218 protein-coding genes, 1 tRNA gene and 3 pseudogenes (2 of these 222 cut by a window edge) are annotated in these 225,881 nt (G+C 63.5%); 130 read left to right on the top strand and 92 right to left on the bottom strand.

All coding sequences use genetic code 11. The annotated features are described in order from the left end of the window. A protein-coding gene (locus tag ACYG9V_RS04215; protein WP_023742039.1) for a LacI family DNA-binding transcriptional regulator crosses the window boundary here: on the top strand, positions 1-802 show its 3' portion. 200 nt of this gene lie to the left of the window's left edge; the window shows 802 of its 1,002 coding nt (coding positions 201-1,002); the start codon falls outside the window, past its left edge; it ends in the stop codon at positions 800-802. Between the two features lie 6 nt (positions 803-808). Here ACYG9V_RS04215 and ACYG9V_RS04210 read toward each other — a convergent pair whose 3' ends face one another. Together ACYG9V_RS04210 and rocF are read right to left on the bottom strand one after the other, a co-directional pair. After that, positions 809-1,870: an ornithine cyclodeaminase gene (locus ACYG9V_RS04210; RefSeq protein WP_023706788.1), complete on the bottom strand. Its 1,062-nt coding sequence runs from the start codon at positions 1,868-1,870 to the stop codon at positions 809-811. Continuing rightward, entirely contained in the window at positions 1,867-2,802 is a 936-nt protein-coding gene (rocF, locus tag ACYG9V_RS04205) for an arginase (protein WP_352765794.1), read from the bottom strand. The genes ACYG9V_RS04210 and rocF overlap by 4 nt, the downstream gene beginning before the upstream one ends. Before the next feature lie 146 nt (positions 2,803-2,948). Between rocF and ACYG9V_RS04200 the strand changes: the two genes are divergently transcribed. The 4 genes from ACYG9V_RS04200 (at position 2,949) to ACYG9V_RS04185 (ending at position 7,585) form a co-directional block, all read left to right on the top strand. Next, a complete protein-coding gene (locus tag ACYG9V_RS04200) occupies positions 2,949-3,389 on the top strand; it encodes an Lrp/AsnC family transcriptional regulator (protein WP_023685065.1) in 441 nt (146 codons plus the stop codon). 590 nt (positions 3,390-3,979) lie between these two features. Further along, entirely contained in the window at positions 3,980-5,194 is a 1,215-nt protein-coding gene (locus ACYG9V_RS04195) for a glycosyltransferase family protein (RefSeq protein WP_023754931.1), read from the top strand. Between the two features lies 1 nt (position 5,195). Further along, complete coding sequence (locus tag ACYG9V_RS04190) at positions 5,196-6,440, top strand: glycosyltransferase (protein ID WP_023805874.1); 1,245 nt, start codon at positions 5,196-5,198, stop codon at positions 6,438-6,440. Then, positions 6,437-7,585 (top strand): glycosyltransferase family protein, encoded by a 1,149-nt coding sequence (locus tag ACYG9V_RS04185; protein ID WP_352765793.1) that lies wholly within the window; start codon positions 6,437-6,439, stop codon positions 7,583-7,585. The genes ACYG9V_RS04190 and ACYG9V_RS04185 overlap by 4 nt, the downstream gene beginning before the upstream one ends. On the opposite strand, the gene ACYG9V_RS04180 is transcribed toward ACYG9V_RS04185, so the two are convergent. Further along, positions 7,563-8,234, bottom strand: coding sequence for a class I SAM-dependent methyltransferase (locus ACYG9V_RS04180; protein WP_081726163.1), 672 nt, complete (start codon positions 8,232-8,234; stop codon positions 7,563-7,565). The two genes, ACYG9V_RS04185 and ACYG9V_RS04180, sit on opposite strands and share 23 nt — an antisense overlap. Before the next feature lie 266 nt (positions 8,235-8,500). On the opposite strand from ACYG9V_RS04180, the gene ACYG9V_RS04175 reads away from it, so the two are divergent. The 3 genes from ACYG9V_RS04175 to ACYG9V_RS04165 all read left to right on the top strand — a co-directional run bounded on the left by ACYG9V_RS04175 (position 8,501) and on the right by ACYG9V_RS04165 (position 12,680). Then, positions 8,501-11,215: an ABC transporter transmembrane domain-containing protein gene (locus ACYG9V_RS04175; protein WP_023706793.1), complete on the top strand. Its 2,715-nt coding sequence runs from the start codon at positions 8,501-8,503 to the stop codon at positions 11,213-11,215. A 34-nt stretch (positions 11,216-11,249) separates the two neighbouring features. Beyond that, positions 11,250-11,717 (top strand): cyclic nucleotide-binding domain-containing protein, encoded by a 468-nt coding sequence (locus tag ACYG9V_RS04170; protein ID WP_023672144.1) that lies wholly within the window; start codon positions 11,250-11,252, stop codon positions 11,715-11,717. 111 nt (positions 11,718-11,828) lie between these two features. Next, the gene (locus ACYG9V_RS04165; RefSeq protein WP_023672143.1) at positions 11,829-12,680 is read left to right on the top strand and encodes an MBL fold metallo-hydrolase; all 852 of its coding nucleotides are present in this window, start codon (positions 11,829-11,831) and stop codon (positions 12,678-12,680) included. Between the two features lies 1 nt (position 12,681). Here the strand turns inward: ACYG9V_RS04165 and ACYG9V_RS04160 are convergent, their stop codons facing one another. Both ACYG9V_RS04160 and ACYG9V_RS04155 read right to left on the bottom strand, forming a co-directional pair. Next, complete coding sequence (locus tag ACYG9V_RS04160; protein ID WP_460221914.1) at positions 12,682-13,440, bottom strand: polysaccharide deacetylase family protein; 759 nt, start codon at positions 13,438-13,440, stop codon at positions 12,682-12,684. Further along, a complete protein-coding gene (locus ACYG9V_RS04155) occupies positions 13,437-14,525 on the bottom strand; it encodes a glycosyltransferase family 4 protein (protein ID WP_352765791.1) in 1,089 nt (362 codons plus the stop codon). The genes ACYG9V_RS04160 and ACYG9V_RS04155 overlap by 4 nt, the downstream gene beginning before the upstream one ends. Positions 14,526-14,599: 74 nt before the next feature. Here ACYG9V_RS04155 and ACYG9V_RS04150 point away from each other — a divergent pair, with 74 nt between their 5' ends. The 7 genes from ACYG9V_RS04150 (at position 14,600) to ACYG9V_RS04120 (ending at position 24,171) form a co-directional block, all read left to right on the top strand. Further along, on the top strand, positions 14,600-15,778 hold the full coding sequence (locus tag ACYG9V_RS04150) for a DUF3095 domain-containing protein (protein WP_027050460.1): 1,179 nt from the start codon (positions 14,600-14,602) through the stop codon (positions 15,776-15,778). Positions 15,779-16,081: 303 nt separating this feature from the next. Further along, complete coding sequence (locus ACYG9V_RS04145; protein WP_460221913.1) at positions 16,082-17,422, top strand: adenylate/guanylate cyclase domain-containing protein; 1,341 nt, start codon at positions 16,082-16,084, stop codon at positions 17,420-17,422. Positions 17,423-17,574: 152 nt separating this feature from the next. Further along, positions 17,575-19,470, top strand: coding sequence for an ABC transporter ATP-binding protein (locus tag ACYG9V_RS04140; RefSeq protein ID WP_023672138.1), 1,896 nt, complete (start codon positions 17,575-17,577; stop codon positions 19,468-19,470). Then, positions 19,467-21,365 carry an ABC transporter substrate-binding protein gene (locus ACYG9V_RS04135; RefSeq protein WP_352765790.1) on the top strand — a complete coding sequence of 633 codons (1,899 nt, stop codon included), beginning with the start codon at positions 19,467-19,469 and terminating at the stop codon, positions 21,363-21,365. The genes ACYG9V_RS04140 and ACYG9V_RS04135 overlap by 4 nt, the downstream gene beginning before the upstream one ends. 2 nt (positions 21,366-21,367) lie before the next feature. Next, a complete protein-coding gene (locus ACYG9V_RS04130) occupies positions 21,368-22,366 on the top strand; it encodes an ABC transporter permease (protein WP_023672136.1) in 999 nt (332 codons plus the stop codon). Continuing rightward, entirely contained in the window at positions 22,363-23,544 is a 1,182-nt protein-coding gene (locus ACYG9V_RS04125; protein ID WP_023702557.1) for an ABC transporter permease, read from the top strand. The genes ACYG9V_RS04130 and ACYG9V_RS04125 overlap by 4 nt, the downstream gene beginning before the upstream one ends. Before the next feature lie 147 nt (positions 23,545-23,691). Continuing rightward, positions 23,692-24,171: a class I SAM-dependent methyltransferase gene (locus ACYG9V_RS04120; protein WP_023672134.1), complete on the top strand. Its 480-nt coding sequence runs from the start codon at positions 23,692-23,694 to the stop codon at positions 24,169-24,171. Between the two features lie 15 nt (positions 24,172-24,186). Here ACYG9V_RS04120 and ACYG9V_RS04115 read toward each other — a convergent pair whose 3' ends face one another. Beyond that, positions 24,187-25,602, bottom strand: a complete 1,416-nt coding sequence (locus ACYG9V_RS04115) for an adenylate/guanylate cyclase domain-containing protein (protein WP_023685078.1) — start codon at positions 25,600-25,602, stop codon at positions 24,187-24,189. A 301-nt stretch (positions 25,603-25,903) separates the two neighbouring features. On the opposite strand from ACYG9V_RS04115, the gene ACYG9V_RS04110 reads away from it, so the two are divergent. From ACYG9V_RS04110 to ACYG9V_RS04100, 3 genes are all read left to right on the top strand, one after another. After that, on the top strand, positions 25,904-26,725 hold the full coding sequence (locus ACYG9V_RS04110) for a hypothetical protein (protein ID WP_352765789.1): 822 nt from the start codon (positions 25,904-25,906) through the stop codon (positions 26,723-26,725). Between the two features lie 135 nt (positions 26,726-26,860). Beyond that, positions 26,861-27,379, top strand: a complete 519-nt coding sequence (locus tag ACYG9V_RS04105) for a GNAT family N-acetyltransferase (RefSeq protein ID WP_023698122.1) — start codon at positions 26,861-26,863, stop codon at positions 27,377-27,379. After that, positions 27,379-28,752, top strand: coding sequence for a hypothetical protein (locus ACYG9V_RS04100; protein ID WP_352765788.1), 1,374 nt, complete (start codon positions 27,379-27,381; stop codon positions 28,750-28,752). Before ACYG9V_RS04105 ends, ACYG9V_RS04100 begins: the two co-directional genes overlap by 1 nt. Positions 28,753-28,772: 20 nt before the next feature. On the opposite strand, the gene ACYG9V_RS04095 is transcribed toward ACYG9V_RS04100, so the two are convergent. From ACYG9V_RS04095 to ACYG9V_RS04085, 3 genes are all read right to left on the bottom strand, one after another. Beyond that, positions 28,773-30,536, bottom strand: a complete 1,764-nt coding sequence (locus tag ACYG9V_RS04095) for an adenylate/guanylate cyclase domain-containing protein (RefSeq protein WP_023692887.1) — start codon at positions 30,534-30,536, stop codon at positions 28,773-28,775. Between the two features lie 149 nt (positions 30,537-30,685). Further along, entirely contained in the window at positions 30,686-32,908 is a 2,223-nt protein-coding gene (locus tag ACYG9V_RS04090; protein ID WP_352765787.1) for an SAM-dependent methyltransferase, read from the bottom strand. A gap of 128 nt (positions 32,909-33,036) precedes the next feature. After that, positions 33,037-33,111 (bottom strand) — tRNA-Gly (locus ACYG9V_RS04085). 216 nt (positions 33,112-33,327) lie between these two features. Between ACYG9V_RS04085 and ACYG9V_RS04080 the strand changes: the two genes are divergently transcribed. The 4 genes from ACYG9V_RS04080 (at position 33,328) to ACYG9V_RS04065 (ending at position 35,969) form a co-directional block, all read left to right on the top strand. Further along, complete coding sequence (locus tag ACYG9V_RS04080; RefSeq protein ID WP_023672125.1) at positions 33,328-33,825, top strand: prolyl-tRNA synthetase associated domain-containing protein; 498 nt, start codon at positions 33,328-33,330, stop codon at positions 33,823-33,825. Between the two features lie 80 nt (positions 33,826-33,905). After that, positions 33,906-34,913, top strand: coding sequence for a thioredoxin (gene trxA / locus ACYG9V_RS04075; RefSeq protein ID WP_023672124.1), 1,008 nt, complete (start codon positions 33,906-33,908; stop codon positions 34,911-34,913). A 111-nt stretch (positions 34,914-35,024) separates the two neighbouring features. After that, entirely contained in the window at positions 35,025-35,696 is a 672-nt protein-coding gene (locus tag ACYG9V_RS04070; protein WP_023672123.1) for an LON peptidase substrate-binding domain-containing protein, read from the top strand. Positions 35,697-35,726: 30 nt separating this feature from the next. Further along, positions 35,727-35,969 carry a Trm112 family protein gene (locus ACYG9V_RS04065; RefSeq protein WP_023672122.1) on the top strand — a complete coding sequence of 81 codons (243 nt, stop codon included), beginning with the start codon at positions 35,727-35,729 and terminating at the stop codon, positions 35,967-35,969. A gap of 120 nt (positions 35,970-36,089) precedes the next feature. Here the strand turns inward: ACYG9V_RS04065 and ACYG9V_RS04060 are convergent, their stop codons facing one another. The 3 genes from ACYG9V_RS04060 to ACYG9V_RS04050 are packed head-to-tail and all read right to left on the bottom strand — an operon-like array spanning position 36,090 to position 41,831. Next, positions 36,090-39,362, bottom strand: coding sequence for an error-prone DNA polymerase (locus tag ACYG9V_RS04060; RefSeq protein WP_352764764.1), 3,273 nt, complete (start codon positions 39,360-39,362; stop codon positions 36,090-36,092). Further along, entirely contained in the window at positions 39,359-40,837 is a 1,479-nt protein-coding gene (locus ACYG9V_RS04055) for a DUF6504 family protein (RefSeq protein ID WP_352765786.1), read from the bottom strand. The genes ACYG9V_RS04060 and ACYG9V_RS04055 overlap by 4 nt, the downstream gene beginning before the upstream one ends. Further along, positions 40,779-41,831, bottom strand: a complete 1,053-nt coding sequence (locus tag ACYG9V_RS04050) for an ImuA family protein (RefSeq protein ID WP_352765785.1) — start codon at positions 41,829-41,831, stop codon at positions 40,779-40,781. The genes ACYG9V_RS04055 and ACYG9V_RS04050 overlap by 59 nt, the downstream gene beginning before the upstream one ends. A 228-nt stretch (positions 41,832-42,059) precedes the next feature. On the opposite strand from ACYG9V_RS04050, the gene ACYG9V_RS04045 reads away from it, so the two are divergent. From ACYG9V_RS04045 to ACYG9V_RS04035, 3 genes and pseudogenes are all read left to right on the top strand, one after another. After that, positions 42,060-42,482 (top strand): metallopeptidase family protein, encoded by a 423-nt coding sequence (locus ACYG9V_RS04045; RefSeq protein WP_023673918.1) that lies wholly within the window; start codon positions 42,060-42,062, stop codon positions 42,480-42,482. Between the two features lie 64 nt (positions 42,483-42,546). Further along, positions 42,547-42,865, top strand: a pseudogene (locus tag ACYG9V_RS04040) (type II toxin-antitoxin system RelE/ParE family toxin). A gap of 9 nt (positions 42,866-42,874) precedes the next feature. Beyond that, positions 42,875-43,156 carry a helix-turn-helix domain-containing protein gene (locus tag ACYG9V_RS04035; RefSeq protein ID WP_023673920.1) on the top strand — a complete coding sequence of 94 codons (282 nt, stop codon included), beginning with the start codon at positions 42,875-42,877 and terminating at the stop codon, positions 43,154-43,156. A 30-nt stretch (positions 43,157-43,186) separates the two neighbouring features. Here ACYG9V_RS04035 and ACYG9V_RS04030 read toward each other — a convergent pair whose 3' ends face one another. The 3 genes from ACYG9V_RS04030 to ACYG9V_RS04020 all read right to left on the bottom strand — a co-directional run bounded on the left by ACYG9V_RS04030 (position 43,187) and on the right by ACYG9V_RS04020 (position 45,823). Then, a complete protein-coding gene (locus tag ACYG9V_RS04030) occupies positions 43,187-43,393 on the bottom strand; it encodes a DUF1737 domain-containing protein (RefSeq protein ID WP_352765784.1) in 207 nt (68 codons plus the stop codon). A 39-nt stretch (positions 43,394-43,432) separates the two neighbouring features. Beyond that, positions 43,433-44,314 carry an HpcH/HpaI aldolase/citrate lyase family protein gene (locus ACYG9V_RS04025; protein ID WP_023673922.1) on the bottom strand — a complete coding sequence of 294 codons (882 nt, stop codon included), beginning with the start codon at positions 44,312-44,314 and terminating at the stop codon, positions 43,433-43,435. A 318-nt stretch (positions 44,315-44,632) separates the two neighbouring features. Next, entirely contained in the window at positions 44,633-45,823 is a 1,191-nt protein-coding gene (locus tag ACYG9V_RS04020) for an integrase core domain-containing protein (protein WP_023826017.1), read from the bottom strand. A 436-nt stretch (positions 45,824-46,259) separates the two neighbouring features. Here ACYG9V_RS04020 and ACYG9V_RS04015 point away from each other — a divergent pair, with 436 nt between their 5' ends. The 4 genes from ACYG9V_RS04015 to ACYG9V_RS04000 are packed head-to-tail and all read left to right on the top strand — an operon-like array spanning position 46,260 to position 51,259. After that, a complete protein-coding gene (locus tag ACYG9V_RS04015) occupies positions 46,260-47,786 on the top strand; it encodes a DUF4153 domain-containing protein (protein WP_352765975.1) in 1,527 nt (508 codons plus the stop codon). 4 nt (positions 47,787-47,790) lie between these two features. Then, the gene (locus ACYG9V_RS04010; RefSeq protein ID WP_023826847.1) at positions 47,791-48,486 is read left to right on the top strand and encodes a response regulator transcription factor; all 696 of its coding nucleotides are present in this window, start codon (positions 47,791-47,793) and stop codon (positions 48,484-48,486) included. Beyond that, the gene (locus ACYG9V_RS04005; protein ID WP_352765977.1) at positions 48,474-50,069 is read left to right on the top strand and encodes a HAMP domain-containing sensor histidine kinase; all 1,596 of its coding nucleotides are present in this window, start codon (positions 48,474-48,476) and stop codon (positions 50,067-50,069) included. The genes ACYG9V_RS04010 and ACYG9V_RS04005 overlap by 13 nt, the downstream gene beginning before the upstream one ends. A 23-nt stretch (positions 50,070-50,092) precedes the next feature. Then, positions 50,093-51,259, top strand: a complete 1,167-nt coding sequence (locus ACYG9V_RS04000; RefSeq protein WP_352765978.1) for an NAD(P)/FAD-dependent oxidoreductase — start codon at positions 50,093-50,095, stop codon at positions 51,257-51,259. A 209-nt stretch (positions 51,260-51,468) separates the two neighbouring features. Here ACYG9V_RS04000 and ACYG9V_RS03995 read toward each other — a convergent pair whose 3' ends face one another. Together ACYG9V_RS03995 and ACYG9V_RS03990 are read right to left on the bottom strand one after the other, a co-directional pair. Continuing rightward, positions 51,469-52,200 carry a DUF72 domain-containing protein gene (locus tag ACYG9V_RS03995; protein WP_352765979.1) on the bottom strand — a complete coding sequence of 244 codons (732 nt, stop codon included), beginning with the start codon at positions 52,198-52,200 and terminating at the stop codon, positions 51,469-51,471. A gap of 146 nt (positions 52,201-52,346) precedes the next feature. Then, complete coding sequence (locus ACYG9V_RS03990) at positions 52,347-52,772, bottom strand: GNAT family N-acetyltransferase (protein ID WP_352765980.1); 426 nt, start codon at positions 52,770-52,772, stop codon at positions 52,347-52,349. A 166-nt stretch (positions 52,773-52,938) separates the two neighbouring features. On the opposite strand from ACYG9V_RS03990, the gene leuD reads away from it, so the two are divergent. From leuD to leuB, 5 genes are all read left to right on the top strand, one after another. Next, positions 52,939-53,544, top strand: coding sequence for a 3-isopropylmalate dehydratase small subunit (leuD, locus tag ACYG9V_RS03985; RefSeq protein ID WP_023687648.1), 606 nt, complete (start codon positions 52,939-52,941; stop codon positions 53,542-53,544). A gap of 64 nt (positions 53,545-53,608) precedes the next feature. After that, positions 53,609-54,532, top strand: a complete 924-nt coding sequence (locus ACYG9V_RS03980) for a hypothetical protein (protein ID WP_352765981.1) — start codon at positions 53,609-53,611, stop codon at positions 54,530-54,532. Between the two features lie 297 nt (positions 54,533-54,829). Then, a complete protein-coding gene (locus tag ACYG9V_RS03975; protein WP_023699291.1) occupies positions 54,830-55,213 on the top strand; it encodes a RidA family protein in 384 nt (127 codons plus the stop codon). Between the two features lie 13 nt (positions 55,214-55,226). Next, positions 55,227-55,577 (top strand): VOC family protein, encoded by a 351-nt coding sequence (locus ACYG9V_RS03970; protein ID WP_352765982.1) that lies wholly within the window; start codon positions 55,227-55,229, stop codon positions 55,575-55,577. 148 nt (positions 55,578-55,725) lie between these two features. Continuing rightward, positions 55,726-56,829, top strand: coding sequence for a 3-isopropylmalate dehydrogenase (gene leuB, locus ACYG9V_RS03965; RefSeq protein ID WP_352765984.1), 1,104 nt, complete (start codon positions 55,726-55,728; stop codon positions 56,827-56,829). A 23-nt stretch (positions 56,830-56,852) separates the two neighbouring features. Here the strand turns inward: leuB and ACYG9V_RS03960 are convergent, their stop codons facing one another. The 3 genes from ACYG9V_RS03960 to ACYG9V_RS03950 form a co-directional block, all read right to left on the bottom strand. Continuing rightward, positions 56,853-57,953, bottom strand: coding sequence for a Shedu immune nuclease family protein (locus ACYG9V_RS03960; RefSeq protein ID WP_352765985.1), 1,101 nt, complete (start codon positions 57,951-57,953; stop codon positions 56,853-56,855). 122 nt (positions 57,954-58,075) lie between these two features. Next, on the bottom strand, positions 58,076-58,798 hold the full coding sequence (locus ACYG9V_RS03955; RefSeq protein ID WP_352765986.1) for a DUF805 domain-containing protein: 723 nt from the start codon (positions 58,796-58,798) through the stop codon (positions 58,076-58,078). A gap of 325 nt (positions 58,799-59,123) precedes the next feature. Then, the gene (locus tag ACYG9V_RS03950; protein ID WP_352497740.1) at positions 59,124-60,962 is read right to left on the bottom strand and encodes a DEAD/DEAH box helicase; all 1,839 of its coding nucleotides are present in this window, start codon (positions 60,960-60,962) and stop codon (positions 59,124-59,126) included. 190 nt (positions 60,963-61,152) lie between these two features. Between ACYG9V_RS03950 and ACYG9V_RS03945 the strand changes: the two genes are divergently transcribed. The 4 genes from ACYG9V_RS03945 (at position 61,153) to ACYG9V_RS03930 (ending at position 64,489) form a co-directional block, all read left to right on the top strand. Next, the gene (locus tag ACYG9V_RS03945) at positions 61,153-61,278 is read left to right on the top strand and encodes a hypothetical protein (protein WP_023671697.1); all 126 of its coding nucleotides are present in this window, start codon (positions 61,153-61,155) and stop codon (positions 61,276-61,278) included. Positions 61,279-61,385: 107 nt separating this feature from the next. Continuing rightward, positions 61,386-62,420: an aspartate-semialdehyde dehydrogenase gene (locus tag ACYG9V_RS03940; RefSeq protein WP_023671698.1), complete on the top strand. Its 1,035-nt coding sequence runs from the start codon at positions 61,386-61,388 to the stop codon at positions 62,418-62,420. Between the two features lie 293 nt (positions 62,421-62,713). Next, positions 62,714-63,910, top strand: coding sequence for an IS256 family transposase (locus ACYG9V_RS03935; RefSeq protein ID WP_286456782.1), 1,197 nt, complete (start codon positions 62,714-62,716; stop codon positions 63,908-63,910). A 60-nt stretch (positions 63,911-63,970) separates the two neighbouring features. Continuing rightward, positions 63,971-64,489, top strand: coding sequence for a GNAT family N-acetyltransferase (locus ACYG9V_RS03930; RefSeq protein ID WP_352765929.1), 519 nt, complete (start codon positions 63,971-63,973; stop codon positions 64,487-64,489). On the opposite strand, the gene ACYG9V_RS03925 is transcribed toward ACYG9V_RS03930, so the two are convergent. Then, positions 64,405-64,806 (bottom strand): ACT domain-containing protein, encoded by a 402-nt coding sequence (locus tag ACYG9V_RS03925; protein ID WP_023814781.1) that lies wholly within the window; start codon positions 64,804-64,806, stop codon positions 64,405-64,407. The genes ACYG9V_RS03930 and ACYG9V_RS03925 overlap by 85 nt on opposite strands. 356 nt (positions 64,807-65,162) lie before the next feature. Here ACYG9V_RS03925 and ACYG9V_RS03920 point away from each other — a divergent pair, with 356 nt between their 5' ends. The 3 genes from ACYG9V_RS03920 (at position 65,163) to ACYG9V_RS03910 (ending at position 66,531) form a co-directional block, all read left to right on the top strand. Next, positions 65,163-65,573, top strand: coding sequence for a DoxX family protein (locus tag ACYG9V_RS03920; protein ID WP_023687655.1), 411 nt, complete (start codon positions 65,163-65,165; stop codon positions 65,571-65,573). Between the two features lie 14 nt (positions 65,574-65,587). Beyond that, complete coding sequence (locus ACYG9V_RS03915; RefSeq protein ID WP_023805919.1) at positions 65,588-66,115, top strand: SRPBCC family protein; 528 nt, start codon at positions 65,588-65,590, stop codon at positions 66,113-66,115. 152 nt (positions 66,116-66,267) lie between these two features. After that, on the top strand, positions 66,268-66,531 hold the full coding sequence (locus ACYG9V_RS03910) for a YMGG-like glycine zipper-containing protein (RefSeq protein ID WP_023834710.1): 264 nt from the start codon (positions 66,268-66,270) through the stop codon (positions 66,529-66,531). Between the two features lie 87 nt (positions 66,532-66,618). On the opposite strand, the pseudogene ACYG9V_RS03905 reads toward ACYG9V_RS03910, so the two are convergent. The 7 genes and pseudogenes from ACYG9V_RS03905 to ACYG9V_RS03875 all read right to left on the bottom strand — a co-directional run bounded on the left by ACYG9V_RS03905 (position 66,619) and on the right by ACYG9V_RS03875 (position 73,219). After that, positions 66,619-67,463 (bottom strand): annotated as a pseudogene (locus ACYG9V_RS03905) (acyl-CoA thioester hydrolase/BAAT C-terminal domain-containing protein). 88 nt (positions 67,464-67,551) lie between these two features. Further along, on the bottom strand, positions 67,552-67,953 hold the full coding sequence (gene rpsP, locus ACYG9V_RS03900; protein WP_023671705.1) for a 30S ribosomal protein S16: 402 nt from the start codon (positions 67,951-67,953) through the stop codon (positions 67,552-67,554). Positions 67,954-68,057: 104 nt separating this feature from the next. Beyond that, positions 68,058-68,384: a chorismate mutase gene (locus ACYG9V_RS03895; RefSeq protein WP_023671706.1), complete on the bottom strand. Its 327-nt coding sequence runs from the start codon at positions 68,382-68,384 to the stop codon at positions 68,058-68,060. 7 nt (positions 68,385-68,391) lie between these two features. Then, positions 68,392-69,978, bottom strand: coding sequence for a signal recognition particle protein (ffh, locus tag ACYG9V_RS03890; RefSeq protein ID WP_023671707.1), 1,587 nt, complete (start codon positions 69,976-69,978; stop codon positions 68,392-68,394). 383 nt (positions 69,979-70,361) lie between these two features. Then, entirely contained in the window at positions 70,362-71,312 is a 951-nt protein-coding gene (locus ACYG9V_RS03885) for a CPBP family intramembrane glutamic endopeptidase (protein ID WP_352765927.1), read from the bottom strand. A gap of 147 nt (positions 71,313-71,459) precedes the next feature. After that, positions 71,460-72,059, bottom strand: coding sequence for a DUF1236 domain-containing protein (locus ACYG9V_RS03880; RefSeq protein WP_023683834.1), 600 nt, complete (start codon positions 72,057-72,059; stop codon positions 71,460-71,462). Between the two features lie 62 nt (positions 72,060-72,121). Then, complete coding sequence (locus ACYG9V_RS03875; protein ID WP_023730269.1) at positions 72,122-73,219, bottom strand: zinc-binding metallopeptidase family protein; 1,098 nt, start codon at positions 73,217-73,219, stop codon at positions 72,122-72,124. A gap of 293 nt (positions 73,220-73,512) precedes the next feature. Here ACYG9V_RS03875 and ACYG9V_RS03870 point away from each other — a divergent pair, with 293 nt between their 5' ends. Further along, complete coding sequence (locus tag ACYG9V_RS03870) at positions 73,513-74,310, top strand: lytic murein transglycosylase (RefSeq protein ID WP_023671711.1); 798 nt, start codon at positions 73,513-73,515, stop codon at positions 74,308-74,310. Positions 74,311-74,410: 100 nt separating this feature from the next. Here the strand turns inward: ACYG9V_RS03870 and ACYG9V_RS03865 are convergent, their stop codons facing one another. From ACYG9V_RS03865 to ACYG9V_RS03855, 3 genes are all read right to left on the bottom strand, one after another. Beyond that, positions 74,411-74,719, bottom strand: a complete 309-nt coding sequence (locus ACYG9V_RS03865) for a hypothetical protein (protein ID WP_023755653.1) — start codon at positions 74,717-74,719, stop codon at positions 74,411-74,413. Between the two features lie 185 nt (positions 74,720-74,904). Further along, a complete protein-coding gene (locus ACYG9V_RS03860; protein WP_245270973.1) occupies positions 74,905-75,324 on the bottom strand; it encodes a hypothetical protein in 420 nt (139 codons plus the stop codon). Positions 75,325-75,464: 140 nt separating this feature from the next. Continuing rightward, positions 75,465-76,697 carry an argininosuccinate synthase gene (locus tag ACYG9V_RS03855; RefSeq protein ID WP_023742095.1) on the bottom strand — a complete coding sequence of 411 codons (1,233 nt, stop codon included), beginning with the start codon at positions 76,695-76,697 and terminating at the stop codon, positions 75,465-75,467. Positions 76,698-76,885: 188 nt separating this feature from the next. Here ACYG9V_RS03855 and ACYG9V_RS03850 point away from each other — a divergent pair, with 188 nt between their 5' ends. Continuing rightward, complete coding sequence (locus ACYG9V_RS03850) at positions 76,886-77,527, top strand: LysE family translocator (RefSeq protein ID WP_023671715.1); 642 nt, start codon at positions 76,886-76,888, stop codon at positions 77,525-77,527. On the opposite strand, the gene ACYG9V_RS03845 is transcribed toward ACYG9V_RS03850, so the two are convergent. The 5 genes from ACYG9V_RS03845 to ACYG9V_RS03825 all read right to left on the bottom strand — a co-directional run bounded on the left by ACYG9V_RS03845 (position 77,499) and on the right by ACYG9V_RS03825 (position 80,902). Beyond that, positions 77,499-77,966: a hypothetical protein gene (locus ACYG9V_RS03845; RefSeq protein WP_023694539.1), complete on the bottom strand. Its 468-nt coding sequence runs from the start codon at positions 77,964-77,966 to the stop codon at positions 77,499-77,501. The two genes, ACYG9V_RS03850 and ACYG9V_RS03845, sit on opposite strands and share 29 nt — an antisense overlap. Further along, entirely contained in the window at positions 77,963-79,195 is a 1,233-nt protein-coding gene (rlmN, locus tag ACYG9V_RS03840) for a dual-specificity RNA methyltransferase RlmN (RefSeq protein ID WP_023671717.1), read from the bottom strand. The genes ACYG9V_RS03845 and rlmN overlap by 4 nt, the downstream gene beginning before the upstream one ends. Positions 79,196-79,305: 110 nt before the next feature. Beyond that, a complete protein-coding gene (locus ACYG9V_RS03835; protein ID WP_023671718.1) occupies positions 79,306-79,809 on the bottom strand; it encodes an invasion associated locus B family protein in 504 nt (167 codons plus the stop codon). A gap of 314 nt (positions 79,810-80,123) precedes the next feature. Further along, on the bottom strand, positions 80,124-80,486 hold the full coding sequence (locus ACYG9V_RS03830) for a YkvA family protein (protein ID WP_023687669.1): 363 nt from the start codon (positions 80,484-80,486) through the stop codon (positions 80,124-80,126). 119 nt (positions 80,487-80,605) lie between these two features. Then, positions 80,606-80,902: a 4a-hydroxytetrahydrobiopterin dehydratase gene (locus ACYG9V_RS03825; protein WP_023698863.1), complete on the bottom strand. Its 297-nt coding sequence runs from the start codon at positions 80,900-80,902 to the stop codon at positions 80,606-80,608. A 104-nt stretch (positions 80,903-81,006) separates the two neighbouring features. Here ACYG9V_RS03825 and ACYG9V_RS03820 point away from each other — a divergent pair, with 104 nt between their 5' ends. Continuing rightward, complete coding sequence (locus ACYG9V_RS03820) at positions 81,007-81,534, top strand: low molecular weight protein-tyrosine-phosphatase (RefSeq protein ID WP_023671721.1); 528 nt, start codon at positions 81,007-81,009, stop codon at positions 81,532-81,534. On the opposite strand, the gene thpR is transcribed toward ACYG9V_RS03820, so the two are convergent. After that, complete coding sequence (gene thpR / locus ACYG9V_RS03815; protein WP_023671722.1) at positions 81,438-82,034, bottom strand: RNA 2',3'-cyclic phosphodiesterase; 597 nt, start codon at positions 82,032-82,034, stop codon at positions 81,438-81,440. The two genes, ACYG9V_RS03820 and thpR, sit on opposite strands and share 97 nt — an antisense overlap. A 182-nt stretch (positions 82,035-82,216) precedes the next feature. Further along, positions 82,217-82,879, bottom strand: coding sequence for an arylesterase (locus tag ACYG9V_RS03810; RefSeq protein ID WP_460221912.1), 663 nt, complete (start codon positions 82,877-82,879; stop codon positions 82,217-82,219). An 86-nt stretch (positions 82,880-82,965) separates the two neighbouring features. On the opposite strand from ACYG9V_RS03810, the gene ACYG9V_RS03805 reads away from it, so the two are divergent. From ACYG9V_RS03805 to ACYG9V_RS03790, 4 genes are all read left to right on the top strand, one after another. Continuing rightward, on the top strand, positions 82,966-83,667 hold the full coding sequence (locus tag ACYG9V_RS03805) for an ABC transporter ATP-binding protein (protein ID WP_023747389.1): 702 nt from the start codon (positions 82,966-82,968) through the stop codon (positions 83,665-83,667). Next, entirely contained in the window at positions 83,667-86,216 is a 2,550-nt protein-coding gene (locus ACYG9V_RS03800) for an ABC transporter permease (RefSeq protein ID WP_352765924.1), read from the top strand. Before ACYG9V_RS03805 ends, ACYG9V_RS03800 begins: the two co-directional genes overlap by 1 nt. A 239-nt stretch (positions 86,217-86,455) precedes the next feature. Continuing rightward, positions 86,456-87,196 (top strand): Bax inhibitor-1/YccA family protein, encoded by a 741-nt coding sequence (locus tag ACYG9V_RS03795; RefSeq protein ID WP_023826872.1) that lies wholly within the window; start codon positions 86,456-86,458, stop codon positions 87,194-87,196. Between the two features lie 117 nt (positions 87,197-87,313). Continuing rightward, on the top strand, positions 87,314-87,895 hold the full coding sequence (locus ACYG9V_RS03790) for a GNAT family N-acetyltransferase (RefSeq protein ID WP_023698867.1): 582 nt from the start codon (positions 87,314-87,316) through the stop codon (positions 87,893-87,895). 112 nt (positions 87,896-88,007) lie between these two features. On the opposite strand, the gene ACYG9V_RS03785 is transcribed toward ACYG9V_RS03790, so the two are convergent. The 4 genes from ACYG9V_RS03785 to acnA all read right to left on the bottom strand — a co-directional run bounded on the left by ACYG9V_RS03785 (position 88,008) and on the right by acnA (position 94,222). Beyond that, positions 88,008-88,394 (bottom strand): DUF2794 domain-containing protein, encoded by a 387-nt coding sequence (locus ACYG9V_RS03785; protein WP_023683844.1) that lies wholly within the window; start codon positions 88,392-88,394, stop codon positions 88,008-88,010. A 610-nt stretch (positions 88,395-89,004) separates the two neighbouring features. Next, on the bottom strand, positions 89,005-89,784 hold the full coding sequence (locus ACYG9V_RS03780) for a DUF1223 domain-containing protein (protein WP_023671730.1): 780 nt from the start codon (positions 89,782-89,784) through the stop codon (positions 89,005-89,007). Between the two features lie 348 nt (positions 89,785-90,132). Continuing rightward, positions 90,133-91,329: an IS256 family transposase gene (locus ACYG9V_RS03775; RefSeq protein WP_286456782.1), complete on the bottom strand. Its 1,197-nt coding sequence runs from the start codon at positions 91,327-91,329 to the stop codon at positions 90,133-90,135. A gap of 202 nt (positions 91,330-91,531) precedes the next feature. Then, positions 91,532-94,222 carry an aconitate hydratase AcnA gene (gene acnA, locus ACYG9V_RS03770; protein ID WP_460221911.1) on the bottom strand — a complete coding sequence of 897 codons (2,691 nt, stop codon included), beginning with the start codon at positions 94,220-94,222 and terminating at the stop codon, positions 91,532-91,534. 285 nt (positions 94,223-94,507) lie between these two features. Between acnA and ccmA the strand changes: the two genes are divergently transcribed. From ccmA to ACYG9V_RS03750, 4 genes are all read left to right on the top strand, one after another. After that, positions 94,508-95,110 (top strand): heme ABC exporter ATP-binding protein CcmA, encoded by a 603-nt coding sequence (ccmA, locus tag ACYG9V_RS03765; RefSeq protein WP_352765675.1) that lies wholly within the window; start codon positions 94,508-94,510, stop codon positions 95,108-95,110. A 193-nt stretch (positions 95,111-95,303) separates the two neighbouring features. Then, positions 95,304-95,969, top strand: coding sequence for a heme exporter protein CcmB (ccmB, locus tag ACYG9V_RS03760; RefSeq protein ID WP_023755644.1), 666 nt, complete (start codon positions 95,304-95,306; stop codon positions 95,967-95,969). Between the two features lie 123 nt (positions 95,970-96,092). Continuing rightward, positions 96,093-96,284 (top strand): heme exporter protein CcmD, encoded by a 192-nt coding sequence (gene ccmD / locus ACYG9V_RS03755; protein WP_023755643.1) that lies wholly within the window; start codon positions 96,093-96,095, stop codon positions 96,282-96,284. After that, positions 96,281-96,862 (top strand): DsbE family thiol:disulfide interchange protein, encoded by a 582-nt coding sequence (locus ACYG9V_RS03750; RefSeq protein WP_023726030.1) that lies wholly within the window; start codon positions 96,281-96,283, stop codon positions 96,860-96,862. The genes ccmD and ACYG9V_RS03750 overlap by 4 nt, the downstream gene beginning before the upstream one ends. Positions 96,863-97,046: 184 nt before the next feature. Here the strand turns inward: ACYG9V_RS03750 and ACYG9V_RS03745 are convergent, their stop codons facing one another. Next, positions 97,047-97,214: a hypothetical protein gene (locus tag ACYG9V_RS03745; protein ID WP_023671737.1), complete on the bottom strand. Its 168-nt coding sequence runs from the start codon at positions 97,212-97,214 to the stop codon at positions 97,047-97,049. A 286-nt stretch (positions 97,215-97,500) separates the two neighbouring features. On the opposite strand from ACYG9V_RS03745, the gene ACYG9V_RS03740 reads away from it, so the two are divergent. Beyond that, complete coding sequence (locus tag ACYG9V_RS03740) at positions 97,501-98,421, top strand: SMP-30/gluconolactonase/LRE family protein (protein ID WP_023671738.1); 921 nt, start codon at positions 97,501-97,503, stop codon at positions 98,419-98,421. Between the two features lie 160 nt (positions 98,422-98,581). Continuing rightward, the gene (locus ACYG9V_RS03735) at positions 98,582-98,788 is read left to right on the top strand and encodes a tautomerase family protein (protein WP_023683852.1); all 207 of its coding nucleotides are present in this window, start codon (positions 98,582-98,584) and stop codon (positions 98,786-98,788) included. Positions 98,789-98,871: 83 nt separating this feature from the next. On the opposite strand, the gene ACYG9V_RS03730 is transcribed toward ACYG9V_RS03735, so the two are convergent. The 9 genes from ACYG9V_RS03730 to ACYG9V_RS03690 form a co-directional block, all read right to left on the bottom strand. Further along, on the bottom strand, positions 98,872-99,420 hold the full coding sequence (locus tag ACYG9V_RS03730) for an NADPH-dependent FMN reductase (RefSeq protein ID WP_023687681.1): 549 nt from the start codon (positions 99,418-99,420) through the stop codon (positions 98,872-98,874). A 59-nt stretch (positions 99,421-99,479) separates the two neighbouring features. Beyond that, complete coding sequence (locus ACYG9V_RS03725) at positions 99,480-100,100, bottom strand: pyridoxamine 5'-phosphate oxidase family protein (protein WP_023671741.1); 621 nt, start codon at positions 100,098-100,100, stop codon at positions 99,480-99,482. A 66-nt stretch (positions 100,101-100,166) separates the two neighbouring features. Then, complete coding sequence (locus ACYG9V_RS03720) at positions 100,167-100,838, bottom strand: septation protein A (RefSeq protein WP_023715760.1); 672 nt, start codon at positions 100,836-100,838, stop codon at positions 100,167-100,169. A 61-nt stretch (positions 100,839-100,899) separates the two neighbouring features. Continuing rightward, on the bottom strand, positions 100,900-102,891 hold the full coding sequence (gene ftsY, locus ACYG9V_RS03715; RefSeq protein WP_023831871.1) for a signal recognition particle-docking protein FtsY: 1,992 nt from the start codon (positions 102,889-102,891) through the stop codon (positions 100,900-100,902). A gap of 3 nt (positions 102,892-102,894) precedes the next feature. Beyond that, a complete protein-coding gene (gene mtaB, locus ACYG9V_RS03710; RefSeq protein WP_031195600.1) occupies positions 102,895-104,223 on the bottom strand; it encodes a tRNA (N(6)-L-threonylcarbamoyladenosine(37)-C(2))-methylthiotransferase MtaB in 1,329 nt (442 codons plus the stop codon). Further along, the gene (gene dapF, locus ACYG9V_RS03705) at positions 104,223-105,107 is read right to left on the bottom strand and encodes a diaminopimelate epimerase (RefSeq protein WP_023687687.1); all 885 of its coding nucleotides are present in this window, start codon (positions 105,105-105,107) and stop codon (positions 104,223-104,225) included. Before dapF ends, mtaB begins: the two co-directional genes overlap by 1 nt. 73 nt (positions 105,108-105,180) lie before the next feature. Then, positions 105,181-105,342 carry a DUF1328 family protein gene (locus ACYG9V_RS03700; RefSeq protein WP_023683859.1) on the bottom strand — a complete coding sequence of 54 codons (162 nt, stop codon included), beginning with the start codon at positions 105,340-105,342 and terminating at the stop codon, positions 105,181-105,183. A gap of 98 nt (positions 105,343-105,440) precedes the next feature. Then, the gene (locus tag ACYG9V_RS03695; RefSeq protein WP_245263098.1) at positions 105,441-106,064 is read right to left on the bottom strand and encodes a hypothetical protein; all 624 of its coding nucleotides are present in this window, start codon (positions 106,062-106,064) and stop codon (positions 105,441-105,443) included. A gap of 9 nt (positions 106,065-106,073) precedes the next feature. Next, complete coding sequence (locus ACYG9V_RS03690; RefSeq protein WP_352765680.1) at positions 106,074-106,238, bottom strand: hypothetical protein; 165 nt, start codon at positions 106,236-106,238, stop codon at positions 106,074-106,076. A gap of 196 nt (positions 106,239-106,434) precedes the next feature. Between ACYG9V_RS03690 and ACYG9V_RS03685 the strand changes: the two genes are divergently transcribed. Both ACYG9V_RS03685 and zapE read left to right on the top strand, forming a co-directional pair. Beyond that, positions 106,435-106,974 carry a protease inhibitor Inh/omp19 family protein gene (locus tag ACYG9V_RS03685; protein ID WP_023687689.1) on the top strand — a complete coding sequence of 180 codons (540 nt, stop codon included), beginning with the start codon at positions 106,435-106,437 and terminating at the stop codon, positions 106,972-106,974. A gap of 30 nt (positions 106,975-107,004) precedes the next feature. Continuing rightward, positions 107,005-108,189, top strand: coding sequence for a cell division protein ZapE (zapE, locus tag ACYG9V_RS03680; protein ID WP_352765682.1), 1,185 nt, complete (start codon positions 107,005-107,007; stop codon positions 108,187-108,189). 272 nt (positions 108,190-108,461) lie between these two features. Here the strand turns inward: zapE and ACYG9V_RS03675 are convergent, their stop codons facing one another. Further along, positions 108,462-108,827, bottom strand: a complete 366-nt coding sequence (locus ACYG9V_RS03675) for a GNAT family N-acetyltransferase (RefSeq protein WP_352765684.1) — start codon at positions 108,825-108,827, stop codon at positions 108,462-108,464. 233 nt (positions 108,828-109,060) lie between these two features. Between ACYG9V_RS03675 and mdh the strand changes: the two genes are divergently transcribed. From mdh to lpdA, 11 genes are all read left to right on the top strand, one after another. Next, positions 109,061-110,029, top strand: a complete 969-nt coding sequence (gene mdh / locus ACYG9V_RS03670; protein WP_023670541.1) for a malate dehydrogenase — start codon at positions 109,061-109,063, stop codon at positions 110,027-110,029. A gap of 33 nt (positions 110,030-110,062) precedes the next feature. Continuing rightward, on the top strand, positions 110,063-111,256 hold the full coding sequence (sucC, locus tag ACYG9V_RS03665; protein ID WP_023699240.1) for an ADP-forming succinate--CoA ligase subunit beta: 1,194 nt from the start codon (positions 110,063-110,065) through the stop codon (positions 111,254-111,256). Between the two features lie 6 nt (positions 111,257-111,262). Beyond that, positions 111,263-111,634, top strand: a complete 372-nt coding sequence (locus tag ACYG9V_RS03660) for a cupin domain-containing protein (RefSeq protein WP_352765686.1) — start codon at positions 111,263-111,265, stop codon at positions 111,632-111,634. Between the two features lie 3 nt (positions 111,635-111,637). After that, the gene (locus ACYG9V_RS03655; protein WP_023699238.1) at positions 111,638-112,129 is read left to right on the top strand and encodes a DUF1579 family protein; all 492 of its coding nucleotides are present in this window, start codon (positions 111,638-111,640) and stop codon (positions 112,127-112,129) included. A gap of 12 nt (positions 112,130-112,141) precedes the next feature. Next, positions 112,142-113,047 carry a succinate--CoA ligase subunit alpha gene (gene sucD, locus ACYG9V_RS03650; RefSeq protein WP_023699237.1) on the top strand — a complete coding sequence of 302 codons (906 nt, stop codon included), beginning with the start codon at positions 112,142-112,144 and terminating at the stop codon, positions 113,045-113,047. 128 nt (positions 113,048-113,175) lie between these two features. Then, a complete protein-coding gene (locus ACYG9V_RS03645; RefSeq protein WP_352535824.1) occupies positions 113,176-116,163 on the top strand; it encodes a 2-oxoglutarate dehydrogenase E1 component in 2,988 nt (995 codons plus the stop codon). A gap of 48 nt (positions 116,164-116,211) precedes the next feature. After that, a complete protein-coding gene (gene odhB / locus ACYG9V_RS03640) occupies positions 116,212-117,504 on the top strand; it encodes a 2-oxoglutarate dehydrogenase complex dihydrolipoyllysine-residue succinyltransferase (protein WP_352626039.1) in 1,293 nt (430 codons plus the stop codon). A gap of 16 nt (positions 117,505-117,520) precedes the next feature. Continuing rightward, positions 117,521-118,258 (top strand): DUF4241 domain-containing protein, encoded by a 738-nt coding sequence (locus ACYG9V_RS03635; protein WP_031195599.1) that lies wholly within the window; start codon positions 117,521-117,523, stop codon positions 118,256-118,258. Then, a complete protein-coding gene (locus ACYG9V_RS03630; RefSeq protein WP_023828733.1) occupies positions 118,255-118,761 on the top strand; it encodes a hypothetical protein in 507 nt (168 codons plus the stop codon). Before ACYG9V_RS03635 ends, ACYG9V_RS03630 begins: the two co-directional genes overlap by 4 nt. Then, positions 118,758-119,513: an SDR family oxidoreductase gene (locus tag ACYG9V_RS03625; RefSeq protein WP_352765689.1), complete on the top strand. Its 756-nt coding sequence runs from the start codon at positions 118,758-118,760 to the stop codon at positions 119,511-119,513. The genes ACYG9V_RS03630 and ACYG9V_RS03625 overlap by 4 nt, the downstream gene beginning before the upstream one ends. A gap of 23 nt (positions 119,514-119,536) precedes the next feature. After that, a complete protein-coding gene (gene lpdA, locus ACYG9V_RS03620; RefSeq protein WP_352652325.1) occupies positions 119,537-120,943 on the top strand; it encodes a dihydrolipoyl dehydrogenase in 1,407 nt (468 codons plus the stop codon). A gap of 878 nt (positions 120,944-121,821) precedes the next feature. Here the strand turns inward: lpdA and ACYG9V_RS03615 are convergent. Together ACYG9V_RS03615 and ACYG9V_RS03610 are read right to left on the bottom strand one after the other, a co-directional pair. Continuing rightward, entirely contained in the window at positions 121,822-122,886 is a 1,065-nt protein-coding gene (locus ACYG9V_RS03615) for a TraB/GumN family protein (protein ID WP_352765691.1), read from the bottom strand. A 73-nt stretch (positions 122,887-122,959) separates the two neighbouring features. After that, positions 122,960-123,898: a tyrosine recombinase XerC gene (locus ACYG9V_RS03610; RefSeq protein WP_023706731.1), complete on the bottom strand. Its 939-nt coding sequence runs from the start codon at positions 123,896-123,898 to the stop codon at positions 122,960-122,962. A 96-nt stretch (positions 123,899-123,994) separates the two neighbouring features. Between ACYG9V_RS03610 and rimM the strand changes: the two genes are divergently transcribed. After that, positions 123,995-124,594 (top strand): ribosome maturation factor RimM, encoded by a 600-nt coding sequence (gene rimM, locus ACYG9V_RS03605; protein ID WP_023747379.1) that lies wholly within the window; start codon positions 123,995-123,997, stop codon positions 124,592-124,594. Further along, the gene (gene trmD / locus ACYG9V_RS03600; RefSeq protein WP_023732893.1) at positions 124,591-125,289 is read left to right on the top strand and encodes a tRNA (guanosine(37)-N1)-methyltransferase TrmD; all 699 of its coding nucleotides are present in this window, start codon (positions 124,591-124,593) and stop codon (positions 125,287-125,289) included. Before rimM ends, trmD begins: the two co-directional genes overlap by 4 nt. Here the strand turns inward: trmD and ACYG9V_RS03595 are convergent. After that, positions 125,271-126,023, bottom strand: coding sequence for a sulfite exporter TauE/SafE family protein (locus ACYG9V_RS03595; protein WP_352765693.1), 753 nt, complete (start codon positions 126,021-126,023; stop codon positions 125,271-125,273). The genes trmD and ACYG9V_RS03595 overlap by 19 nt on opposite strands. Positions 126,024-126,348: 325 nt before the next feature. Here ACYG9V_RS03595 and rplS point away from each other — a divergent pair, with 325 nt between their 5' ends. The 8 genes from rplS (at position 126,349) to leuC (ending at position 132,453) form a co-directional block, all read left to right on the top strand. Further along, a complete protein-coding gene (rplS, locus tag ACYG9V_RS03590) occupies positions 126,349-126,909 on the top strand; it encodes a 50S ribosomal protein L19 (RefSeq protein ID WP_352765695.1) in 561 nt (186 codons plus the stop codon). Positions 126,910-127,063: 154 nt separating this feature from the next. Continuing rightward, positions 127,064-127,492: an organic hydroperoxide resistance protein gene (locus ACYG9V_RS03585; protein ID WP_023694503.1), complete on the top strand. Its 429-nt coding sequence runs from the start codon at positions 127,064-127,066 to the stop codon at positions 127,490-127,492. After that, on the top strand, positions 127,489-127,986 hold the full coding sequence (locus tag ACYG9V_RS03580) for a MarR family winged helix-turn-helix transcriptional regulator (RefSeq protein ID WP_023683877.1): 498 nt from the start codon (positions 127,489-127,491) through the stop codon (positions 127,984-127,986). The genes ACYG9V_RS03585 and ACYG9V_RS03580 overlap by 4 nt, the downstream gene beginning before the upstream one ends. A gap of 236 nt (positions 127,987-128,222) precedes the next feature. Further along, positions 128,223-129,023 (top strand): transporter substrate-binding domain-containing protein, encoded by an 801-nt coding sequence (locus tag ACYG9V_RS03575; protein WP_023726051.1) that lies wholly within the window; start codon positions 128,223-128,225, stop codon positions 129,021-129,023. 242 nt (positions 129,024-129,265) lie between these two features. Continuing rightward, on the top strand, positions 129,266-130,072 hold the full coding sequence (locus ACYG9V_RS03570; RefSeq protein WP_023683878.1) for an amino acid ABC transporter permease: 807 nt from the start codon (positions 129,266-129,268) through the stop codon (positions 130,070-130,072). Positions 130,073-130,130: 58 nt separating this feature from the next. Continuing rightward, entirely contained in the window at positions 130,131-130,766 is a 636-nt protein-coding gene (locus ACYG9V_RS03565; RefSeq protein WP_023815323.1) for a class I SAM-dependent DNA methyltransferase, read from the top strand. Further along, positions 130,763-130,972 (top strand): hypothetical protein, encoded by a 210-nt coding sequence (locus tag ACYG9V_RS03560; RefSeq protein WP_196813720.1) that lies wholly within the window; start codon positions 130,763-130,765, stop codon positions 130,970-130,972. Before ACYG9V_RS03565 ends, ACYG9V_RS03560 begins: the two co-directional genes overlap by 4 nt. Positions 130,973-131,043: 71 nt before the next feature. Next, positions 131,044-132,453 (top strand): 3-isopropylmalate dehydratase large subunit, encoded by a 1,410-nt coding sequence (leuC, locus tag ACYG9V_RS03555; protein ID WP_023670518.1) that lies wholly within the window; start codon positions 131,044-131,046, stop codon positions 132,451-132,453. Between the two features lie 108 nt (positions 132,454-132,561). On the opposite strand, the gene ACYG9V_RS03550 is transcribed toward leuC, so the two are convergent. Continuing rightward, positions 132,562-132,873, bottom strand: coding sequence for a hypothetical protein (locus ACYG9V_RS03550; protein WP_023706723.1), 312 nt, complete (start codon positions 132,871-132,873; stop codon positions 132,562-132,564). Positions 132,874-133,036: 163 nt separating this feature from the next. Here ACYG9V_RS03550 and ACYG9V_RS03545 point away from each other — a divergent pair, with 163 nt between their 5' ends. Further along, positions 133,037-134,233: a GGDEF domain-containing protein gene (locus ACYG9V_RS03545; protein ID WP_023698369.1), complete on the top strand. Its 1,197-nt coding sequence runs from the start codon at positions 133,037-133,039 to the stop codon at positions 134,231-134,233. A 37-nt stretch (positions 134,234-134,270) separates the two neighbouring features. Here ACYG9V_RS03545 and ACYG9V_RS03540 read toward each other — a convergent pair whose 3' ends face one another. Continuing rightward, entirely contained in the window at positions 134,271-134,642 is a 372-nt protein-coding gene (locus ACYG9V_RS03540; RefSeq protein ID WP_023687709.1) for a hypothetical protein, read from the bottom strand. Between the two features lie 252 nt (positions 134,643-134,894). Between ACYG9V_RS03540 and ACYG9V_RS03535 the strand changes: the two genes are divergently transcribed. The 7 genes from ACYG9V_RS03535 to ACYG9V_RS03505 all read left to right on the top strand — a co-directional run bounded on the left by ACYG9V_RS03535 (position 134,895) and on the right by ACYG9V_RS03505 (position 140,516). Next, positions 134,895-135,365: a hypothetical protein gene (locus ACYG9V_RS03535; protein ID WP_023709350.1), complete on the top strand. Its 471-nt coding sequence runs from the start codon at positions 134,895-134,897 to the stop codon at positions 135,363-135,365. A 240-nt stretch (positions 135,366-135,605) separates the two neighbouring features. Then, complete coding sequence (gene sdhC / locus ACYG9V_RS03530) at positions 135,606-136,025, top strand: succinate dehydrogenase, cytochrome b556 subunit (protein ID WP_023683884.1); 420 nt, start codon at positions 135,606-135,608, stop codon at positions 136,023-136,025. Next, entirely contained in the window at positions 136,025-136,423 is a 399-nt protein-coding gene (gene sdhD, locus ACYG9V_RS03525) for a succinate dehydrogenase, hydrophobic membrane anchor protein (protein WP_023683885.1), read from the top strand. Before sdhC ends, sdhD begins: the two co-directional genes overlap by 1 nt. A 1-nt stretch (position 136,424) precedes the next feature. After that, positions 136,425-138,254, top strand: coding sequence for a succinate dehydrogenase flavoprotein subunit (gene sdhA, locus ACYG9V_RS03520; RefSeq protein WP_023706721.1), 1,830 nt, complete (start codon positions 136,425-136,427; stop codon positions 138,252-138,254). A gap of 40 nt (positions 138,255-138,294) precedes the next feature. Next, positions 138,295-139,074 (top strand): succinate dehydrogenase iron-sulfur subunit, encoded by a 780-nt coding sequence (locus ACYG9V_RS03515; protein ID WP_023670510.1) that lies wholly within the window; start codon positions 138,295-138,297, stop codon positions 139,072-139,074. A gap of 65 nt (positions 139,075-139,139) precedes the next feature. Then, complete coding sequence (locus tag ACYG9V_RS03510) at positions 139,140-139,877, top strand: nucleotidyltransferase domain-containing protein (protein WP_023706720.1); 738 nt, start codon at positions 139,140-139,142, stop codon at positions 139,875-139,877. A gap of 6 nt (positions 139,878-139,883) precedes the next feature. Continuing rightward, positions 139,884-140,516, top strand: coding sequence for a YceH family protein (locus ACYG9V_RS03505; protein WP_023708761.1), 633 nt, complete (start codon positions 139,884-139,886; stop codon positions 140,514-140,516). 205 nt (positions 140,517-140,721) lie between these two features. Here ACYG9V_RS03505 and ACYG9V_RS03500 read toward each other — a convergent pair whose 3' ends face one another. Beyond that, complete coding sequence (locus ACYG9V_RS03500) at positions 140,722-141,147, bottom strand: OsmC family protein (RefSeq protein ID WP_023670508.1); 426 nt, start codon at positions 141,145-141,147, stop codon at positions 140,722-140,724. 219 nt (positions 141,148-141,366) lie between these two features. Between ACYG9V_RS03500 and ACYG9V_RS03495 the strand changes: the two genes are divergently transcribed. After that, positions 141,367-141,582 (top strand): hypothetical protein, encoded by a 216-nt coding sequence (locus ACYG9V_RS03495; protein ID WP_023698372.1) that lies wholly within the window; start codon positions 141,367-141,369, stop codon positions 141,580-141,582. After that, positions 141,579-141,935: a YciI family protein gene (locus ACYG9V_RS03490; RefSeq protein WP_023698373.1), complete on the top strand. Its 357-nt coding sequence runs from the start codon at positions 141,579-141,581 to the stop codon at positions 141,933-141,935. The genes ACYG9V_RS03495 and ACYG9V_RS03490 overlap by 4 nt, the downstream gene beginning before the upstream one ends. A gap of 12 nt (positions 141,936-141,947) precedes the next feature. On the opposite strand, the gene ACYG9V_RS03485 is transcribed toward ACYG9V_RS03490, so the two are convergent. The 9 genes from ACYG9V_RS03485 to ACYG9V_RS03445 all read right to left on the bottom strand — a co-directional run bounded on the left by ACYG9V_RS03485 (position 141,948) and on the right by ACYG9V_RS03445 (position 153,262). Beyond that, on the bottom strand, positions 141,948-143,552 hold the full coding sequence (locus ACYG9V_RS03485) for a GMC family oxidoreductase (protein WP_023818316.1): 1,605 nt from the start codon (positions 143,550-143,552) through the stop codon (positions 141,948-141,950). Then, complete coding sequence (locus ACYG9V_RS03480; protein ID WP_352765698.1) at positions 143,549-145,087, bottom strand: FGGY-family carbohydrate kinase; 1,539 nt, start codon at positions 145,085-145,087, stop codon at positions 143,549-143,551. Before ACYG9V_RS03480 ends, ACYG9V_RS03485 begins: the two co-directional genes overlap by 4 nt. Beyond that, positions 145,080-145,922 carry a class I fructose-bisphosphate aldolase gene (locus ACYG9V_RS03475; RefSeq protein WP_352765699.1) on the bottom strand — a complete coding sequence of 281 codons (843 nt, stop codon included), beginning with the start codon at positions 145,920-145,922 and terminating at the stop codon, positions 145,080-145,082. The genes ACYG9V_RS03480 and ACYG9V_RS03475 overlap by 8 nt, the downstream gene beginning before the upstream one ends. Beyond that, positions 145,834-147,642, bottom strand: coding sequence for a glycerol-3-phosphate dehydrogenase/oxidase (locus ACYG9V_RS03470; protein WP_352765700.1), 1,809 nt, complete (start codon positions 147,640-147,642; stop codon positions 145,834-145,836). The genes ACYG9V_RS03475 and ACYG9V_RS03470 overlap by 89 nt, the downstream gene beginning before the upstream one ends. 77 nt (positions 147,643-147,719) lie before the next feature. Continuing rightward, the gene (locus tag ACYG9V_RS03465; RefSeq protein WP_352765701.1) at positions 147,720-148,715 is read right to left on the bottom strand and encodes an aldo/keto reductase; all 996 of its coding nucleotides are present in this window, start codon (positions 148,713-148,715) and stop codon (positions 147,720-147,722) included. Beyond that, a complete protein-coding gene (locus tag ACYG9V_RS03460; RefSeq protein ID WP_352765702.1) occupies positions 148,705-149,685 on the bottom strand; it encodes a sugar-binding transcriptional regulator in 981 nt (326 codons plus the stop codon). The genes ACYG9V_RS03465 and ACYG9V_RS03460 overlap by 11 nt, the downstream gene beginning before the upstream one ends. Position 149,686: 1 nt before the next feature. Further along, positions 149,687-150,673 (bottom strand): ABC transporter permease, encoded by a 987-nt coding sequence (locus ACYG9V_RS03455; protein ID WP_031193170.1) that lies wholly within the window; start codon positions 150,671-150,673, stop codon positions 149,687-149,689. 17 nt (positions 150,674-150,690) lie between these two features. Beyond that, entirely contained in the window at positions 150,691-152,220 is a 1,530-nt protein-coding gene (locus ACYG9V_RS03450) for a sugar ABC transporter ATP-binding protein (protein ID WP_352765703.1), read from the bottom strand. A 70-nt stretch (positions 152,221-152,290) separates the two neighbouring features. Next, positions 152,291-153,262 carry a substrate-binding domain-containing protein gene (locus ACYG9V_RS03445; RefSeq protein WP_245274405.1) on the bottom strand — a complete coding sequence of 324 codons (972 nt, stop codon included), beginning with the start codon at positions 153,260-153,262 and terminating at the stop codon, positions 152,291-152,293. 402 nt (positions 153,263-153,664) lie between these two features. Here ACYG9V_RS03445 and ACYG9V_RS03440 point away from each other — a divergent pair, with 402 nt between their 5' ends. Together ACYG9V_RS03440 and plsY are read left to right on the top strand one after the other, a co-directional pair. Next, positions 153,665-154,195 carry a hypothetical protein gene (locus tag ACYG9V_RS03440; RefSeq protein ID WP_023670503.1) on the top strand — a complete coding sequence of 177 codons (531 nt, stop codon included), beginning with the start codon at positions 153,665-153,667 and terminating at the stop codon, positions 154,193-154,195. A gap of 17 nt (positions 154,196-154,212) precedes the next feature. Then, positions 154,213-154,851, top strand: a pseudogene (plsY, locus tag ACYG9V_RS03435) (glycerol-3-phosphate 1-O-acyltransferase PlsY). 22 nt (positions 154,852-154,873) lie between these two features. Here the strand turns inward: plsY and ACYG9V_RS03430 are convergent. Further along, entirely contained in the window at positions 154,874-156,130 is a 1,257-nt protein-coding gene (locus ACYG9V_RS03430; RefSeq protein ID WP_023726060.1) for a ubiquinone biosynthesis hydroxylase, read from the bottom strand. Positions 156,131-156,242: 112 nt separating this feature from the next. Between ACYG9V_RS03430 and tesB the strand changes: the two genes are divergently transcribed. The 6 genes from tesB to xth all read left to right on the top strand — a co-directional run bounded on the left by tesB (position 156,243) and on the right by xth (position 163,977). Next, on the top strand, positions 156,243-157,118 hold the full coding sequence (gene tesB / locus ACYG9V_RS03425) for an acyl-CoA thioesterase II (protein WP_023687727.1): 876 nt from the start codon (positions 156,243-156,245) through the stop codon (positions 157,116-157,118). Positions 157,119-157,336: 218 nt separating this feature from the next. Then, entirely contained in the window at positions 157,337-157,675 is a 339-nt protein-coding gene (locus ACYG9V_RS03420; protein ID WP_023670499.1) for a P-II family nitrogen regulator, read from the top strand. A 31-nt stretch (positions 157,676-157,706) separates the two neighbouring features. Further along, a complete protein-coding gene (locus ACYG9V_RS03415; protein WP_352765705.1) occupies positions 157,707-159,137 on the top strand; it encodes an ammonium transporter in 1,431 nt (476 codons plus the stop codon). A gap of 346 nt (positions 159,138-159,483) precedes the next feature. Next, a complete protein-coding gene (locus ACYG9V_RS03410; protein ID WP_023736792.1) occupies positions 159,484-162,153 on the top strand; it encodes a DNA translocase FtsK in 2,670 nt (889 codons plus the stop codon). 138 nt (positions 162,154-162,291) lie between these two features. After that, a complete protein-coding gene (locus ACYG9V_RS03405; protein WP_023683897.1) occupies positions 162,292-162,972 on the top strand; it encodes an outer-membrane lipoprotein carrier protein LolA in 681 nt (226 codons plus the stop codon). Between the two features lie 198 nt (positions 162,973-163,170). Further along, positions 163,171-163,977 carry an exodeoxyribonuclease III gene (gene xth / locus ACYG9V_RS03400; RefSeq protein WP_023698380.1) on the top strand — a complete coding sequence of 269 codons (807 nt, stop codon included), beginning with the start codon at positions 163,171-163,173 and terminating at the stop codon, positions 163,975-163,977. Between the two features lie 159 nt (positions 163,978-164,136). On the opposite strand, the gene ACYG9V_RS03395 is transcribed toward xth, so the two are convergent. Together ACYG9V_RS03395 and ACYG9V_RS03390 are read right to left on the bottom strand one after the other, a co-directional pair. Beyond that, positions 164,137-164,592: a cyclic nucleotide-binding domain-containing protein gene (locus ACYG9V_RS03395; RefSeq protein ID WP_023670494.1), complete on the bottom strand. Its 456-nt coding sequence runs from the start codon at positions 164,590-164,592 to the stop codon at positions 164,137-164,139. Between the two features lie 177 nt (positions 164,593-164,769). Further along, on the bottom strand, positions 164,770-165,453 hold the full coding sequence (locus ACYG9V_RS03390; protein WP_023670493.1) for a response regulator transcription factor: 684 nt from the start codon (positions 165,451-165,453) through the stop codon (positions 164,770-164,772). Positions 165,454-165,598: 145 nt separating this feature from the next. Between ACYG9V_RS03390 and ACYG9V_RS03385 the strand changes: the two genes are divergently transcribed. Next, positions 165,599-166,135, top strand: a complete 537-nt coding sequence (locus ACYG9V_RS03385) for a L,D-transpeptidase family protein (protein ID WP_198037337.1) — start codon at positions 165,599-165,601, stop codon at positions 166,133-166,135. Positions 166,136-166,304: 169 nt separating this feature from the next. Here ACYG9V_RS03385 and ACYG9V_RS03380 read toward each other — a convergent pair whose 3' ends face one another. Next, complete coding sequence (locus ACYG9V_RS03380) at positions 166,305-166,607, bottom strand: hypothetical protein (protein WP_023698382.1); 303 nt, start codon at positions 166,605-166,607, stop codon at positions 166,305-166,307. A gap of 71 nt (positions 166,608-166,678) precedes the next feature. Between ACYG9V_RS03380 and gcvA the strand changes: the two genes are divergently transcribed. Beyond that, positions 166,679-167,599, top strand: a complete 921-nt coding sequence (gene gcvA / locus ACYG9V_RS03375; protein ID WP_023683901.1) for a transcriptional regulator GcvA — start codon at positions 166,679-166,681, stop codon at positions 167,597-167,599. A 15-nt stretch (positions 167,600-167,614) separates the two neighbouring features. Here the strand turns inward: gcvA and ACYG9V_RS03370 are convergent, their stop codons facing one another. The 6 genes from ACYG9V_RS03370 to tsaD form a co-directional block, all read right to left on the bottom strand. After that, entirely contained in the window at positions 167,615-168,034 is a 420-nt protein-coding gene (locus tag ACYG9V_RS03370; RefSeq protein ID WP_023694478.1) for a DUF1761 domain-containing protein, read from the bottom strand. Positions 168,035-168,139: 105 nt separating this feature from the next. After that, positions 168,140-168,838, bottom strand: coding sequence for a class I SAM-dependent methyltransferase (locus tag ACYG9V_RS03365; protein WP_023670488.1), 699 nt, complete (start codon positions 168,836-168,838; stop codon positions 168,140-168,142). Beyond that, entirely contained in the window at positions 168,793-169,218 is a 426-nt protein-coding gene (locus ACYG9V_RS03360) for an EVE domain-containing protein (RefSeq protein WP_023670487.1), read from the bottom strand. Before ACYG9V_RS03360 ends, ACYG9V_RS03365 begins: the two co-directional genes overlap by 46 nt. 87 nt (positions 169,219-169,305) lie before the next feature. After that, the gene (locus ACYG9V_RS03355; protein WP_023687732.1) at positions 169,306-169,602 is read right to left on the bottom strand and encodes a YciI-like protein; all 297 of its coding nucleotides are present in this window, start codon (positions 169,600-169,602) and stop codon (positions 169,306-169,308) included. 24 nt (positions 169,603-169,626) lie between these two features. Continuing rightward, on the bottom strand, positions 169,627-170,643 hold the full coding sequence (locus ACYG9V_RS03350) for an NAD(P)H-dependent glycerol-3-phosphate dehydrogenase (protein WP_023702383.1): 1,017 nt from the start codon (positions 170,641-170,643) through the stop codon (positions 169,627-169,629). Further along, complete coding sequence (tsaD, locus tag ACYG9V_RS03345) at positions 170,640-171,725, bottom strand: tRNA (adenosine(37)-N6)-threonylcarbamoyltransferase complex transferase subunit TsaD (RefSeq protein WP_196814835.1); 1,086 nt, start codon at positions 171,723-171,725, stop codon at positions 170,640-170,642. Before tsaD ends, ACYG9V_RS03350 begins: the two co-directional genes overlap by 4 nt. 120 nt (positions 171,726-171,845) lie before the next feature. Between tsaD and hemC the strand changes: the two genes are divergently transcribed. The 8 genes from hemC (at position 171,846) to ACYG9V_RS03305 (ending at position 179,130) form a co-directional block, all read left to right on the top strand. After that, positions 171,846-172,769: a hydroxymethylbilane synthase gene (hemC, locus tag ACYG9V_RS03340; RefSeq protein ID WP_352765896.1), complete on the top strand. Its 924-nt coding sequence runs from the start codon at positions 171,846-171,848 to the stop codon at positions 172,767-172,769. A 1-nt stretch (position 172,770) separates the two neighbouring features. Beyond that, complete coding sequence (locus tag ACYG9V_RS03335; protein ID WP_023687736.1) at positions 172,771-173,484, top strand: uroporphyrinogen-III synthase; 714 nt, start codon at positions 172,771-172,773, stop codon at positions 173,482-173,484. Between the two features lie 112 nt (positions 173,485-173,596). Continuing rightward, positions 173,597-175,087, top strand: coding sequence for a COG4223 family protein (locus tag ACYG9V_RS03330; protein WP_352765897.1), 1,491 nt, complete (start codon positions 173,597-173,599; stop codon positions 175,085-175,087). Between the two features lie 10 nt (positions 175,088-175,097). Then, a complete protein-coding gene (locus tag ACYG9V_RS03325) occupies positions 175,098-176,699 on the top strand; it encodes a heme biosynthesis protein HemY (RefSeq protein ID WP_352765898.1) in 1,602 nt (533 codons plus the stop codon). A gap of 76 nt (positions 176,700-176,775) precedes the next feature. Beyond that, entirely contained in the window at positions 176,776-177,255 is a 480-nt protein-coding gene (locus ACYG9V_RS03320; protein WP_023702389.1) for a tellurite resistance TerB family protein, read from the top strand. Between the two features lie 14 nt (positions 177,256-177,269). Then, the gene (locus tag ACYG9V_RS03315; RefSeq protein ID WP_023834670.1) at positions 177,270-177,986 is read left to right on the top strand and encodes a glutamine amidotransferase; all 717 of its coding nucleotides are present in this window, start codon (positions 177,270-177,272) and stop codon (positions 177,984-177,986) included. Between the two features lie 188 nt (positions 177,987-178,174). Further along, positions 178,175-178,438 carry a YMGG-like glycine zipper-containing protein gene (locus tag ACYG9V_RS03310; RefSeq protein ID WP_023670477.1) on the top strand — a complete coding sequence of 88 codons (264 nt, stop codon included), beginning with the start codon at positions 178,175-178,177 and terminating at the stop codon, positions 178,436-178,438. A gap of 56 nt (positions 178,439-178,494) precedes the next feature. Continuing rightward, positions 178,495-179,130 carry a LolA family protein gene (locus ACYG9V_RS03305; RefSeq protein WP_023698393.1) on the top strand — a complete coding sequence of 212 codons (636 nt, stop codon included), beginning with the start codon at positions 178,495-178,497 and terminating at the stop codon, positions 179,128-179,130. Positions 179,131-179,160: 30 nt separating this feature from the next. On the opposite strand, the gene ACYG9V_RS03300 is transcribed toward ACYG9V_RS03305, so the two are convergent. From ACYG9V_RS03300 to ACYG9V_RS03260, 9 genes are all read right to left on the bottom strand, one after another. After that, positions 179,161-182,364 (bottom strand): efflux RND transporter permease subunit, encoded by a 3,204-nt coding sequence (locus tag ACYG9V_RS03300; protein ID WP_023815310.1) that lies wholly within the window; start codon positions 182,362-182,364, stop codon positions 179,161-179,163. Next, positions 182,361-183,467, bottom strand: a complete 1,107-nt coding sequence (locus ACYG9V_RS03295) for an efflux RND transporter periplasmic adaptor subunit (RefSeq protein WP_023687741.1) — start codon at positions 183,465-183,467, stop codon at positions 182,361-182,363. The genes ACYG9V_RS03300 and ACYG9V_RS03295 overlap by 4 nt, the downstream gene beginning before the upstream one ends. A 360-nt stretch (positions 183,468-183,827) precedes the next feature. After that, complete coding sequence (locus tag ACYG9V_RS03290) at positions 183,828-185,069, bottom strand: MFS transporter (RefSeq protein ID WP_023670472.1); 1,242 nt, start codon at positions 185,067-185,069, stop codon at positions 183,828-183,830. 158 nt (positions 185,070-185,227) lie between these two features. Further along, the gene (locus tag ACYG9V_RS03285) at positions 185,228-186,328 is read right to left on the bottom strand and encodes a pyridoxal phosphate-dependent aminotransferase (protein WP_352765900.1); all 1,101 of its coding nucleotides are present in this window, start codon (positions 186,326-186,328) and stop codon (positions 185,228-185,230) included. 133 nt (positions 186,329-186,461) lie between these two features. Next, a complete protein-coding gene (locus tag ACYG9V_RS03280) occupies positions 186,462-186,926 on the bottom strand; it encodes a Ros/MucR family transcriptional regulator (RefSeq protein ID WP_023730212.1) in 465 nt (154 codons plus the stop codon). 214 nt (positions 186,927-187,140) lie between these two features. Further along, a complete protein-coding gene (locus tag ACYG9V_RS03275) occupies positions 187,141-187,845 on the bottom strand; it encodes an ROK family protein (protein ID WP_352765901.1) in 705 nt (234 codons plus the stop codon). A 116-nt stretch (positions 187,846-187,961) separates the two neighbouring features. Further along, positions 187,962-189,335: a glucose-6-phosphate dehydrogenase gene (zwf, locus tag ACYG9V_RS03270; RefSeq protein ID WP_023687745.1), complete on the bottom strand. Its 1,374-nt coding sequence runs from the start codon at positions 189,333-189,335 to the stop codon at positions 187,962-187,964. 23 nt (positions 189,336-189,358) lie between these two features. Continuing rightward, a complete protein-coding gene (gnd, locus tag ACYG9V_RS03265; RefSeq protein WP_031355699.1) occupies positions 189,359-190,372 on the bottom strand; it encodes a phosphogluconate dehydrogenase (NAD(+)-dependent, decarboxylating) in 1,014 nt (337 codons plus the stop codon). A 42-nt stretch (positions 190,373-190,414) separates the two neighbouring features. After that, on the bottom strand, positions 190,415-192,835 hold the full coding sequence (locus ACYG9V_RS03260; RefSeq protein WP_460221910.1) for a glucan 1,4-alpha-glucosidase: 2,421 nt from the start codon (positions 192,833-192,835) through the stop codon (positions 190,415-190,417). A gap of 204 nt (positions 192,836-193,039) precedes the next feature. Here ACYG9V_RS03260 and ACYG9V_RS03255 point away from each other — a divergent pair, with 204 nt between their 5' ends. The 9 genes from ACYG9V_RS03255 to ACYG9V_RS03215 all read left to right on the top strand — a co-directional run bounded on the left by ACYG9V_RS03255 (position 193,040) and on the right by ACYG9V_RS03215 (position 203,700). Further along, positions 193,040-194,053 carry an ABC transporter substrate-binding protein gene (locus ACYG9V_RS03255; protein WP_023670464.1) on the top strand — a complete coding sequence of 338 codons (1,014 nt, stop codon included), beginning with the start codon at positions 193,040-193,042 and terminating at the stop codon, positions 194,051-194,053. A 48-nt stretch (positions 194,054-194,101) separates the two neighbouring features. Further along, entirely contained in the window at positions 194,102-195,619 is a 1,518-nt protein-coding gene (locus ACYG9V_RS03250) for a sugar ABC transporter ATP-binding protein (RefSeq protein WP_352765903.1), read from the top strand. Position 195,620: 1 nt separating this feature from the next. Further along, a complete protein-coding gene (locus tag ACYG9V_RS03245) occupies positions 195,621-196,592 on the top strand; it encodes an ABC transporter permease (protein ID WP_352765904.1) in 972 nt (323 codons plus the stop codon). A 2-nt stretch (positions 196,593-196,594) separates the two neighbouring features. After that, entirely contained in the window at positions 196,595-197,542 is a 948-nt protein-coding gene (locus ACYG9V_RS03240) for an ABC transporter permease (RefSeq protein ID WP_352538938.1), read from the top strand. A 126-nt stretch (positions 197,543-197,668) separates the two neighbouring features. Further along, on the top strand, positions 197,669-198,694 hold the full coding sequence (locus ACYG9V_RS03235; RefSeq protein WP_023670460.1) for a BMP family protein: 1,026 nt from the start codon (positions 197,669-197,671) through the stop codon (positions 198,692-198,694). 174 nt (positions 198,695-198,868) lie between these two features. Next, the gene (locus ACYG9V_RS03230; protein ID WP_352765906.1) at positions 198,869-200,380 is read left to right on the top strand and encodes an ABC transporter ATP-binding protein; all 1,512 of its coding nucleotides are present in this window, start codon (positions 198,869-198,871) and stop codon (positions 200,378-200,380) included. Beyond that, positions 200,380-201,435: an ABC transporter permease gene (locus tag ACYG9V_RS03225; RefSeq protein WP_352765907.1), complete on the top strand. Its 1,056-nt coding sequence runs from the start codon at positions 200,380-200,382 to the stop codon at positions 201,433-201,435. Before ACYG9V_RS03230 ends, ACYG9V_RS03225 begins: the two co-directional genes overlap by 1 nt. Further along, complete coding sequence (locus ACYG9V_RS03220; RefSeq protein WP_352765909.1) at positions 201,432-202,376, top strand: ABC transporter permease; 945 nt, start codon at positions 201,432-201,434, stop codon at positions 202,374-202,376. Before ACYG9V_RS03225 ends, ACYG9V_RS03220 begins: the two co-directional genes overlap by 4 nt. A 133-nt stretch (positions 202,377-202,509) precedes the next feature. Next, on the top strand, positions 202,510-203,700 hold the full coding sequence (locus ACYG9V_RS03215) for an integrase core domain-containing protein (RefSeq protein WP_023826017.1): 1,191 nt from the start codon (positions 202,510-202,512) through the stop codon (positions 203,698-203,700). 80 nt (positions 203,701-203,780) lie between these two features. Here the strand turns inward: ACYG9V_RS03215 and ACYG9V_RS03210 are convergent, their stop codons facing one another. Further along, entirely contained in the window at positions 203,781-204,548 is a 768-nt protein-coding gene (locus tag ACYG9V_RS03210) for an SDR family NAD(P)-dependent oxidoreductase (RefSeq protein ID WP_352765162.1), read from the bottom strand. Between the two features lie 233 nt (positions 204,549-204,781). Between ACYG9V_RS03210 and ACYG9V_RS03205 the strand changes: the two genes are divergently transcribed. Further along, entirely contained in the window at positions 204,782-204,937 is a 156-nt protein-coding gene (locus ACYG9V_RS03205) for a hypothetical protein (protein ID WP_023670454.1), read from the top strand. Between the two features lie 158 nt (positions 204,938-205,095). Then, positions 205,096-206,052, top strand: coding sequence for an LLM class flavin-dependent oxidoreductase (locus ACYG9V_RS03200; RefSeq protein ID WP_352765164.1), 957 nt, complete (start codon positions 205,096-205,098; stop codon positions 206,050-206,052). 245 nt (positions 206,053-206,297) lie between these two features. On the opposite strand, the gene ACYG9V_RS03195 is transcribed toward ACYG9V_RS03200, so the two are convergent. Next, positions 206,298-206,972 (bottom strand): cysteine hydrolase family protein, encoded by a 675-nt coding sequence (locus ACYG9V_RS03195; protein WP_031215002.1) that lies wholly within the window; start codon positions 206,970-206,972, stop codon positions 206,298-206,300. Positions 206,973-207,316: 344 nt separating this feature from the next. On the opposite strand from ACYG9V_RS03195, the gene exbB reads away from it, so the two are divergent. From exbB to ACYG9V_RS03135, 12 genes are all read left to right on the top strand, one after another. Then, positions 207,317-208,294, top strand: a complete 978-nt coding sequence (gene exbB, locus ACYG9V_RS03190; RefSeq protein ID WP_352765166.1) for a tonB-system energizer ExbB — start codon at positions 207,317-207,319, stop codon at positions 208,292-208,294. 6 nt (positions 208,295-208,300) lie between these two features. Beyond that, positions 208,301-208,759 carry a TonB system transport protein ExbD gene (gene exbD / locus ACYG9V_RS03185; protein WP_023710186.1) on the top strand — a complete coding sequence of 153 codons (459 nt, stop codon included), beginning with the start codon at positions 208,301-208,303 and terminating at the stop codon, positions 208,757-208,759. After that, positions 208,756-209,715, top strand: coding sequence for an energy transducer TonB family protein (locus ACYG9V_RS03180; protein ID WP_352765168.1), 960 nt, complete (start codon positions 208,756-208,758; stop codon positions 209,713-209,715). The genes exbD and ACYG9V_RS03180 overlap by 4 nt, the downstream gene beginning before the upstream one ends. Positions 209,716-209,886: 171 nt before the next feature. Beyond that, positions 209,887-210,981 carry a transporter substrate-binding protein gene (locus ACYG9V_RS03175; protein WP_023693237.1) on the top strand — a complete coding sequence of 365 codons (1,095 nt, stop codon included), beginning with the start codon at positions 209,887-209,889 and terminating at the stop codon, positions 210,979-210,981. Next, positions 210,978-211,577, top strand: a complete 600-nt coding sequence (locus ACYG9V_RS03170; protein WP_023693236.1) for an ANTAR domain-containing response regulator — start codon at positions 210,978-210,980, stop codon at positions 211,575-211,577. The genes ACYG9V_RS03175 and ACYG9V_RS03170 overlap by 4 nt, the downstream gene beginning before the upstream one ends. After that, on the top strand, positions 211,555-212,457 hold the full coding sequence (locus ACYG9V_RS03165; RefSeq protein WP_023693235.1) for an ABC transporter permease: 903 nt from the start codon (positions 211,555-211,557) through the stop codon (positions 212,455-212,457). The genes ACYG9V_RS03170 and ACYG9V_RS03165 overlap by 23 nt, the downstream gene beginning before the upstream one ends. Before the next feature lie 13 nt (positions 212,458-212,470). Next, on the top strand, positions 212,471-213,391 hold the full coding sequence (locus ACYG9V_RS03160) for an ABC transporter permease (RefSeq protein WP_023693234.1): 921 nt from the start codon (positions 212,471-212,473) through the stop codon (positions 213,389-213,391). Positions 213,392-213,467: 76 nt separating this feature from the next. Next, positions 213,468-215,063, top strand: coding sequence for an ABC transporter substrate-binding protein (locus ACYG9V_RS03155; protein WP_460221783.1), 1,596 nt, complete (start codon positions 213,468-213,470; stop codon positions 215,061-215,063). After that, positions 215,053-215,997: an acetamidase/formamidase family protein gene (locus ACYG9V_RS03150; RefSeq protein WP_023693232.1), complete on the top strand. Its 945-nt coding sequence runs from the start codon at positions 215,053-215,055 to the stop codon at positions 215,995-215,997. The genes ACYG9V_RS03155 and ACYG9V_RS03150 overlap by 11 nt, the downstream gene beginning before the upstream one ends. 187 nt (positions 215,998-216,184) lie before the next feature. Next, the gene (locus ACYG9V_RS03145; RefSeq protein WP_023715886.1) at positions 216,185-217,966 is read left to right on the top strand and encodes an ABC transporter ATP-binding protein; all 1,782 of its coding nucleotides are present in this window, start codon (positions 216,185-216,187) and stop codon (positions 217,964-217,966) included. A 128-nt stretch (positions 217,967-218,094) separates the two neighbouring features. Beyond that, complete coding sequence (locus ACYG9V_RS03140) at positions 218,095-219,045, top strand: hypothetical protein (protein ID WP_352765172.1); 951 nt, start codon at positions 218,095-218,097, stop codon at positions 219,043-219,045. 49 nt (positions 219,046-219,094) lie between these two features. Further along, complete coding sequence (locus ACYG9V_RS03135) at positions 219,095-220,306, top strand: hypothetical protein (protein WP_352765174.1); 1,212 nt, start codon at positions 219,095-219,097, stop codon at positions 220,304-220,306. Between the two features lie 48 nt (positions 220,307-220,354). Here the strand turns inward: ACYG9V_RS03135 and ACYG9V_RS03130 are convergent, their stop codons facing one another. The 3 genes from ACYG9V_RS03130 to ACYG9V_RS03120 form a co-directional block, all read right to left on the bottom strand. Next, entirely contained in the window at positions 220,355-223,780 is a 3,426-nt protein-coding gene (locus ACYG9V_RS03130) for an acyl-[ACP]--phospholipid O-acyltransferase (protein WP_352597734.1), read from the bottom strand. A gap of 91 nt (positions 223,781-223,871) precedes the next feature. Further along, on the bottom strand, positions 223,872-224,159 hold the full coding sequence (locus tag ACYG9V_RS03125) for a YiaA/YiaB family inner membrane protein (RefSeq protein ID WP_023668598.1): 288 nt from the start codon (positions 224,157-224,159) through the stop codon (positions 223,872-223,874). 111 nt (positions 224,160-224,270) lie between these two features. Beyond that, positions 224,271-224,957, bottom strand: a complete 687-nt coding sequence (locus tag ACYG9V_RS03120; protein ID WP_460221909.1) for a PspA/IM30 family protein — start codon at positions 224,955-224,957, stop codon at positions 224,271-224,273. Positions 224,958-225,064: 107 nt separating this feature from the next. Here ACYG9V_RS03120 and ACYG9V_RS03115 point away from each other — a divergent pair, with 107 nt between their 5' ends. Further along, positions 225,065-225,673, top strand: coding sequence for a TetR/AcrR family transcriptional regulator (locus tag ACYG9V_RS03115; RefSeq protein WP_023737945.1), 609 nt, complete (start codon positions 225,065-225,067; stop codon positions 225,671-225,673). 102 nt (positions 225,674-225,775) lie between these two features. Further along, positions 225,776-225,881 carry the 5' end (the start) of an acyltransferase family protein gene (locus tag ACYG9V_RS03110; protein WP_081726890.1) on the top strand. The gene runs 1,856 nt beyond the window's last position, so only the first 106 of its 1,962 coding nucleotides appear in the window; the start codon lies at positions 225,776-225,778; the stop codon falls past the right edge of the window.

The following is a 225,881-nucleotide window of genomic DNA, read 5'->3' as shown; positions in this document are numbered from 1 at the left end:
GGACAATTCCAACCCGTTCTTCGCCGGCGTGGCGCGCCAGATCGAGGATGCCGGCTTCCTTGCCGGCTATACTGTGATCCTGTGCAACTCCGACGGCAGCGCCGAGAAGGAGGAGCGCTACCTCCAGGTGCTGATGGCCAAGCAGATCGACGGGCTGATCTTCGCCGGCTCGTCGGATCATGCGCGGGTGTTCTCCAGCCTTCTGCCCGGCGTCCCGGCGGTGCTGCTCGACCGCGAGATCCATTCGGTCAATGTCGATTCGGTGCTGGTCGATCACGATCATGGCGGCTATCTCGCCGGCCGCTATCTGGCCGGGCTCGGCCACGAGAAGATCGGCGTCATCGGCGGCCCGCGCGATTCCAGCTCCAGCCCGGCCCGCCTGCGCGGCTTCGCCAGGGCGCTGCAGGAAGCCGGCCTCGACCTGCCGCCGGCCTCGGTGGTGGATTCCGACTACCACTTCGCCGGCGGCCGCACGGCGATGGAGCGGCTGATGGCGCAGGCGCCGGGGATCACGGCGCTGTTTGCCTGCAACGATCTGATGGCCATGGGCGCGCTGACAGTGCTGCGCGGGCGCGGATTGCGGGTCCCCGGCGACATGTCGATGATCGGCTTCGACGACATCCCCTATGCCGTCACCACCTGGCCGCCGCTGACGACGATCGCACAGCCGGTCGAGAAGATCGGCACCCGCGCCGTCAGCCTGCTGCTCGAGCGGGTTGCCGAGCCTGCGGCGCATTCGCGCCGCGAAGTGCTCACCCCGGTGCTCGTCGAACGGGAGAGCTGCGCGCCGTTGAGCGGCTGAAGTCCCTCAGGCGGCGGCCGGCTGCAGCGCTGCCCTGAGCAGCATGCCGAAGAGGTCGCGCGGCTCGTCGGGATCGGCGAGCAGGTCGAGCTCCTCGTAGAGGCCGGTGGCCTGAAGCTGGTCTCTGACATAGCGCAGCGCGGAAAAATCCTCGGTGGCGAAGCCGACGGAATCGAACAAGGTGATCTGTTCCGCCGTCTTGCGGCCTTCCGCCTTGCCGGTCATCACCTGCCACAACTCGGTCACCGGATGGTCGGCGTGGAGCTGCTGGATTTCGCCCTCGATGCGCGTCTGCGGCGAGAACTCGACGAAGATGTCGGAGCGCAAAAGGATGTCGCGGTGCAGTTCCGTCTTGCCGGGGCAGTCGCCGCCGACCGCGTTGATGTGCACGCCGGAACCGACCATGTTGTCGGTCAGAATGGTGGCGGACAGCTTGTCGGCGGTCACCGTGGTGATGATGTCGACGCCTTCCACAGCATCCTGGCCGGTCGCGCAGATGGTGATGTCAAAGCCTTTGCCGGCGAGGTTGCGGGCGCATTTCTCGGAAGCCGAGCGGTCGATGTCGTAGAGCCGCAGCCGGTCGATGCCGAGCAGCGCTTTGAAGGCGACAGCCTGGAATTCGGACTGGGCGCCATTGCCGATGATGGCCATCGAGCGCGCGCCTTTCGGCGCCAGATATTTGGCCGCGACAGCGGAGGTCGCCGCGGTGCGCAGCGCCGTCAGGATCGTCATTTCGGTGAGCAGCATCGGATAGCCGGAGCCGACATCGGCGAGCACGCCGAAGGCGGTGACGGTCTGGCGCCCCTCGCGCATGTTCTTGGGATGGCCGTTGACATATTTGAAGCCGTATAGCCGGCCGTCGCTGGTCGGCATCAGTTCGATGACGCCGTCATGGCTGTGCGAGGCGATGCGCGGCGTCTTGTCGAACAGCTCCCAGCGGCGAAAATCCTCCTCGATATAGGCGGCGAGTTCGGTGAGGAACCGCTCGACGCCGATGGTCAGCACCAGCTTCATCATGCGGTCGACGCTGACGAAGGGGACGATGGCAAGGCGGGAAGGCTGGGTCATGCAATGCTTCCGGAATGGCTGCGGGTCGGGCGGTCCATGATGCGCCGGCCCATCAGGCTGGCGGCGAGGTCGACAATCAGCGTGGCGGTGCGGCCGCGCTCGTCGAGGAACGGGTTGAGCTCGACCAGATCAAGGCTGGAGACCAGGCCGCTGTCGGACAGCATCTCCATCACCAGGTGCGCCTCGCGGAAGGTGGCGCCGCCGGGCACGGTGGTGCCGACGGCCGGCGCGATGGAGGGGTCGAGGAAGTCGACGTCGAGGCTGACATGCAGCAGGCCGTTTTCCTTTTCGACGATGGCCAGGAAGGCGCGCAGCAAAGGTGCGACGCCGTGCTCGTCAATGGTGCGCATGTCGTGCACGGTAACCCCCGCTTCGCTCAGCGCCCGGCGCTCCGCCGGATCGACGCTGCGCAGGCCCATGACGCAGATGTGGGCAGGGTCGACGGCGACAGGCAGGTCCGGGAAATAACCGTTGAAGCCCGGCCGGCCGCTGGCATAGGCGAGCGGCACGCCGTGCAGATTGCCGCTGACGGTGGTATCGAGCGTGTGGAAATCGGGATGTGCGTCGAGCCACAGCACGAAGAGCGGCCGGCCGCATTCGGCGGCGCGGCGGGCTATGCCCGACACCGTGCCGGCCGATATCGCGTGGTCGCCGCCAAGGAAGATCGGCATGGCGTTCCGCGAAGCCGCATAGGCGGTCTCGGCTATCGCCGCCGTCCAGGCGGAAATCTCCGGTAGGGCCTTCAGCGCGAGATTGCCATGGACGATTGCGCGCACGGCGGCCGGTTGCACCGCGCCCCAGTCCTCGACCTCGTGGCCAAGTTCCGACAGCACCGAGACAAGCCCGGCCGTGCGCAGCGCGCTTGGCCCCATCTCGCATCCCATCCTGCCGGCGCCGTCCTGCACCGGCGCGCCAACGATCCTGCAGCGCATGTTTCTTGTTGTCCTTGTAAATTGATTGGGCGGTTGATGCGTGGAATGAACCATCCCGGCCCGGCAGTATGAACAGGCGAAATTGGCATTTCGAGAAGAATGATTTATCAATCCGATAAGTCAGTTTGGTCAAAGTGGATAGAATCATGGACTTGCTCGACGAAAGGCTGGTCACGCTGCTCAGGCATGATGCCCGGCGCAGCATCTCCGATCTCGCGGTCGATCTCGGGGTGTCGCGCGCCACGGTCAGGGCGCGCATGGAGCGGCTGGAAAAAACGGGCGAGATCATCGGCTACACGGTGGTGCTGCGCGCCGACGCGGTCGACCAGCGGATACGCGGCGTGATGATGATCGAGATCGAGGGCCATGCCGCCGACCGCGTGGTCCGGGCGCTCGGCGGCCTCGCCGAGGTTTCGACCATTCACACCACCAATGGCCGCTGGGACCTGGTGGTCGAACTCGGAACGGCGTCGCTCACCGATTTCGACGCGGTGCTTAGGCGGATACGGCTCATCCCGGGGATAACCGGCAGCGAGACAAGTCTGCTGCTGGCGACGCCGCGCACCACAAGGGCAAGGTTGGCGTAGCCGTCGTTCCGGCCGGCGTGTTCACGCAAAGCTTTGTGACGGATCTGGCGAATGGGTCGCCTGCCTGCGAAATCTCATTGAGGGCGGAGCTATCCTCCACGTGACGGAGGAAGCCGGCATGACGCGAGATTGCACCAGCTTGAACGGTGCAAGGACCGGATGCTTGCCACAGGCCAAGGCTGATGGCAGGATAAAAGGCCGCAACGTGCGGCCTCTGGCGGCCGTTGTGTTTCGATGGATTATGAAGCATTTTCCCAAGGTGCAGGTTCTCCTCACAATGTGCGGCAGCCTCGTTTCGCCTTGGTCGCCCTTGATTTTTCGCAATGTGCGCTTTGCCTGCCTCAGGCGGCAGGGCATTTAATTCCACGGGGTCAAGCCTCATGACAGAGATTTGTGCTCGGGCCGTCTATCGTCGGCGAAGACAAGGCATGGCGCCACAATCAGCGCCCCTGGCATTCGTGACCTGGTGAAGAATGCCGTTGCGTACCTCTCGCCCCCATGTTTCAAAACAGGTCGATAGACCCGTGAGAATGGTTTCGAAGCCTGCGGGGTTGCCCACGGTCCGGCGAGAATTCTAAAAGACGTTCACAATGACACAGCACGCAAAAGACGCACGAATTCTCATGTACAGCCACGACACGTTCGGGCTCGGCCATCTGCAGCGCTGCCGAACGATCGCGCATTCGCTGGTCGGGGATTTCCGCGGACTTCAGGTGCTAATCATTTCGGGCGCCACCATCGCCGGCGCCTTCGACTACCGCGCCCGCGTCGACTTCGTGAAGATCCCCAGCGTCATCAAGCTGCGAAACGGCGAATACACCTCGCTGGAAAAGGACATCGATCTGCACGAGACGCTAAGGATGCGGCAGTCGATTATCCGCCACACGGCCGAGAGCTTCCGGCCGGATATCTTCATCGTCGACAAGGAACCGCTGGGGCTGCGCGGAGAGATCGAGGATACGCTGTCCTACCTCAAGACGCGGGGCACCACGCTCGTGCTTGGCCTGCGCGAGGTGATGGACGCGCCGCATTTGCTCGAAGCGGAGTGGGCACGCAGGGATGTGATGCGCAAGATCGGCCTGTTCTACGACAAGGTCTGGGTCTATGGCCCGCCGGATTTCTACGATCCGCTGACCGGCCTGGAGGTGCCGCCGGCGGTCAGGGCAAAGATGAAGTTCGTCGGTTTCCTGCAACGGAGCCTGCAGCAGAACCAGTTGCCCGGCCACCGGCCCGAGGGCGACTATATCCTGGTTACCACCGGTGGCGGCGGTGACGGCGCCGACCTGATCCACAACGTCATCGAGGCCTATCAGCAGGATCCGCTATTGCAGCACCGGGCGCTGATCGTCCTTGGGCCCTACATGCCGGCGCGCAAGCGCAACAAGCTGGTCAGGAAAGGGGCCAAGATCCCCTACGTCAAGATCATCGAATTCGACAACCGCATGGAAGAGCTGATTGCCGGCGCCAAGGCGGTGGTGGCGATGGGCGGCTACAACACCTATTGCGAGATACTGTCTTTCGACAAGCCGGCGCTGATCGTGCCGCGCGTCACGCCGCGCGAGGAACAGCTGATCCGGGCACGGCGCGCAGCCGAACTCGGCCTCATCGAGATGCTTTTGCCTGAGGAAGCCGAGGATGCCCAGCGGTTTGCCGATGCGCTGCAGGTTTTGCCGGGCCGGCCCCGCCCATCGCAGAGCAATGCGCATCTGACGCTGGAAGGGCTGCCTCATATTTCCGAAATCGTCGCGGAACTGCTCGACCGGCGGGCCGGCCATCACCTTTCGGTCATTGAAGGCATGAACTGAGTTGCAACACCGCAAGATCGTCGTGGTTCTGAAGGGCTACCCGCGGCTGTCGGAAACCTTCATCGCGCAGGAGCTGCTCGGTCTGGAGCGTGCGGGGTTCGACCTGATACTTTTCGCGCTCAGGCGGCCGACCGACGCAAAACGTCATCCCGTGCATGACGAGATCAAGGCCCCCGTCCATTATCTGCCGGAATATCTGCACAGAGAGCCGCTGCGCGTGGTTCGATCGCTGTTTGCCTGTCTGCCGCGGCCTGGCTTCTGGCGCGCGCTCAAATCGCTCGCTGCCGATATCCGCCGCGACTTTACGCGCAATCGCGCGCGCCGCTTCGGGCAAGCGCTGGTGCTGGCGGCCGAATGGCCGCAAGATGCCGGATGGCTGCATGCCCATTTCGCGCACACGCCGGCATCGGTGACGCGCTATGCCAGCCAGCTTCGTGGCTTGCCCTGGAGCTGCTCAGCCCATGCCAAGGACATCTGGACGTCGGCGGACTGGGATCTGGCCGGCAAGCTTTCCTCGGCGCGCTGGACGGTCACGTGCACGAAAACCGGCTTCGACCATCTGAAAAAACTCGCCAACGGCAGTTCGTCCGTGCATCTGAGCTATCATGGGCTCGACCTTGACCGCTTCGGCAGTTTCGGCGAGGCGCGAAAACAGCGTGACGGCTCGGCGCCGGCCGAACCGGTCATGATCTTGAGTGTCGGACGCGCCGTTGAAAAGAAAGGCTATGATACGTTGCTGGAGGCTCTTGCCCTCTTGCCTGGCGATCTGGCGTGGTGTTTCGAGCATATCGGTGGCGGCGAGGAACTGAACCGGCTGAAGGCGCTGGCGCAAAGGCTCGGGCTGGAGGGGCGCGTCTCCTGGAAAGGCGCGCTGGCGCAGGAGGAGGTGCTTGAGCACTACCGCAGCGCCGACATCTTCGCTTTGGCCTGCAGGATCACCGCGGACGGCGACCGGGACGGCCTGCCGAATGTTCTGGTGGAGGCGGCCAGCCAGCGGCTTGCCTGCGTGTCGACCGATATTTCCGGCGTGCCGGAGCTTTTATCGTCGGATGAAACCGGGCTGCTGATTCCCTCGGAAAACCCGACTGCCCTGGCACAGGCGCTGGAGCGCCTGATCCGCGATCCCGTCCTGCGCGCCCGCCTCGGCGACGCCGCGGAGCGGCGCGTGCGAAGCAATTTCGACCATGTGGCAGGCATTGGACAGCTCAAGGAACTGTTCGAGCGGGAGTGGCGGGTCGCCGAATGAAGCGGCTGCGCGCTTTCTTCTATGTTCAGCACCTGCTCGGCATCGGCCATCTCGCGCGCGCCAGCCGCATTGCGGCGGCTCTGGTCGATGACGGGTTCGACGTCACCGTCGTGACCGGCGGAGCGCCGATCGCGGGATTTCCGGGATCGGGTGTAAAATCCGTGACCCTGCCGCCTGTCACCTCCGGTGACGAAGGATTTTCCGGACTTGTCGACCTGCAGGGCAAAGCCATCGACGATGATTTCAAGACGCGGCGCTCGGAGATGCTGCTGCAGGCTTTCCGGGATTACAGGCCCGACATCGTCATTATCGAGGCGTTTCCCTTTGGACGCCGGCAGATGCGTTTCGAACTCTTGCCACTGATCGAGGCCATCGAAGCGACATCGCCCAGACCGCTGCTGGCGGCGTCCGTCCGCGACATCCTTCAGGAGCGCGTGAAGCCGAGCCGAAACGAAGAAACGGTCGATATCGTCAACAGGCATTTCGATCTTGTCATGGTCCATGGCGATCCGGCTTTCGCAACCATCGACAAGACATTTCCGCTGGCTGGGGCGATCAGGGCCGAGGTCGCCTACACAGGGCTCGTTGCCGCGCCGCCGGCGCAAGCGGCCTCAGAGCGCTTCGACGTTCTGGTGTCGGTTGGCGGCGGGGCGGCCGGAAAGAGCCTTGTCAGATCCACCGTCGCGGCGGCGCGAAGTGCCGATAACGCCTGGACATGGTGTTTGATCACCGGCCCAAACCTGCCGAAGGACGAGTTTGACGCGATTGCACGCGATGCCTCCCCACGCCTGTCCATCTTCCGGTTCCGCGAGGATTTCGCCAGCCTGCTGACCGGCGCCCGCCTGTCGGTCTCGCAGGCGGGTTACAACACGGTCTGCGATGTCATGCGCGCGGGGTGTCGCTCGCTGCTCGTTCCATTTGCAGCCGGCGGGGAAACCGAGCAGACGCGTCGCGCCCTGATGCTTGAAGAGCTCGGTCTTGCAACGGTGCTGACGGAACAGGACCTGACGCCTGAAGGTCTGGCGCAAGCGATCGAGCAGGCGCTTGCGGGACCGCCGCCAGCCGCGCATCGCCTCGATCTGGAAGGGGCGCGGCGCTCGGCGCAAATCCTGTGCGAGCGCTTCAAACAGCTCCGATCAGCATGAAGCGTGTATAATTTTTTGTCGGCAATTCGCCGGAGAACCTGATCTGCCGCAGCGCCGCCATGGCTTCGAAGGCTGCAAGTGACGCCACGCAGTTGATGTGCGTCGGCTCGCTGAAATAATCGTTCGACTGCAGCAGCACGTTCGTACCCCGCGGAAGCAGGGCAAGCCAGGCGCTGAGATCGGCTATGTGTTCGCAGCTCGTATTGACCACCAGGTCAGGCCCGCCGGCGGCATAGTCGAGTGTGTACATATCTGCCGTCAGCGCTTGAAACCGCTCGCCGGCTTGCCGGTTGAGTGTCCGGGCGACCGCGCCGACTTCGGGATCGATGTCGATGCTGTCGATCGCCCCGATGTCGAAGCGGGCGTCATTGAAAAGCATCGCCGGCAATACGCCGTACCATCCACCCAGAACCCATATGCGCTCGAACCGGCCGCCGCAGCTTTCGAACAGCCTGTCGAGCGCCCACATCTTGCAGGCGACCTGCTTGTGGTTGAAGGCATTGGCGATATCGGCCTGCGGATGCTTGGCGATGACGCGCGCCAGCCCGGCCACGAGAGGGTGGTCGACATAGGCGGCAATTCCCCGCGTGAGGTCCAGGGCTTGCTCATGCCCACCCATGCCGGCATTGCGTGGTTGCGTGACATCCATCATATTCGTCTTCTATGTTGGGATTTCGGGCGACACAACGCAATCTTGCCTCTTGCAAGCCTGTTCGACTTGCGGACGCGACTGTGGCGCAAGCCGTTTCGCCATTGACCGGAGGAGGCCGATTGCATTTGTCCGGACCATCGGCGCCCATCCGTCTGGCGCGCAGCTGCCGCTTCGAACTGGTCGATGGCAGCGAAGACATGGCCGATACACCATTCGCCAGCAGGTGCCTTTACATTCTGCATCCTTCAAACTGACAATCGCATATGGAAACCAGCCTAGCCCGCTATATCTGGACGCACACCAGGAAGCAGCAGCTCTGGATATTGATGATCGTCGTGCTTTCGATGGTCCCGTATTTCATGTCGTTCGACCTGCCGAAGCTGATCGTCAACGGCCCGATCCAGGGCAAGGGGTTCGAGCAACCGGGCGCGACCCTGCCATTCATGAGGTTGCACTATAACCTGCCGTTCATCGGCGAGGTGCAGTTCTTCTCCGGTTTTCAGCTCGACCGCACGTCGACGCTGCTTGCGCTCAGCCTTGTTTTCCTCTTGCTGGTCGTCATCAACGGCTTGTTCAAGCTCTACATCAACACTTACAAGGGCCGGCTCGGCGAACGCATGCTGCGGCGTATTCGTTTCGATCTGGTCGATCGTGTGCTGCGGTTTCCGCCGGTTTACTTCAAGCGGGTGAAATCCGCCGAAGTGGCGACCATGGTGAAGGACGAGGTGGAGCCGCTGGGCGGCTTCATTGGCGATGCCTTCCTGCAGCCGGTGCTGCTCGGCGGCCAGGCGCTGACGGCCATGCTGTTCATCATGGTCCAGAACGTCTGGCTCGGAATGATAGCGGTCGTGATCGTGGCGATCCAGATCGTGCTTATCCCGCGAATGCGGCGGCGGCTGCTCGTGCTCGGGCGCCAGCGGCAGTTGACGGCGCGCGCGCTTTCAGGCCGGGTTGGCGAAATCGTCGACGGCATCGGCGCGGTTCACGTCCACGATACGTCGAACTACGAGCGCGCCGACATAGCAGCCCGGCTCGGGCTCATCTTCAAAATCCGCTTCGATCTTTACCAATGGAAATTCATGGTAAAGTTCCTCAACAATTTTCTCGCGCAGCTCACGCCCTTTCTGTTTTACATGATCGGTGGCTATCTGGTCATCCAGGGGAGGTTGGATGTCGGCCAGCTCGTGGCCGTGATCGGCGCTTACAAGGACTTGCCCGGACCGATGAAGGAACTGATCGACTGGGATCAGGACCGGCAGGATGTCCAGGTCAAATATCAGCAGGTCGTCGAACAGTTCACCGTCGAGAATATCATCGCGCCGGAAATCGGAGCACTGACGGTCGACGATCCCGATCCGATGACCAAGCCGCTGTCGGCGGTCAGCCTGTCGATAGCAGACGATGGCGGCGCAATGCTCCTCAATCGCATCTCGCTCGAGGTCAAGCCGGGTGAGACGGTGGCTCTGGTCAGCACCGCAACAGGGGGAGCGGAGGCGCTTGCGGAAGCCTTTGCGCGGCTGACCTGGCCGGACAGCGGAAGGATCGTTTCGGGCTCCGATGACTTGCTTGATCTCCCCGAAGCCGTGACCGGCCGGCGCATGTCCTACGCTTCGTCGGATGTTTTCCTGTTCCAGGCAAGCCTGCGCGACAATTTGCTCTACGGTTTGAAGCATGCGCCGCTGACATCGGTGACATATGACGGCGCAGCGGCGGACCAGCACCGTTGGAATATCGACGAGGCGCGCCGGTCGGGCAATCCGGATCTCGATATCCGCAGCGACTGGATCAACTATGCCTCCGCCGGCGCCACCGGCCCGCACGACCTCTTCGAAGCCGTGCGCCGGGTGCTCGACGCGGTTCTTCTGTCGCGCGACATTCTGGATCTTGGCTTGCGCTCTTCGGCCGACCTCAAGCGCCACACGAAGCTTGCCGAGCGGATCGTCGAATTGCGTGCGGCGCTGCGAACCCGGTTGGAGGAAGAAGGCCTGAGCGCGCTGGTGGTTCCTTTTGAACCGGGCGCCTACAACAAGGAAGCGACGATCGGCCAGAACCTGCTCTTCGGCGCCGCGGCCGGCCCCGAACTGGCTCACAAGGCACTGGCGTCCAATCCCTATTTTGCTTCCGTGCTGAAGCAAGCCGGCCTCGACCGCACGCTCTACGAAATGGGCATGGAGATCGCCGAACAGGCGATCGAGCTGTTTGCCGACCTGCCGCCCGAACACCAGTTCTTCCAGCAGCTCGCCTTCATGAGCGCCGAGGAGATACCCGCCTACGAAACCTTGCTGCAACGGCTCAAGAATCGCCCCTACGATGCGGTTTCAGAGAACGACCGCGCCATGATGGTCACCTTAAGCTTTGCCTATATCGAGCCCCGGCATCGCTTCGGCCTGTTGACCGACGAGCTGATGAGCAAGATCATCGCTGCACGCAACCAGTTCTATGAAAACCTGCCGGCCGAGCTGGAGAAAGCTGTCGAACGGTTTGACCCTGCCAAATACATCGCCGCGGCCACCGTCATGGACAACGTCCTGTTCGGGCGTGTCGGCAACAACCATCCCGACGCGCCGGACCGCATTCGCTCCATCGTCTATGATATTCTTGACGAACTGGGGCTTTATGCCGAGCTTCTGGATGTGGGCCTGGACTTCAACGTCGGCGCCGCCGGCAGGCGGCTGACCGGCGGACAGCGACAGAAGCTCGATGTTGCCCGCGCCTTGCTCAAGCGTCCCGATTTCCTCATTCTCAATCGGCCGCTGTCGGCGCTCGACCAGCGCGTGCAGGACAAGGTGTTGCGGAATGTGCTCGACGAAGCCAGACGCGACGGCCATTCGCCGGCAATTGTGTGGGTGGTGACGAATCCAGCAATGGCGGCGATGTTCGATCGGGTTGTGGTCTTTGACTCAGGCCAATTGGTGGAAGACGGAACACACGAGACACTCCTGGCGGGAAACGGTATCTTCAAGGAACTTGTGTCATAGTCTGGCAAACGCGAATTCAGGAAGGTTTGCGACAATGCTGCTCAAGGATGAAGTTGGAATGCTGCAACGCGTTCCCTTGTTCTCTGGCATCGAGCCGACAAAGCTCAAGCTGCTCGCGTTCACGTCCGATCGCGTGAACTACAGTGCCGGCCAGATTCTTTTCCGGCAGGGCGACGAGGCAGACGCCGCCTATGTCATCCTTTCGGGCAGCGCGGATATTCTGGTCGATTCCGACAATGGGCCGATCAAAGTTGCCGAATTGCTGCCAAATTCGATCGTTGGCGAGATTGCCATATTGTGCAACAGCTCCCGTACTGCCACCGTCAAAGCGGCAAGTGAGCTGGAGGCCTTGAGAATCCGCAAGGACCATTTCCTGAGGCTTATGAAGGAGTTTCCCGAAATGACCATCGAGATATTGCGGGTTCTTGCCGATAGGCTAAGCAGTACGACCGCGGACCTGATCGACGCACGAACGGCCGAGAGCGATTCACAGTTGCACTGAAGCGGCGAGCCGCTCTGTTTCTTTGTTTTGATGCAGTTTCCGGAACCGTGTCACACCTTTCCTGGAACGACTCTGGCAGCAGTTGGTTGGCTACGATGGGCGAAAGGGTGCATGGACGACGATTTCTTCCTTGTCAGGTTTTGGGGCGTGCGCGGCAGCATTGCGGTGTCGGGGCCAGAATTTGCTCGCTATGGCGGCAACACGATCTGCATCGAGATGCAATGCGGCAAGCATACGCTTCTGTTCGACGCGGGCTCCGGCTTGCGGCCTGCCGGCAGGACGCTTCGGGCGGCGGGCGTCACCGATTTCGACCTGTTTTTCACCCATTGCCACTACGACCACGTCATCGGGCTGCCGGCTTTCAAGCCTATTTATGAACGAGGCATCAAAGTTACGCTTTGGTCCGGGCATCTGGCTGGACGCATGACGACGCGGCAGATGGTCGATGAATTCATTCGGCCGCCATGGTTTCCGGTGACACTCGGTGTCTGCAAGGCGAGCCTCGACTGCCGCGATTTCGCATCCGGAGACGTGCTTCGGCCGCGCGAAGGAGTTGTTGTGCGGACCGGTAGTCTTACCCATCCGGGCGGCTGCATCGGCTACCGGGTCGAATGGGGGGGCCGCGTCGTGGCGGTCATCACAGACACCGAGCACGAGCCGGGCAAACTCGATCCGGCGGTGCTCGGCCTGATCGAGAATGCCGACCTCGTCATTTACGATTGCACCTACACCGAGGAGGAAATGGAGCGCTACCGCGGCAACGGGCACTCGACATGGCAACAGGGCGTCAAGCTCTGCGAGGCGGCCGGCGCGCGCGGGCTTGCGCTGTTTCACCACGATCCGGCACGCACCGACGATGAGCTGGACGAGATGGAGAAACTGGCCAAAGACAGATTTGCCGGCGCTTTTGCGGCGCGGGATGGCCAGACGCTCACATTTCCAGTCTTGCACAAAAAGCGCTGAGCTATTTTCCGGCGCTGCGTTCTGTCAGTGTGCTGATCGGAAGCCATGCGCAGCCTTCTGCCCGCGCGGTGATCGTGAACAGCCGTTCGAGGAAAAGCCAGGCCAATTCATCATGGACGAGATGGTGGGTGAGCAGGCCGACCGGTTCGCCGCCGCCGAATGCACGCTGCAATTGCGCGACGATGGCCTGAACCAACAGACCATGATCGCGGCAGCCGCGCGTGCCATGCCAATCCATGATGTCGACATTGCTGTTGATGACCGCCAGGGAAGCCGGCCTTGGCGGCCCGAACACCGACAATGCCGCAAATCCTATCGATCGGAGGTCGGGTACCAGGCCGGCGTCGATCCGGTTCCAGGGCGGCACCAGCATCGGAACCGCACGTGCGCCGTGCAGGCCGGTTACACGGGACAGCCCGCCGGCCAGCTCATCCAGCACCACCTCGCGTGGCCGATGCGCGCCGAGCTCCTGCTTTTTTTGACCCTCGGGCGCATGATTTCGGTGCGCCCAGCCATGAATGGCGACCGTGGCATGCGGCGCCGCGTCAAGCCGGACGACAAGCGTCCCGTCGGTCTGGGCCGGAACGACGGCCAGAGTGACCGGAACCGCGAAGTCACCGGTGAGGTCGAGCAACCGATCGAGCGCCGGCGTCGGATCCACGGCGTCATCGTCGCGCAGCCAGAACTCTGCCTTGCGGCCCGCCCGTTGCCGGTGCGCCAGCTCGTCCACCAGGGGCTGCCAAATCGGGTCGGATGTCATGACAACGGGATCATCTTGAGAAGTTCCGCCAGACGGGCCTTTGCAGCACCGAGAGAGCGTTCTTCGAGAACGAAACGTCTGGCCTCTGCAGCCATGATGGTTCTTTCGTCATTGTTGGCCAGAAGCCTTGCAATTGCGGAAGCGAACGCCGCCACATCGCCCGGCGGGGTGAGAAACCCGGTCTGGCCATGCCGCACAACCTCCGGCACGCCGGCAATGTCCTGAGCCACCACCGGAAGGCCGGCGGCCTGTGCTTCAAGATAGGCAATGCCATAGGCCTCGCCGTAACCCGGCCAGACGTAGATTCCCCCGCTATAGAGGACAGCCGGCACGGCGACCGGCTCAATCGCGCCAAGCCATTCGATACGGTCGGCGGGCAAGCCGGCGAATTGCGCCTTTACCTCGTCACGGGCAGGTCCGTCCCCCACGACCGATAGCGTCCAGGGGAGATGGCCGATCAAACCGAGCGCCTGCGCCAGCATGCGATAGCTCAAGACCTTGTCGCCCGGGCGCATCATGGCGACGGTCACGAGGCGCGTCGGATAATCCAGTACCGGCATTTCGTGGAATGCCGATGTGTCGATGAAGGGTGAAAGCATACCGAGAGCGGCGTGGGGAACAGCATCCGCCAGCCCCTGGCGATCCCTTTGCGTGAAGCAGATGTTCAGCGCCGCCTGCTCGATGGCTCGCGCCACCAATGCCTGGCTATCGGCCCACGAACCGGCGTTGCGCCGTTCGGAATAGGAGGCTTCGGCCGTCACATAGGGGACAGCAAAGGCCAACGCCAGCTCGGGCCCGATCAGGTCGGGCGCCTTGTAGTAGGGATGATAGGAGAACCAGAGATCGGGCTTGCCGTCACGGTCCCAAAGCCTTGTCAGTCGCGCGGCTTCGTCCCGGGCCTCGATCATGAGCGCATCGAAACTTTTCGGTTCCGGCTGGCGTAGATAGAAGCGCAACTCCGATGCCAGTTCGACGCTATGCCCGCCATGCTGCAGCGCCTGGACCAGCATCCGTGCCATCTGGCGGTCGCCGGAGACAACGGGATGATTGGGCGACTTCAGCGGGGCGTAGAAGGCAATTCGCATCGCGCGATCCTATCATCGCAAAGCCTGCCCAAGTCAATTTCGAGGCATGATCGACTTCACCTTCAAGCGCTGGAATGTGCTATCTGATGCTTATGGAAACAGCTGTCGCGTCCGACCCGTTCGTCGCTTCTTTGCCGGTCTTCGCAAAGTTCGAAAGCGTTGCCGATATCGACAACTATCGGCCTCTCCCCGATGGCTGGGCGCTGGCCACCGCCGACATCGTCGGCTCGACCAAGGCGATCGAGGCCGGGCGCTACAAAACCGTCAATATGGCCGGCGCCAGCGTCATTTCGGCGCTGCTCAATGCACTGGGCCGGCAAGATCTTCCCTTCGTCTTCGGCGGCGACGGCGCGCTCGTGGCGTTTCCCGGCTCGGCGCTGGAGATCGCCCGTAACGCGCTGGCTTCTGTCCAGAGATGGGTGGCGGACGAACTGGACCTGACCTTGCGTGCCGCAATCGTGCCGATAAAGGACATAAGAGCGCAAGGCCTCGACGTTCGCGTGGCGAGGTTCCAGGCCTCCGAAGCAGCCTTCTATGCCATGTTCGCCGGCGGCGGCGGCAGTTGGGCGGAAGCCGAAATGAAAGCCGGGCGCTACCGCGTCGACCCCGCCCCGGCCGGCGCGCGGCCGGATCTGACCGGCCTCTCCTGCCGCTGGAACCCGATCGAAGCCCGGCATGGCGAAATTGTCTCGATCATAGCCGTGCCCGGGGCATCGCGCGACTTGCGTGGTTTCCAGTTTCTGGCTTCCGACATCATCACCCTTGCCGGCAGGCAGGAGCGCGATGGCCACCCGGTGCCGGTGGACGGTCCGGCCTATAGTCTCTTGCCCGCCGGTCTCGATGTCGAGGCACGGGCCACGGCGCCGCCGGGGCGGCGGTGGCTGGCCAAGCTGTGGGTGATCTTCCTGATGACGCTTACGGCCGTCACCGACAAATTGGGCTGGACGATCGGCGGTTTCGATCCGAAGGTCTACAAGCGCGAGGTGGCCAGCAATTCGGATTTCCGCAAGTTCGACGACGGCTTGAAGATGACCATCGACGTCGACGCGGATGTGTTGCAGCGGATCGAGAACCGGCTGAAACAAGCGGAAGAGGCCGGCATCTGCAACTATGGCCTGCACCGCCAGAAGTCGGCCTTGATGACATGCCTCGTCATCTCGCCGCTGCAGCGCGATCATGTTCACTTCATCGATGGCGCCGCCGGCGGCTATGCAATGGCTGCCGCAAGCCTGAAGGCGAAGGCGCCGGTCTGATGACGGCTTGGGGAATCGATTTTCCGCAATGCGCCGCGGCCATGGTTCTTGGGACCCGGCGAGCCCAACGGTGCCTGAGCCGACCAATTATTTGCGCGATGTCAGGATCGGGATTGCACTTCGCCGGCAGCCTCGCCACATAGTGTTGCAGGTGATTTGTGCGGTCGACGTCTGCTTGCTTCCTGCAAGGACAGTCATTCGGGATATTCTTCGCCGGCTTCTGCCCCCGAAGCCGGCTTCATTGACTTCGAGAATTTTGCGGATCAAAGGAGATGGCTCGTCTTCGACGGGTTTCGAGATAGCATGAGCACAGCGCAAGCAGAAATTTCCAACATTCTCATGGATAAGGTTGCCGATTGGCTGACCCAATCGGCGCTGGCGGGCGACGACCTGGAAACATTGGTCAAGGGTTTTTGTGAACGGCTGGCTGCTGCCGGCCTGCCGCTGAAGCGGGTGCATTTGAGCTTTTCGATGCTGCATCCGCTTTATGACGCGCTCGGTTTCACCTGGATTCGCGGCCAAGGCCTGGAAGTGGAAGGCTTCCGGAGTGAGAACGGCGTCCATTCCGACAAATTCCTAACCAGCCCATACTACCATCTGCTCAGCAACAAGCTCGACCATCTGCGGCGCCGGCTCGACCCGTCGGTGCGGTCGGAGTTTCCTGTTTTCGATGAGCTCAGGCTTATGGGCGTCACCGATTACATGGCTTTCGTCCATCCCTTCAACGGCGATACAAGTCAGGGCATGTTGGGGTCCTGGTCCACCGACAGTGCTTCAGGCTTCAGCGACAGCATGATTTCGGCGCTGCTGCGGATCCAGAACCATCTCGCCATAGCAAGCAAGATGGCGGTGCTCACCAAGCTCGCCGACAACATGATGACCACGTATCTCGGCGGTGACGCCGGCAGGCGCGTGCTGGACGGCCAGATCAAGCGCGGCGAGGGCGACACAATCCGGGCCGCGCTGGTGATGGGCGATATGCGCGGGTCGACAAGGCTCGCCGAAACCTCCGGCCGCGAAGTCTATATCGATACGCTGAACCAGTTTTTCGATGCCATCGCAGCACCATTCAATCGCAAAGGCGGGCAGATCATGAGTTTCCTGGGGGATGGATTCATTGCCGTCTACCCCTGCGAAAGGCACCGCGCGCAGTCAGAGATCGCCTGCCAGGCTGCTCTTGCGGCTGCGCACAAGGCCAGCATGCGCATGATGGAGCTCAATCTGCGCAGAAAAGAGCAAGGACTGGGCGACATAAAATTTGGTATCGGCCTGCATGTCGGCAATGTGATGTTCGGCAATGTCGGGCTTACCGACCGACTCACATTCTCGGTCTTCGGCTCGGCTGTAAACGAGGTCCAGCGTCTCCAGACCCTGACCAAGAAATATCCGCACAGCGTTCTCGCCAGCAAGGACTTCGCCGGCTATTGCGGGGCCAACAGTTGGCTGACGCTCGGCGAGGAGGAACTGGCGGGCAGCAAGCAGAAGCTGACGGTGCTTTCACCCGATCTGTCGGGTGCTCTCGCACTCGATGAAGACGCTGCGCTGCAGCCGTTTCACGATCGGATATCGGACGCCGAGCAGGTCATGCTGCTTCATCGCGATGCCGCGCGGCTGTCGGCGGGCGACCGGAGGAAGCTCCAGTAGTCACCACCATCCGATCTGGACGCCCTGGTATGCTGTCCGGCCGCCGGTCGCCGGGGAATTCGTTTCGAATCCAAGTTGCTCTGCGCTGACAATGCGCTAGTCTTGCTTTTTTGGGGCCGGTCGGGAGGCGCCAGATTGGGGCTGGTGTGGGAATGGATGCAGGCGTTGATCTGCTGCGGATCGAGGATGTTGGCATCTCTTTTGCCATTGTCGGGGGACCGTTGCATGCCGTCAGGCGGGCAAATCTTCGCGTCCTGCCCGGCAAGGTCACCGCACTTGTCGGTGAGTCCGGTTCCGGAAAATCGGTTCTCAGCCAGGCCGTGATGGGCATCTTGCCGAACACGGCCCATGTTCGCGGCCGTATCCTGTTTTCCGATCCCAAAAAGCCCGGCACGACGCAGGATATCCTGCAGATGCCGCGCGACGGACCCGAAATCCGGGCGTTGAGAGGCAGCCGCATCGGCAAGATCTTTCAGGAGCCGATGACATCGCTGTCGCCGCTGCACACGATCGGCAACCAGGTCAGCGAATCCCTGCAGATTCATACGCACATGGATCGGACGGAGCGCAAGGCACGGACCGAGGAAATGCTCGGCCTCGTCGGGTTCCCCAATCCCAAGCGCGCCTACGACATGTATCCGTTCGAACTTTCGGGAGGATTGCGGCAACGCGCCATGATCGCCATGGCGCTTATCTGCCGGCCCGCTCTGTTGATCGCCGATGAGCCGACGACGGCGTTGGACGTCACCATCCAGGCGCAAATCCTGCAATTGCTGCGCGGGCTTCAGACCAAGCTCAACATGGCAATGCTGCTGATCACGCACGACCTCGGGGTGGTTGCCAATGTCGCCGACGAGGTGGTGGTCATGTACCATGGCGAGATCATGGAAGCGGGCCCTGTGGAGGCAATATTCCGCCGGCCAGGCCACCCTTACCTGAAGGGCCTCATGGCAGCCGTCCCGCATTTCGACCTGAAGCCTGGCGAAAGGCTGAAGGCGCTCCGCGAGGTGCCGGTGAATGTCGGGACCCTGCTGGGCAAGCAGACGGCGCCGGAAGCGAAGGGGCCGGACGACATTCTGCTGTCGGTCAGGGATCTGAAAAAGGTCTACACCATCCGCAACTCCGGATGGTTCAGCGGGAGCCATCAGACCTCTGTTCGCGCCGTGGACGGCGTCAGCTTCGACATCAGGCGAGGTGAGTGCCTGGGCCTGGTTGGCGAAAGCGGCTGCGGCAAAACCACCGTCAGCAAGATCCTGATGCGGGCCGTCACCCCTACCGGCGGCTCCGTGATCTTCAACGGCCGCGACGGACCGATCGACGTCCTGGAAGCCGAGGGAGACGCCCTGCGCTTGCTGCGGGCGAAACTCCAGATGGTTTTCCAGGATCCGGTCTCGTCGCTTTCGCCTCGCATGACCGTGGAAAACATCTTGAGCGAGCCGCTGGAAATCCATCAACGTGGCAATGCCGCGTCCCGGCTAGCCACGGTCAAGAGCCTGATGCAGGCAATCGGGCTCGATCCGCGCTTCATCCAGCGTTATCCCCACAGCTTCTCCGGCGGGCAGCGTCAGCGTATCGGCATTGCGCGCGCCTTGGCGCTGGGGCCTGAACTGCTGATCTGCGACGAGCCGGTTTCGGCGCTCGATGTCTCCGTGCAGGCGCAGATCCTGAACCTTCTGAAGGACCTGCAGAAGGAACTGGGCCTGACCTACCTGTTCATATCCCACAATCTGGCGGTGGTGGACTACATGGCGGACCGCATCGCCGTGATGTGCGGCGGGCGTATCGTCGAGCTTGCGCCGCGCGAAATTCTGCTCAGGAAACCGATCCACCCCTACACGCGCTCACTGCTCGCCGCAGTCCCTTTCCCCGATCTCGACCGGCCCATGGATTTCAAGACGCTGAAGCTCGGCGGCGCTTCCGACACCAGCGCATGGGGCCCGCAATTCCGCGACGAGGGCGAAGAGGATATGCTGTCGCCGCTCGATCTTGGCGGCGGCCACCTCGTCCTGGCCCGACGTTCGGCCGATGTCAGCGAGTTACGCCATTGATCAGCCGCCGCACTGTCCTTGGTCTCATGGCTTCGGCATTTCTGCCGGGCACGGCGCGCGCCGGCGATCTGGAGCCGGATTTTCTTCAGCCGCAGCTGAAAGCCAGGGCTCTGCCGCCACTCGCGGAGCGCCTGCCCAAGAGCCCGCGCGCGTTGAACCTCGCCGCGATGGGCCGGCAGCCCGGCCAGTATGGCGGCACGCTGCGTACGATCATCGGCAGCCAGAAAGATATCCGGATGATGACGATCTACGGGTATTCCCGGCTGGTCGGCTATGACGAGAAGCTTAACTTTCAGGCCGACATTCTCGAAAGTTTCGACGTGAAGGACGATCGCGTCTTCACGTTCAAGATTCGGGAAGGCCATAAATGGTCAGACGGCAGCCTGCTGACGCCGGAGGATTTTCGTTATTGCTGGGAAGATGTCTGGCTGAACGATGAGCTTTCGCAAGGGGGGCTCGCCCCTGCCCTGCTGGCGGACGGCAAGCCGCCACGTTTCGAGATCGTCGATCCGTTGACGGTCCGCTACAGTTGGGACGCGCCCAATCCCGACTTCCTGCCCAAACTTGCCGCTGCTTCGCCGACACCGCTTGTTTTGCCAGCCGCCTATCTCAAGCAGTTCCACAAGAAATATCAGGATCCATTCCGGCTCGCCGGCCTGATGAAGGAGAACCGGACCGCAAAATGGACGCTGCTGCACATCCGCATGTCGCGGCAGTATCGCCCGGAGAACCCGGATCTGCCGACACTCGACCCCTGGCAGAACCGGACCAAGCCGCCGGCCGAGCAGTTCATCTTCGAGCGCAACCCGTTCTTTCATCGAACAGACGAGAACGGCCGGCAACTGCCCTATGTCGACCGGATCATCATGAATGTCAGCTCGTCGGCGATCATCTCCGCCAAGACCGGTGCGGGCGAGAGCGACCTGCAATGCATGGGAATCGACTTCAGCGATTACTCCTTCCTGAAGGACGCGGAGAAGCGCTACCCGGTGAAGATGCATCTGTGGAAACGCACACAGGGTTCGCGGCTGGCGCTCATGCCAAATCTGAATTGTGCCGACCCGGTGTGGCGCGGCCTTTTGCGTGACGTGCGCGTGCGACGCGCCCTTTCGCTCGCTGTCGACCGTCGCGAGATCAACATGGCCGTCTTCTACGGATTGGCGCAGGAAAGCGCCGACACGGTCTTGCCGGAGAGCCCGCTCTACCGGCCGGAATTCGCGAAAGCCTGGATCGCCCACGATCCCGACCAGGCCAATGCGCTGCTTGACGAGGTCGGGCTTCAGGCCCGTGACGATGACGGCCTGCGGCTACTTCCCGATGGACGCCCGGCGCAGATCATCGTGGAAACAGCCGGCGAAAGCACGCTGGAAACCGATGCGCTCGAACTCATCACCGATCACTGGCGCAAGATCGGCATCGCTTTGTTCATCCGGACTTCGCAGCGCGACATCTTCCGCAGCCGCGCGCTTGGCGGCCAGATCCTGATGTCGATGTCGTCGGGCATCGACAATGGCGTGCCGACCGCCGACATGAATCCATACCAGCTGGCCCCCACCATCGACGACCAGCTGCAATGGCCGCTCTGGGGCGCTTACTATCTGTCGCATGGCAAGATGGGTGAGGCGCCCGATGTTCCTGAAGTGGTCGAGTTGATGGCTTTGCTCAAGCGCTGGAACGGGTCGACCGAATCCAGCGAGCGCGCCGAAATCTGGAATTCGATGCTGTCGATCTACACCGATCAGGTGTTCTCTATCGGTACGGTGAACGAAACACTTCAGCCGATTCTGGTATCCTCGCGGCTGCGCAACCTGCCTGACAAAGCACTCTACGGCTACGACCCGACCTCCTATTTCGGTGTCTATTTGCTGGACACATTCTGGCTTGGAGGCTCCTGAGCGTGCTTCGATATCTTGTCTGGCGCATCGCCGTGATGGTTCCAACGCTGCTGGTCATATCGGCGCTGGTGTTCACCATCATCGAACTTCCACCGGGCGACTATTTCGACAGCTATGTCGCTGAGCTTCGGGCCCAGGGCGAAGCGGTGGATTCCGACCGCATCCAGATGATGCGCAAGGAATATGGTTTCGACCAGCCGCCGGTCATTCGCTACTTCTACTGGGTGGGCGGGATGCTGCACGGCGATTTCGGCTATTCCTTCGAATATGAGCTGCCGGTTCGCGACGTCGTCGGCGACCGAATGTGGCTGACCGTGCTGGTTTCCTTCGTCACGATCATCTTCACCTGGCTCATCGCCTTTCCGATCGGCATGTACTCCGCCACGCATCAATACAGCTGGGGCGACTACGGCCTGACTTTCTTCGGCCTTCTCGGCCTTGCCATTCCGAATTTCATGCTGGCGCTGATCCTGATGTATTTCGCCAACATCTGGTTCGGCACGTCCATCGGCCACCTCATGGACCAGCAATATCTCGGCGAGCCGATGAGCTGGGCCAAGGCGAAGTCGATCCTCGCCCATCTCTGGATCCCGGTCCTGATCATCGGCACCGGCGGCACGGCGAGCATGATCCGGCGGCTGCGCGCCAATCTGCTCGACGAACTGCACAAGCAATATGTCGTTACGGCGCGCGCCAAGGGCCTGCATCCGTTCAAGGCGCTGGTCAAATATCCGCTGCGCATGGCGCTCAATTTCTTCATTTCCGACATCGGCTCGATCCTGCCTGCCATCATTTCCGGCGCCGAAATCACGGCTATCGTTCTGTCATTGGAAACGACCGGGCCGATGCTGATCAAGGCGCTGCAAAGCCAGGATATGTATCTGGCTGGGTCATTCCTGATGTTCCTCGCCTTCCTTACGGTCATCGGCGTGCTGATTTCCGACCTGGCGCTGGCGCTGCTTGATCCACGAATTCGTTTGCAGGGTGGCAGCACCAAATGAAGCAGGACTCGCCGCTGCCCGCTCCGGGTGCTCCACTGCAACACTACATTTCCGGCGCGCCCTTCGACCTGCAGTCGGTCGAGGCGATGACGCCGGAGCAATCGAAGGTCTTTCAGGCATCGCAGTTGCGGCTGATGTGGTGGAAATTCCGCAAACACCGGCTTGCGCTTATATCCGGCATATTCCTGGCAGTGCTGTATTCCGGGATACTTATCTGCGAGTTCCTGGCGCCCTACAATCTGCACTCGCGCAACATGGACTACATCTATGCGCCGCCGCAGCACGTGCACCTGTTCCACAATGGCGAGTTCGTCGGGCCGTTCGTCTATGGCCGCCAGATGACGCTGGATATGGACACGCTCAAGCGGAACTACATCGAGAACCACGACGACGTTCAGCGGCTCCGTTTCTTCTGCCAGGGCGACACTTATCGGTTCTGGGGCCTGATCGAAGGTGACAGGCATTTTGTCTGTCCTGCCGAAAACGGGCAGCTGTTTCTGGCCGGCACCGACAGGCTGGGGCGCGACGTGCTCTCGCGCATGATCTATGGCGCACGCATTTCACTGACTATCGGCCTCGTCGGCATCAGTTTCAGCTTCCTGCTCGGCATCGTCATCGGCGGACTGGCCGGCTATCACGGCGGTATCTTCGACTTGATCGTCCAACGGATAATCGAAGTCCTGCAATCGATTCCCAGCATTCCGCTATGGCTGGCCCTGGCGGCGATCATGCCGATAACGTGGAGTCCGATCCTGATCTATTTCGGCATCACCGTCATCCTCGGGCTGCTCGACTGGACCGGACTGGCGCGCGCCGTGCGTTCAAAGCTTCTGGCCTTGCGCGAGGAGGATTACGTTCTGGCGGCGCAATTGATGGGCGCCGGAAGCAGCCGCATCATCAGGCGGCATCTCATTCCCGGCTTCATGTCGCATCTGATCGCGACGGCGACGCTCTCCATCCCTGGCATGATCCTGGGCGAAACGGCGCTGAGCTTCCTCGGGCTCGGCCTGAGGGCGCCGATAACCAGCTGGGGCATCCTGCTCACCGAGGCGCGCAGCGTCAGCGTGATCGCGTTCTATCCATGGCTGCTTTTGCCGATGCTGCCGGTCATCCTCGTTATCATGGCGTTCAACTTCCTCGGCGACGGCTTGCGGGACGCCGCAGACCCCTACAAGTGATATCGCTGTTCCACCGCGAGGCCTGCCGAACACTCCACCCGGTATGACGCTTGTCGGCGGCCGGTTGCGTTATTGCAGGGTTCGTCGTTCGCCTTTATATGCAGCAAGCCTCGATCGGGGCTGCTGGTTCAGGACACACAATCGCATATGAGTCGCCTCGATAATTTCATCAGCAGGATGACCGCGCAGCGCGACATTCTCAATCGAATCTGCCCCGAGGTGGCGAAGATGGAGGGGCTTGTGCTTGAGCTCGGCCTCGGCAATGGCCGGACATTCCACCATCTGCGCGAGCTTCTGCCCGGGCGCCGGATCGTGGTGTTCGACCGCGAAGTTGGCGCGCACACTAGCTCAATTCCCGAAGCTGAAAACCTCGTGCTCGGCGAAATACGCGAGACGGGCCGCAAGTTCATTGGCATCGAAGCCGCCCTTGTTCATGCCGACATTGGCACCGGCTATGACGATCGCGATGCAGTGACCGCTACCTGGCTTCCCGATCTGATTGCGAGCCTGCTTCGCGTCGGCGGCTTCGCGGTCAGTGGCACGCCGCTCGATCACCCGCTGCTGCAACACCTCCCGGCGCCCACTTCGGAGCCCGCCGACCGTTATTTCCTCTGCAAGCGCGTGTGAGCGGTAGAGAACTCTTCAGGGGATCGTATAAACCGCAATCTCCCGCTCGATGCCGCGCAGCGAGACCTCGTGCGGCACGGGCGTCAGCGCGTTCCTGTGCAACAGATCGGCGGTGAGATTATCGTCGACCACCGCACGCGTGGCGAAGATCGCCTGTGCGTTGGCGAGGTTCTGGACCCGCGAAGCAATGTTGACCGTCTGGCCGAAATAATCCTGCCGCTCGTTCATGGACACGGCTATGCAGGGGCCGGCATGAACACCGATCTTGAGCAGAAGGTCCTCGCGCCCGCTTTTGTCATTGAGCGCCCGCATGGCGTCGCGCATCCGCAGCGCCGCGGCAATCGCACGGTCAGGCGTCGCGAAGGTCGCCATCACCGCATCGCCGATCGTCTTCACAACCGCGCCTGCCTCCGCCGCGACGATCTCGTGCAGAACCTGGAAATGCTCGCGCACGAGATCGAAGGCTGAAAGATCGCCCACCCGCTCGTAAAGCTCGGTCGATCCGCGCAGATCGGTGAACAGGAAGGTCAGGCTGGTGATCTTCAGGCGCTGGTTGATGTCGAGCGTATCCGTGCGATAGAGATCCCGGAACGTCTGGTTGGTGAGCAGGCGCTTGGCGGTCACGAAGGGCCGGCGCTTGCCCAGGAAATCATGCAATACCGGGCAGGCGATGAAGACCGTCGGCAGCACGCGCGTGTCGGTCCTGTTTTCCAGCGAAATGCGCAATGGGCCGGGCTGCATCTCCAGCGTCTGGCTCTGGACATGGTCGCGGTCGAAGGCCAGAGAGAGGTTTCGCCGCTCTTTTGCCGGTTCGCCCTTCGCGTCGATGAACTGGGCCGAATGCGTGACCGGCTCGAAGACGATGATAAATTGGGGCGGAAGCTGGATGTGCAGAACCGCCTTTTCACCGGGCGCAAGCTCGATATCTTCCAGCGAGAACGCTTCCATCTTTTCCGCCAGATCCTCGTCCGGCAGATCGGCCCCGGACGCCCAGTAGATCTGGCGGTAATATTCCACCAACGGCAGTTCGTGTGGATTGTGGGCGGCAATCCTGCGCACACGGGGACTGACGGTGAATGTCACCTCGACCATCTCGTCGAGTGTCGGCGAATAGCCCTGGGAGCACAGCGCGCAGGTGTATTCGTCCTTCTGCATGGTTTTCAGCGTGGCGTTGGTGTCGAGCACGCCGCCACAGCCGGGGCACAGAACATTCCAGGAAATGTCGAAGATGCCCACCCGCGCCGCATGGAGAAAGGCGCTTATGGTGCGTTCCTCGTCGAGGCCATGCTTGCTGGCGAAGGCCAGCGCATTGATGCGGCAAAGTTCGCGGTCCTTGCCCTCGGCGATGGTTTGCCGGATTGCGTCGATTGCCTGCGGATCGACATCGGTCGATTGCCGCAGAAGCGAGAACAGATCCTGAGCTTCGGTCATCGTGCAGGCTCCGGAAATTGCGCCGTTAGGGCATGATGCCGAAAAGTGTGAAGCGGTTTTCGGACGACATCATGCTCTATTTCCTGATTCAGAGGCGGATTCAGATTTCAGGTCGGACAGACCTGAAATCATCCGGCTCTAGGCGTGTTGGCCGGACCGATCTTCGACCCGAACGCTCCATCATACTGCGAAATGGACCGTACGGCCATTCGAATGGACAAGCCTGGTGACAGGTCAATTTCCATTTGTTGAATTCCAAACTATGATAGCCCATGGGGCATTCATCTCTGGGGTTTTCTCCATGCCGACACGCGACAACCCGCCATTTCCGGCGGCCCTTCGCCTTTTCTCGGCGGGGGTCATCATCGTCCTGATCGTCGGGGCCGGCCTGTTTTTCGCGCCTGCGCTGGTCAAGCCGCGCTGGCCCTGGGCCGTCACGCCGTTCAATGCCCGCTTCCTCGGCGGCTTCTACACCGCCGAAATGGCAGTGATGGCGGCGTTGCTGGTCTGGAATCGCTGGTCGCCCGGCAGGCTCGTGCTGGTCATGGCCTTCATCTTCACCGTCATCGTGTCGGCGGCTTCGTTCATCAATCTCGGCTATTTCAACTTCGAGCGCAAAGCCCCCTGGCTCTGGTTTCTGGTCTATCTTGCGTCAGCCGCGGTATCCGGGCTGTTCCTGTGGCGGGCAAGGGCCCGCCCTTCTGCAAAAGGCGTGATCTTGAACCCCGCATGGCGCGCCTACCTACCGGTGGAAATGACGATCCTCGGGGTCTACGGCGTCGGCCTGTTGCTGTTTCCCCTTACATTCGGTGGCTTCTGGCCATGGCCGATCGATGCTTTTCACGCCCAGGTCTACAGCGCCATCTTCCTCGCGGGTGCAGGCGGCACCTATCTCGTCTGGAGAAGTGCGCCGCGTGAGGAACTGCTGGTGCTCGGCCTGGCGCAGTTTCTGGTTGGCCTGCTTGCCGTCCTTGGCCTCGTCATCACCGATGCTGCCGTGCACCGGATCGACTGGACGGCGGCCGGGACATTGTGCTGGCTTGCCCTTTTCGGCTGGATCGGCATCAGCGGTATCCTCAAACTCTGCGCCGCCCCCCGGCATTTTGCCGCGCAATCGGCATAGGTCGCAGAGACGGCTGGATTTTCAGGTGACGTCCGGTGCATCGTGCGGGCATATTGCCTCTGTCCTTTGTTCTGACGCAATTCCGGACGGAAAACCGCTCACACTTTTCCTGGAATTGCTGTAGCCGGAAAAGCCATGACCAGCACGCCACCCCTAGAGAAAATCCAGCCGCAGCTCCGGGCCGTCCGGCCAAGCGATGCCGAGGCGCTGTGCGCTATCTTCAATATGCCGGGGTTCCGCTGGGGCACGCTCAGGATGCCGTTCGAGATGGTGGAGCAGGTGGAGCGGCGCATCGCCAAGTCCGGCCCGGAAACCACCTGGATCGTTGCCGAGCTGGACGGCAAGGTTGTCGGCCATGGCAGCCTGGTCGCGCAGGGTTCGCCGCGCCGCTCGCATATCGGCGAGATCAATATCGGCCTTGACGATGGCTTTGTCGGCAGAGGCATCGGCTCTGCCATCCTTGGCGCGCTGCTTGACGTGGCCGACAATTGGCGCGCCCTGAAGCGGGTCGAATTGAGCGTCTATGCCGACAACGAACCGGCCATCCGTCTCTACACAAGCCACGGCTTCGAGGTCGAAGGCCGGCATGTGAAGGCCGGTTTTACCGACGGGCAATACCACGACCTCCTGAGCATGGCCCGGCTGCGGTTCTGATGACCACCGTCCCTGCCCTTGCCCCTCCGGTGGACATTTTGGCCGTGCTGTCGCTGCTCTGCCCGGAGGTCGTGCGAGACATCGAGCAGAACTGGAATGCACCGGTTTCCGATTATGCCCGCCATCTGTGGCGGCCGGTGGCAAGGCCTGGATCGGCCCCGTCGATTGCTGCCCGCTCGATCCTGCGCGACGTCCTGCAGCAGCGCCTCGGTGCGATCATGCAGCCTGAAGCGACCGGCAAGGCCCTCGACGAATTCGACCACAGACCGGTTATCCAGTCCGGCCTGCACTGCCTGCTTCTGATGGATCGCATCACCTTCGATGCCCTGCTGCTTGCCTGGCTCGGCGCGGTCGAAAACGGGCTGTCGGCTTTTTTCGGCTTCATGGGAACGACCATGACCATGGAGACAACCGGCCGGGAGGGGCCGGGATGGCTGGATGTCGGCGACGACAAGGTCAATTTGTTTGGCATGGGCCGCCACAAACTGTGCCGCAAAAGCGCCTGCGCGGCCGGTCCCGTCGCCCTCAACGGGCGCGCGCTCGAAACGGTGGGCACTGAGACGGATGCCAGAAGCTGGCTCGGCACGCTGCTTGCCAGCCAGGACAAGGTATTTGCAACAGCCGCCGATGCGCTGACAGAACTCAACGAGCATCTGGTCGCCGATTGGGATCGTTCCGGCATGGCCCGGCCGGTTTTCATCGATGATAGGCTGGCCGCGACTGTCGTGGCGCGGCATCTGGAAGATGAAGGCAGTCTTCTTTCCAGGCTGCTCCTCGAGCCCGCAAGGCGCCGGCGTCTCGACCATGCCTTGCAAGAAGCCGCATCGGGCCCATTTGGCAGGTTCCTGCCCAATGCCACGGCCTATTTCTGGGGCATCCGCGAGCAGCGCGTGCGCAAGCTCGTCCTCGAGAACGGGCGGCTGATCGAGCCTGACAGGCCGCATGGTCTTTCCATCCCGTTCGAGCGGCCGCATCTCCAGCAGGCACTGCTGGACGGCATGCTTTTGCCGGACTTGTTCCTGATGTTCCTTGCCCTTGCCATATTGCCGCGCGTGCGGGTTGTGGGCGGCCTGAGACAGATTGGCTATGTCGCGCTTTTTCACTCGATCCTGCTGGCTGCGCTTGATGAAAACGCGCCAGAAGAGCGCGATCTGGCCGCCGAGCTGCAGGTTCGGGAAAATGCCTGGGGCATGCGGGTCATCGATGAACAAATCTCGGTCCGCGAGCAGCTTGCCGGACTGCCGGAAGGGGCGCTGTTCCCGGACCTGCTGCGGCAATACCGGTTGCGGACATTTGCCGAGACGACCGATGACCTGAAACCGGTTCGCGAAAACGCCCGATGGCGCAAGATCGGCCGGGCCTCAGGCCTCTGACCCGGCCGGGCTTTAGCCCGTCATTGCACCACACCGGCCTTGCGGAGCCCCTCGACCATGAGTTCGAAATCGGCAGGGTTCTTGTAAGGCAAGACCTTGCGACGGTGTTCCAGCGAATAGGCGGGATTGACGCGAAGCAGGTCCTGCCATGCCGTATGGGCCTCCTCCAGACGGCCCAGATGGCCGTAGGTGGCGGCCAGAAGCGCGCGCGAGAGGTCGGTGACAGCGTTGCGAGCCAGCCGTTGCAGCAAGAGATCGACCGCCTCTTCGTACCTTCCCAGTTGAAACGATGCCAAAGCCTGGAAGTGCAGAAGCACATCCGGGAAGTATGGATTCAAGGTCTTTCCCCGGGCGAAACTCTCTAGCGCCTCCGCGGGTCTACCCGAATAATACAGCGCCTCGCCGCGGGCGACGTGCGCTTCGGCGAAGTTCGGATTGAGGGCTATCGCGCGCTCCACCTCGCCGATGGCCTCATCGTGCCGTCGTGTGTAAAGCTTGGCCGATGCCAGCGCCCAGTGCGCCCAGGGATCGCTGTCATCCAGCGTTACCGCTCGCGTTGCTGCCTCTTCCGCTTGCGCCATCGAGTCCGACGCACCCCACCTGTTGAGGTAATCGAGCCCGTACGTGAGGGCTAGGAAAGCGTGGGCAGAGGCAAATTTCGGGTCCAGTTCGATGGCCCGCTGCAAGAGCTCGCGGGCCGCGACGTTCGTGTCCTTCGTCAGCCGGTGCCACAGCTCTCGGCCCCGCAGGAAACAGTCATACGCCTCCGGGTTGCGCTGGTGTTCGGGCGCCAGCCGCAGACGGTCATCCTCGGTCAGATTGAGCGCCAGCGCACCGACGATGTGCTGCGTCACGTCATCCTGCACGGCGAATATGTCGGTCAGATCGCGATCGAACCGCTCCGCCCAAAGATGGCCGTCTGAGATTGCATCGATGAGCTGCGCGGTGATGCGTACCTTGTTCCCCGACTTGCGTACGCTTCCTTCAAGGACATAGCGCACGCCGAGCTTCGTGCCGACATCCTGCACATGGACGTTCTGGCCCTTGAAGATGAACGACGAATTGCGAGCGATGACGAAGAGCTGTGACAGTTTGGACAGCGCCGTGATGATGTCTTCGGAGATGCCGTCGGCGAAGTAGTCCTGTTCGGCATCACCGCTCATATTGGCGAACGGCAGCACGGCGATCGACAGTTTCGGCGGCGCTGCCGCAGCCGGAGGGCTCGTCGGGGTTTGCGAGGTCGCGGCCACCTTGGCCCCGGCGCCGACTTGCAGCGAATAAACCCGGATCGGCTCGGCGATGTTCTTGAGCTGTGTGCTGCCGAGATCGCTGACCGAGAGGTCAAGCCTGGCCTTGACCTGGCGATAGGCATCCTCGGACAGGCAGATGGCGCCGGGCGCCGCAACGCCCTCCAGACGCGAGGCGATGTTGACGCCGTCACCCATCAGGTCGCCATCGCTCTCTTCGACCACGTCGCCCAGATGGATGCCTATCCTGAACTCGATGCGGCGCTCCTGCGGTACGCCGGCATTGCGCTCAACCATACCGTTTTGAATCTCAACGGCGCAGCGCACGGCATCGACCACACTGCGAAACTCAACCAGTGCCCCATCTCCGGTACGCTTGATAACCCGCCCGTGGTGCACTGCAATGATCGGATCGATCAGGTCGCTGCGCAGTGCCCGCAACCGCGCCAAGGTACGATCTTCGTCCGCGCTCGCGAGCCGGCTGTATCCGACCACATCTGCAGCCAGGATTGCGGCCAGCTTACGGTTCTCGCTCATGGGTCGCCTCCTCATCTCCATCATAGCAGGAAGACGGCGGGACGAGGGAATTTTCGCAAATCACGGCCACGCAGCCACGCTACCGGCAGCGCTCTGACACCAGCCCACGCGGATGCCCATTTGCGCTGCCGCACCGACCAGTTCGGCGTCTATCCGAGCACGGCCTCGACAGTGGCAATAAAGTCATCGAGCGAGCGGTCGCCGCGAATCTCGATGCGCGGAAGGTCGATGAGATCGCTATGGAGGTCCGCCGGCCCGTGCCTGCGGCCGAAGCCTACTCGATAGCCGCACTCCCTAGCCAGCCGGCCAAGCCGTCGGTCGGTGACGGAGAAGGGGGCCGCGAACGCCCTGGTTGGCCGGCCGGTCCAGCGTTCGATGAACAGACGAGAGCGCAGGAGCTCGGCGGCCAGGTCAGCGCTCGACAGACCATCTATGGCGCGATGCGTCGCCATGTGGCTGCCGAAGAAGGCGCCTTCGGCAGCGAGGCGTCGCACCGTCCCGGCGCCCATAAGCGGCGTCGGCGGACCGATGTCGGTGTCCCACTTTGCACTTTCGCCCACCAGGTCCGTCACCAGGAACACTTCCGCGGTCAGGTCGTTGGCGCGCAAGATCGGCCAGGCACGGTCGGCGAAGTTCTGGAAGCCGTCATCGAAGGTGATGAGCACCGGGCGGCCGACGAAAGGCTGACGGTTGGCGATGGATGCTTCCAGCTGCTCGGAGCCAATGGCGTGAAAGCCATTGGCGCGCAGCCATCCCATCTGGCTGGCGAATGCGGCGGGCGTGAGCCGAAAGCGAGCGAGCGCGGCCGGACCTTCATCGGCAACGCCGTGATACATGAGGACAGGGATATGCCGGCGCTGCTCGTTACGTGCGACGTCGCGGCGCAAGGCTCGCGCCCCACCCCAGACGATATTTCGCGCGACGCCGATTTCGATGGGCGCGCGGATCGGCACATGATCGATCACCGGGTCCGTCGCCACATCGCCCGGCGATAGGCGGCGGAAGCGGTCTATGCGGTAGAGCTCGGTCTGGATCGATTGCTCGAAGACGAGGCCTTCGGTCGCTGCTAGCATCTCGGAGATCGCCTGGGCACCGAATGTATTCCAGTCGAAGCCCGTCTTTTCGACATTGTCACGCAACACGAATGCGTGTGCGCTGATGAAGCTGCCGCCAGGCGCCAACGCCTCGGCGAATTTCCTGGCGATGCGCCGTAGCTCGGCGAGATCATCGAGGTAGTAGAGTACTTCCGAACAGACGATCAGATCCATCTCACCCGGCAGCGTGTCGGCAGCGAAATCGAGTACGCCGAACTCGACATTCGGCTGATCGTTGCATCGGGCGCGGGCTCGCCCGACGGCTATGGCGGAAATGTCGGTTGCGGTCAAATGGCCGACGCGAGGCGCCAGCTGCCGCGTGAAGTGGCCCTCCGCGCAGGCCAACTCGAGCGCCCGCCCGATGGGACCGGGAGGCAGGATTTCGAGCTGGCGCTCGTATTTTTCCTGCTCATAGGACGAACCGTAGTTCCACGGATCCTCGGTCGCGAAATAGCTGTTCCAGAACGCCGTGCGATCCTTGTCGTGCTTGTCCGCGACCCGTGCGCGGCGCGGCGCAACAGGCTCTGACGGTTCAGCGCTCGACCGAACCAGGTCATGCGCCTGTGCGGCCAATTGCGCGAGTTTGCCGAAGTGGCTGTCCGGATCGGGCTCGCTTCCCGCCATGGCAAACGATGCCTCGGCTGCAGGCGTGTTTGACGTGGTCGCGCCGGCGCCCTTTTGCGGTGCAGGCGATCCTCCCGCAAGCCGCTCAGCAGGCACTACATCCAGGATCAATTCAATCCAATGATCGCTTGTCACCGTCCCGAGTGCACCGAACTGCACTACAGCCTCGATCCGGCCATCCAGCATCAGATGGGCATAGATCTGATCGATGCCTTCCGGCAGTTCGGTCGCGGTCGGATTGCGAGCGTCGACGCGAATTCCGAGCGTTCGCGCCAGCCTGCGCGGCGTGGCAAGATCGTCGGGTTCGAGAAGCATTTGCTCAAGCTGGTACTGGACGCGGCGAGCTGCTGCGGGATTGTCCCAGATCTTGCCGAGTTCGATGATCAACGCGGTGGTTGCGCTGCCGAACCTCGCCCATCCGGCAGCCAATTGCGCCGGCACCGACAGGCTTCCTGCCATGAGGCCATCGAAGATTACCTTGGCAATCTCATGCGCCCACTTGCGTCCCGCCGGGAGCGCGCGCAGGGGCTGCGGGTCGATCGAGCGCGAGCCTGAGCCGCATTCGGACGCGGCGTTCCGCAACGCCAGCCAAGCAAGCGCTTCGGATGCGGTGCCGCCGTTCGCCGAACTGGAAACCAAGGGATTATTCGCCACGCCGTACTACCCGCGCCTGGTTTTGAGGGAGAACAAGTGTCCCGCAACGCGCTTACATCGCCGGTCTGGAAAAAGCAAAAGGCGCCCCGAAAGGCGCCTCTTCATCGCTTGATTCCCCTAGAGGAAACTGGAGCGGGTGAAGCGATTCGAACGCTCGACCCCAACCTTGGCAAGGTTGTGCTCTACCCCTGAGCTACACCCGCTCACACGGCCCTTTGGCCGCAAGCCGGGCCTATATGGCTGAAGAGCGCGGCGATTGCAACAGGGAAATGACGGGCTTTTTAGCCGCGCCAAATCGCTTGGCGGAACCTTGTCGGCCACGCGGGTGGTTCATCGACTTCCCGCATGACGGTCTTGTCTCGGCGGCATCATTGGCCGTAAACGGCTTTGCCGCGCGCCGATACAGGGGAAGACCACCAATGCCGAAGACCGAAGCCGAGCTTTTCGCCTTTCTTGCCGATCTCGGCATATCAGTGTCGACCGTGCGCCATCCGCCGCTCTATACGGTGGCCGATTCGCAGTCGCTGCGCGGCGAGATACCGGGCGGGCACACGAAAAATCTGTTTCTCAAGGACAAGAAGGACAATTTCTTCCTGGTCAGCGTCGGCGAGGAGGCGGTCGTCGACCTGAAGCAGATCCACACGATGATCGGCGCCGCCGGCCGGGTGTCGTTCGGCAAGCCGGAGATGCTGATGGAGCTGCTCGGTGTCATTCCGGGCGCGGTCACCGTGTTCGGGCTGATCAACGACACCGAAAGACGGGTCAAAGTGGTGCTCGACCAGGATTTGATAGCACATGCGACAGTCAACGCGCATCCGCTGACCAATGAGGCGACGACGTCGATCGCGTCCGCCGACCTCATCAGATTCGTCGAGGCAACCGGACATGATGCTGCTATCTTGAAAGTCTCGGCTTGATCGCCACATGGATGGCGAAAACTGACCTCTAGTTAAGGACGTCGCGCTGCTCCGCTGGGCGCGATCGGAAGGGCGACGACATGAGCGACAACAACAATCCGTTTGGCGGCCAATTCGGCGGCAATTCTGGCCAGTACACCACGTCCGTGCAATATGGCGGCGCCGAGCCGGCCAAGTCGGCACTTGGCCCGACACCCGGCGCAGCACCTGCCGCTGGCGAGCTGATCAAGGACACCACGACCGCCACTTTCGCCGCCGACGTCATCCAGGAATCGCGCAAACAGCCGGTACTGGTCGATTTCTGGGCGCCGTGGTGCGGGCCCTGCAAGCAGCTCACGCCGCTTCTGGAAAAGGCGGTCAAGGCCGCCGGCGGCAAGGTCAAGCTGGTCAAAATGAACATTGACGATCATCCCTCGATCGCCGGCCAGCTCGGCATCCAATCGATCCCGGCGGTCATCGCCTTCAAGGACGGCCAGCCTGTCGACGGCTTCATGGGCGCCATCCCCGAGAGCCAGATCGCCGAGTTCATCACCAAGGTCGGCGGCAAGGGCAATGGTGCGCCGCCGGTGGCCGAAGCACTGGCCGCGGCGGCGGAAGCGCATGCGGCGGGCGATGCGCAGACCGCAGCCGACATTTACGACGCCATCCTGGCGCAAGCGCCGGAGACGATCGAGGCGATTGCCGGGCTGGGCGAGCTTCTGTTCGAGGCCGGCGACAGCGACGGCGCCGAGGCGCTGCTGGCAACGGCGCCGGAGGCCAAGAAAAATGCGCCGGCACTTGCCGCGCTGCGTGCCAAGATGACGCTGGCTGCGGAAGCGGCAGCACTTGGCAATCCAGCTGAATTCGAGCAGCGACTGGCCGCCAATCCCGGCGACCACCAGGCGCGTTTCGACCTCGCCATGATCCAGAACGCCAAGGGCGAGCGCCATGCGGCGGCCGACAATCTTCTGGCGATTATAAAAGCCGACCGGACGTGGAACGAGGACGGCGCCAGGGCGCAGCTGCTGAAACTGTTCGAGGCCTGGGGCATGACCGACGAGGCGACGCTGGCGGCACGGCGCAAATTGTCGTCGCTGCTGTTTTCCTGAGCCGTTTGCCGGCCAAATTGCCGGGGCGTGGCTGTCGGGCCTTGCGGTCGGCGGCCGCCGCGCCAGATTAGGCCGATAACATCGCGCCCGAAGCGGGTCGGAGGAGTGAAGGTGCAGGTCGGAAACGCATTTTACCGGGTCGGCAAGGATCTGCCGGCAACCATTCCGGTGTTTCCGCTTGCCGGCGCGCTGCTGCTGCCGGGCGGGCGCATGCCGCTCAACATCTTCGAGCCGCGCTACCTGCAGATGGTGGATGAGGCGATCGCCGGCGCGCGGCTGATCGGCATCGTCCAGCCCAGCCTCAATGGCGCGTTGCGCGCCGACGGGGAGCCGGAACTGTGCAATGTCGGCTGCGCCGGGCGCATCATCTCGATGGCCGAGAGCGGCGACGGCCGCTATCTGGTTTCGCTGCAGGGCGTCTGCCGTTTCCGCATCACCAGCGAATTGCCGGTGAAGACGCCTTTCCGGAAATGCAAGCTGGCGCCGTTCCTCACCGATCTTGCCGAAGACCAGGCGGCAAGCGAGGTCGACCGGCCGGCGCTGTTGAAAGCGTTTCGCGCTTATCTGCAGGCCAACGATCTCGAAGCCGATTGGGAAAGCGTCAGCCGCGCCGAGAACACCATGCTGGTCAATGCGCTGTCGATGATGGCGCCCTACGGACCGGCCGAGAAACAGGCGCTGCTGGAGGCGCCCGACCTGAAAGCCCGCGCGGAGACGCTGATCGCGATCACCGAAATGGCGCTGGCGCGCGAGAATGAGGACTTTGGCTCCAGCCTGCAATAAGGGCTGAGCCGATGGCTGAAGGGGGATCCAATGGCTGCGGATGGGCGTGACGGCAAGTCGGTCAATGTCGATCCAAAATTGCTGGAGCTGCTGGCCTGCCCGCTGACCAAGGGGCCGCTGGCCTGGGACCCGGTGCGCGGCGAGTTGATCTCGCGGCTTGCCAAGCTCGCTTATCCCGTGCGCGACGGCATCCCGATCATGCTGCCCTCGGAGGCGCGGACTATTTCGGCGGAAGACGTGCTGTCGCCGCCGCGATTGGGTGGGCCGGGCTGAAGGGCCAGGGGTGGTTCAAACGGACCTCAGCCTAAGAAGCCATTCTGTTGGCGATCCTTCGCGCCCCCCTCTGCCCTTGCCGGCATTAATGTCATGGGCTCCCGACCGCCCTGCACTTGCCTACTGAAAATTCCGCCCCTTGGGCATGACCCTTTCAGCTTTGTCCGAGAGGGTGGCAATGTCGGGCCGGGCAGCCGGCGTCATCTCTTCCAGCAGCACCGTCAGCCACGGCGTCAAATCCTCGATCTTCTCGGCGACGATGTGGATGACGTCGGATTCCGACTGCAGCTTGCCGGTGACCTTGACGAAGCGCGCGCCCATGACGATGGGCCGGAAACGGGTAAAGGTCCGCTCCCAGAAAATGACGTTGGCGACGGCCTTGTCGTCTTCCAGCGTCAGGAAGATCGCATTGCCCTTGCCGGGCCGCTGCCGCACCAGCACCAGGCCGGCGACCGAGACCCGCCTGCCGTCGCGCACCGAGCCGAGATTGGCATTGGGAATGACGCCGGCGCGGTCGAGCCGCTCGCGCAGGAAGGCGACCGGATGCGCCTTCAGCGACAGGCCGAGCGCGCGGTAGTCGTGGATGACGTGCTCGCCGAGCGGCATTGTCGGCAGTTTTGTCTCGGGCTCGAGTTCGCGCAGCCGGATCGCCGGCTGGTCGAACAGCGGCAGCCGTTCGGCGGCGCTCTTGCCATCCAGCGCGCGCACCGCCCACAAGGCTTCACGACGGTCGAGGCCGAGCGAGCGGAAGGCGTCAGCCTGCGCCAGTCTTTCGATTTCGCCGACATCGAGGCCCGAGCGCAGCCACACATCCCTGACGCTTGTATAGCCGGCGCCGCGCCGCGCGGTGAAAGCTTCCATACGCTTCTCGGCCAAGCCCTTGATCTGACGGAAGCCAAGCCGGACGGCGTACCGGGTCTTGATGACACCGCGCATTTCGGCATGGCGCCCCAGGATGCGGCCCGGATCGAATTGGGCTTTCTCCAGGGTGCAGTCCCAGTCGGAAAAATTGACGTCGACGTCGCGGATATCGACGCCATGGTCGCGCGCGTCGCGCACCAGCTGGGCCGGCTGGTAAAACCCCATCGGCTGCGAATTCAGGATCGCGGCGCAGAACACGTCGGGATAAAAGGTCTTGAACCAGCAGGAGGCATAGACGAGCAAAGCGAAGGAGGCGGCGTGGCTTTCGGGAAAGCCGTATTCGCCGAAGCCTTCGATCTGCTTGAAGCAGCGCTCGGCGAAGTCTTTGGTGTATCCCTTGCCGACCATGCCGTCGATCATGCGCTGGCGGTAATTGCCGATGGTGCCGGTGCGCTTGAAGGTGGCCATGGCGCGGCGTAGTTCGTCGGCTTCGCCGGGTTTGAAACCACCGGCGACGATTGCAATATTCATCGCCTGTTCCTGAAACAGCGGCACGCCGAGTGTCTTCTTGAGAATAGCCTCCAGCTCTGGCTTTTGATATTCAGCCGCTTCCTTGCCCTGCCGACGGCGCAGATAGGGGTGCACCATGTCGCCCTGGATCGGGCCGGGCCGCACGATCGCCACCTCGATGACCAGGTCGTAGAATTCGCGCGGGCGTAGACGCGGCAGCATCGACATCTGCGCGCGCGATTCGATCTGGAAGACGCCGAGCGTGTCGGCGCGGCAGATCATGTCGTACACGTCGTTCTCTTCCGGCGGCAGGGTGGCCAGCACATAGGGTCGGCCGTAATCATCCCGGGCCTTCGGATAATGGTCGGTGAGCAAGGTGAAGGCGCGCTTCAGGCAGGTCAGCATGCCAAGCGCCAGAATATCCACCTTCAGGATCTTCACCGCGTCGAGATCGTCCTTATCCCACTCGACCATCTTGCGCGCCTCCATCGCCGTCTTGACGATGGGGACGATCTCGTCGAGCCGGTCGCGGGTAATGACGAAGCCGCCGACATGCTGCGACAGATGCCGGGGAAAGCCCATGATCTCGTTGGCGTGGGCGATCACGTGACGGGTCGAGGTCTCGTTGCGGTCGAGGCCGCCGGCATGCGCCTCCTTCTCGCCGAGCTCCGAGGTCGACCAGCCCCAGATCGAACTGGAGAGCGCAATGCGGACATCGTCCGACAGGCCCATGGCCTTGGCCACCTCGCGCAGCGCCGAGCGGCCGCGATAGCTGATGACGGCGGCAGCCAGCGCGGTGCGCTTGGCGCTGTATTTGGAGTAGATGTACTGGATCACCTCCTCACGCCGCTCATGCTCGAAATCGACGTCGATGTCGGGCGGCTCGTTGCGCTCCTCGGAAATGAAGCGCTCGAACAACGTGTCGATGCGCTCGGGGCCGACCTCGGTGATGCCAATGCAGTAGCAGACGATCGAGTTGGCGGCCGAGCCTCTGCCCTGGCACAGAATGCCCTCATTGCGGGCGAACTGGACGATGTCGTAAACGGTCAGGAAATAGCGCGCATAATTCAGACGCTCGATCAGAGCGAGCTCCTCACTGATGCGCTGCAAGACGGAAGCGGGGACGCCCGCCGGATAGCGCGTGGCGGCCCCCTCCCTGGCCAGACGCTCTAGCTCGGCCTGCGGCCCAAGCCCTGATTGCGTCGGCTCGTCGGGATAATTGTACTGGAGGTCGCTGAGCGAGAAGGTCAGTTCGCCGGCAAAGCGCAGCGTCTCGGCCAGCGCCCGTGGATGGCGGCGGAAGAGACGGGCCATTTCCAGCGGCGGCTTCAGATGGCGCTCGGCGTTGGCCGTCAGCTCCAGCCCGACCTCGGCGACCGGCAAATTGAGGCGGATGGCGGTGAGCACATCTTGCAGCGAGCGGCGCTCGGCGCTGTGATAAAGCACGTCGTTGGTCGCCATCAGCGGCACGCCGGCGATGTCCGCCATGCCCGCCGCCTGCTCGATGCGGAAACGGTCATTGCCGCGATAATCCGGCGCCATGCCTAGCCGCAAATTAGCGCCGAAACGGTCTTTCAGTTGACGGACCAATGCCAGGGGATCGTCGGCATTCGCCGAGAGATCCGGCAGCACCGCCAGCGACAGCAGGTCGCCCCATTCGAGCAGGTCGCTGCGCTGGAGAAGGGTCGCGCCCTTCTCGTTTTCATCGCGCAAATTGGCTTGCGTCAGCATGCGGCAGAGATGGCCCCAGCCCTTGCGGTTCTGCGGATAGGCGAGAATGTCCGGCGTGCCGTCGCCGAACACCAGGCGGCAACCGGGGTGATAGGCGAGCTTCTCGACCTTGGCCTGCTGCCAGGCGCGCACGACGCCGGCCACCGTGTTGCGGTCTGCCAGTCCGATCGAGGAAAAGCCGAGGAATTTGGCCGCCACCACCAGCTCCTCCGGCTTGGAGGCGCCGCGCAGGAAGGAGAAGTTCGACTGGATGCCGAATTCCGCATAGGGGATGACGGTCAGCGCGTTCATGCGAAGACCCCATGCATGAACCAGCGCGGCGGCACCTGCGGGTTGCCATAGAGGCCTTGCCGGTAGAGCCAGTAGCGGCGGCCGTCGGCATCCTCGATCCGGAAATAGTCACGCGTCGATGTGAGCGGATCGCTTGACGTTTCACGCCACCATTCCGGCGCGATGCGTTCCGGCCCCTCGGCGCGCGCGACCCGGTAGAGCGCGCGGCGCCAGCGGAAATTCATCGGCGGACCCTCAGGCATTTCGGTGGCCGGCACCTCGATCGGCTCGGGCGAACGGAACAGCCGGATCGGCCGTTCCGGCGGGAAGATGGTTGCGCGCGGCGCGTCTTTCGAGCCCGGCTTCCTGAGCGGTGTTTTGCGTTGTGGCGCTTCCGAGAACGGGATGGTGGCGATGGCGCGCTCCGGCAGATGGCTCTCGAGGGCGACCGGTTTCAGCACCGCACTGTCGCCGAGCCTGGCGCGGATGCGGTCGGCAAAGAGTGCCATGTCGGCGCCGTCATCCTCGGTCTCGCCGGTCAAATCGGCCTGCTGCATGTCGAAGCCGGCGGCCGCCAGCACCGAAAGCCGCACCAGGTCGAAGCCGTAGCCGGCATCGATGTCCTGTTCGAGCGCGGCCAGCCGCTCATGGAACAGGCGCTGGATAAGCTTGGGTTCGCGCAACGGTCGCGAGGTACCGACAGCGATGCGGCTGACGGCGCCGTCGACGCGAAACAAAAGCAGCGCCAGCATCCTTGCGCCCTCGCCGCGGCGTTCGAGATCGGCCTTCAGCGTCACCGCCAGCAAGAGCACCAGCCGTTCGATCTCGGCGGTCAGCACGACCGGCTCGGCCAGGTGGCGTTCGACCGAAAGCGGGGCCACGGGCAGGCGCGGCGATACCGCCTCGTCGAGGCGGCCGAGCGCCTGGTCGAGCCGCAACAGCAAGGTCGCGCCGAAGCGGCGGGCGAGCGGCGCGCGCGGCGCTGCCATGACCGCGCCGGCGGTCCGCAGGCCGACGCTTTCCAGGCTGGCGCGGATATCGGCCTCGATGCGCAGTGCGGCCAGCGGCAAGGGGGCGAGCAGCGCTTCTTCCTCGCCGGAGACAACGATGCGGTCGCCGCAGAAGCGCGCCGCCGCCCAGGCTGCACCCGGCGTCGCGGCCAACCCGGCGCGGACATCGAAACCCTGCTGGAAAAACCGCGCAAGGATGTCGTCCAGCATGGCGCGCTCGCCGCCGAACAGGTGGGTACAGCCGGTGACGTCGAGATAAAGGCCGTCGACGCCGTCAAGCGCCACCAGCGGCGTATAGCGGTCGCACCAGTCGGCGAGGCCTTCGAGCAGCCGGCGATCAGCGTCCGGATCGGCCTCGACGATGTCGATCGAGGGATGCATGGCGCGCGCATCGGCAATGCCCATGCCAGGCTTCAGATGCAGCGCCTCAGCCCGCTCGTCGAGGGCCGATATGCGCTGGGCGTTGCGGTCGCGATGGCTGATCACGAGCGGTGGGTGAGATGGCGGCAGATGATCCGAAGGCCGGGAACGCCACGACCGTCCTAGGCGCTGGCGCAGGATCCGTTCTGCCGCCAGATGCGGGAACCACAGCGACAGAATTCTCTGCCCGTTTTTCGCGGGGCTTTCTTTCTTCGAATGCGTGTTCATCGGGGTTCCACTCCAGTGTGAATTGTCCAGGCAGAGCGGTGCGGCTCTTGCCGATGCTGACGGTGAAGGCAGGCCGGCCGATCGAGCCGGCGAGCGACCCGGCGATCGTCCGGCGGCTCGCCGCTGGTGCAGCCGACACGATGAGGCGCACCGGGGCGGCGGTCGGCTCGGCTTCGCCGGCCTGGCGCAGCAGGAACACCGGCCGGCCGGCGTTTTGGGCGCGCGCGTGCAGCCGGCGCGTCGCGGTGAGGTCGAGCCGCTGCGGGCTGCCACGGATCTCGAGGATGATTGCGGCGAGCGCCGTCATCTTCGCGGCCTCCTCGGCTACCCACAGCGCATCGGTGAGTTTCGGCGCCTCGGAAAACAGCAATTGCTCCGGTGCGATACCGAACATGCCCTGCAATCCCCTGGCATAGGGAAAGCCGGCCTCGCGAAAAATCTCCGATGTGCCTATCCACAGCACGGGCAAGGGCTGGCCCTTGAGGATCAGGCTGACCAGCGACAGCACAAAGCCGGCGACGGCCCCGGCATTGCGGGTCTCAAGGCCATGGATTTCGCTCAAGGCGGCTTTCGGCAGGCCGCCGCTGAGGGCCGCATCGAGGCGTTCGACGCCGGTGGGCAGGAAAGCATCCGGCGAAGCCACGGCAAGCCCGCGCCGGATGATGGTGACATCGGAATCGGGTTCAGGCGCGGCGTGGAGACAGCCCTCAGCACGCGCACGAGGCCGCTCGCTGGCCGGCGCAGCCAGGCGCTCGGGCAGCGTTCCCTCGATCTTCGCGATCTGGCGGCGCAGGGCAAAAACAGTCTCCCGCGCCACGGCTGATGTCGCCATGACGGTCAATTTCTCTCACAATTGTTCCTGTTATGTTCCTATAGATTCCAGAGGGTGCCGGAAGAGTCAAGCGGAGTCAGAAGGAATTTATTCCTTGATCAAAGGTGGCGAGGCCAACCTTGGACTTTGGTCGCAGCCATTCGGCGCAAAGAAACAGTCATTGGCCAGGTACCCGTCCATTTGCCGAGTCCGGAGGGAAAGCCTATATGCCGGATCAAAGGACAAAGCATGGCCCGCATCTACAAGACCCGCACCTGGCACGATGAACTCTCGCCTTCGATCGAGGAGATCGAGTTTCTGGCGCTGGAGGCGTACGCACATCTGCCCGACGATTTTCGCAAGCTGACCGGCGAGATCGTCATCATGATCGCCGAATTCCCGACCGACGAGATCATGGACGATCTGTCGCTGGAGACACCGTTTGATCTGCTTGGCCTGTTCGAGGGCCGCGGCATCGCCGAGCGCTGGAACCCGCAGACCGGCGAAGGCCCGAACCGCATCACCCTCTACCGCCGCGCCATCCTCGACTATTGGGCCGAAAACGAAGAGACGCTGGGCGACATCGTCACCCACGTGCTGATCCACGAGATCGGCCACCATTTCGGCCTGTCGGACGACGATATGGAAAAGCTTGAAGAGGCGGCGGAGTAAGGCTGTGCGATATTCAGGTGGCGAGCCTGCTTGTGAATTATACAAGTTTTGATATAAAGTCTGTATGCCGACCAAGCGACTGGAGTTTCTTGGAGATTCTCTTGCCAAGCTCCGGGCTTTTCCAGAGGCGGTGCGCAAGGAAACGGGCGTTCAACTGCACAAGGTTCAACTCGGATTTGAGCCAAGCGATTGGAAGCCGATGACGACGATAGGCCTAGGCGTACGGGAAATCCGTGTCCGAGACGATGCTGGCGCGTTCCGGGTGCTTTACGTCGCCAGCATAGGTGACGCCGTCTGTCTTGCACGCCTTCCAGAAGAAGACGCAACAGACGGCGAAACGAGACTTGGCTCTTGCCGCATCGCGGTTCAGGCAAATTCAGTGAGACATGCTCATGGAACGTCAAAGCTTTGAAAATGTCTGGGATGCGCTGGAAGACACCCCGGCTCAGTCCGCCAACATGACTATGCGCTCCAATTTGCTGATCGCGATCGAACAGCGGGTGCGGAGTTGGGACGTTACCCAAGCCGAAGCAGCCAACCGGCTCGGGATTACCCAGCCACGCCTTAGCGATCTTCTGCGGGGCAGGATCGCGAATTTTAGTCTGGACACCTTGATCAATCTGGCCACACAGGCCGGACTTACAGTGCGTCTTGATATTGCCGAGGCAGCCTAGCGCTGTCTTAGACAGGCTGGCAAAGCTCGCCTACCAATCACTCAGCTTCGTATCCGGCCCGTATTCCTGGCCGTCGATATCCTTCACCACCGCCTGGCCGCAGCGCATCGATTTGGTCTTCTTGTCATAGGCGTAGGTCGGTGAGCCGTACAGGTGCCAGCCCTTGTTCAGCGCCGCGGTGACCTTGTGGCAGAAGGTTGAACCGTCGGGGGCGGACAGAAAGCGGTAAAGTCTCATGGGTCAGATCCTGTCGTGAGTTCGTCTTTTCGGGGCGGATCATGCGCCGATGGCGGCGGCCTTCGCCAGCAGTTTTTCGGCTTGCACCAGGTGCAGCCGTTCGACCATCCTGCCATCCAGCGCAATCACGCCCTTGCCGGCATTTTCGGGCAAGGCGAAAGCCTCTTTCACCGCGTGCGCCTCGGCCAAGGCTTCGGGCGCGGGCGCAAAGGCGCGGTTGGCGGTTTCGATCTGGGCGGGGTGGATCAGCGTCTTGCCGTCGAACCCCATGGCGGCGGCTTCCGTGCATTCGCGCGCAAACGCGTCGAGGTCGCGAAAATCGTTGGAGACGCCGTCGAGTATGTCGATGCCGCCGGCTCGCGCCGCCAGCACCATCTGCATCAGCCAAGGCACGAGGTAGCGCCGATCAGGCGTCGCCAGAATGCCGGTTTCCTTGACCAGATCGTTCGTTCCGGCAACGAAACAATTTAGCCGCGAAGCGCGATCGCGGCCGAGTTCGGCAATGGCGCCGATATTGAGCATGGCCTTGGGCGTCTCGATCATCGCCCAGAGCTTGACGCTGTCGGGGGCAAAATTGTCGTCGAGCACGTCGCCGACTTCGAGGATATCGCGCGGCGTGGCGACCTTGGACAACAGGATGCCGTCGGGCTCGAATTTCGCCGCGGTCAGCAGGTCATCGTTGCCCCATTCGCTGGACAGCGCGTTGACGCGCACGATCATCTCGCAGCGGCGTTTCGGTCGGCTGGCGAAAATGCCGGCCAGTTTGTCCCGCGCGGCGATCTTGTCTGAGGGCGCGACGGCGTCTTCGAGGTCGATGATCACGGCATCGCAGGCCAGCGTCGCGATCCTGGCCAGCGCCTTGTCGTTGGAGGCGGGGACGTAAAGCACCGAGCGGCGCGGGCGGTAAGGTTCGCTTGTCATGGCCGATCTATGCCGCGTGGGGGCGGGTGAGGCAAGCGTCCGACCGGTACCTGATGACGAGCCAACTGCGAAAGCTTGCGCTGCCCCGCCCGTCCCGCAGCAGTTGCGGAAGGGGGGCCTTTCCTCTCCCCCGTCGATCGGGGGAGAGGTGTCGAGCGAAGCTCGACGGAGTGGGGGTCGACCCATGCGCTCAGTGCCCTTCCGATGTCCGTTCGCGGCGACTGCCAGGTGGTTCCCCCACTCCGTCTCGGCTTCGCCTGTCCAGCCGATAGATGGGTAACACTTTGAACCGGATACATAGGTGACACTTCTCTCCCCCTATGCGTCGGCCGCAGCGCCAAGCGGATTGGTTGGCGCGGCGCTGCGGCGGACAAGCTTCATGTGCCGTGTGTCGATGATGCCGAGCGGGTGGGCATGGAATGAGAGTGTCCATTGTCCGTCTTCGGTCTCCAACGCAGCGACCGGTTCGCCCGCCAGCGCTTGCGAGACATATATGAAGCCGCCATTCCATCGGATCTCGCCATTGTGGCGCACGCGGCGGACCGAGGCCTCGGCCGGATAGACGGGCTCGGGTGGTGTCCTGGGCATGGCGCGCTGTGAGGACCGGTAGTGCTGGGCGGGCGTATCCATGCCCAGCGCCTCATGGGGACGTTCCTCATTGTAGCTGTGGCGGAAGGTCTCGAAGGCCTGGCCCTGTGCCGTTCGGTCGGCTTCCGGTGCCTCGGCCATCGGCAGCATGGTCAGGTGAAAGCGCTCGTGACGTCCGTTCTGCTGTGGCCTGCCGGGTGCGATCCGCTCCAAGGTGATGCCGAGCTTGATGAAGCGCACGACAAGCGGCGTCAGCCCGGTGACGCCGGCCGATGCGAAGGGCGGGCCATTGTCGCTTCTGAAGCGATCCGGCAGGCCATGCTCTTCAAACAGCCGTTCGAACACCGGCCAGGCTTCGCTATCGGCCGTCGACCCCGTCGCTTCGAGCGCCAGAAGATAGCGGCTCGACGCATCCATCACCGTCAAGGGTTCGCAACGCCAGCCGTCGCGGGTCCGGAACCAGCCCTTGTGATCGCCAGTCCACACCGCGTTCGGTTCTTGCGGCTGTGGCCAGGGTCCATTGCCGCAGGCCCGCAGGCGGGGTCGCTTGCGGGCGCGGACAAGCCCATGCCGCGCAAGGATCGCGCCGACCGTCGAGGCTGAAGGCCACATGAACTCGGGAGCCGTGCGCCTGAGCCGTGCCACGATCTTCTTTGGACCCCAAAGCGGATGCAGCTCCTTGGCCGCCACAATCCGCTCAACCAGATCCTGAGCTGTCGCACGGCCATGATTGAGCGGGGCTCGCGGCAGGTCGTGCAAACCCTCAGGCCCAAACGTCCGATAGCGTCCTAGCCATTTGTAGCCGTTCTTGCGTGAGATCCCGTAGGCCGCACAAAGCGCAACCATCGTCTCATCCCCAGAAAGACACTCCACAACAAACCGTAGCCGCTCGTCCATGATGCCAGTCTCTCGCCAAACCATCGCCGGTCCTCCGGCGGACAAGAAAACTGTCACCCATGCTATCGGTCCATTCTGTTACCTATCTATCCGGTTCGGACAGCCGAGCCACCTCTCCCCCCTCCGGAGGGAGAGGAAAGGAGCCTGGCTGGGACAGCGCCAACGTCCGGAAAGATGGGGGGGAGCGCCCCGGCCGTAAGCACAGGTCCTGCACGAAAACTGCACATCCCTGCGGAAAACCTCCTCCGCTCCGCCCCGCCGTTTCCATGCGAGCCCGCGACAACAGCGGCATGCAACAGCGAAACGCTCACCTTTGGTCCTTGCCCTATCGCCTGCGCAGCGAAAGCTGGTGGTTGGTCGATCCGCCCCGGGCGGCGGCCCGCCCTTACCTGGAAGCGAGCCTGCTCCCTTTTATCCGCCCACCGGCCGAGCGGACCCAGCCCATCAGGAAAATCCGCGCATGACATCGTTTGCAAGCTTTTCCAGCCGCTTCGGCATCGCCGTCCTGCTCGTGGCGCTGGCGGATTTTTTCTTTTACGGCCAGCCCGCCGGGATCACGGTGCTGCTGTTTGCCATCCTGATCGCCGGCGCGGTGGTCGCTGTGCATCCTGCCGCACTGAATTCCACCCGACCCTGGCTCAAGCCGGCCGCTTTGTTCGTCGCGCTGCTGCCGCTGGCCGAGAACGTCAGCCCGCTGTCGGTGGCGATAGCTGTCGTGGCGCTGGTGGTGTTTGCGCTGTCCCTGTCCGGGCGGCTACGGCACGGCATCGCCCGCATTGCCGGCCAGGTGGCGCTGTTCCTGCTGGCGGCGCCGCTGCGCCTTATCCGTGACTTTTTCCAATGGCGCCGCACGGTGCGCCGGCTTGGCGGCCGCCGCATCCGCCTGGCGTCCATCATCGTCTGGGTCATGCCGGTGACGCTGGGCGCGGTGTTCCTGTTCTTGTTCGGCGCCGCCAATCCGGTCATCGAATACTGGCTGTCGCTGATCGACCTGATGAAGCTGCTCGATCTCATCCAGCTGGCGCGGATCGTCTTCTGGCTGTTCGTGCTCGCCGGCGTCTGGGCTTTCCTGCGGCCTCGCCTGCCGCGTTTCCCGCGCCGCCTTCCACCTTTGACGCCGCCTGCAGCCGTGGCCGCACCGGCCGCGACAAAATCCGCCACGACGATCGAGGCCGTCGTCTTCGGCAAGGCCGCGATCTTGCGCGCGCTGATCGTCTTCAATGCCCTGTTTGCGCTGCAGACCGGGCTCGACGCCGCCTATCTTTGGGGCGGGGTCGCCCTTCCCGACGGGTTGAGCTATGCCGCTTATGCGCATCGCGGCGCCTATCCGCTGATCGCCACCGCGCTGCTGGCCGCCGGCTTCGTGCTGGCGGCGCTGCGGCCGGGCAGCGAAACGTCAAGCGATCCGCTGATCCGCCGACAGGTCTATGCCTGGGTGGCGCAGAACATCGTGCTGGTCATTTCGTCGATTCTCAGGCTCGATCTCTATATCGGCGTCTATGCACTGACCTACTGGCGCATCGCGGCTTTCGTCTGGATGGGGTTGGTGGCGTCAGGGCTTGTACTGATCATTGCCCGCATCGCGCTTGGAAAATCCAACGAATGGCTGCTCTCCGCCAATCTTGCGACGTTATCGGCGACGCTTTATGCCTGCTGCTTCATCAACTTCGCCGCAATGATCGCCAATTTCAATGTCGACCATTCCCTTGAAATGACCGGCGACGGCACGCCTATCGATACCGAATATCTGCGCTCGCTCGGCGCTGCCGCCATGCCGGCGCTGGACCGCCTCTACATGCACCAATTCGGAAACCAAACCACCTGTCTGGCCGACCAAATAATGATCGACGACACTATCGCCGAGCAGAAGCAGTGGCGCGCCTGGAGCTTTCGCGGCTGGAGGCTCGTGCAGGTTCTCGACAAGAGAGGTCCGCTCGTGCTTCCTCCACCTACCCAGCCCTCGCAACCTTCAGTGCCGGACCGTTAGATCCATGCCGCATCAGATCCTGGTCGCCGACGACGATCCGCACATTCGCGAGATCATCTGCTTTGCGCTGGAGAGGGCCGGGATGAAGACGCAGGCCGTCGCTGACGGCGCAGCCGCCCTGCAGGCGATCGAAGGCCGCGAGCCCGACCTCGTCGTGCTCGATATCGGCATGCCGGAGATGGACGGGCTGGAAGTCTGCCGGCGGCTGAGGCAGCGCTCCGATGTGCCGATACTGTTCCTGTCGGCGCGAGACGAGGAGATCGATCGCATCCTCGGGCTCGAAATGGGCGGCGACGACTATGTGACGAAACCGTTCAGCCCGCGCGAGCTGGTGGCGCGCGTCAACGTTATCCTGCGCCGCGCCCGCCCGGTGGCGCCCGACCCGGCCGACGACAAAAACTTCGCGCATGGCAAGCTCAGCCTGGTGCCGGCCAGCCACGGAGCCAGTTTCGACGGCAAGGCGCTGGCGCTGACGGCGATCGAGTTCTCGATCCTCAGGGGATTTCTGGCGCGGCCGGCGCATGTGCTGGGCCGCGACCTGGTGGTCGCCAGCGCCTATGCCGCCAACATCCACGTCGCCGACCGTACCGTCGATAGCCACATCCGCAACATCCGCGCCAAGCTGGCGGCGGCGGGCTGTCTCGACGCCATCGAAACCGTGCATGGCGTCGGTTTCCGGCTCGGCCGATGCGGCGCCTGAGCGACGCCAAATGGATCGGCACCAAATGGCGGCCAAGGCTGGCCACGGTGGTTCTCGCCATCCTCATCATGGTGCTGGCGCTGCCGCTGGTCGGCCTGTTCTTCTTCCGGCTTTATGAAAACCAGCTGATCCGCCAGACCGAGGGCGAGTTGATCGCGCAAGGCGCCGTCATCGCCGCCATCTATGCACAGAATATCAGTGACGCCGCCATTGCCCCGGAGAAGCTAGGGGTGCCGATGCAGGCTGACAGCGGCGATGCCAGCCGCGGCGACGACTCGCCTTACCAGCCGATCGAGCCGAGCCTCGATCTCGCTTCCGACTACCTGCTGCCGACCCGACCCGCCGGCATCGCCGCGGCCATCGATCCAGCCTTCGCGGCGATCGGCGCCAGCCTGTCCGGCATTCTCGACACGACGCAAAAAACCACGCTGGCCGGCTTCCGGCTGCTCGATCCGCGCGGCGTTGTCATTGCAGGGCGCGACGAGGTCGGACTATCGCTGGCCAATGTCGAAGAGGTGCGCACCGCCCTTGCCGGCCACTACGCCAGCGTGTTGAGACAAAGAATTCCCGACCAGCCGCCACCGCCCCTCTATTCGGTCAGCCGCGGCACGAAAGTTCGCGTCTTTGTCGCCATGCCGATCGCGGTCGACGGCCATGTCGCCGGCGTGATCTACCTGTCTCGAACGCCGAACAACATCGTCAAGCATCTCTATGGCGAACGCGGCAAGGTGACGCTGGCGGCCATCGCCATGCTCTCTGGCACGCTGCTGATCGCGCTGGTGTTCCTGCGCACCGTGAGCCGGCCGATCTACGCGCTGATGGAGCGCACGAGGCGCATCGCCGCCGGCGACCGCGACGCGATCCGGCCGCTCGACCATCACGGCACGCGCGAAATGGCCGAGCTGTCCGCGGCCTTTCTCGACATGGCGGAAAAGCTGCAGGCGCGCTCCGACTCGATCCAGACCTTTGCCACCCATGTCTCGCACGAGCTCAAATCGCCGCTGACGGCGATCCAGGGCGCGGCCGAACTCTTGCGCGATTCCGGCGAGGCGATGGACGCGGCAGAGCGCAAGCGGTTTTCCGGCAACATCGTCAACGATGCCGGAAGGCTCAATCTGCTGGTACGGCGCCTGCTCGATCTGGCGCGCGCGGAAAACCTGGCGCCGAGCGGCGAAAGCACGTCGCTCGATGCGGCGCTGGCATTGCTGCCGGTGGACGGCAGGCTGGCTGTGACCATCGAGACGGGCGGCGAAACCGGTCTGCGCATCTCGGCCGAGAATGCGGCGATCGTGCTTGCCAACCTGATCGACAATTCCGCCAGGCACGGCGCGACCCAGGTTTTGCTGGCGGCTGCCAGCGCCGACGGCAAAGTGACGATTGCGATCAGCGATGATGGCGCCGGCATTTCGCCGAGCAACAGGGCGCGCATTTTCGAGCCGTTTTTCACCACGCGGCGCGAGTCCGGCGGCACCGGCATGGGCCTCGGCATCGTGCTGGCCCTCCTGAAAGCGCATGATGGCACGATCGCGCTGGTTGACTCCGGGCGCGGCACGCGCTTCGAGATTTCCTTGCCAGCCGCGTGAGGGCTGGTGGATCGGAGGACAAAGTGCGCTACGACACCGTCATCATCGGCGGAGCCATCGTCGGCTCCTCGGTCGCCTACTACCTTCGCGAGGAAGGCTTTTCCGGCTCCATCGCGCTGATCGAACGCGACCCGCAATTCGCCCATGCGGCAACGACGCTGTCCATGGCCTCGATCCGTCAGCAATTCTCGATTCCGGAAAATATCCGGCTGTCGCAGTTCACGCTAAACCTGTTCCGGCGGCTGAAGGAGACCTTTGGCACCGACGCCGATATCGGTTTTCGCGAAGGCGGCTATCTCATCCTGGCCGGCGAGGCCGGGTTGCCGATCCTGAAAGCCAACCACCAAGCACAGGTCGCCGAGGGCGCCGACATTCTGCTCGAGGATGCCGACCAGCTGGCAAAGCGCTTTTCGTGGCTGTCGACGGAAGGCATCAGCGCCGGCGCCTTCGGCCGCAGCGGCGAGGGCTGGTTCGACGCTCATGCGATGCTGACGCTGTTCCGCAAGGCGCTGCGCGACAGACAAATCGATTTCATCGCCGCCGACGTCACCGGCATCGAGAGGCAGGGCAACCGCGTCACCGGCGTGGACCTCGACAACGGCGAAAGACTGCAAGCCGGCATCGTCGTCAATGCCGCCGGGCCGAATGCCGGCAAGGTGGCCGGCATGGCGGGACTCGTGCTGCCCGTCGAGCCGCGCAAGCGCAACGTTTTCGTCTTCGAGGCGCGGGCAAAATACGCCGACATGCCGCTGCTGGTCGACCCATCCGGCATCTATGTCCGGCCTGAAGGCTCGGTCTATCTCACCGGCGGCGCCGAGCTGGAGGAGGGCGATGGCCCCGCCGACCCCCGGGATTTCGACGTCGACTGGCCGCTGTTCGAAGAGGTGATCTGGCCCGTGCTGGCAACCCGCATCCCCGCCTTCGAGGCGATCAAGCCGACCCGCGCCTGGGCAGGCCATTACGACTACAACACGCTCGACCAGAACGCGGTGATCGGACCGCATCCCGAGGTCGAGAATTTCATCTTCGCCAACGGGTTCTCAGGGCATGGGCTGCAGCAGGCGCCGGCCGTCGGCAAGGCGCTGGCGGAGCTTTTGGTGCATGGCGGGTATCGGACCGTGGATTGCTCGGCGTTCGGGTACGCCAGAGTGGCCGAGGGAAGGGCGTTCCGGGAATTGAATGTGATTTGAGGCGGGCGGAATAGGATCGCTCTGTCGAGTTCCCGCCCACCCCCCTCTGCCCTGCCGGGTATCTCCCCCGCAAGGGGGCAGATTGGCAGCTTCGGCGAAGGCGCCATTCTTGCAACGTCGGCGATTGGCGAAAGCGGTCGCGGCATCTGATCTCCCCCCTTGCGGGGGAGATGGCCGGCAGGCCAGAGGGGGGGCTGTCCCGCGAGAGTCTAAGCAACCATCGCACTGACAGCCATCGCGTTGCCCAGTGCATGCCCGGCGGCCGTGTTGTCGAAAATGCCCCAGACCTCGGCACCGGAAGCGGCCGCTGCTTCCACTTGCCGCGCAAACCGGTCGAGCGTTTCGGCATCGTAACCCGAATGGTAGATGCGCGGCGCGCCGTGCCAGCGGAAATAGGCAAGGCCGGGCGAGCCACCCGGCCCTGCTGCCTCCGGAACCGAAGCCGGGTCGGCGGCGACCCGTGCGACCTGGTGACCGGCCAGCAGTGCGTCCGCCTCGGCGCCGAACCAGCTGGGATGGCGCGGCTCGCATGCCAGCCTTGCCCGGACACACTTGCTCAACATGTCGAAGAAACCGCCGGCGACCTCCGGCTCGAAGGGCAGGCTTGGCGGCAGCTGCGCCAGAAGCACGCTCAGCTTTTCGCCGAGACCTTCGACCTGCCCGAGAAAGTCCTCCGTCAGCCCCTCGCAATCGGCGAGGCGATGCTCATGGGTCATGCTCTTCGGTGCCTTGACCGCGAAGCGGAAGTGCTCCGGCACGGCGTGCGCCCAGCGCTCATAGGTCTCGCGGCGGTGCGGCTTGTAGAACGAGGTGTCGATCTCGACGACCGGAAAGCGTTTTCCGTAACGTTCGAGATGCGACCCGGGCTGCGGAAAGTCAGCCTTGTATCGAGACGGAATTCCCCAGCCGGCGGTGCCTATGAGAGATCGGCGATTTCCCATGCTGGGGATGTGGACCGGATGAAGCGCGGGTCAAGGGCGGCGCCGGCAGGCGTTGTTCCGCGGGGTCCTGAACACCGTTCCGCATTGCCCGAGAACCTTGCCCGCCTTGACTGCCCAACCCGATCGGCAATTGCGCCCGACGCTCGTCAGCCCTCGCGGGAGAACCAGAACGCGTCGGCCATTCGCGTCATGCTAATACGCTCATAGAAGCCGACGGCGTCGGGCATCGAGATCAGGCTGATGGCGACCGAAGGCCCAAGCTGCCGGCGGGCCTCGTCCATCAGGCCCTTGCCGATGCCGACGCCTTGCGCCGATTGCGACACGGCGAGCTCTGAGACGTAGCACACCCAGGAAAAATCGGTGATGGCCCTGATAACGCCGATCAGCGGCCTGCCTTCGATGTCGAGCCGCGCCGTGAGCACCAGGTTCGCGCCTGAAAGCATCGCCTGCAGCCGGGCGTCGTCATCGACGGGGCGTGTTTCGCCGAGCGTGGATTCGACCAGCACGCGGCGGAACTCGGCGACGTCGAGCTCAGGCTCCCTGGCATAGATAATCTTCGATTGTGCGGTCATGGGCGTAAGGTGCACCAGCGGCAGCCGGTTTTAAAGACAGTGCCGCGTCGATCTTTCGATCGGGCCGCGCACCAACAGTTGCCTTTTATTTGCCGGCGGCTTTGTGTAAACCGGGCGCCAGCAAACCCTGACGCAACGAATTATCGATCAAGAACGGGCAAAAGCCATGGAAAAATTCACCAAGCTCACCGGCGTCGCCGCACCGATGCCGATCGTCAATGTCGACACCGACATGATCATCCCCAAGGATTATCTCAAGACGATCAAACGCACCGGGCTCGGCAGCGGCCTGTTCGCCGAAATGCGCTACAAGGACGATGGCTCGGAAAACCCCGACTTCGTGCTCAACAAGCCGGCCTACCGCAAGGCGCAGATCCTGGTCGCCGGCGACAATTTCGGCTGCGGTTCGAGCCGCGAACACGCGCCGTGGGCGCTGCTCGATTTCGGCATTCGCTGCGTCATCTCGACCTCGTTCGCCGACATTTTCTACAACAACTGCTTCAAGAACGGCATCCTGCCGATCACCGTCAGCGCCGAAGACCTGGAGAAGCTGATGGACGACGCCTCGCGCGGCTCCAATGCGACGGTGTCCGTCGACCTCGAGGCCAAGGAAATCCGCGGACCGGATGGCGGCGTGGTGACGTTCGAACTCGACGACTTCAAGCGCCACTGCCTGCTGAACGGTCTCGATGATATCGGCCTGACCATGGAGAAGGCCGGCGCCATCGCCTCGTTCGAGAAGAAGAACGCTGCCGAGCGTCCTTGGGCCTGAGTGGTACGAGATGGCCCGGCCGCCACAAAGCCGGGTTCGTGGCGGCTGAACGGAGGGGACAGTCATGACACGTTTTCTTCTTGCCGGCGCCTGCGCGCTGGCGTGGATGCTGATGCCGGTGGCCGGCGCGCAAGCACAGACCGACAAGATACTCGTGCCGGCAGAAGATCCGTCCGCCGCCGATCCGGGCGCGTCGGGCAATGCGGCCCTGGCGGACGATGACAGCCAGGGGCCGGTCCCGTTCGAGGGCGGGCAGCTGACCATCACCCAGCCGGAGCAGGATGGCGAAAAGGTGCTGGCCTATGACGGCGAGCAGCTGGCCAGCAATTACGACGTGTTCTTCGACAGAACAGTCAAGGTCGGCGGCGTCGACGTGGCGCTGGTCGATGTCGGCGACGGCGGCAACCAGTGCGGCCCGGCCAAGGTCATCGTCTGGAAGCCGGAAGGCGGCGAGATACAAAGCCTCAAGGTCGAACAGGACGAATGCGGCGCGCCGCCGGCGGCGGTGGCCGACAACGCCATCTATTTCGTGCCGTATCTGTTGCCGGGCGATACGAAGCAAGCGCTGCAATGGTCGCCCAGCGACGGGCTGACGATCTCGGGCGACCTGACCTACGCGCCGGAGCCGGGTACGGACTGGAAGGACGTCGATCCGGCCAAATACCAGAACATCATCGACGCCTTCCACAATGAGGCCGTCTACAAGGCGGCGCAGACGCTACTCGGCGACACCATGCCCGACATGGCGACCAGCCTGCTGGTCGGCGGCGGCACCGAAAAGACGGCGTCGGGCGCCTTCTACGCCACCGGCTGCGTGCCGCACGCATGCGGCAGCAATGACGGTTTCATGGCGGTCGACCCGGCCAAGCACACGCTCTACTTCGCCCGGCGCGGCGACAATGGCGAGCCGCAGGCGTGGCCTGACGTGAAGACCTGGCCTGCGGATGTGAAGGAAGCAATGGACAAGGCGCAGGAGTCGGGGAACTAGGGTTCGCGGCAGCGCGGCGAACACTCGGTGTTCATGCTTGTTCCGTCGCGATCCGTCACACCCCCCTCTGCCCTGCCGGGCATCTCCCGCTCAAGGGGGGAGATCAGACGTCACTCTGGCTTTCGCCAATCGCAAATGTGGAAAGCGAGAAAGGCGTCCGAACTGCCCTTGAGGGGGAGATGGCCGGCAGGCCAGAGGGGGGTGCTGTCCCGCCGACGACCAAGATTTGCACCTGACTTGGCCCATGGCCTGGCCGGCCCTTTTCCTGCAAAGTGTCCGAAACCACAGCGAGGCTCCATGCGCACACTCATCTCCACCGGTTCGCCCTTCGAAAAAACCGCCGGCTATTCGCGCGCGGTGGTGCAGGGCGACTGGTGCTTCGTCTCGGGAACCACCGGCTATGACTATGCGACGATGGCCATGCCGGAAACGGTGGAGGCGCAGACGCGCAATTGCCTGGCGACCATCGCCGAGGCGCTGAGGGATGGCGGCTTCGACATGGCCGATGTGGTGCGGGCGCATTACTACATCACCGACCAGGCCATCGCGGACGTCGTCTTCCCCATCCTCGGCGAGGCTTTCGGCGAGATCAGGCCGGCGGCGACGATGATCGTGTGCCAGCTCAACAAGCCGGAAATGAAGATCGAGATCGAAGTCACGGCGCTGCGGCGCACGGCTTGAGGAGGCCAAAGCCATGACGGTCCGGCGCATCGTAGCCAATATCGGGACGCAGGACGCGGCGGCGGCGAAACGCTTCTATCAGGACGTGCTTGGCCTCGATGTGCTGATGGATCAGGGCTGGATCGTCACCTTAGGCTCCGACGAACGGATGCAGGTGCAGATCAGCTTCATGGCCCAGGGCGGCTCCGGCACGCCGGTGCCGGACCTCTCCATCGAGGTCGACGATGTCGATGCGGCGCTGCAAGGCATGAAGGCCGCCGGCTTTGCCGTCGAATACGGTCCGGCCGACGAGCCGTGGGGCGTACGGCGGTTTTACGTGCGCGATCCGTTCGGCCGGTTGGTGAATATTTTGTCGCACAAGTGATTTGTTCCTCTCCCCCGCCTCTGGCCACGGCGAGGAACCCAGGTCTTGAGAGGCGGGCGCCGTCGTAGCGTTCTTCATCCCCTTGCGCCGCAAGCTCTTGGCGTTTAGCAAGGCCGCGGTTTCTCCAAACAGCATCGGACGGTTCTCCATGGCTTCGAAAAATCTTGTCCTGCTCGCCGGCGACGGCATCGGCCCCGAGGCGATGGCCGAGGTGAAGAAGCTGATCGCGGCCATGAACGCAAAGCTCGGCAGCGGTTTTGCCACTGATGAAGGCTTGGTCGGCGGCTGTGCCTACGACGCGCATGGCGCGGCGATTTCGGATGCCGACATGGCAAAGGCGATGGCTGCGGACGCCGTGCTGTTCGGCGCCGTCGGCGGGCCGAAATGGGACAAGGTGCCTTACGAGGTGCGTCCCGAGGCCGGGTTGCTACGGCTGCGCAAGGACATGGAGCTGTTCGCCAATCTGCGCCCCGCCATCTGCTATCCGGCGCTGGCCGCGTCGTCCTCGCTCAAGCAGGAGGTGGTCGAGGGCCTCGACATATTGATCGTGCGCGAGCTTACCGGCGGCGTCTATTTCGGCGAGCCCAAGCAGATCATCGATCTCGGCAACGGCCAGAAGCGCGGCATCGACACGCAGGTCTACGATACGTTCGAGATCGAGCGGATTTCGGGCGTCGCCTTCGAGCTGGCGCGCACGCGCAAGAACCACGTGACATCGATGGAAAAGCGCAACGTCATGAAATCCGGCGTGCTGTGGAACGAGGTTGTCACCCAGACCCAGAAGACTCGCTATGCCGACGTCAAGCTCGACCACATGCTTGCCGATGCCGGCGGCATGCAGCTGGTGCGCTGGCCAAAGCAGTTCGACGTCATCGTCACCGACAATCTGTTCGGCGACATGCTGTCCGACATCGCCGCCATGCTGACCGGATCGATCGGCATGCTGCCGTCGGCTTCGCTCGGCGCGCCCGATGTGAAAACCAGGAAGCGCAAGGCGCTGTACGAGCCGGTGCATGGCTCGGCGCCCGACATTGCGGGACAGGGCATCGCCAACCCGATCGCCATGATCGCGTCGTTTGCCATGTGCATGCGATATTCGTTCGGGATGGTCGATGAGGCCGACAAGCTCGAAGGCGCAATAGCCGCCGTGCTCGACGACGGGCTCCGGACGAAGGATATTTTGTCCGAGGGCATGACCGAAGTCGGCACTGTCGCAATGGGCGATGCCATCATCGCCAAGTTCCTTGGCTGATCGGCGGTCTACCCCGGTCACACCTAAAACGGGATCTCGTTGTTGGGTGGGGGTTCAGTTGTCTCGTGGCTGATGTTCTCTACGATGCACTTTGCCCGATGGTACAGCTCGTCAAACGTGATGATCTCGGGCGCGCGGATGTTGCGTCGATAAAGCTCGAAGCAGGCGATCTTGTCGTCGTTCCCCGCTATCTCCGATAAATTGCCGACGATTAGGTAGCTTTTCGGGTCCACCGCGTAGAGATAGCCATTCTGATCGTTACCTTGGCCGTCTTTCTGGCGGTCGCGGAATCGGTTGCGTGTGAACTCAAAGGTCGTTTTCTGTACTTGGGTTACGGCGCTTGATAATTCGTCGGACACCGCCCAACAACCGGCTCTGTAGAAATCCGACTGCAGAAGCTCGGTCATGTTCCGTTTTATTTCGATCAGAACGTACTGGCTTACCTCGGCGCGAGTGTGCATCAGTCCATCCGCGCGCTTTCCGGCATGGTCGAATGCGCTGCCGGTCGTTGTTGCCTCCAGCTTCTTGGCGACTTTGTCGAGGAAAACGTAATTAAGCCCGTGTCCGAATATCCATGTATTGCGTTCGAAAAAACTCTGCCAATCGGCTTCGGAAACACGGTTGTTCAGATTGTTTTCGAACTCGCGCAGCGCCTCGCGTTTAGCGGCCACAGCATAGATATCAGCGTGGAGTTCTGGTGCGTTAGACAGCCCTTTCAAAAGCTCATCACCGCGCGAACTCGCGAGAAGTGTTTTTAAGGTCTCCAACTGAATGTTGCTGAGACCGATGCGCACCTTCTTCACGTCGCTTAGGTCGAGCGCAGCCAGCAGAGAAACAAACTGCCTCAGGTGCGACAGTTGGAAGTTGTTGAGCTGAAGGCTGCCGTCTTCCTGCCAGCCGTAGGTCTTGTGAAATTTCAGCTTTGTTAGCTTGAACGTACCAAAATCCTTCTTGTCCTTGACATAGAAAACCGACACTGCCAGCCGCGATCGGGGTGTCACCTCGACCTCGGCAAGTAACGTTTCGTCTTCGGATACTAGCGTTGCATAAGCCCCCTCTCGGCCTGGGTGCACGTAGAGGGTTTCGGGAATGTAATTCTTTAAGTACTCGACATCGGATGACATGAAAGTCCGCCCCGGCGGCCTGCTGTTCGCTCAAACGTAACATAAACTGGAGCATTCCCCACACAGCGAGATCGGCGCAAACCAAAGTGCCGCGTTTCCACCCCTAACTGATGCCGTCGCGACTAAACCCTGACCCCCTGCGGAACCGGCCCCCACTGGTTTTCGCGGCCTTGGGTCGGGATCAATCCGAGTATCAGCGCGAGGATCAGCGTAGCCGGAGCGAACATGAAGGTGATTGCGAAGTAAGGTATTGCCAGCCAGCCGGTCAGGCCGATGTCGTGCAAGCGGCGCACGACGAGCCCGACCCAGGGCAGGAACGTCGCCAGCCAAAACAGCCCCCAGACGCCGATCATCACAATCGGCCAGTTGCCGGCATCGAAATTGCCGACGGCCTGGTCGGCGAGGGCGCCGGCAATTCCGACCAGGATGAAGCTGACGGTCCAGAACAGGCAGTAGCCCCAGAATTCCTTGCGGCGGGCGCGTTCGGCGAAGTTGATGTAGTTGCGCGTCACGCCTCGCCAGAAATAACCCGGCAGTCCGCTATCGCGAACCGCGCCGTCTTCCGCCAGGCGGCCGAAATGCTGTGGGGCGGCTGAAGCGGCAGCCGCCTTGGGCGGCGCGGCGCTTGCCGCTGGCGCAGCGGTGGCGGGACTGGCGGGCTGGGCGCGGATTGAAAAAACGTCGCGCGCCTGACCGCTTGCCGGCAGAAACTCGACCACTGCGCCGTTCGCGATCACGGTATCACGGCGCAGATCCTCGCGCGCGAAGGTGTAGCGGTTGCCGTCCGCCCCGGTGATGAAGCCGAAACCCTGGGCCTCGTCATAGTGAAGAACTTCGCCGCGCATTTAGCCTCGCCCCCGTGTAGGCACAGACTGTTCAAAGTTGCGGCGGACTGCAAGGGGTTGGACGAAATGGAGGGTAAACGGTTCAGGCATGAGTTGCTTCATTTTCCCGTCCGTTGGCGCTGCCCCTCACCTGCCTGCCGGCATCCTCTCCCCGTATAATGGCGGGGAGAGGGGTCGCTGTTATTGACAATTCCGCCAATCGCCAACGTTGCAAGAAGAGCGCCAAGGCTGCGGTCAGCCGTTTCTCCCCGTCACTATACGGGGAGAAACGCCAGGCAGGGCAATGAGGGGCAGCGCCTGCATCTGTAATTGGCCGATAAGAGCCTCAAACCGGCCGCTTCTTCGGTTTCTTGTTCTTCGGCGGTCCAGCCTTGTCGAATTTCGGTTTCCCGGCCCAAGGCTTTGCATCGCCGGCGGGCCGTTCCCGCTTCTCGAATTTCGGCTTGTGTGCGCTTTGCGGCGCCTCGAACGGTCGCTTGCCGCGATGCGGTTTCTTGTCCGGCTTCGGCGCCTGGTAGCCGGCCCGCGACAGGTCGGGCGTGCCGTCCAGGCGCTTCACCACGATGTTGCCCTGCAGCTTCTTGTCGGGGCCGATGGCGGCGAGGAAGCGATCGGCCCAGTCGGCCGCGATCTGCACGTAGGTCTCATCCTGCTGCATCTTGATGGAGCCGATCTCGCGCTTGGAGATGTTGCCGGTGCGGCACAGCATCGGGATCAGCCAGCGCGGCTCGGCATTTTGCTTGCGCCCGATCGACAGCGAGAACCAGACACTGTCGCCGAAGTCGTCGCGCCGGCTTGGCGCTTCATCGCGCTCGAATTTTTCGCCCGCCGGTTTGTCACGCGAAGGCGTGAACGGTGCGACATCCGTAAGCTCCTCGGGCGCCGAGCGGCTGGCGCGGCATTGGCGCACGAAGGCGGCGGCCACCTGTTCGGCGCCATGCTTGGCCAGAAGCGCGTCGATGAAGCCGCGCTCGTCCTCGGCAATCGGCTCTTCGAAGGCTGGATCGGCAAGGATGCGCTCGTCGTCGCGCTTGATGACGTCGTCGGCGGAGGGCGGGCTCGCCCATGTCGCCTTCAGCCCTGCATTCTGCAGCAGCCGTTCGGTGCGCTTGCGGGCGCCGTTGGGCACGATCAGCGCACTGACGCCCTTGCGTCCGGCTCGGCCGGTTCGGCCGCTGCGGTGCAGCAGCGTTTCGGGATTGGTCGGCAGATCGGCGTGGATGACCAGTTCGAGATTGGGCAGGTCGATGCCGCGCGCTGCGACGTCCGTGGCAATGCAGACCTTGGCGCGGCCGTCGCGCATCGCCTGCAGCGCGTGGGTGCGTTCGTTCTGGCTGAGCTCGCCCGACAGTGCGACGACGGAAAAATTGCGGTTGTTGAAGCGTGCCGTCAGATGATTGACGGCGGCGCGGGTGTTGCAGAACACCAGCGCGTTCTTCGCCTCGTAAAACCGCAGCACGTTGATGATGGCGTTCTCGCGGTCGGGATAGGCGACATTCAGCGCCCGGTATTCGATATCGAGATGCTGCTTTTCCTCGCCGCCGGCCGAGATGCGTACGGCGTCGCGCTGATAGCCTTGCGCCAGCGTGGCGATCGAGCGCGGCACGGTGGCCGAAAACATCAGCGTGCGGCGCTGAGCCGGTGCGGCATCGAGGATGAATTCGAGGTCCTCGCGAAAGCCCAGGTCGAGCATCTCGTCGGCCTCGTCCAGCACCACGGCTTTCAGCGCCGACATGTCGAGGGAGTTGCGGGTGATGTGGTCGCGCAGGCGGCCGGGCGTGCCGACGACGATGTGGGCGCCGCGCTCCAGCACGCGCCGTTCGGAGCGCATGTCCATGCCGCCGACGCAGGACGCGACGGTGGCGCCGGTCGGCGCGTAGAGCCATTGCAATTCGCGCATCACCTGCAGAGCGAGCTCGCGCGTCGGCGCCACGGCCAGCGCCAGCGGTGCGCCAGCCTGGTCAAAACGTTCGGCGCTTCCAAGAAGGGTCGGCGCCAAAGCGAGGCCGAAGGCGACGGTCTTGCCTGAGCCGGTCTGCGCCGACACCAGAGCGTCGGACTCGCCGAGCTCCAGCACGGCCTTCTGCACTGGCGTCAGCTCGGTATAGCCGCGTTTTTCCAGCGCTTCTGCCAGCGCAGGAACAATAGCTTCGAAATTGGACATCTCACTCTTTCGGAATTCAGGGTCTGGGCTCATCATGGAGCACATGCCGGGGCTGACGCACGCCAGCCAAACACTATTTGGGCGTTCGTACTTCTTGCGGCCGCTATTGTACAGGGCAGGCGTGTGCCTGGCCGCAATTGACTCCTGACGCAAACCGCGTAAAAGCCGGCATCGAACGGGATCATTTTCGATGCGCGGCCTTCTGATGGCTCTTCTTGCCTTCGACTTCCCCGGCCACAATCATGGGGCCGGGCGCGTCGGCGCGTCTTACCGTTCCAGCAAAACCATGGCCAAAAAAACCACCACCACGGTGTGATTCCCTTGGCCTAACCACCCTCTCCCGGGTCCGGCCCGGGGGACGGAACCCGCATTGGCCGGCGGGTTTTCTCCAAAAACCAAGCGGAGAGGGACAGGAGATTTCTGATGAGTTTCAAGGTTGCGGTAGTCGGCGCCACGGGCAATGTGGGTCGCGAAATGCTCAACATACTGGAAGAGCGCGGCTTTCCGGTAAGCGAAGTCGTGGCGCTGGCCTCGCGGCGCAGCCAGGGCACCGAAGTGTCGTTCGGCGACCGTTCGCTGAAGGTCAAGACGCTCGACCAGTATGATTTTTCCGACACCGACATCTGCATCATGTCGGCCGGCGGCAACGTCTCGAAGGAGTGGTCGCCGAAGATCGGCAAGCAGGGCTGCGTCGTCATCGATAACTCGTCGGCCTTCCGCTATGATCAGGACGTGCCGCTGATCGTGCCGGAAGTGAACCCGGATGCGATCTCGCTGTTCACCCGCAAGAACATCATCGCCAATCCGAACTGCTCGACGGCGCAGCTGGTCGTGGCGCTGAAGCCGCTGCACGATGTCGCCACCATCAAGCGCGTCGTCGTCGCCACCTATCAATCGGTATCCGGCGCCGGCAAGGAAGGCATGGACGAACTCTTTACACAGACCCGCGCGGTGTTCGTCGCCGATGGCGTCGAGGTCAAGAAGTTCACCAAGCGCATCGCCTTCAACGTCATTCCGCATATCGACGTCTTCCTCGACGACGGCTCGACCAAGGAAGAGTGGAAGATGGTCGCCGAGACCAAGAAGATGCTCGACCCCAAGATCAAGCTGACGGCGACCTGTGTGCGCGTGCCGGTGTTCATCGGCCATTCCGAAGCCGTCAACATCGAGTTCGAAAAGCCGATCACCGCCGACGAGGCGCGCGATATCCTGCGCGAAGCGCCGGGCTGCCAGGTCTTGGACAAGCGCGAGGATGGCGGCTACATCACGCCGCTGGAATCGGCCGGCGAGGACGCCACCTTCATCTCGCGCATCCGCGAGGATTCGACCATCGACAACGGCCTGTCGATGTGGATCGTCTCCGACAATCTGCGCAAGGGCGCGGCGCTCAACGCGGTGCAGATCGCCGAGCTTCTGGTCGAGCGCGGCCTGATCCAGCCGAAGAAGAAGGCGGCATAGTTTATTCGCTCACGGGCCGTATCGCCGCTGCCGCGGCGGGCCCTCCGCGGGGGCGCCGGAAAGCCGGCGGCCCGCAGTCGCGGGCTCGGCCTTCGGCCGAAGCCTTCCTTCTCCCCGTTCACGGGGAGAAGGTCCCGGCAGGGGGATGAGGGCAGCGCTGACCTCTGTTGAGAAACGCCTTTGAACGATCCCACCGGTAGTGTGCTGAGAGTTCTGCAAATTCGCTGAGAGGGGGCGGTCATGGCAGGCTGGTGATTGTTCACGTCACCTGATTCCCGCGAAGGAACGCCACCATGACCAAGACTGAAGTTAAGACCGCCAGCGCTGCCGTCAAAGACATTTTGCTTTCGAACCCGGATGGATTGCACGAAGTGCTCCGTGCGGTGATGCAGGAGGTGCTTGAGGCCGAGATGGACGAGGCGCTGGGTGCCTCGAAGAGCGAGCGCACGCCCGAACGGCTTGGCTATCGCTCGGGCTATTACGGCCGCACCCTTGTGACGCGGGTCGGCAAGCTCGAGCTGCGGGTTCCGCAGGACCGGGCCGGGCGCTTCTCCACCGAGCTGTTCGAGCGCTACCAGCGTTCCGAGCGGGCCTTGGTGGCGACACTGGCGGAGATGTATGTGCAGGGCGTGTCGACCCGCAAGGTGAAGGCGATCACGGAAGAACTGTGCGGCCATGCCTTCTCGGCCTCGTCGATCTCGGCCATCAACAAGCGGCTGGATGAGAGCCTCGCTGCCTTTGCCAGGCGCCCCCTTCAAGAGCCGTTTCCTTACCTCATCCTCGATGCGCGCTACGAGAAGGTGCGTGAAGCCGGTGTTGTCATGAGCCAGGCGGTGCTGATAGCGGTCGGTATCGACTGGGACGGAAGGCGCCAGATCCTGGCCGTGGAGATGGCCAATCGCGAGAGCCGCTCGGCCTGGAGGGACTTCCTCGTCGGCCTCAAGGCGCGCGGCCTCAAGGGCGTCGAGTTGGTTGTGTCCGACGATCACGCCGGCCTGGTGGCAGCGATCGGCGAGGTGATCCCCGAAGCCGCCTGGCAACGCTGCTACGTGCACTTCCTCAGGAACGCGCTCGATCATCTGCCGAGGAAGCACGGCGACGACTGCCTTCAGGAATTGCGCTGGCTCTACGACCGGCGCGATCTCGCAGAGGCCAGGGCTGATCTTGCCGCATGGCTTGCCAAATGGTCGGCACGCTATCCGCGCCTGACAGGCTGGGCCGAGGATGCCATCGAACAAACCCTGACCTTCTTCAGGCTGCCGAGACAGCACCACAAGCATCTCAAATCCACCAACATGCTGGAGCGGCTCAACGAGGAAATCCGCCGGCGCACCTATGTCGTGCGCATCTTCCCCAACACCGAAAGCTGCCTGCGCCTGGTCAGGGCCTTGGCCGTCGAGACCAACGAAAACTGGATGGAGGCCAACCGATACATCAACATGGACGACCTGCGCGAGCACAAGAAGCTCGCTCTGCGCCAAGCCGCATGACCAGCATCATGGCTGCCCCATTTTGCAGAACTTGACGCACACAACCATCCCACCAAAATCGTGCTGCGACCCGCCACGGCTTTGGATGCCGCGACCATCGCCATTGTCATGCGGGCCGCACTTGGCTCGTTCTCCTGGATGCCGGTCATCCACACGCCGGATGAGGATCTTGCCTTCATCCGCGAGATCGTGCTGTCCCGGCAGCAGGTGACGGTCGCCGAGGCCGGCACCGGCATTGTCGGCTTCATTGCCCTGAGCGGCGATTGGGTGGAACAGCTCTATCTCGACCCCGCCTGGATTGGGCAAGGCATCGGCAGCCGGCTGCTGGTGCAAGCGACCGCCGCGCTACGGATCGTTAAACTGCATTGCTTCCAGGGCAACACCGGCGCGCGTCGCTTCTACGAGCGCCATGGCTTTCGCCCCGAGGCGTTCGGCGCGGGCACCACCAACGAAGAAGGCCTGCCGGATATTCTCTACGTGCGTCGGCTTGATATTCAGCCGGCGTTATCCTTGGCCAGTTGGCGCAATAACTCCATCGCTTCCTCGGCCCGCTCAGCGGGCACGAACAGATGGTCATGATAGAAAGCAGAGACCGGATTGACGCCCATGCCGGCGGCGGCCAGCCGGGCGGTGATGGCGGCGAGGAAGCCGACGGCTTCCAGCGAGGAGTGGACGTTCAGGGTGATCATGCGGCAGCGGAAGGCGGACTGCAGCCCGGCGGCCTGGTCTTCGGGCAAGATCAGCGTCGTGCCCTCCTTCTCGCGAAACAGCATCACCGGATTGAGCGTCTCGGGAACCGGTGCACCGGGGACCAGGGTGGCGAAGACATGGATGCCGGGAAGCAGTTCCGGCGTCATCGCCGCCAGCAGCTTTTTCAGATCAGTCTCGCCGGCCATTCGCTCGTCTCTCGCCCAGCCCTAACAATAGCCGTGACTGGTGGATGTCGATAGTCCGTCAAGGTCGAGGGACAGCACCCCCCTCTGCCCTGCCGGGCATCTCCCCCGCAAGGAGGGAGATCGGCGGTTTCGATGCTCCGCTCATTCATGGAACATTGCCGAAGCGGTCGAGCGTGTAATCTCCCCCCTTGCGGGGGAGATGGCCGGCGGGCCAGAGGGGGGTGTGAAGGATCGCCACGCAGCGGCTTTTGCTTGCTGCTACCCAAAAAGAATCCGCACCCTGTAGGATCGCCGCCCCATCGCTCGTCCTTGGTCCGAAGCCAGCAAACGGCTCGAACCGCTTAGGAGGGAACACCGTGAGTATTTCTCAAACCATGCCCGTCTCGTCGGGCGCCCTGTGGACCGGCCGCGTGCTCAGCGGCCTCATCATCCTGTTCATGATCTTCGACGGCGTCATCAAGCTGCCGCCGCTCGATGTCGTCACCCAGACCATGGTGCCGCTCGGCTGGCCGGCCGATGTCAATGTCGCGCGCACGCTCGGCATTATCGGGCTGATCTCGACCGCGCTCTATGCGCTGCCCCGCACCTCGGTGCTCGGCGCCATCCTGCTCACCGGCTATCTCGGCGGCGCCATCGCCACAAACATGCGCGTCGGCAGCCCGTTGTTTTCGCACACGCTGTTTAGCGTCTATCTCGGCATCATCCTGTGGGGCGGTCTCTATCTGCGCGACCCAAGCGTGCGCGCCCTGATCCCGTTCAGCCGTTAAGCGAGGAGAAAAACATGCTCAGCACCATTCTCATCATCCTGGTCGTCATCATCGTCGCCGTGCTCATCTATGCGGCGACGAGGTCGAATGATTTCGTCACCGCCCGCACCGCCAGCATCAAGGCCGCGCCGGAAGCGATCTTTCCGCTGATCAACAATTTCAAGCACTGGCCGGAGTGGTCACCCTACGAAAAGCTCGACCCCGAGATGAAGCGCACGCTGTCGGGCGCTGATGCCGGCAAGGGCGCCGCCTACGCCTGGGAAGGCAATGCCAAGGCCGGCAAGGGACGCATGGAGATCGTCAATTCCGTGCCATCCTCGCTGGTGTCGCTGAAGCTCGACTTCGAGAAGCCGTTCCGGGCCAACAACAGCGTCGACTTCACCCTGAAGCCCTCGGGCGACACCACCGCAGTCACCTGGGCAATGCGCGGCAGCCGGCCCTTCATTGCCAAGCTTTTGGGCCTCTTCATGAATTTCGATACGCTGATCGGCAAGGATTTCGAGGCTGGCCTCGCCAATCTGAAGAAGGCCACTGAAAGGTAAAACGTCCTGCATTTCAACAAGCTCGGCGGCGGTCGTTACGAATGTGACAGGCACGCGCACCGGGATCTCTCACGTCTTCGGGATCAAATCAGCTGTCTGGGAGTTAGAGCCGTGGCGGCGAGGACGGCGATCCGCGTGAGAGAGGAACGACAATGAAAAAAGCGATGATCATTCTGGTACTGGCGACCGCACTGGGTGCGTGCTCGCAAACCGAAAAGGGTGCCGCGGTCGGCGGCCTCGGCGGCGCGGCGGTTGGCGCAGCTGTGGCAAATGATCCGGTTCAGGGCGCCGTCGTCGGCGGCGCCGTCGGCGCCGTGGCCGGCGCGCTGATCGGCCGTGCCAGCGAAAGCGGTCAATGTCGCTACCGCGGCCGCAACGGGCGCACCTACATCGCCAGATGCCCCGACGGTTATTGAACACAGCCAGGTCCAACATCGGAAACCGGCGGCTATAGATCGCCGGTTTCGCTGTTGCCCAAGGCAGCTGGACCATGGCTGCCTGCGCTACAGCAATCCCCGGATATGCTCCCAAGCCAGGCGGCCCAGGCGCGTGTCGGCGTCGTCATTGCCGCCATGGGCATGCAGCCTCGAGCGCGGCGTGATTTCGCCCGGCAGCAGAATGCGGTGGCCGGCGTCGGGCACTGAGACGAGGCAGGTGGTCATTGCGGTGTCCTGGCGACGCCGAACGATCGACTGGGCAAAATCCAGCGATGGCCATAGCGCGTCGTCGCCGCCCGCAACCAGAACAATGTCCGCTGAAATAGCTTCGGCGGGAATGGCAGCCTTGGCCGCTGCGTCCTCGAAGGTTTGCAAGGCACGTAGGAAGAGCCGCCGGTAGGACACCAGACCACGACATACTCGGCGTTCCAAGCGGGATTGCTTGGGACAAACGGCAAAGGAATCCCCTCGATCGTCCACGACGATCGTTCCGGCCAGCTGACGCCGTCGCGGCCCGGCCCGATATTGCCCCAGACCACCGATGTCGGGCTGATCGCAACCACGAGGCCGATGCGTGGATCGTGAGCCGCCGCAAGCAGGGAGGCCTCGGCGCCTTTCGAGGTCCCGACATAGACGATGCGCCGGCATCCCATCTGGACAAGATAGTCGGTCGCCGCGAAAAACGTTTCGAGCGGGATCTCGCAAATGCCGGGCACCTGACCTTCGCCGCCAAACCATTGCAGCGCGAGAGCGGATGCTCCTTCCTTGGCAAAGAGCCGGGCGCGGGTGACGTCGATGCGGCCGCTCGATCCGCTGAGCACGACGACGCCTGTCGTGGCGCCGGCGCATCGCAACAGCGTTCCGGCTACGCCGCCGAAAAGGGTCTCTTCCGTGACGGTCCGCTCAGTCATCTTTCGTTCGAACGCATATGGCATCGCCGCACAATAGCAAAACGGCGGGCACAGGCCCGCCGTTTTGTCGATGCGATGACGCGGTTGCTTATTCGGCGGTGGCGGCTTCCGCTTCGGCCGGGGCTGCAGCAGCGGCGGCAACGGCGGCGGCGGCGTCTTCCTGGGCCTTCTTCAGCAGAGAGGCGCGTTCCTGCGCCTTCTTGCCGGGCTCGGCCTTCTTCGGGTTGGAGCGGGCTTCGCGCTTGAGGAGGCCGGCCTCATCGAGGAAGCGCAGCACGCGGTCGGTCGGCTGGGCGCCGTGCGACAGCCAATGCTTGACGCGGTCGGCGTCGACCTTGACGCGCTCGCCGTCCTTGGGCAGCAGCGGGTTCCACGAGCCGATCGACTCGATGAACCGGCCGTCGCGCGGCGAACGGGCGTCGGCGATGACGACGTGGTAGTAAGGGCGCTTCTTCGAGCCCGCACGGGCCAGTCTGATCTTCAAGGGCATTTCATTTCTCCTAAATTTCTGATTTCAGTGTTGGGTTAATGGCTTTGTCTGGTGCAGGTCGTTGTCCCAAAACCGCTGCGCACTTTTGGGCGACATGCACTTTGTTAGCCGGTTTTGCTTGCGCCGTTGGACGCGGCGATCTGCTCGTGATGGCGGATCACTTCGCGGACGACGAAGTTGAGGAATTTTTCCGCGAAATCGGGGTCGAGATGAGCGTCCTTCGCCAGCTGGCGAAGGCGGGTGATCTGCTCCTGCTCGCGCGCCGGGTCGGCGGGCGGCAGGCCATGCTCGGCCTTGAGCACGCCGACCGCCTTGGTGCAGCGGAAGCGCTCGGCCAGCATATGAATGAGGGCGGCGTCGATGTTGTCGATCGAGGCGCGATAGCCGGCCAGGATGGTGCGTGCGTCGGCCATGTCTTTTTCTTCGTTCATAGCGTCCTCACTTCTTCTTTCCGAGGCCGGGCAGACCACCGCCGCCAAGGCCGGGAAGCTTCATGCCGCCGGGCAGACCGGGCAGGCCACCGCCGCTCGGGGTGGGCGGGCCCTTCATGCCGCCAAGGCCGGGCATCTGCTTCTGCAAGGCTTCGAGCTGCTTGGGATCCATCTTGGAGAGGTCGGGCATGCCGCCACCCATCATGCCGCCGGGGCCACCCGGCATCATGCCGCCGAGGCCCATCTTGGAGGCAAGGCCGCCCATCATGCCGCGCATCAGGCCGCCGCCTTTGCCCTTGCCGCCCATCGCCTTCATCATGTCGGCCATGCCGCGATGCATTTTCAAGAGCTTGTTGATCTCGGCCGCATCCGTGCCTGAGCCGGCGGCGATGCGCTTCTTGCGCGAATGTTTCAGCATGTCCGGATTGGCGCGCTCGGCCTTGGTCATCGACGAGATGATGGCGAGTTGGCGGCCGAACATCTTGTCGTCGAGGCCGGCGGCCGCCATCTGGTCCTTCATTTTGCCCATGCCGGGCATCATGCCCATGATGCCGCCCATGCCGCCCATTTTCGACATCTGCTGAAGCTGGCCGGCAAGGTCGTTCAGGTCGAACTTGCCCGACTGCATCTTTTTGGCCATCGCAGCCGCCTGCTCGGCGTCGATGTTTTCGGCGGCCTTTTCGACCAGCGAGACGATGTCGCCCATGCCGAGGATGCGGTCTGCAATACGCTTGGGGTGGAATTCCTCCAGCCCGTCCATCTTTTCGCCGGTGCCGATCAGCTTGATCGGCTTGCCGGTGACGGCGCGCATCGAAAGCGCGGCACCGCCACGGCCATCGCCGTCCATGCGGGTCAGCACCAGGCCGGTGATGCCGACGCGCTCGTCGAAGCTTTTGGCAAGGTTGACGGCGTCCTGGCCGGTCAGCGAATCCGCGACCAGCAGGATTTCGTGCGGGCTCGACATCTTCTTGATGTCGGCCATCTCCACCATCAGCGGCTCATCGATATGGGTGCGGCCGGCGGTGTCGAGGATGACGACGTCATGACCGCCGAGCTTGGCTGCCTGGACGGCGCGCCTGGCGATGTCGACCGGGTTCTGGCCCGCAATGACAGGCAGGGTCGCGACTTTGACCTGCTCGCCGAGCTGGCGCAGCTGCTCTTGCGCCGCGGGCCGCCGCGTGTCGAGCGAGGCCATCAGAACCTTCTTGTTCTGGCGCTCGGTCAGGCGCTTGGCGATCTTGGCGGAGGTCGTCGTCTTGCCGGAGCCCTGCAGGCCGACCATCATGATGACGACCGGCGCCGGCGCATTGAGGTCGATGGCGACGCCCTCGGCGCCGAGCATGTCGACCAACTCGTCATGGACGATCTTGACGACCATCTGTCCGGGCTTGATCGACTTGACGACGGCGGCGCCGACGGCCTTCTCGCGCACCTTGTCGGTGAAGGAACGCACCACTTCCAGCGCAACGTCGGCTTCGAGCAGCGCACGGCGCACCTCGCGCAACGCCGCCGAGACATCAGCCTCCGACAGCGCGCCGCGGCCTGTCAGGCCGTTCAGGATGGAGCCAAGGCGCTCCTGAAGTGATTCAAACATTGGTCAACCCGCCGCGCGAGAGCGCCTTGGATTCATGGTGATCCCTGTCGGGCCGATGGCCCGCCACGCCTCTTGTGCGCTCCTGCAGCGATTCAAACATTCCGTTTCCTTTTTCTCAGGCACCCCGATGGTGCCCGAGAGGTAGTGCGTTCGCGCCGCTCATCCAAGCAAAGCTCAAAACCAAAAAGCACCCGGGGGCGCTCAGCGCTGCCGGGTGTTGGCCTCCAGGATCTGTTTACAGCACCCACCTCAAAAGGTTTTGGCGTCCTGGTCGGCTTGCTCGGAGGGATACTCGTCGCGGATTTCGGGGCTGTAGACAGGAAATCGGCCGAAGAGTCAAGACAAGGGCGGCTTCCCGGTCTCTGGATCGGTCCCTGTTTAGTTCACCCTGCATCCCGAGGGTCGGCCGTAACCTTCAGCGGCGAGCGCGGGTGCAGAAGCAGCAGGATCGTCAGCAAGGTGCAGACGATACCGATGGCGGCGATGATGACGGCATCCGTCGTCGTCCAGTCCGGACCTTCCAGCGGCTTGGCGTTGAACAGGGCGAAGGAATTGTAGTTCTCCTGATGCGAGATCAGCAGGAAGCCGGTGAGATTGTTGCCGAGATGGGCGCCGAAGGCGGCGCCGAGATTGCCGGTGACATAAACCACCAGCGTCAACAGCAAGGCGAAGGCGGCGATCGAGGCCAGCACGCAGGCGTTGATGGCGGGGCTCGAGCCCGGGCTCCAATGCAAGGAGGTGAACAGCAAAGCGGGCAATGGCGCCCACACGTAAGGGCTCTCGAAGCGCTTGGCCAGGCCGCGCAGCAGATAGCCGCGAAACAGCATCTCCTCGGACGAGGTCTGCAGCAGGGTCAGCGCCACGATCGGGAGCAGGAACAGCAGCCAGGTCGACAGGTTGATCGTGCCGCGGGCGATTTCGGGCTGTAGCCAGTAGAGCAGGATTTCGGAAAGCGCCGATGTGATCAGCACCGCAACTAGGCCCTTGAGGAAGCCCGACAAGGACACGCGGCGACTGGCGCCGAAAAGCGCCGAGAGCGGCTCGCCATGGACGAAACGCATGGCAAGCCAGAGGCCGAGCCAGATGCCGGTAAACGAGGTGAGTGCGGTGAGTATGCCGATGGGCGAGGCCAGAAAGCCCTGAAGCGGCCCGCGCGGATCGTCCGGCAATACATGCCAGACGATCGCGACATAGGTGCCGCCAAGCACCACAACCAGGGTGATCGCCACCCAGAACAGGACGACGACCGCCGTTCCAATTATCAGCCGCGGCAGGTTCGTCTTTTCGGTGGCCGTGTTGCTATAGCGCTCGAAGGCGGCTGGATCTGATATCACGCGAGTTCCTCTGCCGAACGCATCGGGTCGCATGATCTAGGGGATCGTCGGCTCTCGCGCAATTGCTGCTGTTCAGCGACCCTTTTGCCGCCCTCAGCCTCCGCAGGAGGGCGGCACGAGTTCACTTGTCATTCTTTCCAGGCAAAATCAGCGCACGACGTACATGATGCGCCGTGTCTGCGGGTCGACCAGCGCCTGCTGGCCATTCACATAGACGTAGCGGTAGCGGTAGTCGGGGATTTCGCGCAGTTCGACCGTGTCGGGCAAGGTGGCACCGGTCACCACCTCGCCCTCGAGATAGACAGGATCGAGCCGGTGCGTGCTGACATAGGTGCCGACTTCCGCCGGTGGCCTGTCGATGGCGTCGACGGGGCCGTCGTCGGACAGAATCGCACCGGTATAGGTATCGGGATAATCATCCTGCGGCGGTGTAACCACGGTGATGGCGGCGTCGGCGGGGCGGCGTGTCAGAACGACCCGGTTGCCGCCGAAATCGGCCGTGACATAGTCGGAATAGACCCAGCCCTGGCCTCCGGCTTCGGCAATGGTGCACCATTTGCTGTTTTCGATGCAGCCATTGAGCGTCGCCGACTGGCCGGCGGCGAGCACGCCGATCACAGGATATTGCGGGCCGGGGCCGGCGCGCACATTAAGATCGGTGACGGCCGAGACGGCGGTATCGGCGAGTGCCGCACCCGACATCGCGACAAGCGCCCCGGCGACGGCCGGAAACAATATGCGTCTCATGGTTTCTCTCCCTTTCATGGTCCCTCGCGACACCAAACGAAACCAGAACGCATGCGTTCCGGCTAAAATACCGACGCCAGCTCACGATTTGTTCCGGTTTCTTTCGGCAAGCCGGTCAAAAGCTCATGCACGAAGCTGAGTTTCTGCGCCGTCACGTCCGAAATGACGAAGGGATAAAGGTCGGGCAGGCCCATGCAGCGGTTGATCGAGTTGGAGGCTTCCGAGAGTACCAGCCAGCGGGCGAGAATCTTTTCGAACGGCTCGGGCACGGCGTCAGGTTCCGCGGGCGCCGCCTGCAACCGGCCGCCGGTGTCGCCTTGCGGCAGCACATTGGTCTCCATCGTCTCAAGCTGGCCGAGTGGAAAATTTAGCGCGTGCACCATCTCCAGCGTGTCGGTGATGTGGAGATGGTGCGCCCAGGTCTCGGCCCAGTCTTCCCATGGATGCGACGTCGCATAGGCGGAGATGTGGTTCTGCTGCCAGTCGGGCGCAGCGCCATTGGCGTAATAGGCCTTCAGCGCCTGCTCGTAGTCGGGGCGTTCGTCGCCGAACAGCGCCCGGAAGGCATCGAGCCGTTGCGGCTCGTCGCGGATCAGCCGGTCCCAGTAGTAATGGCCAAGCTCATGACGGAAATGACCAAGCAGCGTGCGGTAATTTTCGCCCATCTCGACGCGACGCCGCTCGCGCTCGGCCGAGTCCGCTTCGGCGACGTTGAGCGTGATCAGGCCGTTGTCGTGGCCGGTAAGGATGCGTTCGCCGCCGGGACCGCCGCCGATCGGATCGGCAATGAAGTCGAAGGCGAGGCCGATTTCGTCGCCGTGCTTGTGCTTGGGCGCTACCGGAAGGCCGAAGGCGAGCAGCGAATAGACGGCGCGCTTCTTGGCCGCCTCGACGCGAATCCAGCGGCGGCGGTTGCCGTCGACGGAGAGGTCGGGGATCAGCTGGTTCAGCACGCAGGCGCGGCAGTAGGTATGGCCCGGTTCGGCCATCCAGTTGCAGGCGCATTCATCCGCATTGGTGCAGTGGAAGATGCCGTCGACGTCAGACAAGGCAAAGCGCGCATGCTCGGGATCGTAAAGCACGAGACTCCCGCAATTCAGGCACTGCGCATTCTCGAAGTAGAGGCGGTGGCCGCAATGCGGGCAGTCGAACAGTTTCATGTCGATCTCGATGCGTCAGGCGTTGGCGTATGGCGTCAGAGGAGGAATATGGTGCGGAGCGGCGCCTCGCCCAAACGCCCGCCACGGGCCGCCGTTCCATGCCCCCGTCACCTCTTTTTACCCGAGCAGCGAATTCGCCTGCCCGGCGCCGGGCGTTTCGGCCACAATAAGCACTTGATCGTAAGCAAATTCCGCTGCATTGGCCAGGGTAGCGCCGGGGGTACGGTGACAATGGCGCGTTTCGCTGGCAAGTTCGCAACCGGGACGTGATTCAGGCAATCAGGAGAGAAAGCATGGCATTGCTTGCCAAGGGAAAGATTATTGCTGCCGCGGTGGTCGCGGTACTCGCGCTGGCGACGGGCGCGCAGGCGGCGGCCAGCTGCGGCAAGACCGGCGCGGGCTTCGAAGCGTGGAAGCAGGACTTTGCCGCGCAGGCCAGGTCCGAAGGTGTTGGTGGGAAGGGTCTGGCTGCTCTGGCCGGTGCCAGCTACGCGACAAAGACAATCTCCGTCGACCGCGCCATCCACAAGGCGTTCAGCGGTTCGGTGGACGCCTTCATGAAGCGCCGTGGCGGAGCTGCGATCATTTCCAGGGGCCGTGCGCTGAAGAAGTCGAATGCGGCGATGTTCGACAGGATCGAGAGCAATTACGGCGTGTCGCCGGGCGTGTTGCTGGCCATCTGGGGCATGGAAACCGGCTTCGGAGCCTCCCTTGGCAACCAGAACACCGTCTCCGCAATTCTGACGCTTGCCTATGATTGCCGTCGCCCGGGATTCTTTTACCCGCACGCCATTGCGGCGCTGAAGCTGGTCGATCGCGGCGCGCTCAGCGCCTCGTCGGTCGGCGCTGCGCATGGCGAGATCGGCCATACGCAGTTCCTGCCCGGCAATGTCCTGAAGTATGGCGTCGGCAACGGAAATCTGCGCGACAAGGCGACGGCCTTGGCTTCGACGGCCAACTTTCTCAAGGCTCATGGCTGGCGGGCGGGTGCGAGCGCGAGTGCGAATATGGGGGCCATCGCCGGCTGGAATTCCGCCAGCGTCTACCAGCAGGCCATCGCCCAGATCGCCGACGCGATCGACGGCGGCTGATAGAAATATCCAGATCGAAGAACGGAAAGCCCGGCCATGCGCCGGGCTTTTCTGCAAGGACTGGAGCTTTTGGCGTTCAAACCGTTCAGCAACCGAGCGGCTACCCGCCTTTTATGACCTTCCAGATGTCCGTGGACTGGTCGAACTGGAGGCGGTTTATGTCGGAGAAGGTCAGCCGGCCGCTCTTCATGGCATCGGCAAGGCGGCGGCACAGCAGTGGCGGCATGCGCTCCAGGGAAACGCCCATAAAAGCGGCGATCTCGTGTTTGGCCGATATATTCGATATGGCCACCTTGGTGATGCAGCGATCGAATGCCGCCTCGGGATCCTGTTTCACTTGCTCCTGCCCAGTCTGGCAACCGGCCAGCATGACGACCATTGCAGGCAGGGCCACAAACCACGGCTTCATTGTCAGCTGCCCCCATCGATTGTGAGGAGGCTAGATAAGGGCCCGAAAAGATCAAGCAGGAAAAGCACTGAGTTCTTTGCCGCCGCTCTATTTCTTTGTTTTTACGCAGTTACGGACGAAGTCGGGCATGCTCTTTCTCGAATTGCTCGATCGTTGGCGCAAATGCCGGCTGAGCGACTGGGCTCTCAATAATGTGCGTAGCCGCTCAACGGGCACTTCTGGGAAATAGGAACCTCGAAGGCGCCTTCAGTACCTTTGCAGCTCCGGAATTTGGAGTTGCGCAGCACCGGCGCGGCCCTGGCAGCCGCCTTTGACTTGCCCTTGATGACCAGCCATATCTCGGTCGGCAGGTCTAGCTGCACTCTGTTCAAATCGGAGTAGCTGATCCGCCCGCTGCGTACGCCTTCGGTGATACGCTGGCAGAACAGGGCCGGCATGCGCTCCTGTGAGACGCCCATGAAAGAGGCGATTTCGTGCTTGAACGTGATGCTCCACAAATGGACAGCGGAGATGCACCCGTCCTGCTCGCGTTTCGTGGCCTGCGAGGATTGGCATCCGGTAAAGACGATGGCCGCCGCAAGCAGGAGAAAAATGGCATTTTTCACGATCAGAATCCCTCCGTCCCGCGAAGGAATTTAGATGAGGCTTTTAAAAGGTCAAACGGAAACCATGTCAGCCAGCTTGACCTCTTATATTAGAGGTACCAAATAAGAACCCTGCGTGACCGCCGGGTTTTCCTGGAACACTAGTTTGGTTCACCCTTGCGGCTCCTTGCCGCCAGCGTCCTCAGCCGCAGTGCATTGAGGCGGATGAAGCCGGCGGCGTCCTTCTGGTCGTAGGCGCCGCGATCGTCCTCGAAGGTGACCAGTGCGTCGGAATAGAGCGTCTTCTTGGATTTGCGGCCGGTGACCATGACATTGCCCTTGTAGAGTTTCAGGCGCACGGTGCCTTCGACGTCTTCCTGGCTCTTGTCGATCATCGCCTGGAGCATCAGCCGCTCGGGCGAGAACCAGAAGCCGTTGTAGATCAGCTCGGCGTAGCGCGGCATGAATTCGTCCTTGAGGTGGCCGGCGCCGCGGTCGAGCGTGATCGATTCGATTGCGCGGTGGGCGACGATCAGGATGGTGCCGCCGGGGGTCTCGTAGACGCCGCGGGATTTCATGCCGACGAAGCGGTTCTCGACCAGATCGAGCCGGCCGATGCCATTGTCGCGGCCGAGATCGTTGAGGGCCGTCAGCATGGCGGCCGGCGAGAGTTTCTTGCCGTTCAGCGCGATCGGGTCGCCCTTCAAGAATTCGATTTCGATCTCGGTGACCGCGTCCGGCGCCTCCATCGGCGAAACGGTACGCTGGTGGACGAATTCCGGCGGCTCGCTCCACGGGTCTTCCAGCACCTTGCCCTCGGAAGAGGAGTGCAGAAGGTTGGCGTCGACCGAGAACGGCGCCTCGCCCCGCTTGTCCTTGGCCACCGGGATCTGGTGCTGCTCGGCGAAGTTGATCAGGTCGGTGCGCGACTTGAACGACCAGTCGCGCCACGGCGCGATGACCTTGATGTCGGGATTCAGCGCATAGGCCGACAGCTCGAAACGCACCTGGTCGTTGCCCTTGCCGGTGGCGCCGTGCGCAATGGCATCGGCGCCGACCTCCTGGGCGATCTCGACCAGGTGCTTGGAAATCAACGGGCGGGCGATCGAGGTGCCGAGCAGGTAGGTGCCTTCATAGACGGCGTTGGCGCGAAACATCGGGAAGACGAAATCCGAGACGAATTCCTCGCGCACATCGACGACGCGGATATCCTTGATGCCCATCATCTCAGCCTTCTGGCGCGCCGGCTCCAGCTCGCCACCCTGGCCGAGATCGGCGGTGAAGGTGACGACTTCGGCGCCGAGCTCGGTCTGCAGCCATTTCAGGATAATGGAGGTGTCGAGACCGCCGGAATAGGCGAGCACGACCTTCTTGACGTCTTTTGTCTTGGGCATTGCTGGGGACATTTTGGCGGTTCCGCGCGTGAGTTTCGCGGGCGAGGTATCACGGCATTTCCGGCCAGCGCAAGGGATGAACGGGCGCCGGCCGCCGCAGCCGCTGGACCAGATGCCACGCCAGTCAGTTGCTGGCGTGAGCGGGGAGGCTGCGTTATAGACCGACGATCATTCGCCAGGGGCCACCGATGTCCTTCATTCCCGACACCACAACACTGATCCAGTTCGCCATCGCCACCATGATCCTGGCGATCACGCCGGGGCCGGATATGACGCTGTTCGTCTCGCGCACACTGAGCCAGGGCCGCGCCGCCGGCTTTGCCTCGCTGGCGGGTGCTCTGTTCGGCACGCTGATCCATACAACTTTGGTGGCGGTCGGCATCTCGGCGCTGATCGTCGCCTCGCCGATGGCCTTCCTGGTGCTGAAAATCTTCGGCGCCGTCTATCTGGTGTTCCTGGCCTGGCAGGCGATGACCAAGGGCTCGGCGTTTTCACCGCAGAAGAAGAATGGCCCGCAGATTTCGCTGTTCCGCAGCTGGGCCGCCGGACTCGGCGTCAATTTGCTCAACCCGAAGATCATCCTGTTCTTCATGACGTTTCTGCCGCAGTTCGTCTCGGCTCACGATCCGAACGCGCCGGGAAAACTGTTCTCCCTCGGCCTCATGTTCATCGTGCTGTCGATCCCTGTGACGGCGCCGATGGTGTTTGCCGCGGAAAGGTTTTCGGCGGCGATGAAGGCCAGCCCGCGCGTAACGCGGGTCGTCGACTATCTCTTTGCCGGTGTGTTTTCGGCGTTCGCGCTCAAGATCCTGACCGCTCAGGCGAAGTAGCGGCCTGCCACCAGCTTCCGGCCCAGCGGCCGGCGCTTAGCCAGTAGAAGATGCCGCCGACCATGCCGCAGCCGATCACCGCGGCGATGGCGCGCGGTTCGGTGACGTCGAAATCCACGTTCTGGTGGACGAAGCCAAGGAAGGCCGCGGCCACCAAGCCGCCCGCGAGTGCATAGAACAGCCAGTCGCGGCGGCTGAGGACCTCGGAGATCAGGATTGCGACCACCGCCGGTATGAAAGCGAAATAGGCGACAAACAGCGCCACGAACGGGATCGAAAAATACAGCGCCGCGGCCGCCGCTGGGTGCGCATCGTCCGGCATATAACCGACGGAGGCCAGGAACAGCACGTTGAGAAAGGCGCTCGCCGCCAATGAGGCGACGACATAGCCGAACAGGATGACAGCGAAACGGAGGATATAGGCGAAGAGGCGGCTCACGCCTCGCCATGCCCCGCAATCATCATGGCTTCCAGCGCCAGGCGGTCGACCTTGCGCATGCGTTCGGATTCGGATTTGAGCTGCCCGCAGGCGGCCAGGATGTCGCGGCCGCGCGGCGTGCGGATCGGCGAGGCATAGCCGGCATTGTTGATGTAGTCGGCAAATTTCTCGATCGTCTCCCAGTCCGAGCACTGATAGTTGGTGCCCGGCCACGGGTTGAACGGGATCAGATTGATCTTGGCTGGAATGCCTTTGAGCAGCTTGATCAGCCCCTTGGCGTCCTCGATGGAATCGTTGACGTCCTTCAGCATCACATATTCGAAGGTGATGCGCTTGGCGTTGGACAGGCCGGGATAGGCGCGGCAGGCCTCGATCAGTTCCTTCAGCGGATACTTCTTGTTGATCGGCACAAGCAGGTCGCGCAGATCGTCATTGGTGGCGTGCAGCGAGATCGCCAGCATGACCCCTATCTCCTCGCCGGTGCGGAAGATCTCGGGCACCACGCCGGAGGTCGAGAGCGTAATGCGGCGCTTCGACAGCGACAGTCCGTCGCCGTCGGAGGCAATCAGCAGCGCCTTCTTCACCGCCTCGAAATTGTAGAGCGGCTCGCCCATGCCCATCATGACGACGTTGGAGACTTTTCTGCCCTCGGCAGGGACGATGGCGCCGTCGGGTGTGTCGCGGTCGGGGAAATCGCCGAGCCGGTCGCGGGCGGTGAGCAATTGCGCCAGGATCTCTTCCGCCGTCAAATTGCGCACCAGCTTCTGCGTGCCGGTGTGGCAGAACGAACAGGTCAGCGTGCAGCCGACCTGCGAGGAGATGCAGAGCGTGCCGCGGCCTTCTTCGGGGATGTAGACGGTCTCGATCTCGACGGGACGGCCGGCACCGCGCGGCGGAAAGCGGAACAGCCACTTGCGCGTGCCGTCGGAGGAAATCTGCTCCTCGACGATTTCGGGCCGGGCGACGGTAAAATGCTTGTCGAGTTCGGCGCGCAGATCCTTGGAGATGTTGAACATGCCGGCAAAATCGGAGACGCCGCGCACATACATCCAGTGCCAGAGCTGCTGGGCGCGCATTTTCGCCTGGCGCTCGGGCACGATGCCGGCACTGACAAGGGCTTCACCGAGCTCGGCCCGGGTCAGGCCGATCAGCGACGGCTTCTCGGGCGTGGCGCGAGCGCGCAACGCGTCGCGTGCGCCCTCAGTGGTGAGATCGAAGGAAAGGGTCATATCAGCGCCAATATAAGCGAATTGCGGCCGATTTCATCCATCGTGCCGAAAAGAAGCGCGGCGCATAGCACAGGTTGCGGCGAGAGTCATGCGGCGGGAACCGCGCTAGCCTACTTGCACTTGGCGATCGACGTCAGCGCGGCCGAGATGCCTTTCAGCGAAAACACATAGGTCGTCGGATTGCCGCGGCCAGACTTCGCCGAGACCTTCATGTCGGTGCCGGTCTTCATGGCGGCGATCAGCACCGGCTCTTCGGCGGCGTTCTCGACCCAGGCCGACTTGCCGCGGGTGAACATCGAGAACGTCTTCTTGTCGATGGTGACGGTGGCCTTGGAGCCTTCCTGGAATGTGTAGCCGGCGATGAATTGCGGCTCGTAGGACACTTGCTGGCCCGGCCGCTGGCTGACGAAGAAGAACATGTCGCCGTGATCGAGCGTCGGCGGCTGCTTGTCGGTCGGCACGGTGAGCACATAGCAGACCTTGCCGCCCTGCGCCTGGTAGCTGTAGGTGCCCCAGGCATTGTGCTGGCCGATCTTGGTCGCCTGCTGCGCCAGCGCCGGCGCGGCAAAAGCCACCAGGACCAGGCTCGAGACTAGTGCAATCAATCCGCGCATCGCTTTTCCCGTATTCCAAATGGTGCGGGGCAGGCCGGCTTGGCGTCCTGCCCGTCGCTTCATTTTGATTTAATCTGGGTTACCAAACGGTGAATTTCCCTCGGAAAAGGACATTCACCCATGGAAACCACCGCCATTTCCGCGCCGCTTCTTGAAAAAACGGCTTTCGCAATGTCCCTGCGGCGACTTGGAGGCCACGAAAGCGGCAAGAGTTTGACTTTTCCAACGGCCGCAGCGGAACCCGAAGCCAAGCCGCTATCGTCCTGTTTGAGCGGAGGATTTCTTCTGAACCCAGTTGCCAACGCGACGCCGATTCAGCTCTTGTCGGCGATCGCCTCCTTGGCGGCCTTGCGGTGCGCAGGGGTGATATGGGCGCTTACCGCGGAGATCGCGGCGGTCAGCACGGCGATGTCGTCAGTGAAGCCGAGGCCGAAGACGAAATCGGGTATGACATCGACCGGCAGCACGAAATAGCCAAGCGCTGCCAGCAATATGCCCTTGGCACGCAAAGGCGTCTTCCTGTCGAGCGCGCAATAATAGCCGGCGACGACCTCTTCCATGAACGGAATCTGCCGGGCGGCCTTCTTGGCCGTGCGCCAGAATTTGGCGCGCACTTCACTCTCGTCGCCGAGCTTGCTGCCGAAGCCGAAGAAATCAAAACCGGGCTGCTGCGCCATCAATCCTCTCCTTGCCGGCCGTCGCGCTACGCGTTGCGCGCGGCCGCCACGGAAAATGTGGTGAAAGTCCCGGTCCACTGCAAGAGGATGGCGCCGATTTGGCGTTGCCGCCCCAGCGTTCAGCCGCCTGCATACCCATTCATCTTCTTGGCCAGCGCGATGTCGAGCGCGGTGACACCGCCGGCATCATGGGTGTTGAGCGTCACGTCGACAGTCTTGTAGACGTTCGACCAGTCGGGATGATGGTCCATCTTCTCGGCGGCCAGCGCGACGCGGGTCATGAAGGTGAAGGCTTCGGAAAAATTCTTGAAGACAAAGCTGCGCTTGATGGAGGCGCCATCGGCTGCCTGCGACCAGCCAGGCAGTTCGGCCAGTGCGGCGGCGATGGCGTCCTTGCTGAGTTTCTCTCTCTTCATGATGATTTCCCGTGCTATCCCACATATCGACCCTCACCATAATGCAAGTCGCCCAAAAGTCCTTTGCGTTTTGGGCTTCCAAATGCACGAACGGCGCATATCGAATGAGCGTAAAGCCGATAAATTCCATACTCTTCGTCTGCCTCGGCAACATCTGCCGTTCACCCCTGGCCGAAGGCGTGTTTCGCGCCGTGCTGGCGGAGCGCGGCCGCGACATGGTGCTGGACGATATTGTGCTGGACTCTGCGGCGACCGGCGGCTGGAACCTCGGCGAAGCGCCCGACCCGCGCTCGATCGCGATTGCGGCCCGCCACGGCATCGACATATCAGGGCAGCGGGCACGCAAGGTCAGGCCGGGGGATTTTTCGCGCTTCGACCTGATCCTCGGCATGGATAGGCAGAATGTCCGCGACCTCAAGGCGTTGGCGCCGGCCGGTGCGCGCGAACGTATTCATCTCTTGGCAGAGTTTGCGCAGGGCAAAACCCGCGACGTGCCGGATCCCTATTATGACGGGGCCGAAGCGTTCGCTTCGGTCTACCGCATGATCCGCGAAGCGTCGGAGGCGCTGGCGACGAGATTGGTGGCGCGGGCGTCGACGCCGGAGAGCGGCCACGCCTCCTCGACAATGTAGGGACCGCCGCCGACCGAATCGCGCGACGACATCAGCACGAAGCGGCCGACGCGAAACGGTAGCGTCGCAAAATTGCCGCGCGCCGACAGGTACTGGGCGACGTCGAGCGGGCTCGAATTGCGCAAGCGTGCCAGCGTAACATGCGGGGTGAACTTGCGCGGGTCGGCGGGCAGGCCGAGCCGCTGGCAGATGCGGTCGATTTCGCTCTGCAGCGCCGAAAGGTCGGGCGAGGCGAAGACGCCGGCCCAGACGGCGTGCGGCTTCTTCTGGCCGAAAGCGCCAACTCCGGACAGGGTGAGCGAGAAGGATGGGCGGTGCACCCGGTCGAGCGCGTTGGCGATTTCGTCGGCGATATGGCCTTCGACGTCGCCGATGAAGCGCAGCGTCAGATGGTAGTTTTCGACATCGATCCAGCGGGCTCCGGGCAGGCCGCCCCTGAGCAGGGACAGCGAAAGAGCGGCGTCACGAGGTATTTCGAGGGCGGTGAAAAGACGCGGCATGGTGAGCCTCCCTTCCTCGAATCGAACTGTGCCCCTAGCGAATCATCGATAGTCAAACGGGGCAAGTGGTTTGTTGGTTGCAGGCATTTTTACGAACAGGCGACCCGGGCCCTCTGCAGCCCGGTCTTTTGTTTCAAAGTTCGCGCGAGGCGAACGCCGCGTTATTCTCGTCAGGCCGGCGTTCAACCGCCACCCTGAACTGCCGCAACAGCCTTCTCCACGGCGGGCAGGATGCGCTCGACCATCACTGCGACGCCCTTCGGATTGGGATGCAGGCCGTCCTCCAACTGCAGGCCGGACTGTCCGGCGACGCCATCGAGAAAGAACGGATAGAGCGGCACATCGTATTTCGCGGCCAGCTTTGGATAGATCGCATCGAAGGCGTTCTGGTAGTCGGCGCCGAGATTGGGAGCGGCGCGCATGCCGGCCAAAAGCACCGCGATCTTGCGCGCTTTCAGCTTCGCCAGCATGTCGTCCAGGTTCTTTTCCGTAATGCTGGGCGAGACGCCGCGCAGCATGTCGTTGGCGCCGAGTTCGAGGATAACCAGCCTTGTCCCATCCGGCACCGACCAGTCAAGCCGCGCCAAGCCGCCGCTCGAGGTGTCGCCTGAAACGCCGGCGTTGGCTACGGTGACGTCATGGCCTTTGGCGCGCAGCGCAGCTTGCAATTTGTCGGTAAAGCCATCGCCAGGCCCGAGGCCGAAACCGGCCATCAGGCTGTCGCCGAAGCCGACGATGGTGAACGTCTCGGCGCTCACGGACGAAATGGCGCCGCAAAGGGTGACGAAAAGGACGAGCCCTGCGGCATTCAAGCGTTTGAAAGATATCTTGCGTTTGAAAGACATGTGGCAGGCCCCATATACCCGAGGAATTCTTCCGGCGGCGGCTTCCGGCAAGCAGAGCCTTCATCCTGATATAGGACGCTTTAATTGTGACAGAAGCCGTCATCGCGCTGAAAGACATATCCCTGACCCTGGGCCAAGGGGCTTCGTCGGTGCATGTGCTGAAAGGCGTCAGCCTTGACGTGACGCGCGGCGAGGCGACCGGCATTGTCGGCCCTTCGGGTTCCGGCAAGTCGACCTTGCTGATGGTGCTTGCCGGGCTGGAGCAGGTCGATTCGGGGACGGTGCGGATCGCCGGCGAATTGCTGAACGGCAAAAGCGAGGACGAGATCGCATCGTTTCGGGGCCGAAACATCGGCATCGTCTTCCAGTCGTTCCATCTCATTCCCAACATGACGGCGCTCGAAAATGTCGCGGTGCCGCTGGAACTGGCCGGCCATGCCGATCCGTTCGGTGTCGCGGCGCGCGAGCTGGCAGCGGTGGGCTTGAGCGACCGCGTCACCCACTATCCGGGCGAGCTGTCCGGCGGCGAACAGCAGCGCGTGGCGATCGCCCGCGCGCTGGCGCCGTCGCCGCGCATTCTCATCGCCGACGAGCCGACCGGCAATCTCGACCATGCGACGGGGCGGCAGGTTGCCGACCTTTTGTTCGCCAAGGCGGCCGAGCGCGGCATGACCTTGTTGCTGGTCACGCACGATCCGGCCCTTGCGGCGCGCTGCTCGCGCCAGGTCTCGATGCGCTCGGGCCGCATCGAGGATGCGCCGGTAGCGCAGGTCAAGGTGCCGGCCTGATGCCACTGTCGCAGACGCTGAAGCTCGCGTTCCGCTTCTCGCTGCGCGAGATGCGCGGCGGGTTGTCGGGTTTCCTGATCTTCCTTGCGTGCATCGCGCTCGGCGTCGCTGCAATCGGCGGGGTCAATTCGGTGGCGCAGGCGATCACCGCAGGCGTTGCAGGCCAGGGCCAGACGCTGCTTGGCGGCGACTTGCGCTTCCAGCTCAACCAGCGCGATGCGACGCCAGCCGAAAGCACCTTCCTCGACCGCCTCGGCACTGTGTCGCACAGCGCCAATATGCGCTCGATGGCGCGGCTGGATGACGGCTCCGACCAGGCGTTGGTTGAGGCCAAGGCCGTCGACGACGCCTATCCGCTCTATGGCGCGCTCGAGACCGCGCCGCAGCTTGGCAGAGAGGATTTGTTCGGCGAGAAATCAGGCGTCTTTGGCGCCGCCGCGCCCGACCTGTTGTTCGACCGGCTGAATGTGGAGATCGGTGACCGGCTGAAGGTCGGCAGCGCGACATTCGAATTGCGGGCCAGGCTGGTGAGCGAACCGGATGCGGTGTCGGACGGTTTCGGCTTCGCGCCGCGGCTGATGGTTTCGATGCAAGGGCTCGCCGCCTCTGGTCTGATCCAGCCAGGCAGCCTGGTCGAGAATGCCTACAAGGTTCGGCTGCCGGCCGGCGCCAGCGAGGCCGATCTCAAGGCCATCCAGGATCGGGCGGCGAGCGATTTCCCCGAAGCCGGCTGGTCGATCCGCACCCGCTCGAACGCCGCGCCGGCGCTGTCGGCCAACATCGAGCGCTTCTCGCAATTCCTGACGCTGGTCGGGCTGACGGCGCTGGTGGTCGGCGGCGTCGGCGTTGCCAATGCGGTGCGCGCCTATCTCGACGGCAAGCGCGGCGTCATCGCCACCTTCAAGAGCCTTGGCGCCTCGGGCGGCTTCGTCTTCACCGTTTATCTCGTGCAAATCCTGATGATCGCCGGCCTCGGCATCGCGCTTGGCCTCATCCTCGGCGCCGCCATGCCGTTTGCAGCCAGCGCTGCGCTCCAGTCGGTCATTCCGGTGCCGGCTAAAGGCGGCTTCTATCCCGGTGCGCTGGCTCTTGCCGCGCTGTTCGGGCTGCTGGTGACGCTGGCCTTCGCGCTGTTGCCGCTCGGCCGCGCCCGCGATGTGCCGGCGACCGCGCTGTTTCGCGAAATGGGTTTTGAGGGCCGCGGCTTTCCACGCCTGCCCTATCTTGCCACGGCGGTCGGCATCGCGCTCGCTTTGGCGGCTTTGGCCATCCTGTTTTCTGGCGACCGGCGCATCGCCTTGATCTTCGTCGGCGCGACGATCTTTGCCTTTCTGGTGTTGCGCCTGGTCGGTGCGCTGGTGCAGTGGGTGGCGCGCAAAAGCCCGCGTGTGCGCTCGGTCGCGCTTCGGCTCGCCATCGGCAACATCCACCGGCCCGGCGCGCTGACGCCGTCCGTCGTGCTGTCGCTCGGGCTCGGGCTGACGCTTTTGGTGACGCTGGCGCTGATCGACGGCAATCTCAGGCAGCAGATCTCCGGCAGTCTGCCGGAACGGGCGCCGAATTTCTTCTTCGTCGACATCCAGAATAGCGAGGTCGATGCCTTCTCGACATTGATCGGCAAAGAGGCGCCGAAGGGAACGCTGGTCAAGGTGCCGATGCTGCGCGGCCGGGTGATGGCGCTGAACGGCGTTAGTGTCGACAAGGCCAATGTGCCATCGGAAGGCGCCTGGGTGCTGCGCGGCGATCGCGGCCTGACCTACGACGCCAAACAGCCGGCCAATGCGACACTGACCGAAGGCATCTGGTGGTCGGAGAATTACAGCGGCGAACCGCTGGTTTCGTTCTCCAACGATGAAGGCAAGGCGCTCGGCCTGAAGCTTGGCGATACCGTCACCGTCAATGTGCTCGGACGCAATGTGACGGCCAGGATCGCCAATTTCCGAGAGGTGCAATGGGAGACGATGGGCATCAACTTCGTCATGGTGTTCTCGCCCAACACTTTTGCCGGCGCCCCGCATGGCTGGCTGGCGACGCTGACCGAAAAGGATGCCACGGCAGCAGAGGATGCCCGCCTGCTGAACGCCGTCACCCGCGCCTTCCCGGCGGTGACGACAGTTCGGGTCAAGGACGCGCTCGATGTCGTCAACCGGCTGGTCGGCCAGCTCGGCACGGCGATCCGGGTCGCGGCCGGCGTTGCCTTGATCGCTTCGGTGCTGGTGCTTGCCGGCGCGCTCGCCGCGGGAAATCGCGCCCGCATCCACGATGCCGTGGTGCTGAAGACGCTGGGCGCCACGAGGCGAACGCTGATTACGGCGTTTTCGCTGGAATACATGCTGATCGGCCTGGCCACCGCGGTGTTCGCGTTGGCTGCCGGCGGCATCGCCGCCTGGTACATCGTTGCCCGCATCATGACGTTGCCGTCGCATTTCATGCCGGAGGTGGCAGTGGCGACCTTGGTGTTTGCGCTGGTGATCACAGTCGGCATCGGCCTTGCCGGCACCTGGCGGGTGCTCGGGCACAAGGCGGCGCCGGTGCTGCGCGACCTCTAGGCCCAAAACGGCAAGGTTGGCCGAATCTGCCGTTTCCGATTAAATCTTGGTAATGTGCAGTCATGGAAGCCCAAGAAAACCGGCTTCCGGAGATTCACCAAGCGTTGCAGCCCGTTACGGTCTTGTTCTTGACGTCAAGAACCATCATATTTCGCCACAGGCATGCTGGAGCCCCGCCAGCGGCGCCCAGGTCCGAAAGGGCCTGACACCGTACGGGGCAGAAGCAACAGAGGATTCCAATGGCTGAGCCCATTCGCAACTACCAGACTTCGGCCGTGCCGGGCGCGCGCGCCGACATCGACCAAGGCCTGCGCACTTACATGCTCAAGGTCTACAATTTGATGGGGCTTGGCCTCCTCATCACCGGCGTCGCCGCCTGGGGCGCTTTCCAGCTCGCCGTCACCGGCGACGGACAGCTGACCGCTTTCGGCACGCTGATCTATGCCAGCGCCTTCCGCTGGGTGGTCATCCTGGCTCCGCTCGCCGCCGTCTTCTTCCTGTCGTTCAGGATCCAGTCGATGAGCGTGGCCGCGGCGCAAACCACCTTCTGGGTCTATTCGGGCCTGGTCGGCCTTTCGCTGTCGACCATCTTCCTGGTCTACACCGGCGCCTCGATCACTCAGACCTTCTTTGCCACGGCGGCCGCCTTCGGCGCGCTGTCGCTCTACGGCTACACGACCAAGCGCGACCTTTCGGCGTTGGGCTCGTTCCTGGTCATGGGCGTGGTCGGCCTGGTGATCGCCATGCTGATCAACATCTTCCTGCAGTCGTCGGCGCTCGGCTTCGCCATCTCGGCGATCGGCGTGCTGATCTTCGCCGGGCTCACCGCCTATGACACGCAGACCATCAAGGAAATGTACTACGAAGGCGATCAGGCCGACGTTGCCGGCCGCAAGGCGATCATGGGCGCGTTGAGGCTATATCTCGACTTCATCAACCTGTTCATGTTCCTGCTGCAGTTCATGGGCGATCGCCGCTAGGCGGTCTTCCCATCAGGCAACTGGACCAGCGGATATCAAGAGGGCGGCCAACGGCCGCCCTTTTCTTTTGTGCCGGCCTTTGCTGTCATGGAGGCAGATGAATCGTCTGCATAAATCATGAGCACTATTTCCATCCGCGCGGCCTTGGAAGGCGACCTCGGCCGAATCACCGAGATCTACGGCGATGCCGTGACGCATGGCACCGCGAGCTATGAGCTCGAGCCGCCCAGCCGCACTGAGATGGGTGGGCGCTTCGACAGCCTGACGGCGGGGGGCTTTCCCTATCTGGTGGCGGAACGAGATGGCGCGCTGCTCGGCTACGCCTATGCCGGCGCGTTCCGGCCGCGCCCGGCCTACCGCTTCATCGTAGAGGATTCCGTCTATGTCGCGCCTGATGCGAAGGGCCAGGGCGTCGGGCTGCTGCTGATGCAGGCGCTGATTGAAGCCTGCCGTATGGCGGGCTTTCGCCAGATCGTCGCGGTGATCGGTGACGGCCATGCAGACAGCGCCTCGGTGCGGCTGCATGAAAAGCTCGGCTTTCGCCATTCCGGTCGCCTGGAAGGCTCCGGCTACAAGCATGGGCGCTGGCTTGACACGGTGTTCATGCAGCTGTCGCTGAATGGCGGCGCAACGGTTCCGCCCGATCCGCATTCGCTGCCGGAGCGGAAGTTTCGTGAGAGCCTGAGGAGCGGGAATTGAGGAGTTGAAGAACTGAAGAATTGAGGATTTGAATAGCAACAAACCCGGCGGTATTTCGACCGTTACATCCTCTTTTTTCAATTCTTCAATTCTTCAATTCCCCAATTCTCAATTAGGCCTGGACAATCTTCAGCTTAGCATCGAAGACGTTGAGCACGCGACCGAGTTCCTGGCCGCGCTTGAGGATTCGGCCGCCGGCGGCGATGACGGCGAAGGCGCCTTGCCGGCGCGCCAGTTTCGGATCCTTGACGATCTGGAACAGCGGCACTTCGCTGGCCCGGCGGAAGACTGAAAACACAGCCCGATCAGACAGATGATCGATGGCATAGTCGCGCCATTCGTTGGCGGCGACCATGCGTCCGTACAGCCTCAGGATCTCATCGAGTTCACGCCGGTCGAAACGGACCGGCTGGTCGAGGCGTTCGCGTCGCGCCTCGTGCAGCGGGATCAATATTGCGGATGCGTCCCCATCCTCCGTCCCACCGCTGCGATCGGTCATCCCGCGATCCCTTTGAAAATGAATCTCGCTTGCAGAAGTTGGCGTGTTCGCCGTGGAATTGCAAGGCCCGGCTAACCATCCCGGGACCGCGCTGTTTTCGCAACGTCCAGTCACTTTTATAAAACGCGGTGTTTGAATTGGTGATGCCTCGCCACATTTCCGCCCTTTTTTATCCGCGCTCATGCCCCAATGTCCGACGAATTTACCGGCGTTGCCTGAGACGGTTCGGTCCGGCACCGGCTCGTAAACCCCAAGCCCCCCGCCCACGGGTCTGCGTCGGATCGAACCAACCTCGGACTTTCCTCAGGGAGAGACCGGGTGCGACGATCCCAAAGCCTAAATGACCGACGTCAGAAGCAAGCTGACGTCGGTTTTTTTGTTGGGCGGCGCCAGACACTTGTCGTCGTGATCCTTCACACCCCCCTCTGTCCTGCCGGACATCTCCCCGCAAGGGTGGAGATCAGATTTCGCGTTTGCTTTCGCCAATCTCAAACGTGGGACAGGATGGCGGATGTGGCGAAGCTGCCAATCTCCCTCCTTGCGGGGGAGATGGCCGGCAGGCCAGAGGGGGGTGCTGTCCCGCCGATATCAAAAGGTATGGACCAGCCTCTTAAGGCTTGTGAATAAACGCCGCGCCCAGAATAGGCCCCGGCAGGCCGTCCTTGCCAACCGATTGCAGCAGCACGGCGCAGCCGCCTTTCTTGGCGATCTCGGTCATCGGCAATTCGTAGCGCTGCGCCTTGCCGTGCCACATGCCGGCGGTCTGGATGCCGGTGACGGCGTTCCAGTAGGTCATGCTGCGGCCGGTGTTCTCGCCCTTGGCGATGGTCACCGTCTGCGGTGGTTCGAAATAGACGATGACGACATGGGCGTCGCTCGGGCCGCTACCGGCGTCGCCGGCATCGATCATGACGCGATCGCTGGTGCGGCTGACCTTGACGCTGACCCGCATGCCTTCACCGGATTTCTCCATGCGGGCAAGCGCGCCGTCGACCTCCTTGCGGCTGGCGCCGTTGACATGGCTGCGACCATTGATGACGGCTTGCGGCGTGTAGACGGAGCGGGTGCCGAAGGCGCGCATATAGTCATATTGCCGGTCGGTATTGTCCTTGCTGCTCAGCGTGTCCTGCCAGCCGAGATAGTCCCAGTAATTGACGTGGTAGGCGAGCGCGACGACGTTGTCCTTGGCCGCCAGCTCGGCAAAGAAAGCGTCCGCCGGCGGGCAGGAATTGCAGCCCTGGCTGGTGAACAGCTCGACCACGCCCAAGGGCCTGTCAATCTGCGGTTTGTCGGTCTGGGTCGTTCCCGATTCCTCGGCGAACCCGGTCCCGGCAAGCGCCGAGAAGGCCAGCGCAAAAGCCGCAAGCCGCAGAGGTTGTCGAGGTGCCATGATCGTTCCGATTCCCGCCGGTGACGCCGGCCTTGTTCTGGTTGCCCAGATTTGTGGCAGAAGCGACAGTCAACGGGAAGTCACGTTGCGGTGAAATTTTTGCTGCCGCAACCATGGGTATGGCATCACAGGGGGAGCACTTCACCGCCCGGTTCGATCGGGAGCATGGCATCAGGAGCGTGGGGCAGATCTTGCTGAGCCCAGCCGGTTTTTACTCCTGTCGTACAGGGCGGGGCTTCGATCGGGTCGGGCAATGCTTTGGAAAGACTGGGAGTAGGGAGTAGGGAGTAGGGAGTAGGGAGGGTTGTGTGCGTCAAGTTCTGCAAAATGGGGCAGCCATGATGCTGGTCATGCGGCTTGGCGCAGAGCGAGCTTCTTGTGCTCGCGCAGGTCGTCCATGTTGATGTATCGGTTGGCCTCCATCCAGTTTTCGTTGGTCTCGACGGCCAAGGCCCTGACCAGGCGCAGGCAGCTTTCGGTGTTGGGGAAGATGCGCACGACATAGGTGCGCCGGCGGATTTCCTCGTTGAGCCGCTCCAGCATGTTGGTGGATTTGAGATGCTTGTGGTGCTGTCTCGGCAGCCTGAAGAAGGTCAGGGTTTGTTCGATGGCATCCTCGGCCCAGCCTGTCAGGCGCGGATAGCGTGCCGACCATTTGGCAAGCCATGCGGCAAGATCAGCCCTGGCCTCTGCGAGATCGCGCCGGTCGTAGAGCCAGCGCAATTCCTGAAGGCAGTCGTCGCCGTGCTTCCTCGGCAGATGATCGAGCGCGTTCCTGAGGAAGTGCACGTAGCAGCGTTGCCAGGCGGCTTCGGGGATCACCTCGCCGATCGCTGCCACCAGGCCGGCGTGATCGTCGGACACAACCAACTCGACGCCCTTGAGGCCGCGCGCCTTGAGGCCGACGAGGAAGTCCCTCCAGGCCGAGCGGCTCTCGCGATTGGCCATCTCCACGGCCAGGATCTGGCGCCTTCCGTCCCAGTCGATACCGACCGCTATCAGCACCGCCTGGCTCATGACAACACCGGCTTCACGCACCTTCTCGTAGCGCGCATCGAGGATGAGGTAAGGAAACGGCTCTTGAAGGGGGCGCCTGGCAAAGGCAGCGAGGCTCTCATCCAGCCGCTTGTTGATGGCCGAGATCGACGAGGCCGAGAAGGCATGGCCGCACAGTTCTTCCGTGATCGCCTTCACCTTGCGGGTCGACACGCCCTGCACATACATCTCCGCCAGTGTCGCCACCAAGGCCCGCTCGGAACGCTGGTAGCGCTCGAACAGCTCGGTGGAGAAGCGCCCGGCCCGGTCCTGCGGAACCCGCAGCTCGAGCTTGCCGACCCGCGTCACAAGGGTGCGGCCGTAATAGCCCGAGCGATAGCCAAGCCGTTCGGGCGTGCGCTCGCTCTTCGAGGCACCCAGCGCCTCGTCCATCTCGGCCTCAAGCACCTCCTGCATCACCGCACGGAGCACTTCGTGCAATCCATCCGGGTTCGAAAGCAAAATGTCTTTGACGGCAGCGCTGGCGGTCTTAACTTCAGTCTTGGTCATGGTGGCGTTCCTTCGCGGGAATCAGGTGACGTGAACAATCACCAGCCTGCCATGACCGCCCCCTCTCAGCGAATTTGCAGAACTCTCAGCACACTACCGTAGGGAGTAGGGAGTAGGGAGTAGGGAGTAGGGAGTAGGGAGTAGGGAGTAGGGGATGTCGTTCCCCGCTACCGCCCAATCCCTACTGCCTAAGCCCTGGCCGCTACGCGGCCAGATCGCGCAGCACGTATTGCAAAATGCCGCCATTCTTGAAGTAGTCGAGTTCGTCCAGCGTATCGATGCGGCAGATGATCGGCACGTTCTTCACGGTGCCGTCGCCATAGGTCACCTTGGCGATCATCGTCTGGCGTGGCTTGATGGTGCTTATGCCGTCGATCTCGACCAGCTCGTCACCCTTGAGGTTGAGCGAGGCCCATGAGGTGCCTTCCTCGAAGACGAAGGGGATGACGCCCATGCCGACTAGGTTGGAGCGATGGATGCGCTCGAAGGACTGGGCGATGACGGCACGGACACCGAGGAGATTCGTTCCTTTAGCTGCCCAGTCGCGCGAGGAGCCGTTGCCGTATTCGACGCCGGCGAAGATGACCAGCGGCACGCCTTCCTTTTTGTATCTCATCGCCGCGTCGTAGATCGATTCCTCTTCCTTCGACGGGTAGTGGATGGTGTAGCCGCCCTCGCGGCCGTTCTCGCCCAGCATGTGGTTGCGGATGCGGATGTTGGCGAAGGTGCCGCGCATCATCACCTCATGGTTGCCGCGCCTTGTGCCGTACTGGTTGAAGTCGGCAACGCCGACGCCATGGTCGGTGAGGTATTTGCCGGCCGGGGAAGCGGCCTTGATCGAACCCGCCGGTGAGATGTGATCGGTGGTGATCTTGTCGCCGAACAGGCCGAGCACGCGCGCGCCCTTGATGTCGCCGATCTTGCCGAAACCGGAGGTCATGCCGGCGAAATAGGGCGGGTTCTGCACATAGGTCGAGTTGTCGTCCCAGGCATAGGTCTGGCCTTCCGGCGCCTTGACGTTCTGCCAGTATTCGTCGCCCTTGAAGACGTCGGCATATTTGCGGGCGAATAGCTCACGTGTGACGTTCTTCTCGATGAACTCCTGGATCTCGGCCGAACTCGGCCAGATATCCCTGAGATAGACCGGCTTGCCGTCGCGGCCTTCGCCGAGTGGCTCGGTGGTCAGGTCCTTGGTGACGGTGCCGGCCAAAGCATGGGCTACCACCAGCGGCGGCGACGCCAGATAGTTCGCCTGCACGTCAGGTGAAACACGGCCTTCGAAGTTGCGGTTGCCGGAGAGCACTGCGGCGGCGATCAGGCCCTTATCGTTGATGGTCTTGGAGATCGGCGCCGGCAGCGGGCCGGAATTGCCGATGCAGGTGGTGCAGCCGAAACCAACCAGGTTGAAGCCGATCTGGTCGAGCTCCTTCTGCAGGCCGGACTTTTCCAGATATTCGGCGACCACCTGGCTGCCCGGCGCCAGCGAGGTCTTCACCCACGGCTTCTGCTTGAGGCCGAGCCGGTTGGCGTTGCGCGCCAAAAGGCCGGCGCCGATCAGCACGCTCGGGTTGGAGGTGTTGGTGCAGGACGTGATGGCGGCAATGACGACATCGCCATGACCGAGATCATGGTCGGTGCCTTCGACGGCATAGCGCTTGTGGATTTCGGCAGCCTTCTTGTACTCGGTTTCCATCGCCTTTGCGAAGCCGGCCGGAATGCCTTCGAGCGGAACGCGGCCTTCGGGGCGCTTGGGACCTGCCATCGACGGCACGACGCTGTCGAGCTCGAGTTCGAGCAGGTCAGTGAAGACAGGGTCGGCCGAGCCGGCGTCACGCCACATGCCTTGCGCCTTGGAATAGGCCTCGACCAGGGCGATGCGGCTTTCCTCGCGGCCCGACATTGTGAGGTAGCGGATGGTCTCGCCGTCGACCGGGAAGAAGCCGCAGGTGGCGCCATATTCGGGCGCCATGTTGCCGATGGTGGCGCGGTCGGCCAGCGTCATGTTGGACAGGCCCGGGCCGAAGAACTCGACGAACTTGCCGACGACGCCCTTCTTGCGCAGCATCTGGGTGACGGTCAGTACGAGGTCGGTGGCGGTGATGCCCTCCCTGAGCTTGCCGGTAAGGCGGAAGCCGATGACTTCGGGCAACAGCATGGAAACCGGCTGGCCGAGCATCGCCGCCTCGGCCTCGATACCGCCGACGCCCCAGCCGAGCACGCCAAGGCCGTTGATCATAGTGGTGTGCGAATTGGTGCCGACGCAGGTGTCGGGATAGGCGGTCGTTCCGCCGTCTTCCGTGTTGGTCCAGACGACCTGACCGAGATATTCGAGGTTGACCTGATGGCAGATGCCGGTGCCGGGCGGCACGACGCGAAAATTGCGGAACGCCTGCTGGCCCCATTTCAGGAATTTATAGCGCTCTTCGTTGCGCTCATATTCGAGCTCGACATTCCTGGCAAAGGCCAGTGGCGTGCCGAATTCGTCGACGATGACGGAGTGGTCGATGACGAGGTCGACCGGCACCAGCGGATTGATCTTCTGCGGATCGCCGCCGAGCGCCTTGAGGCCGTCGCGCATGGCGGCCAGGTCGACCACCGCCGGGACGCCGGTGAAATCCTGCATCAGGACACGCGCGGGGCGATAGGCGATCTCGACGCCGGCGGTGCCCTTGTCCGTCAGCCAGCCGGCCACAGCCTGGATAGAGTCCTTGGTGACGGAGCGGCCGTCTTCATTGCGCAAAAGGTTTTCCAGCAGCACCTTCATCGAATAAGGCAGCTGGGCAATGCCGGTGAGGCCGTTCCTCTCGGCCTCGACCAGATTGTAATAGACATAGTCCGCGCCACCCACGGTGAGGGTGCGGCGGCAATTGAAACTGTCGAGGGATTTTGACACGTGCGGTCCGTCCTTGTCTGTTCAGCCTGAAAGGGAACGGACGCCGATGGGCATGCAATCACGCGCAAAGGTGCGGGTACGGCCATTTCCGCTGTCCGTTCCCAGCCAACCCGAGCCGTTCAAGGCGGCGCGTGCGCTGGTTCGGCGCAAATTCTGTTCCCGTGCCGACCGCTGGCACGGATGTCCCGCATATAGAGAATTTTCTGGAATAGTTCTAGACAGTTGCGGAGCAAATTTGTGCGATGCGGCAGCTATCGCGCGGTAAAGTTTTCGGGACGGGCAGGCATGCGGCTGATTGCCGAAAATCTGGGCGGCGAACGCGGCGGCGAGACGGTCTTTTCCGGCATCGGTTTTGCGCTCGACCAGGGCCAGGTGCTGGTCGTCACCGGGCCGAACGGTTCGGGCAAATCGACGCTGCTCAGGGTCATCGCCGGGCTGCTGCCGAAGGCGCAAGGCGACGCGCGCATCGAGGGCGGCGGCGAGACGTTTCCGACGATCGCTTCGGCGGTCCACTATCTCGGCCACCTCAACGCAATGAAGACGGCGCTCAGCGTGGCGGAGAATCTGCGCTTCTGGCGCGATTTCAACGGCGATGGGCAGTCGGGTGTCGAAGAGGCGCTGGAGACGGTTGGTCTCGGCGGCATCGGCCACCTGCCTTTCGGCTATCTGTCGACCGGGCAAAGGCGGCGCGCGGCAATTGCGAAATTGCTGGTCAGTCATAAGCCGCTGTGGCTGCTGGATGAGCCGACGGCCGGGCTGGACAAGGCTTCGGAGGCGCGGTTTGCGGGGCTGATGACGAGGCATTGCGCGGAGGGCGGGATTATTGTCGCGGCGACGCACCTGCCGCTGGGATTGGATGGGGCGAAGGAATTGAGGATGGGGATTTGATGTCGGTGCCAGGCACCCCCCTCTGGCCTGCCGGCCATCTCCCCCTCAAGGGGGGAGATCAGCAGCTCGGCTGCCGAGCAGATTTTGCTGCGCTGGAGATTGGCGAAGGCCGAAATTCTATCCAATCTCCCCCCTTGAGGGGGAGATGGCCGGCAGGCCAGAGGGGGGTGCTCAAGCGCGGGCATCTCAAATCATGCTAGCCCTCTTCCTGCGCGACATCCGCCTCCCCGTCCGCGCCGGCGGCGGAGCGCTCACCGGCGTCATCTTCTTCCTCGCCGTCATCGCCACCATCCCCTTCGGTGTCGGACCGGACCTGAAGCTGCTCGCCCGCATCGGTCCGGCGATCCTTTGGATCGGCGCTCTGCTCGCCTGCCTGCTCGGCCTCGACCGGTTGTTTCAGGCCGATCGCGAAGACGGTTCGCTCGATCTTCTGGTGCTGGGCAATGACCGCCACATGCTGGCGCTGACGGTGCTGGTGAAGTGCCTGGCGCACTGGATGGGCAGCGTTCTGCCGCTGGTGGTTGCGGCACCTCTGCTCGGCCTGTTCATGAACATGGAGCCGCTCAGCATCGGCGCCACCGCGCTCACGCTGCTGGTCGGCACGCCGGCCATCACTTTCATCGGCGCGGTCGGGGCGGCGGTGGCGGTGGCGCTGCCGCGCGGCGGGCTGCTGATCTCGGTGCTGGTGTTGCCGCTGACCATCCCGGTGCTGATCTTCGGAGTGTCGGCGAGCTACGGCGCGGTGGCCGACCCTGATCCGTTCCTGCAGCCCTTCCTCATTCTTGCCGCGCTGACGCTGTTTCTTGCCGTGCTGGGTCCGGTGGCGGCAGCACTGGCGCTGCGGCATGGAACGGACTGATATGACCGCTGCGGCGCGACGGATCAATTGCGAAGCCCCAGCCGCAAAGCTAAGAAAGCCGCAAAGCCATGGGAAGGCCATGATCGAGCACGACGAAGCGACGGTGGAAGGGGCGCGAAGCGCATGAGTGCACACGCACTCTATGTCGCGGTCGCCTATGGCATCACGGCGATCGTGCTGGCCGGGCTGATCGGCTGGATCCTGCTCGACCAGCGGACCCGCAAGCGCGAACTGGCGGAACTCGAAGCGGCCGGCGTGCGGCGTCGCTCGGACAAAGCCGGTACTGGGGCCAGCACTGGGGCCAGCAAGCCATGAGCACGGAAAGCGAAACGCCGGCGTCGCCGCGCCGCCGCCTGATCGTGCTGTTGCCGCTGCTGGTTTTTCTCGGCCTCGCCGGATTGTTCCTGTCGCAGCTTTTGTCGGGACGCGACGAGGCGGCAGTGCCGTCGGCGCTGATCGGCCTGCCGGCGCCGCAGACCAACCTGCCGGCGCTGGAAGGATCAAACCTGCCCGGGCTGGATTCAAAAGCCTTCGCCGGCAAGGTAACGCTGGTCAACGTCTTTGCATCGTGGTGCGCGCCGTGCCGGGAAGAGCATCCGGTGCTCCTGGCGCTGTCGCAGGACAAGCGCTTCGTCATGGCCGCGCTAAACTACAAGGACCAAGCGCAAAACGCGCGCCGGTTCCTTGGTGATCTCGGCAATCCGTTCCAGGCGATAGGTGTCGACGAGGCCGGCCGCACGGCCATCGACTGGGGCGTCTACGGCGTGCCGGAAACCTTCGTCATCGGCAAGGACGGCAAGATTGCCTACAAGCATGTCGGGCCGCTGACAGGGGAGTCGGCGAGGGATGTTCTGTTGCCGCAGATTGAAAAGGCGCTCGCGGCACCGGGCTGACGTTGGCGCCGTGCCCCCTCATCGGGCCGCTACGCGCCCCCTCCTCCCCGTGAGGGAGAAGAGGGAAGCATCGTTACAGGCTAGCTCCTCTCCCCGAGGGGAGAGGTCGGATTGCCCGAATTGCTCATGCAATTCGGTTTGGCAATCCGGGTGAGGGGCGGTGCCCTGCTGACGTCTGAAATGCTCAGCCGTAGATCTGCCTGTGGACCTGGTAGAGCATTTCCGAGCGGTCGGCGCGCAGGTCGGCCAGATCGCGGCTCGTCAGGTTTTCGATTTCCGCGACGAGGCGGTTGTAGTGGCGGCGCTTGGCCATCGAGGTGCGCGCGCGGGAGAAGAGGTTGTCAAAAGCCATAGCAAGGGTCCTTTCGTACCGCATATCAGCGGTGAATTTGTTCCTCCCTTGGTCGTTCGCAACATGACATAGGAATGGTGCGATGCAAAAAGAAGATGTTGCAATGCACCATTGCGCAGGGCGCATAGCAGGTTAATACAGCGCTAACAGCACCATAAACGGCCGGGCAGGCTGGCGGGCCATGCCGGCCGGGCACCTTTTGTCTTACAATTGCGCCTGCGCCACCTTGCCATCGCGCCCGCAGGCTGGCTTGATCCGCGGGTCACGTGATGCCCGGAGGAAATGCATGGCGACCGCAGACTATTACGAAATTCTCGATCCACGTTTCGCGCGGCTGTTCAACGGCAACGCCCAGGTGGAAAAGCTGTTTACCGGATGTCAGTGGGCGGAAGGGCCGGCCTGGTTCGCCGCCGGCCGCTATGTCGTCTGGTCCGACATCCCCAACAACCGCATGCTGCGCTATGACGAGACCGACGGCAATGTCAGCGTCTTCCGTCAGCCCTCCGGCAATTCCAACGGCAACACCGTCGACCGCCAGGGCCGACTGGTGACGTGCGAGCATTCCGGCCGCCGCGTCAGCCGCACCGAGCATGACGGTTCCGTCACCACCATCGCGGCCGAATGGAAAGGCAAGCGGCTGAATTCGCCCAATGACGCGGTCGTGAAATCCGACGGCTCGATCTGGTTCACCGATCCGAGCTACGGCATCGACACCGACTATGAGGGCGACAAGGCCGAAAGCGAGATCGGCGCTTGCAATGTCTACCGGGTCGATCCGGATACGGGCGAGGTCGAGGCCGTCATCACCGACATGGTCCGGCCGAACGGGCTTGCCTTTTCACTGGATGAAAGCCAGCTCTATGTCGTCGACACCGGCCGCACCCATGGCGCGCAGAACCCCGCGCATATGCGGGTCTTCAACGTCGGCAAGCACGGCAAGAAGGTCTCGGGCGGGAAGGTGTTCGCTGACTGCACGGCCGGCCTATTCGACGGCTTCCGGCTCGACGAGGCCGGCCGCATCTGGACCAGTGCCGCCGACGGCATCCATTGCTACGATCCCGACGGCACGCTGATCGGCAAGGTCAAGGTGCCGGAAGTGACCGCCAATTGCGTGTTCGGCGGCAACAAGCTGAACTGCCTCTACATCGCCGGCACCACGTCGCTCTACATGGTGCGGCTGATGGTGAACGGGGCGAAGACGTATTGAGGCTGCTGCAAACGCTTCTCTGGCGGCCTTGATGGCGTTTCTGCGCCTGCCGGCGGCGCCTGTTGCGCTGCGGCCGCCGGAACCACCGCCAAGCGGTTCGCCGGAGCGGATTTCGGAGCCGCGGCGCGGCGGTATCAGACACAATTCAAGGGAGGACATCATGCCATTCGTCAACATCCGCATCGTCAAGGAAGTGATCGCCGCTGATCCCGCTGGCAAGAAGGCCGACATTGCCAAAAAGGTCACGGCGGCCATCATGGACGCCACCGGGCTTAGCAATGACGACGTCTGGGTGGTGTTCGAAGAGGTCAACGCGCGCGACTGGTATGTCGGTGTGACCGATGTCGAGACGTTGCGGAAGGGGTAGCACTGCGGCACGTTGGGGTGCGCCGCACCCTTTCGTTCGTCATCCTAGGGTCTGCGCCGCGTCGCTTCGCTCCTTGCTCCGCCCTAGGATGACGAGGCAACGTTTGCGCGTATAAAACTCGCGAAAACCTGCACCGCTTCGCGCATGGCCCGCAGGTTCTCGTCCTCTCCTAGGATCGCTTCTATCTCCGGCGGTTTCTTGCCGAGCAAGGCAATCTCCAGAACCGCATTCTCACAAAGCGCGAACGACATGGTGCGCATGATCTCGGCCAGCGCGGCGCGGGCGTAGAGCGAGCGCGCGGAGGCGTGGGCCAGCATGGCGGGCTTGGCGACTGCGGCGTCGCGCGAGACCAGCCAGTCGAGCGCGTTTTTCATGCCGCCGGGCACGCCATGGGCATATTCGGGGCAGGAGAGGATGATGCCGTCGGCGCTGGTGACGGCCTCGATCAGCCGCATGGCCTCAGCCGGTGTGCGCTCGCCTTCGTCATCCGGGTTGAAGATCGGCAGCAGGCCGAGCCCGTCATAGACAGTTACGCGGCAATCCGAAGGCGCGTTCGCGGACAGCGCCGCCAGCAGCGCCGAATTGGTCGAGGCGGCGCGCAGGCTGCCGGAGATGGCGAGGAGTTCGATCAAGGGCAAACAGGGCTAGCGAAAACCGGCAAAGGACCGCAATGGCGAATCGTACCCGAAATCTACCACAGGGTCTTGCTGTAGGCTTCGTCCAGCGAGCGGTCGAAATCGTCGGCAGTTTCGGCATGCGCCATCTGATCGGACAGGATCTGACCGAGCGTCGGCAACGTCGCGCGGTCGTGCCAGCTGTCCGGCTTCCACAATTCGGAGCGCATGAAGGCCTTGGCGCAGTGCATGTAAGCGGCCTTGACGCTCACCACGACGACGCTTTGCGGTTGCTTGCCGTCGACGGTGAGGCGCTCGCGCAAACCGGCATCGACGGTTATGCGGGCGTCGCCATTGATGCGCAGCGTCTCGTTCATGCCGGGGATGAGAAAAAGCAGCCCGACCGAAGGGTTGAGCAGGATGTTTTCCAGCGTGTCCAGCCGGTTGTTGCCGGGCCGGTCGGGAATGGCGATGGTCCTGTCGTCGAGGACAAGGGCAAAGCCCGGTCTGTCGCCTTTCGGCGTCACGTCGGCATTGCCGGCGCCGTCGGAAGAACCGATCAGCACGAAAGGGCTCTTGCCGATGAAGGAGCGGCAGTGGCCGTCAAGCGCCTTGAGCTCCTTGCGCATCGATGCGTCGGTCGGCCGCGGCGTTTTGTAGATCGCCCTCAGTTCATCGCGCGTGGTAACGAATTCCATGGCCGTCTCCGTTTATTCGGACGCAATTCCGGACGGAAAACCGCTTCACACTTTCCTGGAATTGCTCTACTTGCCGGCTTCTTCCACCTTCTCGGTCTTATCCTCGATCGAATGGTGCAGGATCAGCGGCATCTGGCTGAAGGTGAACAACAGGGTGATCGGCATGATGCCCCAGACCTTGAAGGTAACCCAGAAGTCGGTGGAAAAATTCCGCCACACCACTTCATTGGCAAGAGCCAGGAACAGGAAGAACAGGCCCCAGCGGAAAGTCAGCTTGCGCCAGCCTTCGGCATCGAGGCGAAAGGCCGAATCGAAGACATAGCCGAGCAGCGATCGGCCGAAATACAGACCGCCGAGCAGCACGCCGCCGAACAGGGTGTTGACGATGGTCGGCTTCATCTTGATGAACACGTCGTCCTGCAGATAGAGCGTCAGCGCGCCGAAGATGAAGACGACGACGCCCGAGACCATCGGCATGATCGGCAAGGTGCGCAGCAGCAGCCAGGAGGCGATCAGCGCGATCGCCGTCGCCGCCATGAAAAGGCCGGTGGCGACGAAGATCGGCCCGCCGAATTCGGCCAGGACAGGAAATTTCTGCACCAGCCAGGCGCCGCGTGCATTGGCGAAGAAGAACACCATCAGCGGCCCGAGTTCCAGCACCAGCTTGAGCAGCGGATTGACGCTTTCTTTCTTCTTTCGCGGGTCGGACGGGTCGCGTTCGAGGATGGGAGGGTTCATGACTTCCTTCTGACGCATGATCTTGTCCAAAAAAGCCTGCAGCTCTTCGGGATCGTGCTTTTTACGCTACGCCCGCGATCGCCCTGGCGAATTCGCCGGCCGAGAATGGTTCGAGGTCGTCGACCTGTTCGCCGACGCCGATGAAGTAGACCGGCAGTTTGTGCTTTGCCGCGATCGCGACCAGAATACCGCCGCGCGCCGTGCCGTCCAGCTTGGTCATCACCAGGCCGTTGACGCCGGCGACATTGCGGAAGATCTCGACCTGATTGAGCGCATTCTGGCCGGTGGTGGCGTCGACCGTCTGCAGCACGGTATGCGGCGCTTCCGGATCGAGCTTGCCCAGCACGCGCACGATCTTTTCCAGCTCCGCCATCAGTTCGGTCTTGTTTTGCAGCCGGCCGGCGGTGTCGATGATCAGTACGTCGGAGCCGGCCTCCTTGGCGCGTTCGAAAGCGTCGTAGGCAAGGCCGGCGGCATCCGCGCCGATCTTCGAGGCGATGACCGGAGACTTCGTCCTCTCGCCCCAGATCTTCAGCTGCTCGATGGCTGCAGCGCGAAAGGTATCGCCGGCGGCCAGCATCACCGACAGGCCACCATCGGTCAGTTTGGCGGCGAGCTTGCCGATGGTCGTGGTCTTGCCGGTGCCGTTGACGCCGACCACCAGAATGACATGCGGCTTGTGCGACAGGTCGAGCTCCAGCGGCATGGCGACATGGGCCAGCACCTTCTCCACCTCGGCCGCCATGATGGTGCGGACATCCGCGTCGGAGACATCCTTGCCGTAGCGGCTGGCAGCGAGGGCATCGGTGACGCGCAAGGCTGTTTCCATGCCCAGATCGGCACGGATCAGCACGTCCTCCAGATCCTGCAGCGTCTCCTCGTCGAGCTTGCGCTTGGTGAAGACGCCGGCGATGTTGCCGGTGAGTTCTTTCGAGGAGCGGGCAAGCCCGTCGCGCATGCGCTGGAACCAGGAGCGTCGCGGCGCCGGTTCGGGCGCCTTTTGCGGCTCGGCTTTCTGCTCGACCTTTTTGGTGACGGTGACTTTGCCGACTGACGGTGTCGGCTGTGGTGTCGGCGGAAAACCCGGTTCAGGCATGGGCGCAACCCCCGCCGTGGCAGCCCGGACTTCGACCGGCGCGGGTGTGGCTTCGACCGGAGTGCGCTTTACCTCCCCCTCGATGGGGGAGGTCCCAAGCGAAGCTTGGGGGTGGGGGTGATTTGCGCTGGCGTCAGCGCTGTCACCCCACCGCGCCGCTTCGCGTCGACCCTCCCCATCGAGGGGAGGGTGGGTCGCCTCGTCCTTCTCCCCGTGGCTATACGGGGAGAAGGTGCCGGCAGGCGGATGAGGGGCGGCGCTGACCTCTGAGGTAGGCTGTGCGGGAGGCGCGGACGGTTGCGGCACTTCGATCGGGGCGGCCGGTTCTGCGGGAGTCTCGGCAGGCGTCGGCACTTCGACGGGAGCGGGCTCCAGCTGCGGTTCCGGACGCGATGGTTCGATCTCCGGCTCGGCCGGCGCCGGCGGCACTTCTTGGGGCTGCGGCTCGGGAGCCGGCTCCGGAACGGCTGGCGGCGCAGGAACTTCTTCCGGTGCAGGCGGCTCGGGTATCTCCGGCTCAGGCTGCGGTTCTTCTACCGGCGCGGGCTCCGGCAACGGTTCCGGCTCGGATGGGACGACCGGTTCCGGCGCGGGCGGGATGGTCGGCGTGGGTTCGGGCTTCGGTTCTTCTGGCGCCGACTGCGGCGCAGGCTTTACCTCCCCCTCGATGGGGGAGGCCCCAAGCGAAGCTTGGGGGTGGGGGTGAGTGGCGTCGGCGTCGGCGCTCTCACCCCTCCCCGCCACTTCGTGGCGACCCTCCCCATCGAGGGGAGGGTGGGGCGTCGGCGGCTCGGGCTCCTCGCGCTTCAAGAACTCCGGAACGACCTGCTCGGCCGCCGGCTTCAGCGCCTCAAGCGCATCCCATTTGATCGGCGGCAGGGGAGCGGTTTCGTCGATGCGCTCCTCGACGACTTCCTTCTTGCCGAACGAAAATATGTTCTTGAAAAAACCGGCCATGCTTCAATCGTCGCAGGCGGCGCGGGCAGTGAGCGGGGCCGCTATCAGGCGCACGCCGTCATGGCCGGTGATGTCTGCCTCGACGATCTCGCCCGGCGCGCCTGTGCCGAGCCCGGCAAGCGTGAACCCTTCGGTGCGGCCGACGCCGTCGCGCTCGATAAGGATCGTTTGGCGCGTTCCGGGAAGCGACGACAGATGGCGGCGATACGCAGCCTCACCAGCGGCGCGCAGCTGGGCCGCGCGCTGCTTGACCAATTCGCGGCGGACCTGCGGCATGCGCGCGGCGGGCGTGCCTTCGCGCGGCGAAAACGGGAAGACATGCAGGTGCGTCAGCCCACATTCCTCGACGATCTTTATCGAATTCTGAAACATTTCCTCGGTCTCGGTCGGGAAGCCGGCGATGATGTCGGCGCCGAAGACGATTGCCGGGCGCAATTTGCGCACATCCTCGCAGAAGCGGATCGACTGGTCGCGCAAATGCCTGCGCTTCATGCGCTTCAGGATCATGTCGTCACCTGATTGCAGCGACAGATGCAGATGCGGCATCAGCCTGGGCTCGGTGGCGATGGCGTCCAGCAGATCGTCGTCGGCCTCGATCGAATCGATGGAGGACAGCCGCAGCCGCCTCACATCAGGCACCTGCTTCAGGATGGTCTTCACCAGCTTTCCCAGCTTCGGCGCGCCCGGCAGGTCGGCGCCGAAAGAGGTCATGTCGACGCCGGTCAGCACGATCTCGGCGTAGCCGTTGCCGACGAGACGCTTGACCTGCTCGACAACCGCGCCCATCGGCACCGAGCGTGAGTTGCCGCGGCCATAGGGGATGATGCAGAAGGTGCAGCGATGGTCGCAGCCGTTCTGCACCTGGACGAAAGCACGTGCCCGGCCGTCAATGGCGTCGACCATGTGGCCGGCGGTCTCGCGCACCGAGAAAATGTCGTTGACGCGCGCCTTCTCGCTGTCGTTGACGCCGAAATCCGGCAGCGCGCGGTAGGAGTTGGCCTTCAGCTTCTCTTCGTTGCCAAGCACGAGGTCGACCTCGTCCATGGCGGCAAAATTCTGCGGTTCGGTTTGCGCGGCGCAGCCGGTGACGATGATGCGCGCCGCCGGATTTTCGCGGCGGGCCTTTCTGATCGACTGCCTGGCCTGGCGCACCGCTTCGGCGGTGACGGCGCAGGTGTTGAAGATAATGGCGCCGCCTTTGAGCGCGCCGAGACCTGCGCTTTCGGCCTCGCGGCGCATCACTTCGGATTCATAGGTGTTGAGACGGCAGCCAAAGGTGACGACGTCTATGCCTTGGGAGTTGGGGCCCTTGGTATCGGCAAGCGCAGACATCAGGCCGCGCTTTCGGTGTCGCGGGCCCAGGTGCCGGTCGACGGATCGAAATTGCCGGAAAACTCCCATTCGGCAGCGCCGGTCAGGATGACGTGGTCGTCGTCGCGCCATTCCACATGCAGCGAGCCGCCGCCGGGCGTCATCAGCGTAACGCTGCGGCCGGTGCGCCGGGTGCGGGCAGCGGCGACGACGGAAGCGCAAGCGGCCGAGCCGCAAGCCCTGGTCAGGCCGGCGCCGCGCTCCCAAGTGCGGATGATCATCGTCTCCGGCGACGTTACCTGGGCGATGGTGATGTTGGCGCGCTCGGGGAAGATCGGATGGTTTTCGAGCAGCGGGCCGAAACGCTCGAGTTCGTAGGACCAGACATCGTTGTCGACCCAGAAGATAGCGTGAGGGTTGCCCATCGAGAGAGCCGAAGGCGAATGCAGCACCGGCGCGTCGATGGGGCCGATCTGCAACTCGATCATGCGGGTGTCGCGGAATTCCTCGGCCAGCGGAATGTCCTGCCAGCCAAAGCGCGGAGTGCCCATGTCGACCGAGATGGTGCCGTCGGCATGTTCGACGGCGTTGAGGATGCCGGCGCGGGTCTCGAAGGTGAAAGTCTTCTGGCCGGTTTCGGCGGCCAGCGCCTGGACGACACAGCGCATGCCGTTGCCGCAGGCCTGCGCGCCCGAGCCGTCGGAATTCAAAATGTCGATGTAAAACGCGGTGCCCGGCGTGCGCGAATCGTGGATCGCCATGATCTGGTCGAACCTAGTCGCCGCATCGGCGTTCAGCGCGACAGCCGACGCCGCCGTGACCCTATCGGCACGGCCACGCATGTCGGCGACGATGATTTCGTTGCCGATGCCGTTCATCTTGGCGAAGGGGGCAGTGCCTGCCATGATCTGAGGTAATTCCTGTACGTTTCGCCGCTATATGGCGGAAACGGGCGGGAATTACCAGTGTGGGCTGCGTTTAGGTTACCGCGAAAACGCCGAGCACGATCAGCAGGAAGATGACGAGAACGATGCCGATCAGCACGCGCGCGCCGGTGGCGGCGGCACCGGCCAGCGCCGGCATGCCGAGCAGGCTGGCGGCGGCAGCAACGATGAGAAGAATGATGATCCATTTGATCATGGACAATGCCTCGCAAATTGACTGGCCTGCAGCCGGCTTAAGAACGCATCTGCGGCGCTCTGGTTCCGTTGCCGCGAGGCTCTTTCCGACTGGGCGCGCTATTCGGCAATCTCGAAGTCGGTCGTGAAAGGCGCCGTCTTTTGCGAGTTCTCGTCGTGCATGAGGAAATCCGCGCGGTATTTGCCGGGGGGAACGCCATCCAGGGAGACGTTTAATTTGAAGAACATCTCTCGGTTATGCGAGCGCGAGGCGAGCTGGACCCGGCCAAGCTTTTCGACGGTTCCCAGCTTCTCGCCCGACTGGGAAAGCACGGTAAGGTCAACGTAAAGCGCGATCTGGTTGTTGCCGAGCCCATCCGAGCCGTAGCCGTAACCGACCGGCTCCATATAAAGCACAATCTCTTCGCCCGGCTTGTAGACATGGTTCGGGCGCTCGGCGTAGGCCCCGAACCCGCTGGCCGACATGATGTGCTTCACATTTTGCACGCCAAGCGGCATCGCTTGCCACAGAGCGTCCTCGGCGCTGCGGAATTTGTCCAGCGCGCCGGCACCATCACCCGCCTGCAGTGCCTTTTCGGCTTCAGCGGCGCGATCGGTGATTTCACCCGCGAAAGCGGCCGGCGTCGAAATTACCAGCGCGATCAAAACTGCCAAGATTGATTTCATCTGTTCCCCCTGTTGCGATAGACCATCGGCTAAAACGGCAGTGCCGTAAACGGCCAAATGCAGACTTCAGCCGCGCTCGATCTCGGGAACGTCCCAAAGCTCGCCCGGACGGAAGGCGCGAAACCGCTCACCCAGGCCTTGCGCCTCAAGCGCTTCAGTCAGTTTGCGCCGGCATTTGCGCTCGACCGCCGATGCGCCGACCTGCCGCGGGCTCCGGTGCCGCTTTCGCAACCAATGTACCGGTTGGAACCGCGCTAGAGCGAAGACATGCCTTTTGTCCGCCAGCCATTTTGCGACAAATTTACAACAATTCGTGGTGCAAACCCTATTTTAACCATATCGGGTTGAAATTTCGCCACCTTCTCCATCTTGGTGAGGGGTGATTGTGCGGACGGCTTCCCCCCAGCCGGATCCGACGGAGGTTGGAATGATTTTTTCGAGAAGCGGGCTGATGGCCGTATCGCTGGCAGCGCTCGTTGCGAGCGGCTGTTCGACCTCGCGTTTTTCATCGATGGATGACCAGCAGCCCGCCCCGCTGCAGCCCGCGCCCGCCGGCACGGTGAGCGGAAGCCAACTGCCGCCCCCGGCAGCGCCGGGCACCACCGACCCATCGCAATTCCCGACCGCGCCGGCAGGCGCGCAGGTCGCCTCGCTGCCGCCGGACGGATCGGCGCCGGCCGGAGCCTCCGACCTTACCGCTGCGAGCGTTGCCGGCGTCTGGAACGCCAGCGTGTCCGGACAGAGCTGCAAGGTGGCGACGCCGCAGACCAAATTCGGCGCCGGCTTCCGCGCCGGGCCGCTGCATTGCCCGCCGCCCATCGACGGCATCAAATCGTGGAACGTCGCCGGCAAGCAGCTGACGCTCTATGACGAGAATGGCGGCACGCTGGCGCGGCTCTATTCCTCGGGCGGTTCGAAATTCGACGGCCAGACTACCAACGGCTTGCCGATATCGCTTACAAGATAGGCTGCCTATCCCTAGACAGCGACGTGACCGATGCATCTGCGTGACGGCCTCCAGACCCATGCGACCGTCAGGCAGCGCTACGACCATCTGGTCGCAACCGGCGCCATCGAGCGCGATGCGGCGCAGGAGCGCATCGCCGCCGCGCTCGACCGGCTGACTGACGAGATCTCGGTCAAGCGGCTGGCGCACAAGTCGAGCGCGCTCGGCTGGCTGTTTGCCCGCAAGCGCGAGACGCGCGAGGTCGTCAAGGGCCTCTACATTCATGGCGGCGTCGGTCGCGGCAAGACCATGCTGATGGATATGTTCTTCGAGCTGTTGCCGGTCAGGCGCAAGCGCCGCGTTCATTTCAACGACTTCATGGCCGATGTGCAGGACCGCATCCAGAAGCACCGGCAGGCGCGCAAGAACGGCGACGTCAAGGAGGACGACCCGATCCCGCCGGTCGCGCTTCAGCTTGCCGAACAGGCCTGGGTGCTGTGCTTCGATGAGTTTTCAGTCACCGACATTGCCGATGCGATGGTCCTGTCGCGGCTGTTTTCGGCGCTGTTCGCCAATGGCGTGGTTCTGGTCGCCACCTCGAATGTCGCGCCGCAGGACCTTTATCGCGACGGGCTGAACCGCCAACTCTTCCTGCCCTTCATCAGCATTCTCGAGCGCCACGCCCATGTGCTGACGCTCGATGCCGACAAGGACTATCGGTTGGAAAAGCTCGCCCGCACGCCCGTCTATGTCACGCCGGCGGATGCCGAAGCCGATCGTATCCTCGACGAAGCCTGGCAGGCGATGACGCATGGGGCGGCAGCGGCCGAGACCGCGCTGACGCTCAAGGGGCGGCAGGTTAGAATACCGGCTGCTGCCGGCAATGCGGCGCGGTTTTCCTTCGCCGACCTCTGCGAAAAGCCGCTCGGCGCGCGCGATTTTCTGGCCATTGCCGGCCGCTTCTCGACCGTCTTCATCGATCACGTGCCGGTGCTGGGCGAAGGCAAGCGCAACGAGGCCAAGCGCTTCATCCTCCTGATAGACACGCTCTACGATCATCACACGCGGCTGGTGGTAAGCGCCGACGCCTCGCCGCCGGAGCTCTATACGGCCAAGCGCGGCAACGAGGTCTTCGAATTCGAGCGCACGGCCTCGCGCCTGATCGAAATGCAGAGCCGGGATTGGCTGGAGGATTGGGCGGAACGGCAAAAGGACAACGCGGAAGCGCAGGTCTGAGGGTTCCAAGAGGTCATTATGTAGTGATCCTTCGCGCCCTCCTCTGTCCTGCCGGACATCTCCCCCACACGGGGGGAGATTGGCGGTTTCGGCGCTCCGCTCATTCCTGCGGCCATTGGAGATTGGCGAAAGGTCGCGTGACGTCCGATCTCCCCCCTCGTGGGGGAGATGCCTGGCAAGGCAGAGGGGGGCGCTGTCCCGCCGACGCCTAAAGCTCATACACAAACATCACAAACGACTCCGCCGGCCCATGCGGCTCCTGGCGCGTTTCATTAAAGCGCGCGCGCTGGAACATTGTCCGGTTCGGTGCTGACCCAGGCTTCGCCGCATCCCTGCTCGCGGCCGAGCGCGAACATGGCGTCGAGCATCTTTCGCGCGATGCCATGGCGCTGGTAGGCGGGTGAGACGCCGACCTCGTCGATGTAGAGTTCGCTGACCTTGTCCAGGTGGCGGTGGATGACGGCAGCACACTGGCCGACGACGACGCCATCGGCCAGTGCCACAATCATCATATGACCTGAGGAGGCGAGGTAGGCGGACAGTCTGTCGGCCCGTACCGGTTCATCGAACACGTCTTCGGCGATGCGCTTCACAAGGGCGTCATCGCCTGGATATAGTCTTCTGATTTCCACGTTCATTGTGTAAAATCTCTCAAGTCGGCTTACAAACTTTGACGTTTACGTAAATCCCAATGTTTCTAACCGATTGAAATTATTCACTCGAAAATAATCGATTGAATATATCTTCCACCAGGGCTACTGGATGCGGCGAAATCCGCTGACACCACAGCATTCCGGCCTCTTCCTCGACGCCGTCAACCAGATCGCCAGAGATTTGGGCGTCGTCACAGACAAAGGGAAAATTTCCTCACATGGCACGCAACAAGATAGCGCTCATCGGCTCCGGCATGATCGGCGGCACGCTCGCTCACATGATCGGCCTCAAGGACCTCGGCGACGTGGTGCTGTTCGATATTGCCGAGGGCATCCCGCAAGGCAAGGGGCTCGATATCGCGCAGTCTTCGCCGGTCGATGGTTTTGACTCCCGGCTGACCGGGGTCAATGATTATGCCGGGATCGAGGGCGCCGATGTCTGCATCGTCACTGCCGGCGTGCCGCGCAAGCCGGGTATGAGCCGCGACGATCTGCTCGGCATCAACCTCAAGGTCATGGAACAGGTCGGCGCCGGGCTGAAGAAATACGCGCCCAAGGCCTTCGTCATCTGCATCACCAACCCGCTCGACGCCATGGTCTGGGCGCTGCAGAAGTTTTCGGGCCTGCCCAAGACCCATGTCGTCGGCATGGCCGGCGTGCTCGACAGCGCGCGCTTCCGCTATTTCCTCGCCGAGGAGTTCAAGGTCTCGGTCGAGGACGTCACCGCCTTCGTGCTCGGTGGCCATGGCGATTCCATGGTGCCGATGATCCGCTATTCCACGGTGTCGGGCATTCCGCTGCCGGACCTCATCAAGATGGGCTGGACCTCGAAGGAAAAGCTCGACCAGATCGTCCAGCGCACCCGTGACGGCGGCGCCGAGATCGTTGGCCTCTTGAAGACCGGCTCGGCCTTCTACGCGCCGGCGGCTTCCGCAATTTCGATGGCCGAATCCTATCTCAAGGACAAGAAGCGCGTGCTGCCTTGTGCTGCGCATCTCTCGGGCCAGTATGGCGTCAAGGGCACCTATGTCGGCGTTCCCGTTGTCATCGGCGCCGGCGGCGTCGAGCGCATCATCGAGATCGACCTCAACAAGGCCGAGCAGAAGATGTTCGACGCTTCGGTGGCGACAGTGCAGGGCCTGACCGAGGCTTGCGTCAAGATCGCCCCGCACCTCGCCTCGAAGTAATCCCCCAAAGCAGCCGATCCGGAGACCATCCAGATGAACATCCATGAATATCAAGGCAAGGCGCTGCTGAAGTCGTTTGGTGCGCCGGTGGCCGAAGGCGTGCCGGTGTTCAAGGCAAGCGAGGCGGAAGCCGCGGCACAAGCGCTGCCCGGCCCGCTCTATGTGGTGAAGAGCCAGATCCACGCCGGTGGCCGCGGCAAGGGGAAGTTCAAGGAACTGTCGCCCGACGCAAAGGGCGGCGTGCGGCTGGCTAAGTCGGTTGCCGAAGTCGTTGCCAACGCCAATGAGATGCTCGGCCACACGCTGGTGACCAAGCAGACCGGCCCCGCCGGCAAGCAGGTCAACCGTCTTTATATCGAGGACGGCGCCGACATCGAGCGCGAGCTTTATCTGTCGATCCTGGTCGACCGCTCGGTCGGCCGCATCGCTTTCGTCGTCTCGACCGAGGGCGGCATGGACATTGAAGGCGTCGCCCACGACACACCGGACAAGATCATCACCCGCGCCATCGATCCGCTGGCCGGCGTGACGACCATCGACGTCGACATATTGGTGGAAGCGCTGGGACTAAACGGCGATGCCGCCAAGGATGCCGGCACGCTGTTCCCGATCCTCTACAAGGCCTTTGTCGAGAAGGACATGAGCCTGCTCGAGGTCAACCCGCTGATCGTGATGAAAAACGGCCGCCTGCGCGTGCTGGACGCCAAGGTGTCGTTCGACAACAACGCGCTGTTTCGCCACCCCGAACTGATGGAATTGCGCGACACCACCGAAGAGGACGAGAAGGAGATCGAGGCGTCGAAATACGACCTCGCCTATGTCGCGCTCGACGGCAATATCGGCTGCATGGTCAATGGCGCCGGCCTCGCCATGGCGACTATGGACATCATCAAGCTCTACGGCGCCGAGCCCGCCAACTTCCTCGATGTCGGCGGCGGCGCGTCGAAGGAGAAGGTGACGGCGGCGTTCAAGATCATCACCAAGGATCCGGCCGTCAAAGGCATACTGATCAACATCTTCGGCGGCATCATGAAGTGCGACATCATCGCCGAGGGCGTCATTGCCGCAGTCAAGGAAGTCGGCCTGGAAGTGCCGCTGGTGGTGCGTCTTGAAGGCACCAATGCCGAGCTCGGCAAGAAGATCATCAACGACAGCGGCCTCAACGTCGTGTCGGCCGACGATCTCGACGACGCAGCCAAGAAGATCGTGGCGGCGGTGAAGGGCTGAAGGCGAATGCCTCCGCGCAAGATAAACCTGGTCGAGGCGGCGGATCGAACGATCACCAAGGTCTTCGATCCGCATATTGCCGGCGACGTCAATGACAGCCAGGCCAAGGTCGCCAAGTTCGGCGAGACCTTCGACTGGCATGCGCACGAGCATGAGGACGAGGCTTTTCTCGTGCTGCGGGGCAAGATCGCCATCGATTTTCGCGACGGCCCGGTCGAGCTCGGCGAGGGCGATTTCATTGTCGTGCCGAAGGGCGTCGAGCACCGGCCGCGGTCGCTGACCGCCGAGCAGGTGGTGCTGATGTTCGAGCCGGCAACGACGCTCAACACCGGCAACGCCAAGAGCGACCTCACCGTCTCCGACCTGAAGCGGCTCTGACCCATGAACGCGTTCTCCTTGCTCTCGGCCGATCACCAGCGCCTGCAGGCGCTGGTCGGCGCGTGGCGCGGCGAGGAAGAGGTGGCGGAAACACAATGGGCCGATGGTGGACCGGCGACGTCGGAGGTGCTGGGGGAGGCACAGTTCGGCGGCCTGTTCGTGGTGCAGCGCTATCGCCAGCGCCGCGACGGCACGGTCTCGTTCGGCTCGCACTCAGTGTTCGGATTCGATCAGCAAAACAGCCTCGTCACCATGCACCAGTTCGATTCCATGGGCTTTGTGCCGGCCTCGCCGGCCACAGGCGCATGGAACGGCAGCGAGCTCACTCTTGATCGGTCGTCGCCGCGCGGTTCCGCGCGGGTCACATATATTTTCGACAATGCCGATGCCTACCGCATGCGATTGCATTTCAAACCTGCCGGCAGCGACAGCTGGCAAGACATGGTGAGCGGCGTCTACCGGCGCGTCTCGCCTTCCTCGATCAACGGTTTTTAGAAAAGGGCTCCGATGTCCATTCTCATCGACAAGAACACCAAGGTGCTGGTGCAGGGCCTGACCGGCAAGACCGGCACGTTCCACACCGAACAGGCGCTGGCCTATCACGGCACCAGGATGGTGGGCGGTATCCATCCAAAGAAGGGTGGCGAGACCTGGACCGGCGCCAAGGGCGAAAACCTGCCGATCTTCGCCTCGGTCGCCGAGGGCAAGGAAAAGACCGGCGCCAACGCCTCGGTCGTCTATGTGCCGCCGGCGGGCGCCGCCGAAGCCATCCTCGAAGCCATCGAAGCCGAGATCCCGCTGATCGTCTGCATCACCGAAGGCATTCCGGTGATGGACATGGTCAGGGTCAAGGCGCGGCTCGACCGCTCGACCTCGCGGCTGATCGGCCCGAACTGCCCTGGTGTGCTCACCCCCGACGAATGCAAGATCGGCATCATGCCCGGCAACATCTTCCGCAAAGGCTCGGTCGGCGTTGTTTCGCGCTCGGGAACGCTTACCTATGAGGCAGTGTTCCAGACCACAAATGTCGGCCTCGGCCAGACGACCGCCGTCGGTATCGGCGGCGACCCCGTCAAAGGCACCGAGTTCATCGACGTGCTCGAGATGTTCCTCGCCGACGACGAGACCAAGTCGATCATCATGATCGGCGAGATCGGCGGTTCGGCCGAGGAAGACGCCGCGCAGTTCCTCAAGGACGAGGCCAAACGCGGCCGCAAAAAGCCGATGGCGGGCTTCATCGCCGGGCGCACCGCGCCGGCCGGTCGCACCATGGGCCATGCGGGCGCGGTCATCTCCGGCGGCAAGGGCGGCGCGGAAGACAAGATCGCGGCGATGGAATCGGCCGGCATTAAAGTATCGCCATCGCCGGCGCGTCTGGGCACGACGCTGGTCGAGGCGATCAAGGCCAAGTGAGTAGCGAGTAGTGAATAGCGAATAGGGAAAAGAGAGTAACGGCGCGACCCGGGAAAAATCCCTACTCGCTATTCGCTACTCACTATTCGCTTTTGAAAAGGAGACGGAGCCAGGCTCCGCGGACAAAAATGGCAAGACAAGATCAGGCCAACGACCAATTTTCGCTCACCTCTTTCCTCTATGGCGGCAATGCCGACTATATCGACGCGCTGTACGCGTCCTATGAGGATGATCCAGAGTCGGTAAACCCCGAATGGCAGGATTTTTTCGCCGGGCTGAAGGACGACGCCGGCGATGTGCGCAAGAACGCCAAGGGCGCTTCCTGGGCAAAGCCCTCCTGGCCGCTGCAGGCCAATGGCGAACTGGTGTCGGCGCTCGACGGCAATTGGGGCATCGTCGAGAAGCATCTGGAAAAGAAGGTCAAGGACAAGGCGGTCACCAATGGCGTCGTGCTGTCGGATGCCGACGTGCATCAGGCGACGCGCGATTCGGTGCGCGCCATCATGATGATCCGCGCCTTCCGCATGCGCGGCCATCTGCATGCCAATCTCGACCCGCTCGGCATCGCCAAGCCGCTTGAGGACTATAACGAGCTGTCCCCGGAGAATTACGGTTTCACCGCAGCCGACTACGACCGGCCGATCTTCCTCGACAATGTGCTCGGCCTCGAATTCGGCACCATCCGGCAGATGCTGGAGATCCTGACCCGCACCTATTGCTCGACGCTCGGTGTCGAGTTCATGCACATTTCCGACCCCGAGGAGAAGGCCTGGATCCAGGCGCGCATCGAAGGTGCTGACAAGGAGATTTCCTTCACCGCTACGGGAAAAAAAGCGATCCTGCAGAAGCTGGTCGAGGCCGAAGGCTTCGAGCAGTTCATCGATGTCAAGTACAAGGGTACCAAGCGCTTCGGCCTCGATGGCAGCGAAGGCCTGATCCCGGCGCTGGAGCAGATCATCAAGCGCGGCGGCCAGCTCGGCATGAAGGAGATCGTGCTCGGCATGGCGCATCGCGGCCGGCTGAACGTGCTGTCCCAGGTGATGGCCAAACCGCATCGCGCCATCTTCCACGAATTCAAGGGCGGCTCGGCCGCTCCTGACGAGGTCGAGGGCTCGGGCGACGTCAAGTACCATCTCGGCGCCTCGTCGGACCGCGAATTCGACGGCAACAAGGTGCATCTGTCGCTGACCGCCAATCCTTCGCATCTGGAAATCGTCGATCCGGTTGTGATGGGCAAGGCGCGCGCCAAGCAGGACTATCTGTTCGGCCGCAGCCGCGAGGAGATCGTGCCGCTGGAAGAGCGCGCCAAGGTGCTGCCGCTGCTTCTGCATGGCGACGCCGCCTTTGCTGGCCAGGGCGTAATCGCGGAAATTCTCGGCCTGTCGGGCCTGCGCGGCCACCGCGTCGCCGGCACGCTGCATTTCATCATCAACAACCAGATCGGCTTCACCACCAATCCGCGCTTCTCGCGCTCGTCGCCCTATCCGTCCGACGTCGCCAAGATGATCGAGGCGCCGATCTTCCACGTCAATGGCGACGACCCGGAAGCGGTGGTGCATGCCACCAAGGTGGCGATCGAATTTCGCATGAAGTTCCACAAGCCGGTGGTGGTGGACATGTTCTGCTATCGCCGCTTCGGCCACAATGAGGGCGACGAACCGGCTTTCACCCAGCCGATCATGTACGCCAACATCCGCAACCACAAGACGACGGTGCAGATCTATGGCGAGCGGCTGATCGCCGAGGGCCATATCAGCCAGGCCGAACTCGACAAGATGAAGGCCGACTGGCGCGCCCATCTGGAGTCCGAATGGGAAGTCGGCCAGCACTACAAGCCCAACAAGGCCGACTGGCTGGACGGCGCCTGGTCTGGTCTGCGCACCGCCGACAACCAGGACGAACAGCGCCGCGGCAAGACCGCCGTGCCGGTCAAGGTGCTGAAGGACATCGGCAAGAAACTGACCGAGGTGCCGAAAGGTTTCGAGGCGCACAAGACCATCATCCGCTTCCTCGAAAACCGCCGCCAGGCGATCGACTCCGGCGAAGGCATCGACTGGTCGACGGCCGAGGCGCTGGCCTTCGGCGCCATCCTGCTCGACGGCAATCCGATCCGGCTCTCCGGCCAGGATTCAGAACGCGGCACCTTCTCGCAGCGCCATTCCGTGCTCTACGACCAGAAGGACGAGACCCGCTACATCCCGCTCAACAATCTGTCGGCGGCACAGGCCGGCTACGAAGTCATCAACTCGATGCTGTCGGAAGAGGCGGTGCTTGGCTTCGAATATGGCTACAGCCTGGCCGAGCCGAAGGCGCTGACGCTCTGGGAAGCGCAGTTCGGCGATTTCGCCAACGGCGCCCAGGTGGTGTTCGACCAGTTCATCTCGTCGGGCGAGCGCAAGTGGCTCAGAATGTCAGGCCTGGTATGCCTGCTGCCGCATGGCTATGAAGGCCAGGGTCCGGAGCATTCTTCGGCCCGGCTCGAGCGCTTTCTGCAGCTTTGCGCCGAAGACAATATGCAAGTCGCCAACTGCACCACGCCGGCCAACTACTTCCACATATTGCGCCGGCAGCTGAAGCGCGACTTCCGCAAGCCGCTGATCCTGATGACGCCGAAATCGCTGCTGCGCCACAAGCGGGCAGTGTCGACGCTGCCGGAGATTTCGGGCGAAAGCTCGTTCCACCGGCTTTTGTGGGACGATGCCCAGCTGCTGCAGAACCAGACGATCAAGCTCACCAAGGATTCCAAGGTCCGCCGCGTCGTGCTGTGCTCGGGCAAGGTCTATTATGACCTCTACGAGGAACGCGAGAAGCGCGGCATCAACGACATCTATCTCTTGCGCGTCGAACAGCTCTATCCGTTCCCGGCCAAGGCGCTGATCACCGAACTGTCGCGCTTCCGCAATGCCGAGATGGTGTGGTGCCAGGAGGAACCCAAGAATATGGGCGCCTGGTCGTTCATCGATCCGTATCTGGAATGGGTGCTGGCGCATATCGACGCCAAGCACCAGCGGGTGCGCTATACCGGACGTCCTGCGGCGGCATCGCCGGCGACCGGCTTGATGTCGAAGCATTTGGCGCAGCTCGCCGCCCTGCTCGAAGACGCGCTCGGCGAATAGAACAAACCCGGCGAATAGAACAGACAGAGAAGAAACGGAACAGGCACAATGGCTACCGAAATCCGCGTTCCCACTCTCGGCGAATCCGTCACCGAGGCGACCATCGGCAAGTGGTTCAAGAAGGTCGGCGATGCCATTGCCGTCGACGAGCCGCTGGTCGAGCTCGAAACCGACAAGGTGACGGTGGAGGTGCCTGCCGCCGCCGCCGGCACGCTGGGCGAGATCACCGCCAAGGAAGGCGAGACCGTCGGCGTCGGCGCGTTGCTGGGTTCGATCTCGGCAGGCGTCGCCACGGCCGCCCCGGCGTCCAAGCAGGAGACCAAGCCGCAAGCTGTGTCGCAGGCGTCGAGCCCCGACGCGGCACATACGACCAAGCAGGCCGCGGCCGAGACCGCCAAGATTGCCGGCGATGCCGGGCCGGTCGAGCCGCGCGCCATGCCGCCGGCGCCAGCTGCCGCAAAGCTGATCGCCGAGAACAATCTGTCGGTCGACCAGGTTTCTGGCTCGGGCAAGCGCGGCCAGGTGCTGAAGGGCGATGTGCTCGACGCGATTTCCAAGGGCGCGCCGTCGCAGCCGGCCGAAATTCCGAAGGCCGCACCGGCTCCGGTCGCCGTGCGTGCGCCGTCCTCGGGCGACGATGCGTCGCGCGAGGAGCGCGTGCGCATGACCAAGCTGCGCCAGACCATTGCGCGCCGGCTGAAGGAAGCGCAGTCGACCGCCGCCATGCTGACCACCTTCAACGAGGTCGACATGTCGGCGGTGATGGCGCTCAGGACCAAGTACAAGGACATCTTCGAGAAGAAGCACGGCGTGAAGCTCGGCTTCATGGGCTTCTTCACCAAGGCCGTCACCCACGCCTTGAAGGAGATCCCCTCGGTCAATGCCGAGATCGACGGCACCGACATCATCTTCAAGAACTATGCCCATATCGGCGTCGCCGTCGGCACCGAAAAGGGCCTCGTCGTGCCGGTGGTGCGCGACGCCGATCAGATGTCGATTGCCGAAATAGAGAAGGATATCGGCCGGCTGGGCATCGCCGCACGCGACGGCAAGCTGTCGGTCGCCGACATGCAAGGCGGCACGTTCACGATTTCCAACGGTGGCGTCTACGGTTCGCTGATGTCGACGCCGATCCTCAATGCGCCGCAGTCGGGCATTCTTGGCATGCACAAGATCCAGGACCGGCCCGTCGTGGTCGGCGGCCAGATCGTGATTCGGCCGATGATGTACCTGGCGCTCAGCTACGATCACCGCATCGTCGACGGCAAGGAAGCGGTGACCTTCCTGGTCCGCGTCAAGGATAGCCTGGAGGATCCCGAACGGCTGGTGCTCGATTTGTGATCGGAGCTGATCCGTCATGAGCGGCTGGCTGGCGCGGTTTGGGTTCAAGCTGGGTCGAGTAGCGGGTAGCGTATTGAGGCGTTCCCGGCCGGCGGCTTCCGCCGCCATCTCTCCGCCGGCGACATCGACTGAATGGGATTCGGCGCCGGCGAGCAGCAATCTCGGTGTCTTCGCTCTCAGCGAAGCCGAAATGGCGGAGCGGAAGATCATCGTCACCGCGATCGGTGAGCTTGAGCTACCGACCGGCGAAATCATCGCTTGCGATCCACTGATTACCGGGCTGGAACGGCCTGTGTTTAGCCGTAAGGTCAGGCCGGGATGCTATCCAGTCACGTTGCTTGAGGCGCAAGGCCGTGTTGCTGCAGCGGTATTGCGGTTTGGCACTGGCTTGCCGGTGCGGTGGGAGTTGGCTGCCTTCGTCCGCGACGTCGGCACATCGTCCTGGAAGTCTGGATTTATTGTCGATGATAATGTTGCTTCGTTCATGGACAAGTCGGTTCTGACGCTGATGTCCGACCAGGAGGAACTCGACAGCTATCTTGCTGACGTTGCATGCTCGTTCGACAAGTTCCGCATGGATAATCCGGTTGATGGAAATCCGCTTAATATAGCCATGTTCGACACTGGCTTCGGTGATGGGAACTATTATTCCTTCTGGGGACTGGATGCGGCCGGCGAGCCGCTGGTCTTGATGACCGATTTCGAGGTGCTCGAAAACGCCGACGGCCGCGAGAGCAGCCAGAGCAATTCATGACAAACATCGCTTCGCCAATGATCGGATTTATGGCCGGGCTGGCTGTTCTCGCAGCGGGTTACGAGGCGCATGCCGCCTGCCCGCTGGCGCTTGCTGTCTATGGCGATGCCGAAAGCGAGGCCGGCATTGATTTCCGGCCGACGACGGATGCGGTCACCGTCACCAACTCGTTCAAGATGGTGCTCGACAAGGGCATCGTGCTCGACGGCATTGTGATGTGGACCTCCGGTGTTTCGCGACCGCAAGGGTCGCTGATGTACAAATGCCCGACCGGCGACGTCACCGGTGACGAGCTTGCCGCCTGCACGGTCTGGCATGGCGTCATCTACAGCGCCGACGATAAGGGCAACATCGCGCTCCTGGCGGCGGAAGGCACGGACGCGCCGCAGAGCCTGATCTTCCCCGATCTGGGTCCATCGTTGCAGATGTCGTCCGCCTTTGGCTCCATCGGTTTTTCGAAACTGCCGTGGGATGTGTTTTTGCTGAAAGGTTGCCAGGAATGAGCGCGGCGAAGAAAGTTCTTCTGGTCACCGGCGGCGGCCGCGGCATTGGTGCGGCCACTTGCCGGCTTGCGGCGAAGGCCGGCTACCGCGTCGCGGTCAACTATGCCGCAAACGAGGCTGCCGCCAAGGCGCTGGTCGACGAAATCGAGGCGGCGGGTGGCGAGGCATTTGCCGTCAAGGGCGATGTCGGCGTCGAGGCTGACATCGTCGCCATGTTCGAAGCCGTCGATAGCGCTTATGGCCGGCTCGACGCCCTGGTGAACAATGCCGGAATCGTCGACCTCAAGGCGCGTGTCGACGAGATGAGCCTGGCGCGGCTGGAGCGCATGATGCGCATCAATGTCATCGGCTCGTTCCTGTGCGCCCGCGAGGCGGTGAGGCGCATGTCGAGCAAGAATGGCGGCCAGGGCGGCGCCATCGTCAACATCTCGTCGGCTGCGTCGCTACACGGCTCGCCCGGCGAATATGTCGACTATGCCGCGTCCAAGGCGGCGATCGACACCTTCACGCTCGGACTGGCGCGCGAAGTCGCGACCGAAGGCGTGCGGGTCAATGCGATACGGCCGGGCATCATCGACACCGAGATCCACGCTTCGGGCGGCCAGCCGGACCGGGTCGAGCGGTTCCGCGACATGCTGCCGATGAAACGAGCCGGCACGGCGGATGAAGTCGCGCATGCCGTTCTCTATCTTTTGTCGGATGAAGCGTCCTACACGACGGGCGCAATCCTGAATGTAAGCGGCGGCCGCTGAGCCCCAAGCTAAGGGAAACGAACATGGCTTATGATGTCGTTATCATCGGGTCGGGACCGGGCGGCTATGTCTGTGCCATCAAGGCGGCACAGCTCGGGCTCAAGGTCGCGGTGGTCGAGAAGAACGCCACTTTCGGCGGCACCTGCCTGAACATCGGCTGCATCCCATCCAAGGCGCTGCTTTATGCCTCGGAGATGTTCGCCGAGGCCGGCCATTCCTTCGATGCGCTGGGCGTCGAGATACCGGCGCCGAAACTCAATCTGAACAAGATGATGGCGCACAAGGACGCGACCGTTTCGGCCAACGTCAGTGGCGTCGCCTTCCTGTTCAAGAAAAACAAGATCGATAGTTTCCGTGGCACCGGGAAGGTGGTTGCGGCCGGCAAGGTGTTGGTGACGGCTGAGGACGGCAAGGTCGAGGAGATCGAGACGAAAAATATCGTTATTGCCACGGGCTCCGATGTCGCCGGCATTCCCGGCGTCAAGGTCGACATCGACGAGAAGGTGATCGTATCGTCGACCGGCGCGCTATCGCTGGAGAAAGTGCCGGGACATCTGGTGGTGGTCGGCGGTGGGGTCATCGGTCTGGAGCTCGGCTCGGTCTGGGCACGGCTCGGCGCCAAGGTCACCGTGGTCGAATTCCTCGACACCATCCTGGGCGGCATGGACGGCGAGGTCTCCAAGCAGTTCCAGCGCCTGCTTTCCAAGCAGGGTTTCGAGTTCAAGCTCGGCGCCAAGGTGACAGGGGTGACCAAGGCCAAAAAGGGCGCCGCCGTTACCTTCGAGCCGGTCAAGGGTGGTGCGGCCGAGACCATCGAGGCCGACGCGGTGCTGATCTCGACCGGACGCCGGGCCTATTCCGACAGCCTCGGGTTGAAAGAAGCCGGCGTCGAGGTCGACGAGCGCGGCCGGGTCAAGACCGACGGGCATCTCAGGACCAACGTGGCCGGCATCTACGCCATTGGCGACGTCATCGCCGGGCCGATGCTGGCGCACAAGGCCGAGGATGAAGGCGTGGCGGTGGCCGAGACCATTGCCGGCCAGGCCGGCCATGTGAATTACGACGTCATTCCGAGCGTCGTCTACACCAGCCCGGAAATCGCTTCGGTCGGCAAGACAGAGGAAGAGCTGAGGAAGGCCGGCATCGACTACAAGATGGGCAAATTCCCGTTCACCGCCAACGGCCGCGCGCGCGCCATGCTGCACACGGACGGCTTCGTGAAGATCCTCGCCGACAAAGCCAGCGACCGCGTGCTCGGCGTCCACATTGTCGGCTTCGGCGCCGGCGAGATGATCCATGAGGCGGCGGTGCTGATGGAGTTCGGCGGCTCCTCGGAAGACCTCGCCCGCACCTGCCACGCGCATCCGACAATGTCGGAAGCGGTGAAGGAAGCAGCGCTGGCGACGTTCTTCAAGCCGATCCATATTTAAGGAAACGCTGGAGGGACAGCACCCCCCTCTGGCCTGCCGGCCATCTCCCCCTCAAGGGACCCTCAAGGGGGGAGATTGGACTTCACCGCCGCGTCGCGAGCTTTCAAGTTTCTCACGTTTCTAACCTGGCGCTGTTCGTGAACTGCCGATCTCCCCTCTCGAGGGGGAGATGTCCGGCAGGACAGAGGGGGCGGTGAAGAATCGCGACGCTCGCCGATAGGTGCCGCAAACAAAACGGCCCGCTTTTCAGCGGGCCGTTCTTGGGTTGGAAGCAAGATGCCAGATCAGTTGGCCAGATTACGGGCTCGGCGCCGGAGCAGGCGCGGGCGCCGGGGCTGGCGCAGGAGCCGGTGCGGGCGCAGGAGCCGGTGCGGGCGCAGGGGCTGGTGCGGGAGCCGGTTCGGCGGGCTTCATCGGCTCAGCCGGTGCAGGTGCGGGCGCCGGTGTGCTGGCTGCCGGCGGCTCTGCGGGCGCAGGATGTTCGCCGCTTCTGCCGAAAACATAGTACGCGACAATCGCAAGGATGACGACGACCAGCGCAATCAGCCAGCCGCTGCCACCACCCGACCTGGGCGCTGGATCGTTAGGGTTCGCCATAAAAGTGTCCTCCGTGGATGAAAAGCATCAATCAACACCCCTCAACGCGCAACCGTTGAACGGGTTCATACTAGGCCTTCAAATTGACGAACGCAGGAAAATTCTGATTCGCAACCGCTTGTTGGCCTGTATTTCCCCCGCAAAATCAATCACGAACGAGGTAGAACGAGCTTAGCTGGCCTTTTCCGCCAAAAATAGGGCCAACCGCCTCCGCTTTGCGAATCAGTTGCGCACCGCACAGAGCCCGGCTTACGTGATTCGGTATTCAAGACGGGCGCTGCTCAGTCGACGGCGGTGACGGTATAGCCGGCCTTGCGAAAATCCTCGACCAGGCCTTCGGGGCCGGGAAGATGCATGGCGCCGACGGCCATGAAGGCATTGCCCTTGGCCAGGATCGGTGCGGCATGGTCGGCCATGACCTTGTTGCGGCCGGTGATCATCGTCCGGTCGAATTCGGCGTAACCTGCGTCGTCGTCTTCGTCGGGCGAGATCGAACGCAACAGCGGCCAGAAGGTGCCGGTGTCGCCGCGCTGGTAAAGCACGATCATGGTTTCGTTGATGTCGTTTATCTTGTCGCCGAGCTTCAGGGTCTCGACCAGCCCTTTGATGTGGAACGCAATCGGCAGCGAGGCCATGGCGCGCAGCTGGCTGGCAGCGGTCTCCAACCCTTCCACCGGTTTCCCCAAGGCCTTGGCGTCCTGCGCCAGCTTGACGTCCAGAACCGGTGCGCCGCCTGCCTGACGGGCGACCTCACAGACCGGCAGCGCGACCATGGCCGACAGCAGCCACGGCTTCATCTTGGAGACGCTCGCCGGCGGAATGCCGCGCGCATCGAGCCCTTTGTTCACCACCGCCGCATCCTCCGGCGACAACAGCGACGACAACGTCGTGTTGTCGGTGAACATCATCAGCTCGGGTTCCTTGAGCATGGCCTCCATCATCTTCTGCTTGTCGAGCACGTCGGTGGTCTCGATGATGATGGTGCCGGCAGCGTCATAGGCTTTCCTGGCTGCCGGCGGCAGAGTGGTCACGCGCGGGTCGGTCATGTGCATGGTGCCGAACAGGAAGGACGGCTTTTCGCCTGATTTCTCCAGCTTCCACAACAGGCCCTTGCCGTTCAGCGTCGCTGCTGCTTCCGTCTCGATCCTGGCATAGGCGGCGGGGTCTTCCTTCTGCAGGGCCGATAGCAGATCGGCGCCGGCGCAGGCCGGGGCTTCGGCATGCGCCTTGCCCATGGCAAGCAGCAACGCGACGAGAAAAGACAGGAAAAACAGGGCGTTGAGCGCGACGAGCAGCTTCAGCGACACAAGGGCCGCGCGGTCGGCGATGGCAAGGGCGCGTTTCATGGTGCGGTTCTAGGACTGAAAAGCGGCGAAACGGTTAACCGGCGTGGGGAAATTGTCCTGGACTTATACAGTGTCACGCGCGGGGATGGGCGGATTCGTAGATCTCGAGCAGCCTTGCCGTGTCGACGCCGGTATAGACCTGCGTCGTCGACAAGCTGGCGTGGCCGAGCAGTTCCTGGATGGTGCGCAGGTCGCCGCCGCGCCCGAGCAGATGGGTGGCGAAGGAATGGCGCAACGCGTGCGGCGTCGCGGTGTCGGGCAGGTTCAGCGCCGAGCGCAGCCTGGCCATGTCGCGCTGGACGATGGCCGGGTTGAGCGGCCCGCCCCGGGCGCCGCGAAACAGCAGGCCCTTGGGATCGAGATGGTAGGGACACAGTTTTCGGTATTCGGCGATGGCCCGCAGCGCCACCGGCAGCACCGGCACCAGCCGTGTCTTGCCACCCTTGCCGGTGACGCGCAGCACGGTGTCGGCTTCCGATGCCAGGTCGGCGGCGCTGAGGCCCAGCGCTTCGGAAATGCGCAGGCCCGATCCATAAAGCAGCGTCAGCACGGCGGCGTTGCGGGCGGCGATCCAGGGCTCTTCAGCCAGCTGGCCTTCCACCGACACGACATGTTTGGCATCGCTGGCGGTCAGCGGCTTGGGCAGCGATTTCGGCTGGCGCGGCGCGCGCAACGCAGCGGCACCGGCGGCATTGGCGAGACCGCGCCGTTCGAGGAAGCGCAGCAGCGAGCGGATGCCGGCGAGGCCGCGTCCGAGCGTGCGGGCGCCGGCGCCGGCGTTGCGCCGCGCGGCAAGAAAGCCGCGCAGATCGGCCGGGCGGAGAGTGGCGATGTCGGAAAGACCAGGCGAGCCGCCGCAATGCCCTGTGAGGAAATGCAGGAACTGGCGCGTGTCGCGCTCATAGGCTTCGACGGTCGCCGGCGACAGCCGGCGCTCGCGCGCCAGCATCTTCAGCCAGCTTTCGCGCGCTGCCTGGAGGTCGGGTTTTGCCGGGATGAGAAATTCCTGCATGCCGCCATTGTCAGGCAGCCGGGTTAGGAAGCGGTGAAGAACCTGTCATTGAAATGACGCCGGTAGGGCGTTAGAGCAGGGCAAAGGATATCAGCCATGTCGAAGCCCCAGAACCCCGTGCAAATGGCCGTGATCGGCGCCGCCCACGGCATCAAGGGCGAATTGCGGGTGAAGACTTTCACTGGCGAGCCGATGGCGCTGGCCGATTATGGGCCGCTCTATGCCAAGGACGGCCGCGCCTTCCAGATCATCGACATCAGGCCCGCCAACACCGTCGTGGTGGTGCGCTTCAAGGGCATTGCCGACCGCAACGCCGCCGAGGCGCTGGCCGGAACCGAGCTGTTCGTCGACCGCTCGATGCTGCCCGACGATGGCGAGGAGGACGAATTCTACCACGCCGATCTCGTCGGACTTGAAGTCCGCGACGATAAGGACGCGGTCATCGGCAAGGTGGTGGCGGTGCATAATTTCGGCGGCGGCGACATTCTCGACGTTACCCTCGGCGTGCGCAAAGGCGTGCTGATCCCGTTCACCCAGGCCGCCGTGCCTCAGGTTTCGATCGCCGAAGGTTTTCTCCGCGTCGACCCGGCAGCCGCCGGCCTTGTCGAGGATGAGGATGGCGACGTGCCGCGCGAAGAAGATTTCGACGCGAAGGGCCGACCGCGCGGGCCGCGCGAAGCCGGAGGCAACCGGTGACGTTCAAGGCGTCGGTGCTGACGCTCTATCCCGAGATGTTTCCGGGCGGGCTAGGCCTGTCGCTGGCCGGACGGGCGCTCGAAGTCGGGACATGGTCGCTGGAAGCTATCCAGATCCGCACCTTCGCCAGCGATCGCCATCACACCGTCGACGACACGCCGGCCGGCGGTGGCGCCGGCATGGTGATGCGCGCCGATGTGCTGGCCAAGGCGATCGACCACACGTCGCCGGCGGGCGATCCGCGGCCGCGTTTGCTGATGAGCCCGCGTGGAAAGCCGCTGACGCAGGCGCGCGTGCGCGAACTGGCTGGCGGGCCAGGCGCCGTCATCGTTTGCGGCCGGTTCGAGGGCGTCGACCAGCGGCTGATCGAGGCGCGTGGACTGGAAGAGGTCTCCATCGGCGATTTCATCCTGTCGGGCGGCGAGCCGGCGGCGCTTGTGCTGCTCGACGCCGTTGTGCGGCTGTTGCCCGGCGTCATGGGCAATGCGGTGTCGGGCGAGGAAGAAAGTTTCGAGAACGGCCTGCTCGAACACCCGCATTACACGCGGCCACAGGAGTTCGAGGGCAGGCCGATCCCCGACGTGCTGGTCTCCGGCAACCACAAGAAGATCGCCGCCTGGCGGCGTGCGGAGTCCGAGAAGCTGACCAGGGAGCGCCGGCCGGATTTGCTCGCCGCTCAGCCCTTGGCAAAATAGTAGACGGCGAGAAACAGGCCGACGGCGATGACGAAGCCGCGTACTGCGTTTTGCGGCACGCGCTTGGCGATCCATACGCCGGCATAGCCGCCGAGCGCGCCGCCGGGGATCATGACGATTGCCTGAGGCCAGGCAACAACGCCGCCGGAAACGAAGACCAGTATGGCAACGGCGGCGATGACCACGGCCAGCATGTTCTTCAGCGCGTTCAGCCGGTGATAGTCGCCGGCTTGCGTCAGGCCGAGCGTCGCCAGCATCATCACGCCCATGCCGGCGCCGAAGAAGCCGCCATAGATGGCGGTGGCGAACTGTGCCAGCGAACCGGCCAGCGAGCCGACCGTGGCTTCATGCCCAGGCTTCGGCGCCGGTTTCAGCCACGGCCCGGCGGCGAACAAGGCGGTTGCGGCCAGCAGCAGCCACGGCACCAAGGCGCGGAACGACGGGTTGGAGAGCGCCAGCAGGATGAGCGCACCGGCCAGCGCACCCAAAGCCGAGATCAGACAGAGCAGCAGCGCGCCGCGCCAGAAATGCTTGATGTCGGTCCAGTAAGCCAGCGTCGAGGTGATGTAGCCGGGAAACTGCGTCACCGAAGAGGTGGCGTTGGCGACGATCGGCGGCAGGCCGGCCAGCGTCATGGCGCCGAAGGTGATGAAGGTGCCGCCGCCGGCAACGGCGTTGACGGCGCCTGACAGAAAACCCGCGAGGAAGAGCAGGACTGCGTCGAAAACAGACATTGTGAGGCCGCCGGACAAGAGTGCTGCCCCCGGATTAGGAAGCTTGAAGGGTCGGCGCAACCCCGCACTGGACGATTGCGTGGTGGCATGCGACCAAAAAAGACAGGGCCAAGGCGTGACAAAGCCTCGAAATAGCTGTATGTGCCCGCCCGTACTGGCGAGAAAAATCTCCCGGACCCGTCAACAATGACGGTGTAGTCGCCCCTGCCCAATGTTTCGAAGACAAGATGTCTCTGGACAAAAGGCATAGCCGAGCGGTCATAGGAACTGCAAGGCGAGTGTCGGACGCTCTGACTGTCGGAAGAACAAGAAGTGGATTACTGACATGGATATCATCCGTCAGCTCGAGGCCGAACAGGCCGCCAAGATCGAAGCCAAGCGCAAGCTTCCCGAATTCCAGCCCGGCGACACCGTGCGCGTCCAGGTCCGCGTGACCGAAGGCACCCGCACCCGCGTCCAGGCCTATGAGGGCGTCGTCATCGCCCGCGCCGGCGCCGGCTTCCAGGAAAATTTCACCGTCCGCAAGATCTCCTACGGCGAAGGCGTCGAGCGCGTGTTCCCGGTCTATTCGCCGATGGTCGAGGGCGTCGAGATCGTGCGCCGCGGCAAGGTGCGCCGCGCCAAGCTCTATTATTTGCGCGACCGTCGCGGCAAGTCGGCCCGTATTTCGGAAAACACCGGCGTGCGCGCCCGCAAGCTCAACGATGAAGAACGCGACGCGCTGAACGCCGAGAAGGCCCGCATCGAAGCCGAGAAGGTTGCCGCTGCCCAGGCGCTGGCAGCCGAGAAGGCCGCGCAGGAAGCCGCCGAGAAGAAGGCCGCCGACGAAGCCGCCAAGGCCGCCGACGAGGCTGCAAAGGCCGCGGAAGCGACCCCGGCCGAATAATATCTCGACCAAGGATTTTGAAAAGGCGGCTTCGGCCGCCTTTTTTCGTTTCACCAGACTGTGAACGATTGCCGGCCGAGAGTTGCGCCACGGCTGTTGACTCGAATTATCTTGTACACTAAATGATCGTATACAAAGCAAATGGAGAACTGACATGGCACTCTACACCACACAGGCTCGCGTCACCGGCGGCCGCGCCGGCCACGGCGAGACCAGCGACGGCCTGCTGAAGGTCGACCTCGCTTTGCCGAAGGAGCTCGGCGGACAGGGTGGCGCCACCAATCCCGAGCAGCTGTTCGCGGTCGGCTATGCCGCCTGCTTCGAAAGCGCCATCCGCTTCGTCGCGCGCAAGCAGAAGCTGCCGCTGGACGATGCGGCGGTGAGCGCCACCGTCAGCCTGCTTCCCAATGGTGAAGGCTTCAAACTTGGTGTCGCACTGGCCGCGGAGACCAAAGGCCTTGATCAGGCGGCGGCGGAAGCGCTTGTATCGGCAGCGCATCAGATTTGCCCCTATTCCAATGCGATCAAAGGCAATATCGAGGTGGCGCTTTCGACCGTGGCGCTTCCGGCAAAGGCAGCATGACGACGAAGACCGAAACCAGGGCCAGCGAAGTCCCGGCGGACACCGCCGGGAGGATCGCCGTTCCGCGCCTCGACCAGCAGCTCTGCTTCGCGCTCTATTCGGCGAGCGGGCTGATGACCAAGCTCTATCGGCCGCTGCTTGACCCGCTCGGCCTGACCTATCCGCAATATTTGGCGATGCTGGCGCTGTGGCAGCATGCGCCGAGCACGGTCGGCGAACTCGGCGAGGCGCTGGGGCTGGATTCGGCGACATTGACGCCTCTGCTCAAGCGGATGGAAGCGGCTGGTCTCGTCACCCGCCGTCGCGATCCGGCCGACGAGCGCCGCGTGCTGGTCGAACCGACTGCCAAGGGCCAGGCGCTGCGCGCCCGCATCAAGGACGTATCCGCAGGCCTTGCCTGCGCCATGCCGCTGGAAGTCGAGGAGCTGAAGTCGCTGCACCGGACCTTGACCGGATTTGTCGCCAAGCTGCGTGAGGCTACGTCACCATCCTGATCCGTCATCTGACGGGTTCCCGTGTCCAGGAGGGGCCTGGTTTGCCGGCGGCGCAATCACGGAATAATTCCGACCACGGGGCGTTCTAAAACCGCGTTGGTTGAAGGCATTGGAATCCGCTTTCACCGGACGCTGAGCACCGGACCGGCTTGCAAGCCGTCTGCGGACGGCTAAAGTCGCGCCTGGATTTTCATGCGAGCCCGGCTGCAAGCGGGCTTCTCATCCTGGAGCGTGTCATGACCAAATCGAAGCTGCTGCTGGCCGCCCTCGCGGCCTGTTTCCTCGCGCCCGTCGCTGCATGGGCGGCCGATGCGCTGCCCGATCTCGGCGGCAAGAAGGTCGTGGTGGTGACGGAAAACGCCTATCCGCCGCTGCAGTTCATCGACGCCAAGACCGGCAAGCAGATCGGCTGGGAGTATGACGCGATGGACGAAATCGCCAAGCGGCTGAACTTCGAGGTGGAGTACCAGAACACCTCCTGGGACGCGATGATCCAGGCGGTTTCCGACAACCAGTACAACATTGGCATGACCGGCATCACCATCAAGGACGACCGAAAGGAGAAGGTCGATTTCTCCGACCCCTATATGCGTTCGGAGCAGTTCATGCTGGTGCGCGCCGATGAAAGCCGCTTCACCGACGCCAAGACCTTCGCCGCCTTCAAGGACGGGTTGATCGGCGCGCAGGCCGGAACGACGCCGTTCTACACCGCCGTCTACAGCGTGCTCGACGGCAATGAGCAGAACCCGCGCATCAAGCAGTTCGAGACCTTCGGCGCTTCGGTGCAGGCACTGAAATCCGGCGACGTCGATGTCGTCCTGACCGACGGCACCGCCGGCAAAGGCTATGTCGATGCCTCCGGCGGCAAGCTCAAGCTGATCGGCGGCCCGCTCGGCACCGAGGATTTTGGCTTCATCTTCCCGAAGGGCTCGGACCTGGTGAAGCCGGTCAACGCGGCGATCGCGGCGCTGAAGGCCGACGGCACGATCGAGGCGCTGAACAAGAAGTGGTTTCTCGACTACAAGATGGGGCAGTAGGCCGTCTTGGCGCGACGGCCGCTGACCCCCCTTGCGGGGGAGATGCCCGGCAGGGCAGAGGGGGGTGTGAAGGATCGCCTCCCTTTTGTTTTGAGCTTTTCCAAAGAGGCCAAAGGTTGTGACTGTAACCGTTTGACAGGTTGGAGGGACAGCACCCCCCTCTGTCCTGCCGGACATCTCCCCCGCAAGGGGGGAGATCGGCAGATCTTGCGAGCGCAGCTGTTCACCAGCGTTGGGCATTGATGCTCGCCTCAACCTCAAAACCCGATTTTCCCTGGTGGCTTGCCGCCGCGATCGCGCTCGCCGTCGTCGCTGCGCTCTCCATTGCCGCCAGCGATCTCTACGCCCAGGTTTTTGCCACCGTCGCCAAAGGCATCGGCATCACCATTCTTGTCACCGTGGTCGCCTTCGCGCTGGCTTCCGCCGTCGGGCTCGGCATTGCGCTGATGGGGTTGTCGGGGTCGCGTTGGCTCAAGCAGATCGCTCGTTTCTATGTCGAGATCATCCGCGGCGTGCCGATCCTGGTGCTGTTGTTCTGGATCGCCTTCGCCGGCGCGCCGGCCTTCGTGGCTGCGTGGAATGCGCTGACCGCGCCGCTGCAAAACGCCGGCTATCTCGGCGAGCTTTTGGTGCGCGACGTGTCGCTGTTGTGGCGTGCGATCATGGCGCTGACCATCGGTTATTCCGCCTTCATCTCCGAGGTCTTCCGCGCCGGCATCCAGTCAGTCGAGAAAGGCCAGATCGAGGCTGCCAAGGCGCTCGGGCTGACGCGCACGCAGCGCTTCCGGCTGATCGTCTTCCCACAGGCGATCCGCACCATCCTGCCGCCGCTCGGCAATGACTTCGTCGCCATGGTCAAGGATTCCTCGCTGGTCTCGGTGCTCGGCGTCGCCGACATCACGCAGATGGGCAAGATCTACGCCGCCGGCTCGTTCCGCTTCTTCGAGACCTATTCGATCGTCGCCTATATCTATCTCATCCTCACCGTCAGCCTGTCGCTGGCGCTGCGGGGGCTGGAGCAACGACTGCGGCGGGCGCAGCAGGAATAGAAGTCCGACGCGGGCACGGCTACGATCGCGGAGGACAGGATTCCGGAGGATGCAGGCGATGACGATCGACAAGGCCAATGCGGCGCTGGGTACCGTCTATTCGGCCGACACGCCGGAAGGGCTGGCCAAGGCCTATGCAGACTGGGCCGCGACCTATGACGGCGAGACCGCTTCGCTCGGCTATCTGCTGCCGTTCCTGATCACCGCCTGGGTGGCGCGCCATGTGAAGGTGGGTGAAGGCCCGCTGCTCGACGCCGGCTGCGGCACCGGCCTGTCAGGCCCGTCATTGAAGGCGCTGGGTTATCACGACATTGCCGGCCTCGACCTCTCCGACGACATGCTGAAGATCGCCGGCAGCCGCAATGCCTATGGCGATCTGAAGCAGGCCATGCTCGGCGGGCCGCTACCCTGGCCGGACGGGCATTTCCGCGCCTTCTTCTCGACTGGCGTGTTCACCATCGGCCATGCGCCGGCGTCCGGCCTGCACGAGCTTGTCCGCATCACCAGGAAAGGCGGCCACGCCATCTTCACCGTGCGCGACCAGGTTTTCGAAAGCGGCGGCTTCCAGGACGTGTTCGACGGGCTGGAGCGGGCCGGGAAATGGCGGCCGGCCGAGCAAAGCCCATGGTTCCGCTGCTATGCGATCGCCGAGCCGGACGCGCTGGTGAAGACTTTTGTGTTCGAGGTGCTTTGAGCGCCGCCCTCTTCGCCTTCTCTCACAAGGGGAGAAGCGAAAACACGCCGCAATTGCCGAAAAGCCAAAACATTGGTATGAGCCACGCCATGGAAGAGCTTTTTGGCGATCCGGCCTATAAGGGTTTCGTGCTGCAGGACAGAAAACGCCTGCCGTCGCGTTTCTCTTCGCGCATTTCCGGCGCGCTCACCAGCCGACTTAGCTAAGCCGCTTTCGCCGCGCCGAAGGCTTCGCGCGTCTGCCCTTCCCCTTTTTGCAAATCGACGGATTTACGCACATGAGCGCACCGCGCACCCTCTACGACAAGATTTTCGACGACCATGTCGTCGACCGCCAGGATGATGGCACCTGTCTGCTCTACATCGACCGCCATCTCGTCCATGAAGTGACCAGCCCGCAGGCCTTCGAAGGTCTGCGCATGACCGGCAGAAAAGTCCGGCATCCGGAAAAGACGCTGGCCGTGGTCGATCACAATGTCTCGACCTCGCCCGAGCGCAAGTTCGGCATCAAGAACGAGGAAAGCCGCATCCAGGTCGAGGCCTTGGCCAAGAACGCTAGGGATTTCGGCGTCGAATATTACTCCGAAAACGATATCCGCCAGGGCATCGTCCACATCATCGGGCCGGAGCAGGGCTTCACGCTGCCTGGCATGACCATTGTCTGCGGCGACAGCCACACCTCGACGCATGGCGCCTTCGGCGCATTGGCACATGGCATCGGCACCTCCGAGGTCGAGCATGTGCTGGCGACCCAGACGCTGATCCAGCGCAAGGCCAAGAACATGCTGGTGCGTGTCGATGGCCAGTTACCGGAAGGCGTCACCGCCAAGGACATCATCTTGGCCATCATCGGCGAGATCGGCACCGCCGGCGGCACCGGCTATGTCATCGAATATGCCGGCGAGGCGATCCGCGCGCTGTCGATGGAAGGCCGCATGACGATTTGCAACATGTCGATCGAGGGCGGCGCGCGCGCCGGCCTGATCGCGGCCGACGAAACCACCTTCGCCTATGTCAAGGGCAAGCCGCGCGCGCCGAAGGGCGCGTCGTGGGACGCCGCGCTCGAATACTGGAAGACGCTGCAGTCCGACGAGGGCGCGCATTTCGACAAGGTGATCGTGCTCGACGCGGCCAAGCTGCCGCCGATCGTCTCCTGGGGTTCCTCGCCCGAGGACGTCGTTTCGGTGCAGGGCGTCGTTCCCAATCCGGAAGAGATCACGGACGAGAACAAGCGGACGTCAAAGATCCGCGCGCTCGACTATATGGGGCTGACGCCGGGCACGAAGATCACCGACATCACGCTCGACCGCGTCTTCATCGGCTCCTGCACCAATGGCCGCATCGAGGATCTGCGTGCGGTGGCCAAGGTGGTCGAAGGCAAGACGGTGAGTGCGCATGTCGATGCGATGATCGTGCCGGGCTCCGGTCTGGTCAAGGAACAGGCGGAGGCCGAGGGTCTCGACAAGATCTTCATTGCCGCCGGTTTCGACTGGCGCGAGCCGGGCTGCTCGATGTGCCTGGCCATGAACGACGACCGGCTGAAGCCGCATGAGCGCTGCGCCTCGACCTCGAACCGCAATTTCGAAGGCCGGCAGGGCTTCAAGGGCCGCACCCATCTGGTATCGCCGGCAATGGCGGCGGCGGCGGCGATCGCCGGCCATTTCGTCGACATCCGCGACTGGAAATAGCGCAGACTGGTTCAAGCCTGATCTGAGCGTATGCAAAACCCCGAACGGCAAAACCGTTCGGGGTTTTGTTTAAAGCGCGCCGCTCTAAGACCCTTGGGGTATTATGCCCTAGCCGGCACGCCGGATGATTTCATGAAATTCCTCCCGGCTGCCGGGTTCGTCGGTCGCGACCACCAGCGCCAGTTCGCGCTCGTCGAAGATCTTGAACCACTCGTCCCATTCGACCAGCTCGTAGCCGCCTGCGTTGACCGGGCGTTCAGGCTGATCCTGGTCCTGATAGGCGTGCTGGCCGAAGACGAGCCTCAGCAACGGCTGCGTTCCGGTTTCGGGCGATACATCGACGATCGCCGGAAATCCGGCGCGCCCTGCGGCCCATGAGCGAATTGCTTCGTGATCGGTCAGCGTGATCGTGTCGGCCATGAACAACTTCTCCTTGATTGCTGTCAGGAAACGCCGGCCTCAGGTCCCGGTTCCGTGCACCAGCTTCATGAGTGGCGACTTGCATATTCGTCCCGGCTTAACCGCTTGTTGGGGCTTGCGCTCTAAGGTCTTCCCTGACGTCAAGCGGGGAAGTCACCGTCCTTTGGACACCGGCCTGTTCATAGCGCTGCTCAATCCGACGATCGCGCTGGCGCTCGGCGCGGCGTTCCTCGTGCTGTGGTTCTATCAGCGCCACCGGCCCTATCTGGCTGTGCTCGGCACGAGCTATTGCGTGTCCGCGCCCGGCTTCCTGCTGCAGTATTTCACGCTGCCCGGCGGCATGGTGCTGACCAAGCTGGTCTCCAACCTCTGCTTCACGCTCGCCGCCTGTTGCCTCGTCGGTGCGATCATCTCACGCTACGGCAGGCGCGTGCCCTATATCGCGATCGGCATTCTGGCGGGTGGCGGGATGGTGGCATTCTGCTGGTTCCTGTTCGTCCAGCCGGACTTGACTTGGCGCATCCTGTCGATCAATTTCGGCTTTGGCGGCCTCAGCCTGCTGGTCGCTGCCGAGCTGCGCGCCGTGCGCAAGAACGGCCCGACGGAAAAAATCCTGTTCGTGTTGTCGCTGCTGTCCGGGCTGAACTTCATCGGCCGCACGCTGCTCGTCGTCATCTCGCACGGGCCGTTCACCAGCTATGACGGGTTTTATGGCTCGTCCTACTGGACGACGGCGCTTTTGACGCACGCGCTGCTGTCGTTGCTGATCGCGCTCTGCCTGTTCTCGGCAGCTGCGCTCGACGTGATGAAGGCGCTGAAGACCGAGACGCACACCGATCCGCTGTCTGGCCTGCTCAACCGCAGGGGTTTCGAGGAGCGCGCCTTGCTGGTGCTGCAGCATTGCGCTGTTACCAAGGTGCCGGTCGCGCTGGTGCTGGCCGATCTCGATCACTTCAAGGCGCTCAACGACAAATACGGACATGCCGCGGGCGACCAGGTGATCGCCGACTTCGCCGCCAAGCTTCGCGCGGCCGCCGGCACGCGTGCGGTTGCCGGCCGCATCGGCGGCGAGGAGTTCGCTGTGCTTCTGTCGCTGAGCGATCTTGCCACGGCGCGGCTGTTTGCCGAAGCCGTGCGCACGCACTATTCGGCCGGCAGTGTCGACGGGTTGCCGCCGGGCACCAGGGTGACCGCGAGCTTCGGCGTCGCGGCGCGCACCGGCGACGAAGGGCTGGAGCCGCTGATGCGGCGCGCCGACGAAGCGCTCTACAAGGCCAAGAAGAACGGCCGCGACAGCGTGCGATTGTCCTATGAGCGGGCGGAAACGGTGTTCATCCCGGATACAGGCAGCGTCGGTTAGCGTCTCGCTTAAACGGCCTCTCGGCCGTGCCGGATCATCAGCGGCAAGGGCTGAGGTTGGGCATTTCGCCATCGGAGAGGCCGTACATATAGGAGCGGCCCTTCACGAACACCGGCGGCTGGTAGCAGCCACGCCTGGAGATGTGATCCGCCTCGTCTTCATAAAGGACTTCCGGTTCCGCTTCCGGCTGCCCGGCGCTGGTGTAGTCGGACAATTTCTTGGCCAGCCTGCCTTGGCCGACAATGATGCGCTTGTAGCCGGCGGCGCTGTCGATGACGAGATTGCCTAGGGAATCGGCATAGACGCGGTCATGATGGCGTGACCAGGCCATTGCCGGGGCGGCGAAGCCGAGACTGGCTGTCGCCAGCACAAGCGCCGCAAGGCGCGCTCTTCCTGAATTCGAAAGCATGGTGTCCTCTCTGCTGTGGACCCGATCGAATCGGAAATTAACCTTTTCTTAACCTTTGTTAAGAGGGCAGGCGCATCCGGCGGCGATCTCTCGCCAAACATGGTTAATATCCGACGGGATGGAAACCCGGGCGTCATCATTCGGCCATGCTTGCCCGCACCATCGGCCGCGACGCACACAACTACGCTGACGTCGGGTGAGCTTGATCTTGGTGGAACATCGCGGCTAGTTAGCCGCGCAGGAGGACAGCATATGGCGTTACGCCGGACGTTTCGGGTGACGCTGTTGTCGATCCCCTTGCTGACTGCCGCAGCCTGCGTGCCGCAGAACGGCGCGCCGACGGCGGTGAATACCGTACCACCCACTGTCGCGCCCGTGCCGGCTCAGCAGTCCGCCGCACCTGTGGCGCCCCCGGCTTCCGCAACGGCTCCGACAGCGCCTGCCGCACCTTCAGCCAAGATCGTCACCGACCTTACCGCGCCGCGGTCTGCTGTCGGCACGGCAACTTACAGATGCGGCAATGGCGGCATGATCACCATCCAGAACCTCGGCACGGCGTTGCGCGTTGTCAGGCCCGATGGCACGACCGAGGAGTTTGCCGCATCACCCGCCAACCAGTCCAGCCGCTACCAGGAAGCTGCGTCGCATGACGCAATCGTGATCGACGCGCGCGAGGCGCTGGTGATGAAGAGGGGCTCGACACCACAGACCTGCAAACGATAGCCTGGCGTCGATTGCAAAGGAAATGCCGCACTGCAGCGAACGGTGCGCTGGCTTTCGACGGTGGCCAAATCGATTGAAGCGAAACAGCAGCCTTTTGTCAGACTAAATGACGTTTTCAAAACGATTTTCCGGCTTTGACGCGGTGCAAAAAGAGCATTAGAAACCGGCTGTCTGAAGTCATATATCGAGGCGGTAAGTGCCGCTTTCCACCGCGGCTCCGGACATCGAACTGGGGCAGCCATGAGCAAATCACCAGCCACCCGAACCGCCAGACGTGAACGGCCGCTCTCGCCGCACCTGACGATTTACCGCCCACCGATCACCATGACGATGTCGATCATTCACCGCATCACTGGCGGGGCGCTGTATTTCGGCACGCTGCTGGTCGCCGCGTGGCTGATGGCGGCGGCGAGTTCGCAAGGCGCTTTCGATTGGATCAACTGGGCCTTCGGCACCTGGCTCGGCCGGCTCATCCTGTTCGGCTACACCTGGGCGCTGATGCACCACATGCTGGGCGGCGTGCGCCATCTCGTCTGGGACACCGGCGCCGGGCTGGAGAAACACACGGCATCGAAGATCGCCTGGGCGACGCTCGCCGGTTCCATCCTGCTCACGCTGCTGATCTGGGTCGCCGGCTACATGGCGCGGGGAACCTTGTGATGAGCGGCACGAACAACAACGATATGCGCACGCCGCTGGCCAAGGTCCGCGGTCTGGGCTCGGCCCGCGAAGGCACCGGGCATTTCTGGCGACAGCGGCTGACGGCCATTGCCAACATCCCGCTGATACTGTTCTTCGTCGGGTTCCTGATCGCGCTCAATGGCGCCGGCTTCGCCGAGGTGCGGGCGGCGCTCGCCAGTCCGTTCGTGGCGCTGGTGTTGGCGCTGGTGCTCGTTTCCGGTCTCACCCATATGCGTGTCGGCATGCAGGTCATTATCGAGGATTACGTGCATGCCGAAGGCATGAAGCTGGCGCTGATCGCACTCAGCACGTTTTTCACCATAGCGGTCGGCGTCGCCTCGATCTTCGCCCTGCTCAAACTGGCATTCGGAGGCTGATTTGGCCAAGGACGCGAAATCGGCCACCGGCTATACGTTTGTCGACCACAAGTTCGACGTGGTGGTCGTCGGCGCCGGCGGCGCCGGCCTGCGCGCCACGCTCGGCATGGCCGAGCAGGGCCTGCGCACGGCCTGCATCACCAAAGTGTTCCCGACCCGCTCGCACACGGTGGCGGCACAAGGCGGCATTGCCGCGTCGCTGTCCAACATGGGTCCGGACTCCTGGCAGTGGCACATGTACGACACCGTCAAGGGTTCGGACTGGCTGGGCGACGTCGACGCCATGGAATATCTGGTGCGCGAGGCACCGGCGGCGGTCTACGAGCTCGAGCATTACGGCGTGCCGTTCTCGCGCACCGAAGAGGGCAAGATCTACCAGCGGCCGTTCGGCGGACACATGATGAATTATGGCGACGGCCCGCCGGTGCAGCGCACCTGTGCTGCCGCCGACCGCACCGGTCACGCCATCCTGCACACGCTCTACGGCCAGTCGCTGAAGAACAATGCACAGTTCTTCATCGAGTATTTTGCGCTCGACCTGATCATGGAACCGGACGGCACCTGCACCGGCGTCGTCGCCTGGAACCTCGACGACGGCACCATCCATCGCTTCTCCGCCAAGATGGTGGTGCTGGCGACCGGCGGATATGGCCGCGCCTATTTCTCGGCGACGTCGGCGCACACCTGTACAGGCGACGGCGGCGGCATGGCGGCACGGGCCGGCTTCCCGCTGCAGGATATGGAGTTCGTGCAGTTTCATCCGACCGGCATCTACGGCGCCGGCTGCCTGATCACCGAAGGCGCGCGCGGCGAGGGCGGCTATCTCGTCAATTCCGAGGGCGAGCGCTTCATGGAGCGCTACGCGCCGTCGGCCAAGGACCTGGCGTCGCGCGACGTCGTCTCGCGTTGCATGACGCTGGAGATCCGCGAAGGCCGCGGGGTCGGCAAGAACAAGGACCATATTTTCCTGCATCTCGACCATCTCGATCCGGCCGTGCTGCATGAGCGGCTGCCGGGCATTTCGGAATCGGCCAGGATTTTCGCCGGCGTCGACCTGACCAAGGAGCCGATCCCGGTGCTGCCGACGGTGCACTACAATATGGGCGGCGTGCCGACCAATTACTGGGGCGAGGTGCTGAACCCGACGGTCGAGAATCCTGACCGGGTGTCACCCGGGCTGATGGCGGTCGGCGAGGCCGGCTGTGCCTCCGTGCACGGCGCCAACCGGCTGGGCTCGAACTCGCTGATCGATCTGGTGGTGTTCGGCCGCGCCGCCGCAATCCGCGCCGGCCAGGTCATCGACCGTAATTCGGCGATCCCTTCGCCCAACGAAGCCTCGGTCGAAAAGATCATGGACCGCTTCGACCGGCTGCGCCACGCCAATGGCTCGACGCCAACCGCTGTTCTGCGTGAGAAAATGCAGAAGGCGATGCAGGAAGACGCCGCCGTGTTCCGCACACAGGAGTCGCTCGAAAACGGCTGCAAGCGCATTTCGCAGATATGGACCGAGCTCAAGGACCTGAAAGTCTCCGACCGCTCGATGATCTGGAATTCCGACCTGGTCGAGACGCTGGAGCTGGAAAATCTGATGGCCAACGCCATCACCACGGTCTACGGCGCCGAGGCGCGCAAGGAGAGCCGCGGCGCGCATGCGCGCGAAGATTTTTCGGCCCGAGACGACATTATCTGGCGCAAGCATACGCTGGCTCGGCTAAGCGAGGACGGCCAGGTGAGCCTCAGCTATCGTCCCGTGCACACCGAGCCGCTGGTGGCGGAAAAGGACGGCGGCATCAGCCTTGCCAAGATCGCGCCGAAGGCCAGGGTGTACTGACCATGGTGCCGAAGCCCGTCATCCGAAAGGACCAGAGGTAATGGTCGAACTAACGCTTCCCAAGAACTCCAAGGTGCAGCCGGGCAAGACCTGGCCGAAGCCGGAGGGCGCCACCAACCTGCGGGAATACCGCATCTACCGCTGGTCGCCCGACGATGACGAGAACCCGCGCATCGACACCTATTTCGTCGACATGGACGATTGTGGGCCGATGGTGCTCGATGCGCTGCTCTGGATCAAGAACAAGATCGACCCGACGCTGGCGTTGCGCCGCTCCTGCCGCGAAGGCATTTGCGGCTCCTGCGCCATGAACATCGATGGCTCCAACACGCTGGCCTGCACCAAGGGCTGCGACGACATTTCCGGCGCCGTCAAAGTCTACCCGCTGCCGCATATGCAGGTGGTCAAGGACCTGGTGCCCGACCTCACCAATTTCTACGCCCAGCACGCCTCGATCCAGCCATGGCTGAAGACAGTGTCGCCAGAGCCAGCCAAGGAATGGCTGCAGAGCCATGAGGACCGCGAAAAGCTCGACGGGCTCTACGAGTGCATCCTATGCGCCTGCTGCTCGACCTCGTGCCCGAGCTATTGGTGGAACGGCGACCGCTATCTCGGCCCGGCGACGCTGCTGCAGGCCTATCGCTGGCTGATCGACAGCCGCGACGAAGCCACGGGCGAACGGCTCGACGATCTCGAAGACCCGTTCCGGCTCTACCGCTGCCACACCATCATGAACTGCGCCCAGACCTGCCCGAAGGGGCTCAACCCGGCCAAGGCGATTGCCGAGATCAAGAAGATGATGGTGGAGCGCAGAGTCTGACGCCGTCGCTACCCGCCGACTTTTCGCCGGACGCCGTCGCGGCGCTGCGCGCCCGCCTCGATCTGGTGCGAAGCCAGCCTGTAAAAATCCTGTTTGCCATCGAAAGCGGCAGCCGCGCCTGGGGGTTTCCGTCTCCCGACAGCGATTATGACTGCCGCTTTGTCTATATCAGACCGGTAACCGATCACCTCGTGCTGCAGCAGGCGCGCGATGTGATCGAGTTTCCGATCGAAGGCGAGATCGATGCCGGCGGCTGGGATCTGCGCAAGGCGTTGCTGCTGGCGCTTGGCGGCAATGCCGTCATAGTCGAATGGGCGAAGTCGCCGATCGTCTATGAGGAGGTTTCGGGGTTTCGCCAGCGCCTTCTCGATTTGCTGGCCGAGATCGTCGATCCGGCGAAGGTATCGCACCACTATCTCGGCCTTGCGCGTTCGCATGTCGCCAAGATCGGCAGTTTCTCCGGCGAGGTGAAGCTGAAGAAGCTGTTCTATCTGATCCGCCCGCTCGTGGCGCTCGACTGGATGGAACAGCGCGGCTTTGCCAGCCTGCCGCCGATGAACCTTGGCGAATGCCTCGATCAGACCGAGATACCGGCTCAAGCCAGCGACGAAATCCGCGGCCTGATCGAGCGCAAAAGCCGGACGCGGGAGATGGGTCTCGGGCCTCATCCCGACCGCAATCGCGCGCTATCTCGAAGCCCGCTATGGTCACCACGAAATGAACCTAGTCGGCCCCGTCAGGGACAAAGCCGGCCAAGCGCGCAAACATGCCCTTGCAACCGAATTTTACCGCCGGGAGGCTGAACTTCAATGAGCGATGACCTTCCCATTCTCAATCCCGTCGAAGCCCGTGTGCTCGGCTGCCTGATCGAGAAGAGGGAGCTGACGCCGGATGTCTATCCGCTGACGCTGAATGCAGCACTTGCAGCCGCCAACCAGAAGACGGCGCGCGAGCCTGTCATGGCGCTGGAGCAGACGGAGGTGCATCGGACTCTCAAGCTGCTCGAGCAGAAGGGGCTGGTGCGTCAGATGTTCGGCTCGCGCGTCGAGCGCTATGAGCATCAGATGGCGCAGCGCTTCTCGCTGACCACGCCGCAGACCGCGGTGATCGGCCTGCTTTTGCTGCGCGGGCCGCAGACGGCGCATGAGTTGCTGGCGCGAGCTGAGCGCATGGCGCGGTTTTCGTCCGTCGAGGACCTGCGTGGCGAACTCGACATGCTGATCGGCCGCCGCCCGCCGCTCGTCCAGGAAATACCGCGCGGGCCGGGGCAGCGCGAGGACCGTTTTATGCATCTGCTCGCAGGACCGGTGGACGTCGCGGCGTTATCGGTGCAGCGGAGCGCGCCGGCCTTGCCTGCTTCCGACCTGGAAGCGAGATTGGAGGCTCTGGAGCAGGAAGTCGTAGCCCTTCGCGCCCGGCTTGATGCGCTGGGCGCCCAATAGTATCCGAGACGTCGGCGGGACAGCACCCCCTCTGGCCTGCCGGCCATCTCCCCCTCAAGTGGGGAGATCAGATGTCACGCCGGCCTTCGCCAATTACGAACGTCGAAAGAAGAGTGCCAGCTACCGAGCTTCCAATTTCCCCGGGAGATGCCCGGCAGGGCAGAGGGGGGCGCGAAGAATCGCTACCCCGGGCAAAATCGGCGGATCACCCCAGTTTCGCGTCGAGCGACACTTTGATGGCGCCGAGCGCCTTCGAAACCGGGCATTCGGCCTTGGCCTTCTCGGCCAATTCCTTGAACTTCGCCGCATCGATGCCCGGTACCTTGCCGATCAGGGTGATGGCGCTGCCGGTGATGCCGGTGCCGGGGACCAGCGTCACCACCGCCTTGGCGTCGAGCTCGGTGGCGGGCGTGCCGTTCTCGGCCAGGAAATGCGACAGCTGCATGGCGTAGCATCCGGCGTGTGCCGCCGCGATTAACTCTTCGGGATTGGTGCCGGATTTGCCGCTCTCGTCCTCGAAGCGAGCCTTGAACGAATAGGGCGTGCCCTTCAAGGTGCCGCTCTGGCTGTCGAGCGTGCCCGTGCCCTCCTTCAGATTGCCTTTCCAGACGGCGTTTGCGGTACGGTCCATAGAATTCTCCTTGATTACAGCGACAGCGCCGGCCACGCGGCGTTCCCTCCAACTATAGCGCGGCGGCAGGGGAAGACCACCGCGCTGTTTCGGCCGGATGCGACGCCGGCGTGCCCTGCAAATTTTTCTGAAAAAATGTGCGTGCAAAAATGTCGACTTGCATCGGCGCCGGCCGTCCTGCGAGCGTCCACGGATTCTCGTGGCGGATGGAGATCCAAGATGAACAATCTGTTTTCTGCCCATTGGAACGACGCCGACAAAAGCGCGCGTCTACACGAGATCGAGTGCTCGCGACCTTCCGGCTTCGGCCGGCTGCTTGCTGCGGTCGCCGTGATCGGCATTGCGGTCTGCGTGCTCGACCACGCTGCTGCCGGCAAGGATGCCGCCGGCGCCGTGATCACCTATGGTTCGTCACAGCAAGGGAGCTGGAAATGAAATATGTCTGTCTGGTCTACGGCGAGGAAAAGGACCTCCATGCCATGACGCCTGAGCGTCTGGCCAAGCTCGACGCCGATTCGATGGCCTATGACCGGTCATTGGACCAGCAAGGCAAGCTGATCATCGCGCAGGCGCTGCAATCGGTGAAGACGTCGAAGACGGTGCGGCGGCGCCAAGGCAAGCGGCTGATCACTGACGGTCCGTTTGCCGAAACCAAGGAGCAGTTGCTTGGTTTCGTCATGATCGAAGCCGACACTCTCGACAAGGCGCTGGAGATCGCCGGCAAAATTCCGCTGGCTGAAATCGGCACCGTCGAAGTCAGGGCGATCTACGACGTGCCGGGGTCATAGGCGGCGGCGACGTCATGCAGGCCGGCGGATCATATCCGCCGCCTTCTCGGCGATCATCACCACTGGCGAGGCGGTGTTGCCGGAGACGATGCGCGGCATGATCGACGCGTCGATGATCCGCAGCCCCTCGATACCGGTCACGCGCAGGTCCGGGCTGACGACGGCGCGGCCGTCGACACCCATCCTACAGGTGCCGACCGGGTGGAAGATGGTCGTCGCGATCGAGCCGATCTGGTGCAGCAGGTCCTCGTCCGACTGGTGGGCGAGACCAGGCAGGATTTCTTCCGGATGGAAGCCGGCAAGAGCCTTGGCGGTCATGATGCTGCGCGCCTGGCGCACCGAACGCAGCGCGATCTCGCGGTCGCGCGCCGTAGAGAGGTAGTTCAGCCGGATCTCCGGCTGCACGGCCAGCTCGCGCGTCGTAGCGTGCACCGAGCCGACGCTCTCGGGCCGCAGATTGCAGACCGACATGGTGATTGCCGGGAACGGGTGCAGCGGGTCGCCCAGCCGGTCGGTAGACAAGGGCTGGACGTGGTACTCCAGGTCCGGCGTCGCCATCGACGGATCGGATTTCGAGAACATGCCGAACTGGCTCGGCGCCATCGACATCGGTCCCGAGCGGCCAAAGGCATATTGCAGCGCGATCTTCGCCTTGCCGCTCAGGCTGTTGGCTAGCGTGTTGAGCGTCAGCGCCGACGACACTTTGTAGACAGTGCGGATCTGCAGATGGTCCTGAAGGTTCTCGCCGACATCGGGGCTGGCGTGAACCACATCGATGCCGAGCGCGGCGAGGCGATCCGGCTCGCCGACCCCGGAAAGCTCCAGCAGTTTCGGCGTGTTGATCGAGCCGGCGGTCAGCAGCACCTCGCTGGCCTTTGCCTCGATGGCTTGGCCGCCGGCGCGGTAGCGGACGCCGATAGCACGCTTGCCCTCGAACAGCACCGTCTCTACATGCGCGTTGACGACCAGCCGAAGGTTGGGCCGCCGCAGCGCCGGGCGCAGGAATGCTTTGGCCGTGTTCCAGCGCACCCCCTTGCTCTGGTTTACTTCGAAGAAACCCGACCCCTCATTGTCGCCGTCATTGAAATCCTCGCGCGGCATGATGCCGAATTCCTTGGCCGCCTCCTGCACCGTGTTCAGGATCGGCCAGGCCAGGCGTTGCCGCGCCACTTTCCATTCGCCGCCGGAGCCATGCAGCTTGGTCTTGCCGCCATGATGGTCCTCGGATTTGAGGAAGTAGGGCAGCACATCGTCCCAGCCCCAGCCGACATTGCCCATCTGCCGCCAGCCATCGTAGTCCGCCGCCTGGCCGCGCATGTAGATCATGCCGTTGACCGAGGTGCAGCCGCCCAGCACCTTGCCGCGGGGATAGACCAGCGAGCGGCCGTTCAGGCCGGCTTCGGGGGCAGTCTTCATCATCCAGTCGGTGCGCGGATTGCCGATGCAATAGAGATAGCCGACCGGGATATGCACCCAGTGATAATTGTCGCTGCCGCCGGCCTCGAGCAGCAGCACACGCGTCGCCGGGTTTTCGCTCAGGCGATTGGCCAGCACGCAGCCAGCGGTGCCTGCGCCGACGATGATGTAGTCGTAGTCGCCATCGAGCCGTTGGGTCATTGCGGTGGTTTACTCGGCGGTGTTCTACTCGGTTCTGCCGCCTGTTCGGCCCAGAACGATCGCAGCGTATCGGCAAGGCCGCAATAGGCGCGATAACGCCTGTTGTAATGGTCCTGCATGGCCGGGTTCGGACGATAGGCGGCGCTTGACCGGGTCATGGCGTCGACGCCGGCCTCGTAGTCGGCGAACAGGCCGGCCGCGACCCCGGCGCCGATCGCCGCACCAAGTGCGCCGGTCTCGCGTGCTTCAGGGACGGTGATCGGCACGCCAAGCCCGTCGGCGAAGATTTGCGGCCAGTGCTCGCTGCGCGAACCGCCGCCGGACAGCACCGCTTTGTCGAAGCTGACACCGGCGTCCTTCAGGACATTGATGTGGCGCCGGTGCTCGAACATCACGCCCTCGAACAGCGCGCGCAGCATATGGCCTTCCCTATGCCAACCGGCGAGGCCGTAGAAGCCGGCGCGGAACTCCGCCCCTTGTCCCGACCCGTAGAGAAACGGGTGGAACATCGGATCGTCCCAGGTTGGCGTCACCGCGCCGACAGCCGCGTTGCAGTGGCCGAACGGATCGTCATAATGGGCACCGCGCTCGACGAGTTCGCGTACATACCATTCGAGATTGGCGGCCGATGTAGCGCTGGATTCGATGTTGACGAAACGGCCGGGACCGAAGCGCGCCACCATGAAAACATCTGGGTCGGCAACCGGCGCGATGGAGAAGACCTGATTGACGGACCATGTGCCGGCGATGATCGAGGCTTCGCCGGGGCGCACGACGCCCGCCCCCATGGCGCTGGCGACGACGTCGAAATAGCCGGCGATGACCGGCGTGCCTTCCGCCAGTCCGGTCTGTTCAGCCGCTTGCGCGGTGACCGCGCCGGCGATGTCGGCGCTGTCGAGCAATCGAGGCAGTTTGGCTTGCGCATCCTCGATGCCGTAGAGCGCGAGAAGCTCGGAATCATAGACGCCTTCGGGCATGCGGACGAGGCCGCAACCGGACATGTCGGAGACATCGCTGACCCGCTCGCCCGTCAGGCGGTAGGCGATGAAATCCTTGCACAGCATCGCCGTGCCGGTTGCGGCATAAAGGTCGGGCGCATGCTGCTTGACCCAGGCCAGCAAGGTCGGCGTCTGCGCCGGCCACGGCTTTTGCAGGCAGATCGCATGCAGCGCTTCGGCATTGCGCGAGGCCAGCGTCGACGCCAGGCCGGCGGCGCGGGTGTCGAGCGACTGGATGCCGATCAGCGGTTCGCCGGCACGGTCGACCAGATAAAGGCCGTTGCCATGGCCGGCGCAACCGATGGCGGCGATCTCGCGGGCATCGATGCCGGCCTGCGCGATGCAGGCGCGGATGGCGTCGCGCGCATCGGCCCACATGCCGCCGAGGTCGCGCTCGACATAGCCGGGTTGCGGCGTCTGCGAACGGCCGGCGACCGCATGCATGGCGAGCTGCCGTCCCGTATGATCGAACAGCACCGCCTTGATGATGGTGTTGCCGGCGTCGAGGCCGAGCAGATAGGCGGCTTGATCAGCCATTGTTGTAGATGTCCCAAGCCTCTTCGCCGCCGGCGTCGTTGTGGATCATCGCCATCAACGCACTCACTACCGCCTTCGGATTGGCATGCTGATAGATGTTGCGGCCATAGACCAGCCCCTTGGCGCCTTGTCTGAGCAGGGCTGACGATTTTGCCAGCACCGTCTTGAGATCGTCCTTGCCGCCGCCACGCACCAGCACCGGCACGCGCGCCGCCTCGACGACGCGGTGGAAATCTTCCGCGTGCTCGGTCGGGTCGGCCTTGATGATGTCGGCGCCCATTTCGGCGGCGAGCCGCACCAGCGTCACGATCTTTTCCGCATCGCCGTCGACCTGGTAGCCGCCCCTGATATCGTTGGGCAGCATGACCAGCGGCTCGATCATCAACGGCATGCCGTAGCGATGGCAGGCGGCGCGGACCTTGCTGATGTTTTCGACGCATTGGCGAAACAGCTCCGGCTCGTCGGGCAGCATGAACAGATTGACGACGACGCAGGCCGCATCCATCTCCAGCGCGCCGATGATCGGCTCGTCATGGTTCTGCAGCATCGACCACATCACCCGGTGGCGCTGGGCATTGTAGGGGTTGCCCATGTCGATGCGCATGACCAGCGCCGGCTTGTCCTTGTCTTGCCGCGACTGCAAGAGGTCGGCCTGGCCATAGGTCAGCTGCAACGCGTCGGGCCCTGCCGCGATCAGTGCGTCGATGACCTTCGCCATGTCCTCCAGGCCAACGAGAAACCCCGGTTCATTGCAGACGCCGTGATCGAGCGCCACGTCGAGGCAATTGCCGTTGGTGAACATCCGGTTCATCCGGGCCTTGGTGCTGACTTTCATGTTCTGCTCCTGGGATCGTGCGTTGGTCGAGCATCTCTTGCGAGACGCCGTGATAGGTGTCGAGTTCGACAACCAGGCTTTTTACCGCGTCGCCCCGATACCGGCGGTTCCAGCCGCGTTCGGCGGCCAGTGCATCGGCGATGCGCTCGATCATCGCCATCGAAATGTCGCCGCAAATGGCAAGCGAGGTGCGACGCAGGACAAGGTCTGACAGGCTGGTCACGAACTCATGCCTGATGAGGTAGACGATCTCGGCAGCCGTGGTCTCGGTCCTGTCGTCGAGCCTGATATCGTCGGGACGTCCGAGGCAGAACAGGATGATGTCGCGCGCGCCGCTGCCGTAGCGATCGACGAGATACGCGGCGCGGTCGGTGCTGATCGCGAACTCACCGGCGAGATAGGCTGCTATCGATGCCGGATCTGCGGGGAAACCGAGGCCGCCGCCTATCGGCAGCGCCAGCGTGCCGCGAATGCGCTCGCGGCCAAGCTCGGCCAGCACTTCGTCGGCCGCCTGTTCGGCGAAGGCGCGGAAGGTCGTCCACTTGCCGCCGATCATGCAGAATTGCGGGATGTCGCCGGCTATGCGATGCACGGAATGGCCGCGCGATATTCGGCCGGTGAAGGCATGATCGCTCTTCGGCAGCGGCCGGATGCCGCTATAGGTGAAGACGACGTCGGCGGCACGGACCGAAATGGACGGGAATACCAACCGCGCCGCCGCCAATATGTAGTCGGTCTCGGCCGGTTCGCAGCGCACGCGCCCGGCTTCGCTGACGCGGATATCCGTCGAGCCGACCAGCACCTTGCCGAGATAGGGAAACATGATGCAGACGCGACCGTCGGCATTCTCGAAGAAAATCATGTGACCGCCGAGCGCACGGTAGAGCGGCTCGTTGTCGAGGATGAGGTGCGAGCCCTTGGTGCCCTCGACCAGGGGCGCCGCGGGCTTTTCGGAGGCGTCGAGCCGGGCGATCGCCGAATCCAGCCATGCGCCGGTCGCATTGACGATCGCCTTGGCGGTCACGGTGAAGCCTTCACCACCCACCGTATCGGTGAGCTCGAAGGAGGAGCCCGCGCGCGCGATCTCGGCGCGATTGAGCGCGAGGCTGTCGGGCGCCAGGCGTGCGGTATCGAGCAGCAATTCGATGCCGAGCCGTTCGGGGTAGCTGATCCAGGCGTCGTAATAGGTAGCGGAAAAGCGCAGTTTGGGATCGAGCGTCGGCCATTGCGCGAAGGTCGCCCTGGCGCCACGGAAACTGTGGCGCGGCAGCACCCGGCGCTTGCGCGTCGTCCAGTCGTAGAGCGCGAGGCCTGCCTTGATCGCCAGCGCGCCGCGGCTGGAAGGCGTTTCCGAAAGCCCGAGAAAGCCTGCCGCGCCGTTCATCAGCCCGGAGAAGACGGAGCGGATCGGAATTGTCGTCGGCAGCGGCCGCACCATATGCGGCGCATTGGCCAGCAGCGCGTCGCGTTCGCGCAGCGATTCCTGCACCAGGCCGAACTCGCCATTCTCGAGATAGCGCAGGCCGCCATGGATCATGCGCGAGGGTGCCGCACTGCAGCCCGAACAGAAATCGTTGCGTTCGACCAGCAGAACTCGGAGACCCTGCAGCGCCAGTTCGCGGAAAACGCCGATGCCGTTTATGCCGCCGCCCATGACGACGACATCGAACGCGCCGTTGCGGCGGATCGTGTCGAGGATGACGGTTCTCTGATCAGGCATGGCTTTGCCGGGCAAGGTTGGGCCGTTCTGCCGTCCGGTGGACGGCAGCTCAACTTGGTTCGGGTTACTGGTGGCGGTCAGGCGTCGAGATTGGTCAGATGGCGGCTGGCGGCCTCACTGATCTGGTTGATCTCCTGTCCCGACAATTTGATGCGGCCGGCCTGCGCGTTTTCCCTGGCTTGCTGCGGGCTGCGCGCGCCGCAGAGTGAGAAGGTGATGCCGGGCTGCTGCAGCGTCCAGGCGATGACCACCTGCGCCTCGGTGGCGCCGTGCGCCTCGGCACTCGACTTGATCGCTTCCATCAGCGCTGCCACCTTGCGGCGGTTGGGCTGCGAGAAGCGCGGATTGTCCTTGCGCTGGTCGTCGCCGGTAAAGACGCGGTCGGGACCGATCTTGCCCGAGAGCAGACCGAGCGCCAGCGACGAATAGCTGAGCACCGACACGTTGTTCCCGGCGCAGAAGGGCAAGAGATCCTGTTCCATGTCACGCGCAACCATGCTGTATTCCTGCTGGACCGCATCGAGCTGGCCGGCCGCGAGATAGGCCTTCACATCGGCGACGCTGACATTGCTGGCGCCGATGGAGCGGATCTTGCCCTGGGTTTTCAGCCGGTCGAGCGCTTCCATCGTTTCAGCGACCGACGTCGTCGGATCCTGCCAGTGGGTGATGTAGTGGTCGACATGGTCGGTGCCGAGGCGGCGCAGGCTCTGCTCGACTTCGTAGACGACAGAGTCAGCGCCGAGATAGCGATGTACCGGCGCGCCGTCATAGTCGAAGAAGTGATTGCCCTTTTTCGCGTGCCAGATCAGCCCAAGCTTGGTGGCGAGCACGACCTTGTCGCGGCGGCCCTTGATCGCCTTGCCGACGATTTCCTCGGACAGCCCCTTGCCGTAGGCCGGCGCGGTGTCGATCAGCGAAACGCCTTCGTCGATCGAGGCGCGGATGGTGTCGATGGATTGCGCCTCGTCGGTGCCGCCCCACATCCAGCCGCCAATGGCCCAGGTGCCAAGGCCGATTGCGGAGGCGGATATTCCCGACGCGCCAATGGTGCGCGTCAACATTTCAGGCGACATTGCGTATGCTCCCCGCATTGCTCAGGACTGCATTGGCCGTCTCTTCGTCGACGACCAGTGATTTGAGATAGTTGCCGCGAAGCGCGGCAAGGATCGGCCAGATCTTTTCGGCGCCGCTGGCCACCCCCATCACCGACCGGCAGCGGCCAAGTTCCGAAGGCGCCAGCGCCACCAGGCGGTCATTGGGCGGGTAGTCGGCCAGCGTGCCGTCGTCGCGGATCAGATGCGCAAGGAACTCGCCGACCGCGCCGCTGGCGGCGAGTTTTTCGCGGTCGGGATCGAGGCCTGGGTGGAGGTCGTAGTAGCTCGATCCCGGCGTCTGAATCGACCCGACGCCGACCAGCGCGATCGCCGCCTTGCGCGCCAGGTCGAAGATCTCGCGCACCGAGGCCATGTCCAGCAGGAGATCGCGCTGCTCGCGGCTTTCGGCAAAGAGTGGCGCATGCAAGAGCATGCTGGTGCCGCCGAGGCGTTCGGCCAGCCGCGTCGCCAGATGGTTGACGTCGGTATAGTGCTTGCCCTGGACGCCGCCGGTCAGCGGCACGACGGTGACGTCGAAGGCGCGCTCGGGCTGCAGGTTTTCGACCAGCGCGCTGATCGCCTTGCCGCCGGTAATGGCGATGACGTCGCCGTCGCGCAAAGTCTCGAGCAACTGGTTGGCCGCCGCGCGCCCCACCTGCTGCAGCGTGCTGTCGGGACTGCCGGCCACGGTCGGCGTCACGATCGCGGCTGCCAGTTGCGCGACCTCGATCAGCTGCTTTTCGATGTCGACGAGGCGCTGGAACGGGCTCTCGACCGCGATCCTCAGCATGCCGAGCTTGCGCCCTTGCGCGATCAGCCGATTGACTTTCGACGCCGAAAGGTTGAGCGCCGCCGCAATGTCGTTCTGCTTCATGCCGTCGACGAAGTGCAGCACCAGAACGGTGTGGATCTGCCGGATCGCCTCGAAATCTTCCCTGCCGTCCGCCATCTCAGCCCCGCCGCTTGTTGAAGTAGTAATCGGCGGTGACCGCCGTCAGCAGAATGGACCCGCGGATGATGTCCTGCCAATAGACGGACACGTCGAGCAGAGCGAGCGAGCTTGAAACGACGGAGAGCAGGATGGTGCCGAGGATGGCGCCGAGAATGGTGCCGGAGCCACCAGTGAGGCTGGCGCCGCCGATCACCGCGGCGGCGATGACGTTCAGCTCCATGCCGGCGCCGAAGGTCGGCTGGGCCGAGCCGAAGCGGGCCATGTAGATCACGCCGGCAAAGCCGCACAGCGTCGAGCACAAAGTTGTCGTCAGGAACACGACCTTCTTGGTGCGAATGCCGGAATAGGCGGCCGCCTTCTCATTGCTGCCGGTGTAGAAAACTTTGCGAAACATCGTCGTGCGGCGCAGCATGAAGTCGGACAGGATGACGAAGACGATGAAGATGATGATGACGACCGGAATGCCGCCAATGGCGCCCTGGCCGATGAATTTGAACTCGGGCGGCAGGGTATAGAGCCCGAGCGGGCGGCCGCCGGTGCCGAGCAGGCAGAGGCCGCGCGCAATCACCATCACGGCCAGAGAGACGATGAAGTGGTGCAATCCCACCCTGGTGACGAAGAAGCCCATAAAGGCGCCGATGCCTGCACAGGCCGCTATTGCAATCAATGATGCCAGCCAGGGGTCGACGCCGCCGAGGAAGAGCAGGCCGGCAATGACCATGGCGAGTGCGGTGACCGAACCGACCGAAAGGTCGATGCCGCCTGAGATCAGAAGGATCGTCATGCCGACGACGACGATGCCTTCGACCGCGAAGGCCATCGCCATCGCCCGCATGTTGTCCCAGGTCAGGAAGTACGGCGATGCGAACGACATGACCGCAAAGAGCACGGCGATGATGAGGATCAGACCGGTCTCGCGCATCCTGATCAGGCCGCCAAGCCTTTCACCGAACCCGATGCGGGCCGGCGGCGTCACGCTGTCCATGCTTTCCCCCACGATGCTCATGCGGCGCTCCGTTGCCGGCCGTCATCGGCAAGCGATGCCAGGACCATGATGTTTTCTTCGGTCATTTCCGCGCCGGTGACCTCGCCGGTGAGGCGTCCCTCGCGTACGATCAGCACCCGGTCGCAGACACCGATCAGTTCCGGCAGTTCCGACGAGATGACCACGATGCCGACGCCGTCGCGCGCCAGCTTGCGCAGGATCCGGTGGATTTCGGCCTTGGCGCCGACATCGACGCCGCGCGTCGGCTCGTCAAGGAAGATCACTTTCGGATCGACCGACAGCATCTTTGCGATCGCCACCTTCTGCTGGTTGCCGCCAGACAGCGTCGAAACCGGCTGGCCGACATGGCCGCATTTCAGCGACAGCTGGCTGCCGATGGTCTCCGCCTGCTGCTTCTCGCGCCGATCGTTGATGAGGCCGAAGCGGGTCGAGATCCGGTCCACCGCCAGCGCCGAGATGTTGGCGGCGATCGACATGTCGAGGAACAAGCCGTCGCCCTTGCGGTCCTCGGAGAGGTAGACGATGCCGGCCGCGATGCTGTCGCCATAATGGGCCAGCGACAGCGGCTTGCCATGCAGGCTGACATTGCCGGTCACCTGACCCTCCAGCCGGCAGATACCCCGAACGATCTCGCTGCGACCGGCGCCGATCAGGCCGCCAATGCCGAGGATTTCGCCCTTGCGCAACTGGAAGCTGATGTCGCGGAAGGTGGTTGCGTCCGAGAGCTTGTTAACCTCGAGCAGGATCTCCTCAGCCCGCTCGTCGTCGCGCAGCAGCTTCTCGGGATAGAGGCTGTCGATGACGCGGCCGACCATGGACGCCACCACCTGTTCGGGCGTCGTCGCCGATATGTCGAGCGTGGTGATGTACCGGCCGTCGCGCAGCACCGTGACGCGGTCGCAGTTTTCGAAGATTTCGGCCATGCGGTGCGAGATGTAGATGATGCCGATGCCTTCGCCGGCAAGCTGGTGGATGATCTCGAACAGTTTCTTGGCCTCGCGCTCGGTCAGGGCGGCGGTCGGCTCGTCGAAGATGAGGATGCGGCAATCGAGCGTCAGCGCCTTGGCGATCTCGACCAGCTGCTGCTGGGAGATCGACAGGCTGCGCACCATCGCGGTCGGATCGATGTTGCCAAGCCGCGCCAGGATCGCGGCAGCGCGCTTCTCGAGGTCGCGATAATTCATCAGCAGCGCCTTGCTGGCGTTGGTGATCGACATGAAGATGTTTTCGGCCACCGAGACATCGGGGCAGAGCGCGATCTCCTGATGAACGAAGCCGATGCCGAGCTTTTGCGCCGCCAGCGGCGAGGGGATCGAAACGGAGCGGCCATCGATCTGGATGTCGCCGCTGTCGGGCGGCAGTATGCCGTCGATCACCTTCATCAACGTCGACTTGCCGGCGCCGTTCTCGCCGGCAATGGCGTGGATTTCGGCGGCGCGCAGTTCGAACCCGACATCTCGCAACGCACGGACAGGGCCGAACGATTTGCTGAGGCCGGATATTTTGAGGAGGGCCGGTTTTTCCACTTGTGTGCTCACCTGCTCAGGGAGGGATAAGGCAACCGCGCCGGATGGCGCGATTGCCTGATGGACGCGATTAGCTGGGATCGCGGCCCTGCATGTACTTGTTCAGGTCGAACGAGTCGGCATTCTCCTTGGTGATGACGGCAAAGCCGTTATCGGCGAAGGGGATGCTCATCGGGTTGTGGCCCGACGTCTTGTAGTCGTTGAACGGGTCGATCAGCTCCGGATGCGCCGCCATGAAGGTGGCGACGAAGCCGAGATAACCCTGCATGCCCTGGTTCGGGCTCAGCGCCATGTGGATGTTGCCGGCCTTGATCTGCTCCAGCGTCGCCGGGGTGATGTCGGCGTGCATGATCAGCACCTTGGCCTTGGCTTCGAGAACGGCCGCGACCGCGCCTTCGGCCGAACCGGCTTCCGGAATCCAAAGCGCCTTGAGGTTCGGGTTGGCTTGCAGCATCGAGGCCACCGCCTTGTTGGCGACATTGGCGTCCTGATTGGAGGCCTGGCGTCCGACCAGCTTCATCTTCGGATGGTTCTTGGCGAGATAGTCGATGAAGGCGGTGACGCGCAGATCGTGGTTGCTCTGGCCGGGGTTCTCAAGCACGCCATATTCGGCATCGTCGCCGACCTGCTTGACGATCTCCTCGGCGGCAAACTTGGCTTCCGCCAGATTGTCCGAGGTGATGTAGGAGACGCGCTTGGATTTTGGCGAGTCGGCGGCGAAGGTGACGACGGTGGTGCCGTTCTCGATGGCGCGGTTGATCGGCTCGATGAACGGGTCGGCCTGCATCGGGTGCAGCAGCACGCCGGCCGGCTTCTTGATCAGATCCTGTTCGAAGGAAGCGATCTGCTTGGCGATGTCATAGTCCGGCGTGCCCGAAAACACTGTCTTGCAGCCCATCGCCGCAGCCGCCTGCTTGAAGCCCTGATAGACCGGCACCCAATAGGGATGCGCGGAGACCATGACGTTCATCACGTAGGTCTCATCCGGCTTGCACTGAAACTTGCTCTCTGCCGACGCTGGCATCGCCAAGGTCAACGTCATCACGGCGGCGCTCAGCGCGCCCACCAACCCAATCCTGTTCATTCTCTCCTCCAGGTTCCCCGACGATGAAGCCTCGTCGCATCAGCTTTGCAAGAAATTTCATAAGATGAAATCTCTGGCGAGATTGAATACGGCGGGATTTATGGCATGTCAATGACGGCGAACGAAATATCAGTATGTGAAATATCTTGCAGGTGGGGTGGGGTGGGATGCGAAGTCGGCGTTATCGCCAAGCGGTTGCATCATTAGGGCCTGTGACGAGCGATCTGAACCCAGGACGTCCGATCTCGGCGTCTGGATGATTAGGGGGCCAGCTCTGTTTTCTCATCAGATACAATTCTTGCGTGTTGAAGCACCGCCGGAGTTCTCCTATCGTCGCCGCAATTTTCGGGGGAATTCGACATGCCTTTCCTGATTGCTATTCTCGGCGTGCTGGGAGCCGGGGCGTTCTGGTGGTATCGCATGAAGGCCATGAACGAAGCCGCGCGCGAGGTCGCCGACGTCGTCGGCCGCGTCCAGGGCAACATAAGGCGCAAGAAGCTGCGCAAGCAGGCGGCGCTGTCGCCGCTGACGGCGATCGACGATCCGGTGGTGGCGGCGGCAACGCTGATCACCGCACTGGCAGCGGAGCACGGCCCGATCCTGCCGAAGCGCGAAACGGTCATCCGCGAGGTGATCTCGCAGATTGCGGACAACCAGAAGAAGACCGATGAAGCCGTCGTCTACGCCAAATGGGCCGCAGCGCAGATCGACGACACGACGATCGTCATCGACAAGCTGGCGCCCTTCCTGCGCGAGCGCCTCGATCCCCACGAGCGCGAAGATCTGCTGCAGATGCTGGATCGTGTTGCCAAGAGCGGCGAGCAGAGTTTCAAGGTCGCCGACCAACGCATGCTGCGACTGCGGCAGAAGCTGGGGTTTGAGGTCAACTGAGAAACAGCCCGGGCCGCATGTCATTCTGGATAGCGAGCGTGGCAGGATCGGCTGCCGCTTACCTTATCGGCTCTACGCCTGCCGGCTACCTGGCGGGAAACTGCTTAAGGGCATCGATATCCGGGAGCACGGCTCCAAGTCCACCGGTGCGACAAATGTATTGCGCACACTCGGGAAATGGCCAGCATTGGTGGTGCTTCTGGTGGACGTGCTGAATGGGGCGGCAGCGGTCATCTTTGCCCCGTTGGTTTTGTTTCTGGTCTTCCGCAACGCCGCCGTCGGCAATATCTGATATGCCCGTTTGGGTTCCTTGGGTTCTATGCCTGGCCGGACTCGCTGTTTTGCTTGGGCATAGCCGTTCGATCTGGCTGAATTTCACCGGCGGCAAATCGGCTGCGACGGGGTTGGGTGTTTTGTTGGCGATGTCCTGGCCTGTGGGTCTAGGCGCGGCGACGGCATTTGCCGTGGTGTTGGCAGTTTCCCGAATTGTGTCCCTGAGTTCGATGCTGGCGGCGCTCACCGCGATCGCCCTCGTCGGCGGCATGGAACAACCATTGCCCTACCGGTTGCTGGTCATCGCCGGCGGCATCTACGTGATCGTGCGCCACCGCGCCAACATTGCGCGGCTGATGTCAGGAGCCGAGCCGCGTCTATGACAAAGCGGCACTCATTCCCGGCCTAAATCGCCTCACCCTTGAGCAGCCGTGGTGTGCCGTTGGACAACCCCGACGCCTGGCGGATGAAGAACTCCTTCAGCCTGGGCATCCGTTCGACAAGGCCGAGGCCTATGTCGCGGAGCTGGCGCAGCGGGCCGATGTCGTTGGAAAACAGCCGGTTCAGCACATCTGTGGTGACGCCCATCTGCACCGTGTCGAAGCGGCGCCATTGCTGGTAGCGCTCGAGCACGTCGAGCGCGCCGATATCCTGTCCCAAGCGATCGGCCTCGACCACCACTTCAGCAAGGGCCGCCACATCCTTGAAGCCGAGATTGAGGCCCTGGCCGGCGATCGGGTGGATGCCGTGCGCGGCGTCGCCGGCAAGCGCGATGCGCGGGGCGACAAAGGCGCGCGCGATGGTCAGGCCGAGCGGCCAGGCGCGCGGCTTGTCGGTGACGCGGATTTCGCCGAGCTTCAGGCCGAAGCGCAATTCAAGCTCCTGCTCGAAGACGAGGTCGTCGCCCGAGACCAGCTTTTCGGCATCCTCGGAACGTTCGACCCAGACCAGCGACGAACGGTTGGTGCCGTCCTCGGTCGGCTTGAGCGGCAGCGTTGCAAACGGGCCGGCCGGCAGAAAATGCTCTTCGGCGCGGCCATTGTGCGGGCGCTCATGCGCCACCGTGCAGACGATGCCGGACTGGCCATATTCCCATTTCACCGTCTTGATGCCGGCCATGTCGCGCAATTTGGAATTGACGCCGTCGGCGGCGACCAGCAGCCGCGCCTCAATCGCCGCGCCGTCGGCCAGATGCACGGTGATGCCGGCGCCATTGCCGTCGAACGATGCGACCGCGACACCTTCGATGATGTCGATGCCGAGCTTTTGCGCGCGGCGGCGCAAGGCGCTGTTCAGGTCCTTGTTGGCGACCATGTGGGCGAACGGTTCGCCCGGCGCGACCTCGCCATCGAAGGTGAGAAACACCGGACGCACCGGATCGGCGGTGCGCGAATCGGTGACGATCATCTCGGTGATCGCCTGCGATTGCCCGACGATTTCCTGCCAGACGCCGAGCTGGTCGAGCATGCGGCAGGCGGCGGCGGCGATCGCCGAGGCGCGGCGGTCCTTCTGCCAGACGCCGGCGGGGGCAGCATCAACGACCGCCACGGCGAGGCCCGGCCGCGCCTGTTTCAGCGACACGGCGGCGGCGAGGCCGACATAGCCGGCACCAGCGACCAGCACGTCGAGCGGGGTTTTTGCGTCCGGGTTGCGGTTCGCCATGTCAATTCCTTTCGAAGTCTCGACCATCCCCGCCCACTGGGGCATTCCGGCCTTGACTGCCCGCCATTCCTGTCGGAAACCGCCATAGCATCTTACGGCGAGGTCACGAAGCATGACGGCGGCCATGGACGAGCTTCTCAGCATTCTCGACCTCGAGCAGCTGGAACACAATCTGTACCGTGGTCGCAGCCCCAAGCTCGACTGGCAGCGCGTTTTCGGCGGCCAGACCATCGCCCAGGCGCTGGTCGCCGCGCAGCGCACCGTCGAGCCCGAGCGCCACGTGCATTCGCTGCACGGCTATTTCATGCGGCCCGGCGACACCAAGGTGCCGATCGTCTACGAGGTCGACCGCATCCGCGATGGCGGCTCCTTCACCACGCGGCGCGTGGTGGCGATCCAGCACGGCCAGGCGATCTTTTCGCTGGAAGCCTCGTTCCAGCAGGACGAGGTTGGCCTTGAGCATCAGCTGCCGATGCCGCGCGACGTGCCGCCGCCCGACAGCCTGTTGTCGCAGCGCGAATTGCTGGGCAAGTTCGGCGAGGCGGTGCCGGACGGCATCAAGCGCTACTGGGAGCGTGACCGGCCGATCGAGATGAAGCCGGTGATGCTGAAGCATTACACCAGCCGCGAAAAGCTGGAGCCGCAGCAGAACATCTGGATCCGCACCACCGGCCCGGTGCCGGCCGACCGCGGCATCCAGGCGGCGGTGCTTGCCTACCTCTCCGACATGACGCTGCTCGACACCTCGACCTTTGCGCACGGCCGCGCCATTTTCGACCGCGACATCCAGGCGGCGAGCCTCGACCATGCGATGTGGTTCCATCGCAGCCATCCGCTCGATGATTGGATCCTGTACACGCAGGACAGCCCCTCGACGCAGGGGTCGCGCGGCTTCACCCGCGGCTCGCTGTTTGCCCGCGACGGCACGCTGATCGCCTCGGTTGCCCAGGAAGGCCTGATCCGGCTGAAGCGGCCGCCTGCGGAATAGGCATTTTCGAAAAATTGCCCAAGTTTTAATCAGTGACTGTCCGTTGACAGTGCGCACCATGCCGCCGCGACTCGAGCGATCCGTTTATTTACAATGAGTTAACACCCTGCTTCGGCAACTGGCACGGAGCTTGAATCCTGTTGGGCACTCTCCGGGCTTTTTGGGATCGGTGAAGGTGTGCAAACGCGGGGGACCGCAACAGCAAAGGGTGAAACCTTATGAAAATCGTGATGGCAATCATCAAGCCGTTCAAGCTCGACGAGGTGCGCGAAGCGCTCACCGCCGTCGGCATCCAGGGCCTGACCGTCACCGAAGTCAAAGGCTACGGGCGTCAGAAGGGACATACGGAAATCTATCGCGGGGCGGAATACGCGGTCAGTTTCCTGCCGAAAATCAAGATCGAAGTCGCGGTCAGCACAGACCTGGTCGACAAGGCCGTCGAAGCCATCACGGCGGCGGCCAAGACCGGCCAGATCGGCGACGGCAAGATCTTCGTCTTCGGCATCGATCAGGCGGTGCGCATCCGTACCGGCGAAACAGACACCGACGCACTTTGAGCGGCGAACACGTATTCCAATGGAGAGTTCAATGAATATACCTTCCACCTTGAAGTCAGTGGCGCGCTCCGCGCTGCTGGGCTCCTTAGCGTTCGGAGCATTGGGCACGGTTGCTGCCTTCGCGCAGGAGGCGGCTCCCGCCGTCGCGGCGGCAGCGCCAGCAGCGCCGGCTTTTACCGTCGACAAGGGCGACACCACGTGGATGATGATTTCCACCGTGCTGGTGCTGTTGATGACCATTCCCGGCCTTGCGCTTTTCTACGGCGGCCTGGTTCGTACCAAGAACATGCTGTCGGTGCTGATGCAGGTCTTCACCATCACCAGCGTGGTCATGATCATCTGGGTCTTCTACGGCTACAGCCTCGCCTTCACCCCGGGCAACGCCTTCGTCGGCGGCCTTTCGAAGATGTTTCTCTCCGGCGTCAACGTATCGACGCTTTCGGAAACCTTCAGCAAGGGCGTCGCCATTCCTGAACTGGTGTTCGTCGTCTTCCAGATGACCTTCGCCTGCATCACGCCCGCCCTGATCGTCGGCGCATTCGCCGAACGCGTCAAATTCTCCGCCTTGATCCTTTTCGTTATCCTATGGGTGACGTTAATCTACTTCCCGATCGCGCACATGGTCTGGTTCTGGGGCGGCCCGAGCGCCTATGCCGACCCGTCCGGCCTGATCTTCAGCTTCGGCGCCATCGACTTCGCCGGCGGCACGGTCGTTCACATCAATGCGGGCATTGCCGGTCTCGTCGGCGCGCTGATGATCGGCAAGCGCATCGGCTACAAGAAGGACATCATGGCGCCGCACTCGATGACGCTGACCATGGTCGGCGCTTCATTGCTGTGGGTCGGCTGGTTCGGCTTCAACGCCGGTTCGAACCTCGAAGCGAACGCCTATGCGGTGCTGGCGATGATCAACACCTTCGTCGCCACGGCGGCGGCGGCAGTGGCCTGGATCGTGCTTGAATCGCTGCTGCGCGGCAAAGCCTCCATGCTCGGCGGTGTTTCGGGCGCGGTCACCGGCCTCGTCGCGATTACGCCGGCTGCAGGTTTTGCCGGCCCGATGGGCGCTATCGTGCTTGGCATCGTTGCCACCTTCGTCTGCTACTTCTTCGTCTCGGTGGTGAAGAACACGTTCGACTATGATGACAGCCTCGATGTCTTCGGCGTCCACTGCGTCGGTGGCATCATCGGTGCGCTAGGCACTGGCATTCTGGTCAATCCCGCCCTCGGCGGCGCCGGCATCGTCGACTATTCGACGGCCGACTTCGCCGCCGGCTATGCCGGCACGGCCACGCAGCTGCTGGCGCAGGGCAAAGGCGTCCTGGTAACCCTGCTGTGGTCGGGCATCGGCAGCGCAATCCTCTACAAGGTCGTCGACTTGATCATCGGTCTGCGTCCGACAGCCGACGCCGAGCGCGAAGGCCTCGACCTGACTTCGCATGGCGAAGCGGCCTACCACTCGTAAGCACCGCGGGGCGGCTTCGGCCGCCCCGCATTCTCCCATCCCGTCGTGACGCTCCCGAAAGGAGTTCACGCTTTGAGGCCCGGGTTATTCCGGGCCTCTCTTTTTTGGCAACCGTGCTGGCAGGCCTCGGTCCCCGCGCAATCACGTTCTATGATGGCCGCCGGCGGGGAGACGTCGACCGGATTGGTTCCGAACTGTTGAGACTGCCTACAGTGGAGTGAGCAAGATCGTGGCTCTGGGTGCGTATAGTTAATGCGGCCTTAACCTTCCCCCCGATAGTCTGACATCCGAATCTGCCGGAGTGCGTCATGCGCCCGGCCAGTCCATGACAGACGGGGAACGAAGCATGCGTTCAGGGGCTTCAGCACCGCTCGCGCTGACCGATACGGGGCACGGCATCCAGGCATTCGCGCGGCGCCAGGTCGGGCGGCTGGTCGGCGCCGGCCTGTTTGCGCTGGTCGCCTTTGGCGTCGCGGCGCTGGCGACCTGGAACGTCGCCGATCCCAGCTTCTCGCACGCCACCGACAACATCGTCACCAACGCCATGGGCTATGCGGGCGCGGTATTCTCCGACCTCGCCATGCAGTTCTTCGGCCTTGCCGCGGTCGCCGCCCTGGTGCCGGCGGTGATCTGGGGCTTTCTCCTGTTTTCGGCGCGCGGCGTCGACAGGCTGCCAAAGCGCGGCCTTGCCTGGTTCGGCTTCGCGCTGCTCGCGGCGGCGATGGCCGGCTGCGTGGTGCCGCCCAAGACGTGGCCGTTGCCGACCGGCCTCGGCGGCGTGTTCGGCGACATGGTGCTCAATATTCCGGGCCTGGTCATTGGCGGCTACCCGACCGGCATCGTTGCCAGCATCATTGCCATGGTGCTCATTGCGCCGGCGCTGTGGCTGTTTGCCTATGGCTCGGCGCTGATTGCGCGCAAGAACGGCTTTGCCGTCATGGAGCGCACCGCGGAGCCCGATCCCCGAGAGGACGATCTGCTCTTCGACGAAGACGAGGACGAGGGCGACGAGGGGATACTGGCGCTCGGCGCCGTTACCCACTGGTGGCTGTCTTTCCGCGCCTGGATGCATCGCCGGGCTGTGCGCCGCCAGCAGGAGCGCGACGAGTTCGAGCCGGAGATGGAGCAGCGCTCCACCGCATGGCGCCGCGCCGCCGAACGGGTCGAATCGGCGGAATTCGCCGAAGCGCGGATGAGCCCGGATGGCCGCGCCCGCGTCGAGCCGGAATTCTTCGCCGCCATGGTCAACGACCGCAGCGTTTCCGTCGATCCGGACGATGACGACGTCCTCGATGCCGGTTTCGACAATGGCGACGAGGAGGTCGAACTCGACGACGAGCCGGTCCAGCGCCGTGCCGCGCCGAACGCCAAGGTGCAGAACTTCCGGTCAGATGCGGCGACCCGCGTCGCCGCACCTGCGCCGCGTCCCGCTCCCGGCGCGCGCGTCCAGCGCGAGGCGCAGACCTCGCTGATCGGCTCGGAAACATTCGAAATGCCGTCGCTGCATTTCCTGTCGGAGCCGAAGAACGTGGTGCGCGACGCCAGCCTGTCCAAGGACGCGCTGGAGCAGAATGCGCGCCTGCTCGAAGGCGTTCTGGAGGATTTCGGCGTCAAGGGCGAGATTATCGCGGTACGGCCCGGCCCGGTGGTCACGCTCTATGAGTTGGAGCCGGCGCCCGGCATCAAATCGTCGCGCGTCATCGGCCTGTCCGACGACATCGCCCGCTCGATGAGCGCGATTGCCTGCCGCGTCGCCGTGGTGCCCGGCCGCAACGCCATCGGCATCGAATTGCCGAATGCCAAGCGCGAGACCGTCTATCTCCGGGAGATCCTGGCCAGCCGCGATTTCGAGACGACCAAGTCCAAGCTGGCGCTGGCGCTGGGCAAGACCATCAATGGCGAGGCGGTGATCGTCGACATCGCCAAGATGCCGCATGTGCTGGTCGCAGGCACCACCGGCTCCGGCAAGTCCGTCGCCATCAACACCATGATCCTGTCGCTGCTCTACAAGCTGACGCCGCAGGACTGCCGGCTGATCATGATCGACCCGAAGATGCTCGAACTTTCCGTCTATGACGGCATCCCGCACCTTCTGACGCCGGTGGTCACCGACCCGAAGAAGGCCGTGGTGGCGTTGAAATGGACGGTGCGCGAGATGGAGGACCGCTACCGCAAGATGTCCAAGGTCGGCGTGCGCAACATCGACGGCTTCAACGCGCGCGTGCAGTTGGCTGAAAAGAAGGGCGAAAAAATCTCGCGCACCGTGCAGACCGGCTTCGACCGCCAGACCGGCGAGGCGATCTACGAGACCGAGAACCTCGATCTCGAGCCGATGCCCTACATCGTCGTCATCATCGACGAGATGGCCGATTTGATGATGGTCGCCGGCAAGGACATCGAAGGCGCGGTGCAGCGCCTGGCACAGATGGCGCGCGCGGCCGGCATCCATGTCATCATGGCGACGCAGCGTCCGTCGGTCGACGTCATCACCGGCACCATCAAGGCCAATTTCCCGACCCGTATCTCCTTTCAGGTGACGTCGAAGATCGACAGCCGCACCATTCTGGGCGAGCAGGGCGCCGAGCAGCTGCTCGGCATGGGCGACATGCTGTACATGGCCGGCGGCGGCCGCATCCAGCGCGTGCACGGCCCGTTCGTCGCCGACGACGAGGTCGAGAAGATCGTCGCCCATCTGAAGCTGCAGGGCGTGCCCGAATATCTCGACGCCATCACCGAGGATGACGGCGAGGACGATGACGAGCCGTCGGGCAAGGGCGGCGCTGGCGGTGGTGGCAACAGCAATTTCGAGGATTCCGACGATCCCTACGACCAGGCGGTCTCGGTCGTGCTGCGCGACGGCAAGGCGTCGACCAGCTATATCCAGCGCCGGCTCGGCATCGGCTACAACCGCGCCGCCTCGATCATCGAGAAGATGGAGAAGGAAGGCATTGTCGGCCCGGCCAACCATGCCGGCAAACGCGAAATTCTGGTGCCGACCGAGGACGACAAGTTCTGATCAGCCGATACGGCCCGGCGGCAACCTTGAACCTTTTGGCGCGTTACAGCGACTGAGCGCTGTCCGGCCCGCCAAACTTAAGTCTAACTGGGGGTCCACGGACTGCAACGAGACACACACCACACGAGAGTGACCGGCATGAAAAACGATCTTTCCGCGATCAGCGATTTCGCTCCAAACCGTCGCCAGTTGCTTGGCCTTGGCCTGATGCTTGCCGGCGCCGCGGCCATCAACGTCGTGCCGGGGTTCCAGCTCTTGGCCTCGGCGCAGGCGGCGGTGCCGCCGACGGCGCAAAAGATCGCCGACCATTTCTCCTCGGTCAAATCGATGAGCGGCGAGTTCGTCCAGTTCGGCCCCAACAACCAGCAGACCGGCGGCAAGTTCTTCCTTGAGCGGCCAGGCAAGATTCGCTTCAACTATGACGGCAAGTCGAATTTCCGGGTGATTTCCGACGGCAAGTCGGTGGTCATCCTCAACAAGCGGCTGAAAACGTCCGATCTCTATCCGTTGTCGAAGACACCGCTGAAGCTGTTGCTCGACACCAAGATCGACCTCTCGGGCGGCCGCGTCAAATCGATCAAGGAAGAGAGCGACCTCACCACCATCCAGCTTGCCGACAAGTCGGTGTTCGGCAATTCGAAGATCACCATGATGTTCGATCCGAAATCCTATGATCTGCGCCAGTGGACCATCACCGACGCGCAGGGCAAGGACACCACGGTGATGATCTACAACACCAAGGAAGGCGTCAGCTTCCCTGCGGATACGTTCGCCATCGACTATACGGCGAACCGCGAGCTGAACACCAACCACCGCTAGATCCGGTGAGGCCGGCCTGCAAATGGCGATCTCCTGCGCTTCCGGTGCTCACGTGGTTTAAGTACGCTCCGCTCCGGTTCTCGGAGACCACCATTTTCGACTCGGCCTGACCTGAATCAGGGCCGCCGCCCGCAAAGGCTGGCTTGTGTTTGTGGCGCTCGGCTGGCAGTAGATCGGCGACCTTGTTCGGATCGCCGCATGCCCTTCTCCATCGCCACCTGGAACATCAATTCCGTGCGCCTGCGCATGCCGATCGTCGAGCGGCTGCTGACGGAGCAGGCGCCCGATGTGCTTTGCCTGCAGGAGACGAAGGTTCCCGACGAGCTGTTTCCGGAAAAGGCGTTCCGCAAGGCCGGCTACGAGCACATCGCATTCCATGGCCAGAAGGGCTATCACGGCGTTGCGACGGTGGCGCGGCGGCCGATCGAGATTGTCGAGAAACGGCGCTTCTGCGAGATCGATGACAGCCGGCATCTGTCGGTCAAGGTGCAGGCCGGCGGCAAGGCAATCCTGGTCCACAATTTCTACGTGCCGGCCGGCGGCGACGAGCCCGATCCGGAGATCAACCGCAAGTTCCGCCACAAGCTCGATTTCGTTGCCGAGATGAACGCCATCCACGCCGCGCATGACGAGGTGTCGGCTTCGATCCTGGTCGGCGACCTCAACATCGCGCCGCAGGAGCACGATGTCTGGTCGCACAAGCAATTGCTCAACGTCGTCAGCCACACGCCGGTCGAGACGCAAAATTTCGACGCGATGCGGATCGCCGGCGACTGGGTCGACCTGATGCGGCTCGACGTGCCGCCAGAGCAGAAGCTCTACACCTGGTGGAGCTATCGCGCGCGGGACTGGGAAGCCTCGAACCGCGGCCGCCGGCTCGACCATGTCTGGTCGTCACCGAACCTGGTGCCGAGCTTTGCCGGCTATGAGATCCTGCGAGAGGCGCGTGGCTGGGAGCGGCCCTCGGACCATGTGCCGGTGATTGCGCGGTTCGACCTGGATTAGGCGTGCCGATATTCAGGTGAGGCCGGCCTGCAATGGCCGATACCTGCGCTTCCGGTGCGTACTTTGAGTACGCCCCGCTCCGGTTCTCGGTATCAGCCATTTTCGACTCGGCCTGACCTGAATCTCGACACACCCAAGCGTGAGCGCGGTCGCGGGGACCTACCCGCCAAACCTTGGGGCCAACTTCTCGATGCGGGCGATCATGGCCTGAAAATCATCGAGGATTCGCTGGTGCAGTTTCACCGCCACTTCGGGATATTCCTCCAGGATGCGGCGAAACATCTTGCGGCTCAACCTTATCACTTCCGAATCGGTCTCGGCCGAGGCGCTGGTCAGCCGTCTTGAGTCGGCGATCAGCGCCAGTTCGCTGAGGATCGTGCCGGGGCCGGCGGTGCCGATCGGGATGCGGTCGCCGTCATGCTCGCGGTAGAGCACGATGCGGCCACTGACCACGATATAGGCTGAGTCGGCTTCGTCATCCTCGCGGTACAGCTTGCGGTCGGCCTGCAGATGGGTGGCTTCGGCGCCGAAGGCGAGCAGGCGCAGCTGTTCCTGCGTGAAACCCTCAAAGAGCTTCACGGCGGACAGGATGCGGATGTCGTCATCCAGCGCCATCTCTAGCTGCGTCCCCGAACGGTCAGTCCAATCCCTCCCTTAGAGCGCCGCGCGTCCAATTGGACGCGCAAAGGACGCTCTAACACTTCAATCTGCGCAGCGGGCCGATCCAGGCTCCCCCAGCCGGATCCTCCCCGAAACAGTCCCGCCCCGACCGCTTATTGAACAATGAAAAGTTTAAGGAACCAGCTTGTAGCCGCCGCTTTCTGTCACAAGAATTTCAGCATTGGAAGGATCGCGCTCGATCTTCTGGCGCAGCCGGTAGACGTGAGTTTCCAGCGTGTGCGTGGTGACGCCGGAATTGTAGCCCCACACTTCCTCGAGCAGGACGTCGCGCGTCACCACCTTCTGGTCGGCTCGATAGAGATATTTGATGATCGAGGCTTCCTTCTCGGTCAGCCGCACCTTGCCGCCGCGCTGGTCGATCAGAAGCTTCTGGCTGGGCTTGAACGTGTAGGGCCCGACCGAAAAGGTGGCGTCCTCGCTCTGCTCGTGCTGGCGCAGTTGTGCGCGTATGCGGGCGAGCAGCACGGCGAAGCGGAACGGCTTTGTGACATAGTCGTTGGCGCCGGCCTCGAGGCCCAGAATTGTGTCGGAATCGGTATCGTGGCCGGTCAGCATGATGATCGGCGCCTTGTAGCCGCCCTTGCGCAGGATCTTCACCGCCTCGCGGCCATCCATGTCGGGCAGCCCGACATCCATGATGAGCAGGTCGATGAGCCCGCCGCGCGCCGCGGCGACGCCTTTGGCGGCGGTCGCTTCCTGCAAGACGTCGAATTCTTCGTAAAGGGCCAGTTGCTCGACGAGGGTTCCGCGCAGGTCGTCATCGTCGTCAACGATCAGAATGGTACGTGATGTCATGGATCAATCCATTGTTTTGAAAAGAATTTTCAGTTGACCGCCCCCCATTTATGCGGAAGCTGACCGGCGCAACAGTCCGATCACAGTGATTTGTTCCGTGACACGATCATACAAGAAAAAACGCGATCGCAATGCAGCCGGCGCAATTTTGCCGAAAGGGCTGCGTGTGCTGGTGGTTCGGGCGAGGCCGGGCAACCCCAGCCAGGGGATATTGCAGGCCGGCAGCAAGGTGTTTGCCTGTGCGCTCGGACGCGGCGGCATCTCGGCCAATAAGCGCGAAGGCGACGGTGCGACGCCGCTTGGCGAGATGCGGATTTTGTCAGGATATTTTCGGGGCGATCATTTCGCGGCCGGCCGCAAAACCCGGCTGGCGATGGCGCCGATCGGCGCCGATCTCGGCTGGTGCGAGGTGCCGGACGACCGCAACTACAACCGGCCGGTGAAAATCCCCTATGGCGCCAGCCATGAGCGAATGCGGCGCGACGACCGCCTCTATGACGCCTGCCTTGTGCTCGACTGGAACATGGCGCCGCGCCGGCGCGGCCGCGGCAGCGCCATCTTCTTTCATCTGACCCGCCCAGGCTTCACACCGACGCAAGGCTGCGTGGCGGTGACAGCGCGGACAATGGCGCGGCTGTTGCCGCTGGTGTCGGACCGGACGGTGGTGAGGGTGGTGAGGTAGGGGGTAGGGAGTAGGGAGTAGGGAGTAGGGAGTAGGGAGTAGGGAGTAGGGAGTAGGGAGTAGGGAGTAGGGAGTAGGGAGTAGGGAGTAGGGAGTAGGATGGTCTCGGCGTCGTTTCAATCCTTCACTACTCACTACTCACTACTCACTACTCCCTACTCACCATTGCCTAACGCCTTCTCGGCTTCTGCCACCCAGTGTCCAGCAATCCAAGCCGGCCGAGTTCCCGGTCCACGGCCCGCGTCACGTCCTTGCGCTGCGCGCCGACATCGCGCAGTTGGCGATCCGAAAGGTCCTCCACGTCCTGGCGCGGCAGGTTGATGGCGACTTTCGCCTGGCGAAGCCAGTCCGTTACGGCATGCAACCAGTTCGAGCGAGCTGCTGGCGAGTTCAAAACGAAGATGGACATGATGCGCTCCGTGTTCCGCCGGATATCAAATCCGGCTTGATGGTGTTTCGATGGATGCATCATGCCGCATTGAAATCCATAAGAGAAACGAGTAGTTCTTTTCGGACCGTCAAGTTTTATTTGAGGATACGGTGATGTCCCGTCTGTTGCCCGGAACGCGCGCGCTGAGGACTCTGGAAGCCGCCGCCCGCCACCTCAATTTCACCCGCGCTGCCGACGAGCTCGGGCTGACGCCGGCGGCGGTCAGCCACCAGATCAAGGAAATCGAGGATCAGCTCGGGCTGGTGCTGTTCACGCGAACCAGTCGTACCATCCGGTTGACCGAGGCAGGTACGGTGCTGTTCGAGGCCTCGATCGATGCGCTCGACCTGCTCAACCGGGCGGTGTCGCGGGCGCGCAAGCTGACGCGCGGCACGGCATTGCTGAAGGTGACGCTCGACGCGCAGTTCGCGTCAAAATGGCTGATGCGGCGCGTCGACGATTTTCGCAAACTTCAGCCCAGTATCGAGCTGAGGTTCGACATCGGCTACGAAGTGCGCGATTTCGAACTCGACGACGTCGATGTCGGCATCCGGTTCGGGGTTGGCAAGTATCCGGGGCTTCGCGCCCATCGCCTGTTCGACAACATCCTCATTCCGGTGTGCAGCCCGAGCCTGCTGACCTCCGGCCCGCCGCTGCGCGAACCGCGCGACCTCTTCAACCACACGCTGGCCCATATCGAATGGTCGCGCCAAGGCGTGACATGGCCGAACTGGCGCATGTGGATGGCGGCGGCCGGCATCAACGATTTCGACGACAGCCGGACTATCGTGTTTGGAACCTCTACCGATGCCGTGCAGGCGGCGCTCGACGGCAATGCCGTGGCGCTCGCCGAGTTCGCCATGGTGGCAAACGACCTTTCCCAGGGAAGGCTGGTGCAGCCCTTTGAACTCGGTCTGCGCGTGGGGCCGGAGTTCGGCTACTTCCTGGTCTATCCCGAGAGCACTGCCAACGATCCGCGCATCATCGCTTTCCGTGAATGGATCCTCGACGAAGTCGCCAGGACGCAGACCTGACGACTTCTGCAGGCCTCAGCCGGCGACCGGCGTCCCGAACCAGCCGATCACCGCGCCGATGATCAACAGCACGCCGAGCCAGTGGCCGCCGTCGATCAGGGTCAGGTCCCAGCCGAAATTCTCATAGCGATGGTTGGCCGTCAGCGTCGTGGCGACGAAACCCAGCCAGAGGACGAAGCCGAAGACCAGCCCTGCGACAAGGACCGGCTCGCCGCCCGTCATCGCGCCGACGACCAAGGCCAAGACCAGCGCCATGATCAGCTCGGCGATGAAGGAGATGATGAAGGGCAATATTGATTTCTTTGACGTTGACGGATCGATCCTGGCCGCCCTCATCCAAGGCTTGCTGAGGACCGTGTACCAGACCGCGCCAAACAGCCACGCCGCGACGGCCGCGACAACCACCGCCAGCCAGTTCACCACTGAAAAATCCATAAAGCCCTCCCCTCAAGCATGCCGCCCAAAGCCTGACGGTTCTGGGATAACGACATGCGTATTCTTCAAATCAATGCGCGATGGAACGCCTGTTCGGCAATGCCGTCAAGCGAAGCGCCACACCGTGGTGCGCTTGACCAGGGCGTCCTCCAGCGCCCGCGTCACCGCCACTTCGTAGACGGCGAGCGGCTCCAGTCCCGCCTTCGGCATGTAGGAGCGGCCCGGATCGCCGACGAGGATGTCAGCGCCGCGCGCCTTCAGTGTCGAAAACCACGGCATCAGCGTGTCGGCGAAGGATTTGTCGTAGAAGACGTCGCCGGCCAGCACCACGTCCCAGCCGGCGTCGGTGCCGATGCAGTCCGTGCCGCAAAAGTCGATGGCAACGCCATTGGCCTCTGCGTTGAGGCGGACCGCCGTTTCGCAGAACGGGTCGATGTCGGCGGCGATCACGTGCGCCGCACCCGCCTTGGCGGCGGCGATGGCGACAAGGCCGGAGCCGGAGGCGAAGTCGAGCACGCGTTTGCCCCGCACATCCGACGGATTGTCCAGCACGTAACGGGCAAGGCCCTGACCGCCGGCCCAGGCAAAGGCCCAGAACGGCGGCGGCAGGCCGATTTCAATCAGCTCGTTCTCCGTGCGCTGCCAGAGGTCATGCGCTTCGTCGGCAAGATTGAGGACAATCTCCGGCACATGCGGCGGCGACATAAGCGCCGTGTTGTCGAGAATGAACTTTTTCGCGCTGTTCGGCGTGAGGACCGTCACGGAGCCGGCGTCAGGCCGCCCATGCGGCAGACTTCCTTCCATTCGGCCGGCGTCACCGGCTGTACGGAAAGCCGTCCAAGCCGCACCAGCGCCATCTCGGCAAGCTTCGGATTGGCCTTGACCTGTTCCAGCGTCGGCGGGTTCGGCACGTCCTTGAAGGCGCGGATGTCGACGCATTCCCAGCGCGGATCGTCGGTGGTGGTATCCTGATGGGCAAGCGCGCAGACCTCGGCAATGCCGACGACGTTCAGCCCCTCATTGGAGTGATAGAAGAAGCCGAGATCGCCGATCTGCATCGCCTTCATGTTGTTGCGCGCTGCATAGTTGCGCACGCCGTCCCACTGCGTGCCGGCCTTGCCCTTGGCCTTCAGCGCCTCGAAGGAGAAGACCGAAGGTTCGGATTTGAACAGCCAGTAGTTCATGTCTTTGCTCCAACTACTATTTTTGCGCAATTCCGGACGGAAAACCGTTACACACTTTTCCTGGGATCACTCGAGGCGCCGCCGGAACTAACTAGCCGCCGGCTTGTTGAAGGTCCAGTTCCACTGGCGGATTTCGACACTTTCGAACAGCCCGGCCTTGGCATAGGGGTCGGCAGCCGACAGCGCCTGCGCACCGGCGAGGTCGGGCGCTTCCACGACGACGAGGCTGCCATTGGGCTTGCCCTCGGCGTCCAGGAACGGGCCGGCAAAGGCCAGTTTGTTGTCGGCGTTCAGGCGTTCGAGAAAGGCGACGTGGACCGGCCGCGTATCGACCCGCACCTGCAGGCTGCCCGGCTTGTCCTTGCAAATCAACGCAAACAGCATGTTAAACTCCGGTTTGTTTGGGGATTAGAGGTCGGTTTCGGTTTTCAGGGGTCGCGTCATCAGCGCGGACACAGCTTGCCGAATGGTGATCGTGCCGTCCAGTATCGCCGACACCGCAGCGATGATCGGCGCGTCGATGTGGCGCTCGGTGGCGATGCGGGCGGCGATCGCCGCCGTCGGCACGCCTTCGGCGAGTGGCAGTCCCGACAAGGGCTTACCTTGCCCCAGCGCCAGCCCATAGGCGAAATTGCGCGACTGGGCGGAAGAGCAGGTGAGCAAAAGGTCGCCGAGGCCGGAAAGCCCCATCAGCGTCTCCGGCTTGGCGCCGAAGGACGCGCCGATGCGGCGCAGTTCGACGAAGCCGCGCGTCACCATGGCGGCCTGCGCGCTGGCGCCGAGCCCGGCGCCGGTGACGGCGCCAGCGGCAATGGCGAAGACATTCTTCAAAGCGCCGCCAATCTCGACGCCGATCAAATCGTCGCTGGAATAGCAGCGCAGATTCTGCGCCGAAAAGCGCGCGGCAAGCTCGGCCGCCAAGGCGTCGTCGCGTGCAGCAACCACGACAGCGGTCGGCAGACCCCTGGCGACGTCGGCGGCAAAGCTCGGACCGGACAGGGCCGAAACCGGAGTTTCGGGCAGAATCTCACCAACGATCGCCGACAGCAGCGCGCCGGTGTCGCGCTCGATACCCTTGGCGCAGAGAACCAGCGGGATGCCTTTCGGCATATGGGGCTTTGCCGTCGTCAGCATGGCGCGCAGCGCCTGTGCCGGTGCCACGGCCAGCGCGCAATCGGCATCAGTCAGGGCAGTGCCGATATCGCTGGTCGCCGCAATGCCTGTTTCAATGGCGATGCCGGGGAGATAACGCGGGTTCTCGCCGCGGCGGATCGCGGAAACCGTCTCTTCGTCGCGGGCGTAGAGCCGCACATCGTGACCGGAGCGCAGCATCGCCAGCGCCAGCGCCGTGCCCCAGGCGCCGCCGCCAAGCACGGCGACGCGCCAGCCGGTCTTGTCCCTGCCGCTTGTCTTGCTGGCGCTCATGCTTTCGCTCCACGCCGGCCGGAGCCGACCATCGGTGCCGAAATGCTGTCCAGCGGCCAGCGCGAACGCGGCACGAAATCGAAGCCGTTCTCTTGCGACAGGCCTGCCCGCAACCGCTCGATCCCGGCCCAGGCGATCATCGCCGCGTTGTCGGTGCACAGTTTGAGCGGCGGCGCGACAAAGGCGAAGCCGGCCTCGGCGCACTGCTTCTGCAGCGTCGCCTTGATCGCTCTGTTGGCGGCGACTCCACCGGCAACGACCAGCGCCGGCTCGGCCTTGTCCGGAAATTCGTCGCGGAAGCGGGCCAGCGCGCGGGCCACGCGGTCGCCAAGTGAGTCGGCTACCGCCGCCTGGAACGAGGCGCAGATGTCGGCGACATCCTGCTCGCTTAGCGGCTGGATGGCGGTCGCCGCCTGGCGCACCGCGGTCTTGAGGCCGGAGAAGGAGAAATCGGGCTGCGCAGATCCTTTCATCGGCCGTGGAAAGGCAAATCGCGTCGCATCGCCCGAGATTGCCGCCTTTTCGACATTCGGGCCGCCGGGATAGGGCAGGCCGAGCATTTTGGCCGTCTTGTCGAAAGCTTCGCCGAGCGCGTCGTCGATGGTCGTCGCCCAGCGTTGGTAGTCGCCGACGTCGCGCACGGCGACGATCTGGGTGTGGCCACCGGAGACCAGCAGCAGCAGATAGGGAAAATCGAGCCCGTCGGTCAGCCTTGCGGTCAGTGCGTGGCCTTCGAGATGGTTGATGGCGATCAGCGGCTTGCCGGCGGCCGCTGCAATCGCCTTGGCTGTCATCAGGCCGACGATCAGCCCGCCGACTAGGCCGGGGCCGGCAGTGGCGGCAATGGCGTCGATGTCGGCCAGGGCTACGCCCGAATCCGCAAGAGCGGCCTCGACAATGCCGTCCAGCGCCTCGACATGGGCACGCGCGGCGATCTCCGGCACGACGCCGCCGAAGGCGGCGTGCTCCTCGATCTGGCTGAGCACGATGTTGGACGCAATCACCGGCACGGAATCGCCGTCCAGCGTCACCACGCTGGCGGCGGTCTCGTCGCAACTCGTCTCAATGCCCAGAACGCGGATCAATTCGTCGCTGTCTCCAGAGATTGTGTCGCCGGACTTTCCTAGTTAGTAGAGGCGGGCCTCGCTAGGGAGAGCGCCGGAAACGCAAAGCCAGCCGGGGGTTATCACGGACCGCGCGCCATGCAAACTTTGAAAATAGGAACACGCGGCAGCCCGCTGGCGCTCGCCCAGGCGCATGAGACGCAGGCGCGGCTGATGGAAGCGCATGGCATGCCGGCAGAAGCCTTCGAGGTCGTCGTCATTTCGACCAGCGGCGACCGCATCCAGGACCGGCCGCTGTCGGAAGCCGGCGGCAAGGGGCTGTTCACCAAGGAAATCGAAGACGCGCTGCTGGCCGGCACGATCGATATCGCCGTGCATTCCTCCAAGGACATGCCGACAGTGCTGCCGGTCGGGCTGGAGCTGTCCGCCTTCCTGCCGCGCGAGGATGCGCGGGACGCCTTCATCGGCAAGGCGGTGAAGCGCATTGTTGATTTGCCGCAAGGCGCCAAGGTCGGGTCGTCTTCGCTCAGGCGCCAGGCGCTGATCCGGCGCATGCGGCCGGACCTAGACGTGGTCATGTTCCGCGGCAATGTGCAGACCAGGCTGCGCAAGCTGGAGGAAGGCGTCGCCGAAGGCACGATCCTCGCTTTTGCCGGGCTGAAGCGGCTGGGGCTCGGCCAGGTCGTCACCGATCTGATGCCGCTCGATGCTTTTCCGCCGGCGCCGGGACAAGGCGCAATCGGCATCGAAACCCGCATCGGCGACAGCGAGGTCGAAAAGATGCTGGTGGCCATCCATGATGTGCCGACAGGCCAGGCGCTGGCCTGTGAGCGCGCCTTCCTGGCGGCGCTCGATGGCTCCTGCCGCACGCCGATCGCCGGCTATGCGACGATATCGGGCGGCAGGCTGGTTTTCGCCGGGCTGATCATTTCGCCCGATGGCACGCAATCGCATGAGGTCAAGGCCGAAGGCTTGGCGCTGGATGCCGCTGACATCGGCACGGACGCGGCCAGGATGGTGCGGGTCAAAGCGGGCGAAACCTTCTTCGACGGCTGGGTCTGATATGCGTGTCCTGGTGACGCGGCCGCAACCTGGGGCGTCGCGAACCATGCGGCGGCTGCAGGAATTGGGATTTGAGCCGCTCCTTCTGCCGCTGACCGAAACGGTGACACTGCGGGTTGGCGCCGATGCTGCGAGCGACAATGCCGTGGCCGTCGCTGTGACCAGCGCAAATGCGGTGCGGCATGCGCCGAAAGAACTCATTCGTGCGCTCGCCGCCTTGCCTTGCCATGCCGTCGGACGCAGGACGGCTGAAGCGGCACGTTCGACAGGGTTCTTGTCGGTCAGTGAAGGGGCGGGCGACGCCGAGCGGCTGGCCGAGGCGATTGCTGCCGGCCTTTCCGGCAAGGCGGTCGTCTATCTCACAGGGCGCGTGCGGTTTCCGGCATTCGAGGCGCGGCTGCGAAAGGCCGGCGTCGAGGTCCGCACCGTCGAAACCTACGACACGATTTCGCTCGATTATTCCGATGCTGAAATCCGTACACGCCTGTCCGATCAGGCGGTCGACGCGGTGCTGCTCTATTCAGCCAAGGCGGCGGCAGCGTTGCAGGCCTTGGCCAGCCGGGCGGAACTGCGCGATCTCTTTGAAAACATGCAGGCTTTTGCGCTCTCCGAGCGCGTGGCAGCGGCGTTTGACAATGCCGCCGGCAAAAAAATACGCATTGCGCGGGAACCGCAGGAGGAGGCGCTGCTTGAGCTGTTGCACCGCGGCGACTGAGCGCCGTGTCATCACGCCGCCCCTTTTCACCTGATGATGATGTGCTAGACCATTTTTCAAACCATCACGCGCCGTCGGGCGCCCAGACGAAGCAGGATTGCGGAGCCCAGGCATGGTCAAGACGCCGAAGATGCGACATTCGAAAAGCCGCCGCGAGCCGGTGACCATCGAACTCGAACCCGGCGCTGTCTCGCGCATTGCCGATGCGGATGCCGCCAAGACGGATGTCGCCAACTCGGACGACGTCGAGGCCCCGGCAGGGTCGGTTGCGGCTGAGGATGCCGCTGCCATGGCCAATGCGCAGCCGGAGACGCCTGACGAGCCCGTTCATGCCGATCAGGCCGATCTCGAGCCGTGGGAGCACTCCGATGCCGCGGCGCAGGCCGCTCCCGAAAGCGCCGATGCCAAGGCGTCCACCCAGGCGGAGCAGCCTTACCCCACCGCTTCGGATGCGCCACCGCGCGCCAGAACCTCCGACTACAGTTTCGAGGATGCCTCGCCCAAGCCGGGTGCACCCAAGGAAACCCCAAGGACAGCCGGGAACCAGCCCATGGCCGCGCAACCGAAGCGCACGAACGGCATTGCCGCCGGCATCATCGGCGGTGTCATCGCGCTGGCTGCCGCCGGCGGGCTGCAGTTTGCCGGCGTGCTTGGCGCTCCGGGCTCAGGGGCGGGCACGGTCTCGCTCGACGGCGTCAATGGCGAGATCGCTTCGCTGAAGCGCGAAATGGCCGACCTCAGGGAAGCCAGCGGCAATGGCGCCGCAACGGCCAAGGTCGACGGGCTGTCTTCGGCGCTGGATCTGGTCAAGGCCGATGTCGCATCGCTGAAATCGGCGGTCGAAAGGGGCGGCGCCGGCGACAATGCCGGGCTTGCCTCGCTTGGCGACAAGGTCAAGCAGATCGAGACCGCTGTCGCCGCCCTTGGCCAGGCCGGTGGTGCAGCGCCCGTCGATCTCGCGCCGCTCAATGAAAGACTGGCGGGCCTCGACGCACTGGTGAAATCGGCCGGTGAGGCAGCCAAGACGCAGGAAGGCAAGATCGCCGCGCTGGAGCAGTCGGTGACGCAGCTCGCCGGCAAGGTCGATGCGCAGGCCTCGCAGCCAAAGATCGCGATGGCCATCGCCGCTTCGGCCTTGAAGGCGGCGCTTGACCGCGGCGCGCCGTTCGCCGCCGAGTTGGAGACCTTCGCGGCGATCTCGCCCGATGCACCGCAGATTGCAGCGCTGCGCCCCTACGCTGAAAAGGGCGTCCCGACCCGCACCGAGATCGCCGGCGAGGCCGACGCCGCGGCCAATGCGATGGTCGCGGCGGCGACGCCGGTCGATGAAAATGCCGGCTTCTTCCAGAACCTTTTGTCGAGCGCCGAATCGCTGGTCAAGGTCCGGCCGATCGGCGCCGTCGAAGGCGCCGGCGCGCCGGAAACCGTGGCGCGCATCGAAGTGGCGGTCAATCAGGGCGACTACGCCAAGGCGCTCAGCGAATACGCAACGCTGCCGGATGCGGTCAAGGCTGCCGGCGCCGACTTTGCCGGCAAACTGAAGGCGCGCATCGACGTCGAGACGCAGGTCGACGCGCTGATTGCAGGTGCGATGAAGGCATGAGGACGACACGATGATCCGCATTCTCATCTTTCTCGCCGCCGTCTTCGCCCTCGGTCTGGGCTTTGCCTGGCTGGCCGATCGTCCCGGCGAGATGGTCGTTACCTTCAACGGTTACCAATACCAGGTCAGCCTGATGGTGGCGGCGGTGGCGATCGTTGCCGTCGTCGCAGCGGTGATGATCGTCTGGTGGCTGATCAAGTCGCTGTGGAACAGCCCATACACGATCTCGCGCTATTTCCGCGTGCGCCGCCGCGACCGCGGCTACCAGGCGCTGTCGACCGGCATGATCGCAGCCGGCGCCGGCGACGGCGCGCTGGCCCGCAAGAAGTCCAAGGAAGCCGCCAAACTGATCCGCTCCGACCAGGAGCCGCTGATCCAGCTGCTCGAAGCGCAAGCCTCGCTGCTCGAAGGCGACCATGAGGGCGCGCGCGAAAAATTCGAGGCCATGCTCGACGACCCCGAAATGCGGCTGCTTGGCCTGCGCGGGCTCTATCTCGAAGCCGAACGGCTCGGCGACCGCAACGCGGCGCGTCACTATGCCGGCCGCGCCGCTTCCGTCGCGCCGCAACTGGCTTGGGCCGCCGAATCGACGCTGGAGGATCTGACCGGACGCGGCGACTGGGACGGCGCGCTGAAGCTGGTGGAGGCGCAGAAGTCGACCAGGCAGATCGAACGCGACGCCGCCAATCGCCGCCGCGCTGTGCTGTTGACCGCCAAGGCGCAGGCGCTGACCGACAGCGACCCCAATGCAGCCAAGACAGCGGCACTCGAGGCCAACAAGCTCGCGCCCGATTTCGCGCCGGCCGCGGTTGCAGCCGCCAATCTTCTGTTCAAACAGAACGATGTGCGCAAAGGCTCGAAGATCCTTGAGGCAGCCTGGAAGGCGGAGCCGCATCCCGAGATCGCCGAGCTCTACACCCATGCAAGGCCGGGAGATGCCGTGGTCGATCGTCTCAACCGGGCGAAGAAGCTGCAGGAGCTGAAGCGCAACAATGCCGAATCGTCGATGACGGTGGCGCGCGCCGCGCTCGATGCGCAGGATTTTTCCACCGCCCGCCGCGAGGCGGAAGCGGCGATCCGCATGGATCGCCGGGAAGGCGCTTACCTGCTGCTGGCCGATATCGAGGAGGCAGAGACCGGCGACCAGGGCAAGATCAGGCAATTGCTGTCCAAGGCGGTCAGGGCGCCGCGCGATCCGGCCTGGGTCGCCGACGGCGTCGTCTCCGAACGCTGGGCGCCGGTATCGCCGGTCAGCGGCAAGCTCGACGCTTTCGCCTGGCGCGCACCGATGGAGCGGCTGGGCCAGCTCATCGACAGCCATGAAGACGAAGCCGATGTGCCGGTGCTTGCGGCACCTGCCAAACCGGCAAAGGAAGCCGAAGTGATCGATCATCCCGCCATCGCCAGGACGAGCAGCGAGGCGCCGATCGAGCCGAAGCCCGCTGTGGGCGATGACCAGGTCACGCCGGTCACCGCCGCCGCTTTCGCCGCAATACCAAACGACGCCGAACCCGTCGAACCTGCCGAGGAACTGGCGCGGCTGCCCGACGACCCCGGCGTCGACCCCGATGACGAAGCGGAGAAGTCACCGCGCCGCTTCCGCCTGTTTTGATCCCTGAAGCATGATCCCAAAAAGTGGATACCGGTTTTTGGAAAAGATCATGCTCCAATAATGTGAAGTGAGCACCATGTTCGAACGCGTCCTGGCCTTTCTGAAAGACCTGCCCTCCGGGGCTGGGGCTCGCGCCAATGCGGACGATCCGCGCGTTGCGGCGTCGGCTTTGCTCTATCATGTGATGAATGCCGACGGCGTGCGCCAGGATGTCGAGTGGGAGCGGTTCAAGCAGGTGCTGGCGCAGAGCTATTCGATCAGCGGCGACGAGCTCGATGCACTGGCTGCCGCCGGCGAGCGCGCCGACAATGAGGCGATCGACCTCTATGCCTTCACCAGCGTCTTGAAGCGCCATCTCGACGCCGAGGCGCGCAAGGCTTTCATCGGCCTGATGTGGGAAATCGTCTATGCCGACGGCGAACTGCATGAACTGGAGGACAACACCGTCTGGCGCGTTGCCGAACTGATCGGCGTCGAGCGCCAGGATCGCGTCGAGGCGCGCCGCAAGGCGGCGGCCGCCGCGCCCGGCGCCAGCGGAACGTCGAGCGACGAATAGGATTCCGCCTTTCCATGCCGCCCAGACCGAGCTCGAAACCAAAAATCCTGATCGTGCTGCATCAGGAGACTTCGAGCCCCGGCCGGGTTGGCCACATGCTGCTCGAGGAAGGTTTCGACCTCGACATCCGCCGGCCGCCTCTCGGCGACAGCCTGCCGGAGACGCTGGAGGGACACGCCGGCGCCGTGGTGTTCGGCGGGCCGATGAGCGCCAATGACGAAGATGAGTTCGTCCGCCGCGAGACCAACTGGCTCAATGTTCCGCTAAAGGAGAACCGGCCCTTCCTCGGCATCTGCCTTGGCGCGCAGATGCTGGCCAATCATCTCGGCGGCAAGGTCGAGGGGCATGGCGAGGGGCTGGTCGAGATCGGCTGGTATCCGCTGAAGCCGACCGAAGCCGGCAAAAAGCTGCTGCCCTGGCCCGACATGGTTTACCAGTTTCACCGCGAAGGCTTTTCGCTGCCCAGGGATGCGACGCTGCTGGCCACGGCGGAAACCTACCCCAACCAGGCTTTTCGCTATGGCGACAATGCTTGGGGCATCCAGTTCCATGGCGAACTGACCCGGTTGATGATGCAGCGCTGGGTGGTGCGCGGCGCACACCGTTTCGAATTGCCCGGCGCGCAGCCCGGCCGCGACCATCTCGGCGGCCGGCTGATCTGGGATATGCACCTCAAGCGCTGGCTGAGCGAATTTTTGAGCCTGATCTTCGGCAAGCCTACTGAGGGATAGAGCAAAATCCAACTACTCTGAACGGCCGAGCTTGCCCAAAGACGACTTACCTCTGGGAGGCGTGTACGATGGATCCGGGACCTTAGCCCGTTCCCGCAGATTTGGATTGCGCCCCAAACACTCCGATGGATCGAAAAACTCCGTGGCGCATTTAAGCTTCGGCTAATAACGGCCCCAGGAGAGAACCAATGAAGAAGACGCTGCTCATTTTGAGCCTACTCATTCCGCTCGCGGCATGCTCCCGCACCGAACAAGGCGCTGCCGTCGGTGGTTTGGGTGGCGCAGCTGTAGGCGCAGCAGTGGCCGGCGACCCGGTAAAAGGGGCGGTTGTTGGCGGGGCGGTCGGAGCGCTGGCCGGGGCGGTCATCGGGCACGCCAGCGAAGCCGGCCAGTGCAGATATCGCGGTCGGAACGGTCGAGTTTACGTTGCTCAGTGCCCGGACGGCTACTGATCTCAAAGGCGCGTGATCTCTTTCGATCACGCGTCTTTTCGGGGTAGGATAACTGAATGGCATATAACAGCAAAAGACTGCTGGCTTTCTGGTTAGCCGTTGTCAGCGCTGTCGCGATAAACGCCGAACTTTCGACCGCGGCCTTGGCCGCACCTGTAGAAGCGAAGACGATTGCCGATCACTTCTCATCGGTAAAGTCCATGTCCGGGGACTTTGTCCAGTCGGGCCCAAGAGCGGAAAGGACCAAAGGGAAATTTTTCCTCCAGCGGCCGGGCAAGATCCGGTTCAACTATGCAGGCCAATCAGGGGTCAGCGTAATTGCAGATGGAAAATCCTTGGTGGTCTATAACAAGAAGCTCAAGACATCGCGGCTTTATGCTCTCTCGAAGACGCCGCTCAAGCTGCTCCTCGACAATCAGGTCAACTTTTCCGGCAATCGCCTCAAAAGTATCAGGGACGATGGCGCCCAGGTGATCATCAGGCTGGCCGACAAGTCGGCCTTCGGCAATTCGAATATCACTATGGTGTTTGACAGGGAATCGCTCGATCTACGCAGATGGACCCTGACTGACGAGAGGGGCCTTACCTCGACAGTCACCATATCCAACGTGAAGCAGGGCGTTCGCGCTCCTGCGGGCACCTTCACTATCGACTATGCCGCAAACCGTGAATTCAACACCAAAACGAAATAGTCGGCAGCGCCACGAACTGCCCGTGTAACACTACTCGGCGGCCGTCTCGGACGGCACCTCTGCCGGTGCCGAAGGCTCGGCCTCGGCATGCGGATTGCGCCGTGAGAACAGCGACCTGAGCGTGACGTAGAACACCGGCGTCAGGAACAGGCCGACGAAGGTGACGCCGAGCATGCCGGAGAACACCGCGGTGCCGAGCGACTGGCGCATTTCGGCGCCCGGGCCCGTCGCGATCATCAGCGGCACGACGCCGAGGATGAACGAGAAGGCGGTCATCAGGATCGGCCGCAGCCTGAGCCGGCAGGCTTCGACGGCAGCCTCGGCGGCCGACAGGCCGCGTTCCTGCGCCTGCCGCGCGAATTCGACGATGAGGATCGCGTTCTTGGCGGCAAGTCCGATCAGCACGATGAGGCCGATCTGCACGAGGATGTTGTTGTCCAGCCCTCGGAACGACACGCCGAGCAACGCTGCGAGCACGCCGAGCGGCACCACCAGCACGATGGCGAACGGCAGCACCCAGCTTTCATATTGCGCCGCCAGCGCCAGGAACACGAACAGCACCGACAGTCCGAAGATATAGACAGCGGCATTGCCGGTGTTGCGCTCCTGATAGGCGAGTTCGGTCCATTCGTAGGAGGTACCGGCCGGCAACGTCTGTGCCGTGATTGCTTCCATCTTGGCAAGCGCATCGCCGGTGGAAACACCGGGCGCGGCGTTGCCCTGCAGCGGCACGGAGACGTACATGTTGTAGCGCTGGACCAGCGCCGGGCCGGTGACGTCGCGGATCTCGATCAACGTGCCCAGCGGAACCAGCGCGCCGGTCGCCGAGCGCACCTTCAGTTTCAAGATGTCGGCGCGATCGAGGCGGAACGCCTGGTCGGCCTGCGCGCGCACCTGGTAGACGCGCCCGAAAGCGTTGAAGTCGTTGACGTAGGCGGTGCCCAGATTGATCGACAGCGTCTCGAAGATGTTGGGGATCGGCACGTTCAGGATGCGCGCCTTGTCGCGATCGATCGCCAGGAAGAATTGCGGGCTGGACGCGGAGAAGGTGGTGAACACGCCGGTCAGCCCCGCCGTCTTGTTGGCCTTGCCGGCAATTTCATAGGCAAGCGCCAGGATCTGCCGCATGTCGGCGCTGTTGCGCTCCTGGATCTGCAGCTTGAAGCCGCCGGCATTGCCGACGCCGCGGATCGGCGGCGGCGGCAGTGCGATAATGAAGGCTTCCTTGATGCTTTGCAGGCTGCCGAACAAATTGCCGATGACCTGGGTCGCGGACTGGCCGGCTTCCAGTCGCTCGTCAAACGGCTTGAACCTGGCGAAGATCACGCCCGCGTTGCTGGCATTGGTAAAGGTGGCACCGGAGAAGCCGGCGAAGGCGACCGCGTAGTCGACGCCCGGCGTTTTCTGGATGATCTGCGACGCCTGCTGGATGACGGCATCGGTCCGCGATAGCGAGGCGCCGTCCGGCAACTGGACGACGACGATCGCATAGCCCTGGTCGAGCGACGGAATGAAACCGCGCGGCACCGTCTGAACCATATAGACCGTGGCGTAGATGAGGGCCGCGAAAACGGCCAGCGTGGCGGCGATCGCTATCCGCGAGCCGACCAACACGCGCACGATGCTCGAATACCAATGGGCGACCTTGTCGAAGCCGCGATTGAAGCCGTCGGCGAGCGCCCGTCCGAACCGCGCCAGGAAAAAGCGCGGCGGCGCCGCAGCAGTGTGGTGCGGCTTGAACAGCAGCGCGGCCAAGGCCGGCGAGAGCGTCAGCGAATTGAATGCCGAGATCGCCGTCGACACCGCGATGGTGATCGCAAACTGCAGGTAGAACTGCCCGGAAATGCCGGGGATGAAGGCTGTCGGTACGAACACGGCTATCAGCACCAGCGAGATCGCGATGACCGCCGTTCCGACTTCGTCCATGGTCAGATGCGACGCCGGATTGGGCGCCAGCCCGCTGGCGATATTTCGCTCGACGTTCTCGACCACGACGATCGCATCGTCGACGACGATGCCGATGGCCAGCACGAGGCCGAACAGCGTCAGCATGTTGAGGGAGAAGCCGGCGGCGTAAAGCACCGCCAGCGTGCCGATCAGCGACACGGGGATCGCCACGATCGGCACGATCGCCATGCGCCACGATTGCAGGAAGACGATGATGACGATGATGACCAGAACCATCGCCTCGAGGATCGTCTTGTAGACCTCCTGGATCGACTCGGCGACGAACTCGGTCGGATTGTAGACGATGTCGTAGCTCAATCCCTTCGGGAAGTCCTGGGAAAGCTCCTTCATCTTGTCCTGGATCTCCGCGGCTGCGGCGAGCGCATTGGTGCCTGGCCGCTGGAAGATGGCGAGCGCCACCGCCGGTTTGCCGTTGAGATAGGAGTTGGTGACGTAATCCTTGGCGCCGAGCTCGATGCGCGCCACGTCCTGCAGCTGGATCAGGCGGCCGTCTTCGGCCGATTTGACGATCACGTATCGGAAGTCCCGTGCGTCGTTGAAGCGGCCTTGCGTGGTGACCGTGTACTGGAACGCCGTGCCGGTATTGGTCGGCGGCGCGCCGATGGAGCCGCCCGACACCTGGACGTTCTGGTCGCGCAGCGCCTGCACCACATCGCCCGAGGTCATCCCCAGGGCGGACAGTTTTTCCGGATCGAGCCAGATGCGCAGCGAATATTCGCGTTCGCCAAAGATGATGAGGTCGCCGACGCCGTCCAACCTGAGCAGTATGTCGCGCACCCGCGAGCGGGCGTAGTTCGAGACGTAGAGCTGGTCGTAGGTATTGTCGGGCGACAGCATGTGCACGACCATCATCAGGTCGGGCGAGCTCTTGATGGTGGTGATGCCGAGGCGGCGGACTTCTTCGGGCAGGCGCGGCTCGGCGACCGAGACGCGGTTCTGCACCAGCACCTGCGCCTGGTCGAGATCGGTGCCCAGCTTGAAGGTGATGGTCAGCGCCATCGCTCCGTCGCCCGACGAATAGGACGACATGTAAAGCATGCCCTCGACGCCGTTGATCTCCTGCTCGATCGGCGTTGCCACCGTCGCTGCCACTGTCTCGGCGTCGGCGCCCGGGTACTGGGCGCGAACGACGATGGTCGGCGGCGCGATCTCGGGATATTGCGCGATCGGCAGCTGGGTATAGGCAATCCCGCCGAGGATCAGGAGGACGATCGAAACCACCGATGCGAAGATCGGACGGTCGACGAAGAAATGGGCGAACCTCATTGCTGCAACCCGGCGGTCTCGACCTTGGGCGGCAACGTCACCATCTCGACTTTCACCTTGGTGCCGGGCCTGGCGTGCATCAGCCCGTTGACGATGATCGTCTCGTCGCCGGTCAGGCCCGCGCGGATCACCCGGTAGCCGTCGAGAAGCGGGCCGGTGCGCACGGGCTTCGCCGACACCATCCCTGCCTCATCCACCAGGTACACGATGCGGCGATCCTGATCGGCGCCGACCGCCTCGTCGGGCACCAGGACGCCGCTATGCGGCAGCGACCCCGGCACGTTGATGCGCCCGAACATGCCTGGCTGGAGAACGCCGTCGGCGTTGGCAAACCTTGCACGCACCCGCATGGTGCCGGTCGCGTTGTCGATCCGGTTCTCGGCAAAATCGAGCTTGCCCTTGAATACCGCCTCCGCGCGGTCAGCGACGCGAACCACCACCTCGAGCCCGCCGGCGCCTTCCTGCATGCTGCCGCCGCGCTCCTTCGCGTCGCGGGCGTAGCTGAAATACAGGCGCTCATCGACGTCGAAATAGAAGTCGATCGGATCGCGCGTGACGATGGTCGTCAGCAAGGTGGAATCCGGCTGCACGAGGTTGCCGACCGACACCAGCCGGCGGTCGATGCGGCCGGACAAGGGCGCCTTGATCTCGGTGAACTCCAGGTTCAGGTTGGCCGTCGTCAGCGCAGCCGTCGCGCCTTGCATCTGCGCCTGCGCCGAAAGGTATTCCCGCCGACGGTCGTCGACCGTCGCGGCCGAGATATTGCCGGTCTTGGCGAGTTCATCGGCGCGATCCAGCTGCATCTTGGAGAATTCGAGCAGGGACTTGGCGACGTCTACTTGCGACTTGGCGGCATCGTAGGCCGCCTGGTACGGACGCTGGTCGATGGTGAAGAGCAGGTCGCCCTTGTTGACCAGTGCGCCGTCCTGGAAGCTGATCTTGTCCAGATAGCCGCTGACGCGCGAACGGATGGCGACCTCGTCGACGGCTTCGAAGCGCCCGACGAACTCGTCGTCTTCGACGATTTCACGCACCACCGGCTTGGCCGCCGTCACCACCGGCAATTGCTGGTCCTGCGCAAACGCGTTGCTGCTGAAAGCCATGCCGAGCAGGAATGCCACTGGGACGGCGGAGCGGGCCAGCCAGCCGACCGATCGGCTGGGTCGCCCGCTTGCGTCGCGATGCGATTGCCGATTCCCTGAAGTGTCCATTTGCGCCCCGCTAGCTGGACCCGGAGGTCGGGTGGTTCTCTTCTATATTTAAGGTTTCTCGTCGAGACCAGAGCACTGCAGTATTGTGCATGGCAACATAATCATTTTCCATATGGACTGAAATGTCCACCCTGTGGCTGCCCCGCCATCTGGCTAGTTCGCCCAGAACCGGCCCATCCGCTTCCGGCCCATCTCAGCCGTCATCGGCGCAAGCTGATTTGGACCGAGCGCCGGATCCTGCGGCTTACTCGATCAGTTGCGGCTGTTGAGATGCCGCACCCTTCGCAGTTGCGGAAACAGCACCGCCCACAGTCCGGCGACGGCAATCGCACCGACGCCGCCGATCACCACCGCCGGCACGGTGCCGATCAGCGCCGCCATGGTGCCGGCGCGGAACTCGCCGACTTCGTTGGAGGCGCCGACGAAGACCTGGTTGACGGCGTTGACGCGGCCGCGCACCTCGTCGGGTGTCCACAGCTGGATCAGCGTCTCCCTGATATAGACGCTGAACATGTCGGTGGCGCCGAGGCCGGCAAGGGCCAGGATCGACAGCCAGGTGATGGTCGAGACGCCGAACAGCACGGTGAAGGCGCCGAACCCGGCGACGAAGCCGAGCATGATCTTGCCGGCACTGTCGCGCAGCGGATGCCCGGCAAGCCAGACCGCGACACAGATGGCGCCGATGCCGGGCGCCGAGCGCAGCAGGCCGAGGCCCCACGGGCCGAGTTCCAGAATATCGCGGGCATAGACCGGCAGCAGCGCCGAGGCACCGGACAGAAGCACGGCGAAGAGGTCGAGCGAGATGGCGCCGAGCACGATCTTCTCGCTCCAGATGTATCGGAAGCCGGCAAACAGCGTCTCCATGGTCGGCTTGTCGGTGGCGCTCTGCTGGGCCGGTTTCGGAATGGTGAAGATCAGCAGACCGGCCACCAGCATCAGCACGGAGGCAACGGCGTAAGCGGCTTCGGCCGAGACGCCATAGAGCAGGCCGCCGGCGACCGGGCCGACAATGGTCGCCGTTTGCCAGGCGGACGAGTTCCAGGCGATCGCATTGCCGAAATCTTCCGGCGGAACAAGGTTGGCGAACAGCGACGACGAGGCCGGCCCATAAAAAGCGCGCGCCAGGCCGAACATAGCCAGCACGATGAAGATCGGCAGCGGGCTGACGAGACCGCGCAGCGTGAAGTACAACAGGACAAGCGCACAACCTGCCTCGACTACCGTCGCCAGCGCCATGATCAGGCGGCGGCCGAAACGGTCGGCGACAACGCCGGTGACCAGCACCAGCAGCAGCGACGGCAGGAACTGGACGATGCCGACAATGCCGAGATCGAAGGGATCGCGCGTCAGATCATAGATCTGCCAGCCGACGGCGACGGACACGATCATGGTGGCGAAGGTGGTCAGGAAACGCGCCGCCCAATAGCTCAGGAAGGAGCGATGGCGGAAGGCGGCGTAACGCCGGTCAGGCGGTGTATGGGAATGGGATGTCATGGATACAGGCCCCGTTGCTTGCATTGGCCGGCGGGGCACTTCCCGGAAATGGGCGCTGTTCCGGCCAATGAAACTTATCAAAGTTCGGGGCGCGTATGCGTGAAAATCGAGCCTGGATCAAGCGGTTTTCAAGCCGCTCGCCCGATTGCACGCGGACGTTACTGCCTCAGCGCGGCGGTGATGGCGTCGAGGCCGCCCTGTAATTCCGCCTCTTTCGGCCAGCCGAAACCGACGCGGAAGAAGCGCTTGGGCATATCGAACCAGTGGCCGGGACCGACATAGGTGCCGTGGTTTTCCAAGAGATTGACGTAGAAACGGTCGAGGTCGAAGTCTGGACTGACATTGAGCCTTGGAAATCCGACGACGCCGCCTTGTGGCCGCACCCAGTCGACCAGCGGCTCGCGGTCGATCCAATCTTGCACGATGTCGCGGCGTTTCGACATCTCGGGCAGCAGCGCGCCCAAGAAAGCGTCGCGGCGCCCCAGCATGCCGCGCGCAATGCCTTCGTCGATGACGCTGCCGCAAATGCCGATCTGCTCCTTGGCGGCGAGGAAGCGCTCCTGCAGTTCGGCATTGCTGGTGATCAGCCAGCCAATGCGGATGCCGGGAATGCCGAAGGCTTTCGACAGCGACGAGACGCTGATCGCTTTGGGGCTGAGAGAAGCCGCCGCCGGCAGGCGCTGTCCATAGGAGAGGTCGCGATAGGTCTCGTCGACCAGCAGATGGCAGCCGCTCGCTTCGGCCAGCGCAATCAGCGCGTCGAGATCGGCCCGGCCCATCATCGTGCCGGTCGGGTTGTGCGGGCAGGTGACGCTGATCAGCTTGGTGTTCGGTTGCATGCTGGCGGCGACGCGGCCGAAATCGATGGCAAAGCCTGCGTCGAAATCGAGATCGACATAGGAGATGGCGCAGCCGATCGCCTTGGGGGTCTCGATGTTGGTGGCGTAGTTCGGCCGGACGACGACAAGGTGGTCGCGCTCCGACAGAAGCGAGGTCGAAATGATGAAGAGCGCGCCCGCCGCACCGGCGGTCACCAGAACATCGTCAGGCGAAATGCCGGAATCCTGCGCCGCGATCAGCGCCCGCAACTCCTTGTCGCCGCGATGCTCGCCGTAGAACAGCGTGAGATCCGGCAGCGACAGGCCGACGTCGGAGAGTTTCTGATCGGCGATCGAGCTTTCGGAGAGATTGAACCGAATGCGATCGTAGCCGTATTCCTCCGGCGCCTCTTTCTCGATCACCATTCTGGCGTAGTTCATCGCTGCTCCCCCAAAGCAATCTCTGTGGTGTATCCAAGCCACAAAAGCACGAAGCCTGCCAAGGCTCATTCGCTGGCAGGCTTCTGTTCCAGTCGTCCAAACGATTGGCTCAGCGCCGAGGCGCTGAGCCCACTCAGGCCGGGACTTTGGCCTTCCGACCCTTGGCTTTGGCTGGCGGCGCCACTGCGGCCTTGCGGCCGAGGCCGATCGACTTGGCCAGCTCGGAGCGCGACGCCGCGTAGTTGGGGGCAACCATCGGATAGTCGGCCGGCAGGCCCCATTTGGTACGATAGGCTTCCGGCGTCAGGTTGAAATGGACGCCGAGATGGCGCTTCAGCGATTTGAACTTTTTGCCGTCTTCGAGGCAGATGATGTAATCCGGCGTCACCGACCGCTTGGGATTGACGGCCGGGATCTGCGGCGCCGCCACTGGGGCCGGCGGCTGGCTGAGCCCGCCGATCGACGCCGCAACGCTGGCGATGAGATCGCTCAGGCCGGCAACGGGCAAGCGGTTCTTCTCGACGTAAGCGGACACGATATGGGCGGTAAGCTCGAGCAGGTCGATGTCCTTGTCAGAGTCGTTGCTGTCGTCGGCCAATTTATCTCTCCGTCGCTAGGGGGGTGGCGGAAACTCCCAGAGTGGTCCCAGCGGAGCCGGAAATCCGCTCTAGTCATTTGTCTTGCCGCATATGTGCGGTTGCGCCAGATGATTCCATCCGGTGCAACCGCTCTAATCGCCAAATCTGCGTAACGCAATGACTTCGTATCGCGCCACACGTCATTTTGAACAACTATACTGAATTTTAATACTATCAGACGATCAGCGCCTTGTCGCGCCATAGTCGAAAACCGCCCTCGAAAGCGCGCGTATTGTCGCCGCGCCTGGATGTGGCGGGCAATTCATCCAGTCTGTCGACATTGCCGCCGCCGATGACGACATAATCCGGCTGCAGCGCCGCACGCAGCCGCCCGACGACGTCGAAAACGTATTTGCGCCATTTTTTCTTGCCGTATTTCTCCAGGCCGCGCTCGCCGACATAATCTTCGAAACTGCCGCCCTTGCGGTACGGCAGATGCGCCAGTTCCATCGGCTGGCCGACATTGTTGAGGATCATCGCCGCGCCCAGGCCGGTGCCGAGGCCGAGGAACAGCATGCGCCCGCCATTGTAGCTGCCGATCGCCTGCAGCAGCGCGTCGTTGACGACCTTGACCGGCTTGCCGAAGGCGGCAGCAAAATCGTAGCCGTCCCAGCCCTTGCCGAGATTGGCGGGATCGAGCGAAGGCCTGTTGTGCCTGACCGGGCCGGGATAGCCCATCGAGATCAGGTCATAGGCCAGCCCTTCGGCCAGCGTCTTCACCGTGGCGACCATCTGCTGCGGCGTCAGGTCCGGTCCGGAATCGGCGCGGCGCATCTCGCCGCCTGCGCTGGTGAGGATTTTCACATGCGAGCCGCCGACATCGATCGTCAGCACGATCGGTTCGGCCTTGGCCTTCGCGGGCCTGGCTGCCTTGGCCATGTCGTTTCCTCCGCTCACTTGGCGCGTTCCCCGTTTCAGGGAAACGGGGAATGCTCCAACTCTTTGTTTTACGCAATTCCGGACGGAAAGACCGCTCGCACTTTTCGTGGAGTTGCTCAACTCGGATTGATCCAGCCGTTGGGCGGCCCGAAGCTGGCCATGGCGTCGGCAGGCCCCCAGGTCTTCGGCTCATACATATGCGGCGGCGTGGTGTCGCCCAGCACCGGGCCGACGATGCGCCAGGCAAGCTCGCTGGCATCCTGGCGGGTGAACAATTGGCCATTGCCGTTCATGGCATCGCCGATCAGCCGCTCATAGGGCGGCATGTCGCCCTTCGAATCGTCCAGCGCGGTGAGCTCGACCTGCTCGCCGACCATGTCGTCGCCGGGCGCCTTGCGCTGCGCGCCGATCGAGATCGCCACCTGCGGGTCGATGCGGAAGCGCACGTAATTGGCGTCGCTGGGCTTGATCGGATCGAACACGTCGAGCGGCGGCCGCTTCAGCCGCACGATCACTTCGGTCACATGCACCGGCATGTTCTTGCCGGTGCGGATGAAGAAGGGCACGTCCTGCCAGCGCCAGGTGTCGACCATGAAGCGCACCGCGGCAAAGGTTTCGACCGGCGAGTTCGGCTTCACGCCGGGTTCAGCGAGGTAGCCGGTGAACTGGCCGCGCACGACGTCGTCCTTGGTCAGCGTGCGGATGGCGCGCAGCACCTGCACCTTCTCGTCGATCAGATCGTCGGCCGAGCGGCCGACCGGCGGTTCCATGGCGAGCAGCAAAAGGATGTTGAGCAGATGGTTCTCGATCACGTCGCGGATAGCGCCGACATCGTCATAGAATTTGCCACGGCCTTCAACGCCGAAGTCCTCGGCCATGGTGATCTGTACGCTTTCGACGAAGTTGCGGTTCCAGATCGGCTCGAGAAAGGAATTGGCAAAGCGGAAATAGAGCAGGTTCTGGATCGCCTCCTTGCCGAGATAGTGGTCGATGCGGAAGATCGACTGCTCTTCGAACACCAGATGCAGCACGCGGTTCAGCCAGCGCGCCGATTGGAGATCGTGGCCGAACGGCTTTTCCACCATCAGCCGCGCGCCATGCGCGGTACCGGATTGCTCCAGCCCCTGGACGACGGTCTCGAACATGGTCGGCGGCACCGCCATATAGTGCAGCGGCCGCTGCGCCGAGCCGAGCGCCGTCTTCAGCTTCTCGAAGGTCGCGCCGTCGCGGTAGTCGCCGCTGACATAGCGCAGCAGACTGGCGAATTTGGCGAAGATCTTTTCGTCGATCTTGCCGAGAGCGTTGACGATGCCGTCGCGGGCCCGCGCCTGCAATTGGTTGATGTCCCAGGCATCGAAGGCGACGCCGATCACCGGCTCGGTCAGCGTCCCCTTGGCTACCATCTGGTAGAGGGCCGGAAATATCTTCTTGTGGGCAAGGTCGCCGGTTGCTCCGAAGAGCACCAGCGTGTCGGACCGTTCCGGGCTCATCTTGCGCGTCTCCCCTGCGGCCTTCACTTGCCGGCCTTCGGCTTTTCGACATGGCCGCCAAAGGCATAGCGCATGGCCGACAGCAGCTTGTCGGCGAATTCGGATTCGCCCTGCGAGGAGAAGCGGTCGAACAAAGCCGAGGACAGAACCGGCGCCGGCACGCCGGTGTCGATCGCCGCCTTCAGCGTCCAGCGTCCTTCGCCGGAATCGGAGACGCGGCCGCCGAACTGGGCCAATGCCGGGTCGCTCTTCAGTGCGCCGGCGGTGAGGTCGAGCAGCCACGAGCCGATCACACTGCCATGGCGCCAGACCTCGGCCACTTGCGGCAGGTCGATGTCGAACTGATAGTATTGCGGGTTTTCCAAAGGGCTGGTCTCGGCGTCCGCCGTGCGCTGTCTTTTGCCGGCATTTGCCGATTTCAAAATGTTCATGCCTTCGGCATAGGCGGCCATGACGCCATATTCGATGCCGTTGTGGATCATCTTGACGAAATGACCGGCGCCGCTCGGTCCGCAATGCAGGTAGCCAAAGGGTGCGGTTCCGCCCGCCTTGTCGGGCGTGGCGCCGGCATCGGCGCCGGGCGCCAGCGTGGCGAAGATCGGATCGAGGTGTTTGACCGCCGTATCGGGGCCGCCGATCATCAGGCAATAGCCGCGCTCCAAGCCCCAGACGCCGCCGCTGGTGCCGACATCGACATAGTGCAGGCCCTTGGCCGCAAGCTCGGCCGCCTGGTCGACAGCGTCGTGATAATAGGAATTGCCGCCGTCGATAATGATGTCGCCGGGCTCCATCAATGCTGCCACCTGGTCGGCGATCTTGCCGGTGATCGCCGCCGGCAGCATCAGCCAGGCGCTGCGCGGCTTGGAAAGCTTGCCGACGAACTCCTCCATCGATGCGGCGCCGATGGCGCCATCGGCAACCAGGGCGGCAACGCTTGCCGGGTTGATGTCGTAGACGACGCATTCATGGCCGTCGCGCATCAGGCGGCGCACCATGTTGGCGCCCATCCTGCCCAGTCCCATCATTCCAATCTGCATGGTCTTGTCCTAGTCGCTTGAGGAAAGAAAATTGTGGGCGAGTTAGTTCTCAATGCCGACGGTGAAGTCGACATTCTCCCAACGGTCGCCGTCGGGCCAGAAAAAAGTGAAGACGATTGTATTACCTCGCGGAATATCGGCCACCGGCAGATCCGCCAGATGGACGCCAAAGACATTCACGGACGTGTTGATTTCATGGCTGGTCTGCCACTGGTCGCCGCTCCAGCGGATCAGTGCCGGCTGCAGCAGTTCAACCCGCAGCGTCTTGCCGGCTTCCAGGGTGCGCAGCCTGTTGTTGAAGCGCCATATCCTCAGCGGCGAGCCGGTCTTGTCCCTGACATAGCGCTTGACGCCTTGCGGCGGCATGTCGAAGACGGCGCCGTCGCGGAGCGAGCGCAACAGCTTGATGTGTTCCGAATGCGCCCAGACCAGCGGCATGGCGCTGCCCGACGGCCTGCCCAGCCACAATTCGCGCTCCGGTATGTCGGCGCCGTCCCAGACCTGTTCCGGCAGCAGACCGCCCACACCAGCCGAAGCCTCGAATGTCCTGAGCAGGCTTGCCGCCTTGTCCTTGTTACCGGCGGCCAGCTCGTAGTGGGCGCGTTCGCCGGCCAGCAACGGCCAGGGTCGGCCCTGGCCGTTGCCGTCGAAGGGGGCGCCGTCGGCGTGTTCGCCATAACCGTCGCTGGTGTAGCGGTACCATAGAGGCCCTTGCGGCAGGTCGCAGCGCAGTTGCGCGTCGATGATCTTGACCGTGCCGACGATGCGCGGATCGTCCGCGGCCCTGAGGCCGAAGCGGACTAGCGCCAGCGCGTCCGGGCTGACAATCGCTTCGGCCGGCTTGTCGGTATCGCCCGGCGGACGGTTCTTGATCGGTACGAAGCCGTCCTTCGGCGATGCGGCGCCTGAACCGTCGGCCGGCGCGATGCGGATGTAGTAGCCGTCGACGCCAGCCTCGTGGCACTCCGGTGTGCCGCTGACATAGGTCCAGCGCTCGATCTGGTCGTTCCAGCAATCCGCGACCTCGCGCAAATAGTTAGCCGGCTCCGGTTTGCCGTCAACGTCGAACAGATCGGCGGCGCCAAGCAGTGCCGATATTTCGACGGCGAGCGTGAATGGGCTGTAGCCGGCATCCTCTTCCCAGCGGTCCTGCCCGGTGACGGGACCATTGCGCACGACATAGGACGCTGCTTTCTCGACCATCGGCATGAAGGCGGCGAGCTTGGCGCGCGGCAGGTGGCCGGCGCGGTGCAGCGCATCGGCAAGCAGCAGTGGGAAGGCGCATTCGTCCATCTGGATGCCCGGCCAATAGAGCGAGCCGTCGAGCCACACATTTTGTGGCCAGTGGCCGTCCGGCTGCTGGATGGAACGGAGATAGGCGAGGATCTCAAGCGCCTGCGCCGGATCGCCGGCGGCGAGCAAGCCGCCCGCGGTTTCCACAAGGTCGCGCGGCCAGACCAGATGATAGCCGCCAAGGTCGTCGTCGCCCTTGCTCGCTCCCCACGGGATCGACAGGCTGGCAACGGCCGCGCCGGGCCTCGCCAGCGACAGGTGCGTCGCCAGCACCACTGTGCTGACGCGGTAGGTGTTGAGGCCGGATGCATCATGGTGGTCGAGCGGCGTCAGGCCTGCCTGCCATTTCCGCCATTTCGCGACATAGGCCTTTGCCGCCGGCTCAAAACCGCGTTTCAGGCTGGCGGCGGCGTTTTCGGCCGCTTCATCCGGCGTCGCCCCAAACCCAAGTGCAAGCAAGGCTTCGCTGTTGGCTAAAGAAAAGCCGATCTCGCCGGTCAGCGCGACATTGCCGTCCTCCGCGCTTTGGCAGGTCGGATCGAGCCGGCCGGCGCGGCTGAGTTGCTGCCAGCCGTCGGAAAAGCCTGCATAGCCGGCCGAGCAGTCGCCCCAGGGCAGCGAGGAGGCAAGCGCCAAGCAGGCGCCGTGCCCGGACGCAAACAGCATCGGCTTGCCCTTGTGCTCGCCGATCCAGGCGGTGTTGCCCATGCCGGCATTGACCAGATGCGGCGCCAGCAGGGCGTAGACGCGGTAGTCCGTGGCCACGCCCTCGAGTGCCGTGAAGCTGATTTCCTGCAGCAAGGCCGGGCGCGCCGGATCCGCCAGGATGCGCTTTTCGATCCGGTAACGCGCCGTCGCGTTGACCAGCCGGTAGGCGGGCACGCCGTCCTCGAACGGCTCGATGGCATGCGTGGCGTCACGCTTCTCCTCGGAGAACCAGCCGCCGGGACCGGTGACCAGCAGTCCCATGTCGCGCGTGCAGGCGCTGTCGAGGCCGGGATAATAGACCTCGTTGACGATGCCATGGCTGAGCGTGAACCAGACGCGGCTCGCCGGCGAAAGCGCGGCACCTACGCCGCTCTTGGCGCTTGACGTCCAGCGCGCCGGAATTCCGGGGGCGCCCATTCTTTTGGGTGCACTGGGGGGAAGGGTCGGCGGCATCGCTGCCATGCATGGTCTCCTGGACCCTTCCCTAGACCAGCACGCGAAGGCTTTTCAACCGCCGCACCTGAAGTTGATCGTCCAAGCGTGATCGATCGCAGTTGACAAGCGGGCGTATCTGAATTTGTCTGACAATAGATAAAAAACAGGCAGACAACGCCAAAACCATCTGCAACAGTCGGCGGGGCCGACAATCTATGGGAGGATTATGACATGAAGACACTGCTCGTCCTGAGCGCTCTGGCGGCGATGCTCGCCTCGGGCACGGCGCTTGCCGACACCAGCGGCAAGAAGATCGCCTTCTCCAACAATTACGCCGGCAATTCGTGGCGCCAGGCGATGCTCGACAGCTACGGCATCGTCACCAAGAAGGCGGTGGAGGATAAGATCGTCGGCGCCGCCGACATCTTCACCACCGCCGACAAGGAAGTGCCGACCCAGGCTGCCCAGGTGCAGAACCTGATCCTGCAGGGTTATGACGCCATCGTCATCAATGCCGCATCGCCGGATGCGCTGAACGGCGCCATCAAGCAGGCCTGCGATGCCGGCATCGTCGTCGTCTCCTTCGACGGGACGGTCACCGAACCTTGCGCCTACCGAGTCGTCGTCGACTTCAAGGACATGGGCAAGCAGGAAGTCGAGCAGATGGCCAAGTTCCAGCCCAAGGGCGGCAATTTGCTGGAAATCCGCGGCCTTGCCGGCACCTCGATCGACGATGCCATCCATGCCGGCATCCTCGAAGGCGTCGCCGCCCATCCCGAGTTCAAGATCGTCGGTTCGGTGACCGGCGACTGGGACCAGACGACGGCGCAGAAGGCGGTCGCGACGATCCTGCCTTCGTTGCCCGACATCGTCGGCATCGTCGACCAGGGCGGTGACGGTTATGGCGCGGCACAAGCCTTTGCCGCCGCAGGCAAGCCGCGTCCGACCATCATCATGGGCAACCGCCAGGACGAGCTGAAATGGTGGAAGGAGCAGAAGGACAAGGATGGCTACCAGACCTGGTCGGCCTCGATCGCGCCCGGCGTGTCGTCGCTGGCCTTCTGGGTGGCGCAGCAGGTGCTCGACGGCCGCACCGACATTCCGCATGACCTTTTGGTGCCGTATCTCGCCTTTACCCAGGACAATTTCGAGACCGAGCTGCCGAAAATCAAGGAGGGCGGCGTCGCCACCCACGAATACAGCCAGGAAGACGCAATCGCGGCGATCAAAGCCAATATCAAGTGATGCATTGCATTCATTGCCAGCGGCATGACCGACCGGATATCGTTGAGCATGCCTGAGGCCAATACGGACATCATCAGACTGGGCGGCGCCGAAAAACATTTCGGCGCCGCCCATTTGGACATCATCAGGCTGAACGGCGCCGAAAAACATTTCGGCGCCGTTCGGGCGCTTAACGGCGTCGACTTCCATGTTGTATCAGGCGAATGCGTCGGGCTGGTCGGCCACAACGGCGCCGGCAAGTCGACGCTGATGCATATGGTGGCCGGTACGCTGCAGCCCGATGGCGGTGAGATCGCGGTGCGTGGCAATGCCGAAACCGACTACTCGGTGGCGCGCGCGCTGAAACTCGGCATACGCTGCGTGTTCCAGGAACTGTCGCTCTGCCCTAACCTCAGTATCGCGGAGAATACGCGCATCAACCATCCGGCGCTCACCGGCTTCGGCTGGCGACGCAAGGCGGCTGCTCTCATTGCCGCCAAGCTGGACGAAATCTTTCCGGATCACGGCATCTCGGCGGACGACATTGCCGGCGATCTCTCCATCGGCCGGCGGCAGATGGTCGAGGTGGCGCGCGCCTTCACGGTGACGCGCGATCCGCTCGACCTGGTCATCCTCGACGAGCCGACCTCTTCGCTGGACGCGCATACTGCGGGCCAGCTGCTTGCCTTCGTGCGCCGTTTCGTCGCCACCGGGGGCAGCTGCATCCTGATCTCGCATGTGCTGGGCGAGGTGCTGCAGAATGCTGACCGCATCGTGGTGATGCGCGACGGCAAGGTGGTCGCCACGGACGTGGCAAAAGCGTTCGACCGCGACCGGCTGGTGACGACGATGGGCGGCGCGGAAGCGCGCGAGAAGATCGCGGCGGAGATCGCCGCCAGGCCGGCGGCGGGCCCGCTCAGGGTGCGGGCGCGGCCCGAGCGGCAGCAGGACGGCAAGGAGCTTGTCGCCCGCGCCGGCGAGATCATCGGGCTTGCCGGGCTTGCCGGCCATGGCCAGACCGACCTGTTGCTGGCGATCTTTGCCGCCGCGACGCGTAGAAGGCTTGATATCGAGGTGACCGCCCCGGTGGCGCTGGTGGCCGGAGACCGCCAATCGGACGGCATTTTCCCGCAATGGTCTATTGCCGAAAACATCGGCATCCGCTCGCTGGCGCGGCTGCGCAAAGGGTTGCTGATCTCGCCGCAGCTCGAGGCCGAGCTTGCTGAGTTTTGGAAGCAGAAGATCGGCATCCGCACGCCTGACATGACCAACAACATCTTCTCGCTGTCCGGCGGCAACCAGCAGAAGGCGCTGTTTGCCCGCGCACTGGGTTCCGATGCGCAGATCGTGCTGATGGACGATCCGATGCGCGGCGTGGACATCGGCACCAAGCTCGAGGTCTACGATCTCGTGCGCGAGGAGGCGGCCAAGGGCCGGACCTTCCTCTGGTACACCACCGAGACCGAAGAGCTCGACAATTGCGACCACATCCATGTCTTCAAGAACGGCCGCATCGTCGCCAATCTCACGCGCGACGAGCTGACCGAGGAAAAGATCATCCAGTCCTCATTCGGCGACGCGGCCTGAGATGACGGCAGTCGCTCCCGGCCCGACGTCCTCGCCGCGCAGCAGCGCGGCCCGCGCGCGCCTGCTGCGCAGCTTGTTGCCGGCGCTGTCGCTGGCGCTGGTGGTTATCGCCATCGCCTGGCTCAACCCACGCGCCATCAGCTATTTCGGCTTCAGCCTGATGTTGAACCTCGCTATTCCGATCGCGCTGGCGACGATCGCCCAGATGTTCTTCATCGCCGGCAATGAGCTCGATCTGTCGATCGGCACCTTTGTCGGCTTTGTCGGCTGCGTCACCGCGACCTGGCTGAAGGACGCGCCGCTGCTCGGCGTGATCATCCTGCTCGGCTCCATAGGCGTTTATGCGCTGCTCGGCGCACTGATCCATCTGCGCAATCTGCCGTCGATCGTGGTGACGCTGGGCATGAGCTTCGTCTGGCAGGGGCTTGCCATTCTGGTGCTGCCCAAGCCCGGTGGCAAGGCGCCGGACTGGCTCTTGTCGCTGATGGCCTTCAAGCCGCCCTTCATTCCGTTCCCTATCATCGCCGCGCTGGCGATCGCAGCGGTGGTGCATTTTGGGCTGATGCGCACCTCCTATGGCGTCATCCTGCGGGGATCCGGCGGCAATCCGGCGGCGCTCAGGCGCGCTGGCTGGTCGCTGCTTCGAACCAAGATCGTGCTGTTTGCGCTGACCGGCCTGTTCGGCGTTCTGTCCGGCATGGCGCTGATCGGCATCACCACCTCGGCCGACGCCAATATCGGCAATGGCTACACGCTGCTGGCGATCGCCGGCGTCATTCTCGGCGGCGGCGAGTTCGTCGGCGGCCGGGTGTCGCCGATCGGCGCCGTGCTCGGCGCGCTGACACTGGCGCTGGCGGCATCGCCTCTGCTCACCTTCATGCACATTCCGCCGGATTGGCAGGTCGCCGCCAACGGCGCCATCCTGATCATCGTGCTGGCAGCCCGCGTCCTGATCAGCCGCAGGGAGAGGTAGCGATGACGCTGGTTAAATCGCTGGCCGCCAAACCCTGGATATGGTCGTTCATCGGCGCGATGTTCGTCTGGCTGGCGACCATCGCTTTCACCGGCGGCTATGGCGGCGGTGGCATGGTCACGGCGGCACTGTCGCTGGCGGTGTTCACCGTCATCGTCGGAGTCGGCCAAATGTTCGTCATCACGCTCGGGCCAGGCAATGTCGACCTGTCGCTGCCGGCCAATATCGGGCTCGCCAGTGCCGTCGCCATGAAGGTCATGGGCGGCAGCGATTCCATGATCGTGGTCGGGCTGCTCGCCGCGCTCGCCTGCGGCGCCGCCATCGGTGCCGTCAACTATCTCCTGATCTGGGCGCTGAGGATCCCGCCGATCATCGCCACTCTGTCGGCCAGCTTCATCATCCAGTCGATCGACATCAGCTATGGGCGTGGCCTGCAGATCAAGCCGCCGCCCGGCTTTGCCGATTTTGCGAACTGGCAAATCCTGGGCATTCCAGTGCTGGCGATCCTTACCGTATTGTTCAGCATCGGTGCGGCCATCGCCTTGCAGCGCATGATCTATGGCCGCTCGGTGCTGGCGATCGGCCAGAACATCCGCGCCGCGTGGCTTGCCGGCGTCAATGTCGGCCGCACCCGCTTCCTGACTTACACGCTGTCGGGCGCGCTCGGCGGCATGGACGGGGCGCTGCTCGCCGGCTATTTCCGCGGCGCCAATGTCGATATCGGCAACGAGTACCTGCTGGCCTCGATCGCCGTCGTCGTCATCGGCGGCACCTCGGTCGCCGGTGGCAAGGCCAATGTTCCCGGTGTCTGGGGCGCGGCGCTGTTCCTGGTACTGCTTCTGACCATGCTCAACACGTTCGGCGTCAGCGCCGGCGTTCGGCTGTTGCTGACCGGGCTGATCATCGTCGGCGTCATCACCGTAGCCGGCGGCGAGAAAGCGGTACGCTAGCGCCGGCTCCTGCCAGCGACACCGCCAAATTTGACCATGTGGACAAAAGTCCGCACCCGTTCCATAGTTCCGCGTCTGATTTCGGAACAGCCGGCTCGACACGGCTGTCAAACAGAGGGGCACTAGATGGAAAACCGGAAAAACAAATCGCAATCGACCGGCCTGTCGCGGCGCGACGTGCTGGAACTCGGCGCACTTGGCCTGGCCGCAGCCATGCTGCCGGGTGCAGCCTTCGCCAAGGACAAGAAGCTGAAGGTGGCGGCGATCTTCGCCACGCCGATCGAGGAGCCGTGGGACAACCAGATCCACGTCGCCCTGCAGAAGGCCGAGAAGGAACTCGGCATCGAATACAAATGGTCGGAAAAGGTGCAGACCGCCGATTTCAGCCGCGTCATGCGCGAATATGCGCAAGGCGGGTATCAGCTGGTGCTGGGCGACGCCTTCGCCGCCGAGCGTGAATCGCGCCGCACGGCAAAGCAGTTCCCGAAGACGGCATGGCTGTTCGGCTCGGGCGCCGGGCCGGCCGAGCCCAATTTCGGCGTCTTCGACAACTGGATCCACGAACCGGCCTATCTCTCCGGCATGATCGCCGGCAAGATGTCGAAGTCGGGCACGATCGGCGCGGTGGCGGCCATGGGCATTCCGGAAGTGAACCGGCTGGTCAACGCCTTCTTTGCCGGCGCCAAGGAGGTCAATCCCAACATCAAGAAGAAGGTCGCCTTCATTGGCTCGTTCTTCGATCCGCCCAAGGCCAAGGAAGCGGCGGTCGCCCAGATCGATGCCGGCGTCGATGTCATCTATGCGGAGCGCTTCGGCGTCATCGAGGCGGCGGTGGACAAGAAGATCCTCGCCATCTCCAACATGTCCGACCAGTCGAGCCTCGGCCCCGACACGGTCATAACCGGGCCGGTCTGGGACATGTATCCGACGGTCGAGCAGGCGATCAAGCTGGTCAAGGCCGGTGTCTTCACCGCGCAGGACTATGGCGATTTCTCGCGCATGGCCAAGGGCGGGTCGTTCCTGGCGCCCTACCATAAATTCGACAAGACGCTGCCGGCGGATGTGAAGGATCTGGTCGAGAAGAAGAAGGCCGAGATCCTGGAAGGCAATTTCCGGGTGGATGTCGACGAGAACACGCCGGTTTCGGATTAGCTCGGCGTACCCCTCCCCCTTGAGGGGAGGGTGGCCCGCAGGGCCGGGTGGGGTCCTCCGCGAAGTGCTCCATCCTGCTAAGTCATAGGTTGAGGCAGTTGAGGTGACCCCACCCGCCTCGCTTCGCTCGGCACCCTCCCCTCGAGGGGGAGGGGTATCTCCGCAGGAGCACCTTTGTCCGCCCCTCTCATCGAAATGCGCGCCATCACCAAGAGCTTCGGCGCCGTCAAGGCGAATGAGGCTGTCGATCTAAGCGTCGCCCCAGGTGAGATCCTCGGCCTGCTGGGCGAAAACGGCGCCGGCAAGACGACGCTGATGAATGTGCTGTTCGGCGCCTATGCGCCGGATGCCGGCGAAATTCTTATCCAGGGCAAGACCGTGCGGATCACCAGTTCGGCCGATGCGCTGGCCGCCGGCATCGGCATGGTGCACCAGCATTTTCATTTGGCGCCAAGGCTGACGGTCCTGGAAAACCTTCTGATTGGCATTCCCGGCAAATCCGGCCGCATCGACCGCGCCGGCGGACTTGCCCGGTTGTCCGACATCAGACGTCGGCATGGGCTGACGCTGGACCCCAACCTGCCTGTCTCCGCGCTGTCGGTCGGCGAGCAGCAGCGGCTCGAAATCGTCAAGGCGCTGTTTCGCGGCGCCAGGCTGTTAATCCTCGACGAGCCGACGGCGGTGTTGGCGCCGAGCGAGGTCGACGGGCTGTTTTCGGCGCTGCGCTCGATGGCGGCGCAGGGGCTCGGCATCATCTTCATCTCGCATAAATTGAACGAGGTGCGGGCGCTCACCCATCGCTGCACCGTATTGCGGCACGGCCGCGTCGCCGGCCGTGTCGACGATCCGGCGAACACGACATCGGCAGAAATGGCGCAGCTGATGTGCGGCCATGAGATCGTGCCGCCGGCAAGAGGACCTTCGACCCTAGGCGCGGCGGTGCTGACGCTCGACGGTATTTCCACCTCACGGCATTCGGGGACGCCGCTGCGCGATGTATCGCTTGCCGTTCGCGCGGGCGAAATCCTCGGCATTGCCGGGGTCTCCGGCAATGGCCAGCGGGCGCTGGCCGAGGTGATTTCCGGCACGCGCGCGCCCGACGCCGGCGCGATGACGATAGCCGGCAAACCTGTTACGCGGTTCTCGCCGCGCGAGGTGCAGGCGCTCGGCCTTGGCCGCATCCCGGAAGACCGTATGACGACCGGGCTGGTCACCAATCTGCCGCTCGCCGATTCCATGGTGTTGCCGCGCATTGGTACTGCGGCTTTCAGCAGCCGGGGCCTGCTCAAGCCAGATGCGATCCGCGCCTTCGCCGAAGAACAGATCAAGGCCTATGACATCAGGTGCCCCGGGCCGATGACCCGCGCCGGCGCGCTGTCGGGCGGCAATCTGCAGAAGGCGCTGCTGGCGCGCGAACTGGCTTTCGACCCGAAGGTGCTGATCGTCTCGCAGCCGACGCGCGGCCTCGACATCGGCGCCGCCCGCTTCATCCACGAAAAATTCCTCGACATGCGCGCCAAGGGCTGCGGGATCATCGTCATCGGCGAAGATCTCGAAGAGCTGCTGGTGCTCTGCGACCGCATCGCGGTGATGTATGAGGGCCGCATCGCCGGCACGCTGGACAGCGCCGATGCGACCATCGCGCGGCTTGGGCTGCTGATGACCGGGGCGGAGGGGCATAGCTGATGTTCCGCCTCGAAGCCCGCAGTTCCACCCCCGCCTGGTTCAATCTCGCTTTGCCGCTGCTGGCCATCGGCGCAGCGCTGGTCCTGTGCAGCGGCCTCATCGCGCTGGCCGGCGCCGGCGTGCTTGAGGCCTATGGCGTGATGCTGTCGGCCTCGTTCGGCGACAGCTATGCCATCACCGAAACGCTGGTGCGCGCCGCCCCGATGATCTTCACCGGGCTGGCTGTGGCCGTCGCCTTCCGGGCCAAATTCTGGAACATCGGCGCCGAGGGCCAATTGCTGGCCGGTGCCGTGGCCAGCTGCTTCGTCGGCGCCATCCCAATGCCGGGCGCGCTGGCGATCCTGTCGATGGCGCTGGCGGGCGCTGCTGCCGGTGCCGCGGTAGCGCTGGTGCCCGCGACGCTCAGGGTCAAATTCAAGGTGGACGACGTCGTCAGTTCGCTGCTGCTCAATTCGGTCTTCTACTATGCGCTGATGGCGCTGATCGAGGGGCCGTGGAAGGACTCGTTCAGCGGCTATCCGATCTCGCCGCCGATCGAGGATTCGGCGAATTTCCCGGTGCTGCTCGAAGGCACAAGGCTGCATCTGGGTGTCATCGCCGCGTTGATCGCGGCCCCGTTGATCTGGTTCCTGATCGTGCGCACCACGCTCGGCTTCCGGATCAGGGTCACCGGCGAAAGCCCGGAAGCCGCCCGCTATGGCGGCATACATGTCGAGCGGGTGCTGATCTCGACGGCGCTGCTGTCGGGCGCGCTGGCCGGGCTTGCCGGCGTCGGCGAGGTCGGCGGCGTGCATTTCCAGGTGATGAGCGACATTTCGCCGGGCTATGGCTATTCCGGCATCGTCGTTGCCATGCTGGCCAGGCTCAATCCGCTCGGCGTCGTACCGGCGGCGATCTTCCTGGCCGCCGTGATGACCGGCGCCGAAGCGATGTCGCGCGCCACCGGCGTGCCGGCGTTCCTCAGCGATGTCATCCAGGGCACGGCGCTGCTCGCCATGCTGGTGGCGCTGCTGTTCACGGCCTATCGCATCCGCCGCGTCGGTGCCGCCTTATGAGCGCGGTGTTCGAACAGATCTTTCAGGTCGGCTTCCTCGCCGCCATTATCCGCATCGCCACGCCGCTGGCATTTGCCACGCTGGGCGAGATGTTCTCCGAGCGGGCCGGCGTGCTCAATCTCGGTATCGAAGGCATCATGCTGCTCTGCGCGATGACCGGCTTCACCGCCGCCAGCCTCAGCGGCAGCCTGTGGCTCGGCGTGCTGGCCGCGGTGTTGACCGGCATGGCGATGAGTGCGCTGCATGCGCTGTTCACCGTGGCGCTCGGCCTCAGCCAGCATGTCTGCGGCATCGGCGTCACCCTGTTCTCGTCGGGCCTTGCCTACTTCCTCTACCGTCTGACCTTCGGCCAGCAATCGGTGCCGCCCAGCATCAAGGGTTTTCAGACGCTGCCGATCCCGCTGCTGTCGGATATTCCGGTTCTGGGGTCAGCAGTTTTCAACCAGTTTGCGCTGGTCTACTTGGCAATCATTGCCATCCCGCTCGCAGCTTTCGTGCTCTACCGCACGCCTTGGGGCCTGTCGGTGCGGATGGTCGGCGAGAACCCGCGCGCCGCTGATTCCGCTGGGGTCAGCGTCATCGCCACGCGCTTCCAGGCGGTCATCCTCGGCGGTGCGCTGATGGGGCTTGCGGGCGCCTTCCTCACCATGGCACAGTTCAACGCCTTCACCTTTGGTGTCGTGTCGGGCCGTGGCTGGGTGGCGATCGCGCTGGTCGTGTTCGGCCGCTGGGACCCGTGGCGCTCTGCGGGCGCGGCGCTGCTGTTCGCCTTCGTCGATGCGCTACAATTGCGCATGCAGGCGAGCGGCCTCGGGCATATTCCCTATGAGACGTTCTTGATGCTGCCGTTCATTTTCACCATCGTCGCGATGGCCGTGATGTCACGCAACGCGGTTGCGCCGTCGGCGCTGCTGAAGCCGTTTCGACGAGAAGAGCGGTAAGCGAGTAGGACTTGGCGTCCTTCCTCTCCCCCGATCGACGGGGGAGAGGAAGGGCTGTCCGAACCGGATAGATAGGTAACAGAATGGACCGATAGCATGGGTGACAGTTTTCTTGTCCGCCGGAGGACCGGCGATGGTTTGGCGAGAGACTGGCATCATGGACGAGCGGCTACGGTTTGTTGTGGAGTGTCTTTCTGGGGATGAGACGATGGTTGCGCTTTGTGCGGCCTACGGGATCTCACGCAAGAACGGCTACAAATGGCTAGGACGCTATCGGACGTTTGGGCCTGAGGGTTTGCACGACCTGCCGCGAGCCCCGCTCAATCATGGCCGTGCGACAGCTCAGGATCTGGTTGAGCGGATTGTGGCGGCCAAGGAGCTGCATCCGCTTTGGGGTCCAAAGAAGATCGTGGCACGGCTCAGGCGCACGGCTCCCGAGTTCATGTGGCCTTCAGCCTCGACGGTCGGCGCGATCCTTGCGCGGCATGGGCTTGTCCGCGCCCGCAAGCGACCCCGCCTGCGGGCCTGCGGCAATGGACCCTGGCCACAGCCGCAAGAACCGAACGCGGTGTGGACTGGCGATCACAAGGGCTGGTTCCGGACCCGCGACGGCTGGCGTTGCGAACCCTTGACGGTGATGGATGCGTCGAGCCGCTATCTTCTGGCGCTCGAAGCGACGGGGTCGACGGCCGATAGCGAAGCCTGGCCGGTGTTCGAACGGCTGTTTGAAGAGCATGGCCTGCCGGATCGCTTCAGAAGCGACAATGGCCCGCCCTTCGCATCGGCCGGCGTCACCGGGCTGACGCCGCTTGTCGTGCGCTTCATCAAGCTCGGCATCACCTTGGAGCGGATCGCACCCGGCAGGCCACAGCAGAACGGACGTCACGAGCGCTTTCACCTGACCATGCTGCCGATGGCCGAGGCACCGGAAGCCGACCGAACGGCACAGGGCCAGGCCTTCGAGACCTTCCGCCACAGCTACAATGAGGAACGTCCCCATGAGGCGCTGGGCATGGATACGCCCGCCCAGCACTACCGGTCCTCACAGCGCGCCATGCCCAGGACACCACCCGAGCCCGTCTATCCGGCCGAGGCCTCGGTCCGCCGCGTGCGCCACAATGGCGAGATCCGATGGAATGGCGGCTTCATATATGTCTCGCAAGCGCTGGCGGGCGAACCGGTCGCTGCGTTGGAGACCGAAGACGGACAATGGACACTCTCATTCCATGCCCACCCGCTCGGCATCATCGACACACGGCACATGAAGCTTGTCCGCCGCAGCGCCGCGCCAACCAATCCGCTTGGCGCTGCGGCCGACGCATAGGGGGAGAGAAGTGTCACCTATGTATCCGGTTCAAAGTGTTACCCATCTATCGGCTGGACAGGGCGCCAAGCCTGGGATACTCACATCGCCGTAAAACCATTATCGACAAACAGATGCGTCCCGTTAACGAAGCTGGACTCATCGCTGGCGAGGTACAGCGCTGCCTTGGCCACTTCCTCAGGCTCACCGATGCGGCCCTGCTGTGCGGCCAATGCGGCGTCCGATACGTCGACGCCGAGCTTGCCGAGATCGGCGACCTCGCGCAGGCCGTGCGGCGTGCGGATGAAGCCGGGACAGACGGCGTTGCAGCGTATGTTGCGGTCGCGGAATTCGACTGCGATGGCGCGCGCGAACATGTGGCAGGCGCCCTTGGTGGTGTCGTAGAGCACCTCCATGGGTGTGGCCGCCACAGCCGAGATCGACGAGGTGCAGACGATCGAACCGCCACCGGCAGCGATCATGCCCGGCAACACGGCGCGCGTCATCAGGAACATCGAGCGGACATTGACCGCATGCAGCCAGTCCCATTCCTGCACCGTCGTCTCCAGGAACGGCTTTATCACGATGGTGCCGGCATGGTTGAACAACACCGTGGCCGGGCCGAGCCTGGCAGTCGCCGCCTTCACTGCGGCCTCGACCTGCGCCTCGTCCGAGACGTCGGCCACCCAGTGTTCGGCGATATGTCCCCGCGCGCGTATCGCCGCCGCAATGGCTGCCGCCGCCTCGCCATTGCGGTCAATGATCGCCACCTTGGCGCCTTCGGCGGCGAACAATTCCGAGGCCGCTCCGCCCATTCCGGTCGCGCCGCCCGAGATGATTGCAATCTTGCCGGCTAGTCTTGTACCCATGTTCTGTTCCCCGTTCCCGATCGAAATAATCCGCATTTACGCCGGAATGGCGATGCTATCGCCTATGCAGACGTCGGCCAAGCTTGTCGCTCGCTTGTCTCCAACAGGGGTCTCCCAGCAATGCCAAACCAAATAACAAGGACTACTGAGAAAATCATTCTACATATCTCCAAAAAATAGCACTCGACAAAGTCTACTGATTTTATAGATTAATCCGCAAGACGGAGGTCGATATGTCCTATATCCAGAACGCCGAGACGGACCGCACCAGCCAGAGGCTGGCCAATAGCCAGGCTTTCCGCCCGGCCTATGCCGGCGCTTTCGCCTATCTCGTCTTTGCCCTTGCGTTCGTGTTCACCGGGGCAGTCGTGCTCGGCTTGATTCCCTGACCGATCAGGCCGAAAGGGTGGCGACCTAGCGCTTTCAGTGAGTGACCGGAGTTGATGAACCGAACGCGGACGCGCTTTGGCGCTGATGCTTGTTTTTACGCATGTCGTCGTCTTAAAACCGGGGGCGACATACATCCAACGTGATGGAGGCGATGGCAATGCCGATCGAGTTCACGCATGTTCCCGGTAAAACGCACGCCGCCGATGCCGGTTCGGCCGTACCGTTCTTCTATGATTTCGTCGAGACGGCGACCAAGCTGTCGCTGATCGAGGATTCCGGCTTCCAGAACATCGTCGTCGACGACCCGGCCGGGCTGTTGACCAATATGGACATCGCCGCCCAGGCGCTGGACCGCACCTCGTCGCTGGAAGTGGTGCTGACGCACTGGGCCGGCGTGATCGCGCCAGCCGTTGCGGCGCGGCAACTGGCGGCGCTCGACGCCAGGAGCGGCGGCCGGCTGGCGCTGAGGATGCTGAGCGAGCCGCTGGATGACGACGATGCCGAGACGCGTCCGGTCGGCCACACCGTGGTCTGGCAGCGCATCGACGAATATCTGGTGCTGCTGAAGCGGCTGTGGTCGAACGACCGGCCCTTCGACCATGAAGGTGCTTTCTACAGCATCAAGGGCGGCTACGTACCGCGTAAAGGACCGCACGGTGCCGATATCACCATCCGCATGGGTGGCCAGTCTGGCACGGCGCTCAGGGTCGCCGGTCGCCATGCCGACGTCTTCGAACTGGCGGCTGGTTCGCTCGACGAGATCCGCCAGTTGATGGAACGGGCGCGCAGTGCCGCCGCCGAGCATGGCCGCGCCGGCAAGCTGCGTTTTGCGCTTCCGGTCCGGGTCCGCTCGGAGGGTGGCGCCTCTACCGTCGGCCACAAGGCGGTCGAACTTTCCGGACCACCGGCGCAGATCGCCCTGTCGCTGCTGCCCTATGCAGCGCTGGGCATCAGCGAGTTCATGATCGTCGGTGTCGACCGGCCGCGCGAGATCGCCAGCGTCGGCCGCGAGACGATCGCGCTCTTGCGCAACTCGCTGGCACGCCGGGAGGCGGAGGTGCCGCAGCCCGGCGCGTTTGCCTCGCGGGGCGGGTCGGATATTCACGCAGGGTGAATTTGCGGGTGGAATGAAAGCTATTTCGTAGCGTTCCTTCACACCCCCCTCTGCCCTGCCGGGCATCTCCCCCGCAAGGGGGGAGATTGGCAGCTTCGAGGTATCGCTCAGCTCTTCGACGTTGGAGAGTGGCGAAAGCGGTTGAGCACTTGATCTCCCTCCTTGCGGGGGAGATGGCCGGCAGGCCAGAGGGGGGTGCTGCCCCTCCAGCGTCAAATGGTTCCCAACGCCTTCGCTTTGGTAATCTAACCAGCTTTCCCACTCGACCGCTCCAGCGCCTCCAGCACCGCGCCAGATTCCGTCAGCGCACCAAACACCCCGTCCTCCACCGTCACCATATGCAGCGCCGCGTCATGCGCGTATTGGTCGCCGCTGGCGCAGGCGTCGGCGATGGTCAGGCACTGGAAATTGAGGTCGCAGGCCTCGCGCAGCGTCGTGTGCACGCAGACATCGGTCGTGCAGCCGGAAAAGATCAGATGGGTGATGCCGCGTGCGCGCAGCACAAGCTCCAGATCCGTATAGGTGAAGGCGCTGTTGCAGGTCTTGTCGACGATGATGTCGTGCGGCGCGACGTCGATCTCGGCGACGATCTGAAAGCCGGGGCCGGAGCGCAGCAGCACGTCGGTGCCTTCTAGACCCGCCCGCTTGCGGCGCCATCTCTCGTACGGCGTCATGTCGGCCATGTCGCCGCGATATCCCTGCCTGGTGTGAATGATGGTGAGGCCGGCCGCGCGTGCCGCTGATATCAGTCGGTTGACCGTAGGCAGGATGGCGCGCAGCGGCGCGGGGTCATAACCCTTCCTGGCGAAATAGCCGGTCGGCGAGAGGAAATCCTCCTGCAGGTCGATGACCAGCAGCGCGGTGTTTGCCGGCACCAGCCGGCCGTCATAGGGGAAATCGAACGGTATCGCCTTGATCATCGCAGCCTGCCTCAATTGCTGCTCGGCATCGTGGCCCAGCAACCCTGGGCCGTCCATCCCTCAGTGCGACGACACCAGGTAGACCGATGCCAGGACGATGTGCCGTTGAGACATCGCGCCCACAATCGTTGGCCAAAAAAGCCATCTTGTTTGTTGACTACTAAACTCATGTTTTATAGTCAAGCAGGGGCACTCGGCCGCCTGAATTGTTTCCAGCGGCGGTGCCGCGTTTGAGAGAAGCCAGAATCCGTGGCTGGAGTTTTCGGGGTCGAGATGGGGGTGTTCCCGCATCCCGTCACCGGCCAGCCGATCGGTTACGTGCAATGACGAAGCGAGGACGAAGCGTGTCCAGAAATGGTTTGTTGGCGGCGCTGGCCGCGGTCATGCTGTCGGCCGGCAGCGCTGCTGCGCAAGAGCAGCCAAACACGCAGCCCAGGGTGACGACGGTGCCCGCTGCAGATCCCCAGTCGGCGCCAACCGTAGTCGAACAGCCCGCACCGGCTGCGCCTGTCGCGCCGGCTTCGCCAGCTGCCGGGCAGGCGGCGCCGACCGCGCCACAGCCGGCAACCCAGCCCGGTGCATCCGCGCAGGCCGAGCCTTCGGCAATATCGCTGACGCTGCCGCACGATCTGTCGCCCTGGGGCATGTTCATGGCCGCCGACATCATCGTCAAGGCGGTGATGATCGGGTTGGCCTTCGCCTCGCTGGTCACCTGGACGGTGTGGCTGGCCAAATCGCTGGAGATTCTCTTCGGCAAGCTCGGCGCCCGTCGCGCTGCGCGCGCCATCGGCAATGCCGCCACGCTGCGCCAGGCCGGGCGCGCGCTTGGCAACAGTGGCGGCCCCGGTGCGCTTTTGGTGCGGGCGGCCGAGGAAGAGACTGCCCTTTCGGCCGGTGCGCTCGGCCATGTCACCGGCGACGGGCTGAAGGAACGCGTGACGTCGCGCCTGTCGCGCATCGAAGCGGCGGCGGCGCGGCGCATGTCGCGCGGCACCGGCGTGCTGGCGACGATCGGCTCGACGGCGCCCTTCGTGGGCTTGTTCGGCACCGTCTGGGGCATCATGAACGCCTTCATCGGCATCTCGCAGGCGCAGACCACCAACCTCGCGGTCGTCGCGCCCGGCATCGCCGAGGCGCTGCTCGCCACGGCGATGGGCCTGGTCGCGGCCATTCCCGCGGTGGTCATCTACAACGTCTTTGCGCGGTCGATAGCCGGCTACCGGCAGCTCCTTGCCGATGCCTCGGCCGGGGTCGAGCGGCTGGTCAGCCGCGATCTCGATTTCCGCACGGTGCCGCAGGCGCCCGCGCTGGCGGCGGAGTGATGGGCTATGGCGGCTAGAATTCGCGAGGCTATCGATGGCGATCTCGAGGAAAACCACGAGATCAATGTCACCCCGTTCATCGATGTCATCCTGGTGCTGCTGATCATCTTCATGGTCGCTGCACCCTTGGCGACAGTCGACGTCAATGTCGATCTGCCGGGTTCGACGGCGACGCCAGCACCCCGGCCGGAAACGCCGCTGTTCCTGACCCTGAAGGACGATCTGACGCTCGCGATCGGCAATGACAGCGTGCCGCGCCAGGCTTTCGCCGCGGTGCTCGACGGCAGAACCAAGGGCGACAAGCAGACCCGCATCTTCCTGCGTGCCGACAAGGCGGTCGGTTATGGCGAGCTGATGGAGGTGATGAACCTGCTGCGCGGCGCTGGTTATCTGAAGATCGCGCTGGTGGGGCTGGAGACGGTGCCGGCGGACGCATCCGCGGCGCACCGGGGCGCCGCCCCGTGACGCAACTGGCCGCCGCCGCACCCGCGGCCGACCCGCCACGCGCCGGCCTGCGCGAAATTGGCTTGTGGGCGGCTGCGGCCATTGTCATTGTCGGCGCGCATGTCGCGATCGCCTATGCCGTCCAGAGCTTCAGCCTGGCCAACATGGCCGATGGCGGCCCGCCGCCGGCTGTGGCTATCGAGCTGTCGCCGATGATGGTGGCGCCGGCGGTGCAGGAGGACTCGATGGCCGACGTGGTGACGCCTGAGCCGCCGAACCAGATCGAGGAGGCGGTTGCCGAACTGAAGCCCGTCGTGGAGCCCGAGCCCGGTCAGCCGGGGCCGGTCGCCGAGAAGACGGAAGCGGTTCAACCCGCCGCTCCGATCGAGACGGCAGCGGCCGAGCAGCCCGATCAATCGCCGCCGCTGGATGAGGTGGTGCCCGACATCGTCCCGACCATAGCGCCGGATGTGGTCATTCCGCCGCCCCAGACCAAGCCGGCGGAGACCAAGCCGGCGGAGACCAAGCCGATCGAGAAGGCGAAGAAGGCTGCCGAAAAACCCAAGCCGAAAGCAAAGAAAGAGAAGAAGGAAAAGGCCGCGCCGGCGAAAGCGATCGTGACCGCCAGTGTCGATCAAAAGGCAGCGGCTAAGGCGTCGGCGCCGAAGGCTTCGCAATCGAGTGGATCATCAGTCAGTGCAAGCAAATGGAACTCCCAGCTGATCGGATGGATCAATCGGCACAAGCGCTACCCGAGCGCGGCAAGGTCGCGGCGCGCCGTGGGTACCGCAAATGTGACCTTCGTCGTCAGCGCTTCGGGCAAGGTGACCTCCGTCCGGCTGACCCGATCTTCGGGGGACGCCGATCTCGATCGCGCCGCGCTCGGCATTCTGCAGGGTGCGACGGTGCCCGCGCCACCGCCTGAGAAGGCCGGTACGGCTGTCGTGGCGCCTTTGATGTTCACGCTGCGGAACTAGAAGCAGCCGGACAAGGCCGATCCCATGACCACGTACTTTCCCGCTTGACTGACCCGCCGGACCGAATACGCTAGCGCAAAATACCGGCCTTGGTCGCCGGGCGGCAAATATGCCTCGTATGCCTCGCCCTCCGGCGCTGGCTGCGGGGCATTGTCATTTCTGAGGATCGGTTTGAAACGGCGTATCGAGATCGGCATCCTGTATTCCCGCTCGGGCAGCTACCAGTTGGTCTCCGATGCGTGCCGGATGGGCGCCACGCGCGCCATCGCCGACATCAATGCCGATCGGAGCTATGGCATCGAACTGGTTCCGGTCGAGCGCGATCCGCAAAGTAATGCCGATCGCTACGCGACTTTGTGCGAGGACATTTTCAGGACCAGCAGCGCGCGCCATGTCGTCGGTTGCGTCACCTCGTGGAGCCGCAAGGAAACCATCCCGGTGCTGGAGAAGGCCGGCGGCATGCTCTGGTATGCCTGCCCCTATGAAGGGTTCGAGGCCAACGAGCATGTCGTCTACATGCACGCCTGCCCCAACCAGCATCTGGTTCCGCTGATGGCGCATGTCGTGCCGCGTTTCGGCGCCAACGGCTTCCTGCTCGGCTCGAACTACATTTGGGGCTGGGAGATGAACCGCGTGGCGCGCGACCTGATCGCGGATGCCGGCGGCAAAGTGCTGGGCGAGCGCTATCTGCGCATCGGCGAGACCGACGTGTCGCGGTTGATCGCGGAAATCCGGGCGACGAGGCCGAGCTTCATCCTCAACAATCTGATCGGCACCTCGTCGTATGCCTTCCTGGCGGCTTACCGCGAGTTGGGCGATGAGGATGCGGCATTCAGGCCGGAAAACTGCCCCGTCATCTCCTGCAACCTCACGGAAGGCGAGTTGCCGGCGATCGGCGAGACAGGGAAAGGGCATCTGTCGGTCGGGCCCTATTTCGCGCCCCGGCCGGCTGCCTTCGCTTCGTCCTTCGAGGCCTCCGCCTATGCCTCGGTGCAGGTGATGGCCGACGTGCTGTCGCGCAACACTGATGCCGGCCCGGCGGAATTTTCCAAGGCCTTCGCCGAGCGGCGCTTCTCCACCCGGCTCGGGCCGATCGCCATCGACGCCCACTCCCAGCACGCGACGCTGCCAGTGATCATCGGCCGGATCGCCGATGGCTTCTTCGAGGTCGTCAGCCAGGAGGATGAGGTCGCGCCGGATCCCTATCTGTCGCGCTACGACCCCGCCAAGACATTCGGCCGTCCGCGTCTGAGGGTGGTGTCATGACGCGGACGCGCATCCCCAATCTCGGCGGCGCGCGGGCTTTCATCCTGCATCGCCCGCATCCGACGGTGCAGGCCATCACCAGGCAATTGTCGGCCATCGGCCTGGCTACGATCGACTGCTGGCCGGAATTGCCGCCGGAAGCTCTCGCCGCCGATTTCGTCTTCTTCGATGCCGATCTCGGTTTCGACGAGCAGTTCCCGTGGGAAGCCGGTGAGGCGCCGATGCCGCTGGTGGCGCTGATCGGTTCCGAGGCGCCGGGGCGTATCGAATGGGCGCTGTCGCACAAGGCCGATGCGCAGCTGCTGAAGCCGGTCGGCAATGCCGGTGTGTACAGCGCATTGCTGATCGCAAGGCAGAGCTTCGAGGCACGCAAGCATTTAGCCGGCGAGATAGCGTCGCTGCGCCAGCGCGTCGCCGAGCGCCAGACCATTGTGCGCGCGGTGACGGCGCTGTCGAAAGGCAGCGATGACGAGCGTGCCTATGCACAACTGCGATCGCTGGCGATGAGCTGGCAGATCAGCGTCGAGGATGCCGCGCGCAGGATCGTGGCAATGACGGATGAGGAAGGCGGCGATGACCAGTCCCATCGCGCCTGATCTCCCGGTACGCATGCCGGCAAAACCGCGCGCCGGCGTCTGGCGTCGGCTGGTCAAACGCCGCCTGGCGCTGCTCGGGCTGGTCATCGTCGCCATTGTTGTCGCCGGCGCCGTGCTGGCGCCCCGGCTGACCGGCTACGATCCCAACGAGCAGATGTTCGACGGCCTGACCATCGAGGGCTCGCCGCTGCCGCCCAGCGCCCAGTATTGGCTCGGCACCGACCTGCTCGGACGTGACCTCTTGACCCGCATCCTCTACGGCGCCCGCACCTCGCTGATCATCGGCATCGTCGCCAATGGCGTGGCGCTTTTGATCGGCACTTTGGTGGGCGTCACCGCAGGCTATTTCCGCGGCTGGATCGGCAGTGCGCTGATGCGCTTCACCGATCTGATGATGGCGTTCCCGGCGCTGCTGCTCGCCATCTGCCTGGCGGCAGTGTTTCAGCCGAGTCTGTGGATCGTCGCCATGGTCATCGCGCTGGTCAACTGGGTGCAGACGGCGCGTGTCATCTACACCGAGACCTCATCGCTGGCCGAGCGCGAGTTCATCGATGCCGAGCGCAGCATCGGGGCGAGTGCGCCGCGCATCCTATTTCGCCACATCCTGCCGCATCTGCTGCCGACCATCATCGTCTGGGGCACGCTCGGCATCTCGACCACGGTTCTGCTCGAGGCGACGCTTTCCTTCCTCGGCATCGGTGTGCAGCCGCCGACCGCGTCGTGGGGCAACATCATTTTCGAGAACCAGACCTATTTCCAGGCCGCGCCCTGGCTGGTGTTCTTCCCCGGCGCCGCAATCCTCGCGTTGGCGCTGGCCTTCAATCTGATCGGCGACGCGTTGCGCGACATCCTCGATCCGACGCAAAGGGGCCGGGAATAATGGGGGGCCGGTCATGATCGCCTATCTCGGCCGCCGGCTGATCCAGTCGCTGCTCATCCTGCTTGGCGTCTCGCTGATCACTTTTGCGCTGCTCTACCTCTTGCCGGCCGACCCGGTGCGGCAGATCGCCGGCCGCAGTGCCACGCCGCAGACGGTGGAAAACATCCGCCAGCAACTCGGCCTCGACCAGCCTTTCGTGGTCCAGTACTGGCACTATCTGACGAAGCTACTCAGCGGCGATCTCGGCCGCTCCTACATCCAGCGCTCGGAGGTCACCGAACTCATCGTCTCGCGGCTGCCGGCCAGCCTGCTTTTGATGGTCGGCGCCATCCTTTGCGAATTGCTGATCGGGCTCTCGATGGGGCTGATCGCCGCCGTCAAGCGCGGCTCCGCCACCGACCAGACCCTGATGGTGGCCTCCTTCGTCGGCGTCTCGGCGCCGCAATTCGTCGTCGGCTTGTTGCTGCTCTACGTCTTTGCCGTGCGGCTAAGCTGGTTTCCGATCGGCGGCTACGGCACATGGCGCCATCTGGTGCTGCCGTCGCTGACCATGGGCATACTCGGCGCCGGCTGGTACGCGCGCATGATGCGCTCGTCGATGATTGACGTCCTGCGCCAGGATTATGTCCGCACGGCGCGGGCCAAGGGCCTGGCGCGCAGCGCCATCATATTCCGCCACGCACTGCCGAATGCCATCCTGCCGGTCATCGCCATGATCGGCATCGACATCGGCATCTTCATGGGCGGCATCGTCGTCGTCGAAAGCGTGTTCGGCTGGCCGGGTATCGGTCAGCTGGCGTGGCAGGCGATCCAGCGCGTCGACATTCCGATCATCATGGGCGTCACGCTGGTCTCGGCCTTCGCCATCGTGCTCGGCAATCTGCTCGCCGACATCATCGCGCCGTTCATCGATCCCCGCATCAAGCTCAGATGAAAATGAAACAGAGAAAGGGAACACAACAATGAAAAAGTTTCTCGCATCCACAGTCGCGGCATCGGCCTTGGCCCTCATGCTCGGCATGACAAGCGTCCGCGCCGAAGACACGGTCGATCCCAACGCCAAGCAAGGCGGCGCCATCACCATCACCTACAAGGACGATGTTGCGACCCTCGATCCGGCGATCGGCTATGACTGGCAGAACTGGTCGATGATCAAGAGCCTGTTCGATGGGCTGATGGATTACGAGCCGGGCACCACCAATTTGAAGCCCGATCTGGCAGAAAGCTACGAGATTTCGCCCGACGGCCAGACCTTCACCTTCAAGCTGCGCCATGGCGTGAAATTCCACAATGGCCGCGAGATGACGGCCGACGACGTGAAATATTCGCTCGACCGCGTCACCAATCCGAAGACGCAGAGCCCCGGCGCCGGCTTCTTCGGCTCGATCAAGGGCTATGACGATGTCGCCGCCGGCAAGGCCGAAGGCCTGTCCGGTGTCACCGTCGTCGACCCCTACACGGTCAAGTTCGAACTGACCCGGCCCGACGCCACCTTCCTGCATGTCATGGCCATCAATTTCGCCCATGTCGTGCCGAAGGAAGAGGTCGAGAAATATGGCGCCGATTTCGGCAAGCATCCGGTCGGCACCGGCGCCTTCAAGCTCGCCGAGTGGACGCTGGGACAGCGCATCGTCTTCGAGCGCAATGCGGACTATTGGCACAAGGGCCTGCCGCATCTCGACAAGATCACCTTCGAGATCGGCCAGGAGCCGATCGTGGCGCTGCTGCGCTTGCAGAAGGGCGAGATCGATGTTCCCGGCGACGGCATTCCGCCGGCCAAGTTCCAGGAGGTGATGGCCGATCCCGAGCAGAAGGCGCGTGTCGTCGAAGGCGGTCAGCTGCACACCGGCTACGTCACCATGAACACCACCATGGCGCCGTTCGACAATGTTAAGGTGCGTCAGGCCGTCAACATGGCGCTCAACAAGGCGCGCATCATCCAGATCATCAACGGCCGCGCCGTGCCGGCCAACCAGCCGCTGCCGCCGTCGATGCCGGGCTACGACAAGGACTACAAGGGTTATCCCTATGACGTAGCCAAAGCCAAGGCGCTGCTGGCCGAGGCCGGTCATGCCGATGGTTTCGACACGCAGCTGTTCGCCATGAACACCGATCCCAACCCGCGCATTGCCCAAGCGATCCAGCAGGACCTGGCGGCGATCGGCATCAAGGCCAGCATCCAGTCGCTGGCGCAGGCCAATGTCATCGCCGCCGGCGGTGACAAGGCCGGCGCGCCGATGATCTGGTCGGGCGGCATGGCCTGGATCGCCGACTTCCCCGATCCGTCGAATTTCTACGGCCCGATCCTCGGCTGCGCCGGCGCGGTGCCCGGCGGCTGGAACTGGTCGTGGTATTGCAACAAGGATCTCGACGCCAAGGCGGCCGAGGCGGATTCGGTGGTCGACCCGGCAAAGGCCGGCGAACGCGACAAGATGTGGAGCGCCATCTACGACAAGGTGATGGAAGACGCGCCCTGGGCGCCGGTCTTCAACGAACAGCGCTTCACCATGAAATCCGCGCGCATGGGCGGCGCCGACAACCTCTATGTCGACCCGGTCCATATCCCGATCAACTACGACAATGTGTACGTAAAAGATGTGCAATAACTGCGACTACACCATCCATGGGCGCCACCACCATTTCGGCTGGGACAATTCCTTTGTCCCGGCCGAGCGGGTGGCGCCCGGCGCGACCATCGAGTTCCAGTGCCTCGATGCCGCCGGCGGCCAGCTGAACGCCGACAGCACGGTTGCCGAAATCGCCAAGCTCGACTTCGCCGGGGTCAACCCGGTGACCGGGCCGATCTTCGTCGAGGGCGCCGAGCCGGGTGACGCGCTCAAGGTGACGATCGAGATGTTCAAACCGTCCGGCTTCGGCTGGACGGCGAACATTCCGGGTTTCGGCCTGCTCGCCGACGACTTCACGGAACCGGCGCTGAACATCTGGAAATACGATGCAGCCGCGCTCGAACCGGCGCTGTTCGGGAAAAACGCGCGCGTACCACTGAAGCCGTTCGCCGGCACCATCGGCAATGCGCCGGCTGAGATGGGGCTTCACTCGGTGGTGCCGCCACGGCGGGTCGGCGGCAATCTCGACATCCGCGATCTCGCTGCCGGCACGACGCTCTATCTGCCGGTTGAGGTGGCCGGCGCGCTGTTCTCGGTGGGCGATACGCACGCCGCACAAGGCGATGGCGAGGTCTGCGGCACGGCGATCGAGAGCCCGATGGACGTCGTGCTCAAGCTCGACCTTGTCAAGGACGCCAGGCTGAAGACGCCGCGCTTCACCACCGCCGGTCCGGTGACGCGCCATCTCGACGCCAAGGGCTATGAGGTGACGACGGGTATCGGGCCGGACCTGATGACCGGCGCCAAGGAGGCGGTGGCGCAGATGGTCGATCTGCTTGCTGGGCGGTATCAGATCGATCCGGTCGAGGCCTATATGCTGGCCTCGGTGTGCGGGGACCTGCGCATCAGCGAGATCGTCGACATGCCGAACTGGGTGGTGTCGTTCTATTTTCCGCGTTGCGTGTTTGAATGACGGTACGTCGGCGCCGCACCCCCACCCCGCTGCTTCGCAGCGACCCTCCCCACAAGGGGGAGGGTAAAGCGCTGCCACCCTACCTCCCCCTTGTGGGGAGGTCGGACCGGAGGTCCGGGTGGGGGTCAGCGCCAAGGTTTGTGCGAATGGTGCGACGGAACCAATCCGTCGCAGGGCTCCACCCACAATGACCCTCGCCGACAACCCCATCCTCTCCATCGCCAACCTCTCCGTCAGCGTGCGCGGCGAGGACGGCGAGCGCGATGTCGTCTCCAACCTGTCGCTGACGCTGGCGCGCGGCGAGACGCTCTGCATTGCCGGCGAATCCGGCTCCGGCAAGTCGATGACCGCGCTGGCGATCATGCAGCTTTTGCCGCAGCCGGCGGCGCGCATATCGTCAGGCATGATCCGTCTTCGGGATGGGAATCGGGGCGACACCGACCTAGCAACCCTCGACGAACGCCAGATGCGGCGCATTCGCGGCGACCGCATCGCCATGATCTTCCAGGAGCCGATGACCTCGCTCAACCCGGTTCTGTCGATCGGCCGGCAACTCACCGAATCAATCGAGGCGCATACCAGCCTGTCGTCGGCGCAAGCCCGCCGGCGCGCCATCGAGGCGTTGAAGGCGGTGCGCATTTCGGAGGCGGAAAGCCGGTTAAAGCAGTTTCCGCACGAACTCTCCGGCGGCATGCGCCAGCGGGTGATGATCGCCATGGCGCTGGCGCTCGAGCCCGACGTGCTGATCGCCGACGAACCGACGACGGCGCTCGACGTCACCGTGCAAGGCGAAGTGCTGGAGCTGTTGCGCGACCTGCAGCGCCAGCATGGCACCAGCGTCATCCTGATCACCCACGATATGGGCGTGGTTGCCGAAATGGCCGACCGGGTCATCGTCATGCGCGACGGCCGCATGGTCGAAGAAGGCACGACATCGGATATTTTTGTCCAGCCGCAGGCCGACTATACGCGCGAACTGCTGGCTGCCGTGCCGCGCATCGGCAGTGGCGTCGGTCGACAGAAATCCAGGGATGCGATTGACGTCTTGAAACCGGCCAATGTCGCCGAGATCAACGACCTGCATGTCCGCTTCGATCTGCGTGGCGGCATCTTTGGCCAGGTCACCCGCCGCGTCCACGCCGTCGAGGGCGTCAGCTTCTCGATTGCGCCCAACGAAACGCTTGCTCTGGTCGGCGAATCCGGCTGCGGCAAGTCGACGACCGCCAAGGCGCTGGCCGGACTGGCGCCGTATAGCGGCGACATCGTCATTGGCGGGCGCAATCTCTCCGGTCTTGGCCGCGACGAGCGCAAGGCGGTGCGCCGTGACGTCCAGATGATTTTCCAGGATCCCTTCGCTTCGCTCGATCCGCGCATGCGCGTCGGCGAGCTCGTCGCCGAGCCGCTGGTGATTCATGGCATCGCCTCCAAGGACGAGCGCCGCGAACGAGTGGGGGCGCTGTTCGAGCGTGTCGGCCTGTCGGCCGACCAGATGGAGCTTTACCCGCACGAATTCTCCGGTGGCCAGCGCCAGCGCGTCTGCATCGCCCGAGCGCTGGCGCTACGACCAAAACTGATCATCGCTGACGAAAGCGTCTCCGCGCTCGACGTCTCGGTGCAGGCGCGTGTGCTCGATTTGCTGAAGGAATTGCAGCGCGAATTCGGCGTCGCCTATCTCTTCATCTCGCACGACATGGCGGTGGTCGAGAACATTTCCGACCGCGTTGCCGTCATGTATCTCGGCCAGATCGTCGAGATGGGCACGCGCGACCAGGTGTTTTCCAACCCGCGCCATCCCTACACCAGGCGGCTGATCGACGCCGTGCCGGTGCCCGATCCGGCGCAGCGCAGAACGCGCTTCGCGCGCCTCGACCAGGAAATCCCAAGCGCCACCCGCAGGATCGGGGAGGCGCCGCTGAAGCTGGCGCTGAACGATGTCGGCGGCGGCCATCTGGTTGCTGCGGAAAGCTGAGCCCGCACTGGCTGGCAGCTGTTCTTTTACTTTGTTGAGTACAACCAAGAACTGCCGTCTCGGGTTTACCGCGTCTTAGGTGGACGGCGGCCACTATACGGTCGGAGTTCTTGCCACGGGGAAAAATAGTGCTCAAGGCGGTTCTGCAGCTGCTGCCGGGTCGGTTCATGGATGTGCGCATGCGCGTATCCGCCGACTACGAGACGCGTGTCGTGGAGCGGCCCGGGCGCTGGATGAAGGCGGCCGAGCTGGAGCAGTTGAGCAGCGATCTGCGGCTGGTGGCGTCGAAGACGCTGAAAGTCGGCAGCCTGACCTACGGTGTGTTTTCCGGTGACCGCAGCCGGCTGGAACATTCCATCATCACCATCGTCTATCGCCGCAGCGACGGGCGGCCGATCGCCTTCAACGCGCTGGCGCTGATGGAGATTTCGCTGGCCGGCAAGCCCTATGAAGTCTTGCACCTCGGTCTGGTCATGATCGATCCGGACGAGCGCAGCCGCGGTCTCAGCTGGATCCTCTACGGCCTGACCTGCTTCCTGATGTTTTTGCGCAACCAGTTCAGGCCGATCTGGATCTCCAACGTCAGCCAGGTGCCGGCCGTCGTCGGCATGGTCGCGGAGGCGTTCAGCAATGTGTTTCCCGGACCGCATGCCGGCGCGCGGCGCTCGCTGACCCATGTGCTTCTGGCGCGGCAGATCATGGCGCGGCACCGCCATGTCTTCGGCGTCGGCCCCGAAGCGGGTTTCGACGAAGAGCGTTTCGTCATCACCAATGCCTATACGGGCGGCTCGGACGATCTGAAGAAAACCTTCGACGAGACGGCCAAGCACCGCGAGGAGACCTTTAACGAGTTCTGCCGCAAGGAACTCGACTACGGGCGCGGCGACGATGTGCTGCAGATCGGCCAGATGAGCTTCCAGTCGGCGCGCACCTATCTCGCCGACGCGGTTCCGCGCGGCTCGCTTGCCGCCCTTGCGGTAGCAGGTGCGGCGGCCACGCTGCAGCGGCTGGTTTTGCCGGTGGTACACTGGGCGGATAGCAGCCGCCAATGGAATGTGCTGAGACCATGGACACGCTGATGGCTTCATCCGTGATGATGCCTGGGTGTGAGCTGATGGGCGCTGACCGATGAACCTCGACGACACGCTCGTGGCCGACACCATCACCTCGCTGGCGGCGCTGTTCGGGCTGCTGATCGTGATATCGGTCGTCGGCGGGCGCGACACGGGCGATCCGCTGTCGCGGCGTTTTCTGTTCGGTTTGCGGGTGCTGACGGTTCTGCTCGCCTGCCGCATCCTCGACTGGACTACCGGCCTCGCACTCTTCCGCTTCGTCACCATCGCGGCGGCGGGCCTGCTGCCGCTGGCCGCACTGCTGCTGACCGAGGGGCTGTTGCGCCGGCATGCGCCGTTTGCGCTAAAGTTCTTTGCCGCCGGCGGCGCCCTGCTGTTTCTACTGCTGGCGCCGATCCCGGAACGCTTTGCCGAGCCATGGCGGATGGCGGTACTACTTGCCTTCCAGTTCGGAGGTTTTCTCGCCATCGGCTGGCTGGTGATGACGCGCGATCGCGACAGCCTGTCGGCGGCCGAAAACCGCACGGTCGAGCGCATGGCGCTGTCGCTGCTGTTGATCATTCCGTTCATGGTCACCGACTACCGGCCCGGCCTGTTCGAAGTGCCGGTTCGGCTTGGCGGCATCGCCATCCTGTTCCTGTGCTGGCTGACGATCGGCCTTGGACGCGCCAGCCTCGGCCATCGCGACACGATCGGCGCCTTTACCGTGATTACGCTGAGCTCGGTTTTCGCCGGGCTGGCGCTGGGCGGCATCGACGATCTCGGCTGGCGCGGCAGTGTGCAGGGCGTGGTGATCGTGCTGTCGGCGACGCTGCTGGCAGTCATCTACAATGACAGCGTCAGCCTCACCGCGGAGAAGCGCCGCGACTCGTTGCTGAAGCATATGGCCGAGGGCGACCTCACCGATTCGGCGCGCTTCCTGCGCGGCCTGCAGAGCCATATCCTTGTCGACGGTGCGCTGATCCTGCCGGCAGGGGACCTCGGCGACTTCGACCTGAAGGTGCTGGCCCGTGCACTGGAGCAGGAGCCCGTGCGCTCGCTCGCCGATACGCAGCCGGGGGCGCCAGTCGACCAGGATATACGCGAGCAGCTGGCATGGCTGTTCGAGAAATTTGAGGCGACCCATGTGCTGCTGGCGACGCTCGAGCCGTTGACCGTGGTGGCGCTCAACATGCCGGCGCTGGCATCGTCGCCGGGCGTGGAAATGGAGCTGCGGGCAGTCCAGCGCATGGCGATGCTGATCTCGCAGCGGCATGCGAAGGGTTGATCATACTGAACGGGCCGGCTCTTGCGTCGGCCCGTTGCCGTAGCCGGGTCAGGCGGCCTTGGTCTTCAAGGCCTCTTCGTCGCGCACCATTTTTGTCACGGCGGCGAAGTCGAGCTTGCCGGAGCCAAGGACCGGTACCTTTGAGACCACCCGCACTTCGGCCGGGACCATCAGGTCCATGGCGCCGTTGGCCTTGGCGTAGGCGAGGAATTCCGCTCGTGTGGCGCCGGATGCCTCAGTGATGAGGATCAGCTTTTCGCCCTTGCGCGCGTCGGGCACCGTGGCGACCGCCGACAGCGAGCCCTTCCACAATTCGCCGGCCAGCGCTTCGACAGCGGCGAGCGAGATCATCTCGCCGCCGATCTTGGCGAAGCGCTTGGCGCGGCCGCGAATGGTGATGAAGCCGCCTTCGTCGATAGCGACGACGTCGCCCGTATCATGCCAGCCGTCCTCCAGCGGTTCGAGCACGCCGGGCTTCTCGGCCCGGAGATAACCGGCCATGACATTGGGGCCGCGCACGAACAGCCGGCCGCCTTCGTCGACGCCGGGGACCGGATCGAGGCGGTATTCCATGCCGGGCATGATCTTGCCGACGGTTCCAGAGCGATTGTACATCGGCGTGTTGATGGAGATCACCGGCGCCGTCTCGGTGACGCCATAGCCCTCGAGTATGCGGACGCCGAACTTCTCCATATAGGTCATGCGCGTCGCTGTCTTGACCGGCTCCGCGCCGGCAAAACAATAGCGTATCGAGCGGAAGTCGTAGGGGTGCGCGGTGCGGGCATAGCCGGAGAGGAAGGTGTCGGTGCCGAAGATGATCGTCGCGTTCGAGCCGTAGATCAGTTCCGGCACGAGGCGGTAGTGCAGCGGCGAGGGGTAGAAATAGACCGGCACGCCGGAGATCAACGGCAGCACCGTGCCCGCGGTCATGCCGAAGGAGTGGAAGATCGGCAGCACGTTGAACACCTTGTCGCCCGAATGGAAGTCGATACGCGACGCCGCCTGGGCGGCGTTGGCCAGGATGTTGCGGTGGGTCAGAACGACGCCCTTCGGCGTGCCTTCCGAACCCGAGGTGAACAAGATCACCGCCGCATCGCCGGGCTTGCGTTTCGCGCGCGGCGTCGACTTGCGCAGCAAGCCGAGCAGCTTATCCTTGAGACTGATGGTCTTTCTGAGATCGTCGAGCCACACGATGTCGACCGAGCGACCGAGTTCCTCGACTACAGCGCCGAGCTTTGCCTGTTCGACGAACGCGCGGGACGTCAGCACGGTGCGGACTTCGGCGGCCTTGCAGGCGGACAGAATATTGGCAGCACCTGCGGTGAAGTTCATCATCGCCGGAACCTTGCCGGCGGACATGACGCCGAGCAGCGTCGCGCAAGAGCCGTTGGCGTTGGGCAGCATGATGCCCAGCGTCTGCTGGTCGGCATAAAGGTTCTGGAACTTCTCACCAAGCACGGCGGCAGCCGTGAGCAGCTTGCTGTAGCTGAGAGAACCGGTGACCGGATCCTGAACTGCGAGCTGATTCATGCCGCGTTCGTTCGCCGTCTCGATGATCTTTTCCAGTACGGTCTTGTCGATGTCCTGGGTGCGGAAAACGAGATCCGACATCACCTGGTAGAGCGCGGAACCCGCCGCGGCGCGGCGCTTGCGGCCCTTCAGCTCTTGCGGCACCTCGAGCTTGACCGGTTCCAGAATGGTCACCTTGACCTTCGGGAACAGGCGGCGGCGCACATGCTGCGAGCTCAACCGCGAGAAGTAGGTCTTCTCCAGCCCGTCGATGCGCACCGGCACAACCATCGAGCCGGTCTTGTCGGCAACCATGGCGGCGCCGTCATAGACCTTCATCAGGCCGCCGGTCACCGTGATGCGTCCCTCCGGGAAGATCACCAGCGGATCGCCGCCCTGCACGATCTTGATCAGCGTGCGGGTCGACATCGGCTTGGCCGGGTTGAGCGGCAAAGCGCGGGCAAGTTTCATGAACGGCTTCATCCACCAGGCCTGGGCAATGGTGTAGTCGATGGCGAAGACCGGCTCCTCATCGGTCAGCGTCAAGGCGAGCGGACCGTCGAGGAAGCTGACATGGTTGAGCGCCAGGATCGGCGCCTTGCCGGCCGCCTTGAGGTTTTCCATACCCTCGACTTCGAGGCGCAGGAAAGCGCGGAACAGGATGGAGACGAAGTCACGGAAGGGGTTCGTCGGCAAATATTTCAGCATCAGCCAGGCGGCAATCGCATTGGCCGCGACGAGGCCGAACAGGATGCCGCCGGTCGAGACCTTCGTCTGGATCAGGGCCATGATGATGCCGCCGCCAGTCATGAAGCCGGCATTGACGATACTGACGGCGGCGACGACCCGGGCGCGCCGCGCTTCGGGCGACCAGGCCTGCACGGCGGCGAAGGTCGGCACCACCAGGAAAGCGGCTGCAATGGCCATGCCGGCGAGGTCGATGGCGACGCGGATCGTGTTTGGGCCGGCGAAGAATGCGCCAAGGGTTTCCGCCTGGGGCGACGGCGTCATGCCGGAGATGGTCCAGGCGAGATGCAGGCCGAACAGGGCGAGCAGCGCCGTGCCGACCGGTGCCGGCAACAGCACGATGCGGCCCTGCGACATCCAGGCGGCGATGGCCGAACCGATGGCGATCGAGACGGCGAACACGGCGAGGTAGACGGTGACGGCCATTTCGTTGCCGCCGAGCGAATCCTTGATCAGGACCGGCAGGAGCGAGAGCACGATGGCGCCGATCAGCCAGAACCACGACGTCATCAGGCCGGCGCGCCAGATGCGCGTGTCGGTGCGCAATTCGGCGACCTGGCGCCAGGTCGAGCGGAAGATGTTCTTGTCGATGACAAGGTCGGGCGCCGCCGAACCGGTGGACGGGATATAGCGGCTGACGAGCCAGCAACCGACGGCGAGCGCCATCATGATCGGTCCGAACACCGCGACGCCGATGCCATCGGCGGAAACGACGCCGCCGGCTATGGTGCCGCCGAGAATCGCGGCAAACGTGGCTGACTCGATCCAGGCGTTGGCCTTGGGCAGTTCCTTGCGTTCGAGGTGATCGGGCAGGATTCCGTATTTGATCGGTCCGAACAGCGCCGAGATAACGCCGAACATCAACAGCGCCGTCATCAGCACGGGAATGGACGACAGGGCGATGCCGACGACGGAGACACCCGCCGCGGCGATCTCGGCGAATTTCAGACGCTTGGCTATGAGAGCCTTGTCGAAGCGGTCGGCGAGCTCGCCGCCGAGCGCCGACAGGAGCAGGAAGGGGGCCATGAAGACGGCGCCCGCCAAGGTGACCAGTGATGCCGCCTGGTCCGCCGCCAGCGTGAACAGAATAAGGAACACCAGCGTGTTCTTGAGGAAATTATCGTTGAAGGCGGACAGGAACTGCGTCCAGAACAAGGGCGCAAAGCGCCTGGAGGTCATCAGATGAGCTGTCGGTCGGTTGATCGGGGCGATTTCCATAGCGGCGACTTCCATTGGGCAAGACCGGTGAAAATCCTGACTGGATTGATCAGCGGTCTTGCGCGTTGAGCCTTGTTTAGCGGGAACCCGGTTACACTTCGTTACTGCGGCTGACTTCCATCAGCAACTTCTCGGTCTTGGCGTCTTCCAGCCGGTTGATGAAGCGGCTTGCCTCTTCCGAGTCGCGCAGCGTCTTGGTGATGGTGATCGAGGTGTGCACGAGCATGATGGCGGCCATCGCATAAAACCCCTTGGCGGCGAAGCTCGCCTCCATGAAGTAGATGCCGCCGGCCATCATTGTGGCGGCAACGGCGAAACTGGCCATGGTGAAGGTCTTCCAGGCGCTTGAGTCCTTGGGGGAATAGGTGTTCGGGGTCATCGATATGGTCCTTTCGTTTCAAGGTTAGGTTGGTTGGGCGTGGGTCTGTTTCAGGCTGGATACAATCAGGCCGGATACAATCAGACTGGATAACAATCAGGCCGGGTACGATCAGGCCGGCTTGGTCATGGTCTTCGTGAGCCGTTCGAGCACGGCGTCGGCGCTGCTTCTCAGCGGCGCGCCGCAGCCGGCGGCCGCAAGCTTCTCTGAGACCGCGGCAGGATCGCCCGACTGTTCCATCTCGGCCATGGCGGCCGCGGTGGCGTCGATCTGCTTTTGCCTGGTGCGCAGGCGCAGCAGCGTCTCCTCGGCGTCCCTGAGCGCCGACAGGCTGGAGCCGGGCGCGCTTTCTCGCAGGCGCTGGGTCGAGTTGACCGCGGCAACGATGCGCTGGCCGCGCTGCAATTCGCGCAGGCGCATTTCGGAGACGCGGATAATCCGCTTGAGACGCTCAATCTCGGTGCCGAAGCTTTTCTGCGCCTCGGCGGAGGCGTCGCGTTCGGCTTCCAGCATGGCGATGGTTTCGGCGGCTTCGCGGGCCAGTTCATTCTGTCCCTGCTCGATCGCGGCGATCGTGCGCTTCTCCAAATCGTCGATGCGGAGGACAAGCTTCTTGTACTGCGCGACTTCCTGTTCGTTCTGGGCGATGGCAATTGCAACCGCCCGGCGGGCGGCCGCGATAGCGTCGGCGCAATCGCGGATCTGCTGGCGCAGGATTATCAGCGCGTTGCGGTCGACGACCGCCTCGGCGGCTTCGTAGCTTCGGCCGCGAACGAGAGCAAAAAACTGTTTCAACATTTCCGTTTCTCCTATATGAACGTTGTTCATGAGGCAAAGTAGCACATTGTGAACGGCGTTCAAGGAGAAAATGAACGGTGTTCATGGTTGCGCATAAGAGAAGGTTAATGACCGCAAAACGGGACGCCAAACGCGAGGACCTCAAAGGCAGGCTGATCGAGGCCGCGCAAGCGCGCATCCAGTCCTCGGGGCTCGCCGGTCTGCGTGCGCGCGACATCACGGCCGATGCCGGCTGCGCGCTGGGCGCGCTCTACACCGCCTTCGCCGACCTGGACGAGCTCATCCTGCACGTCAATTCGATCACACTGGCCAGGCTGGGGGCGGCCCTGCAGCAAGAGGCGACCGGCGTCGCCGAGCCTAGGGCAAGGCTGAAGGCGCTGGCCAAGGCCTATCTCGGCTTCGCCCGCGACAACCGCATGGCGTGGAAGGCGCTGTTCGAGCACCGTATGGCGCCAGGCGTGGCGGTGCCCGAATGGCATCTGGCCGAACATGCGGTGCTGGTCCAGCATCTGGTTGAGCCGCTGGCCCAGCTGCTCCCGGCGGCGGCAACGCCGGAGCTTTTGGCCCGCGCGCGCACGCTGTTCTCCGCCGTGCATGGGATCGTCGCCATCTCGCTCGAAGACCGTTTCATTGGCCTGGCGTCCACCGACCTCGAAAGTGAGCTGCTGGGTTTCGTCGACACGCTGGTGAGCGGACTGGAGACGGAAAGGGAATGAACTGCTGCGATCGGCTCTTGCCTCACGGCACTCTGCCCTTATGAAGATCGTGGCGCGGACTGCCGGTTGATCCAGGCCGGCTGAGACTGTTGGGGATATCCGGTGACAATCGATCAGAACCGTCGGTTTCGACCCGAAATACAGGGGCTGCGCGGCTTGGCGGTCGCGCTTGTCGTGGTCTATCACATATGGCCGGATGTGCTGCCTG

This window comes from Mesorhizobium sp. W016 (assembly GCF_054719485.1).
The sequence above is the reverse complement of the archived record's forward strand: the minus strand, read 5'-3'. Positions and strand labels throughout refer to the sequence as shown.

Coding starts and splice junctions, on each gene's coding strand:
- ACYG9V_RS04210 (WP_023706788.1), bottom strand. CDS start 1,870: ATGACCCAGCCTTCCCGCCTTGCCATCGTCCCCTTCGTCAGCGTCGAC.
- rocF (WP_352765794.1), bottom strand. CDS start 2,802: ATGCGCTGCAGGATCGTTGGCGCGCCGGTGCAGGACGGCGCCGGCAGG.
- ACYG9V_RS04200 (WP_023685065.1), top strand. CDS start 2,949: ATGGACTTGCTCGACGAAAGGCTGGTCACGCTGCTCAGGCATGATGCC.
- ACYG9V_RS04195 (WP_023754931.1), top strand. CDS start 3,980: ATGACACAGCACGCAAAAGACGCACGAATTCTCATGTACAGCCACGAC.
- ACYG9V_RS04185 (WP_352765793.1), top strand. CDS start 6,437: ATGAAGCGGCTGCGCGCTTTCTTCTATGTTCAGCACCTGCTCGGCATC.
- ACYG9V_RS04180 (WP_081726163.1), bottom strand. CDS start 8,234: ATGGATGTCACGCAACCACGCAATGCCGGCATGGGTGGGCATGAGCAA.
- ACYG9V_RS04175 (WP_023706793.1), top strand. CDS start 8,501: ATGGAAACCAGCCTAGCCCGCTATATCTGGACGCACACCAGGAAGCAG.
- ACYG9V_RS04170 (WP_023672144.1), top strand. CDS start 11,250: ATGCTGCTCAAGGATGAAGTTGGAATGCTGCAACGCGTTCCCTTGTTC.
- ACYG9V_RS04165 (WP_023672143.1), top strand. CDS start 11,829: ATGGACGACGATTTCTTCCTTGTCAGGTTTTGGGGCGTGCGCGGCAGC.
- ACYG9V_RS04160 (WP_460221914.1), bottom strand. CDS start 13,440: ATGACATCCGACCCGATTTGGCAGCCCCTGGTGGACGAGCTGGCGCAC.
- ACYG9V_RS04155 (WP_352765791.1), bottom strand. CDS start 14,525: ATGCGAATTGCCTTCTACGCCCCGCTGAAGTCGCCCAATCATCCCGTT.
- ACYG9V_RS04150 (WP_027050460.1), top strand. CDS start 14,600: ATGTGCTATCTGATGCTTATGGAAACAGCTGTCGCGTCCGACCCGTTC.
- ACYG9V_RS04145 (WP_460221913.1), top strand. CDS start 16,082: ATGAGCACAGCGCAAGCAGAAATTTCCAACATTCTCATGGATAAGGTT.
- ACYG9V_RS04140 (WP_023672138.1), top strand. CDS start 17,575: ATGGATGCAGGCGTTGATCTGCTGCGGATCGAGGATGTTGGCATCTCT.
- ACYG9V_RS04125 (WP_023702557.1), top strand. CDS start 22,363: ATGAAGCAGGACTCGCCGCTGCCCGCTCCGGGTGCTCCACTGCAACAC.
- ACYG9V_RS04120 (WP_023672134.1), top strand. CDS start 23,692: ATGAGTCGCCTCGATAATTTCATCAGCAGGATGACCGCGCAGCGCGAC.
- ACYG9V_RS04115 (WP_023685078.1), bottom strand. CDS start 25,602: ATGACCGAAGCTCAGGATCTGTTCTCGCTTCTGCGGCAATCGACCGAT.
- ACYG9V_RS04110 (WP_352765789.1), top strand. CDS start 25,904: ATGCCGACACGCGACAACCCGCCATTTCCGGCGGCCCTTCGCCTTTTC.
- ACYG9V_RS04105 (WP_023698122.1), top strand. CDS start 26,861: ATGACCAGCACGCCACCCCTAGAGAAAATCCAGCCGCAGCTCCGGGCC.
- ACYG9V_RS04100 (WP_352765788.1), top strand. CDS start 27,379: ATGACCACCGTCCCTGCCCTTGCCCCTCCGGTGGACATTTTGGCCGTG.
- ACYG9V_RS04095 (WP_023692887.1), bottom strand. CDS start 30,536: ATGAGCGAGAACCGTAAGCTGGCCGCAATCCTGGCTGCAGATGTGGTC.
- ACYG9V_RS04080 (WP_023672125.1), top strand. CDS start 33,328: ATGCCGAAGACCGAAGCCGAGCTTTTCGCCTTTCTTGCCGATCTCGGC.
- trxA (WP_023672124.1), top strand. CDS start 33,906: ATGAGCGACAACAACAATCCGTTTGGCGGCCAATTCGGCGGCAATTCT.
- ACYG9V_RS04065 (WP_023672122.1), top strand. CDS start 35,727: ATGGCTGCGGATGGGCGTGACGGCAAGTCGGTCAATGTCGATCCAAAA.
- ACYG9V_RS04060 (WP_352764764.1), bottom strand. CDS start 39,362: ATGAACGCGCTGACCGTCATCCCCTATGCGGAATTCGGCATCCAGTCG.
- ACYG9V_RS04050 (WP_352765785.1), bottom strand. CDS start 41,831: ATGGCGACATCAGCCGTGGCGCGGGAGACTGTTTTTGCCCTGCGCCGC.
- ACYG9V_RS04045 (WP_023673918.1), top strand. CDS start 42,060: ATGGCCCGCATCTACAAGACCCGCACCTGGCACGATGAACTCTCGCCT.
- ACYG9V_RS04035 (WP_023673920.1), top strand. CDS start 42,875: ATGGAACGTCAAAGCTTTGAAAATGTCTGGGATGCGCTGGAAGACACC.
- ACYG9V_RS04030 (WP_352765784.1), bottom strand. CDS start 43,393: ATGAGACTTTACCGCTTTCTGTCCGCCCCCGACGGTTCAACCTTCTGC.
- ACYG9V_RS04025 (WP_023673922.1), bottom strand. CDS start 44,314: ATGACAAGCGAACCTTACCGCCCGCGCCGCTCGGTGCTTTACGTCCCC.
- ACYG9V_RS04020 (WP_023826017.1), bottom strand. CDS start 45,823: ATGGTTTGGCGAGAGACTGGCATCATGGACGAGCGGCTACGGTTTGTT.
- ACYG9V_RS04015 (WP_352765975.1), top strand. CDS start 46,260: ATGACATCGTTTGCAAGCTTTTCCAGCCGCTTCGGCATCGCCGTCCTG.
- ACYG9V_RS04010 (WP_023826847.1), top strand. CDS start 47,791: ATGCCGCATCAGATCCTGGTCGCCGACGACGATCCGCACATTCGCGAG.
- ACYG9V_RS04005 (WP_352765977.1), top strand. CDS start 48,474: ATGCGGCGCCTGAGCGACGCCAAATGGATCGGCACCAAATGGCGGCCA.
- ACYG9V_RS03995 (WP_352765979.1), bottom strand. CDS start 52,200: ATGGGAAATCGCCGATCTCTCATAGGCACCGCCGGCTGGGGAATTCCG.
- ACYG9V_RS03990 (WP_352765980.1), bottom strand. CDS start 52,772: ATGACCGCACAATCGAAGATTATCTATGCCAGGGAGCCTGAGCTCGAC.
- leuD (WP_023687648.1), top strand. CDS start 52,939: ATGGAAAAATTCACCAAGCTCACCGGCGTCGCCGCACCGATGCCGATC.
- ACYG9V_RS03980 (WP_352765981.1), top strand. CDS start 53,609: ATGACACGTTTTCTTCTTGCCGGCGCCTGCGCGCTGGCGTGGATGCTG.
- ACYG9V_RS03975 (WP_023699291.1), top strand. CDS start 54,830: ATGCGCACACTCATCTCCACCGGTTCGCCCTTCGAAAAAACCGCCGGC.
- ACYG9V_RS03970 (WP_352765982.1), top strand. CDS start 55,227: ATGACGGTCCGGCGCATCGTAGCCAATATCGGGACGCAGGACGCGGCG.
- leuB (WP_352765984.1), top strand. CDS start 55,726: ATGGCTTCGAAAAATCTTGTCCTGCTCGCCGGCGACGGCATCGGCCCC.
- ACYG9V_RS03960 (WP_352765985.1), bottom strand. CDS start 57,953: ATGTCATCCGATGTCGAGTACTTAAAGAATTACATTCCCGAAACCCTC.
- ACYG9V_RS03955 (WP_352765986.1), bottom strand. CDS start 58,798: ATGCGCGGCGAAGTTCTTCACTATGACGAGGCCCAGGGTTTCGGCTTC.
- ACYG9V_RS03950 (WP_352497740.1), bottom strand. CDS start 60,962: ATGTCCAATTTCGAAGCTATTGTTCCTGCGCTGGCAGAAGCGCTGGAA.
- ACYG9V_RS03945 (WP_023671697.1), top strand. CDS start 61,153: ATGCGCGGCCTTCTGATGGCTCTTCTTGCCTTCGACTTCCCCGGCCAC.
- ACYG9V_RS03940 (WP_023671698.1), top strand. CDS start 61,386: ATGAGTTTCAAGGTTGCGGTAGTCGGCGCCACGGGCAATGTGGGTCGC.
- ACYG9V_RS03935 (WP_286456782.1), top strand. CDS start 62,714: ATGACCAAGACTGAAGTTAAGACCGCCAGCGCTGCCGTCAAAGACATT.
- ACYG9V_RS03925 (WP_023814781.1), bottom strand. CDS start 64,806: ATGGCCGGCGAGACTGATCTGAAAAAGCTGCTGGCGGCGATGACGCCG.
- ACYG9V_RS03915 (WP_023805919.1), top strand. CDS start 65,588: ATGCTCAGCACCATTCTCATCATCCTGGTCGTCATCATCGTCGCCGTG.
- ACYG9V_RS03910 (WP_023834710.1), top strand. CDS start 66,268: ATGAAAAAAGCGATGATCATTCTGGTACTGGCGACCGCACTGGGTGCG.
- rpsP (WP_023671705.1), bottom strand. CDS start 67,953: ATGCCCTTGAAGATCAGACTGGCCCGTGCGGGCTCGAAGAAGCGCCCT.
- ACYG9V_RS03895 (WP_023671706.1), bottom strand. CDS start 68,384: ATGAACGAAGAAAAAGACATGGCCGACGCACGCACCATCCTGGCCGGC.
- ffh (WP_023671707.1), bottom strand. CDS start 69,978: ATGTTTGAATCACTTCAGGAGCGCCTTGGCTCCATCCTGAACGGCCTG.
- ACYG9V_RS03880 (WP_023683834.1), bottom strand. CDS start 72,059: ATGAGACGCATATTGTTTCCGGCCGTCGCCGGGGCGCTTGTCGCGATG.
- ACYG9V_RS03875 (WP_023730269.1), bottom strand. CDS start 73,219: ATGAAACTGTTCGACTGCCCGCATTGCGGCCACCGCCTCTACTTCGAG.
- ACYG9V_RS03870 (WP_023671711.1), top strand. CDS start 73,513: ATGGCATTGCTTGCCAAGGGAAAGATTATTGCTGCCGCGGTGGTCGCG.
- ACYG9V_RS03865 (WP_023755653.1), bottom strand. CDS start 74,719: ATGAAGCCGTGGTTTGTGGCCCTGCCTGCAATGGTCGTCATGCTGGCC.
- ACYG9V_RS03855 (WP_023742095.1), bottom strand. CDS start 76,697: ATGCCCAAGACAAAAGACGTCAAGAAGGTCGTGCTCGCCTATTCCGGC.
- ACYG9V_RS03850 (WP_023671715.1), top strand. CDS start 76,886: ATGTCCTTCATTCCCGACACCACAACACTGATCCAGTTCGCCATCGCC.
- rlmN (WP_023671717.1), bottom strand. CDS start 79,195: ATGACCCTTTCCTTCGATCTCACCACTGAGGGCGCACGCGACGCGTTG.
- ACYG9V_RS03835 (WP_023671718.1), bottom strand. CDS start 79,809: ATGCGCGGATTGATTGCACTAGTCTCGAGCCTGGTCCTGGTGGCTTTT.
- ACYG9V_RS03830 (WP_023687669.1), bottom strand. CDS start 80,486: ATGGCGCAGCAGCCCGGTTTTGATTTCTTCGGCTTCGGCAGCAAGCTC.
- ACYG9V_RS03825 (WP_023698863.1), bottom strand. CDS start 80,902: ATGAAGAGAGAGAAACTCAGCAAGGACGCCATCGCCGCCGCACTGGCC.
- ACYG9V_RS03820 (WP_023671721.1), top strand. CDS start 81,007: ATGAGCGTAAAGCCGATAAATTCCATACTCTTCGTCTGCCTCGGCAAC.
- thpR (WP_023671722.1), bottom strand. CDS start 82,034: ATGCCGCGTCTTTTCACCGCCCTCGAAATACCTCGTGACGCCGCTCTT.
- ACYG9V_RS03810 (WP_460221912.1), bottom strand. CDS start 82,879: ATGTCTTTCAAACGCAAGATATCTTTCAAACGCTTGAATGCCGCAGGG.
- ACYG9V_RS03800 (WP_352765924.1), top strand. CDS start 83,667: ATGCCACTGTCGCAGACGCTGAAGCTCGCGTTCCGCTTCTCGCTGCGC.
- ACYG9V_RS03795 (WP_023826872.1), top strand. CDS start 86,456: ATGGCTGAGCCCATTCGCAACTACCAGACTTCGGCCGTGCCGGGCGCG.
- ACYG9V_RS03790 (WP_023698867.1), top strand. CDS start 87,314: ATGAGCACTATTTCCATCCGCGCGGCCTTGGAAGGCGACCTCGGCCGA.
- ACYG9V_RS03785 (WP_023683844.1), bottom strand. CDS start 88,394: ATGACCGATCGCAGCGGTGGGACGGAGGATGGGGACGCATCCGCAATA.
- ACYG9V_RS03780 (WP_023671730.1), bottom strand. CDS start 89,784: ATGGCACCTCGACAACCTCTGCGGCTTGCGGCTTTTGCGCTGGCCTTC.
- ACYG9V_RS03775 (WP_286456782.1), bottom strand. CDS start 91,329: ATGACCAAGACTGAAGTTAAGACCGCCAGCGCTGCCGTCAAAGACATT.
- ccmA (WP_352765675.1), top strand. CDS start 94,508: ATGCGGCTGATTGCCGAAAATCTGGGCGGCGAACGCGGCGGCGAGACG.
- ccmB (WP_023755644.1), top strand. CDS start 95,304: ATGCTAGCCCTCTTCCTGCGCGACATCCGCCTCCCCGTCCGCGCCGGC.
- ccmD (WP_023755643.1), top strand. CDS start 96,093: ATGAGTGCACACGCACTCTATGTCGCGGTCGCCTATGGCATCACGGCG.
- ACYG9V_RS03750 (WP_023726030.1), top strand. CDS start 96,281: ATGAGCACGGAAAGCGAAACGCCGGCGTCGCCGCGCCGCCGCCTGATC.
- ACYG9V_RS03745 (WP_023671737.1), bottom strand. CDS start 97,214: ATGGCTTTTGACAACCTCTTCTCCCGCGCGCGCACCTCGATGGCCAAG.
- ACYG9V_RS03740 (WP_023671738.1), top strand. CDS start 97,501: ATGGCGACCGCAGACTATTACGAAATTCTCGATCCACGTTTCGCGCGG.
- ACYG9V_RS03735 (WP_023683852.1), top strand. CDS start 98,582: ATGCCATTCGTCAACATCCGCATCGTCAAGGAAGTGATCGCCGCTGAT.
- ACYG9V_RS03725 (WP_023671741.1), bottom strand. CDS start 100,100: ATGGAATTCGTTACCACGCGCGATGAACTGAGGGCGATCTACAAAACG.
- ACYG9V_RS03720 (WP_023715760.1), bottom strand. CDS start 100,838: ATGAACCCTCCCATCCTCGAACGCGACCCGTCCGACCCGCGAAAGAAG.
- ftsY (WP_023831871.1), bottom strand. CDS start 102,891: ATGGCCGGTTTTTTCAAGAACATATTTTCGTTCGGCAAGAAGGAAGTC.
- mtaB (WP_031195600.1), bottom strand. CDS start 104,223: ATGTCTGCGCTTGCCGATACCAAGGGCCCCAACTCCCAAGGCATAGAC.
- dapF (WP_023687687.1), bottom strand. CDS start 105,107: ATGGCAGGCACTGCCCCCTTCGCCAAGATGAACGGCATCGGCAACGAA.
- ACYG9V_RS03700 (WP_023683859.1), bottom strand. CDS start 105,342: ATGATCAAATGGATCATCATTCTTCTCATCGTTGCTGCCGCCGCCAGC.
- ACYG9V_RS03685 (WP_023687689.1), top strand. CDS start 106,435: ATGATTTTTTCGAGAAGCGGGCTGATGGCCGTATCGCTGGCAGCGCTC.
- zapE (WP_352765682.1), top strand. CDS start 107,005: ATGCATCTGCGTGACGGCCTCCAGACCCATGCGACCGTCAGGCAGCGC.
- ACYG9V_RS03675 (WP_352765684.1), bottom strand. CDS start 108,827: ATGAACGTGGAAATCAGAAGACTATATCCAGGCGATGACGCCCTTGTG.
- mdh (WP_023670541.1), top strand. CDS start 109,061: ATGGCACGCAACAAGATAGCGCTCATCGGCTCCGGCATGATCGGCGGC.
- sucC (WP_023699240.1), top strand. CDS start 110,063: ATGAACATCCATGAATATCAAGGCAAGGCGCTGCTGAAGTCGTTTGGT.
- ACYG9V_RS03660 (WP_352765686.1), top strand. CDS start 111,263: ATGCCTCCGCGCAAGATAAACCTGGTCGAGGCGGCGGATCGAACGATC.
- ACYG9V_RS03655 (WP_023699238.1), top strand. CDS start 111,638: ATGAACGCGTTCTCCTTGCTCTCGGCCGATCACCAGCGCCTGCAGGCG.
- sucD (WP_023699237.1), top strand. CDS start 112,142: ATGTCCATTCTCATCGACAAGAACACCAAGGTGCTGGTGCAGGGCCTG.
- ACYG9V_RS03645 (WP_352535824.1), top strand. CDS start 113,176: ATGGCAAGACAAGATCAGGCCAACGACCAATTTTCGCTCACCTCTTTC.
- odhB (WP_352626039.1), top strand. CDS start 116,212: ATGGCTACCGAAATCCGCGTTCCCACTCTCGGCGAATCCGTCACCGAG.
- ACYG9V_RS03635 (WP_031195599.1), top strand. CDS start 117,521: ATGAGCGGCTGGCTGGCGCGGTTTGGGTTCAAGCTGGGTCGAGTAGCG.
- ACYG9V_RS03630 (WP_023828733.1), top strand. CDS start 118,255: ATGACAAACATCGCTTCGCCAATGATCGGATTTATGGCCGGGCTGGCT.
- ACYG9V_RS03625 (WP_352765689.1), top strand. CDS start 118,758: ATGAGCGCGGCGAAGAAAGTTCTTCTGGTCACCGGCGGCGGCCGCGGC.
- lpdA (WP_352652325.1), top strand. CDS start 119,537: ATGGCTTATGATGTCGTTATCATCGGGTCGGGACCGGGCGGCTATGTC.
- ACYG9V_RS03615 (WP_352765691.1), bottom strand. CDS start 122,886: ATGAAACGCGCCCTTGCCATCGCCGACCGCGCGGCCCTTGTGTCGCTG.
- ACYG9V_RS03610 (WP_023706731.1), bottom strand. CDS start 123,898: ATGCAGGAATTTCTCATCCCGGCAAAACCCGACCTCCAGGCAGCGCGC.
- rimM (WP_023747379.1), top strand. CDS start 123,995: ATGTCGAAGCCCCAGAACCCCGTGCAAATGGCCGTGATCGGCGCCGCC.
- ACYG9V_RS03595 (WP_352765693.1), bottom strand. CDS start 126,023: ATGTCTGTTTTCGACGCAGTCCTGCTCTTCCTCGCGGGTTTTCTGTCA.
- rplS (WP_352765695.1), top strand. CDS start 126,349: ATGGATATCATCCGTCAGCTCGAGGCCGAACAGGCCGCCAAGATCGAA.
- ACYG9V_RS03585 (WP_023694503.1), top strand. CDS start 127,064: ATGGCACTCTACACCACACAGGCTCGCGTCACCGGCGGCCGCGCCGGC.
- ACYG9V_RS03580 (WP_023683877.1), top strand. CDS start 127,489: ATGACGACGAAGACCGAAACCAGGGCCAGCGAAGTCCCGGCGGACACC.
- ACYG9V_RS03575 (WP_023726051.1), top strand. CDS start 128,223: ATGACCAAATCGAAGCTGCTGCTGGCCGCCCTCGCGGCCTGTTTCCTC.
- ACYG9V_RS03570 (WP_023683878.1), top strand. CDS start 129,266: ATGCTCGCCTCAACCTCAAAACCCGATTTTCCCTGGTGGCTTGCCGCC.
- ACYG9V_RS03565 (WP_023815323.1), top strand. CDS start 130,131: ATGACGATCGACAAGGCCAATGCGGCGCTGGGTACCGTCTATTCGGCC.
- leuC (WP_023670518.1), top strand. CDS start 131,044: ATGAGCGCACCGCGCACCCTCTACGACAAGATTTTCGACGACCATGTC.
- ACYG9V_RS03550 (WP_023706723.1), bottom strand. CDS start 132,873: ATGGCCGACACGATCACGCTGACCGATCACGAAGCAATTCGCTCATGG.
- ACYG9V_RS03540 (WP_023687709.1), bottom strand. CDS start 134,642: ATGCTTTCGAATTCAGGAAGAGCGCGCCTTGCGGCGCTTGTGCTGGCG.
- ACYG9V_RS03535 (WP_023709350.1), top strand. CDS start 134,895: ATGGCGTTACGCCGGACGTTTCGGGTGACGCTGTTGTCGATCCCCTTG.
- sdhC (WP_023683884.1), top strand. CDS start 135,606: ATGAGCAAATCACCAGCCACCCGAACCGCCAGACGTGAACGGCCGCTC.
- sdhD (WP_023683885.1), top strand. CDS start 136,025: ATGAGCGGCACGAACAACAACGATATGCGCACGCCGCTGGCCAAGGTC.
- ACYG9V_RS03515 (WP_023670510.1), top strand. CDS start 138,295: ATGGTCGAACTAACGCTTCCCAAGAACTCCAAGGTGCAGCCGGGCAAG.
- ACYG9V_RS03505 (WP_023708761.1), top strand. CDS start 139,884: ATGAGCGATGACCTTCCCATTCTCAATCCCGTCGAAGCCCGTGTGCTC.
- ACYG9V_RS03500 (WP_023670508.1), bottom strand. CDS start 141,147: ATGGACCGTACCGCAAACGCCGTCTGGAAAGGCAATCTGAAGGAGGGC.
- ACYG9V_RS03495 (WP_023698372.1), top strand. CDS start 141,367: ATGAACAATCTGTTTTCTGCCCATTGGAACGACGCCGACAAAAGCGCG.
- ACYG9V_RS03490 (WP_023698373.1), top strand. CDS start 141,579: ATGAAATATGTCTGTCTGGTCTACGGCGAGGAAAAGGACCTCCATGCC.
- ACYG9V_RS03485 (WP_023818316.1), bottom strand. CDS start 143,552: ATGACCCAACGGCTCGATGGCGACTACGACTACATCATCGTCGGCGCA.
- ACYG9V_RS03480 (WP_352765698.1), bottom strand. CDS start 145,087: ATGGCTGATCAAGCCGCCTATCTGCTCGGCCTCGACGCCGGCAACACC.
- ACYG9V_RS03475 (WP_352765699.1), bottom strand. CDS start 145,922: ATGAAAGTCAGCACCAAGGCCCGGATGAACCGGATGTTCACCAACGGC.
- ACYG9V_RS03470 (WP_352765700.1), bottom strand. CDS start 147,642: ATGCCTGATCAGAGAACCGTCATCCTCGACACGATCCGCCGCAACGGC.
- ACYG9V_RS03465 (WP_352765701.1), bottom strand. CDS start 148,715: ATGTCGCCTGAAATGTTGACGCGCACCATTGGCGCGTCGGGAATATCC.
- ACYG9V_RS03460 (WP_352765702.1), bottom strand. CDS start 149,685: ATGGCGGACGGCAGGGAAGATTTCGAGGCGATCCGGCAGATCCACACC.
- ACYG9V_RS03455 (WP_031193170.1), bottom strand. CDS start 150,673: ATGGACAGCGTGACGCCGCCGGCCCGCATCGGGTTCGGTGAAAGGCTT.
- ACYG9V_RS03445 (WP_245274405.1), bottom strand. CDS start 153,262: ATGACGTTGACCTTGGCGATGCCAGCGTCGGCAGAGAGCAAGTTTCAG.
- ACYG9V_RS03440 (WP_023670503.1), top strand. CDS start 153,665: ATGCCTTTCCTGATTGCTATTCTCGGCGTGCTGGGAGCCGGGGCGTTC.
- ACYG9V_RS03430 (WP_023726060.1), bottom strand. CDS start 156,130: ATGGCGAACCGCAACCCGGACGCAAAAACCCCGCTCGACGTGCTGGTC.
- tesB (WP_023687727.1), top strand. CDS start 156,243: ATGACGGCGGCCATGGACGAGCTTCTCAGCATTCTCGACCTCGAGCAG.
- ACYG9V_RS03420 (WP_023670499.1), top strand. CDS start 157,337: ATGAAAATCGTGATGGCAATCATCAAGCCGTTCAAGCTCGACGAGGTG.
- ACYG9V_RS03415 (WP_352765705.1), top strand. CDS start 157,707: ATGAATATACCTTCCACCTTGAAGTCAGTGGCGCGCTCCGCGCTGCTG.
- ACYG9V_RS03410 (WP_023736792.1), top strand. CDS start 159,484: ATGCGTTCAGGGGCTTCAGCACCGCTCGCGCTGACCGATACGGGGCAC.
- ACYG9V_RS03405 (WP_023683897.1), top strand. CDS start 162,292: ATGAAAAACGATCTTTCCGCGATCAGCGATTTCGCTCCAAACCGTCGC.
- xth (WP_023698380.1), top strand. CDS start 163,171: ATGCCCTTCTCCATCGCCACCTGGAACATCAATTCCGTGCGCCTGCGC.
- ACYG9V_RS03395 (WP_023670494.1), bottom strand. CDS start 164,592: ATGGCGCTGGATGACGACATCCGCATCCTGTCCGCCGTGAAGCTCTTT.
- ACYG9V_RS03390 (WP_023670493.1), bottom strand. CDS start 165,453: ATGACATCACGTACCATTCTGATCGTTGACGACGATGACGACCTGCGC.
- ACYG9V_RS03380 (WP_023698382.1), bottom strand. CDS start 166,607: ATGATGCATCCATCGAAACACCATCAAGCCGGATTTGATATCCGGCGG.
- gcvA (WP_023683901.1), top strand. CDS start 166,679: ATGTCCCGTCTGTTGCCCGGAACGCGCGCGCTGAGGACTCTGGAAGCC.
- ACYG9V_RS03370 (WP_023694478.1), bottom strand. CDS start 168,034: ATGGATTTTTCAGTGGTGAACTGGCTGGCGGTGGTTGTCGCGGCCGTC.
- ACYG9V_RS03365 (WP_023670488.1), bottom strand. CDS start 168,838: ATGGAAGGAAGTCTGCCGCATGGGCGGCCTGACGCCGGCTCCGTGACG.
- ACYG9V_RS03360 (WP_023670487.1), bottom strand. CDS start 169,218: ATGAACTACTGGCTGTTCAAATCCGAACCTTCGGTCTTCTCCTTCGAG.
- ACYG9V_RS03355 (WP_023687732.1), bottom strand. CDS start 169,602: ATGCTGTTTGCGTTGATTTGCAAGGACAAGCCGGGCAGCCTGCAGGTG.
- ACYG9V_RS03350 (WP_023702383.1), bottom strand. CDS start 170,643: ATGAGCGCCAGCAAGACAAGCGGCAGGGACAAGACCGGCTGGCGCGTC.
- hemC (WP_352765896.1), top strand. CDS start 171,846: ATGCAAACTTTGAAAATAGGAACACGCGGCAGCCCGCTGGCGCTCGCC.
- ACYG9V_RS03335 (WP_023687736.1), top strand. CDS start 172,771: ATGCGTGTCCTGGTGACGCGGCCGCAACCTGGGGCGTCGCGAACCATG.
- ACYG9V_RS03330 (WP_352765897.1), top strand. CDS start 173,597: ATGGTCAAGACGCCGAAGATGCGACATTCGAAAAGCCGCCGCGAGCCG.
- ACYG9V_RS03325 (WP_352765898.1), top strand. CDS start 175,098: ATGATCCGCATTCTCATCTTTCTCGCCGCCGTCTTCGCCCTCGGTCTG.
- ACYG9V_RS03320 (WP_023702389.1), top strand. CDS start 176,776: ATGTTCGAACGCGTCCTGGCCTTTCTGAAAGACCTGCCCTCCGGGGCT.
- ACYG9V_RS03315 (WP_023834670.1), top strand. CDS start 177,270: ATGCCGCCCAGACCGAGCTCGAAACCAAAAATCCTGATCGTGCTGCAT.
- ACYG9V_RS03310 (WP_023670477.1), top strand. CDS start 178,175: ATGAAGAAGACGCTGCTCATTTTGAGCCTACTCATTCCGCTCGCGGCA.
- ACYG9V_RS03305 (WP_023698393.1), top strand. CDS start 178,495: ATGGCATATAACAGCAAAAGACTGCTGGCTTTCTGGTTAGCCGTTGTC.
- ACYG9V_RS03300 (WP_023815310.1), bottom strand. CDS start 182,364: ATGAGGTTCGCCCATTTCTTCGTCGACCGTCCGATCTTCGCATCGGTG.
- ACYG9V_RS03295 (WP_023687741.1), bottom strand. CDS start 183,467: ATGGCTTTCAGCAGCAACGCGTTTGCGCAGGACCAGCAATTGCCGGTG.
- ACYG9V_RS03290 (WP_023670472.1), bottom strand. CDS start 185,069: ATGACATCCCATTCCCATACACCGCCTGACCGGCGTTACGCCGCCTTC.
- ACYG9V_RS03285 (WP_352765900.1), bottom strand. CDS start 186,328: ATGAACTACGCCAGAATGGTGATCGAGAAAGAGGCGCCGGAGGAATAC.
- ACYG9V_RS03275 (WP_352765901.1), bottom strand. CDS start 187,845: ATGGCCAAGGCAGCCAGGCCCGCGAAGGCCAAGGCCGAACCGATCGTG.
- zwf (WP_023687745.1), bottom strand. CDS start 189,335: ATGAGCCCGGAACGGTCCGACACGCTGGTGCTCTTCGGAGCAACCGGC.
- gnd (WP_031355699.1), bottom strand. CDS start 190,372: ATGCAGATTGGAATGATGGGACTGGGCAGGATGGGCGCCAACATGGTG.
- ACYG9V_RS03260 (WP_460221910.1), bottom strand. CDS start 192,835: ATGGCAGCGATGCCGCCGACCCTTCCCCCCAGTGCACCCAAAAGAATG.
- ACYG9V_RS03255 (WP_023670464.1), top strand. CDS start 193,040: ATGAAGACACTGCTCGTCCTGAGCGCTCTGGCGGCGATGCTCGCCTCG.
- ACYG9V_RS03250 (WP_352765903.1), top strand. CDS start 194,102: ATGCCTGAGGCCAATACGGACATCATCAGACTGGGCGGCGCCGAAAAA.
- ACYG9V_RS03245 (WP_352765904.1), top strand. CDS start 195,621: ATGACGGCAGTCGCTCCCGGCCCGACGTCCTCGCCGCGCAGCAGCGCG.
- ACYG9V_RS03240 (WP_352538938.1), top strand. CDS start 196,595: ATGACGCTGGTTAAATCGCTGGCCGCCAAACCCTGGATATGGTCGTTC.
- ACYG9V_RS03235 (WP_023670460.1), top strand. CDS start 197,669: ATGGAAAACCGGAAAAACAAATCGCAATCGACCGGCCTGTCGCGGCGC.
- ACYG9V_RS03225 (WP_352765907.1), top strand. CDS start 200,380: ATGTTCCGCCTCGAAGCCCGCAGTTCCACCCCCGCCTGGTTCAATCTC.
- ACYG9V_RS03220 (WP_352765909.1), top strand. CDS start 201,432: ATGAGCGCGGTGTTCGAACAGATCTTTCAGGTCGGCTTCCTCGCCGCC.
- ACYG9V_RS03215 (WP_023826017.1), top strand. CDS start 202,510: ATGGTTTGGCGAGAGACTGGCATCATGGACGAGCGGCTACGGTTTGTT.
- ACYG9V_RS03210 (WP_352765162.1), bottom strand. CDS start 204,548: ATGGGTACAAGACTAGCCGGCAAGATTGCAATCATCTCGGGCGGCGCG.
- ACYG9V_RS03205 (WP_023670454.1), top strand. CDS start 204,782: ATGTCCTATATCCAGAACGCCGAGACGGACCGCACCAGCCAGAGGCTG.
- ACYG9V_RS03200 (WP_352765164.1), top strand. CDS start 205,096: ATGCCGATCGAGTTCACGCATGTTCCCGGTAAAACGCACGCCGCCGAT.
- ACYG9V_RS03195 (WP_031215002.1), bottom strand. CDS start 206,972: ATGATCAAGGCGATACCGTTCGATTTCCCCTATGACGGCCGGCTGGTG.
- exbD (WP_023710186.1), top strand. CDS start 208,301: ATGGCGGCTAGAATTCGCGAGGCTATCGATGGCGATCTCGAGGAAAAC.
- ACYG9V_RS03170 (WP_023693236.1), top strand. CDS start 210,978: ATGACGCGGACGCGCATCCCCAATCTCGGCGGCGCGCGGGCTTTCATC.
- ACYG9V_RS03165 (WP_023693235.1), top strand. CDS start 211,555: ATGACCAGTCCCATCGCGCCTGATCTCCCGGTACGCATGCCGGCAAAA.
- ACYG9V_RS03160 (WP_023693234.1), top strand. CDS start 212,471: ATGATCGCCTATCTCGGCCGCCGGCTGATCCAGTCGCTGCTCATCCTG.
- ACYG9V_RS03155 (WP_460221783.1), top strand. CDS start 213,468: ATGCTCGGCATGACAAGCGTCCGCGCCGAAGACACGGTCGATCCCAAC.
- ACYG9V_RS03150 (WP_023693232.1), top strand. CDS start 215,053: ATGTGCAATAACTGCGACTACACCATCCATGGGCGCCACCACCATTTC.
- ACYG9V_RS03145 (WP_023715886.1), top strand. CDS start 216,185: ATGACCCTCGCCGACAACCCCATCCTCTCCATCGCCAACCTCTCCGTC.
- ACYG9V_RS03135 (WP_352765174.1), top strand. CDS start 219,095: ATGAACCTCGACGACACGCTCGTGGCCGACACCATCACCTCGCTGGCG.
- ACYG9V_RS03130 (WP_352597734.1), bottom strand. CDS start 223,780: ATGGAAATCGCCCCGATCAACCGACCGACAGCTCATCTGATGACCTCC.
- ACYG9V_RS03125 (WP_023668598.1), bottom strand. CDS start 224,159: ATGACCCCGAACACCTATTCCCCCAAGGACTCAAGCGCCTGGAAGACC.
- ACYG9V_RS03120 (WP_460221909.1), bottom strand. CDS start 224,957: ATGTTGAAACAGTTTTTTGCTCTCGTTCGCGGCCGAAGCTACGAAGCC.
- ACYG9V_RS03115 (WP_023737945.1), top strand. CDS start 225,065: ATGACCGCAAAACGGGACGCCAAACGCGAGGACCTCAAAGGCAGGCTG.